Source organism: Gordonia aichiensis, from assembly GCF_039946255.1.
In the GTDB taxonomy this organism is placed as follows: Bacteria; Actinomycetota; Actinomycetes; order Mycobacteriales; family Mycobacteriaceae; genus Gordonia; species Gordonia aichiensis_A.
Window position 1 is genome coordinate 1 of sequence record NZ_JBCDWL010000006.1, and the last position, 228,888, is coordinate 228,888.

211 protein-coding genes, 2 tRNA genes and 1 pseudogene (1 of these 214 only partly in view) are annotated in these 228,888 nt (G+C 69.7%); 88 read left to right on the forward strand and 126 right to left on the reverse strand.

Features of this window, described 5'->3' with window-relative positions; genetic code table 11:
- A partial coding sequence (locus tag AAFO60_RS20985; protein WP_432211704.1) for an Eco57I restriction-modification methylase domain-containing protein occupies positions 1-121 on the reverse strand: 121 nt, incomplete at its 3' end.
- A gap of 144 nt (positions 122-265) precedes the next feature.
- Between AAFO60_RS20985 and AAFO60_RS08705 the strand changes: the two genes are divergently transcribed.
- The 5 genes from AAFO60_RS08705 (at position 266) to brxL (ending at position 8,326) form a co-directional block, all read left to right on the forward strand.
- Positions 266-1,483 carry a tyrosine-type recombinase/integrase gene (locus AAFO60_RS08705; protein WP_347955795.1) on the forward strand — a complete coding sequence of 406 codons (1,218 nt, stop codon included), beginning with the start codon at positions 266-268 and terminating at the stop codon, positions 1,481-1,483.
- Between the two features lie 123 nt (positions 1,484-1,606).
- On the forward strand, positions 1,607-2,584 hold the full coding sequence (locus AAFO60_RS08710; RefSeq protein ID WP_347955796.1) for a hypothetical protein: 978 nt from the start codon (positions 1,607-1,609) through the stop codon (positions 2,582-2,584).
- 92 nt (positions 2,585-2,676) lie between these two features.
- Positions 2,677-3,723, forward strand: coding sequence for a PDDEXK nuclease domain-containing protein (locus AAFO60_RS08715; RefSeq protein WP_347955797.1), 1,047 nt, complete (start codon positions 2,677-2,679; stop codon positions 3,721-3,723).
- Positions 3,720-6,224, forward strand: coding sequence for a BREX-1 system phosphatase PglZ type A (gene pglZ, locus AAFO60_RS08720; RefSeq protein ID WP_347955798.1), 2,505 nt, complete (start codon positions 3,720-3,722; stop codon positions 6,222-6,224). The genes AAFO60_RS08715 and pglZ overlap by 4 nt, the downstream gene beginning before the upstream one ends.
- Positions 6,224-8,326 carry a BREX system Lon protease-like protein BrxL gene (gene brxL, locus AAFO60_RS08725; RefSeq protein ID WP_347955799.1) on the forward strand — a complete coding sequence of 701 codons (2,103 nt, stop codon included), beginning with the start codon at positions 6,224-6,226 and terminating at the stop codon, positions 8,324-8,326. The genes pglZ and brxL overlap by 1 nt, the downstream gene beginning before the upstream one ends.
- 184 nt (positions 8,327-8,510) lie before the next feature.
- Here brxL and AAFO60_RS08730 read toward each other — a convergent pair whose 3' ends face one another.
- The 3 genes and pseudogenes from AAFO60_RS08730 to AAFO60_RS08740 form a co-directional block, all read right to left on the reverse strand.
- Positions 8,511-8,669, reverse strand: a complete 159-nt coding sequence (locus tag AAFO60_RS08730) for a hypothetical protein (protein WP_347955800.1) — start codon at positions 8,667-8,669, stop codon at positions 8,511-8,513.
- A 78-nt stretch (positions 8,670-8,747) separates the two neighbouring features.
- Positions 8,748-9,731 (reverse strand): annotated as a pseudogene (locus AAFO60_RS08735) (HNH endonuclease family protein); the annotation flags it as partial.
- A 15-nt stretch (positions 9,732-9,746) separates the two neighbouring features.
- Positions 9,747-11,156: a DUF262 domain-containing protein gene (locus tag AAFO60_RS08740; protein WP_347955801.1), complete on the reverse strand. Its 1,410-nt coding sequence runs from the start codon at positions 11,154-11,156 to the stop codon at positions 9,747-9,749.
- Positions 11,157-11,396: 240 nt separating this feature from the next.
- Here AAFO60_RS08740 and AAFO60_RS08745 point away from each other — a divergent pair, with 240 nt between their 5' ends.
- Positions 11,397-11,897, forward strand: coding sequence for a hypothetical protein (locus tag AAFO60_RS08745; protein WP_347955802.1), 501 nt, complete (start codon positions 11,397-11,399; stop codon positions 11,895-11,897).
- Here the strand turns inward: AAFO60_RS08745 and AAFO60_RS08750 are convergent, their stop codons facing one another.
- Together AAFO60_RS08750 and AAFO60_RS08755 are read right to left on the reverse strand one after the other, a co-directional pair.
- Positions 11,898-12,842 carry a macro domain-containing protein gene (locus tag AAFO60_RS08750; protein WP_347955803.1) on the reverse strand — a complete coding sequence of 315 codons (945 nt, stop codon included), beginning with the start codon at positions 12,840-12,842 and terminating at the stop codon, positions 11,898-11,900. It lies immediately after the preceding gene.
- A gap of 70 nt (positions 12,843-12,912) precedes the next feature.
- Positions 12,913-13,806, reverse strand: a complete 894-nt coding sequence (locus AAFO60_RS08755; RefSeq protein WP_347955804.1) for an AsnC family transcriptional regulator — start codon at positions 13,804-13,806, stop codon at positions 12,913-12,915.
- 160 nt (positions 13,807-13,966) lie between these two features.
- On the opposite strand from AAFO60_RS08755, the gene AAFO60_RS08760 reads away from it, so the two are divergent.
- From AAFO60_RS08760 to AAFO60_RS08770, 3 genes are all read left to right on the forward strand, one after another.
- The gene (locus AAFO60_RS08760) at positions 13,967-14,488 is read left to right on the forward strand and encodes an MFS transporter (RefSeq protein WP_347955805.1); all 522 of its coding nucleotides are present in this window, start codon (positions 13,967-13,969) and stop codon (positions 14,486-14,488) included.
- Complete coding sequence (locus tag AAFO60_RS08765; protein ID WP_347955806.1) at positions 14,485-15,411, forward strand: MFS transporter; 927 nt, start codon at positions 14,485-14,487, stop codon at positions 15,409-15,411. The genes AAFO60_RS08760 and AAFO60_RS08765 overlap by 4 nt, the downstream gene beginning before the upstream one ends.
- Positions 15,412-15,480: 69 nt before the next feature.
- Positions 15,481-16,431: an amidohydrolase family protein gene (locus AAFO60_RS08770; RefSeq protein ID WP_347955807.1), complete on the forward strand. Its 951-nt coding sequence runs from the start codon at positions 15,481-15,483 to the stop codon at positions 16,429-16,431.
- A gap of 20 nt (positions 16,432-16,451) precedes the next feature.
- Here the strand turns inward: AAFO60_RS08770 and AAFO60_RS08775 are convergent, their stop codons facing one another.
- Genes AAFO60_RS08775 through AAFO60_RS08785 form a run of 3 tightly spaced genes read right to left on the reverse strand, consistent with a single transcriptional unit; the run spans position 16,452 to position 20,940 of the window.
- Entirely contained in the window at positions 16,452-19,106 is a 2,655-nt protein-coding gene (locus AAFO60_RS08775) for a multicopper oxidase domain-containing protein (RefSeq protein ID WP_347955808.1), read from the reverse strand.
- A complete protein-coding gene (locus tag AAFO60_RS08780; RefSeq protein WP_347955809.1) occupies positions 19,103-20,278 on the reverse strand; it encodes a hypothetical protein in 1,176 nt (391 codons plus the stop codon). The genes AAFO60_RS08775 and AAFO60_RS08780 overlap by 4 nt, the downstream gene beginning before the upstream one ends.
- Positions 20,275-20,940 (reverse strand): helix-turn-helix transcriptional regulator, encoded by a 666-nt coding sequence (locus AAFO60_RS08785; RefSeq protein ID WP_347955810.1) that lies wholly within the window; start codon positions 20,938-20,940, stop codon positions 20,275-20,277. The genes AAFO60_RS08780 and AAFO60_RS08785 overlap by 4 nt, the downstream gene beginning before the upstream one ends.
- An 84-nt stretch (positions 20,941-21,024) precedes the next feature.
- Between AAFO60_RS08785 and AAFO60_RS08790 the strand changes: the two genes are divergently transcribed.
- Entirely contained in the window at positions 21,025-21,789 is a 765-nt protein-coding gene (locus tag AAFO60_RS08790; protein WP_347955811.1) for a DUF2249 domain-containing protein, read from the forward strand.
- Positions 21,790-21,914: 125 nt separating this feature from the next.
- Positions 21,915-23,744: a multicopper oxidase family protein gene (locus AAFO60_RS08795; RefSeq protein WP_347955812.1), complete on the forward strand. Its 1,830-nt coding sequence runs from the start codon at positions 21,915-21,917 to the stop codon at positions 23,742-23,744.
- A 95-nt stretch (positions 23,745-23,839) separates the two neighbouring features.
- Here AAFO60_RS08795 and AAFO60_RS08800 read toward each other — a convergent pair whose 3' ends face one another.
- The 4 genes from AAFO60_RS08800 to AAFO60_RS08815 all read right to left on the reverse strand — a co-directional run bounded on the left by AAFO60_RS08800 (position 23,840) and on the right by AAFO60_RS08815 (position 27,357).
- Positions 23,840-24,889: a lipoate--protein ligase family protein gene (locus tag AAFO60_RS08800; RefSeq protein WP_347955813.1), complete on the reverse strand. Its 1,050-nt coding sequence runs from the start codon at positions 24,887-24,889 to the stop codon at positions 23,840-23,842.
- Between the two features lie 88 nt (positions 24,890-24,977).
- On the reverse strand, positions 24,978-25,187 hold the full coding sequence (locus tag AAFO60_RS08805; protein WP_347955814.1) for a CsbD family protein: 210 nt from the start codon (positions 25,185-25,187) through the stop codon (positions 24,978-24,980).
- A 112-nt stretch (positions 25,188-25,299) separates the two neighbouring features.
- Complete coding sequence (locus tag AAFO60_RS08810) at positions 25,300-25,734, reverse strand: hypothetical protein (protein ID WP_347955815.1); 435 nt, start codon at positions 25,732-25,734, stop codon at positions 25,300-25,302.
- A gap of 84 nt (positions 25,735-25,818) precedes the next feature.
- Positions 25,819-27,357, reverse strand: coding sequence for an MFS transporter (locus AAFO60_RS08815; protein WP_347955816.1), 1,539 nt, complete (start codon positions 27,355-27,357; stop codon positions 25,819-25,821).
- A 72-nt stretch (positions 27,358-27,429) separates the two neighbouring features.
- On the opposite strand from AAFO60_RS08815, the gene AAFO60_RS08820 reads away from it, so the two are divergent.
- The 8 genes from AAFO60_RS08820 (at position 27,430) to AAFO60_RS08855 (ending at position 34,451) form a co-directional block, all read left to right on the forward strand.
- Positions 27,430-28,047 (forward strand): TetR/AcrR family transcriptional regulator, encoded by a 618-nt coding sequence (locus AAFO60_RS08820; protein ID WP_347956004.1) that lies wholly within the window; start codon positions 27,430-27,432, stop codon positions 28,045-28,047.
- Between the two features lie 117 nt (positions 28,048-28,164).
- Positions 28,165-28,857 (forward strand): DUF6319 family protein, encoded by a 693-nt coding sequence (locus tag AAFO60_RS08825; RefSeq protein WP_347955817.1) that lies wholly within the window; start codon positions 28,165-28,167, stop codon positions 28,855-28,857.
- Positions 28,858-28,934: 77 nt separating this feature from the next.
- Positions 28,935-29,567 (forward strand): DUF4203 domain-containing protein, encoded by a 633-nt coding sequence (locus tag AAFO60_RS08830; RefSeq protein WP_347955818.1) that lies wholly within the window; start codon positions 28,935-28,937, stop codon positions 29,565-29,567.
- A gap of 72 nt (positions 29,568-29,639) precedes the next feature.
- Positions 29,640-30,665 (forward strand): NYN domain-containing protein, encoded by a 1,026-nt coding sequence (locus AAFO60_RS08835; RefSeq protein WP_347955819.1) that lies wholly within the window; start codon positions 29,640-29,642, stop codon positions 30,663-30,665.
- 479 nt (positions 30,666-31,144) lie between these two features.
- Positions 31,145-32,074 (forward strand): ABC transporter substrate-binding protein, encoded by a 930-nt coding sequence (locus tag AAFO60_RS08840; protein ID WP_347955820.1) that lies wholly within the window; start codon positions 31,145-31,147, stop codon positions 32,072-32,074.
- Positions 32,071-33,111 (forward strand): FecCD family ABC transporter permease, encoded by a 1,041-nt coding sequence (locus AAFO60_RS08845; RefSeq protein ID WP_347955821.1) that lies wholly within the window; start codon positions 32,071-32,073, stop codon positions 33,109-33,111. The genes AAFO60_RS08840 and AAFO60_RS08845 overlap by 4 nt, the downstream gene beginning before the upstream one ends.
- A 3-nt stretch (positions 33,112-33,114) precedes the next feature.
- A complete protein-coding gene (locus tag AAFO60_RS08850) occupies positions 33,115-33,930 on the forward strand; it encodes an ABC transporter ATP-binding protein (protein WP_347955822.1) in 816 nt (271 codons plus the stop codon).
- A gap of 8 nt (positions 33,931-33,938) precedes the next feature.
- The gene (locus AAFO60_RS08855) at positions 33,939-34,451 is read left to right on the forward strand and encodes a pyridoxamine 5'-phosphate oxidase family protein (RefSeq protein WP_347955823.1); all 513 of its coding nucleotides are present in this window, start codon (positions 33,939-33,941) and stop codon (positions 34,449-34,451) included.
- Positions 34,452-34,504: 53 nt separating this feature from the next.
- Here the strand turns inward: AAFO60_RS08855 and AAFO60_RS08860 are convergent, their stop codons facing one another.
- Positions 34,505-36,106, reverse strand: a complete 1,602-nt coding sequence (locus AAFO60_RS08860; protein WP_347955824.1) for a class I adenylate-forming enzyme family protein — start codon at positions 36,104-36,106, stop codon at positions 34,505-34,507.
- 125 nt (positions 36,107-36,231) lie between these two features.
- Here AAFO60_RS08860 and AAFO60_RS08865 point away from each other — a divergent pair, with 125 nt between their 5' ends.
- Positions 36,232-39,585 (forward strand): DEAD/DEAH box helicase, encoded by a 3,354-nt coding sequence (locus tag AAFO60_RS08865; protein WP_347955825.1) that lies wholly within the window; start codon positions 36,232-36,234, stop codon positions 39,583-39,585.
- A gap of 490 nt (positions 39,586-40,075) precedes the next feature.
- Positions 40,076-41,239 (forward strand): MFS transporter, encoded by a 1,164-nt coding sequence (locus AAFO60_RS08870; RefSeq protein WP_347955826.1) that lies wholly within the window; start codon positions 40,076-40,078, stop codon positions 41,237-41,239.
- Between the two features lie 13 nt (positions 41,240-41,252).
- On the opposite strand, the gene kstD is transcribed toward AAFO60_RS08870, so the two are convergent.
- Positions 41,253-42,983: a 3-oxosteroid 1-dehydrogenase gene (gene kstD / locus AAFO60_RS08875; protein ID WP_347955827.1), complete on the reverse strand. Its 1,731-nt coding sequence runs from the start codon at positions 42,981-42,983 to the stop codon at positions 41,253-41,255.
- Between the two features lie 55 nt (positions 42,984-43,038).
- Here kstD and AAFO60_RS08880 point away from each other — a divergent pair, with 55 nt between their 5' ends.
- Positions 43,039-43,662, forward strand: a complete 624-nt coding sequence (locus AAFO60_RS08880; RefSeq protein WP_347955828.1) for a TetR/AcrR family transcriptional regulator — start codon at positions 43,039-43,041, stop codon at positions 43,660-43,662.
- Here AAFO60_RS08880 and nhaA read toward each other — a convergent pair.
- Positions 43,628-44,890 carry a Na+/H+ antiporter NhaA gene (nhaA, locus tag AAFO60_RS08885; protein ID WP_347955829.1) on the reverse strand — a complete coding sequence of 421 codons (1,263 nt, stop codon included), beginning with the start codon at positions 44,888-44,890 and terminating at the stop codon, positions 43,628-43,630. The genes AAFO60_RS08880 and nhaA overlap by 35 nt on opposite strands.
- 163 nt (positions 44,891-45,053) lie before the next feature.
- On the opposite strand from nhaA, the gene poxB reads away from it, so the two are divergent.
- Positions 45,054-46,787 (forward strand): ubiquinone-dependent pyruvate dehydrogenase, encoded by a 1,734-nt coding sequence (gene poxB, locus AAFO60_RS08890; RefSeq protein WP_347955830.1) that lies wholly within the window; start codon positions 45,054-45,056, stop codon positions 46,785-46,787.
- A gap of 6 nt (positions 46,788-46,793) precedes the next feature.
- On the opposite strand, the gene AAFO60_RS08895 is transcribed toward poxB, so the two are convergent.
- From AAFO60_RS08895 to AAFO60_RS08920, 6 genes are all read right to left on the reverse strand, one after another.
- Positions 46,794-48,101: a deoxyguanosinetriphosphate triphosphohydrolase gene (locus AAFO60_RS08895; RefSeq protein ID WP_347956005.1), complete on the reverse strand. Its 1,308-nt coding sequence runs from the start codon at positions 48,099-48,101 to the stop codon at positions 46,794-46,796.
- Complete coding sequence (locus AAFO60_RS08900; RefSeq protein WP_347955831.1) at positions 48,097-48,603, reverse strand: cold-shock protein; 507 nt, start codon at positions 48,601-48,603, stop codon at positions 48,097-48,099. The genes AAFO60_RS08895 and AAFO60_RS08900 overlap by 5 nt, the downstream gene beginning before the upstream one ends.
- Positions 48,604-48,760: 157 nt before the next feature.
- Positions 48,761-49,591: a mycofactocin-coupled SDR family oxidoreductase gene (locus AAFO60_RS08905; protein ID WP_347955832.1), complete on the reverse strand. Its 831-nt coding sequence runs from the start codon at positions 49,589-49,591 to the stop codon at positions 48,761-48,763.
- A gap of 105 nt (positions 49,592-49,696) precedes the next feature.
- Positions 49,697-49,987, reverse strand: a complete 291-nt coding sequence (locus AAFO60_RS08910) for a hypothetical protein (RefSeq protein WP_347955833.1) — start codon at positions 49,985-49,987, stop codon at positions 49,697-49,699.
- Positions 49,988-50,211: 224 nt separating this feature from the next.
- Positions 50,212-50,955, reverse strand: a complete 744-nt coding sequence (locus AAFO60_RS08915) for a hypothetical protein (protein WP_347955834.1) — start codon at positions 50,953-50,955, stop codon at positions 50,212-50,214.
- Positions 50,956-51,132: 177 nt separating this feature from the next.
- Positions 51,133-51,444, reverse strand: a complete 312-nt coding sequence (locus AAFO60_RS08920) for a GlsB/YeaQ/YmgE family stress response membrane protein (protein WP_347955835.1) — start codon at positions 51,442-51,444, stop codon at positions 51,133-51,135.
- Positions 51,445-51,683: 239 nt separating this feature from the next.
- Between AAFO60_RS08920 and AAFO60_RS08925 the strand changes: the two genes are divergently transcribed.
- Entirely contained in the window at positions 51,684-52,586 is a 903-nt protein-coding gene (locus AAFO60_RS08925; protein ID WP_347955836.1) for an alpha/beta fold hydrolase, read from the forward strand.
- Positions 52,587-52,704: 118 nt separating this feature from the next.
- Here AAFO60_RS08925 and AAFO60_RS08930 read toward each other — a convergent pair whose 3' ends face one another.
- On the reverse strand, positions 52,705-54,201 hold the full coding sequence (locus AAFO60_RS08930; RefSeq protein ID WP_347955837.1) for a WS/DGAT/MGAT family O-acyltransferase: 1,497 nt from the start codon (positions 54,199-54,201) through the stop codon (positions 52,705-52,707).
- Positions 54,202-54,369: 168 nt separating this feature from the next.
- On the opposite strand from AAFO60_RS08930, the gene AAFO60_RS08935 reads away from it, so the two are divergent.
- On the forward strand, positions 54,370-55,002 hold the full coding sequence (locus tag AAFO60_RS08935; protein WP_347955838.1) for a pyridoxamine 5'-phosphate oxidase family protein: 633 nt from the start codon (positions 54,370-54,372) through the stop codon (positions 55,000-55,002).
- A 65-nt stretch (positions 55,003-55,067) separates the two neighbouring features.
- Positions 55,068-55,610, forward strand: coding sequence for a CG0192-related protein (locus AAFO60_RS08940; protein WP_347955839.1), 543 nt, complete (start codon positions 55,068-55,070; stop codon positions 55,608-55,610).
- A 73-nt stretch (positions 55,611-55,683) separates the two neighbouring features.
- Here the strand turns inward: AAFO60_RS08940 and AAFO60_RS08945 are convergent, their stop codons facing one another.
- Both AAFO60_RS08945 and AAFO60_RS08950 read right to left on the reverse strand, forming a co-directional pair.
- Positions 55,684-57,075, reverse strand: coding sequence for a glycine--tRNA ligase (locus tag AAFO60_RS08945; RefSeq protein WP_347955840.1), 1,392 nt, complete (start codon positions 57,073-57,075; stop codon positions 55,684-55,686).
- 154 nt (positions 57,076-57,229) lie between these two features.
- Positions 57,230-57,736 carry a nitroreductase family deazaflavin-dependent oxidoreductase gene (locus AAFO60_RS08950; protein ID WP_347955841.1) on the reverse strand — a complete coding sequence of 169 codons (507 nt, stop codon included), beginning with the start codon at positions 57,734-57,736 and terminating at the stop codon, positions 57,230-57,232.
- A 42-nt stretch (positions 57,737-57,778) separates the two neighbouring features.
- On the opposite strand from AAFO60_RS08950, the gene AAFO60_RS08955 reads away from it, so the two are divergent.
- Both AAFO60_RS08955 and AAFO60_RS08960 read left to right on the forward strand, forming a co-directional pair.
- Entirely contained in the window at positions 57,779-58,171 is a 393-nt protein-coding gene (locus tag AAFO60_RS08955) for an ArsR/SmtB family transcription factor (RefSeq protein WP_347955842.1), read from the forward strand.
- Positions 58,168-58,596, forward strand: coding sequence for a Fur family transcriptional regulator (locus tag AAFO60_RS08960; RefSeq protein ID WP_347955843.1), 429 nt, complete (start codon positions 58,168-58,170; stop codon positions 58,594-58,596). The genes AAFO60_RS08955 and AAFO60_RS08960 overlap by 4 nt, the downstream gene beginning before the upstream one ends.
- A gap of 48 nt (positions 58,597-58,644) precedes the next feature.
- On the opposite strand, the gene AAFO60_RS08965 is transcribed toward AAFO60_RS08960, so the two are convergent.
- Positions 58,645-59,499: a type IV toxin-antitoxin system AbiEi family antitoxin domain-containing protein gene (locus tag AAFO60_RS08965; protein WP_347955844.1), complete on the reverse strand. Its 855-nt coding sequence runs from the start codon at positions 59,497-59,499 to the stop codon at positions 58,645-58,647.
- A 101-nt stretch (positions 59,500-59,600) separates the two neighbouring features.
- Here AAFO60_RS08965 and AAFO60_RS08970 point away from each other — a divergent pair, with 101 nt between their 5' ends.
- Complete coding sequence (locus AAFO60_RS08970; RefSeq protein ID WP_347955845.1) at positions 59,601-60,329, forward strand: Clp protease N-terminal domain-containing protein; 729 nt, start codon at positions 59,601-59,603, stop codon at positions 60,327-60,329.
- A 1-nt stretch (position 60,330) separates the two neighbouring features.
- Here the strand turns inward: AAFO60_RS08970 and AAFO60_RS08975 are convergent, their stop codons facing one another.
- Entirely contained in the window at positions 60,331-61,131 is an 801-nt protein-coding gene (locus AAFO60_RS08975) for an isoprenyl transferase (RefSeq protein WP_347955846.1), read from the reverse strand.
- 13 nt (positions 61,132-61,144) lie between these two features.
- Positions 61,145-61,972, reverse strand: coding sequence for a DNA repair protein RecO (recO, locus tag AAFO60_RS08980; protein ID WP_347955847.1), 828 nt, complete (start codon positions 61,970-61,972; stop codon positions 61,145-61,147).
- A 101-nt stretch (positions 61,973-62,073) separates the two neighbouring features.
- On the opposite strand from recO, the gene AAFO60_RS08985 reads away from it, so the two are divergent.
- Positions 62,074-62,958, forward strand: a complete 885-nt coding sequence (locus AAFO60_RS08985) for a hypothetical protein (protein ID WP_347955848.1) — start codon at positions 62,074-62,076, stop codon at positions 62,956-62,958.
- A gap of 273 nt (positions 62,959-63,231) precedes the next feature.
- Here AAFO60_RS08985 and era read toward each other — a convergent pair whose 3' ends face one another.
- From era to hrcA, 8 genes are all read right to left on the reverse strand, one after another.
- Entirely contained in the window at positions 63,232-64,128 is an 897-nt protein-coding gene (gene era, locus AAFO60_RS08990) for a GTPase Era (protein ID WP_347955849.1), read from the reverse strand.
- 88 nt (positions 64,129-64,216) lie between these two features.
- Entirely contained in the window at positions 64,217-65,542 is a 1,326-nt protein-coding gene (locus AAFO60_RS08995) for a hemolysin family protein (protein ID WP_347955850.1), read from the reverse strand.
- Between the two features lie 4 nt (positions 65,543-65,546).
- Positions 65,547-66,089 (reverse strand): rRNA maturation RNase YbeY, encoded by a 543-nt coding sequence (ybeY, locus tag AAFO60_RS09000; RefSeq protein WP_347955851.1) that lies wholly within the window; start codon positions 66,087-66,089, stop codon positions 65,547-65,549.
- Complete coding sequence (locus AAFO60_RS09005) at positions 66,086-67,171, reverse strand: PhoH family protein (RefSeq protein WP_347955852.1); 1,086 nt, start codon at positions 67,169-67,171, stop codon at positions 66,086-66,088. The genes ybeY and AAFO60_RS09005 overlap by 4 nt, the downstream gene beginning before the upstream one ends.
- A gap of 98 nt (positions 67,172-67,269) precedes the next feature.
- Complete coding sequence (locus tag AAFO60_RS09010) at positions 67,270-68,028, reverse strand: alpha/beta hydrolase family protein (RefSeq protein ID WP_347955853.1); 759 nt, start codon at positions 68,026-68,028, stop codon at positions 67,270-67,272.
- Between the two features lie 8 nt (positions 68,029-68,036).
- Positions 68,037-68,789 carry a 16S rRNA (uracil(1498)-N(3))-methyltransferase gene (locus tag AAFO60_RS09015; RefSeq protein WP_347955854.1) on the reverse strand — a complete coding sequence of 251 codons (753 nt, stop codon included), beginning with the start codon at positions 68,787-68,789 and terminating at the stop codon, positions 68,037-68,039.
- Entirely contained in the window at positions 68,786-69,937 is a 1,152-nt protein-coding gene (dnaJ, locus tag AAFO60_RS09020; protein WP_347955855.1) for a molecular chaperone DnaJ, read from the reverse strand. Before dnaJ ends, AAFO60_RS09015 begins: the two co-directional genes overlap by 4 nt.
- 33 nt (positions 69,938-69,970) lie before the next feature.
- Positions 69,971-71,029, reverse strand: a complete 1,059-nt coding sequence (hrcA, locus tag AAFO60_RS09025; RefSeq protein WP_347955856.1) for a heat-inducible transcriptional repressor HrcA — start codon at positions 71,027-71,029, stop codon at positions 69,971-69,973.
- 60 nt (positions 71,030-71,089) lie between these two features.
- Between hrcA and AAFO60_RS09030 the strand changes: the two genes are divergently transcribed.
- Positions 71,090-71,509, forward strand: a complete 420-nt coding sequence (locus tag AAFO60_RS09030) for a type II toxin-antitoxin system VapB family antitoxin (protein WP_347955857.1) — start codon at positions 71,090-71,092, stop codon at positions 71,507-71,509.
- A 214-nt stretch (positions 71,510-71,723) separates the two neighbouring features.
- On the opposite strand, the gene hemW is transcribed toward AAFO60_RS09030, so the two are convergent.
- On the reverse strand, positions 71,724-72,911 hold the full coding sequence (gene hemW / locus AAFO60_RS09035; RefSeq protein ID WP_347956006.1) for a radical SAM family heme chaperone HemW: 1,188 nt from the start codon (positions 72,909-72,911) through the stop codon (positions 71,724-71,726).
- A 368-nt stretch (positions 72,912-73,279) separates the two neighbouring features.
- Between hemW and AAFO60_RS09040 the strand changes: the two genes are divergently transcribed.
- The 6 genes from AAFO60_RS09040 to AAFO60_RS09065 all read left to right on the forward strand — a co-directional run bounded on the left by AAFO60_RS09040 (position 73,280) and on the right by AAFO60_RS09065 (position 79,594).
- The gene (locus tag AAFO60_RS09040) at positions 73,280-75,004 is read left to right on the forward strand and encodes a nitrite/sulfite reductase (protein ID WP_347955858.1); all 1,725 of its coding nucleotides are present in this window, start codon (positions 73,280-73,282) and stop codon (positions 75,002-75,004) included.
- Positions 75,005-75,038: 34 nt separating this feature from the next.
- Positions 75,039-75,770, forward strand: a complete 732-nt coding sequence (locus tag AAFO60_RS09045) for a phosphoadenylyl-sulfate reductase (RefSeq protein WP_347955859.1) — start codon at positions 75,039-75,041, stop codon at positions 75,768-75,770.
- The gene (gene cysD / locus AAFO60_RS09050; protein WP_347955860.1) at positions 75,767-76,708 is read left to right on the forward strand and encodes a sulfate adenylyltransferase subunit CysD; all 942 of its coding nucleotides are present in this window, start codon (positions 75,767-75,769) and stop codon (positions 76,706-76,708) included. The genes AAFO60_RS09045 and cysD overlap by 4 nt, the downstream gene beginning before the upstream one ends.
- Positions 76,708-78,051 carry a sulfate adenylyltransferase subunit 1 gene (locus AAFO60_RS09055; RefSeq protein ID WP_347955861.1) on the forward strand — a complete coding sequence of 448 codons (1,344 nt, stop codon included), beginning with the start codon at positions 76,708-76,710 and terminating at the stop codon, positions 78,049-78,051. The genes cysD and AAFO60_RS09055 overlap by 1 nt, the downstream gene beginning before the upstream one ends.
- Positions 78,052-78,295: 244 nt before the next feature.
- Positions 78,296-79,048, forward strand: a complete 753-nt coding sequence (locus AAFO60_RS09060) for a sirohydrochlorin chelatase (protein WP_347955862.1) — start codon at positions 78,296-78,298, stop codon at positions 79,046-79,048.
- 66 nt (positions 79,049-79,114) lie between these two features.
- The gene (locus AAFO60_RS09065) at positions 79,115-79,594 is read left to right on the forward strand and encodes a hypothetical protein (protein ID WP_347955863.1); all 480 of its coding nucleotides are present in this window, start codon (positions 79,115-79,117) and stop codon (positions 79,592-79,594) included.
- Positions 79,595-79,706: 112 nt separating this feature from the next.
- On the opposite strand, the gene AAFO60_RS09070 is transcribed toward AAFO60_RS09065, so the two are convergent.
- The 8 genes from AAFO60_RS09070 to lepA all read right to left on the reverse strand — a co-directional run bounded on the left by AAFO60_RS09070 (position 79,707) and on the right by lepA (position 90,345).
- Positions 79,707-81,335, reverse strand: coding sequence for an AMP-binding protein (locus tag AAFO60_RS09070; RefSeq protein ID WP_347955864.1), 1,629 nt, complete (start codon positions 81,333-81,335; stop codon positions 79,707-79,709).
- Between the two features lie 507 nt (positions 81,336-81,842).
- Positions 81,843-82,838: a sulfate/molybdate ABC transporter ATP-binding protein gene (locus tag AAFO60_RS09075; protein WP_347955865.1), complete on the reverse strand. Its 996-nt coding sequence runs from the start codon at positions 82,836-82,838 to the stop codon at positions 81,843-81,845.
- Positions 82,839-82,843: 5 nt separating this feature from the next.
- Positions 82,844-83,722 carry a sulfate ABC transporter permease subunit CysW gene (cysW, locus tag AAFO60_RS09080; protein ID WP_347955866.1) on the reverse strand — a complete coding sequence of 293 codons (879 nt, stop codon included), beginning with the start codon at positions 83,720-83,722 and terminating at the stop codon, positions 82,844-82,846.
- A gap of 4 nt (positions 83,723-83,726) precedes the next feature.
- The gene (cysT, locus tag AAFO60_RS09085; RefSeq protein ID WP_347955867.1) at positions 83,727-84,575 is read right to left on the reverse strand and encodes a sulfate ABC transporter permease subunit CysT; all 849 of its coding nucleotides are present in this window, start codon (positions 84,573-84,575) and stop codon (positions 83,727-83,729) included.
- Positions 84,572-85,636 (reverse strand): sulfate ABC transporter substrate-binding protein, encoded by a 1,065-nt coding sequence (locus AAFO60_RS09090; RefSeq protein WP_347955868.1) that lies wholly within the window; start codon positions 85,634-85,636, stop codon positions 84,572-84,574. The genes cysT and AAFO60_RS09090 overlap by 4 nt, the downstream gene beginning before the upstream one ends.
- A 167-nt stretch (positions 85,637-85,803) precedes the next feature.
- Positions 85,804-86,004 (reverse strand): hypothetical protein, encoded by a 201-nt coding sequence (locus AAFO60_RS09095; protein ID WP_347955869.1) that lies wholly within the window; start codon positions 86,002-86,004, stop codon positions 85,804-85,806.
- A 454-nt stretch (positions 86,005-86,458) separates the two neighbouring features.
- Positions 86,459-88,489 (reverse strand): M3 family metallopeptidase, encoded by a 2,031-nt coding sequence (locus AAFO60_RS09100; protein WP_347955870.1) that lies wholly within the window; start codon positions 88,487-88,489, stop codon positions 86,459-86,461.
- Between the two features lie 2 nt (positions 88,490-88,491).
- Positions 88,492-90,345, reverse strand: coding sequence for a translation elongation factor 4 (lepA, locus tag AAFO60_RS09105; RefSeq protein ID WP_347955871.1), 1,854 nt, complete (start codon positions 90,343-90,345; stop codon positions 88,492-88,494).
- A gap of 110 nt (positions 90,346-90,455) precedes the next feature.
- Between lepA and AAFO60_RS09110 the strand changes: the two genes are divergently transcribed.
- Positions 90,456-91,124, forward strand: a complete 669-nt coding sequence (locus AAFO60_RS09110; RefSeq protein WP_347955872.1) for an alpha/beta hydrolase family protein — start codon at positions 90,456-90,458, stop codon at positions 91,122-91,124.
- Positions 91,125-91,169: 45 nt separating this feature from the next.
- On the opposite strand, the gene AAFO60_RS09115 is transcribed toward AAFO60_RS09110, so the two are convergent.
- Complete coding sequence (locus AAFO60_RS09115; RefSeq protein ID WP_347955873.1) at positions 91,170-92,270, reverse strand: sulfotransferase family protein; 1,101 nt, start codon at positions 92,268-92,270, stop codon at positions 91,170-91,172.
- 216 nt (positions 92,271-92,486) lie between these two features.
- On the opposite strand from AAFO60_RS09115, the gene rpsT reads away from it, so the two are divergent.
- On the forward strand, positions 92,487-92,747 hold the full coding sequence (gene rpsT, locus AAFO60_RS09120; protein ID WP_347955874.1) for a 30S ribosomal protein S20: 261 nt from the start codon (positions 92,487-92,489) through the stop codon (positions 92,745-92,747).
- A 152-nt stretch (positions 92,748-92,899) separates the two neighbouring features.
- On the opposite strand, the gene holA is transcribed toward rpsT, so the two are convergent.
- From holA to AAFO60_RS09155, 7 genes are all read right to left on the reverse strand, one after another.
- Positions 92,900-93,847: a DNA polymerase III subunit delta gene (gene holA, locus AAFO60_RS09125; RefSeq protein WP_347956007.1), complete on the reverse strand. Its 948-nt coding sequence runs from the start codon at positions 93,845-93,847 to the stop codon at positions 92,900-92,902.
- Entirely contained in the window at positions 93,729-95,366 is a 1,638-nt protein-coding gene (locus AAFO60_RS09130; RefSeq protein WP_347955875.1) for a ComEC/Rec2 family competence protein, read from the reverse strand. Before AAFO60_RS09130 ends, holA begins: the two co-directional genes overlap by 119 nt.
- Positions 95,363-96,337, reverse strand: coding sequence for a ComEA family DNA-binding protein (locus tag AAFO60_RS09135; RefSeq protein ID WP_347955876.1), 975 nt, complete (start codon positions 96,335-96,337; stop codon positions 95,363-95,365). The genes AAFO60_RS09130 and AAFO60_RS09135 overlap by 4 nt, the downstream gene beginning before the upstream one ends.
- 120 nt (positions 96,338-96,457) lie before the next feature.
- The gene (locus AAFO60_RS09140) at positions 96,458-97,066 is read right to left on the reverse strand and encodes a TetR/AcrR family transcriptional regulator (protein WP_347955877.1); all 609 of its coding nucleotides are present in this window, start codon (positions 97,064-97,066) and stop codon (positions 96,458-96,460) included.
- Positions 97,067-97,077: 11 nt separating this feature from the next.
- Positions 97,078-98,775: an AMP-binding protein gene (locus AAFO60_RS09145; RefSeq protein ID WP_347955878.1), complete on the reverse strand. Its 1,698-nt coding sequence runs from the start codon at positions 98,773-98,775 to the stop codon at positions 97,078-97,080.
- Positions 98,776-98,812: 37 nt separating this feature from the next.
- Entirely contained in the window at positions 98,813-102,058 is a 3,246-nt protein-coding gene (locus tag AAFO60_RS09150) for an acetyl-CoA carboxylase family protein (protein WP_347955879.1), read from the reverse strand.
- A 113-nt stretch (positions 102,059-102,171) separates the two neighbouring features.
- Positions 102,172-103,053: a TetR/AcrR family transcriptional regulator C-terminal domain-containing protein gene (locus AAFO60_RS09155; RefSeq protein WP_347955880.1), complete on the reverse strand. Its 882-nt coding sequence runs from the start codon at positions 103,051-103,053 to the stop codon at positions 102,172-102,174.
- 89 nt (positions 103,054-103,142) lie between these two features.
- Here AAFO60_RS09155 and AAFO60_RS09160 point away from each other — a divergent pair, with 89 nt between their 5' ends.
- Positions 103,143-104,375 (forward strand): FAD-dependent monooxygenase, encoded by a 1,233-nt coding sequence (locus AAFO60_RS09160; protein ID WP_347955881.1) that lies wholly within the window; start codon positions 103,143-103,145, stop codon positions 104,373-104,375.
- Here AAFO60_RS09160 and AAFO60_RS09165 read toward each other — a convergent pair.
- From AAFO60_RS09165 to AAFO60_RS09210, 10 genes are all read right to left on the reverse strand, one after another.
- A complete protein-coding gene (locus AAFO60_RS09165; protein WP_347955882.1) occupies positions 104,341-105,189 on the reverse strand; it encodes a DegV family protein in 849 nt (282 codons plus the stop codon). The two genes, AAFO60_RS09160 and AAFO60_RS09165, sit on opposite strands and share 35 nt — an antisense overlap.
- A 45-nt stretch (positions 105,190-105,234) precedes the next feature.
- A complete protein-coding gene (octT, locus tag AAFO60_RS09170) occupies positions 105,235-105,945 on the reverse strand; it encodes a diglucosylglycerate octanoyltransferase (RefSeq protein ID WP_347955883.1) in 711 nt (236 codons plus the stop codon).
- Between the two features lie 5 nt (positions 105,946-105,950).
- Complete coding sequence (locus AAFO60_RS09175; RefSeq protein WP_347955884.1) at positions 105,951-106,664, reverse strand: histidine phosphatase family protein; 714 nt, start codon at positions 106,662-106,664, stop codon at positions 105,951-105,953.
- Between the two features lie 28 nt (positions 106,665-106,692).
- On the reverse strand, positions 106,693-107,088 hold the full coding sequence (rsfS, locus tag AAFO60_RS09180) for a ribosome silencing factor (RefSeq protein WP_347955885.1): 396 nt from the start codon (positions 107,086-107,088) through the stop codon (positions 106,693-106,695).
- Complete coding sequence (nadD, locus tag AAFO60_RS09185) at positions 107,085-107,738, reverse strand: nicotinate-nucleotide adenylyltransferase (RefSeq protein ID WP_347955886.1); 654 nt, start codon at positions 107,736-107,738, stop codon at positions 107,085-107,087. Before nadD ends, rsfS begins: the two co-directional genes overlap by 4 nt.
- Before the next feature lie 35 nt (positions 107,739-107,773).
- Positions 107,774-109,195 carry a vWA domain-containing protein gene (locus AAFO60_RS09190; RefSeq protein ID WP_347955887.1) on the reverse strand — a complete coding sequence of 474 codons (1,422 nt, stop codon included), beginning with the start codon at positions 109,193-109,195 and terminating at the stop codon, positions 107,774-107,776.
- Positions 109,196-109,200: 5 nt separating this feature from the next.
- Positions 109,201-110,124, reverse strand: coding sequence for an AAA family ATPase (locus AAFO60_RS09195; protein ID WP_347955888.1), 924 nt, complete (start codon positions 110,122-110,124; stop codon positions 109,201-109,203).
- Positions 110,121-111,401 carry a glutamate-5-semialdehyde dehydrogenase gene (locus AAFO60_RS09200; RefSeq protein ID WP_347955889.1) on the reverse strand — a complete coding sequence of 427 codons (1,281 nt, stop codon included), beginning with the start codon at positions 111,399-111,401 and terminating at the stop codon, positions 110,121-110,123. Before AAFO60_RS09200 ends, AAFO60_RS09195 begins: the two co-directional genes overlap by 4 nt.
- Before the next feature lie 65 nt (positions 111,402-111,466).
- On the reverse strand, positions 111,467-112,585 hold the full coding sequence (locus AAFO60_RS09205) for a sensor histidine kinase (protein WP_424308496.1): 1,119 nt from the start codon (positions 112,583-112,585) through the stop codon (positions 111,467-111,469).
- A complete protein-coding gene (locus tag AAFO60_RS09210; RefSeq protein ID WP_347955890.1) occupies positions 112,582-113,292 on the reverse strand; it encodes a response regulator transcription factor in 711 nt (236 codons plus the stop codon). Before AAFO60_RS09210 ends, AAFO60_RS09205 begins: the two co-directional genes overlap by 4 nt.
- 127 nt (positions 113,293-113,419) lie before the next feature.
- Between AAFO60_RS09210 and AAFO60_RS09215 the strand changes: the two genes are divergently transcribed.
- Positions 113,420-114,043 (forward strand): DUF305 domain-containing protein, encoded by a 624-nt coding sequence (locus AAFO60_RS09215; protein ID WP_347955891.1) that lies wholly within the window; start codon positions 113,420-113,422, stop codon positions 114,041-114,043.
- 21 nt (positions 114,044-114,064) lie between these two features.
- Here AAFO60_RS09215 and AAFO60_RS09220 read toward each other — a convergent pair whose 3' ends face one another.
- The 4 genes from AAFO60_RS09220 to AAFO60_RS09235 are packed head-to-tail and all read right to left on the reverse strand — an operon-like array spanning position 114,065 to position 119,371.
- Positions 114,065-114,496: an NUDIX hydrolase gene (locus AAFO60_RS09220; RefSeq protein WP_347955892.1), complete on the reverse strand. Its 432-nt coding sequence runs from the start codon at positions 114,494-114,496 to the stop codon at positions 114,065-114,067.
- 53 nt (positions 114,497-114,549) lie between these two features.
- Complete coding sequence (locus AAFO60_RS09225) at positions 114,550-115,317, reverse strand: HNH endonuclease family protein (RefSeq protein ID WP_347955893.1); 768 nt, start codon at positions 115,315-115,317, stop codon at positions 114,550-114,552.
- Between the two features lie 53 nt (positions 115,318-115,370).
- Entirely contained in the window at positions 115,371-117,725 is a 2,355-nt protein-coding gene (locus AAFO60_RS09230; protein ID WP_347956009.1) for an ATP-dependent DNA helicase RecG, read from the reverse strand.
- Positions 117,725-119,371: a DAK2 domain-containing protein gene (locus tag AAFO60_RS09235; protein WP_347955894.1), complete on the reverse strand. Its 1,647-nt coding sequence runs from the start codon at positions 119,369-119,371 to the stop codon at positions 117,725-117,727. Before AAFO60_RS09235 ends, AAFO60_RS09230 begins: the two co-directional genes overlap by 1 nt.
- A gap of 282 nt (positions 119,372-119,653) precedes the next feature.
- Between AAFO60_RS09235 and rpmB the strand changes: the two genes are divergently transcribed.
- Positions 119,654-119,845 (forward strand): 50S ribosomal protein L28, encoded by a 192-nt coding sequence (rpmB, locus tag AAFO60_RS09240; protein WP_009677560.1) that lies wholly within the window; start codon positions 119,654-119,656, stop codon positions 119,843-119,845.
- 148 nt (positions 119,846-119,993) lie between these two features.
- Entirely contained in the window at positions 119,994-120,782 is a 789-nt protein-coding gene (locus AAFO60_RS09245) for an enoyl-CoA hydratase/isomerase family protein (protein WP_347955895.1), read from the forward strand.
- 82 nt (positions 120,783-120,864) lie between these two features.
- On the opposite strand, the gene AAFO60_RS09250 is transcribed toward AAFO60_RS09245, so the two are convergent.
- Genes AAFO60_RS09250 through thiL form a run of 3 tightly spaced genes read right to left on the reverse strand, consistent with a single transcriptional unit; the run spans position 120,865 to position 123,058 of the window.
- On the reverse strand, positions 120,865-121,542 hold the full coding sequence (locus AAFO60_RS09250; RefSeq protein WP_347955896.1) for a uracil-DNA glycosylase: 678 nt from the start codon (positions 121,540-121,542) through the stop codon (positions 120,865-120,867).
- Positions 121,539-122,063 carry a gamma carbonic anhydrase family protein gene (locus AAFO60_RS09255; RefSeq protein ID WP_347955897.1) on the reverse strand — a complete coding sequence of 175 codons (525 nt, stop codon included), beginning with the start codon at positions 122,061-122,063 and terminating at the stop codon, positions 121,539-121,541. The genes AAFO60_RS09250 and AAFO60_RS09255 overlap by 4 nt, the downstream gene beginning before the upstream one ends.
- A gap of 17 nt (positions 122,064-122,080) precedes the next feature.
- On the reverse strand, positions 122,081-123,058 hold the full coding sequence (thiL, locus tag AAFO60_RS09260; protein WP_347955898.1) for a thiamine-phosphate kinase: 978 nt from the start codon (positions 123,056-123,058) through the stop codon (positions 122,081-122,083).
- 80 nt (positions 123,059-123,138) lie between these two features.
- On the opposite strand from thiL, the gene AAFO60_RS09265 reads away from it, so the two are divergent.
- Positions 123,139-123,705, forward strand: a complete 567-nt coding sequence (locus AAFO60_RS09265) for a DUF3515 domain-containing protein (RefSeq protein ID WP_347955899.1) — start codon at positions 123,139-123,141, stop codon at positions 123,703-123,705.
- Positions 123,706-124,472: 767 nt separating this feature from the next.
- Here AAFO60_RS09265 and AAFO60_RS09270 read toward each other — a convergent pair.
- Positions 124,473-125,483 carry an NAD(P)H-dependent glycerol-3-phosphate dehydrogenase gene (locus AAFO60_RS09270; protein WP_347955900.1) on the reverse strand — a complete coding sequence of 337 codons (1,011 nt, stop codon included), beginning with the start codon at positions 125,481-125,483 and terminating at the stop codon, positions 124,473-124,475.
- A 119-nt stretch (positions 125,484-125,602) separates the two neighbouring features.
- Here AAFO60_RS09270 and cofC point away from each other — a divergent pair, with 119 nt between their 5' ends.
- From cofC to AAFO60_RS09285, 3 genes are read left to right on the forward strand one after another with little or no spacing between them, the layout of a single operon-like run.
- A complete protein-coding gene (cofC, locus tag AAFO60_RS09275; protein WP_347955901.1) occupies positions 125,603-126,328 on the forward strand; it encodes a 2-phospho-L-lactate guanylyltransferase in 726 nt (241 codons plus the stop codon).
- A 3-nt stretch (positions 126,329-126,331) separates the two neighbouring features.
- A complete protein-coding gene (locus AAFO60_RS09280; RefSeq protein ID WP_347955902.1) occupies positions 126,332-128,548 on the forward strand; it encodes an RNA degradosome polyphosphate kinase in 2,217 nt (738 codons plus the stop codon).
- Positions 128,548-129,453 (forward strand): NUDIX hydrolase, encoded by a 906-nt coding sequence (locus AAFO60_RS09285; protein ID WP_347955903.1) that lies wholly within the window; start codon positions 128,548-128,550, stop codon positions 129,451-129,453. Before AAFO60_RS09280 ends, AAFO60_RS09285 begins: the two co-directional genes overlap by 1 nt.
- A 105-nt stretch (positions 129,454-129,558) precedes the next feature.
- Here AAFO60_RS09285 and AAFO60_RS09290 read toward each other — a convergent pair whose 3' ends face one another.
- From AAFO60_RS09290 to leuC, 3 genes are all read right to left on the reverse strand, one after another.
- A complete protein-coding gene (locus AAFO60_RS09290) occupies positions 129,559-130,266 on the reverse strand; it encodes an HU family DNA-binding protein (RefSeq protein ID WP_347955904.1) in 708 nt (235 codons plus the stop codon).
- Between the two features lie 185 nt (positions 130,267-130,451).
- Complete coding sequence (gene leuD / locus AAFO60_RS09295) at positions 130,452-131,042, reverse strand: 3-isopropylmalate dehydratase small subunit (RefSeq protein ID WP_347955905.1); 591 nt, start codon at positions 131,040-131,042, stop codon at positions 130,452-130,454.
- 36 nt (positions 131,043-131,078) lie between these two features.
- A complete protein-coding gene (leuC, locus tag AAFO60_RS09300; protein WP_347955906.1) occupies positions 131,079-132,515 on the reverse strand; it encodes a 3-isopropylmalate dehydratase large subunit in 1,437 nt (478 codons plus the stop codon).
- A gap of 141 nt (positions 132,516-132,656) precedes the next feature.
- Here leuC and AAFO60_RS09305 point away from each other — a divergent pair, with 141 nt between their 5' ends.
- Both AAFO60_RS09305 and AAFO60_RS09310 read left to right on the forward strand, forming a co-directional pair.
- Positions 132,657-133,382 carry an IclR family transcriptional regulator gene (locus tag AAFO60_RS09305; protein ID WP_347955907.1) on the forward strand — a complete coding sequence of 242 codons (726 nt, stop codon included), beginning with the start codon at positions 132,657-132,659 and terminating at the stop codon, positions 133,380-133,382.
- Between the two features lie 43 nt (positions 133,383-133,425).
- Positions 133,426-133,926 carry a PPOX class F420-dependent oxidoreductase gene (locus tag AAFO60_RS09310; protein WP_347955908.1) on the forward strand — a complete coding sequence of 167 codons (501 nt, stop codon included), beginning with the start codon at positions 133,426-133,428 and terminating at the stop codon, positions 133,924-133,926.
- A gap of 587 nt (positions 133,927-134,513) precedes the next feature.
- Here AAFO60_RS09310 and AAFO60_RS09315 read toward each other — a convergent pair.
- The 6 genes from AAFO60_RS09315 to AAFO60_RS09340 form a co-directional block, all read right to left on the reverse strand.
- Positions 134,514-134,586: transfer RNA gene (locus AAFO60_RS09315), tRNA-Glu, on the reverse strand.
- A gap of 52 nt (positions 134,587-134,638) precedes the next feature.
- Positions 134,639-134,710: transfer RNA gene (locus tag AAFO60_RS09320), tRNA-Gln, on the reverse strand.
- Positions 134,711-134,928: 218 nt separating this feature from the next.
- Entirely contained in the window at positions 134,929-136,410 is a 1,482-nt protein-coding gene (gltX, locus tag AAFO60_RS09325; RefSeq protein ID WP_347955909.1) for a glutamate--tRNA ligase, read from the reverse strand.
- A 14-nt stretch (positions 136,411-136,424) separates the two neighbouring features.
- Entirely contained in the window at positions 136,425-138,257 is a 1,833-nt protein-coding gene (locus AAFO60_RS09330) for a glycosyltransferase (RefSeq protein WP_347955910.1), read from the reverse strand.
- A gap of 31 nt (positions 138,258-138,288) precedes the next feature.
- On the reverse strand, positions 138,289-139,122 hold the full coding sequence (locus AAFO60_RS09335; RefSeq protein WP_347955911.1) for an alpha/beta fold hydrolase: 834 nt from the start codon (positions 139,120-139,122) through the stop codon (positions 138,289-138,291).
- Entirely contained in the window at positions 139,119-139,889 is a 771-nt protein-coding gene (locus tag AAFO60_RS09340) for a fumarylacetoacetate hydrolase family protein (protein ID WP_347955912.1), read from the reverse strand. Before AAFO60_RS09340 ends, AAFO60_RS09335 begins: the two co-directional genes overlap by 4 nt.
- Before the next feature lie 101 nt (positions 139,890-139,990).
- Here AAFO60_RS09340 and AAFO60_RS09345 point away from each other — a divergent pair, with 101 nt between their 5' ends.
- On the forward strand, positions 139,991-141,208 hold the full coding sequence (locus AAFO60_RS09345; RefSeq protein WP_347955913.1) for an MFS transporter: 1,218 nt from the start codon (positions 139,991-139,993) through the stop codon (positions 141,206-141,208).
- On the opposite strand, the gene AAFO60_RS09350 is transcribed toward AAFO60_RS09345, so the two are convergent.
- The 3 genes from AAFO60_RS09350 to serA all read right to left on the reverse strand — a co-directional run bounded on the left by AAFO60_RS09350 (position 141,186) and on the right by serA (position 144,865).
- The gene (locus AAFO60_RS09350) at positions 141,186-142,136 is read right to left on the reverse strand and encodes a DUF1648 domain-containing protein (RefSeq protein ID WP_347955914.1); all 951 of its coding nucleotides are present in this window, start codon (positions 142,134-142,136) and stop codon (positions 141,186-141,188) included. The genes AAFO60_RS09345 and AAFO60_RS09350 overlap by 23 nt on opposite strands.
- 102 nt (positions 142,137-142,238) lie before the next feature.
- Positions 142,239-143,249, reverse strand: a complete 1,011-nt coding sequence (locus tag AAFO60_RS09355) for a 3-isopropylmalate dehydrogenase (protein WP_347955915.1) — start codon at positions 143,247-143,249, stop codon at positions 142,239-142,241.
- A gap of 20 nt (positions 143,250-143,269) precedes the next feature.
- Positions 143,270-144,865, reverse strand: a complete 1,596-nt coding sequence (serA, locus tag AAFO60_RS09360) for a phosphoglycerate dehydrogenase (protein WP_347955916.1) — start codon at positions 144,863-144,865, stop codon at positions 143,270-143,272.
- Positions 144,866-145,142: 277 nt separating this feature from the next.
- On the opposite strand from serA, the gene AAFO60_RS09365 reads away from it, so the two are divergent.
- Entirely contained in the window at positions 145,143-145,808 is a 666-nt protein-coding gene (locus AAFO60_RS09365; protein WP_432211701.1) for a serine protease, read from the forward strand.
- A gap of 106 nt (positions 145,809-145,914) precedes the next feature.
- Here the strand turns inward: AAFO60_RS09365 and AAFO60_RS09370 are convergent, their stop codons facing one another.
- From AAFO60_RS09370 to AAFO60_RS09390, 5 genes are all read right to left on the reverse strand, one after another.
- Complete coding sequence (locus tag AAFO60_RS09370; RefSeq protein ID WP_347955918.1) at positions 145,915-146,352, reverse strand: SRPBCC family protein; 438 nt, start codon at positions 146,350-146,352, stop codon at positions 145,915-145,917.
- Positions 146,353-146,476: 124 nt separating this feature from the next.
- A complete protein-coding gene (locus AAFO60_RS09375; RefSeq protein WP_347955919.1) occupies positions 146,477-146,920 on the reverse strand; it encodes an SRPBCC family protein in 444 nt (147 codons plus the stop codon).
- 165 nt (positions 146,921-147,085) lie between these two features.
- Positions 147,086-148,087, reverse strand: a complete 1,002-nt coding sequence (ilvC, locus tag AAFO60_RS09380) for a ketol-acid reductoisomerase (protein ID WP_347956010.1) — start codon at positions 148,085-148,087, stop codon at positions 147,086-147,088.
- A gap of 101 nt (positions 148,088-148,188) precedes the next feature.
- A complete protein-coding gene (gene ilvN / locus AAFO60_RS09385) occupies positions 148,189-148,689 on the reverse strand; it encodes an acetolactate synthase small subunit (protein ID WP_347955920.1) in 501 nt (166 codons plus the stop codon).
- Positions 148,686-150,584, reverse strand: coding sequence for an acetolactate synthase large subunit (locus tag AAFO60_RS09390; protein ID WP_347955921.1), 1,899 nt, complete (start codon positions 150,582-150,584; stop codon positions 148,686-148,688). The genes ilvN and AAFO60_RS09390 overlap by 4 nt, the downstream gene beginning before the upstream one ends.
- 162 nt (positions 150,585-150,746) lie before the next feature.
- On the opposite strand from AAFO60_RS09390, the gene AAFO60_RS09395 reads away from it, so the two are divergent.
- From AAFO60_RS09395 to ilvD, 4 genes are all read left to right on the forward strand, one after another.
- Positions 150,747-150,893, forward strand: coding sequence for a hypothetical protein (locus AAFO60_RS09395; protein WP_347955922.1), 147 nt, complete (start codon positions 150,747-150,749; stop codon positions 150,891-150,893).
- Positions 150,890-151,297, forward strand: coding sequence for a PH domain-containing protein (locus AAFO60_RS09400; protein ID WP_347955923.1), 408 nt, complete (start codon positions 150,890-150,892; stop codon positions 151,295-151,297). Before AAFO60_RS09395 ends, AAFO60_RS09400 begins: the two co-directional genes overlap by 4 nt.
- A 79-nt stretch (positions 151,298-151,376) precedes the next feature.
- On the forward strand, positions 151,377-152,714 hold the full coding sequence (mgtE, locus tag AAFO60_RS09405) for a magnesium transporter (RefSeq protein ID WP_347955924.1): 1,338 nt from the start codon (positions 151,377-151,379) through the stop codon (positions 152,712-152,714).
- Between the two features lie 133 nt (positions 152,715-152,847).
- Complete coding sequence (ilvD, locus tag AAFO60_RS09410) at positions 152,848-154,692, forward strand: dihydroxy-acid dehydratase (protein ID WP_347955925.1); 1,845 nt, start codon at positions 152,848-152,850, stop codon at positions 154,690-154,692.
- Between the two features lie 88 nt (positions 154,693-154,780).
- Here ilvD and AAFO60_RS09415 read toward each other — a convergent pair whose 3' ends face one another.
- Positions 154,781-155,644 (reverse strand): DoxX family protein, encoded by an 864-nt coding sequence (locus AAFO60_RS09415; RefSeq protein ID WP_347955926.1) that lies wholly within the window; start codon positions 155,642-155,644, stop codon positions 154,781-154,783.
- 440 nt (positions 155,645-156,084) lie between these two features.
- Here AAFO60_RS09415 and AAFO60_RS09420 point away from each other — a divergent pair, with 440 nt between their 5' ends.
- On the forward strand, positions 156,085-157,227 hold the full coding sequence (locus tag AAFO60_RS09420; protein WP_347955927.1) for a PQQ-dependent sugar dehydrogenase: 1,143 nt from the start codon (positions 156,085-156,087) through the stop codon (positions 157,225-157,227).
- A 37-nt stretch (positions 157,228-157,264) separates the two neighbouring features.
- On the opposite strand, the gene AAFO60_RS09425 is transcribed toward AAFO60_RS09420, so the two are convergent.
- Complete coding sequence (locus AAFO60_RS09425; RefSeq protein WP_347955928.1) at positions 157,265-157,561, reverse strand: hypothetical protein; 297 nt, start codon at positions 157,559-157,561, stop codon at positions 157,265-157,267.
- A gap of 3 nt (positions 157,562-157,564) precedes the next feature.
- The gene (gatB, locus tag AAFO60_RS09430) at positions 157,565-159,070 is read right to left on the reverse strand and encodes an Asp-tRNA(Asn)/Glu-tRNA(Gln) amidotransferase subunit GatB (RefSeq protein WP_347955929.1); all 1,506 of its coding nucleotides are present in this window, start codon (positions 159,068-159,070) and stop codon (positions 157,565-157,567) included.
- 147 nt (positions 159,071-159,217) lie between these two features.
- Here gatB and AAFO60_RS09435 point away from each other — a divergent pair, with 147 nt between their 5' ends.
- The gene (locus AAFO60_RS09435) at positions 159,218-159,463 is read left to right on the forward strand and encodes a PspC domain-containing protein (protein WP_347955930.1); all 246 of its coding nucleotides are present in this window, start codon (positions 159,218-159,220) and stop codon (positions 159,461-159,463) included.
- A 76-nt stretch (positions 159,464-159,539) separates the two neighbouring features.
- On the opposite strand, the gene AAFO60_RS09440 is transcribed toward AAFO60_RS09435, so the two are convergent.
- The 3 genes from AAFO60_RS09440 to AAFO60_RS09450 all read right to left on the reverse strand — a co-directional run bounded on the left by AAFO60_RS09440 (position 159,540) and on the right by AAFO60_RS09450 (position 162,692).
- Positions 159,540-160,571 (reverse strand): ATP-dependent 6-phosphofructokinase, encoded by a 1,032-nt coding sequence (locus AAFO60_RS09440; RefSeq protein WP_347955931.1) that lies wholly within the window; start codon positions 160,569-160,571, stop codon positions 159,540-159,542.
- Positions 160,572-160,639: 68 nt separating this feature from the next.
- Complete coding sequence (locus AAFO60_RS09445) at positions 160,640-161,281, reverse strand: response regulator transcription factor (RefSeq protein WP_347955932.1); 642 nt, start codon at positions 161,279-161,281, stop codon at positions 160,640-160,642.
- Between the two features lie 121 nt (positions 161,282-161,402).
- A complete protein-coding gene (locus AAFO60_RS09450; protein ID WP_347955933.1) occupies positions 161,403-162,692 on the reverse strand; it encodes a sensor histidine kinase in 1,290 nt (429 codons plus the stop codon).
- 168 nt (positions 162,693-162,860) lie between these two features.
- On the opposite strand from AAFO60_RS09450, the gene AAFO60_RS09455 reads away from it, so the two are divergent.
- Both AAFO60_RS09455 and AAFO60_RS09460 read left to right on the forward strand, forming a co-directional pair.
- Positions 162,861-163,496, forward strand: a complete 636-nt coding sequence (locus tag AAFO60_RS09455) for a hypothetical protein (RefSeq protein ID WP_347955934.1) — start codon at positions 162,861-162,863, stop codon at positions 163,494-163,496.
- A complete protein-coding gene (locus tag AAFO60_RS09460) occupies positions 163,493-164,743 on the forward strand; it encodes an alpha/beta-hydrolase family protein (RefSeq protein ID WP_347955935.1) in 1,251 nt (416 codons plus the stop codon). The genes AAFO60_RS09455 and AAFO60_RS09460 overlap by 4 nt, the downstream gene beginning before the upstream one ends.
- On the opposite strand, the gene gatA is transcribed toward AAFO60_RS09460, so the two are convergent.
- Complete coding sequence (gatA, locus tag AAFO60_RS09465) at positions 164,713-166,200, reverse strand: Asp-tRNA(Asn)/Glu-tRNA(Gln) amidotransferase subunit GatA (protein ID WP_347955936.1); 1,488 nt, start codon at positions 166,198-166,200, stop codon at positions 164,713-164,715. The two genes, AAFO60_RS09460 and gatA, sit on opposite strands and share 31 nt — an antisense overlap.
- A gap of 2 nt (positions 166,201-166,202) precedes the next feature.
- Complete coding sequence (gene gatC / locus AAFO60_RS09470; RefSeq protein ID WP_347955937.1) at positions 166,203-166,514, reverse strand: Asp-tRNA(Asn)/Glu-tRNA(Gln) amidotransferase subunit GatC; 312 nt, start codon at positions 166,512-166,514, stop codon at positions 166,203-166,205.
- 248 nt (positions 166,515-166,762) lie between these two features.
- Between gatC and AAFO60_RS09475 the strand changes: the two genes are divergently transcribed.
- On the forward strand, positions 166,763-167,497 hold the full coding sequence (locus AAFO60_RS09475) for an amino acid-binding protein (protein WP_347956011.1): 735 nt from the start codon (positions 166,763-166,765) through the stop codon (positions 167,495-167,497).
- Between the two features lie 4 nt (positions 167,498-167,501).
- Here AAFO60_RS09475 and ligA read toward each other — a convergent pair whose 3' ends face one another.
- Both ligA and AAFO60_RS09485 read right to left on the reverse strand, forming a co-directional pair.
- The gene (gene ligA, locus AAFO60_RS09480) at positions 167,502-169,580 is read right to left on the reverse strand and encodes an NAD-dependent DNA ligase LigA (RefSeq protein ID WP_347955938.1); all 2,079 of its coding nucleotides are present in this window, start codon (positions 169,578-169,580) and stop codon (positions 167,502-167,504) included.
- Between the two features lie 55 nt (positions 169,581-169,635).
- Positions 169,636-170,172, reverse strand: a complete 537-nt coding sequence (locus AAFO60_RS09485; protein ID WP_347955939.1) for a hypothetical protein — start codon at positions 170,170-170,172, stop codon at positions 169,636-169,638.
- A gap of 245 nt (positions 170,173-170,417) precedes the next feature.
- Between AAFO60_RS09485 and AAFO60_RS09490 the strand changes: the two genes are divergently transcribed.
- The 3 genes from AAFO60_RS09490 (at position 170,418) to AAFO60_RS09500 (ending at position 171,509) form a co-directional block, all read left to right on the forward strand.
- The gene (locus AAFO60_RS09490; RefSeq protein ID WP_347955940.1) at positions 170,418-170,801 is read left to right on the forward strand and encodes an MmcQ/YjbR family DNA-binding protein; all 384 of its coding nucleotides are present in this window, start codon (positions 170,418-170,420) and stop codon (positions 170,799-170,801) included.
- Positions 170,802-170,862: 61 nt separating this feature from the next.
- Positions 170,863-171,216 carry a type II toxin-antitoxin system RelE/ParE family toxin gene (locus AAFO60_RS09495; RefSeq protein WP_347955941.1) on the forward strand — a complete coding sequence of 118 codons (354 nt, stop codon included), beginning with the start codon at positions 170,863-170,865 and terminating at the stop codon, positions 171,214-171,216.
- The gene (locus AAFO60_RS09500) at positions 171,213-171,509 is read left to right on the forward strand and encodes a helix-turn-helix domain-containing protein (RefSeq protein WP_347955942.1); all 297 of its coding nucleotides are present in this window, start codon (positions 171,213-171,215) and stop codon (positions 171,507-171,509) included. The genes AAFO60_RS09495 and AAFO60_RS09500 overlap by 4 nt, the downstream gene beginning before the upstream one ends.
- Before the next feature lie 100 nt (positions 171,510-171,609).
- Here the strand turns inward: AAFO60_RS09500 and AAFO60_RS09505 are convergent, their stop codons facing one another.
- From AAFO60_RS09505 to AAFO60_RS09535, 7 genes are all read right to left on the reverse strand, one after another.
- Positions 171,610-172,635, reverse strand: coding sequence for a vitamin-B12 independent methionine synthase (locus tag AAFO60_RS09505; RefSeq protein WP_347955943.1), 1,026 nt, complete (start codon positions 172,633-172,635; stop codon positions 171,610-171,612).
- Positions 172,632-173,726, reverse strand: a complete 1,095-nt coding sequence (mnmA, locus tag AAFO60_RS09510; RefSeq protein WP_347955944.1) for a tRNA 2-thiouridine(34) synthase MnmA — start codon at positions 173,724-173,726, stop codon at positions 172,632-172,634. The genes AAFO60_RS09505 and mnmA overlap by 4 nt, the downstream gene beginning before the upstream one ends.
- Positions 173,726-174,949 carry a cysteine desulfurase family protein gene (locus tag AAFO60_RS09515; protein ID WP_347955945.1) on the reverse strand — a complete coding sequence of 408 codons (1,224 nt, stop codon included), beginning with the start codon at positions 174,947-174,949 and terminating at the stop codon, positions 173,726-173,728. The genes mnmA and AAFO60_RS09515 overlap by 1 nt, the downstream gene beginning before the upstream one ends.
- A gap of 68 nt (positions 174,950-175,017) precedes the next feature.
- Complete coding sequence (locus tag AAFO60_RS09520; protein ID WP_347955946.1) at positions 175,018-175,914, reverse strand: lysophospholipid acyltransferase family protein; 897 nt, start codon at positions 175,912-175,914, stop codon at positions 175,018-175,020.
- Between the two features lie 11 nt (positions 175,915-175,925).
- Positions 175,926-176,750: a GNAT family N-acetyltransferase gene (locus tag AAFO60_RS09525; RefSeq protein ID WP_347955947.1), complete on the reverse strand. Its 825-nt coding sequence runs from the start codon at positions 176,748-176,750 to the stop codon at positions 175,926-175,928.
- A gap of 160 nt (positions 176,751-176,910) precedes the next feature.
- The gene (locus AAFO60_RS09530) at positions 176,911-177,864 is read right to left on the reverse strand and encodes an electron transfer flavoprotein subunit alpha/FixB family protein (protein ID WP_347955948.1); all 954 of its coding nucleotides are present in this window, start codon (positions 177,862-177,864) and stop codon (positions 176,911-176,913) included.
- 54 nt (positions 177,865-177,918) lie between these two features.
- Complete coding sequence (locus AAFO60_RS09535; protein ID WP_347955949.1) at positions 177,919-178,704, reverse strand: electron transfer flavoprotein subunit beta/FixA family protein; 786 nt, start codon at positions 178,702-178,704, stop codon at positions 177,919-177,921.
- 158 nt (positions 178,705-178,862) lie between these two features.
- Between AAFO60_RS09535 and AAFO60_RS09540 the strand changes: the two genes are divergently transcribed.
- From AAFO60_RS09540 to AAFO60_RS09575, 8 genes are all read left to right on the forward strand, one after another.
- A complete protein-coding gene (locus tag AAFO60_RS09540; protein ID WP_347955950.1) occupies positions 178,863-179,699 on the forward strand; it encodes a class I SAM-dependent methyltransferase in 837 nt (278 codons plus the stop codon).
- A 97-nt stretch (positions 179,700-179,796) separates the two neighbouring features.
- Entirely contained in the window at positions 179,797-181,347 is a 1,551-nt protein-coding gene (locus AAFO60_RS09545; RefSeq protein WP_347955951.1) for a glycoside hydrolase family 57 protein, read from the forward strand.
- Positions 181,347-182,591, forward strand: a complete 1,245-nt coding sequence (locus AAFO60_RS09550) for a glycosyltransferase family 4 protein (protein ID WP_347955952.1) — start codon at positions 181,347-181,349, stop codon at positions 182,589-182,591. The genes AAFO60_RS09545 and AAFO60_RS09550 overlap by 1 nt, the downstream gene beginning before the upstream one ends.
- 207 nt (positions 182,592-182,798) lie before the next feature.
- On the forward strand, positions 182,799-183,353 hold the full coding sequence (locus AAFO60_RS09555; RefSeq protein WP_347955953.1) for an alternate-type signal peptide domain-containing protein: 555 nt from the start codon (positions 182,799-182,801) through the stop codon (positions 183,351-183,353).
- Positions 183,354-183,376: 23 nt separating this feature from the next.
- On the forward strand, positions 183,377-183,946 hold the full coding sequence (locus AAFO60_RS09560) for a hypothetical protein (protein ID WP_347955954.1): 570 nt from the start codon (positions 183,377-183,379) through the stop codon (positions 183,944-183,946).
- Entirely contained in the window at positions 183,943-184,665 is a 723-nt protein-coding gene (locus AAFO60_RS09565; protein ID WP_347955955.1) for a signal peptidase I, read from the forward strand. Before AAFO60_RS09560 ends, AAFO60_RS09565 begins: the two co-directional genes overlap by 4 nt.
- The gene (locus tag AAFO60_RS09570) at positions 184,662-185,291 is read left to right on the forward strand and encodes a hypothetical protein (RefSeq protein WP_347955956.1); all 630 of its coding nucleotides are present in this window, start codon (positions 184,662-184,664) and stop codon (positions 185,289-185,291) included. The genes AAFO60_RS09565 and AAFO60_RS09570 overlap by 4 nt, the downstream gene beginning before the upstream one ends.
- Positions 185,291-186,871 (forward strand): signal peptidase I, encoded by a 1,581-nt coding sequence (locus AAFO60_RS09575; protein WP_347955957.1) that lies wholly within the window; start codon positions 185,291-185,293, stop codon positions 186,869-186,871. Before AAFO60_RS09570 ends, AAFO60_RS09575 begins: the two co-directional genes overlap by 1 nt.
- A gap of 13 nt (positions 186,872-186,884) precedes the next feature.
- Here the strand turns inward: AAFO60_RS09575 and AAFO60_RS09580 are convergent, their stop codons facing one another.
- Positions 186,885-187,643: an acyltransferase gene (locus tag AAFO60_RS09580; RefSeq protein WP_347955958.1), complete on the reverse strand. Its 759-nt coding sequence runs from the start codon at positions 187,641-187,643 to the stop codon at positions 186,885-186,887.
- A 139-nt stretch (positions 187,644-187,782) separates the two neighbouring features.
- Between AAFO60_RS09580 and AAFO60_RS09585 the strand changes: the two genes are divergently transcribed.
- Entirely contained in the window at positions 187,783-189,093 is a 1,311-nt protein-coding gene (locus AAFO60_RS09585; protein ID WP_347955959.1) for a PQQ-binding-like beta-propeller repeat protein, read from the forward strand.
- A gap of 55 nt (positions 189,094-189,148) precedes the next feature.
- Here AAFO60_RS09585 and AAFO60_RS09590 read toward each other — a convergent pair whose 3' ends face one another.
- From AAFO60_RS09590 to AAFO60_RS09600, 3 genes are all read right to left on the reverse strand, one after another.
- Positions 189,149-190,366: a THUMP-like domain-containing protein gene (locus AAFO60_RS09590; protein ID WP_347955960.1), complete on the reverse strand. Its 1,218-nt coding sequence runs from the start codon at positions 190,364-190,366 to the stop codon at positions 189,149-189,151.
- Positions 190,367-190,530: 164 nt separating this feature from the next.
- Positions 190,531-191,565, reverse strand: coding sequence for a class I SAM-dependent methyltransferase (locus AAFO60_RS09595; RefSeq protein WP_347955961.1), 1,035 nt, complete (start codon positions 191,563-191,565; stop codon positions 190,531-190,533).
- Positions 191,566-191,580: 15 nt separating this feature from the next.
- Positions 191,581-192,369, reverse strand: coding sequence for an enoyl-CoA hydratase/isomerase family protein (locus AAFO60_RS09600; protein WP_347955962.1), 789 nt, complete (start codon positions 192,367-192,369; stop codon positions 191,581-191,583).
- Between the two features lie 92 nt (positions 192,370-192,461).
- Here AAFO60_RS09600 and ligD point away from each other — a divergent pair, with 92 nt between their 5' ends.
- Complete coding sequence (gene ligD, locus AAFO60_RS09605; RefSeq protein ID WP_347955963.1) at positions 192,462-193,445, forward strand: non-homologous end-joining DNA ligase; 984 nt, start codon at positions 192,462-192,464, stop codon at positions 193,443-193,445.
- Positions 193,446-193,491: 46 nt separating this feature from the next.
- On the opposite strand, the gene AAFO60_RS09610 is transcribed toward ligD, so the two are convergent.
- Positions 193,492-194,313, reverse strand: coding sequence for an NUDIX hydrolase (locus tag AAFO60_RS09610; protein WP_347955964.1), 822 nt, complete (start codon positions 194,311-194,313; stop codon positions 193,492-193,494).
- Positions 194,314-194,405: 92 nt separating this feature from the next.
- A complete protein-coding gene (locus AAFO60_RS09615; RefSeq protein WP_347955965.1) occupies positions 194,406-195,242 on the reverse strand; it encodes an ABC transporter ATP-binding protein in 837 nt (278 codons plus the stop codon).
- Positions 195,243-195,343: 101 nt separating this feature from the next.
- Between AAFO60_RS09615 and AAFO60_RS09620 the strand changes: the two genes are divergently transcribed.
- Positions 195,344-196,378: an LLM class flavin-dependent oxidoreductase gene (locus tag AAFO60_RS09620; protein ID WP_347955966.1), complete on the forward strand. Its 1,035-nt coding sequence runs from the start codon at positions 195,344-195,346 to the stop codon at positions 196,376-196,378.
- Positions 196,379-196,381: 3 nt separating this feature from the next.
- Here AAFO60_RS09620 and AAFO60_RS09625 read toward each other — a convergent pair whose 3' ends face one another.
- On the reverse strand, positions 196,382-197,083 hold the full coding sequence (locus AAFO60_RS09625; RefSeq protein WP_432211702.1) for a peptidyl-tRNA hydrolase: 702 nt from the start codon (positions 197,081-197,083) through the stop codon (positions 196,382-196,384).
- A gap of 164 nt (positions 197,084-197,247) precedes the next feature.
- On the opposite strand from AAFO60_RS09625, the gene AAFO60_RS09630 reads away from it, so the two are divergent.
- Positions 197,248-198,447 carry a polysaccharide deacetylase gene (locus tag AAFO60_RS09630; protein ID WP_347955967.1) on the forward strand — a complete coding sequence of 400 codons (1,200 nt, stop codon included), beginning with the start codon at positions 197,248-197,250 and terminating at the stop codon, positions 198,445-198,447.
- Between the two features lie 7 nt (positions 198,448-198,454).
- Here the strand turns inward: AAFO60_RS09630 and serB are convergent, their stop codons facing one another.
- Both serB and ctaD read right to left on the reverse strand, forming a co-directional pair.
- Positions 198,455-199,678, reverse strand: a complete 1,224-nt coding sequence (gene serB, locus AAFO60_RS09635; protein ID WP_347955968.1) for a phosphoserine phosphatase SerB — start codon at positions 199,676-199,678, stop codon at positions 198,455-198,457.
- A gap of 134 nt (positions 199,679-199,812) precedes the next feature.
- Complete coding sequence (ctaD, locus tag AAFO60_RS09640) at positions 199,813-201,531, reverse strand: aa3-type cytochrome oxidase subunit I (protein WP_347955969.1); 1,719 nt, start codon at positions 201,529-201,531, stop codon at positions 199,813-199,815.
- 220 nt (positions 201,532-201,751) lie between these two features.
- On the opposite strand from ctaD, the gene AAFO60_RS09645 reads away from it, so the two are divergent.
- From AAFO60_RS09645 to AAFO60_RS09675, 7 genes are all read left to right on the forward strand, one after another.
- A complete protein-coding gene (locus tag AAFO60_RS09645; RefSeq protein WP_432211703.1) occupies positions 201,752-202,774 on the forward strand; it encodes an ABC transporter substrate-binding protein in 1,023 nt (340 codons plus the stop codon).
- Between the two features lie 110 nt (positions 202,775-202,884).
- Positions 202,885-205,776, forward strand: coding sequence for a DEAD/DEAH box helicase (locus AAFO60_RS09650; RefSeq protein WP_347955970.1), 2,892 nt, complete (start codon positions 202,885-202,887; stop codon positions 205,774-205,776).
- Complete coding sequence (locus AAFO60_RS09655) at positions 205,773-206,522, forward strand: hypothetical protein (protein WP_347955971.1); 750 nt, start codon at positions 205,773-205,775, stop codon at positions 206,520-206,522. Before AAFO60_RS09650 ends, AAFO60_RS09655 begins: the two co-directional genes overlap by 4 nt.
- Before the next feature lie 564 nt (positions 206,523-207,086).
- Positions 207,087-208,133 (forward strand): hypothetical protein, encoded by a 1,047-nt coding sequence (locus AAFO60_RS09660; protein WP_347955972.1) that lies wholly within the window; start codon positions 207,087-207,089, stop codon positions 208,131-208,133.
- Positions 208,134-208,316: 183 nt separating this feature from the next.
- Positions 208,317-209,258: an AurF N-oxygenase family protein gene (locus AAFO60_RS09665; RefSeq protein ID WP_347955973.1), complete on the forward strand. Its 942-nt coding sequence runs from the start codon at positions 208,317-208,319 to the stop codon at positions 209,256-209,258.
- Entirely contained in the window at positions 209,255-209,932 is a 678-nt protein-coding gene (locus tag AAFO60_RS09670) for a DUF4873 domain-containing protein (RefSeq protein ID WP_347955974.1), read from the forward strand. Before AAFO60_RS09665 ends, AAFO60_RS09670 begins: the two co-directional genes overlap by 4 nt.
- Before the next feature lie 66 nt (positions 209,933-209,998).
- Complete coding sequence (locus AAFO60_RS09675; RefSeq protein WP_347955975.1) at positions 209,999-211,357, forward strand: plasmid pRiA4b ORF-3 family protein; 1,359 nt, start codon at positions 209,999-210,001, stop codon at positions 211,355-211,357.
- Positions 211,358-211,397: 40 nt separating this feature from the next.
- Here the strand turns inward: AAFO60_RS09675 and nrdF are convergent, their stop codons facing one another.
- The 5 genes from nrdF to AAFO60_RS09700 all read right to left on the reverse strand — a co-directional run bounded on the left by nrdF (position 211,398) and on the right by AAFO60_RS09700 (position 216,513).
- A complete protein-coding gene (gene nrdF, locus AAFO60_RS09680) occupies positions 211,398-212,393 on the reverse strand; it encodes a class 1b ribonucleoside-diphosphate reductase subunit beta (protein ID WP_347955976.1) in 996 nt (331 codons plus the stop codon).
- Positions 212,394-212,448: 55 nt separating this feature from the next.
- Positions 212,449-214,683: a class 1b ribonucleoside-diphosphate reductase subunit alpha gene (nrdE, locus tag AAFO60_RS09685; RefSeq protein ID WP_347955977.1), complete on the reverse strand. Its 2,235-nt coding sequence runs from the start codon at positions 214,681-214,683 to the stop codon at positions 212,449-212,451.
- A 102-nt stretch (positions 214,684-214,785) separates the two neighbouring features.
- Entirely contained in the window at positions 214,786-215,268 is a 483-nt protein-coding gene (gene nrdI / locus AAFO60_RS09690; protein WP_347955978.1) for a class Ib ribonucleoside-diphosphate reductase assembly flavoprotein NrdI, read from the reverse strand.
- A gap of 13 nt (positions 215,269-215,281) precedes the next feature.
- Positions 215,282-215,515, reverse strand: coding sequence for a glutaredoxin-like protein NrdH (gene nrdH, locus AAFO60_RS09695; protein ID WP_347955979.1), 234 nt, complete (start codon positions 215,513-215,515; stop codon positions 215,282-215,284).
- A 440-nt stretch (positions 215,516-215,955) separates the two neighbouring features.
- Positions 215,956-216,513 carry an NAD(P)H-dependent oxidoreductase gene (locus tag AAFO60_RS09700; protein ID WP_347955980.1) on the reverse strand — a complete coding sequence of 186 codons (558 nt, stop codon included), beginning with the start codon at positions 216,511-216,513 and terminating at the stop codon, positions 215,956-215,958.
- Positions 216,514-216,676: 163 nt separating this feature from the next.
- Between AAFO60_RS09700 and AAFO60_RS09705 the strand changes: the two genes are divergently transcribed.
- Positions 216,677-217,300, forward strand: coding sequence for a TetR/AcrR family transcriptional regulator (locus tag AAFO60_RS09705; protein WP_347955981.1), 624 nt, complete (start codon positions 216,677-216,679; stop codon positions 217,298-217,300).
- A gap of 25 nt (positions 217,301-217,325) precedes the next feature.
- On the opposite strand, the gene eccB is transcribed toward AAFO60_RS09705, so the two are convergent.
- Entirely contained in the window at positions 217,326-218,750 is a 1,425-nt protein-coding gene (eccB, locus tag AAFO60_RS09710; RefSeq protein ID WP_347955982.1) for a type VII secretion protein EccB, read from the reverse strand.
- Between the two features lie 109 nt (positions 218,751-218,859).
- On the opposite strand from eccB, the gene AAFO60_RS09715 reads away from it, so the two are divergent.
- Complete coding sequence (locus AAFO60_RS09715; protein WP_347955983.1) at positions 218,860-220,275, forward strand: type VII secretion protein EccE; 1,416 nt, start codon at positions 218,860-218,862, stop codon at positions 220,273-220,275.
- 35 nt (positions 220,276-220,310) lie between these two features.
- Here AAFO60_RS09715 and manA read toward each other — a convergent pair whose 3' ends face one another.
- From manA to AAFO60_RS09730, 3 genes are all read right to left on the reverse strand, one after another.
- Positions 220,311-221,576 (reverse strand): mannose-6-phosphate isomerase, class I, encoded by a 1,266-nt coding sequence (gene manA / locus AAFO60_RS09720; protein ID WP_347955984.1) that lies wholly within the window; start codon positions 221,574-221,576, stop codon positions 220,311-220,313.
- The gene (locus AAFO60_RS09725) at positions 221,576-222,703 is read right to left on the reverse strand and encodes a hypothetical protein (protein WP_347955985.1); all 1,128 of its coding nucleotides are present in this window, start codon (positions 222,701-222,703) and stop codon (positions 221,576-221,578) included. Before AAFO60_RS09725 ends, manA begins: the two co-directional genes overlap by 1 nt.
- A gap of 63 nt (positions 222,704-222,766) precedes the next feature.
- The gene (locus AAFO60_RS09730; protein WP_347955986.1) at positions 222,767-223,195 is read right to left on the reverse strand and encodes a DUF3499 domain-containing protein; all 429 of its coding nucleotides are present in this window, start codon (positions 223,193-223,195) and stop codon (positions 222,767-222,769) included.
- A 103-nt stretch (positions 223,196-223,298) separates the two neighbouring features.
- On the opposite strand from AAFO60_RS09730, the gene AAFO60_RS09735 reads away from it, so the two are divergent.
- Positions 223,299-223,808, forward strand: coding sequence for a metallopeptidase family protein (locus AAFO60_RS09735; protein ID WP_347955987.1), 510 nt, complete (start codon positions 223,299-223,301; stop codon positions 223,806-223,808).
- Positions 223,809-224,001: 193 nt separating this feature from the next.
- Here the strand turns inward: AAFO60_RS09735 and AAFO60_RS09740 are convergent, their stop codons facing one another.
- On the reverse strand, positions 224,002-224,328 hold the full coding sequence (locus AAFO60_RS09740; RefSeq protein WP_347955988.1) for a WhiB family transcriptional regulator: 327 nt from the start codon (positions 224,326-224,328) through the stop codon (positions 224,002-224,004).
- Between the two features lie 302 nt (positions 224,329-224,630).
- Here AAFO60_RS09740 and cofD point away from each other — a divergent pair, with 302 nt between their 5' ends.
- Genes cofD through AAFO60_RS09755 form a run of 3 tightly spaced genes read left to right on the forward strand, consistent with a single transcriptional unit; the run spans position 224,631 to position 227,565 of the window.
- The gene (gene cofD / locus AAFO60_RS09745; protein ID WP_347955989.1) at positions 224,631-225,635 is read left to right on the forward strand and encodes a 2-phospho-L-lactate transferase; all 1,005 of its coding nucleotides are present in this window, start codon (positions 224,631-224,633) and stop codon (positions 225,633-225,635) included.
- The gene (locus AAFO60_RS09750) at positions 225,632-227,005 is read left to right on the forward strand and encodes a coenzyme F420-0:L-glutamate ligase (RefSeq protein ID WP_347955990.1); all 1,374 of its coding nucleotides are present in this window, start codon (positions 225,632-225,634) and stop codon (positions 227,003-227,005) included. The genes cofD and AAFO60_RS09750 overlap by 4 nt, the downstream gene beginning before the upstream one ends.
- A complete protein-coding gene (locus AAFO60_RS09755; RefSeq protein WP_347955991.1) occupies positions 227,002-227,565 on the forward strand; it encodes an NUDIX hydrolase in 564 nt (187 codons plus the stop codon). The genes AAFO60_RS09750 and AAFO60_RS09755 overlap by 4 nt, the downstream gene beginning before the upstream one ends.
- Before the next feature lie 13 nt (positions 227,566-227,578).
- On the opposite strand, the gene glgC is transcribed toward AAFO60_RS09755, so the two are convergent.
- Both glgC and AAFO60_RS09765 read right to left on the reverse strand, forming a co-directional pair.
- On the reverse strand, positions 227,579-228,796 hold the full coding sequence (gene glgC, locus AAFO60_RS09760; protein ID WP_347955992.1) for a glucose-1-phosphate adenylyltransferase: 1,218 nt from the start codon (positions 228,794-228,796) through the stop codon (positions 227,579-227,581).
- Between the two features lie 75 nt (positions 228,797-228,871).
- A protein-coding gene (locus AAFO60_RS09765) for a methyltransferase domain-containing protein (protein ID WP_347955993.1) crosses the window boundary here: on the reverse strand, positions 228,872-228,888 show its final stretch. It continues 781 nt past the right edge of the window; 17 of the gene's 798 nt are visible here — the last part of the coding sequence; its start codon lies beyond the right edge, outside the window; its stop codon occupies positions 228,872-228,874.

Here is a 228,888-nt window from a genome sequence, read left to right on the forward strand (position 1 = left end):
GGAACATCCATGACTGCATGGTGATCATTGCTGCCGCTCCGTGCGGCCGCGCGAGGCTGGTGCAGCGTTCGATGAAAGCGGCGAAGAGGTCTGACTTGCTGTTTGGGTACTCGTCCTTCATGAACTGACCCAACCTGACCCTGCCAACGCATCTACGCAGGTGGTCAGAGGCTCAACAGCATGTCGCCATCCTTCAGTTTCCGTCCTCGATGGCTACCCGGATGGCTACCCCGAATCCGCATGATCCACGTCATATCTTGGTTTCATGTCGAGGCTCAAGCAGCGCAGCAAGGGAACCGGTTCGATATATCGAAACTCGCGGGGCCAGTGGGTAGCCTCGATCGAGGCTGGGTGGACCGAGCGCGGCCAGCGGCGCCGCATCACCCTGAAAGCCGGTACCAAGGCCGCGGCGCGGAGGCGGCTCGCGGAGGCACAGCAGCGGATTGCTGCCGAGGGCTGTGTCACCCAGAATTTCGGCAGCATCACGGTCAAGCGGTGGGCCGATCGGTGGCTCGAACAACGACAGCGCATAGTGCGCCCTGGCACCTACGTCTCCGACCGCTCGAGCATCCATCGGTGGATTGTGCCGACCATCGGACACCTGCGTCTTGACGCCCTCGTGCCCGCAGACATCCGGAAGGTCACCAAAGCCCAGGAAGACGCCGGTCTTGCACTCGCCACCATGCAGCGCACGCACGCCGTGCTCACCAAAATCCTCTCGGACGCAGTCGCCGAGGGCTACCGGGTTCCACAACACGCCCGAGAGACGGGTAGCCCGGGTGCCGGACACTCCTCGCGGCAGTCGCTGAGTGCAGAGGCCGCGGCGAGAATCCTCGCCGTCGCCGTCACCCGCCCCGATGCCTCGCGATGGGTCGCAGCACTCGTTGAAGGCCTACGCCCCGCCGAAGCACTGGGCCTGACCTGGGACATGGTGGACCTCGAGACCGAGACGATGACCCTCGCCTGGCAGCTCAAGGCACTGCCGTACGTTGAGTTCAGACAACCCGAGAGCGGATTCCGAGTCCCGCGCGGGTTCGAGTCCCGACAAGTGCACGGCGCTTATCATCTCGTCCGACCGAAGACGCGCGCCGGGAGTCGCGTCATTCCGCTTGTGCCGTGGCTCGTCACAGCACTGTCGTCCTGGGCGGAGTGCGCGCCATCGTCGCCGTCAGGGCTCGTCTGGCCCCGAGACGACGGCACACCCCGATCCGCGGAGCTGGACCGCCGACAGTGGTACGACCTCGTAGAGGAAGCAAAAGTCACGGTCACGCTGCCGGACGGCAGCACTCGACGACCACTGCTGTACGAGGCACGACACACCGCCGCCACACTGCTGCTATCCAGCGGGGTCGACGAGACGACGATCAAAGCAGTGCTCGGACATTCGTCCGTGCTGAGTACGCAGTCCTATCTGCATACAGACAGCTCGCGGACTCGTGCGGCGCTCACGGTGTCCGCCGAGATGGTCGGCCTGTGCCGGTAGCCTTTGGGGCAAACGTAGTCTTGAGAGCAAACGCATCTCGGCTACCCCGATGGCTACCCTCCGGGACCCGCCAGCGGGCGGCAGCCTGATCCGATGCCCCGGTCAACCCCGTAAGGAATCCAGTTGAAGACGCTTGAACAGGTTGTTGCGCAGCATCGAGACGAATGGGCGGCACGCTCGCGGGCGCAGCAGCAGTTGGAGATCGAGAACAACGAGGCCGTCGCCAAGCTCTACGGGCTCGAAGACGAGGTGAGCTCGGATGTCCCCCTCGAACGCGTCTCCCTCACCAACAACTCCGCGTTCCGGTGGCCGAACAAGACTCCCGAAGAGCGCGACGCACTGTTCATCGAGTCTTCGATCGTGGACCTCGTCTCGTATGCCGCCGGCTGCATGTTCGGCCGCTACAGCCTCGACAAGCCGGGACTGATCCTCGCCGACCAGGGCTCGACGCTGCAAGACTACCTTGCGAAGGTGTCGGCGAGCTCAGCCGACGACGTCACCTTCATGCCCGACGCCGACAATGTGATCCCCTTCGTCGACGACGGCTGGTTCGAGGACGACGTCGTCGAACAGTTCCGGATGTTCCTGAAGGTCACCTTCGGCACCGAGCACTTCGAGGAGAACCTGCGGTTCGTGGAGGAGTCGCTGGGTGTGAAGACGCTGCGCGACTACTTCATCACCAAAACCGGCAAGTCGAAGTTCTACGATGATCACGTCAAACGCTACAAGAAGCGCCCGATCTACTGGATGTTCTCCAGCCCCAAGGGGTCGTTCAACGCGCTGATCTATCTGCACCGGTACACGCCGTCCACGGTGTCGACGGTGCTCAACGAGTATCTGCGCGAATACGAGAACAAACTGCAGAAGGCCTTCGAACGCTCCGAGCAAGCTGCTGCAGGCGGCGGGGCGGCGAAGGAGCAGAAGGAGGCCGATCGGCTCCGCAAGGTGCTCGCCGAACTCCGCGACTACGAGCACGACGTGCTCTACCCTCTCGCGACGCAGCAGATCGAGATCGACCTCGACGACGGCGTCAGGGTGAACTACCCGAAGTTCTACCCGGCGGTGAAGAAAGTAGCAGGACTGGAAGCTTCCGATGGATGATGGCGTCACCCCAGCATCAACCGACTCTGGGCTGATCGTTCCCACTGATGACGACCGCCGGGAACTCGAGGCGAAGACTGGAGGGACTCGTCATGAGTGAACTGGCACGATCGGATGCGTCCGACGCCCTGTTAGATCAGATCTCGACGCTGATCGAACAGACCCGCAGCGCCGTCGCCACACAGGCGAATGCGGCCCTGACCCTGATGAACTGGCAGATCGGGCACCTCATCGACGTTGAGGTGCTCGAGCAGCAGCGCGCGGAATACGCCGAGGAGATTGTCGCTACGCTGTCGCAACAATTGACCGATCGGTACGGACGCGGCTTCGACAAGTCGAATCTCTACCGAATGGTGCGCTTCTCCCAGACCTTCCCCGACCGGGAGATTGTGGCCACGCTGGGGCAACAATTGAGCTGGAGCCACTTCAAGGTGCTCTTCCCCGTGCACTCGGAGGAGGCACGTGCCTTCTACATCCAGCAGACCCTCAACGCCCGGCTCAGCGTCCGTGCCCTGCGCGAGCTGATCGGCCGCCAAGGGTTCGAGCGACGCGAGATCGCCAACGCACAGACCCCCGGCGGCTCCGCGGTCCCTCTCGACACCTTCAGCGATCCCTACTTCCTCGACTTCCTCGGACTCAAAGACAGCTACGCCGAACGCGATCTTGAGGACGCACTCATCCGCGACATGGAAGCCTTCCTCCTCGAGGTCGGCAACGGCTGGACCTTCGTAGCCCGGCAGAAGCGGATGACGGTCGGCGACGACGACTTCTGGCTCGATCTGCTGTTCTACTCACGGCCGCTGCACCGGCTGATCGCTGTGGAGCTCAAGATCGGAAGGTTCAAGCCTGCCCACGAAGGGCAGATGAAGCCGTACCTCAAATGGCTCGACCGCTACGAGCGCCGCTACGACGAAGAGCCGCCGCTGGGCCTGATCCTGTGCACCGAGACTTCCCGCGAGCAGATCGAGCTGCTCGAGATGCACAAGGACGGCATCGTCGTCGCCGAATACTGGACGGCACTCCCGCCGCGCGACGAACTTCAACAGCGGATCACGCAGATCTACCGCGCCGCACAGGAACGAATCGCGCGCCGCGCACTCGGCACGGCCCGGGACGACGAGGACAAGGACGAGGAATGACCACGACACCCACCATCGCCGATCACCTCGCCGACCGTTTCGAATCGCAGCGGATCGTCGTCTGGCACGACCCCGACGGCGGATATGCGACCGAACTCGAGGCGCTCGCACCCGACGAGGTGACGGTGCTCTCCGTCGCCGACGACGAGTTCGCCGTCAAGCACCGGGTACTGCGCGACGAGCCGACCTCGAAGTTCCTCATCTACCGGTCCGGCGTCATCCCCGAGGGTGTCGGAAACTGGTTACTGGACATCGAACTGGGCTACGCCCCGGTGTTCACCGCTGACCGCGGCGCACTGATGCGCGCCGACCTCGGACTCACCGCACCCGGCGCCGACGAGCTGATCGCCGCACACCCGTCGTTCTTCGACGACCCGACGTTGGTGGCGCGACTCAAAGCCCTCCCCCTCGTCGGCGACGACCTCACCGTCGCACAAGCCCAGCTGTGCGCGGTAATGCTGGGGCAGACCGAGCACAGTTTCTCCGAGCTGACCCGCACCCTGCTGATGCAGCACGCCGACGCCGACACCATCGGATTCGACGCCCTCACTGCTCACGGCCTGACCGACTTCTACTGGTCGGGAGCCGCCAGCATCTACGGGTTCGCCTCCCCGACCCCGACGGTGGCCGGGCTGGTGTTGTGGATGTTTCAGCGGGCCGCCGACGGCTTCAACGCGACCGCGTCGCGTAAAGAGCGCAACCTGGCGCTCGACTTCCGTGGCTTCCGCGACTCCAAACGCAGCAGCCGCGCGATGAAGAAGCTGGCGCGCACTGCCGAGAGCAACCTCGACTACGCCGAGCACGTCGGTGAGATCACGTGGGACACACTGACCGTCGGCGACGTCTTCGACGCCGGTGAACGCGAAGTGATCCGCCGTCTGGTGGACGGTATCAGCACCCAGACCATGCCCTACCGCGACATCACCGACACCATCAGCGCCCGACGCCGCGACAGCTTCTGGTTCGATGACTACGCCATCCTCTACGAGGCGCTGAGCGCCGCCGCCGACCTACTTCCCGCGATCCGGAACACCACCTTCCACCTCACCGGCTTCGACGACGGGCTGACGCAGTACCGCAGCGAGTGGTATCGCATCGACCAGCTCTACCGTCAGTTCACGCAGGCCTACCTGACGGCCGAGTTCAAACAGCCGATCGAGGTGCTGGCCACTCTGGTGGAGAACGCCTACATCACCGACTTCCTGTCCCCGCTCGGCGTCGCCTGGCAGCAGCAGGTGGACGCCGTCACCGACTGGCGCAGCCTCGGAATCACCTCACAGACCTCGTTCTACGACGAGTACGTCGTCCCTGCGCTCACGGGACGCAAGAAGGTCGTCGTGGTCATCTCCGATGCCCTGCGTTACGAGGTCGCCGAAGAATTGAGCACCAGAATCCGCGGGGAGAACAAGTTCTCCGCAAGGCTCGACGCCATGCTCGGGGTACTCCCGTCGTACACACAACTCGGGATGGCGGCACTGCTCCCCCACAACAGCCTGGCACACTCACCCGACGGCGACCCGGTCCTCGTCGACGGACAACGCTCCGACGGCACCGCCAACCGTGCCAAGATCCTCGGCGGCGTCGGCGGCACCGCCATCCGGGCCACAGACTTCCTGGAGACGAAACCGGCCGAACGACGCGACCTGTACTCGTCGAACCAGGTGCTCTACGTCTACCACGACACGATCGACGCGACCGGCGACAAAGCTGCCTCTGAGCATCGGACGTTCACCGCGACCGCCGACGCCATCCGCGAATTGATCGACATCGTCAAGAAACTCGCCAACGCGAACGCGACCAACATCCTCATCACCGCCGACCACGGATTCCTCTACCAGCGATCCAAGCTGACCGACCAGTTCAACCTCACCGCGAAACCGCAGGGTGAGCAGATCGTCGCCTCCACCCGCCGCTACGTGCTCGGGCGAGGGCTGAAGGACGACCCGGCATTCACCACCTTCCGCCCCGAGCAGATCGGCCTGGACGGTGATCTGGAGGTGCAGATCCCGAACTCGATTCAGCGAATCGTGCAGCCCGGGGCGGGCTATCAGTTCGTGCACGGCGGTGCCTCGCTGCAGGAGGTCGTGGTGCCGGTGATCCAGGTCAACAAGAGTCGCAGTGACACGGTCGAGCCGGTGAACGTCGACATCCACCCCGAATCGGATCGGATCACCACCGGGCAGATCGTCGTCAAGCTGTACCAGTCGGCGAAGGTGGAGCCGCATCGACCCGCGCGGATCCTGCGCGCCGGCCTCTACTTCGGTGACACGCTCATCTCCAACGAGAAGGAGATGACGTTCGACTCGGCCAGCGACGCCGGGCGCGACCGCTTCCAGAATGTGACACTTTTGCTCAGCAAAGACGCCGACGCGGCCAATGATCACAGCGTCGAATTCCGGTTGTCGGAGCCGATCGAGGGCACCGATCAGTGGAAGAAGTACAAGAGCGCGCCGTACACGATCAAACGCGCCTTCGCCGGCGACGACGGATGGGATTTCTGATGAGCGAAGACACCGACCTGGACAGCACCGCCGTCGTCGAACCGACGGCACTCGATCGCAAGATCAACGCCCACTTCCCGGGAGCGGTGGTGCGCAAGGATCTGGTGAAGGCCGTCAAAGGCAATGCGATCGTCCCGTCGTACGTGCTGGAGTACCTGCTGGGGCAGTTCGCCGCTACCGACGACGAGGCGACCATCCAAGAGGGCATCGAGAAGGTACGCCGGATCCTCGCCGAACACTATGTGCACCGCAACGAGTCGGAACTGGTGAAATCGAAGATCCGCGAGAAGGGTCGGTTCCGGATCATCGACCGTGTCACCGTCACCCTCAACGAGAAGGACGACGTCTACCAGGCGTCGTTCGCCAACCTCGGAATCAGCGGGGTGTTGGTGGAGCCGAACACCGTCAACGCCCACCAGAAACTCCTGGTGGGTGGAGTGTGGTGCCTGTGCGACATCGAATACTTCCACACCGACGACGCCCGCGCGGTGCCGTGGATTCTAGGGCGCTTGCAGCCGATCCAGATGTCGCATTTCGACTATGATGGCTACCTCGCAGCCCGCGCCGAGTTCACCACCGACGAGTGGATCAATCTGTTGATTCAGTCCATCGGATTCGATCCAGAGATGTTCGGGCGGCGGGCCAAGCTGCTGCAGCTGACCCGGCTCATCCCGTTCGTCGAACGCAACTACAACCTCGTGGAGTTGGGCCCGAAGGGTACCGGTAAGTCGCACATCTACTCGGAGTTCTCGCCGCACGGCATGCTGGTCTCCGGCGGTGAGATCACCGTGCCGAAGCTGTTCGTCAACAATGCCAATGGCAAGATCGGTCTCGTCGGCTACTGGGACGTGGTCGCGTTCGACGAGTTCGCAGGCAAGAAGAAGCGCACTGACAAAGCGCTGGTCGACATCATGAAGAACTACATGGCGAACAAGTCGTTCTCCCGTGGCATCGAAACCCTCGGTGCGGAGGCGTCGATGGTGTTCGTCGGCAACACCTCGAACACTGTGCCGTACATGCTCAAGCACTCCGACCTGTTCGACGAGTTGCCCGAAAGTTACCACGACTCGGCGTACCTCGATCGCCTGCACTTCTACATCCCCGGCTGGGAGATCGACACGATCCGCGGCGAGATGTTCTCGGCCGGTTACGGTTTCGTCGTCGACTACATCGCAGAAGTCCTCAAGTTCATGCGCAACCTCGACTACTCGGATCGATATCAGGACCGGTTCGCCCTCGGCGCCGACATCTCCACCCGCGACCGCGACGCCATCCACAAGACCTTTTCCGGCCTGATGAAGCTGCTCTACCCGCACGAGCAGGCGACCGCCGAGGAGACCGAGGAGATCCTCCGCTTCGCCATAGAGGGCCGCAAACGCGTCAAAGATCAGATCCTCCGTATCGACGACACCATGGCCGCGGTCAAGTTCGGATTCCAGCCTGTCGGGGGTGACTGGCAGGTGGTCACCACGCTGGAGGAGGAAGAGTATCCGGAGCACTATCACCGGAACGCGAGTCGCGACAGCGGCCAGACTGTCGAGGCGGATGCTGCGGTGGGGACTACGCAGGCCGCGATTCCATCGCCCCTGCCCGAAGCACCCGAGCCCGAGCCGTTGTTCGAAGGGCATCGCGACTACGCCGAGAACCAGCGCGGTGTCTCCTTCGAGACCATGCTGATGCCGTATCTCCGCGACGCCACCGAGATCGAACTCCACGACCCCTACATCCGGATGAATCACCAGGGACGCAACCTGGTCGAACTGCTTGCACTGATCGCTGCGGCCAAGGATCCAGCCGACGTGGTGAAGTTCCGCCTCTACACGGTTCTGGAATCCGATCCTGTCTACCAGCAACGGCAGGTGGAGATGCTGCAACAGATCATCAACGCCGCCCTTCAGCAGGGCGTCGCCGTGAAGGTGCACAAAGATCCGGGCGGTCACGACCGGTGGATCCGCACCGACACCGGCTGGCGCATCAATCTCGGCCGCGGTCTCGACATCTTCCAGAAGTCCGACGGCGGTTGGTTCGACTTCGGCACGTCACGGCAGGAGTTCCGGCAGGTTCGCGGATTCGGGGTGACGTACATCCGGGAGATGCAGTAGCGACGTATTCGTTCGGTCAAGGCTGTCGTCTGGTGTCATCCGCTGACACCAGACGACAGCGTTGAGAGGTGCTCTGCGAGCCCTGCTCACCCTCACGTCCCCGACACCGGCGGCAGCATCAGCCGCACATTGACGCCGTTGCAAAAGTCGATCAGCACACTGTCATATCAGTGCAGCAGTCCCTTCACATCCCGTGGACGAACAACCACTGACCAGTCGGTCCTAACGACACCTGCTCGGTCACCACCAGCTCACCGGCCTCGTCGACCGCGAGCTGCCCATCGTCGTTGGCCTCCGCGAGCGCCTGCGGCGCCGAGGGCGTCGACGACGAGGACGCGGTCACCGTTCTGGATCTTGGCCGCCATCGACGTGTGCGTCACCAGCCGCCGGCGGAGCGATGGTTCCGTTGATCCGGCCCCTCCTACAACAACCGATCGAGTAACCGGTTGACCGTCCCACCGATGATGTTCGTGTGGATCTGTCCCGGAGCGATCTTCTCGAACTGCACCAGCAGCGACAGCACGGCAAGCACCTCGGGCGCCGAACACCTGTCGATCAACGCTGCCTCCACCACCTCGGGCAGGCCACGACCACCCAACGTCCCGAGCGGGTCCGGGTCATGGAATCCTTCAAGCGCGCTATGGAACTCGCCGCGGATCTCGGCGGTGTCTTCGGCATCGATATGTGAGCCGACGAACTCCTGCAACGGTTCGGCGAACTTCGTCAACGCCACATACGGTCCGGCAGGTTCCTCGACGGCCGTCGAGACTGACGACGTAGCGCGAGACGACAGCACGAACACCAACTCGTCAGGATCGATGCCGAGGACCTCGAATAGTCGGCGAAGCACCTGGATGCGCGCATTCGTCGAATTCTGCGTGTTGGCATGAAGCCCCGGCATCACCTCGGTGTAATACTTCGGCGATGTGTCCCCGGCCGAGAGTCCCTGCACTGCGCCGGACGATGCCACCGCGAACACCCGCTCGCGCTGGTCGCTCGCGAGGAGCCTGATGACGTCGGTCATCATGTCAGACCAGCTCGTCACGGTCCGGTGCACTCCGGCGAACTCGAAGGCAGAGATCGTCCGGTTCCGGAACGATCCCTCGTCGCCCATCGGCTCGACAGGCATCGGCTCCACCGTCGGCTCGAACGATGTCGGAGTCACCGACCAGTAGTCGACTGCGATGTCGGCGAGACGTTCATTGCGTCGATGCATGTCAGCAACCGTCCAGGCATCAACCTCGCGCATCTCTGCGTTCAGGCGGTACGGCGTGGCGTCGAACCCCTCTTCACTGCGTTTCTTCACAAGGAACGAGCTGTTCGAGTACGCCGAGTTGTATCCGGTGACGGTGAGGTTCCCGATGCGGTTGAGCCACGTCGCGTGGATCTCCTCAGCATCGCTGCCGAGATCGGACCGCCACTACTGAGTCAACGTCTGCGGCATGACATGCTCCACCGAGAGTTCCTGATTGACCAGGCGCGTCGCGATATCGCGGCTGTCGTTCGATCCGGCGTTCTCAAGGCATTCGAACGTGTATGTGCGCGTCGCCGACGGGATCTTGTAGAAGTTGCGGGTCACGAATGCTTCACGGAACACGCTGTCGGTGGGGAATCGACTTGATCCCGAATCGCGGCTCGTGATCAAGTAGGTCAACGCGTCGACGAAGTCGTCGCTACCGCGCATCAGTCGTCGTACGTCCCCGTAGAGGGTCGAGAAGATCTTGTTGAGACCGTTGGTCGGCACCTCGCACACGAATCGCCGGTAGATGAACACGTCCACCAGGCCGACGACGCGACACAGTTCGTCGGCTGTCAGGACGCCGTTCTCGACGTCGATGGTCACGGGCATCAGGAACGGCATCGCGACGTCGCGTTTCATCAGGTTGAATCGTCCGAGTCTTCGGTCCACGACAGGGTGGCCGGTCGTCGCCGTCCTGAGCTGTTTGGCGGCGCGCGCATAGCTCCGCATGTCACCCAGGATGTCTTCGACAGACGAGTCCGTCGCTGCCATGTAGTCGCGGAAAGTGTCGTACAGTCGATCCTTGCGCGGCGTCTTGCGGGTGCGCGAAATGAGGTACTCGCGGATGAATGCCGTCGTCAGGTAGTCGGCGTCCTCTTCGATTCTGTTCCAGAAGTCCTCGTAGAGCCGCTCCTGGTCTTTCGCAGGCAACCCCATCAACACGATGTTGCGGATCTTGTCGGCCTCGCTGAGTTCCAGACCCGTCGAGTTCAGGCTTTCGAAGATCCGCTGCGGATCGTCGTCGCGTTCCAGATCCAGCACCATCACCTCAAGGCTCTGGATCGCCTTCCACAGTTCATCGCCGCTCAACTCACCCATCGCGATCCGGTTCATGAAATACCGGTAGTTCGCAGTGACGCTGGAATCTTCAAGCAGTTGTTCGTCACCGCCTACGACCCGCCTATAGGCGTCGTTGTCATTCTTGACCGGCTTGAGTTTGAACTTGACCTCATCGCCCTGGTCGGCGAGCACAAGGTAGTTGGCGCGGATCTTGCGTGCCAGGTCACGGTCCCTATCGACTTTCAAGACGCCGGCGTCGATCGAGTCGACGAGAGCGAGCATCAGCAGGCTCGTCGTGGTGAGACGCTGCTGGCCGTCGATGATCACGTAGGTGAACGAGTCCTCGGCGTTGCCGACGACGGCGCCGAAGAAGTGTGTGTCGCGTCCATGCCGGATCACATCGACAAGGTCATCGAAGAGCCGCCGGCACTGCGACTCACCCCAGTCGTAGTTTCGCTGGTAGACGGGGATGATCAGCTGTTTGCTGTTGCCGTCGAAGACCGAATAGATCCGGCGGATGTTGCCCTTCACCTACTACCTCGATTCATCGTACGAGCCGCTAATGCGAGCGTAGTGTTCGTCACCACCCCACCGACGCTTCGACCAAACAGACGACAGGGTGTTCGAACTCTCGGCCGAATGAATCATCGACGCCACCAGCTCTTCTCCTAGCCCCACTGTTAAACACGGATATATCCATATTTAATGGATGGTGGTCGGCTTCGCTATCCAGTCCCCCGCCGACCTTCACCCACGGAAGGACACTTCACGATGACGAACACCGTGGTCACAGCTTCCAGCGAAGCCGATGCCGACACCGTCAGCGAACACAGCCAGGAGCTCGCCGCACTGATGAGTCGGGTGCGGGCCCTGGAGACCGCAGTCGTCGACGCCGCCCGCGGCGATGGCGGACTCGACGACGCGACGGCCGCACTCGCCGATCTCGCCGCCAACGATCTGCGTCCCCGACTCAAAGTCGCCGAGACCGTCCTGTTCCCCGCAGCCGCGAAGGTCGAGCGCGCTCGGCTCCTCGTCGACGGACTCCTCGACGAGGTCCACGTCATCGGGCAGATCCTCGACGACGTCACCGACCCCGGCTCAGACCCGGTGCAGGCCGCCGCCGACGCCCACGCCCTGAGCACGCTGCTCGGCGTCTTCTTCACCAAGGTCACCGACCTGCTCCTGCCAGCGCTCGCCGAGGACAGCACGACATCGTTGGCCGACATCGTCCCCGACAATCCGCTGCTGCCGCAGACCGCCGAAGAGCCCTGATCACTCCGGCGGCGGCAGCACCGACCCGCCGTCGCTGAGCTTCCATCTACCCTCCGGGACGCCGCCGTAGTCGTCGAATGCGATGGGCACAGCCCGCCTATCAAGACAGATGGTCGCCAACTCGTCGAGCCATTGCGCATAGCGAGCCGAGCCGCCGCGACGCGTAGCCTGCGGCAGCTGCGCCAGGATGAGGTCGGCGACCTCGCGGACGGGGGTCGCGCCGGTCACCACGCCGCCGGCGAACTCGCCGCCCGCGGCACTGGAGTATCGGATCGTCGCAGCGTCGCCGCCGACGCGCGGGTGCGGGTCGGTCTCGCGGACGTTGTCGGCGGTCGAGATCTCGATCCGCCACGTCCCCAGCGCATACAGGTAGGGCACGAACCGCACCTCGCCGTAGCCGAGGCGGTGCACTTCCCGGAGTCCCTGGATGATCCGCAGCGGGGTCGCGATCTGCCGGTAGGCGCGCATCTTCTCGGCCAACTGCCCAGTGAAGGCCACCAGCGAGACCTCCTCGACGACGGTGGGCGTCGCGGTGACCGTGTCGACGGCGGCGGCGACCGCGTTGTCGATCGGCCACCGATACACCCCCGCGCTGATCAGCGGGAATGCGACGCTCCGCGCCGCCAACTCGTCGGCCACCTGCAGGCTCCGCCGGTAACAGGATTCCAGCAGGCTCCGATCTCGTTGCCCGGCACCGTAGTTCGGCCCCACCGTGTGGATCACGTGCCGGGCGGGCAGATCGCCGGCCGTCGTCCATCCGGCGTCCCCGACGGCCAGCCCGTGCGGGAACCGGGCGATGCAGTCGTCGAGGATCGCCCGACCGCCGGCCCGATGAATGGCGCCGTCGACGCCGCCACCGCCGCGCATCCGGGTGTTGGCGGCGTTCACGATCGCGTCCGCCTCGACGCGGGTGATGTCGCCGGTGATGATCGTCAGGGTCGGCATGGATTCATTGTGGCCCCCATCGGGGTGAACGGTGCCGGAAGCCCGAGTGCCGTGCACTCGTGCCGAACACTCACACCGCGTTCCGCTTGAGCACTCGCCCCATCGGAACGACGTCGGTCGCACTGACCTGCAGCTCGGCGAGCGTCTCGTCGACGAAACCCAGGATCGCCTGGTGGTCGAGGACGTGCACGTGGGCCACCAGGTCGTAGGCACCGCTGGTCGCTGCGGCGAACCGGACGCGCACATCTGAACGCAATGCCGCGCCGGCGGCGCGGATCGCCCCGGGCGGCACCCGCATCCACAGCATCGCGTCGCCGGTGCCGCCGAGCGCCTGAGGGTCGACGTCGGCCTCGAAGTAGAGCACCCCGGCGTCCACCAGCCGCTGCCGCCGCCGGGAGACGGTGCTGGCGTTGACGCCCAGATGCTCGGCCAGCGCGCGCAACTGGGCCCGACCGTCGACGGCGAGCAACGCGAGCAGGGCCTCGTCGAACCGGTCGAGGGTGATCGGGGCGATCGTGGTGAGATCGCCGTGCCCGCCCCAGACGTGCAGCAGCTCGTGCACGGCGAACATCCGCAGTGCCGGCTCCACCGGGAGCCGAGTCAGGACCGGATCGATGCTCGGGGCATCGGTGACGAGCCCGCACATTAGCTCGGAGCCGTCGGTGGAGATCCGCACCCAGCGGCTGTGATCGAACTCGGCGACCGTGGCCGCGAGCCGCGCGATGCGATCGGGTGCCGCCGCCGCCCGCACCAGGTAGGCGTGGCGGCCGCCGAACCCCGGCAGGGTGCGCCCACAGACCCGCACCAGTCCGTGGCGTTGCAGGCGACGAAAGCGCGACGCCGCCGTCGCCGTGCTGACGCCGAGGTGTTCGCCGATCCGCGCGAACGGCGCGAGCGGGTCGGCGAGCAGGTGGAGCAGCAACCGACGATCCACGTCGTCGACCACCCTCGGCAGTGACACCATTCACCCTCCTCGTTGCATGAGAATCCCAGTTCAACCATCGAATGATCGATCTGAGCTCACTGATTCAAAAATACGTGCACGGTCCTGACATTCGCACCCTTCCGACTGCTGTCATCGACGCGACATCCCACAGACATTGCATCACGCAGAGGAGTGAGCCGTGAGCACCCTGTCCACCCCGCCCGTCAACACGGGCCCCGATACAAGCACAGACACAGACGCCAGAGGAGTGAACGGCACCGCGCTCATCGCGGTCGCCGGATTCTCCTGCCTGGTGGTGGCCCTGCAGCAGACCCTCGTGGTGCCCGCGGTCCCGGTCCTGCCCGACATCCTGAACACCTCCGCGGTGGCCGTGGCCTGGCTGGTGACCGCCACCCTGCTCACCGGGGCGGTCGCCACCCCGATCATCGCTCGGCTCTCGGACATGTTCGGCCGCAAGCGGATGCTCATCGCCTCGATGGTCTTCGTGCTGATCGGTTCGCTGCTGGCCCCGCTGGGCGGCATCACCACCCTGATCATCGGCCGCGCCTTCCAAGGACTGGGCACCGCCCTCGTCCCGGTCGCCATGGCCCAGATGCGCGACAGCCTCCCGGCCCACAAGGTCTCCTCCTCCCTCGCGATCCTGTCGGCCACCCTGGGAGTGGGCGGGGCGGCGGCATCGGCATCCCGCTGGGCGGTGTGATCCTGGAGAGCCTGGACTGGCAGTGGCTGTTCTGGCTCTCCGCGCTGCTGTCGATCGCGTCCATCGTGCTCATCGCCCTGGTGGTGCCGCGTCACTCCCCCGCCCAGTCGGGGCGCTTCGACCTGACCGGCGCCGTCCTGCTCGCGATCGGACTGTCCGCCGTGCTGGTGGCCCTCTCGCAGGGCAACCTGTGGGGCTGGGCCAGTCCGGCGACGCTGATCGCCGCCGCAGTCGGCATCGTGGTGCTCCTGGCGTGGGGACGTCAACAGCTGTCGACCACCGATCCGATCGTCGACCTGCGCGCCACCGCCTCGGCTCCGCTGCTGTTCACCAACCTGGCGTCCCTGGTGCTGGGCGTGCTGATGTTCGCCAACCTGCTGCTGACCACCCAGGTGCTGCAGGGCGCGACCTCCGAGGGCGGCTTCGGATGGTCGTCGTCGGCGGCCGGTCTGGCCATGTTGCCCAACGCGGGCGTGATGCTCGCCGTCGCACCGCTGACCGCCTGGCTGGCCACGCGGTGGGGACCGCGCACCGTGCTGGCCGTCGGCGGCGTCGTCATCGCCGACGGCTACTTCCTGCGGATCGTCGCCTCCACCAGCGGGACGATGGTGATCGTGTGGGCGACGATCGTCGGCGTCGGTGTGGGCATCGGCTATGCCGCCCTGCCGATGCTGATCGTCCGCTACGCGCCGGGCCCGCAGATCGGTGAGGCCAACGGCGTCAACGCACTGGTCCGCGCCATCGGCACCGCGATCGCCAGCGCCGGCGTCGCCGCGATCGGCTCCATCCTGGCGGTCACCGTCGGCGGAGTCCCGATGTACTCGGCCGCCGCCTTCACCACCATCAGCGTCATCGCCGGCATCGGCGGACTGGCGACCGTGGTCTGCGCGGCACTCGCCCGCGGCCAAGTGCACCTACAGTGACACCACCACCTCCGATCGACCACCGCGTCCCTTCGACCCTTGCATCCCTTCGACGGAGAGGAACCCGCCATGCCCCGCATCATCGACACGCACGCTCACGTCTATCCGAGCCGTCACCTCGACGCGATCGAACGGCTCGGCGTCGACCCCGACAGCACGCGCATCGCGCGCGGCTTGGCCGCCGACTCCAGCCCCGACGACATGGCCCTGCGGCTGGAGTGGATGGACCGCGCCGGCGTCGATGCCCAGGTATTGTCGGTGATGCCCCAGGGGGCCTTCGGCTCCGACGCCGACGCCGTCGCCGAGACCGCGCGATTGGTCAACGACGAGTACGCCGAGCTCCTGGCGAAGTATCCGGACCGCTTCTACGCGTACGCGAATCTGCCGTTGCCGCATGTGGACGCCTCGATCGCCGAGCTCCGCCGGACCCTGGCGCTGCCCGGATTCCTCGGCGTCTCGGTGCCGACGGTGTTCCCGGACGGCTCCGGGCTGGGCGCTGCGGCGCTGGATCCGATCTGGGCCGAGCTCGATCGGCATCACGCCGTGGTGAACGTTCATCCGACCGGGCAGGGCGCCTGTTCCCCGCTCATCGCCGACAGTGGACTCGCCTGGGTCAACGGCGCCCCGGTCGAGGACGCCACGGCGGTCCTGCACCTGCTCAAAGCCGATGTGCCCGGCCGCTTTCCGCACATCCGTTTCCACATCGCCCATCTGGGCGGCGACCTGGCCTTCTTGTCGCAGCGGATCGAGGACAACTACGCCGACTGGGATGCCTTCCCGTCCTCGCCCAATGCGGCGCTGCGCCGGATGTGGTTCGACGCGGCCAACTTTCACGAGCCGTCGCTACGACTGGCTGCCGAGACCTACGGCATCGAGCGCATCGTCGCCGGCTCGGACCATCCATACTTTCAGCACGACAAGTACGTCCGTGCCTTCGACTACATCCGTCAGGCGCAACTGCCGGCCGACCAGGTCGAGGCGATTCTGTCCGGGAACGTGGGCGCCCTGTACCGCTGGTGAGTTGTCGCCTGAAATCTGCCCTACCGCGTCACCGCCACGATCCCGTGCGCGCCCTTCTCCGCATCGGACATCACATGCGTGACGAACGGATAGTGCCCGGCCTCGGGGAAGGTCAGCTCGACGAAGCCGCCCTGGGCGGGCAGCAGGTCGAGGACCTGGCTGCCACCGGATTCGGGGTTCCCGGGCCGCAGCAGGTAGGCGCCCTCTTTGAAGACGGTGTCGAACTGGCCGCCCACCACGTGGAAGGCGCTGAGCTGGTTGGGCCCGGCGTCGACGACCCAGATGCGGACGCGTTCACCGGCTTTCGCGGTCAGCGGTCGGTGGTCGTACTGGTTGGCGTAGCCGTTGAAGACCACCAGATCGCGGCGGTCGTCGGCCACCTTGGCCGGGTCGGCGCCGTCGGCCCCGCCCAAATACATCTCCGACTGCACGAGCAGGTACTCGTGGGCGACGGGCGGCAGGTCGGGCGGGTCGATGACGACGGCGCCGAACATGCCGTTGGCGATGTGCAACGACATCGGCATCGTGGAGCAGTGATACAGCCAGGCGCCGCTGCGGGTGGCGGTGAACCGGTACACCAGCGACTGCCCGGGCTCGATGGTGCGCATCGGTCCATCGGGCGCGAGCGCTCCGGCATGGAAGTCGATGGAATGCCCCATGCTCGCGTTGTTGACCAGCGTGATCTCGAAGACGTCGCCGACCTTGCCGCGCAACGTCGGTCCGGGTGCCCCGCCGTCGTACGAGCCGTCGGCGGCGACGATCCCGTACGGCCACTGCGTCTGTGTGACGCCGGGCGCCACCTGTCGCTGCACGTCGCGGACCTCGAACCGATAGCGCTGCGTCCGCTCGGGCGGCGCGGGCGGCAGGTTCGGATCGCGGGCGACGAACCCCGGCCCGGGGTCGGCGGCGAGATCGATCGGCCCCGACGGCATCTGATGCCCGGGCGTCGTGCTGCTGGGTGTGGGCGTCGACGGCGCGGTGGCCGGACCGCCGGTGGCGACGATGTCGAGGACCATGCCCATCTGCCGGTGCCCGGGCAGCGAGCACCAGCCCTGCTCGCCGGCACCGATCACGCCCGCGTCGAGGGCGGCCCGCTCCCCCGGCGCCAGCCGCGGGGTGCCGCGGCCGTCGGGCAACACCAGGTCGTGCGTCTGGGTGCCGGTGTTGGTCAACTCGATGATCAGGCGGTCACCGCGCGGCACCTCGATGCGGCCGGGGGTGAACCGCATGCCGGTGATGCCCAGTGCCACGGTGGTCGTCTTGCCGGTGGCGCTCACCCTGCCGGCACCATCGCGGCCGGGCAGTCCGACGGCGGCGGGATCGACCGCGACCCCGACCGCCGCGGCGACGACCACCGCGGCCAGTCCGGCCGCCATCGACCCCAGCACCACGCCGCCCGGCCGGGCGGTCGGTCGTGGACGGGGCGCGGCGTCGTCGGGCAGTCGGGTGGCCTTAACCGCCGACCACACCGCCAGCGGGATGAACGAGCCGAGCGCGACGACGGCGACGGCCGCCGACAGCGTGTGCGGCCACCCCGATCCGGGCAGCGCCCACACCAGCAGGCCGGCGTTGGCGGCGCCCACGCGGGCCGGGCCGGCGAGGTCGAGCACCCGCATCGACGCCTGCGTGGCCGACGGCTTCTTGCCGAGCACCACCGGGATCAAGTAGCTGAGCGCACCGAGCAGCACCTGCGCCAGGAAGCCGCCGAGCAGCGCGGTGGTCAGCACGTTGAGACGGTCGTAGACGGCCGTCCAGTCGAGTGCGGTCAGATACGCGACGGCCCCGACGAACAATGCGACGAACAGCCAGGTGACGCCGGCGAGCACCGACAGTCCGGCGAAGCTGGTGGGCGGTTTGCGGCGCACCTCGTCGGCGTGCGACCACGCCACATACGCCAGCACCGCCGCATATCCGGCCATCCCGACCGCCGCCACCGCCGCCAGCCCGATCAGCGCGCCGACCACGATCACGGCGACCGCGGCGCACAGCAGTGGCAGTCCACGCTTGGCGGCCTGCTCGACGCCGTCGGCCATCCGGGTGCGCAGGATGGTGGGCCACAGCGTGACCAGGGTGCCGATGACCGTCAGACCGATCCAGCCGAACACGTTGAGGGTGGCGTGGGCGACGGCGAGACGGTCGGGCCAGTCGCCGGGCAGGCGGCCGCCGGCGATGGTGGCGCCGAAGCCGATGCCGATCAGCAGCGCGACGCCGGAGGCGACATAGAAGTGGACCATCGGACCGAACCGCGACGGCAGCGCGGTCCGCACCCGTTGCGCCAGCGCCGCGCTGTGCCAGGCGATGGCGCCGAATGCGACTGTCGCGCCGGCGATGACCGCGGCCCACAGGCCGGCCGAGACCGCCCCGGCGTGCGCGCCGATGAACCCGTAGGCGACGACGACGGTGAGCGCCCCGGCGTTGAACAAGATCAACCGCGCGGCGTGCCGGACGCGCTGCTCGGTGTGCGAGTGCCGCAGGACGGCCTCGGTGAAGTACCAGCTCCAGATGAGGATGGCGTTGCTGGCGGCGCCGAGACCGAGCAGGTGGATCATCAACCAGTGCGCACCGGCCGGCGCGGTGCCGCCGGTGACGCCGCCGGAGACGGTGACGCCGAGCAGCGCCACCAGCCAGGCCAGCACGACGAGGCCGACCCGCAGGTTCCAGGTGCGCAGGCTCATGCGGTCGCCTCTCGTTCCGGCCGGCTCGGCTGTGCGGATGCTGTTGCGGGGCGGGCAGATCGCACGCTCCGGTGCGGTGCCCACAGCACCGACCCGATCGCGATGACGACGAACGCCAGTACCGCGATCACGTTGCCGACGCCGCCCGCCTGCACCGCCCACAGCGCATCGGCGCCGTCGCCGACGACGATCCGCAATGCGAGCGTCAGGTGCAGCAGTGCGGCGGGGACCCACATGATCGGGTGATACGGCAGCGGGCGGCGCAGTACGGCGGGCAGGATGATCGGCGCGTGCGCCAGGATCATCGACATCACGAAGCCGAGGAACACCGCGTGCGCGGCGGCGTCGTACCCCGGTCCCTCCCGGACCGGGCCGGCCAGCAGCCAGACGCCGCCGGCCACCAGCAGCCACCCGTAGCCGGCGAGCAGACAGAAGGCGCTGAAGCGGGTCAGGCCGGTGGTGTGGATGGTGCGGCGGGCGATGTCGTAGACCAGCAGCCACCCGGTGAACACCAGCACCGCGGCGCCGAAGACCCGGTATCCGGCCTGCGGCCACAGCAGGGTGGCGGGCACCGCCAGGAACACGGCGACGCACGCCAGCAGCGCGCCGGTCTCGGCGTTGCCGACCGCGAACGCCACCCGCGCCAGCTCCAGACGTTCGCCGCCGATGGTCAGGACCAGATAGCCGGCGAGCCACGGGATCAGCCAGGGCATCGGGATTCCGGCGGCGAAGAGCAGGGCGCCGCCCACCGCCAGGACCGCGCCTGCTGCCTGCACCAGCACAGCGGTGGCCGTATTGCGTTGCCACAGTGGCACATACACCGCGACGAGGGCCGCGGAACCGAACGTCAGGAGGCCGCCGCCGATCGCGGACGGCTCGACGGCGATCAATGCCAGACCACCGAGGCCGAGACCGGCCGGGGCCAGAAAGCCCCACGCCTTGCCGAGGGCGACGGCGCGCTCGAGGGCCACCAGGGTGCCGACGAAGCCATAGACCATGAGCGGCCCGTGGACCTCGGCGAGGCGGCCGACGGTGACGGGGGCGCCGACGCCGAGCAGCAGCAGGGCGGCGTCGAGGCCGACGAGCAGGGCCACGCCGCCGGGGATCAGCAGCACCAGCCGCAGGACGGTGGGGCTGGGTTCGGGTTTGGGGTGGGCCGGCCGGGCCGTCATTGGTCCGGCCGATCGGAGTCGCCGGTGGGCTCGAGCTTCAGCGTGCACACGCCCGGCGCGGCGAACGGGATCAGGACCGGCCGGGTGTCGGTGTCGCCGAGTGCGTCGAGAGCACCCTGGATGAGGCCGACGTGCAGTTGGCAGGTGATGTCCGGGTAGCGGCGGGCGGCGTCGAGCAGCGGGCAGCGGGTCAGCGCGATGCCGCTCTCGTCGGAGACGGGTGCGAAGCCGAACTCCCGCAGATGCGTCAGGACGTCGGCCGGATGGTCGGTCAGATCGTGGGCCCAGGCGCGGCCGAGCTCGCGGGCCTGGGCGCGCGGGTCGTCGGCGGTGCGGCGCAGGTGTCCGGCCAGCGCGATGGCCATGCCGGCGTAGGCGCGCATGGTGGCGTCCTCGGCCGGCGCGGCCCGGTACAGCCAGGCGGGGCGGCCGCGGCCCGACGACGCGGCTCGGGTGCGGGTCGCCAGTCCGGCGTCGACGAGGGCGTCGAGGTGCTCGCGGACGGTGTTGGCGTGCAGGCCGAGGCCGTCGGCGACCTCGCCGACGCGGACGGGACCGTCGGCGGTGCGCAGTTGTTCCAGCGTCGCGCGCTGCGCGGCGGTCAGCTCCGGCGCGGCGACGGGCGTGGGCGCCGGCCCCAACGACCGGGGACTATTATTCACGACTACTACCGTATTAAATTGGGTAGCGATCGGCCACCACCGACCCGGAGACGGCCGACACAGCAACCGGAAGGACACCTCGCGATGACAACCAACGACGTGGTCATGGCCTCAAGCGCCGCCGACGCCGACACCCTGGAGCAGCAACGGCAGGCGATCGCCGAGATCACCGGCCGCGCCTCCGCGCTGGAGTCCGCGCTGCTGCGCGCCGGCAGCGCGGGCGCCGGGGTCGACGAGGCGCGCGGCGCGGTCGCCGCATTCTCCTCCGCAACCCTGAACCCCTGGCTGGAAGCCGCTCAGCGCCGCCTGCTGCCCGAGGCCGCCGGCGTCGATCGCGTCCGTCTGCTGGTGGAGGGACTCCTCGGTGAGGCCCGCATGATCGGCCAACTCGGTCAGCGGATCGCAACGGCCGGCACCGACACGGTCAATCTCGTCGCCGACGTCAGCGCTCTGCGCGCCCTGGTGGAGGTGTTCTACGGCAAGCTCGCCGACATCCTGCTCCCGGCGCTCGCCGAGGACGGCTCGGTCTCCCTCGCCGCGTTGGTGGCCGAATTGCCCACCGCGGCACCGGCACCGGCGGCAGCCGCCGGGCACGGCGGCTGCGCGTGCGGCGAGCACGATCACGACGAGCCCGAGCTCGACGTCCGACAGATCCCCCACGCTATCCGGCACGCCACCGTCTTCGGTGCCTTCGACGCCGTCCCGGACGGCGGATCGATGATCCTGGTGGCCCACCACGATCCGATCCCACTGCTGCACCAGCTGGCCGATCGCAACGGCGGCCGCATCCAGGTGGAGTACACCGAGCGCGGCCCGGAGGCCTGGCGGCTGCGGCTCACGCGCGTCTGACTCTCGGGGCGTACCCCGAACGACCGATGCGACAGGTCGACCGTCGACGCTGGGTACAGTGTGCGAATCCGACATCGGGAACATCTCCGTTCCGGATGGTATGACCGGGTGAGGAGCCGATCAACGTGTCGCACAGTCCCGCCGTCTCCCGGCGACAGTTCTTCGCCGTCGCCGCCAGTCTGGGCGCCGCCGCACTCGGGGCCGCCGAGTCCGGGTCGGCGGCGGCCGGCCCGGGCATCCCGGTGCCGCCCGCCCCGGTCCCGCTCCCCGATGTGCCGCCGGTGCTGGATGCGAGCCCGGCCAACTTCGCCTCGCCGCCGCTGCGCCGGTTCGTCACCGATCTGCCGCGCATCCCGATGCGGGAGGCCGGCGGCACGCTGACCGCGCAGACCAGCATCCACCGCTATCACCCGGATCTGCCCGAGACGCCGGTGCTGGGCTATCACGACGGCATTCTGGGCCCGACGCTGCAGGCCCGGCAGGGACGGCCGTCGACGGTGGTGTTCGGCAACGAGATCGGCGAGCATCCGCTCTCCGGCGCCGTCGACCTGACGATGCACGGCGCCACCGACCGCGACCGCCGCGATCCGCGGACCACGGTGCACCTGCACGGTGCGCCCACCCATCCGGCCTCGGACGGGCATCCGATGATCTCGTGGCGGCGCGGCGGGCGGCAGATCAACCGGTACGCCAACACCCAGGAGGCGGCGACCCTCTGGTATCACGACCATGCGATGGCACTGACCCGGCTGAACGTGCAGGCCGGGCTGGCCGGGTTCTATCTGCTCCGCGACCGCTTCGACACCGGCCGCGACGACAATCCCCTCGGGCTGCCGGCCGGCGAGTTCGAGGTCCCGATCGTGGTGCAGGACCGCACCTTCAACACCGACGGCACCCTGCAGCCGCGGCTGGCGCGCTATCAGCCGGCCGGCTACAACCAGCTCGGCCAGTTCGGCGACGTGGCCGTGGTGAACGGCGTCGCCTGGCCGCGGATGCGGGTGCGGCGACGGCTGTACCGGATCCGGCTGCTGCAGGGCTCCAACTCGCGCACCTACCGGTTCGCGTTCTCCAACCGGATGCGGTTCCGGGTGATCGGCGGCGATCAGGGGCTGCTCGACGCCCCCGTGTGGACCGACGCGGTGACGATGACCTCCGGCGAACGCGTCGACCTGCTCGTCGACTTCTCCGCACTGCGGCCCGGCGAGACGGTGCGGCTGCTCAACACCGCCCTGAACAGTGTCGGCAACACGGCGTTCATGATTCCGACGCTGCGCGAGATCCTCCGGTTCGACGCGGACACCGCTGCGCCGCAGACGATTCCGGCGCCGACGCGGCTGCGCGGCGGCCCCGGGCTCCCGGCACCGCTGCCTGCGGTCAGCACCCGCGACGTGGCCCGGACCCGCACGATGACCTTCCTCGGCCGCGTCGACCTGGATCGGACCGGTGCGATCCTGCCGCTGATGATGTCGATGAACAATCTGCCGTTCATGACCGACGACGTCGACGTCGCCCGCGCGGGCACCACCGAGATCTGGCGGGTGGCCAATGTGCTGCCGATGGAGCATCCGGTGCATCTGCATCTGGCGACCTTCCGCATCCTGGGCAGACAGAAACTCGCCTCGGCCGCCTACCTGGCGGCCCATCCGCCGCCGGTGCACAACGGGATCCGGTGGACACCGGATCCGTCGCCGTTCGTCGTCGGTCCGCGGCGCGGCCCGGCCGCCTGGGAGGCCGGCTGGAAGGACACGACACTGGTGGAGGCCGATTCGGTCCTGACCCTGCTGGTGCGGTGGCCGTCGGTCGCCGAACTCGGCTTCGACCCCGACCAGCCGGTGCCGGTCCCCCACGACGCCGAACACGCCGGTCACCACACCGTCCGCGGCTACGTGTGGCACTGCCACAACCTCGACCACGAGGATCACGACATGATGCAGCAGATCCGGGTGCGCGCCTGAAGCCGCATTACCAACGCGTATGTGGCGGTGACTGCGACGAGCGGAGAAGGCCGATTTCGGGCTTCTACGTGTTGGTAATGCGGCCGACCGCGCGGTCAGGGCACCCGATAGGTCCACTCGTCGGTGGTGAACTTGGCGTCCACCAGCTCGCGGGCCGCGGCCAGTTCGGCGTCGGTGTAGCCGGCGGTGCGGGTGTCGTAGCGGGCGCGGAAGTGCGCGAGGAAGGCGGCGATGATGTCCGCCCGCGCCATGCCGGTCTGCGAGCGCATCGGATCGACGCGCTTGCCGGAGCTGGTGATGCCCTTGTCGGAGATCTTCTCGCGCCCGATCCGCAGCACCTGCGTCATCTTGTCGGCATCGATGTCGTAGGCCATCGTCACGTGATGCAGAACCGCGCCGGCGACGATCCGCTTCTGCGCGGCGCCGGCGATCTTGCCCTGATCGGAGACGATGTCGTTGATCGGCACGTACCGGGCGGTGATGCCGACGTCGGCCAGCGCGCCCATCACCCACTGATCGAGGAATTGGTACGACTGCTCGAAGCTGAGCCCGTCGACGAGCGAGGTCGGGACGGCCAGCGAGTAGGTGATGCAGTTGCCGGGCTCCATGAACATGGCACCGCCGCCGGAGATGCGGCGGACGATCCCGATGCCGTGGCGGGCGGCGGCCTCCTCGTCGACCTCGTTGCGCACCGACTGGAAGGAGCCGAGCACCACCAACGGCGAGTCCCAGTCCCAGAAGCGCAGCGTGGGCGGACGCGTCCCGGCGGCCACCTCGCGGGTGATGACCTCGTCGAGGGCGACGTGCATGGCCGGCGCCAGCACCACCGGTTCGATGACGTCGAAGGTGTGATCGTGCCAGCTGGTCGCGTGACCGAGCGCCCGGCGGATGGCGATGCCGACCGACTCCGGGGTGAAGCCGACCATCGACACGTCGGCGGGCAGTGCCGCGGCGATCTTCTCGCCCAGCGCAACGGCGCCGGCGGCGATCGGTGCACGGATCAGCGCGCCGGTGATCTGGTCCAGCGCCTCGTCCGGCTCGAGGAAGAAATCGCCCGACAGCGCCACCTGCGACAGTTCGCCATCCTCGACCTCGACATCGACGGCGACGAGCTTGCCGCCGGGAACCTTGTACTCACCATGCATGACCCCAGCGTATCGGCGCGACATCGACGCCCGACGCGCGCGGACCCGCTGCCGCACCTGACGGCGGCAGCGGGTCCGCGCGGAGATGTCAGTGCCCGGTCAGTTTGTCCTTCACGGCGTCGACACCGTGCTTGACCTTGTCGGCAGCCTCAGTCAGCTTCGCCTTGACATCGGCCTTGCCCTGATCGACCTGCCCCTCGGCCTTGAGTTCGTCGTCGCCGGTCGCTGCGCCCGCCGCCTCCTTGGCGCGGCCCTTCAGCTCCTCGGCCTTGTTCTTCGCGTCGTCGGAAAAGCCCATCGGTCCTCCTGGTGGAATACAGATGTGTCTGGTCTTCAATCGCTCGGCCGTCACCTGTTCAGACGGTCGATTCGACCGTACCGCGCCCGCGCCGACCGCGCACGGCACCGACTCAGCCGGCTGCGCGGCGCACCAGCTCGCGGAACTGCTTCTCGGCCTGCGGCGTCATCTCGCGGACGGCGAAGACCGTCGGCCACACCTCGCCGTCGTCGAGTGCGGCGCCGTCGTTGAAGCCGATGGTCCCGTAGCGGGTGTCGAACTTGGCGGCGGGCTGGTAGAAGACGATCACGGCGTCGTCCTTGGCGTACGACGGGAAGCCGTACCACGTCTTGGCGGCCAGTTCCGGGGCCTCCTCGGAAACGATGACGTGCAGTCGTTCGGCGATCGCGCGGTCGGTGCCGGTCAGGTCGGCGATCGCGGCCAGGCAGGCCTCATACTCCCGGGCGCGCTTGGCGGCCCCCTTCACGCCCTTGGCCGCCTTCAGTTCCGCGGCGCGCTGGGCCATCGCCGCTCGCTCCTGCTCCGAGAATCCCACTCCGTTGCTCATCGCCTTCTCCTCACTGTGCTGTGCGTGGGCGAGTCGTTCACCCCTTGTCGAAAACCCTACGAGCGCAGCCGGTGCGGTGCTTCTTCATTTCTGATCGAGTTCGGCGCCGCGTTTTCGGCCGAGCAGCACCGCGACGGCGACGGCCGCGACCAGCGCCACCCCGGAGGCGCCGAGCAGGGCGGCGTGCAAGCCGTCGGTGAAGGCGACGCGCGCCGGTTCGACCACCGGCTCGCCGATCCTCGCCGCTGCCGTGAACGACGACCGCGCGGCGTCGGCGACCGCCTCGGGCACCGCGGGCAGATGCAACTGCGCACGGTAGACGCCGTTGAGGACGCTGGCGAGGACGGCGATGCCGAGGGCGCCGCCGAGTTCGCGTGCGAGGTCGTTGACCGCCGAGGCGACGTTCTGCAGGCGCGGTGGGACCGCGTCGGTGATCGCGGTGGTGGCGGGCGGCATCGCCAGCCCGAGGCCGGCGCCGAGCGGGATCAGGCCGGCGGCGATCGCCGGGTACGAACTGGCGGCGTCCAACTGCGCCAGGACCGCGAGTCCGACCGCGAGCATCAGCAGCCCGAGCGTCCACGGCCCGCGAACCCCGAACCGCTCCGACAGCCAGGGGCTCAGCCGCGAAGCGGGCACCATGCCGAAAGGCATCACCAGCAGGCTCACCGCCGCCTGCAGCGCCGAGTCGCCGCGCACCAGCTGCAGGTACTGCATCAGCACGAACAGGAAGCCGAACAGCGCGAAGAACTGCATGGTCAACGACAGGGCGCCGGCCGCGAAGTGGCGGTTGCCGAACAACCGCGGGTCGAGCAGCGGATGCTCCCGCGTGAACTCCCACGCCACGAATCCCGCGATCAGGGCCACGCCCGCGCCGAGGCCGACGAGGGTGACGACGCCGGTCCAGCCGTTGACCGGCGCCTCGATGACCGCGTACACCAGTGCGGCGACGCCGGCGGCGGCCAGCACGGCGCCGACCACGTCGATGCGCGGGGCGCCCGGCTCGGCGGATTCGGGCACCAGCGCGAGGGCGCCGACGAGCGCAACGGCGACCACGGCGGCGTTGAACCAGAACACCGACGGCCACGACCACCGTTCCAGGAGCAGCCCCGAGGCCAGCATGCCGACGACCCCGCTGGCCCCGGCGACCGCCGCCCAGATGCTCACCGCCCGCGACCGTCGGTCCGGCGAGAAGGTGCTGGTGATGGTCGACAGCGTCGCAGGCATCACCAGCGCCGCACCGAGCCCCATCACCGCGCGCAGTGCGATCAGCAGGTCGGGGCCGGTCGCGAGGGCGGCGCCGGCGGCGGCCACCCCGTACACCGCCAGGCCCACGATGAGGGCGCGACGACGTCCGAACCGGTCGCCGAGGGCGCCGGCCGGCAGCAGCAGGGCGGCGAACACCAGACTGTAGGCGTCGATGATCCACGACTGCTGGGTCTGGTCGGCGCCGGTGGCGATCGCGATGTCGGGCAGGGCGACGTTGAGCGAGGCCATCGCCGAGACCACCACGCCGAGCGCGAGGCAGGTGACGGCCAGGATCGGGCCGGGACGCGCCGGTCGGACGTCGGACCGAGGCGTGGAGGCGGCGGCAGTCTCGGTGGGCGGCGGCGGGGAGTGCGTCATGGTGTGGGGCCTTCCGGTCGGATCGTCGGACCCGTTCACGCTCGCTCGCGGCGGACTATCGTTTCAACCGTGATGAATTCCGGAAGCGGTCGTGGACGACGCCCCGGCGGCCCGGACACCCGCGGCCAGATCCTCGACAGCGCCCGTCGACGCTTCCTCGCCGACGGCTACGGCGGCGTGACGATGCGGCAGATCGCGGCCGACGCCGACGTCGATCTGGCGCTGCTGTCGTACTACTTCGGGTCCAAGCGCGGCCTGTTCAGCGCGGCGGTCAGCGCCTCGGCCAATCCCGCGGAGGTGATCGCCCGCGCGCTGGACGGCGACCCCGCCGAACTCCCCCAGCGCGTCCTGCGTGACCTGCTGGTTCTGTGGGACGACCCGGTCACCGGGGCACCCCTGAAGACCATGCTGGCCAATCTCTCCCAGGATGCGGCGTTCGCGGACCTGATCCGCGAGATGCTCGAGCGCGAGTTGATCGGCCGCCTGACCGACCGGCTGTCCGGCGCCGACGCCCGACGACGGGCCGCCGCGTTCTGCACGCAGATCGCGGGGATCGTCGTCACCCGCTACCTGCTGCGACTGGAGCCGGTGGCGTCGATGACCGCTGATGAATTAGTCTCACTGTTCGCCCCGGCCCTGCGGGACAGCCTTCAGCCGCCCCGCCGACGCCCGCCGCCGCGCGGCCGGTGAGACGCCGCCGAATCCGTTGCTCGCACACCTGTGCGAGGAAATGTCGGCAGCGTGTGGGACAGTAGTCCTTGACCGCCCCCGCCCACCTCTTATCCGCCTTCGAGAAGAAAGCCCGCCATGCCTCCCCGCCGACGTCCGGTTACCGAGTCCCTGACCCCCGACGATCTGACCGCCCTGGCCGCCGCGGTCGCCGAGGGGCGGCGCGCGACGGTGTACCTGCGCGAGGGCACGCCGAGCCTGAACCTGACGCCCGGCAGTTCTGCGCGGGTGATATCGGTGTCGGGCAGCACCGTGGTGATCCGGCCGCGCGGCGTCGACGACGAACTGCCTTACGAGGCAGACGAATTGCGCATGACCAAGAACCCGCCCCCGCCGCCGGAGCCGAAAGTCACGGCCGCGCCGAAAGCCAAGGCTCCGGCTCCGGCCCCGGCACGCAAGGTGGCGGCTCCGGCTCCCACGCCCGCGACGACGCCTCCGGCAACGAAACCCCCTGCGACCCAGCCCCCGGTGAAGAAGGCTGCACGCGCGAAGGCGACCGGTACCAAGGCGGCTTCGGTGACGGTGACGCTGTACGGCTCGGCCGACAACGAGTGGGCCGTCGCCGTCACGCGCGGCGCACGCAAGCCGAACCGGTCGCGTCCGGTGCCGGTCGAGTCGGTGGAGTCCGCCGTCCGCGAACTCGGCGACGAGGCGACCGTCGACGCCGTCACGACGCTGATGCACGCGGCGCGCGAGGCGGCGCAGCGGCGAGTTGACGAGCTCAGCGCTCAACTGGCGCAGGCGCGAGAGGCGCTGGCCGCGCTGGAGTGAGCCACGCGGCGGCGCATCCGTGCGGCGCCCGCGTCGATTGCCGGACGCCGTACTGTCGGCGCGAATATTCTCAGGGTGTGACCAACATTGTGATCGGCATCCTCGCCATCGTGATCGGCGCCGCCTTCTGCTTCTGGGGCGTGGTGGCGATGCGTCTCGTCATCGCCGCCTGGGGCGCCCTCGTCGGATTGAACCTGGGCGGCTGGCTCATCGCCGCCACCACCGGCGAGCAGTACCTGTCGACCACGCTGGGCTGGATCGTCGGCATCGCAGTGGCGATTCTGGTCGCCCTGGTGGCCTACTTCTTCTACGCCGCGGCGATCGTCATCGCGATGGCCTCGGTGGGTTTCGCCGTCGGCTCCACCGTGGCAGCCGCCGCCGGCGTCACGTGGAACTGGGTCATCGTCCTGATCGGCGCCGTGCTCGGCGTCCTGCTCGCCTTCGCCGCACTGGCCGTCGACCTGCCCGCCATTCTGTTGGTGGTGGTCAGCGCCCTCGGCGGAGCGACGGCGATCGTCGGCGGCATCATGTTGGCGACCTCGACCCTACACACCGGCGACTTCGACAACGGCACCGTTCGCTTCACGATCGACACCGACTGGTGGTGGTACGCGCTGTATCTGGTGCTGGTGATCGCCGGCATCGTCGCGCAGTCGCGGCTGCTGACCTCCGATCCGCGCCTGCAGGAGCAGTGGAGCTCCCGGAATTGACATGCCGCCGGGCCGAACGGCCTCGCGGTTTACCTCCCACACTCGGCAAAACTCGCATGTCATAGTTGATCCATGCGCTCAACTTGCTGCCTGTACGTCGATACCGGCTATCTGCTCGCATCGGCAGCGACGCGCGTCACGGGCACCTCGTTGCGGAGCGGCATCAACGTCGATTACGCCAAGCTGATCAACACCCTCGTCGACACCGCGCAGACGCAGTCCGGCCTGCCGGTGCTGCGCGTCTACTGGTACGACTCGGCGCGTAACGGCGTCCCCGACTATCAGCAGGAACGCATCGGCGAGCTGGCGAAGGTGAAGCTGCGGCTGGGTCGCTTCGGCGTCAACGGCGAGCAGAAGGGCGTCGATCTGCGGATCGGCCTCGACCTCGTCGCGCACGCCCGCAACAACGCCTCCGACGTCTTCTTCCTCGTCTCCGGCGACGACGATCTGACCGAGGCCGTCGAAGAAGCGCAGGTCCACGGCGTGCAAGTGGTGGTCCTGGCGGTCCCGACCGTCGACGGCAAGTCGCACGGGGTCAACCGTCACCTGATCCGCGCCTCCGACGACCTGATGCACATCGATGGTTCGGCGATCGACGGTTCGGTGGTCAAGGTCGAACGCGGCGCGATCCCGGCTCTCCAGGAGCCTGCGCCGACACCGGTCCCCAAACCGTCGGCGCTCACCCAGGCGGCTCAGCGTCCGCCGGTGCCGTCGCCGCCGAAGCCGGCCGCTCGTACGCCCCTCGACCTCGCCACGGGCACCCGCACCGGCCCGCCGCCTCGCCCGACCGGCACGCTGGCCTACACGTCGTCCACCGGCTCCACGTCGCACGTGATGCCCGGCTACGACACCTCCGCCGACCAAGACACCATCGACTCGGTGGTCGATCAGGTGCTCGCCTCGTTCCGCGTCAGCGCCGACACCTCACTGACCCAGCAATTGGAGAGGGCGCGTCCGAGCATCCCGCGCGACATCGACCGCGCCCTGCTGCTGGACGCGTCGGAGGCGCTCGACCGCGACGACCTCGACGAAGCGATCCGCTTCCGACTGCGCTCCCGCTTCTGGGAGAAGTATGACGAGCCGCAGCCGACGGCGTAGTCGGTCGATCAGCCTAGAAGCGGCCCGGAACACAGAGACCCCCAGGCTTGTCGAGTAGCCACCGAGCGCAGCGAGGCGGCGTATCGAGACGACCGCACCCCGATCTCGATACCCTCGCTCACTCCGTTCGCGGGCTACTCGATCAGCCTAGAAGCAGCCGGCACACACAGACTCAGCCAGCCTGAGAAACGGCCCGGCACGCACAGGCTCGATCAGCCTAAAAAGCGCCCCACCCAGGGCTGTCGAGTAGCCACCGAGCGCAGCGAGGCGGCGTATCGAGACACGGACCGCACGACGCGAGACGCGACAAAGCTCCTATCGCACCCCATCTTCGTGACCTGGGCAACTTGGCACGAATACCCATACTTCTTCATCATTAGTCCAGGCTTCCCTCGGGATGGGTAGTCTCCCCTAATGTTCCTGAGGAGTGCATCGCTGCGCGTATCCGATCTCTGGCCGCCGCGGTAGCGGTCGGCACCGTGCTGGTGGGCGGACTGACCGCGTGCGGCGACTCCGACACCGCCGCGTCGGCGGGATCGTCGGCCTCCAAGGCCGCCGACGTCGCCGGAACCCCCGAGTACCAGGCCGCACGCGCCACCGCGCTCGCCCAGTTCCCGACGCCGCCGGCCACCAAGGTGGTCGCCGCGTCGGTCCCGATCGCCGAGGTCCTGGACTTGCTGGCGGTGCCGGTGGCCGGCGTCCCGTCGACCACCACCCAGCAGCTGCCCGCTTCGCTCGACGGCGCGCAGCGGATCGGCACCGTCAAGTCGCTGGACGTGGAGAAGATCGTGAGTCTCTCGCCCGACCTGGTGATCGCCTCGGAGGGCGCCCGCAGTTCAGTGGCGGCGGCCCTCGCGTCGACCAAGACGCCGACCGCATTCCTGAAGACCGAGAACGTCGACGACCTGCGCTTCGCCGTCGACGTCCTGTCCACCGCCTTCGACCGCGAGGACCGCGGCCGCGAGATCCTCGCGACGATGGACGGTCACCTCGACACCCTGACCTCCGCAGGCGACGGCAAGGACACGCCGAAGGTCCTGGCGCTCATCGGTGCGGCCGACTCGTTCATGGTGATGAACGGCAACTCGTTCCTCGGCAGCCTGTTGAACAAGGCCGGCGCCGACAACATCGCCGAGCCGTCACTGCACGCCAAAGAGACCTTCAGCGCGGTGAACCTGGAGAACATCATCGCCGCCGCCCCCGACGTGGTGCTGGTCCTGCAGTCCGGCGACCAGGCGGCCGGACAGGCCGCCTTCGACGCCGAGGTCGCGCAGAACCCGGCGTGGAAGTCGTTGCCCGCCTATCAGAATCAGCGGATCCACGTGGTGGACTACAACACCTTCGGTTATACGTCGGTGACCGGCCTGGACACCGCTGTCCCCGAGCTGACGGGTCTGCTGCACCCGTGAGCGCGCCCGCCGTCCCGGCCCCGCCGCGATCCGAACCGGAGCCTGCCGCCCCGGCCCGCCGGCGCGCCACCTGGGCGCTGCCGACGGCGTGGGTCCTGGTCGTCGTGGCCGCGGTGGTCAGCCTCGGCCTGGGCAGCGTGCACATCTCGGTGCCGCAGATCTTCTCGCTGCTGACCTCCGACGCCGGCGACGACCCGCTCGGCGTCATCCTGTGGGACGTCCGACTGCCCCGGGTGCTGCTGGCGCTGCTGGTGGGGTCGGCGATCGCCGTCTCCGGCGCACTGCTGCAGACGGTGATGGGCAATCCGCTCGCCGACCCCGGCCTGACCGGCGTCACCAGCGGCGCCGCGTCGCTGGTGCTGGTGATCCTGCTGGCGGCGCCGTCGTATCACTCGATGATCCCAATCGCCGCGTTCGGCGGCGGCATCATCGCCGCCGCGGTCGTCTACACGCTGGCGTGGCGGCGCGACGGTATCAAGCCGCTCAGCATCATCCTGGCCGGCGTCGCCGTCAACGCGCTGGCCGGTGCGTTCATCGCCTTCCTGTCGCTGCGCTACAGCGACCGGCTGCCCGCCGCGATCCAGTGGATGAACGGCAGCCTGGCCGCCAAGGGCATGGATGCGGTGTGGATGGTGTTGCCGTACACGGTGATCGGACTGATCGCGGCGCTGCTGTGCGTGCGGTCGGCCAACGTGATGCGCCTCGGCGACGACGTGGCCCGCAACCTCGGCGAGGGCGTGAACACCACCCGCATCATCTTGTCGGTGGTCGCGGTGTTCCTGGCCGCCATCGCCGTCGCCGCGGTCGGGATCATCGGCTTCGTCGGCCTGGTGGTCCCGCACATCGCCCGGATGATCGTCGGCTCCAACCACGCGGTGCTGATCCCGATGAGCATCGCCGTCGGCGCGCTGCTGGTCCTGGTGTCGGACACGGTGGGCCGCACCGCGTTCAGCCCCACCGAGATCCCGGCCGGAATCATCATGGCCGCGATCGGCGCCCCGTACTTCCTGTTCCTGATGCGCAGGCAGGGGGTCTGACCGGTGCTTCTGAAAGCCGAATCGCTATCGGTCTGGTACGGCGACAAGCAGGTGGTCGACACGGTCGACATCGGCGTGGCCGACGGCGAGGTCCTCACCCTGATCGGCCCCAACGGGTCGGGCAAGTCGACGATCCTGCGCGCCCTGTCCGGCCGGCTCAAACCGCGGTCGGGCCGAGTCCTGATCGACGGCACCGACGCCGCCGCCTGCTCGGCGCGCCGCCGCGCCCAGACCATCGGCATGCTCAACCAGATCAACACGGCCCCGCCCGACATGACGGTGCGCGAACTGGTCGGGTACGGCAGGCATCCGCATCGCCGCTGGTACCAGCGCTCCGGCAGGGACGACGCCGACGCCGTCGACTGGGCCATCGCCCACACCCGGCTACGACCCCTGGCGCATCGGCTGGTCAGCGAACTGTCGGGCGGTGAGGCGCAGCGCGCCTGGCTGGCGATGGTCCTGGCCCAGCGACCGCGGGTACTGCTGCTCGACGAGCCGACCACCTATCTCGACATCGCCCACCAGCACGAGGTGCTGGAGGTGGTGACCTCGCTGAACCGGTCGCTGGGGATCGCGGTGCTGATGGTGCTGCACGACCTCAATCAGGCGGCGACCTTCAGCGACCGCGTGGTCACTCTCTCGGGCGGACGAACCGTGTCCGACGGTACGCCGTCGGAGGTGCTGACGCCCGAGATGATCCGCGACGTGTACGGCATGGACGCCGACGTCTCGCCCGACCCGGACACCGACCGTCCCCGAATCCACCTGCTGCGCAGGCAGTACGGCGACCTCACAGCCCCCACCGTCCCGACACCATAGGAGATGCCATGATCACCGACACCGAACTCGCCAAGTCGCTCGACGGCTACCGCGACTTCCTCGCCGACCGCAGGACGGTCGTGATCGCCACCAAGGACGCCGCGGGCGAGCCCTTCCAGTCGATCGCGCCGTTCGTCGCGCACGACGGCGCCCTGTACGTGTACGTCAGCGAGGTCGCCGAGCACTACGTGCACCTGAGCCGGTCGGAGACCGCGCGGGTGATGATGCACGGCGACGAGTCGTCGGCCAAGAACATCTTCGGCGTCGAGCGCGCGAGCTTCGTCTGCGATGTGCAGCAGGTCCCCGAAGAAGGGCACGACGCCGTCTTCGACGCCTTCGCGGCCCTCACCAACGCCAAGATGGTGGAACTGCTGCGCGGCTTGGACTTTCACCTGTTCCGCCTGACTCCGCGCGACGGTCGCTACGTGGTGGGCTTCGGGAAGGCCTTCGAGGTCAGCTTCGACGGCAGCCGCTTCGAGCACGTCGTCATCGACAAGAAGCCCGCCGAAGCCGGCGTCTGAGCAGCCAGAGAAGTCGAAACGCCCGCGGCACCGATGCCGCGGGCGTTCGCGTCTCAGCCCTGGCGCATGCGGTGCTTCTGGATCTTGCCGGTGGCCGTCTTGGGCAGTGCGTCGACGACGATCACCTTCTTCGGCGCCTTGAACCCGGCCAGGCGTTCGCGCGCCCAGTCGCGGATCGCCTCGGCGTCGGCACCGGATTCGGCGGCCACCACGTAGGCGGTCACGGCCTCGCCCCAGTGCTCGTCGGGCGTCCCGACCACCGCGACCTCGGCGACGGCCTCGTGCCCGAGCAACGTCCGCTCGACCTCCACCGACGAGACGTTCTCGCCGCCGGTCTTGATGATGTCCTTGGCGCGGTCGGTGAACCAGACGACGGCGTCGGAGTCGAGGTAGCCGATGTCGCCGCCGTGGAACCAGCCGTGCGCGAAGGCCTCGGTATTGGCGTCGCGGTTGTTCCAGTACCCCTCCATCAACTGCGGTGTGCGGTAGACGATCTCGCCTTCGGAGCCGGCAGGCAGCAGGGTGCCGTCACCGCCCATGATCGCCACGTCGGTGCTGACGGTGGCCGGCCCCCACGAGTCGTCCTTGCGTCCCTGATCACCGATCCACTGCACCTGCGAGGCCGGCGTGGTCTCGGTCTGACCGGACCCGAGGACGATGGCCGCGTTCGGGAAGCGGGCGCGCAGCGTCCCGACCAGCTCGGACGGCATGGGCGCCATCGCGTACAGGCCCACCTGGAGGCTGTCGGTGTCGGCGTCGGCCAGCGCGGGCTGAGCGATCAGCGCCGCCCACATCATCGGCAGCATGGTCAGGTGGGTGACGGAGCGTTCGAGGAACACCCGGGTCACCGCGGCCGGATCGAAGCCGCGCAGCAGCACCACCGTGGCGCCGGTCGCCAGCGACGGCAGCAGCAGCGTGTCGAGGGCGGTCACGTGAAACAGCGGCAGCATGATCGGATGCACCGGCGGCGTCACGTCGGGGCGCAGACCCAGTCCGAGCGCCGAGCTCAGCAGCGCGATCTGCACCGCGAGGTGCGAGGTCAGCACACCCTTGGGTCGCGAGGTGGTGCCCGAGGTGTACAGGCAGTGCAGGATGTCGCGATCGTCGACGATCACCTCGACCGCGGTGCGGTCGGCGTCGAACAGGTCGTCGTAGGCGACCGCGGCGATCCCGGCGACGTCGGCCGGGGCGGTGCCGGCGACGATCACCTCGGTGACCGCTCCCCCGTCGGCCTGCGCCTCGGTGAGCGCAGGCCCCAGCACGCCGAGGAAGACGTCTTCGGTGATCACGGCGCGGACGCCGCTGTCGGCGAGCTGGTAGGCGATGTCGGACGGCGAGAGCAGCAGGTTCAGCGGCATCGCGACGATGCCGATCTTGGCCATCGCGAAGAACGAGGTGACGAACCGCCAGCCGTTCTGCATCTGGAGCGCCACGGCGTCGCCCCGGCCGTAACCGCGGGCCAGCAGTCCGCGGGCCAGCGCATTGGCCCGCGCCTCCAGTTCGGCGTAGGACAGCTCGGTGTCGCCGTCGACCACGGCGATTCGGTCGCCGTAGTGCGCGGCGCTGCGGGTGAGGACGTCACCGACGCAGACGCGGTGGGTGAGGTTGACGGTCAGCGGGTCGACGCCGGACAGGTCGGGACGCATGCGGGTCATCGGGGTCTCCTGGGTGCGCGCTCGAGGGTTGACAGAGGGAGTGAAGCGAACCTAACCCAAAAACAATCTTGTGTGACTGTTTTGCCGAATGTCGGCGCCTCCCCGGCGCGACTACGCTGGACCCGATGATCGCTCCCGACTGGACAGACGCGCAGACCGAAGCGGTCCTGCGCGTCTTCGACGCCCGCACGCTCGCGCGTGCGCGGGAGGACGCCGCCGCCGGAATGATCCTCGAGTACGACTGGTCCGACGGCGTGCTCACCGGCGTCGCGCGCGGTCCCGGCGCCGAGCGGTACCGCTGCCGCGTCAAGCCCACGATGGAGGGTGCGAGCGTCGCACACGTGTCCGCCGGCTGCAGCTGCCCGGTCGCGATCCGGTGCAAGCACTGCGCCGCGACCGTCCTGGTGGCCACCAGCGAGGGCGAGGTCACCGACGTCAAAGCGAGCACGGCGCCGCAGAGCCTGTCGCGGTGGCGCACCCTCGTCGAGGAGGTGGCCCACGACCTCGAACCCGCCGCCGACGGCCCCGAACTGCCGGTGGCCCTGCGGTTCTCGATCCATCGCGGACACCGCGACGCCGACACGGTCTTCGTCGCACCGCTGGTGGCCGACGAATCCGGACGCTGGGTCGGCCACCGACTCACCTGGAAGACGCTGCTGTCCGGGCGACCGGCCGATCGGCACTCCCCCAAGGCCCTCGACGCGCTGAGGCGGCTGGCGTCGTCGTTGACCGCCGCGGGATCGGTCCCCGAAGAGCTGTCGTTGATGCTGGCCCCGCCCGACCTGTGGCCGCTGCTCGACGCGGCACGCGAGGCCGGCGTGGAGTTCGTCGGCGATCCGTCGACAGACACCGCGGTGGTCTTCGGCGGCGAGCATCTGAGCACCCGCCTGCACGTGCGAGCGCAGTCCGCCGGCGTGCACGTGTGGTTGGACGTCTTGGTCGACGGCGCACCGGTCCCGGCGACCGGCCGGGACGCGTTCCGGCTGGCGATCGGGCGGCCGCGGGTGCACGGCCTGGTCCAGGTGCACGAGGGCTGCCTGTACCTGGGCCCCATCGCGCACCTGACGAGCATCGAGTCGATGCTGCTGGTCAGCGGGGTGCCGCTGGAGGTGGGCGACGACGAGCTCGGCGACTTCCGCGACGCGCTGCCGACCCTGCAGGCGGGGCGGACCGTCGTCGTCGAACCCGACGCCTTCCCGTCGGCCACCCGGTCGGGACCGTTCCCGCTCCTGCGGATCCGGACGGCCGATCCCGCGACGGCGACCTGGTCGGTCGGCTACGAGAGCGACGGCGAACTGCAGGAGTTCTCGGCGCAGGGGCCGGTGGAGGGCCGGTTCCGCAATGCGGGCGCCGAACGCGCGATGTGGGCGAGCGTGCGGCCGGAACTGGAGATGGTCGCGCGCGCCGATCCCCGCTGGGTGCGCGCGGCCGCCGATCGGCTGGAGAAGCAGCTGCCGACCTTCCGTGCCGACTTCCGGCGGTTCAACCGGATGTACGCGGTCCTGCGGCAGCTGCGCGGCGGATGCACGGTGGCCGCGGCGTTCGAATCGATCCCCGACTATCGGACCATGCCCGTCTTCCTGGGGCCGCTCGACGTCGCGATCCTGTGTGCCGAGACCGTCCCCGCGATCACCGAACTCGGCCGGGTGCGGGTGTCGGTGGAGGGAACACCGCCCGACTACCGGCCCGCCGAGACTCCCCCGGTGCTCAGCTTCTCCGGCGACGCCGCCCGCGACTGGTTCGACCTCGAGGTCGCCCTCGACGTCGACGGCCACAGGATCCCGATCACCACCGTGATCTCGGCGTTGGCCGCGGGCGAGAGCCACATGCTGCTCGACGACGGCACCTACTTCTCGCTCGATCTCCCGCAGCTGCAGGCGCTGCGCGACCGCCTCGCCGAGGCCCGCGAGATGGGTGAGCTCGACGACGGCCGCGTCAACGCGCACACGCTCAACGCATCCCTGTGGGACGAGCTGCTGGAGCTGGGCGTGGTCGATGAGCAGCTCGCCCAGTGGCGCGAACGGACCGCGCGGCTGGCTGCCGCCACCCCGCCCCATCCCGTCGAACCCCCGGCCGGGCTGCACGCGCAGTTGCGCCCCTACCAGCGGGAGGGGCTGTCGTGGCTGACCTTCCTGTGGGACAACCGCCTCGGCGGGGTGCTGGCCGACGACATGGGCCTGGGCAAGACGGTGCAGACGCTGGCGCTGATGCAGCGGATCGTCGATGAGCGGCCCGACGCACGCTTTCTGGTGGTCGCACCGACGAGCGTCATCGCGAACTGGGCCGCCGAGTGCGCGCGCTTCGTCCCCGGTCTGGAGGCGCTCACGGTCACCGCGACCCAGCGGCGGGTCGGGTCGCCGCTGTCGGCGCGGGCGGCCGGGGCGCGGATCGTCATCACCTCGTATGCGCTGTTGCGGATCGACTTCGACGCCTTCGCCGCCCTCGAGTGGACCGGCGCGGTGTTCGACGAGGCGCAGTTCCTCAAGAACCACCACTCCAAGACCTACCAGGCGGCGCGCCGGCTCGACGCGACCGTGAAGCTGGCGATCACCGGCACCCCGATGGAGAACCGGGTGATGGAGATGTGGTCGCTGGTGTCGGTGGTCGCACCCGGCCTGTACAGCTCGCCGAAACTGTTCAAGGAGCATTTCGCCGAGCCCATCGAGAGCGGGCAGGCGCCCGAGCGACTCGCCGTCCTGCGCCGCCGGCTGCGCCCGATCATGTTGCGGCGTACCAAGGACCAGGTGTTGACCGATCTGCCCGAGAAGCAGGAGCAGTTGCTGCCGATCGAGTTGGAGCCTGCGCACCGCAAGGTCTACGACACCTATCTGGCCCGCGATCGTCAGCAACTGCTCGGTCTGCTGGACGATTTCGGCGGCAACCGGATCCAGGTGCTGGCGGCACTGACGCGGTTGCGGCAGCTCAGTCTTCATCCGGCACTGGTCGACAGCACGCACGCCGGGGTCCGGTCGGCCAAGATCGAGTACCTGTCCGAGCAGTTGCCGGTCCTGATCGACGAGGGCCACAGTGCGCTGGTGTTCAGCAGCTTCACCGGTTTCCTGAAGCTGGTGGCCGCCCGACTCGACGCGCAGGACATCCCGTACAGCTACCTGGACGGGTCCACCGCGGCCGCCAAGCGCGGCGAGCAGATCGAACAGTTCGCGGCCGGTCGGACCAGGGTGTTCCTGATCAGTCTGAAGGCCGGCGGTTTCGGGTTGAACCTGACCGCCGCCGACTACTGCTTCATGACCGATCCGTGGTGGAATCCGGCCGCCGAGAACCAGGCCGTCGACCGCGCGCACCGCATCGGCCAGCACCGCGCCGTCACCGTGTACCGCATGGTGTCGACCGGGACCGTTGAAGAGAAGGTCATCGACCTGCAGGAACGCAAACGCGCCCTGTTCGACGCCCTCCTCGACGACGGCGACGCCTTCGCCGGCGCGCTCACCGCCGACGACGTCCGCGGCCTGCTGTCGTAGTGCGGTCTCGATACGCCGCCTCGCTCCGCTCGGTGGCTACTCGACAACCCTCAGGCTGGTCGAGTAGGCCGAGGCGCTAGCCGAGGACGTATCGAGACCCCCGTCTCGATACACCGCCTCGCTCCGCTCAGTGGCAACTCGACAACCCTCAGGCTGGTCGAGTAGGCCGAGGCGCTAGCCGAGGACGTATCGAGACCCTCGCCTCGATACACCGCCTCGCTCCGCTCAGTGGCAACTCGACAACCCTGGAAAGGCAATCACCCGCGGCCTTTCAGGCTGGTCGAGTAGACCGAGGCGCTAGCCGAGGACGTATCGAGACCCCTCGCCTCGATACGCCGCCTCGCTGCGCTCAGTGGCTACTCGACAACCCTGGAAAGGCAATCACCCGCGGCCGTTCAGGCCAGTCGAGGACGTGTCGAGACCCCGACACCGCCGATGACACAATGGTGAGCAAGCGCTCAGACACCGACGGAGAAGGACTGCACCACCGATGACGACGACCAGCACCGACCGCCGTCTCTGGACCGTCCTCGCGCTGCTGTTCACCACCGGTTGGGCGACGAACCACTTCGTGGCGATGATGCCGGTGCTGCACGAGCGCAACGGGATCGGCGACGCCGCGCTCGAGGTCGCGTTCGGCATCTACGCGATCGGTCTGCTGCCCGGCCTGCTCACCGGCGGCGGCATCTCCGACCGGATCGGCCGCAAGCCGGTGGTCCTCACCGGCGCGACCGGCGCGGCGCTGGGCAACCTGCTGATGCTGCTGTGGCACACCGAACCCGGCGTGATCGTCGGACGGTTCGTCGTGGGTCTGGGCGTCGGGCTCGCGGTCAGCGCCGGCACCGCGTGGACCGCGGACCTCGCGGGCAAGAAGGGCACGGTGTTCGCCGGTGCGACCCTGACCGCGGGCTTCGCCGTCGGACCGTTGGTCTCGGGCCTGATCGCCCAGTTCACCGCGGGCGCGGCGCTCGTCGCACCGTTCGTGCTGACCGTCGCCGGTTCGCTGGCCGCCGTCGCAGCCGGCTTCGCCGTCCCCAACTCGCGGCGCGAGCCGAGCGCCGTCGCCCACGCCGACCCCGCCCGAGCGACGTCGCGCACCCTGCGTCGGGCGCTCGCCACCAGCCTGCCGATGTCGCTGTGGGTCTTCTCCGCGGTGACCCTCTCGGTGGTCACGATGGCCGCCCGCGTCTCGAGTTTCGAAGGTCCGTGGGTGCCCGGTGTCGCCGCGGTCCTGGCGCTCGGCTCGGGTGTGATCAGCCAGGATCTGGCCCGACGTGGAGTGTGGGGACCGCGCGCAGGCGTCCTCGGCGCCCTGCTCGTGACAGCCGGTCTCACCGTGGTCGCCGTCGGCGGTTCGGGCCCCAGCCCGGCTGAGTTCATCGTGGCGTCGATCCTGCTCGGTTCGGGTTACGGCCTGTGCCTGCGCGAAGGCTTGCTCGACGTCGAGACGTACGCCCCCGCCGAACGACTGGGGTTGGCGACCGGCATCTTCTACGTCGGCACCTACCTCGGTTTCGGCCTGCCGGTGCTGCTGCGGGCACTGGCACCGTCGTTCGGCATCACCGCGCCGATCGTCGTGCTCGCCGTGATGGCCGCCGGTTCGGCGGCGGTCCGCGCCGCACAGATCCGAGGCGGAATGCTGGCCGGCCGGTAGCCGACCGAGACCGTCAGCCGATCGTCCCGCGCCGTGACTGGGCGGCATCGCGCGCCGCCAGATACCCGAAGACCATCGCCGGTCCGATCGTGGCGCCGGGACCGGCATACGTGTGTCCCATGACGGGAGCCGAGACGTTGCCCGCCGCATACAAGCCGGCGATCACTGTGCCGTCGGCGCGACAGACGCGGGCGCGATCGTCGATGCGGACGCCGCCCTTGGTTCCGAGGTCGGCGGGCACCATGCGTGCGGCGTAGAACGGGCCGGTCGAGAGTTCGCCCAGGCTCGGATTCGGTTTGTTGGTGATGTCGCCGTAGTAGTGGTCGTACGCCGATTCACCTCGCCCGAAGTCGGCGTCGCGACCGTCGCGAGCGAAGCCGTTGAACCGTTCGACGGTGGCCGCCAACGCCTGCGTCGGCACGCCGATGCAATCCGCGAGTTCGACGAGCGTGTCCGCCTTGACCAGGGCGCCCGAATCGAACCAGCGCTGCGGCAGGGGCGACCGCGCGGGCCTGCCTGCGAACAGGTACCGATTGCGGTATCGCTGGTCGAAGATCAGCCAGGCGGGCAGGTTCGCGGCCGGACCGTCGCCGGTCCCGTACGGTCCGCCGAACATCGCATGGGTGGCCTCCACATAGGGCAGCGACTCGTTCATGAAGCGTCGGCCACGATCGTTGACGATGATGCCGCCCGGCAGCGACCGCTCGGCGAGCGCGAACCACGGTCCGCGCGGCAGCGGAATCGACGGCGCCCACCACGCATCGTCGAGCATGTCGGCATCGGCGCCGAGCGCGGTCGCCGCGCGCAGCCCGTCGCCGGTGTTGGTGGGCACACCGAGCGACAGATCGGGTCCGGCGGGGCGACGATGGTGCGCGGCCCGCAGATCGGCATCGTGGTCGAATCCGCCCGATCCCAGGATCACCGCGCAGCGGGCGTGGATCTGCCGATCGCTTCCGGCGTCGTCACGCACGCGGATCCCGCACACGCCGCCTGCGCCGTCGTCGATCAGTCCGGTCATCGCCGTCCCGACGTGCACCGGGACGCCCCGCCCTTGCAGGCCGACCATCAGCGAGCCGACGAGCGCATTGCCCAAACCCACCAGCCGACGACCGCGAGCCTTCGCAACGACGGTGCGTGCCGCGACCCGCGCCGCCCGCACCGGACCGCGCCAGTGCCGCAGCCCGGTGCTGAGCCATCGGTAGTCGGACTGCTTCACCACGACGTTGAGCGGGGTGGCCGTGTAGAAGGGCTCCATGGACGCGAAATCGGCGCCGAGAGCGCGAACATCGAAGGGGCGGGGTTCGCACGACCGGCCGGTGGCCCGGCCGCCGGGTGACTCCGGGAAGTAGTCGCAGTAGCCGCGCACCCATTCCAGGTCGAGACCGCTGTGTCGGGTGAGGAACGCCAACGCCTCGGGCCCGCGATCGAGGTAAGCGTCGATCACCGGGTTCGGCACCTGCGCACCGACGAGGGCCCGCAGGTATCGTCCGGCCTCTTCCCTCGTGTCGGTCGGCGCCTGGGCCGCCAGCACGTGGTTGCCGGGAATCCACACGCCGCCGCCGGACCGCGCGGTGGTACCTCCCCAGCGATGGGCCTTCTCGACGACGATGACGCGCAATCCGACCGCGGCTGCGGTGATTGCCGCCGACAATCCGGCCGCTCCCGACCCGACCACGACGACGTCGACCGCGTCGGGCAGCCCGTCGAGTCCAACCCTCACCACTGGTTTGACAGTTTCTCTCATATTGACAGTTTCTATCACTTTGCGGGTTTTTCCACAACAGGGCACCGTGGATCCCATGCCCTCGACAGCACCTCCCGACCCCACCCGCCCAGATCCTGTGCCCTCGCGTCCCCTGCGATCCCGGCAGCGTTCGCGGGTACGCCGCGAGATCCAGGTCGCCGCGTGGCGCTTGTTCGTCGACTCGGGATTCGCCGTCGTCACCACCAAGCAGATCGCGGCTGCGGCCGGCGTCTCGGAGAGCACCTACTTCCGGCACGTGAGCAGCAAAGACGACCTGCTGCTGAGGCCGCTGGAAGCGAGCAGTGCCGCGATCGTGGCCCGATTCGCCGCCCGACCCGCCGACGCCGATGTGACGGCCGCACTCACTGACGCCATCGTCGAACAGACCGACGGTGCGGCGAGCGGAGAACTCGGATTGTGGCGCGCGGCGCTGGCCAGCGCACCCGAACTGCACGGCCGAATCGTGTTGATCCCCGACGACGACGTCGGCGAGCTGATCCGACTCGCCCGCGAACGGATGGGCGTCGACCCCGAATCATTGGCCCCCGGCGTCGCCGTACACGCGGTCCTGGGCGCCGTAGCGTACGCCTACCGACTCTGGATCGACGGCACCGATCGCGAGCTGAGCGAACTGATCCGCACCGCTACGGAATGTCTGCAGGCCGCGCCGAACCGCTGACCGCGTACTGCCGGTTCTGCCGCGCCAGGAACGCGCCCGCGCCGACCGCCGCGACCGTGGAGGCCAGCAGGATCGCCGCCTTGGCGTGCATCAACGACGCGGCGTCGGCGAAGCTGAGCTCGGCCACCAGGAGGGACACGGTGAAGCCGATGCCGGCGAGCAGTGCGACGCCGGCGAGGTCGGACCAGCGCACGCTCGGGTCGAGGCTCGAGCGGGTCAGTCGGACGGTGAGCCAGGTGGCGCCGAGGATGCCGATCGGTTTGCCCAACAGCAGTCCGGCGATCACGCCCAAGGCGATGGGGTCGGTGAAGGTCGCGGCGATCTCGGCGGCGCCGCCCAGGGTGACGCCCGCGGCGAAGAAGGCGAAGACCGGGACCGCGAAGCCCGCCGACAGCGGCCGGAAGCGATGCTCGAAGCGGTGGGCGAGGTCGCCGCGATGGACCGGAACGGCGAAGCCGAGCACGACACCGGCGATGGTCGCGTGGATGCCCGAGGCGTGCACCAGCGCCCAGCACGCGATGCCCAGCGGCAGCAGCACCGCCCAAGCGGTCCAGCCCTGGCCGGCCAGCCAGTCCGAGTACCGGTGGGCGACGAACGCGAACACCGCCAGCGGGATCGCCGCCAGCCCGAGCGGCACCCACTGCACCTGCTCGGTGTAGACCGCGGCGATGATGACGATCGCGATGAGGTCGTCGACCACCGCCAGGGTCAGCAGGAACAGGCGCAGAGCCGCGGGCAGCCGGGAGCCGACGACCGCGAGCACCGCGACCGCGAAGGCGATGTCGGTGGCGGTCGGGGTGGCCCAGCCGCCGGCACCCGGCCCGCCCCGATTGACGGCGAGATAGATCAGCGCGGGCACCACCACGCCGCCGACGGCGGCGAGCACCGGGACCAGCGCGGTGCGCGGCGAGCGCAGCTGCCCGGCCACGATCTCACGCTTCAGCTCCAGGCCGACGAGGAAGAAGAAGACCGCGAGCAGACCGTCGGCCGCCCACTGCCCGAGCGTCAGGTTCAGATGCCACGGCGCGTAGCCGACGGCGGTGTCGCGCAGCGTCTCGTAGCCCTCGCGCAGCGGACTGTTGGCGACGATCACCGCGACGACGGCGGCCGCCACCAGCAGGAAACCGCCGACGGTCTCGGTGCGCAAGATCTCCACGATCCGGCGGGTCTCCGCGACGGGTGCGCGACCCAAGACGCGAAAAGCATTGGGCGGCGGGCGTTTCGGCACAGTGGTTCCTTACGTCGGCAGAACTGTCAGAGCAATTTCGCCGACCAGACTTCCCGGCACACCGTCGCCGAGTTTACCGGTTGGCCCGACCTCTCTCGCAAGTTCGCCGCACCGCCCTAGGCTGGGAACCGTCCGACATCTGACAGTCACAGGAGCGCCTCTCATGAGCTACACCGTCGCAGATCTGATCGTCGACACCATCGCCGCCGCGGGCGTCGAACGGATCTACGGGATCCCCGGCGACTCGCTGAACGGCTTCACCGACGCGCTCCGGACCGCGCCGTCGCTGCGGTGGACGCACGTGCGCCACGAGGAGGGCGCGGCGTTCGCGGCATCGGGCGAGGCGGCGATCACCGGGCACCTCGCGGTATGCGCGGGCAGCTGCGGACCGGGCAACCTGCACTTGATCAACGGCCTGTACGACGCGCACCGGTCCCGGGTCCCGGTGCTGGCGATCGCCGCCCAGATCCCCGCCTCCGAGGTCGGCACCACGTACTTCCAGGAGACCCGTCCCGAACAGATCTTCGCCGAGTGCAGCAGTTTCTGCGAGACCGTCACGACCGTCGCCCAGTTGCCGCGGCTGCTCAACATCGCGATCCGCACCGCCGTCGAAGACAGCGGGGTGTCGGTGCTGGTGATCCCGGGCGAGTTGTTTCTGACCAAGATCGACAAGCCCGATCGCGTGGCGCGGATCCGCCCGGCCGCACCGGTCATCCGGCCGTCGGACGAGGGACTGCACCTGGCCGCGCTGCGACTCAACGAATCGAACAGGGTCACCATCCTGGCCGGCGCCGGAGTCGCCGGTGCGCACACAGAGCTCCTCGCGCTCGCCGAGGCCCTGCAGGCGCCGATCGTGCATGCGCTGCGCGGCAAGGAGTTCGTCGAGTACGACAATCCCTACGACGTCGGCATGACCGGGCTGCTCGGCTTCTCATCGGGATACATGGCGATCGAACGCTGCGACACGCTGCTGCTGCTCGGCACCGACTTCCCGTACCCGCAGTTCTATCCGTCGAAGGCGTACACCATCCAGCTCGACGTCCGCGGCAGGCAGATCGGGCGGCGCGGTCGGGTCGACCTCCCGCTGGTGGGGCGGGTGTCGGACACCCTGCCCCTGCTGACCGCGATGATCGACAAGAACCGTGACGGCGAGCATCTGCGGACCTCGCGCGCCCACTATGCGCGTACTCGCGCGGGCCTCGACGAGCTGGCGGGACCGTCGGCCGACGGCGACCCCATCCACCCGCAGTACCTGACCCGGCTGCTCTCCGAGGGCGCCGACGACGACGCCGTCTTCGTGCCCGACGTGGGTTCGCCGGTGGTGTGGGCCGCGCGCTATCTCGAGATGAACGGTCGGCGCCGACTGATCGGCTCGTTCAACCACGGGTCGATGGCCAACGCGCTCTCGCAGAGCGTGGGCGTGTCGGCGACCGCCCCGCACCGACAGGTGATCGCGCTCGCGGGCGACGGCGGCCTGGCGATGCTGCTCGGCGAGCTGCTGACGCTGGTGCAGAACCGACTGCCGGTGAAAGTCGTCGTGTACAACAACTCCTCGCTCAACTTCGTCGAGTTGGAGATGAAGGCGGCCGGCTTCGTCACCTTCGGAACAGACCTGGACAATCCCGATTTCGCCGCGCTCGCGCAGTCGGTGGGGATCTGGGGACGGCGCGTCACCGAGTCGTCCGCGCTGCCCGCCGCGGTCGCCGACTTCCTGGCCCACGACGGTCCGGCACTGCTGGACGTGACGACGGCGCGGCAGGAACTGTCCATCCCGCCGACCATCTCCGCGGCGCAGGCCAAGGGCTTCGCCCTCTACGCCCTGCGGACGGTCATGTCGGGCCGCGGCGACGAGCTCGTCGATCTCGCGGAGACGAACCTGCTCAAGCGGCTGTTCTGACGGTCGCTAGCCGAGCGTCGCCTGCACCGCCGCACCCGACTTGTCGAGGCGTTCCAGACGCCCCTCGGTCATGGACGCGATCTGGTCGATCACCACGCGCATCCGCTGATCGTCGTCGGCGGCGGCGGCCCAGCGCGCCGCGAACAGCGGGTCGAGACCGCCGGGCGCGGTGACCAGCAGCATCTCGGCGACGCGGTGGATGCGCTCACGCTGCCGGTCCTGCTTGGCGCGGTGGCTGGGGTCGGAGAAGATGAAACGCAGGGCGACGGTCTTGAGCACGGCGACTTCGGCGGCGACGTCGGCGGGCACCGACAGGTCGGCGTCGTAGCGGCGCAGAGGCCGCGTGCCCTGCACCTCGCGCGTGCGGGTGATCGCCGCCGAGGCGAACCGCCCGATCAATTCGCTAGTCAGCCGCTTGAGTCGGACGAAGGAGTCCAGCGAGCCGTCGAACTCCCCGAGGGTGGCGAAGATGTCCATCTCCGACAGCCGCTGCGCCGCGTCGACCAGCGGCTCCTGGGTCAGTCCATCGAAGTATTGGATGCCGAGTTCGGCCAGCGTCTGCTGATCGGTCCGGGAACTGAGCTGGCGCAGGTCGATCCGGCCGCCGATCACTCCGTCTTCGAGATCGTGGACGGAGTAGGCGACGTCGTCGGACCAGTCCATCACCTGCGCTTCCAGGCATCGCCGGCCCGCGGGCGCGCCGTCGCGGATCCAGGTCAGGGCGGGTTCGTCTTCGACGTAGGCGCCGTACTTGGATCCGGGCGCCGCCCGCGACCACGGGTACTTGAGGGTGGCGTCGAGCGCCGCGCGCGTCAGGTTGAGGCCGGCGCTGACCCCGTCGGGTCCGACGATCTTGGGTTCCAGCGAGGTCAGGATGCGCAGGTTCTGCGCGTTGCCCTCGAACCCGCCGCGGTCGGCGGCGACTTCCTCGAGGGCGCGTTCGCCGTTGTGGCCGTAGGGCGGATGCCCGATGTCGTGGGCCAGGCCGGCGAGTTCGACGAGGTCGGGGTCGCATCCCAAGCCGACGGCGATCCCGCGGCCGATCTGCCCGACCTCGAGCGAGTGCGTCAGCCGGGTTCGCGGGTTGTCGCCGTCGCGAGGGCCGACTACCTGCGTCTTGTCGGCCAGACGGCGCAACGCCGCACTGTGCAGGACCCGCGCGCGGTCGCGCGCGAAGTCGCTGCGATGATCGGTCGCGGGCGAGGCCCCGGCGGCGGTCTTCGGCGCTTCGACGACCATGCGCTGCAGGTCGTGCGCGTCGTAGGCCGCGACCGGCGGACCGCCCGCGGACCGATCGGCGTCAGCGGAATTAATCGTTCGACCAGCCGCGCTGCGAGGCGAGGTCGAGCACTCCCGAGCGGATCGCGACGATCTGACGGGCGGTCAGGTCGGGCGAGGCGTCGAGCAGCAGTTCGGTGATCTCGTTGAACAGTCGGCCGCCGCCGCGGTTGCCGAAGCGACGCGGGCCGCGATCGTCGCGACGGTCGTCGCGTCCGCCCCGGCGGTCGTCGCGGCGGTCGCCGCGGTCGTGGCGGTCACCGAAGCGGCCGCCGCGATTGTCGTCGCGTCGCTGCGCGCGCTCGTGCGCAGGCGACTCGCCCTCGGGCGCCTCCTTGGTGACCTTGACGTTCAGAGCCTTGGCACCGCGGTCGGTGCTCTCCACGTCGAACTCGACCTCGGCGCCCGGGCGCAGCAGGTTCTCATCGATGCCCACATCGTTGATGTGCAGGAAGACGTCGTCGCCACCCTCCGCGGGTGCGAGGAATCCGAAACCACGGTTGGTATCGAAATGCACAACCTTGCCATTGACAGCCACCACAAACTCACTCTCTTGAAAGAACGTCCACGTCGCGGACCCCTTGCCCGCGCGACGTACTCCCCCACAACTATGCCCTATCGAACCCGCCGAACAGGGCGGAAATGCCCTGGTAGTGATCGAGATTTCACTCGACGGCGCGCACCAGCCGCGGCGACTACGCGCGCCCGGCGGTGGTACCGAGGTTCACCTCGACGACGGTGCCGGTCGTGACCCCGCGATCGGCCGCCAGGTACAGCACCGCGCGGGTGACGTCCTCGGCGTCGAGCCACGGGACGCCGAGCGGGCTCCAGCCGGCGAAGACCGCCGCGAGATCGTCGGCCGTCGGATGCTCGACGGTCGGACAGTACCTCTTCATCGTCACCTGGTTGAGGATCATCGGCGTGCCGACCGACGCCGGACACACCGCGTTGGCGGTGATCCCGTACGCACCGACCTCCAGCGCGACCGACTTGATGAAGCCGATGACGCCCCACTTGGCGGCCGCGTAATGGCTCAGGTTCATCATGCCGCCGCGCCCCGCGCCCGACGAGATGGCGACGATGCGTCCGTACCGCCGCTCCTTCATAGATGTCAGGACCGCCTGCACGCAGTTGAACGTGCCGGTGAGGTTGACGTCGATCATGTCGGACCACTGCTGGTGGGTCATCGATTCGACGGATTCGAAGGCGCAGACGCCCGCATTGGTGACCAGCACGTCGATGCCGCCTCGCTCGGCACCCACGCGCGACACCAGCGCGGTGACCGCGGTGCGGTCGCGGACGTCGACGTGGGCGGTGGTCACCGAACCGCCGTTCGCCTTGATCTCGCGAGCCGTCTCCGCCAACTCGTCGGCGCTGCCCAGCGGATACGGGATCGAGTCGATCCGGTCGGCGATGTCGGTGGCGACGACGTGGGCACCGGCCTCGGCGAAGGCCAGCGCATGCGCTCGTCCCTGTCCCCGCGCCGCGCCGGTCACCCAGACGACCTTCCCGGTGAATTCAGTCATGGCCTTCCTCCTCGATCGACTGACCTCTCCATCGTCCCGCGCGCCGATGGCGAACGCAGCCGAACGGAGGACCTGTCGGAATCGGTCGGAGGCTAGTGTCCTGCACTAGCGGTCGGTCGAGGTGTCGGTGCGACGATTCAGCACGGCGATCACGGCGCGCCCGAGCAGGCAGCCGAGGGCCGCCGACGCGGCGGTCGCGAGCAGGCCCGCGACGACGGCGACGAAGGTCAACGCGACACCGCCTGCGGGCGAACCCGCGTCGGCGAAGACCAGATGGCGTCCGTCACCGCCGAAAGCCAGATAGAGGAAGCCTGCCAAGCAGGCCGACCCCAGTGCCATCGCGCCGAGGCGTTCGGCGCGGCCTCGGCACTCCGACGGCGTTCTCGCCCGGTTCATGTTCTCCCCCGTGATATCCACGATCACCCCGCTCCGCTCCGAGGTGCGACGTACTCGGCGACCGAGGCGTCAGCCACCGCGGCCGCTGTCAGGTACCGGCATCGGCCCCCGCCCGGATCACGGGCGAGGGCCGAACGCACATGAGAGGGTTTGCCCCGAGCGTCACTGTACTCGCGAGTAGCGGCAATCGCGCAAATGCGGCGGCTCGGGCGCGGGCGGATCCGCTACTTCGCGGTGGCGATCCCGAGCGACGGGAAGAAGTAGCAGGTGGCGTCACCCTTCTTGATGGTGCCGTAGATGGCCGACAGGACGGTGCCGGAGCCGGTCTCGACGATGCCGCCGCGGGCACCGTTGGTGGGCAGCGCGGCGAGCGACTTCTTCAGCGGGGCCACCGCCGCCCCGGCGACGATGCTGGGCACCCCCGACGCCGTCAGACGCTTGGCGACCGCGTCCAGGATGATGTCGGTGATTCCGCCCATCGGTTCGCCGAAGCCGCCGTCGAAGGTGTTGACGTTGAACCACGCCACGCGCATCCCCGACTTGTCCTTGGTGCCGGCGTCGTCGAAGGTCCCCACCGGGACGAAGCCGTACAGGACCTCGCCCTTGCGGACCGCGTTCAGATCGTAGGCCTTACCGAACGCCTTGAACGTCAGGTCGCCGACGCCCGGAGTCATCGGCCCCGGAATGGCTCCACCCAGCGCCGACGGGAAGGTGAAGTCGGTGCAGGCGCCCAGGGTCGGCGTGAACGGGGTGATCCCGAGCTTCTTCATGAGCGCATTCGCCGATTCGATGCCGTCGATCACCGACGCCGCCTGGGTCGGCTGCGGGGCGAGACCGTCGAGCGCCTGCTTGGCGGCGAGCGCTTCGGTGGTGGGCGCGGCGTGTGCGACCGGCGCCGTCGCCGCCCCGCCGAGGAGTGCCGCCGACGCGACGACGGCGGCGAGAGTCAGACGAAGTTTGCTGGTCATGTGTGACCTCCGGGACTGAAGTGACGGATGTGTTCGGTCCGAGTATCGGCCACCCCATCACCGGAAGCGAATGCTGAGACCTTCCTGAGGCCTAGTTGAGACCGACAAGGGAAGAGCGGCGGATTCCGGACCGATGTCCGGAATCCGCCGCTCTGGTACGCCGCCCGATTCGGGCTGTCAGGCGCCCGCCGAGCCGCCTTGCACCTTTCCGAGGATCCACAGGAGGATCACCGACCCGAGCACTGCGGTCAGCAGGGTGAACCACCAGCCGCCGGAGGCGGTGTCGAGGAAGAAGCTGAGGAGAAAACCGCCGATCAGCGCGCCGACGACGCCGACGACGATGTTCATCAGCAGCCCCGAGCCGCCGCCCTTGACGATCTTTCCGGCGATCCAACCCGCGATCGCCCCGATGACCAGATAACCGATCCAGCCGACGTTCGTCGTGGTCGTCGAACGGGCCAGGACTTCGCTTGCAACAACCAGATCCATTGACTCAACTCCCCTTCTCGTGTGCTGGTGATTTTCAGACTACGAGCCGACCGGAATCGACTGAACAGCCGACGTGAACCGTTATCGAGTCGTCACCGAACATCCCTCCGCGGCGATCGGACAATTCCACATGTCGCAAAATGTCGACTTACGCTCGGCTCCGCACGGCCGACGTGGCATAGTGACCGGTGAATGAAACATGTTCTAGTTCCCGCCCGGCGGGAGCGAAGGGATCACCGATGAATGCTGTCCAACGCGGACTCGGCACCCGGCTGCCGTCACGCGTCCGCCTTCCCGAGGTCGAGGTCCCCGAAGGTCGCCTCGTCACGCTCCCCGGCCGCGGCACCACCTATGTCACCGACACCCCGGGCCCGACCGACGACGCGCCCGCGATCATCCTGCTGCACGCACTCACGACCACCGGACTGCTCACCTGGTTCCCGAGCATTCCGGCGCTGTCGAAGAAGTACCGGGTCATCACCCTGGACCAGCGGTGGCACGGGCAGGGCATCCGCTCCGAGGAGTTCAGCCTCCGCGACTGCGCCGACGACGCCGTGGCCCTGCTCGACGTCCTGAACATCGACAAGGCCATGTTCGCCGGCTTCTCGATGGGTTCGCTGGTGGCCCAGCGGGTGTGGCGCCAGCACGCCGACCGGACCGGCGGCCTCCTGCTGTGCGCGACCACCGACCGATTCCAGATGACGCCGACCGAGCGCGTCTTCCACAACAGCATGGACACGATGATGTCGCGTCTGCCCGGACAGGGCTCGGCCCAGCGCGCCGGGAGGCTCCACGCCCGCGTCGATCCCGCCGTCGACATCAACCGCTGGGCGATCAACGAGTTCCGGTCCACTTCCCCGCTCGCCGTCAGCAAGGTGATCGGCGAGATCGGAAAGCATCACAGCAGGCCGTGGATCCGCGAGATCGACGTCCCTACGGCCGTCGTCGTCCCGCTCAAGGACAAGGCGATCCCGCCGGCCCGTCAGATCGCGATGGCCCGCCGCATCCCCGGCGCCACCCTGCACGAGGTCAACGCCGGCCACTCGTGCTGCGTGATGGACGCCGACAAGTTCGTCCCGGTCCTCATGCAGGCGAGCAACGTCGTCCTGGCGCGGTGGAAGGAACGCACGGTCACCGAGTAGGACGCGACTGCCGAACTCAACAGACTGCCGCGCTCAACAGACTGCCGAACTCAACAGCCAGACGAGGGCCGACCGCTGCTCCGCGGTCGGCCCTCGTCTTGTCGTACTCACCCGGGCATTACGGCACCTCTGAGGACGAGTCCTCGGTCCTGGCATCGTCGGCCGCAGATTCGTCGGCCGCAGATTCGTCGGCCGCGGACGCCTCCGCGTTCAACACCTCGACCTCGGCCTTGAGCCTGGCGAGCTCGGCCGGGAAGTGCCCGACCATCGTCTCGGGGTTCCGCACGCTGGCCTCGCTGGCGATGATGCCCACGTGCACGACGCCGTTGTTCGACAGCACCGTGATGTTGACGCCGGCGCCGTGGAAGACCGGCCCCAGCGGGTACATGCCGTCGATGCGGGCACCCATGAAGTACAGCGGGATGGGCGGGCCGGGAACGTTCGAGATCACCAGGTTGTGAACCACCGGATGCTTCTCGGCCAGCCGCAGGTCGGCGTAGGCGCGCACCGCCAGCCCGAAGGTCCGCGGTGCGGCGAATTCGGCCCAGTCCTGCAACGTGTCGGCCGGGATCGCCTTGTGATGCTCCTTGGCCTTCGCGTTGGCCTCGGTGATCTGCCGCAGGCGTTCGAGCGGATCCTCGACGTCGGTGCCCAGGTAGGCGAACAGCGCCGAGACCTTGTTGGCCCCGCCGTCGCGCTTCGACTCGCCGCGCACCGAGACCGGCACGCTCGCGAGCAGAGAGCCCTCGGGCAGCTCGTCGCGGTCGATGAGGTAGTCGCGCAGCGCGCCGCCCGCGATGCTCAGGACGATGTCGTTGACGGTCGCGCCGGTCGCTCGACGCACCGCCTTGATGTCCTCCAGATCCATGTCGGCCACCGCGATCGTGCGATCGCCGGTGATGGTGCCGTTGAACGACGTGCGCGGCGCGGTCAGCGGCGGCGCCATCGCGATGCCCTTGCGTGCGCGGCTGATCGTCTCGGTGATGAGTCCGACCGACGGACCGAGCATGCGCGGGATCGACAACGGGCGGGTCAGCGTGCTGAACACCCCGCGCCCGAACAGCTCGAGCGAACTCGGCGAGCTGCCGTCCATCGGGATCTCGTCGGTCGCCAGCGGCGGCGCATCCGGCTCCAGACTGCACAGGTAGGAGATGAGGTTGGCGCCCGACGCGCCGTCGACGGTGGCGTGGTGCATCTTGGTGAACACGACGAGCTTCTCGACGCCGGCCGCATCCTTGTATCCCTCGATGACGTACATCTCCCACAGCGGCCGCGCGCGGTTCATCGGCTGACCGGCGAGATGCCCGCAGATCTCCATCAGCTCCGCGTAGCCCGCCGGCTGCGGAAGCGCCATCCGGTGGAGGTGGTGATCGACTGCGAAGTGGTCGTCGGAGACCCACACCGGGTGTCCGAGATCGAGCGGAACCCGCCGGATCTTACGCGTGAACTGCGGCACCTTCCGCACCCGCGCGTCGAGCGTGGCACGAAACTCCGCAAACGAGTATCCCCCCGGCATCGTCGACTGATCGAGGACCATCACCGAACACACGTGCATCAGCTGCGCGGGTGTCTCCAAATACAGAAAGCTGGCATCCAGGCCGCTCAATCGCTCCATGAGCACCAAGGATAGCGGAGGAATTAGAACTTGTTCTACTTTTGCGAAGCGACGTGAATCACGCTGTGGCGGCCGTTGTCGACCGTCCATGAAAGCCTCGATACGGCATGGGATTTCGCGCAATTCGAGACGTTCGAGACAGGGTCGTCTCATCGTTACCCTGGATCTGTGGGACATCGCTATCAGCACATCGCATTCGGAGAGGCCGCCCTGGCACGGCAGCGGACCGCGGGCAGCATCGTCGCCTACGGCGCCGGACTCGAGACCCCGGACGAGGGACCCCAGGAGATCACCTCGCGCGAGCGGCGGATGCTCACCGACGCCTTCGCCTTCCATCTGGCGACCGTCACCCCGAGCGGCTGGCCGTACGTGCAGTACCGCAGCGGTCCCCGCGGATTCGTGCACCACCTCGGCGGCAGCCGGTTCGGGTTCGCCGACTTCCGGGGCAACCAGCAGTTCGTCTCGGTCGGCAATCTCGAGGCCGACGACCGCGTCGCGCTGTTCGTCGCCGACTATCCGCGCAAGCTCCGGCTCAAGGTGTTCGGCCGCGCGACCGTCGTCGACGCCGACGACGACCCCGCTCTGCTGGCGCAGTTGACGACGGTGGACACGGGCAGGATCGCGGCTCGTTGCGAGCGCAGCATCGTCATCGACGTCGAGGCCTTCGACTGGAACTGCTCCCGCAGCATCGTCCCCCAGTACACCGAGGATCAGGTGCGCGAGCGCGTCGCGCCGTACGTGGAACAGATCCACCGCCTGCAGGACGAGGTCGCCGCACTGAAACGAGAGCTGAACCGGTAGCGGCCGCGCCTCCGGGCCGCCGCAACCGCGAGCGAGTCCGCGGTGCGGGACACTATGGTCATCGCATGGCACTTCTGCATCAGGCGACGCTGTCGCCGACCAAACTCGAACTCGTGACCGCCTACCTCGACGGGCAGCCGTGGGGCGGGACCGGCGACGTGGAGATGATCGGCGGCTACCGCTTCGACGACCCCGCGGGCGAGGTCGGCGTCGAATCGCTGCTGGTCTCCCGCGACGACCGCGTCCTGCAGGTCCCGGTCACCTACCGCGGCGCACCGCTGCCCGGCGCCGACGAATACCTGATCACCACGATGTCTCATTCGGCGCTCGGCGACCGCTGGGTGTACGAGGCAGCCGCCGACCCGGTCGCCGTCGACTGCTTCGTCCGCGCCCTGCGCGGGCAGGTCGCCCAGGCCGCGCTCGAGGTGCGCAACGCCGACGGCACCGTGGCGCCGGTCGACTCGCCCGTGCGCCTGCAGTTGGAGGGCGAAGCCGGTGACGCGAGCGCGCTGACCTTCAGCGACGACCTCGCCGCGCCGGCCTCCGGCAACGCACGCTTGATCGCGGTGTGGGAGGGCGGAAGCGGCGTCGTCGCCGCACTCCGGTAGCGCAGACAGAGATCTCGGTGCCTTCGCGGTTCGCAATGAACCGTGAAGGCACCGAGATCTCTACGCAGTCGGGTCAGACGCCGATCAGCTTGCCGCCGAGGTACTCGACGACCTTGTCCAGCGCCACTCGCTCCTGGCTCATCGTGTCGCGCTCGCGAATGGTGACCGCCTGGTCATCGAGGGTGTCGAAGTCGACGGTCACGCAGAACGGGGTGCCGATCTCGTCCTGACGGCGGTAGCGCTTGCCGATGCCCTGCGCGTCGTCGAACTCGACGTTCCAGTGCTTGCGGAGCTCGTCCGCGAGATCCTTGGCCTTGGGCGAGAGCTTCTCGTTGCGTGAGAGCGGCAGCACGGCGGCCTTGACCGGCGCGAGGCGGCGATCGAGCTTGAGCATGGTGCGGGTGTCGGTGCCGCCCTTGGCGTTCGGCACCTCCTCCTCGGTGTATGCGTCGCACAGGAAGGCCATCATCGAGCGGCCCAGACCGGCGGCCGGCTCGATCACGTACGGCGTGTAACGCTCACCGGAGGCCTGATCGAAGTACGACAGGTCCTCGCCGGAGGCCTTGCTGTGGGTCGACAGGTCGTAGTCGGTGCGGTTGGCGACACCCTCCAGCTCACCCCACGGGCTGCCGCTGAAGCCGAACTTGTACTCCACGTCGACGGTGCTCTTCGAGTAGTGCGAGAGCTTCTCCTGCGGGTGCTCGTACAGGCGCAGGTTCTCCGGGTCGATGCCGAGGTCGACGTACCAGTTGAACCGGGCGTCCAACCAGTACTTGTGCCATTCCTCGTCCTCACCGGGCTTGACGAAGAACTCCATCTCCATCTGCTCGAACTCGCGGGTGCGGAAGATGAAGTTGCCCGGCGTGATCTCGTTGCGGAAGCTCTTGCCGATCTGCGCGATGCCGAAGGGCGGCTTGCGCCGCGCGGTGGTCATCACGTTCTTGAAGTTGATGAAGATGCCCTGCGCGGTCTCCGGACGGAGGTAGTGCAGGCCCTCCTGGTCGTCGACCGGGCCGAGGAAGGTCTTGAGCAGCCCGGAGAAGGCCTTGGGCTCGGTCCACTGGCCCTTGACGCCGCACTCGGGGCAGGCGATCTCCGACATCGGCACCGAGTCCGGGTCGTCGATCCCCTTCTTCAGCGCGTACGCCTCCTGCAGGTGATCCTGCCGCTGACGCTTGTGGCAGTTGGTGCACTCGATCAGCGGGTCGGTGAAGACGTCGACGTGACCGGACGCCTCCCACACGCGGCGGGGCAGGATCACCGACGAGTCGAGGCCGACGACGTCGTCGCGCGAGGTCACCATGGTGCGCCACCACTGACGCTTGATGTTGTCCTTCAGCTCGACGCCGAGCGGTCCGTAGTCCCATGCGGAACGCGTTCCGCCGTAGATCTCACCGCAGGGATAAACCAGACCTCGCCGCTTGGCGAGGTTGACGACGGCATCGACTTTGGACTGCACAGCCACGGTGTTCTGATCTCCACGACGTAGGGGGTTCGGGCGTAGGTGGGTCAAGCGTGTCGAGGTGCGCCACGGTCGTCGCACACCTCTTGGTACAGGGTAGTCGGTGCGCGCCGGGGCGCGCCTGCCGCCCGCGGATCAGCAGCGACGCGGACCTCGCTCACGCGAGCTGCACCTCCAGATACGGGATGTCCTGGATCGAGCGGCCGGTGGCCTCCTCGATCACCTGCGCGAGACTCGCGTACGCCTTCGCATGCTCACGCCGGTAGCGTTCCAGGACCTCGGAGGCCTCCGCGGCGTCGAGAACCCGGGCGACGGCCGGCCGGTTCCGGATCCGGCCGATCCACACTCGGCAGTGCGGCTCGGCCAGCAGATTCCGGTACCACTGCGCCTTCTCGCCGAATCCCGACGCGATGACGACCCGGTCGGCGGTCGGGCGCTCGACGGTCTCGAGTGCGACGAAGCGCGGGCGCCCCGACTTACGTCCGGTGTGCTGCAGCAGCATCAATCGGCCGCCGAACAGGGGCCCCAGCCCGGCACGCATCATCGGAATCGGAAGTCGCACCAACCAGCGCGTCCGCAGAATCCGGGCGCCGACACCGCTCATGCCTTCGACGGTACGCGCAGTAGCGCCGCCGACGACCGGCCCGAGATAAATGAAAATCACTTCCCATAGGATGGGTGTCGCAGTCGAGCAGAAGGAGCCGTGATGACCCAGTCGGTGACCCCGTCGTCGTTGATCGCCGATCGACCGTCACACGAGGCGGCCAGCGAACTGCTGCGGGCACTCGCCTCCCCCGCGCGGGTGTCGATCGTGATGGCGCTGCGCGATCGTCCCATGTGCGTCCACGAGCTGGTCGACGCGCTCGACCTGCATCAACCGCAGGTGAGCCAGCACCTGCGCGTGCTGAAGCGATCGGGAGTGGTGATCGGCAGCAGGCGGGGCCGCGAAGTGGAGTACTCGCTGGCCGACGATCACGTGGCGCACATCGTCGTGGACGCGGTCATCCACGCGACCGAGCATCGGCCGGACGCTGCTCCCCCGGCCTCACCGTCCGGCGCCCGGCACGCCCCCGACCGTCACGGAGGAGATCACCGATGACCGGACCGCTGAAGAAGCCGGTCACCGGCCAGCGCGCGACGAAGCAGCGCGCCGCGATCGCCGACCTGCTCGCCGACACCGACGACTTCCTGTCGGCGCAGCAGTTGCACGACCGGCTGCGCGAACGCGGCGAGTCGATCGGTCTGACCACCGTCTACCGGAATCTGCAGGCCCTGACCGAGGCCGACCAGATCGACGCCATCTGGGACGGGTCCGGCGAGACCCGCTATCGGCACTGTTCCACCGGACACCACCATCACCTGGTCTGCCGCGAATGCGGCACCACCGTCGAGATCACCGCCGACAAGGTGGAGCGCTGGGCGAGCAGCGTCGCGTCTGAGAACGGCTTCTCCGACATCTCCCACACGGTGGAGATCTTCGGTTTGTGCGCGGACTGCGCCGTGCGAACTGAAACGTCCCCGTGACGGCGACTGCCGGACTATTTGTCCGACAGTCGGCTTGAGGGGGACGTTTCAGTCACCAGTCTCGCGGCCGACCGCTGCTCGGGCCCGGCGGCTGCGGATCCGGTGCCTGCCTTCGCCGGTGAAAGCTCGCACGTCTTGGACCACCTCGTCCCATTCGGGCCCGATCACGTGGCGGTATGCCAACCGCATGGACTCCCAGCCACCGATCAGCGACTTCCGGTCACGGACATAGTCGTTGCTGCGGTCCTTCTCGCCGGAATGAAAGCGCGCGCCGTCGCACTCGATCAGTAGCTTGCCGATACGGAGGTCGGCGTGCCCGCGGTAGATCCGATAATCGACCGCGGGTTGGACCACGACGTGGAAGCCGAGCGCGCGCAGCCGGACCCGGACGATGCTCTCGGTTCCCGACTGCGCGCGGCCGTCGGTCTTGTCGAGCAGCGCGTCGACCGTCACGCCGCCGTACGGCGCGATCAGAGCGCGCAACTCCTCGCGGTCCACCCCGCTCAGATTCAAGTACGAATCAGCGGCGGCGACCCAGTCCTCGGCCGACATGCACCGGGCGGCGCACGCCAGGGCGAAGACGACCGGGTCGACCGCGCTGGAGGTCGGTCCGGGGCGCCCTCGGACCGGAGTGCAGCCGGCGAGCCGACCCGGTCCCCGCATCGTCTTGCTGCGCCTGATGTGCAGATCGGGATATCCGGGCGGAATCCACAGCCCGTGCAGCCGGAGCGCCGACACGCATCCCAGGACCCCGCCGCTGCGCACCGCGGCCGCGACGTCGGGATCGTGCATGCGAAGGGCATACCACCCCCGACGCAGCAGGACCAGGTCGCCGGCGGCGACGGCCCGGCGCAGGGACGCGTCGTCGTAGCCGAGCGCCATCAGTTCCCGTCGCGTGAGCACCCCGTGTTCCCCCATACCCGTTTAGACGCGCACCGACGATTATCGGTTCCATCGTCAACCAAGGGTTGACGATCAGCCATGCGTCAACCTATCGTTGACGCATGGCTGATCACACCCCCTCCATCCGGCTCGACGACCTCATCGACGCGATCAAGAAGGTGCACGACGATCCGCTCGAACAACTCTCCGACGCGGTGCTCGCCGCCGACCACCTCGGCGACGTCGCCGATCATCTGATCGGGCACTTCGTCGACCAAGCCCGCCGCACCGGTGCGTCATGGACGCAGATCGGCACCAGCATGGGCGTCAGCAAACAGGCCGTACAGAAGCGCTTCACGCCGAAGGACCCCGGAACGGCCGACAGCCTGGACCCGAGCCAGGGCTTCAACCAGTTCACTCCGCGGGCCCGGAAGGTCGCGGCTGCGGCGCACACGATCGCTCGCGAACACGGCGCCGCCGAAGTGACTCCGGCCCACCTCATCCTCGGCATGCTGGAGGACCGCTCGTCCCTGGCGATCACCCTGCTGGCACAGTTGGGGACCGACCTCGACGCGCTGACCCGAGACGTCACCGCGTCCCTGCCCGCGCCGTCGGCCCAGGCTCCCGACCTCGTCCCCTACGACGCCGCCGCACGAAAGGTCCTCGAGTTGACCTTCCGACAGGCGCTGCGCCTCGGCCACAGTTACATCGGCACCGAACACGTCCTGCTCGCCCTCCTCGAGGACGAGGGCGGCACCGGCCCGCTCGCCGACGCGCACGTCGAGAGCGACGCCTTCGAGTCCGCACTGGCCGCGACGCTCGCGCAGTTCTCGACGGTGTCGGGCGACTGAGTCAGGCGCTGCCGAACCGGCGGTCGCGCTTGGCGTACTCGAGGCAGGCTGCCCAGAGGTCGCGGCGGTCGAAGTCGGGGAACAGCTTCTCCTGGTACACCATCTCGGCGTAGGCGCTCTGCCAGAGCAGGAAGTTCGACAACCGCTGTTCGCCCGACGGCCGCAGGAACAGGTCGACGTCGGGCATGTCGGGTTCGTCGAGGTACTTGGCGAAGCTCGCCTCGGTGATGCGCTCGGGGTCGATCTCACCGCGCGCGGCGCGCCGGGCGATCTCCCGTGCGGCGTCGGCGATCTCTGCGCGACCGCCGTAGTTGACGCACATGGTCAGCGTCATCACCGTGTTGTTCTTGGTGAGTTCCTCGGCCGTCTCGAGTTCAGTGATGACGCTGCGCCACAGCTTCGGTCGGCGCCCGGCCCAGCGGACCCGGACCCCCATCTCGTTCATCTCATCGCGACGACGGCGGATCACGTCGCGGTTGAAGCCCATGAGGAACTTGACCTCCTCGGGGCTGCGCGACCAGTTCTCGGTGGAGAAGGCATACGCGGACAGGTGCGTCACGCCCATCTCGATGCAGCCGCAGACACTGTCCATCAGGACGGCCTCGCCGCGCTTGTGCCCCTCGGTGCGGGGCAGTCCGCGCTCCTGCGCCCACCGGCCGTTGCCGTCCATCACCAGGGCGATGTGCTTGGGCACCAGTTCAGCGGGGATCTCCGGCGGGGTGGCGCCGGAGGGATGGGGATCCGGCGGTCGTACCGTCGTCGGTGCGGGTGCCGGCTTCGCGCGGCGGGTGAGACGAGCCATCAGCTCCGGCCTTTCATGCGGTTTCAGCGACCTTCTGGTGCGGTCCGTCGGCAGGTCCGCGCGGGTCGGCGACGATGTCGTCAGCAGGTTGCTCGACCAGCCTATGCGGCGTCTGTCGTTCGATCAGCGGCAAGGTCCGCAGCTGTCGTTCCAGATGCCATTGCAGGTGGGCGGCGGTGAGGCCGGTGGCCTGTCGTCGTTGCGAGTCGGAGGCCCGGGCCACGTGCTCCCATTCCCCGCGCGCGAGCGCGTCCATCAGGTCGAGGACCCCGACCGACGGCGTCGCCGCGCCCGCGGGACGACAGTAGACGCACACCGCGCCGCCGGCCGCCACGTGGAAGGCCCGATGCGGCCCCGGCCGCGCGCACCGCGCGCACACCGACAACGCGGGCATCCAGCCGGCCGACGACATCGCTCGCAGGAGGAAGGCGTCGAGGATCAGCTGTCGTTCCCGACCGTCGTCGGCCAGGGCCTGCAGCGCGCCGACGGTGAGGCGGTGCAGGTGCGGCGCCGGGGCGCGCTCCTCGCCGGCCAGGCGTTCGGCGGTCTCGAGAACCGCGCACGCGGTGGTGTACCGACCGTAGTCTGCGACGATGGCGTCGCTGAAGGCGTGCAGGCTGTCGACCTGCGTGATGACGTCGAGGTTGCGCCCCGGATAGAAGTGCACGTCGACGTGGGCGAAGGGCTCCAGACGAGCGCCGAACTTCGACCTGGTGCGCCGCACGCCCTTGGCCACCGCGCGCACGAGCCCGTGCTCTGCGGTCAGGAAGGTGATGATGCGGTCGGCCTCGCCCAGCTTGTGCTGGCGCAGCACCACTGCCTCATCCCGGTAGAACCTCACCGACCCATTGTCGCACCCGCCTCCGACACACCCCAGCCGATAGGCGCGGACGCCGTGATCGCGCCTACGCTCGATGTCACCGGCGGTGAAGGAGGAAGTCGATGACCGAACTGCTCGCTCTCGGGCTCGCGACGCGCACGATCTTTCGGGTCGACGTCGCCCGCGGCCACGCCAAGGTGCTCGTCAAAGACACCGCGTACTCCCCCGACGGCGTGGTCCTGATCGACGGCACCGTCTACTGGACGACGATGGGTCGGCCCGAACGCCTCGCCGGAGTCGACGGCGAAGCGGCCTTCGACTATTCGGCGCCCACCGGCGGGCTGCACGCGATCGGCATCGACGGCACCGGCCGACGCGATCTGCTGCCCGCGGGCACCATCACCAGTGGCAAACAGCTCGCCACCGACCATCGCGGCCGTCTGTTCTGGGGCGACCGCGAGGGCCGACGGGTCTCGTCGTGCCGGCTCGACGGTTCCGGCTACGCCGACATCGTGGTCAATCCGCCGGCCGCCGACGGCACAGCCGAATGCGTGGGCGTCGCCGTCGACGCCGAGCACGTGTACTGGACGCAGAAGGGGCCGCCGAAAGGCGGGCTGGGCCGGATCTTCCGCGCGCGGCGCACGATGCCGGCCGGGCAGACGCCCGACGCGCGTACCGATGTCGAAGAGCTGTGGAGCGGTCTGCCCGAGCCGATCGACCTGGAGGTGGTCGACGGGATGCTGTACTGGACCGACCGCGGTGCCGAACCGGACGGCAACACGCTCAACCGGGCACCGATCCCCGCCCGCGGCGAACGCGGGAGTCCGCCGGAGATCCTGGCCCGCGGACTGCGGGAGGCCATCGGGCTGGCCGTCGACCGGTCCACCGGGCTGACCTACGTGTCCGACCTGGGCGGGACGATCGTCGCCGTGGCCCTGGACGGCACCGGTGACCGGGTCGTCGCCGATCTCGGACAGATGGTGACGGGGATCGCGCTGGTGCGGTGAGCGGAGGTCTCGCCATCGTCTCGATGCGCTCCTCCGCTTCGCTCCCCCGCTTACTCGACAACCCCGGGAACCGGCACCTCCTCAGGCTGGTCGAGTAGCCACCGAGCGCAGCGAGGCGGCGTATCGAGACCCCCGCACCATCGTCTCGATGCGCTCCTCCGCTCCGCTCCCCCGCTTACTCGACAACCCTGGGAACCGGCACCCTCCCCAGGCTGGTCGAGTAGCCACCGAGCGCAGCGAGGCGGCGTATCGAGACCCCCGGACCCGGTGAACTCAGAAGCCCAGGCGGCCGAGCTGCTTCGGGTCGCGCTGCCAGTCCTTGGCGACCTTCACGTGCAGGTCGAGGTAGATCTTGGTTCCGAGGAGGCGCTCGATCTGGGCGCGGGCGACGGTGCCGACGTGCTTGAGGCGCGAGCCCTTGTGCCCGATGATGATGCCCTTCTGCGAGTCACGCTCCACGTAGAGGATGGCGTGGACGTCGACGATCTCGGAGTCCTCGCGCGGGATCACCTCTTCGATGACGACGGCCAGCGAGTGCGGGAGTTCGTCGCGGATGCCTTCGAGGGCGGCCTCCCGGATGAACTCGGCCATGAGCACCTGCTCGGGCTCGTCGGTCAGTTCACCGTCCGGATAGAACGCCGGACCCTCCTCGCACAGCGAGACCAGGACGTCGCCGAGCACGTCGAGCTGCTTGCCCGACTTCGCCGAGCAGGGCACCACTTCGGCGTCGGGCCCCATCAACTTCGACAACGCCAGCAGCTGGGTCGCGACCTTCTCCGGACCGACGCGGTCGATCTTGGTGACGATGCCGACCTTGCGGGTCCGCGGGGTGGTCGCGTTGATCTCCTCGATGATGCGGCGGTCGCCGGGGCCGATGGCCTCGTCGGCGGGGATGCAGACGCAGATGACGTCGACGTCGGCGTACGTCTCCCGGACCAGGTCGTTGAGCCGCTGCCCCAGCAGCGTCCGCGGGCGGTGCAGACCGGGGGTGTCGACGAGGATCAGCTGGGCGTCGGGTCGATTGACGATTCCGCGGATGGTGTGACGCGTGGTCTGCGGTCGGTTGGAGGTGATGGCGACCTTGTCGCCGACGAGCGCGTTGGTGAGCGTCGACTTGCCGGTGTTGGGTCGGCCGACGAAACACACGAAACCGGAACGGAACTCGGACACTGATCAATTCTCCTTCAGAGGGCCGGCGAGATCGGTGACGAACACCGCGGCAGCCGGGGAAACTTCATGGTGCGGGGCGCGTCGCCCGTCACCGTTCATCGGCGGACTCCTCGGCGGCACCCGCGGCGGCCGCGGCCTTCTTCGACCGGCGCACCACGACGGAGGTGATGCGCTGGCGGCCGAGCCGGTTCGGCCCGCCCTCGGCCGTCATCCGCAGCCCGTCGACCTTCACCTTGGCGCCAGGCAGCGGCACTCGGCCCAGCCGCAGGGCCAACAGTCCGCCGACGGTGTCGACGTCGTCGAGATCCAGGTCGATCTCGACGTCGAACAGCTCCGCCAGATCCTCCACCGGCAGCCGCGACGAGACCCGGTACACGTCGTCGCCCAATTGCTCGATGGGCGCCACCTCGTCGACGTCGTACTCGTCGGAGATCTCGCCGACGATCTCCTCCAGCACGTCCTCGATGGTGACCAGTCCGGCGATGCCGCCGTACTCGTCTACCAGCAGTGCCATGTGATTGCGGTTGGCCTGCATGTCCGAGAGCACGTCGTCGAGCGGTTTGGAGTCGGGCACGAACTCGGGCGCCCGCATCACCTCGTCGACGCCGACCCCGCGCGCGGCTCCCGACAACTGCGGCAGCAGACGTTCGACGACGTCTTTGAGATAGACGACGCCGAGCACGTCGTCGGGGTTCTCGCCGATCACCGGGATCCGCGAATGGCCCGACCGGACGGCCAGACTCATCGCCTGCGCCGCCGACTTGTCGTGCTCGATCCACACCATCTCCGGGCGCGGGACCATCACCGCGCGGGCGTCGGTGTCGCCGAATTCGAAGACCGACTGGATCATTCGGCGCTCGTCGTCATCGACGACCCCGCGCTCCTGCGCCATGTCGACCACCTCGCGCACCTCGACCTCGGTGGCGAAGGGCCCGTTGCGGTAGCCCTTGCCGGGAGTCAACGCGTTACCGGTGAGGATCAGCAGACGGGTCACCGGCCGCAGCAGGACGCCGACGGCCGACAGCAGCGGCCCGGCCACGAGCGAGATCGAGTACGCGTTCTGCCTGCCGAGGGTGCGGGGGCCGACGCCGACCGCGACGTACGACACAACGGTCATCGCGACGATCGCGACCGCGAGTCCCCAACCGGAGCCGAGAGCGTCGACCGCTACCACCGACACCAGCGCGGTCGCCGCGATCTCGCACAGCACGCGCAGCAGCACGGCCAGCCCGACGTAGGTGGCCCGGTGCTCCAGCACGGCCAGCAGGCGTCGAGCCCCGACGCGCCCCTCCTTGCGGAGGTCTTCCACGCGGGCCACCGACACGGTCGCCAATGCGGTGTCGGTGGCGGCGAAGGCACCGGCGAGGGCGGTCAGCAGCACCGCGACGGCGAGCAGGACGATGTCGCTGCTCACCTGGTCAGTGTCCTTCGCGGCCGGAGAAGCCGATGTCGTTCAGCAGGCGGGTGTCGCGCTGAGCCTGCGCAAGCAGACGCGTCCGGTCGTCGCGCGCGGAGTACCAGTCGGTGATGATCTGGCCCTGCAGCCCGAACATCTCACGCTCCTCCTCGGGTTCGGCGTGATCGAAACCGAGCAGGTGCAGCACGCCATGCACGGTCAGGACCGCCAGCTCGTGCTCGAAGCTGTGCCGCTGCGAGCGGGCCTGCTCGGCGGCGAACTCGGGGCACAGCACGATGTCGCCGAGCATCGCCGGACCCGGATCGTCGGCATCGGGCCGACCGCCGGGGGTCAGCTCGTCCATGGGGAAGCTCATCACGTCGGTCGGGCCTGGCAGATCCATCCACTGCATGTGCAGTTCGGCCATCGACTCCGAGTCGATCAGCTGGATCGACAGTTCGGCGCCGGGATGGACCTCCATGCGCCGCATCGCGAACCGGGCGGCCTCGATGATCAGTTGCTCGGGCACGTCGACGCCCGACTCGTTGAACAGTTCGATGCTCATCGTCCCCGACCTCCGCCCGAGGTGCGCATGCCTTCGCGGCGCTGCGCGCGGTTGCCGCCGTAATCGTCGCTGCGCCCGTGGTCGCTGCGCCGCACCCGCTGCTCCTCGGCCTTGCCGTACGCGTCGACGATGTCGGCGACCAGCCGGTGTCGGACGACGTCGGTGCTGGTCAGGTGCGCGAAGTGGATGTCGTCGATGCCGTCGAGGATGCGGGCCGCCGCCCGCAGTCCCGACTGCGCGCCCCCGGGCAGGTCGACCTGCGTGGTGTCGCCGGTGACGACGATCTTGGCGCCGAAGCCCAACCGGGTCAGGAACATCTTCATCTGCTCGCCGGTGGTGTTCTGCGCCTCGTCGAGGATGATGAACGCGTCGTTCAGCGTGCGGCCGCGCATGTAGGCCAGCGGAGCCACCTCGATCACCCCGGCCTCCATCAGCTTCGGGATCGCCTCCGGGTCCATCATGTCGTGCAGGGCGTCGTACAGCGGCCGCAGGTACGGGTCGATCTTCTGGTGCAGCGTGCCGGGCAGGAAGCCGAGCCGTTCGCCCGCTTCGACCGCCGGGCGGGTCAGAATGATGCGGCTGACCTCCTTGGCCTGCAGCGCCTGCACGGCCTTGGCCATCGCCAGATAGGTCTTTCCGGTGCCGGCGGGACCGAGGCCGAAGACGATGGTGTTGGCGTCGATCGCGTCGACGTAGCGCTTCTGGTTGAGTGTCTTGGGCCGGATCACCTTCCCGCGGCGGGACAGGATGTCGAGGCTGAGCACGTCGGCGGGCGTCTCGGACTTGTCCGAGGCCAGGATCGACAGGCTCTGCCGCACCAGATCGGGCGTCAGGGCGGTGCCGCCGCGGACCACGCGGACCAGTTCGACGATCACCCGCTCGGAGGCCGCCACATCGGGCGACGAACCGCGCAGGGTGATCCGGTTTCCGCGCACATGGATGTCGGCCGGGAGCTGGGTTTCGAGGGTGCGGAGATTGACGTCGGCCGCACCCAGCAGACCCACCGCCAGATCTTGCGGCACCTCGATGGTCGAACTCGTCACCGCGGCGGCTGTAGTCGCGTCGCGGTCGTCGTCAGTCACTTAAGCAGTTCTCCCGGGGTCGGTGGTCGTTTGCGGAGTTCTCTCGAGTCTATAGCCGGGCGCGACGGGGTGCGACCGGGTAATCCCGCGTGAGCGGCTCAGATCCCGAGGACACGAAGGGTCTGTCGGTGTGCGGCGCTGCGCGGGTCGACGAAGGCGTCGTGCCCGCCGGTCGGCACCTCGTAGAGGGCCACGCGCTGGCCGCGGGCGCCGGCGACCTCGACGTAGTGGCGGCTCATCTCGATCGGCACCGACTGGTCGTCGACGGTGTGAACGGCCGCGACCAGTGCGTCGAAGGGCTCCTGGCAGGCCGGCGACGCCGCGGCGTACCGGTCGGGCGCCTCGTCGTAGGCGGCGCCCATGAGTGCCCGGACCGACGGGCGGTCGGCGGCGCCGACGGTGAAGTCGAGGACGGCGGACTGCGCGACGACGGTCGCGATGGTGAAACCGCCTGCCGCGGCGCCGAGGCGGGCGGTCGCCCAGACGGCGAGTTGGCCGCCCGCCGAATGTCCGACCACGGCCGTATGGTGACGGTCGACCTCGATTCCGGCGATCGCGAGTTGCTCGGCGACGGGACCGTCGAGCGCGCCGATCGCGGCGACCACGTCGCGGCCGGTCCCCGGCCAGCCGCCGCCGTCCTCTTCGACGCGGCGGTACTCGATGTTCCAGACGGCCACGCCGCGCCGCGCGAGGTCGAGAGCGACGGAGGTGTAGACGACGAGGGTGTACTCGGTGGACCAGTACCCGCCGTGCACCAGCACGACGAGCGGGACGCAGTCGGTCGGCGCCACGTCGGGCAGGTACAGGTGGCCGTAGTTGCTGGGGTGATCGCCGTATTGGATCTTCTTGCGCCGCAACGATCTTCCTATCGCGACCAGCGGTCGGTGACGGCGCCGAGCGCGCCGAGCGCCACCGCACCGGCGGCGACGGTGCGCAGGACCTCGGGCCCCAGGACCACCGGCCGGCCGCCGAGGGCGGTCAGGTCGGCGATCTCGGCCGGGTCGAGGCCGCCTTCGGGTCCGATCACGAAGACCACCTCGGGGGCGTCGGAGAAGTCGAGCGAGCGGAAGGGCACCGCGCCGTCCTCGTGCAGCAGTGCGACGATGCCGCCGTCTGCGCGCACGCGAGCGACGAGGTCGCGCACCCCCGTCGTGCCGGTCAGGTCGGCGACCTCGGGGATCCACGCTCGCCGAGCCTGCTTGGCGGCGGTCGCCGCGGCGGTGCGCCACTTGTCGACGCCCTTGGCGGCCTTGGCTCCGCTCCAGCGGGCGATGCTGCGGGCCGACTGCCACGGCACGATCACGTCGACCCCGGCCTCGGTCATCAGGTCGACGGCGAGTTCGGCGCGCTCGGTTTTCGGCAGCGCCTGCACGATCGTCACGACCGGCCGCCGGCGCGCGGCGAACTCGACGCGCCCGGCCCGGACGGTGAGTCGGTCCTTGCCCGCGACGTCGGTCACCTCGCACGCGGCGGTGGTGCCGCGCCCGTCGCCGAGCAAGACGGTCTCGCCGACGCCGATCCGGGTGACGGTGACCGCATGCCTGCCCTCGGGTCCGGAGACGACCGCGTGCTCACCGGCTCGCGGCACCTCGTCGACCCAGAACAGCGGCGGCGTCATCGACCGGCGAAGGCGTTGCGCAGCTTGGAGAACAGTCCGCCGGCACCGGCAGCCTTGGAGGCCGCGGTCACCAGCTCCACCTGATCGCCGGAGACCTCGCGCAGGTCGCGGAGCAGATCGGCCTGGCGACCGTCGATCTTGCGCGGCACCACCACTTCCAGGTGGGCGTGCAGGTCGCCGCGCACCCCGGAGTTCAGGTGCGGCAGCCCCTGCCCGCGGACGCGGACGACGGTGCCGGGCTGCGTGCCCGGCTCGACGGTGACGGTGGCGCTGCCGCCGAGCACGGTGTCGACGGTGATCTCGGTTCCGAGCGCGGCGTCGATCATCGGGACCCGGACCGTGCAGTGCAGGTCGTCGCCGTCGCGGACGAAGACGTCGTCGGCGGCTTCGGAGATCTCGACGTAGAGGTCGCCGGCCGGGCCGCCGCCGGGGCCGACCTCGCCCTGACCGGCCAGCCGCACCCGCATGCCGTTCTGGACGCCCGCGGGGATCTTGACGGTCATGGTGCGGCGCGAGCGGACACGGCCGTCGCCGCCGCACTTGAGGCACGGATCGGGGATGGTCTCGCCGACGCCGCGGCACTCCGGGCATTCGCGGACGGTCATCACCTGGCCGAGGAAGGAGCGCTGCACGGCCTGGATCTCGCCCGCACCCTTACAGGTGCCGCAGGTGACCGGCTTGGAGTTGTCGCGCGTGCCACCGCCCTTGCAGGTGTCGCACAGGACCGCGGTGTCGACGGTGATCTCCTTGCGCGCCCCGGCCGCGATCTCCTCGAGGGTCAGCCGGACGCCGACCAGCGCGGGTTCGCCCGGTCGCACGCGCCCCCGGGGGCCGCGCCCGCCGCCGAAGCCGCCGCCCGCGCCGCCGAAGAAGGTCTGGAAGATGTCGCCGAGACCGCCGTTTCCGAACGGGTCGCCGCCGAAGCCGCCGCCCGGGCCGGCCAGCGGGTCGCCGCCAGCGTCGACGATGCGACGCTTCTCCGGATCGGACAGCACCTCGTAAGCGGTCGTGACCTCTTTGAACTGCTCCTCGGCGTCCGGGTTGACGTCGGGATGCAGTTCGCGCGCCAACTTGCGGTACGCGCGCTTGATCTCCTGGTCCGACGCACCCGCGGCCACGCCGAGAATGCCGTAATAATCACGAGCCACAGTGAAAACGATCCTTCACGATTAAGACATCAACTAACGGTCGGCGAGCACTTCGCCGACGTACTTCGCAACAGCCGCCACCGAGGCGATTGTTCCCGGGTAGTCCATCCTGGTGGGACCGACCACGCCGACACTGCCGAAAACGGTGCCCGATGCACCGTACCCGGTCGAGACCACGGAGGTGCTCCGCAGGTTCTCGGTGTTGGTCTCCTCACCGATCTGCACCGTGACCGTCCCGGTGCGCTGGGTGTGTGCCAGCAGCTTGAGGACGACGACCTGCTCCTCGAGCGCGTCCAGGACGATGTCCATGCCACCGAGGTTGGGCGAGAAGTCGGCGGCCGACCGCGCCAAGTTGCTGGTCCCGCCCAGTACGAGTCGGTCGTCGCCGCGTTCGACGAGGGTCTCGACCAGCACCGTGGCGATGGTGACGACCGTGTCGCGCAGGTCGGCCGGGGCCTCGGTCGCCAACTCCGCGACCGCCGCCGACGCCTCCTCGAGCCGCTGCCCGTCGAGCGCGATCGAGAACATGTCGCGCACCGCCGCCAGGTCCTGCTCGCCGATCTCCTGGGAGAGTGCGACCATCCGCTGCTCCACCCGCCCGGTGTCGGTGATGACCACCAGCAGCAGTCGGCTGGGGGTCAGCGCGACGACTTCCAGGTGCCGCACGCGGGCCGTCGACAGGACCGGGTACTGGATGACGGCGACCTGCCGGGTGAGTTGAGCGAGGAGCTTGACCGACCGCCGCAGCACGTCGTCGAGGTCGACGCCGTTGTCGAGGACCGACAGGATGGCACGACGTTCGGCGGCCGAGAGCGGCTTGATCTCGCTGATCCGGTCGACGAACAGGCGGTAGCCCTTGTCGGTCGGGATTCGGCCGGAACTGGTGTGCGGCTGCGCGATGTACCCTTCGGCTTCCAGGACGGCCATGTCGTTGCGGACCGTCGCACTGGAAACGCCCAGCTGGTGGCGTTCGACGAGTGCCTTCGAGCCGATGGGCTCCTGCGTGTCGACGTAGTCGGTGACGATGGCCCGGAGGATCTCGAAACGCCTGTCATCTGTCGACGACGACAACTCGACACCTCCTGATCCCATGATTCTGCCTAGAGTGGATAGCACCATTCTACGAAATCGAGGCAGAGGTATGGGACGGCGATGATCTTCAAGGGCGTGCGGGAGGGTCGGCCCTATGCCGATCACGGTCTCACACCCCGCGAATGGGCCCGGATTCCGCCGCGTCAGTTCCGCCTCGACCAGCTCACGACCGTCACCACGGTGCTCGCCCTCGACAAGCTCCTGTCGGAGGACTCGACCTTCTACGGCGATCTGTTCGCGCACGTCGTGAAGTTCGAGGGCAGCCTGTACCTGGAGGACGGCCTGCACCGCGCCGTCCGCTCGGCGCTGCGGAATCGGATCATCATCCACGCCCGCCTGCTCGACCTCGACGAACGGCCGGTTCCCGAGGCGGCCGGGCCCGCACCGCGCGCCGAGTCGGCGGTCGAGACGACCCTGCCGATCGCCCGCCCCGTGCATCCGAGCCGGCGACGCGGCGGCGCGCACCGGCTGCCGGAGTAGGTTCGGCGGAGCCCTGCGTCAGGCCGCGACGCGACGCAGCGGGTTGAGCAGCATCGGCAGACGCGGCCAGGATCGTCGCCGAGGAGCCCGTGGATCATCGCGCGGGTCGGCGCGAGGTCGGCCGTCACAGGTATCGCACCCCTTTCGTTCTGCGCACCTGGTCGCGACCGGGTGCGCAGAACGAAAGGGGTGCGATCGCAACAGAAGTGGTGCGTCAGTCGACGAGGAGATCGCGGGTGATGCCGTCGGCGAGGAGACGACCCGCGTCGGTCAGGACGTAGGCCGGGCCCGACTCGGTGTCGGCGACGACGCGCAGCAGGCCCCGCTCCACCACCGCGTCGGCGCGCCGACGTTCGGTCCCGGTCAGCTCCGCGGCGGGCAGACCGTCGCGCAGGCGCAGGCGCAGCATCACCGTCTCGGTGTGCCGATCCTGCGCGGTCAGCAGCTCCTGCCCGCCGATCGGCAGCGATCCGCCGCCGAGCGACGCCGAGTAGGTGGCCGGATGCTTCTGGTTCCACCAGCGGACGCCGCCCACGTGCGAGTGCGCGCCGGGGCCGATCCCCCACCAGTCGTCACTGCGCCAGTAGGCCTCGTTGTGCCGACACACCGACTCCGACGCGGGCAGTCCGGCAGCGTCCGCGCGCGCCCAGTTCGACACCTCATACCAGGTCATCCCTGCGCCGGTCAGGCGGGTGTCGATCATCTCGTAGCGGGCGGCGAGGACGTCGTCGTCGGGCATCGGCACCTCGCCCCGACGAACCTTGCGGGCGAAGGCGGTGCCGTCCTCGACGATGAGCGCGTACGCGGAGACATGGTCGACCGGCACCGACAACACGGCGTCGAGCGAGGCGTGCAGATCCTCGTCCCGCTCCCCCGGCGTCCCATAGATCAGATCCAGGTTCAGATGCTCGAAGCCGGCGGCGGCCGCCTCACGGGCGGCCTCGAGCGCCCGACCCGGCGTATGCGTGCGCTCCAGGACCGCCAGGACGTGCCGGGCCGCCGACTGCATGCCGAGAGAGATCCGAGTGAAGCCGGCCTCGCGCAGCGCGGCGAAGAACTCCGGCGAGGTGGACTCGGGGTTCGACTCGGTGGTCACCTCCGCGCCCGGCGCGAGGGTGAACGAGTTGCGGACGGCGCCGAGCACGTCGGACAGCCCGTCGCCGCCCAGCAACGACGGGGTGCCGCCGCCGACGAAGATCGTCGAGACCGGACGCCGCCCGGGCAGCATGGCGGCCGCCAGATCGAGTTCGGCGCGGACCCCCTCCAGCCAGCTCTGCGGCGACGACGAGCTGCCCAGCTCGCCCGCGGTGTAGGTGTTGAAATCGCAGTACCCGCAGCGTGTCGCACAGAACGGGACATGGATGTACAGGCTCAGCGGCCGCGCCTGATCGGCGGTCGCCAGAGCCGCGACGGCGTCGTCGGAGAAGGGTTCGGGCGAGCGTCGATCTATCACACATCCATGATGACTCACGAACTGTCAAGGGTATTAATCTCACGGTGAGGAAAAATAAGCGCAAGTAGACGGCCCGCACCGTTCCATGGCACGATGAGCCTCGTGACTTCCTCCGGAGTGTGGCTCGCGCAGCGGCGACACATTGACCTCAAGCGCATCTGCAGCGCTTCCTGTCGGCGTCTGCCGACGACCCGGCCGTAACGGCCGCGGGCCCGCCTTCCTCAGGCGGGTGCTCCCCGGACGGGAGATCTCGTCACACCTGATTTCAGCCCAAATCATCGTGCTGTGACGTGTGCGCAGCATGCTCAGGAGTATTGATGACGCTCACCCCGCCCCAGTCCAGCGACGCGCCCGTCGAGGCTGCTCCGGCACCGCGCAAGCGGGCCCGCCCGGCCAAGCGCAAGACCGAAGCCCAGTGGGCGCTCGGCTACCGCGAACCACAGAATCCGGTGGAACAATTCAAGAAGGACGACCACCCGCTCAACGTGCGCCAGCGGATCATCGACCTGTACTCCGAGCTCGGCCACGACTCGATCGAGGCCAACGACCTGCGCGGCCGGTTCCGGTGGATGGGTCTGTACACGCAGCGCAGCGAGGGGTACGACGGCACGTTCACCGGCGACGAGAACGCCGACCTGCTGGAATCGCCGTACTTCATGATGCGGGTGCGCGCCGACGGCCAGATCCTCGATCTGGATCGGCTGCGGACCATCGCGGGCATCTCCAAGGACTTCGCTCGCGACACCCTTGACATCACCAACCGCCAGAACTTCCAGTACCACTGGATCGAGATCGAGAACGTCCCCGAGATCTGGCGGCGCCTCGAGCAGGTCGGCATGCAGACCACCTCGGCCTGCGGCGACTGCCCGCGCGGCATGCTCGGCTCCCCGCTGGCCGGCCTGGCCGTCGACGAGGTCCTCGACGCCAGCCCCGCGCTCGACGAGATCGTCCGCCGTTACATCGGCGACCCCGAGTACGCGAATCTGCCGCGCAAGTACAAGACGTCGGTGTCGGGTCTGCAGGATCTGCCGCACGAGATCAACGACATCGCCTTCGTCGGCGTCAACCATCCCGAGCACGGTCCGGGCCTGGACCTGTGGGTCGGCGGCGGACTGTCGACGGTGCCGCACTTCTCGCAGCGCCTGGGCGCCTGGGTCCCGCTCGACGAGGTCCCCGACGTGTGGGAGGCCGTCACCAAGCTCTTCCGCGACTACGGCTACCGCCGTCTGCGCAGCAAGAACCGCTTCAAGTTCCTGGTCAAGGACCTGGGTCCGGAGAAGATCCGCGAGATCCTCGAGACCGAGTACCTGGGTCGCGAGCTGATCGACGGTCCCGCGCCCGAGCCGGTCACCAAGGTCCGCGACCACGTCGGCGTCCAGAAGCTCAAAAACGGCCTGTACGCCGTCGGCGCCGCACCGGTCTCGGGCCGCGTGTCGGGCACCCTGCTCGAGCGCTTCGCCGATGCCGTCGAACGGGCCGGTGCCACCGAAGTCCGCACCACGCCGTACCAGAAGCTGATCGTGCTCAACGTCGCCGAGGACAAGGTGGACCAGCTGGTCGCCGAGCTCGACGAGATGGGCCTGCCGACCAACCCGACTCCGTGGCGTCGCGGCATCATGACCTGCACCGGCCTGGAGTACTGCAAGCTCGCCTTCGTCGAGACCCGACGCCGCGCCATCGCGCTGCTGCCGGAGCTCGAGGAGCGCCTGGCCGACCTGAACTCGCAGCTCGACGTGCCGGTGACCGTGCACCTGAACGGCTGCCCCAACTCGTGCGCCCGCATCCAGACCGCCGACATCGGCTTCAAGGGGCAGCTCATCGAGCAGCCCGACGGCAGCAAGGCCGAGGGTTTCCAGGTCCACCTGGGCGGCAGCCTCGGCGCCGACCTCGGGTTGGGCCGCAAGGTCCGCCAGCACAAGGTGCTCTCCTCCGAGCTCGGCGACTACATCGAACGCGTGGTGCGCAACTACATCGCGCAGCGCAGCGAGAACGAACGTTTCGCCCAGTGGGTGGCCCGCGCCGACGATGCGGACCTGCAGTGAGAGGGCGGGCCTGCAGTGAGAGGGAGGAAGTGAGATGACCGTCACCGACACCGACACCGACGCGCTGCGCGCGATCGCCGAGGCCGGCGCCGCCGAACTCGGTCCCGACGCCTCGGCCACCGATCTGATCGCCTGGACGGCGCAGACCTTCGGCCCGGACTTCGTGATCGCCGCCAACATGCAGGACGCGGTGCTCATCGACGTCGCCGACAAGGCGATCGCCGACAAGGACGCCATCGGCGGCAAGCTCAAAGCCCTGTTCCTGGACACCGGCTACCACTTCGCCGAGACCATCGGCACCCGCGACGCGGTGGCTCAGGTGTACGACCTGGACCTGATCAACGTGACCCCCGAGCACGGCGTCGACGCGCAGGACCGGCTGCTCGGCAAGGATCTGTTCGCCCGCGACCCCGGCGAATGCTGCCGCCTGCGCAAGGTCGTGCCGCTGACCGGCGCCCTCGCACCGTTCCGCGCATGGATCACCGGCATCCGCCGCGTCGAGGCGCCCACGCGCGCCAACGCGCCGCTGATCTCGTTCGACGAGGCCTTCGGTCTGGTCAAGATCAACCCGCTCGCCGCGTGGAGCGACGAGCAGTTCCAGGAGTACATCGACACTCACGGCGTCCTGGTGAATCCGCTGGTCGACGAGGGATATCCCTCGATCGGGTGTGCGCCGTGCACCGTCAAACCAGCCGCCGGAGCCGATCCGCGCAGCGGCCGTTGGGCCGGGCGCGCCAAGACAGAATGCGGGTTGCACGCCTCATGAGCATCATCGAATCCACCGACGTCGCCGCTGCCGCCGTCGACCGGGACTCCTTCACCACCCTCGACGCCCTCGAGTCGGAGGCCATCCACATCTTCCGCGAGGTCGCGGGCGAGTTCGAGCGGCCGGTGATCCTGTTCTCCGGCGGCAAGGACTCGACCCTGCTGCTGCACCTGGCGCTCAAGGCCTTCTGGCCGGCGCCGCTGCCCTTCTCGCTGCTGCACGTGGACACCGGGCACAACCTGCCGGAGATCATCGCTTTCCGCGACGAGATCGTCGAGCGGCACGGGCTGCGCCTGCACGTGGCGAGCGTCGAGGAGTACCTCGCCGACGGTCGTCTGACCGAACGCCCCGACGGCATCCGGAACCCGCTGCAGACCATCCCCCTGCTCGACGGCATCAGCGAGAACCGGTTCGACGCCGTCTTCGGCGGCGCCCGCCGCGACGAGGAGCGTGCCCGCGCCAAGGAGCGGATCTTCTCGCTGCGCAACGCCTTCGGGCAGTGGGATCCGAAGCGGCAGCGCCCCGAACTGTGGAACCTGTACAACGGCAGGCACGCGCCCGGCGAGCACGTGCGCGTGTTCCCGCTGAGCAACTGGACCGAGCTGGACGTGTGGCGCTACATCGCCCGCGAGCAGGTGCTGCTGGCGCCGCTGTACTACGCGCACGAGCGGGAGGTCTACAACCGTGACGGCATGTGGATGACCGCCGGACCGTGGGGCGGTCCGCGCGAGGACGAGACCGTGCAGACCCGGATGGTCCGCTATCGGACCGTCGGCGACGGCTCGACCACCGGTGCCGTCCTGTCCGAGGCCACCGACAACGAGGCCGTGCTGGCCGAGGTCGCGGCCTCGCGCCTCACCGAGCGCGGCGCCACCCGCGGCGACGACCGCGTCTCCGAGGCCGCCATGGAAGACCGCAAGCGCGAAGGATATTTCTGATGAGCACCCCCACCCAGGATTCGTCCACCTCTGTGCAAGCCGGCGCCGACCTGCTGCGCATCGCCACCGCGGGCTCGGTGGACGACGGCAAGTCGACCCTCGTCGGCCGACTGCTGTTCGACACCAAGTCGGTTCTGGCCGACCAGATCGACGCCGTCACCAAGGCGTCGGTGGATCGCGGCATGGACACCCCGGACCTGTCGTTGCTGGTGGACGGCCTGCGCGCCGAGCGCGAACAGGGCATCACCATCGACGTCGCCTATCGCTACTTCGCCACGCCGAAGCGGTCGTTCGTGCTCGCCGACACTCCCGGCCACGTGCAGTACACCCGCAACACCGTCTCGGGCGCGTCCACCGCGCAGCTGGTGATCCTGCTCGTCGACGCGCGCAACGGCGTCGTCGCGCAGACCCGCAGGCACGCCGCGGTAATGGCGCTGCTGGGCGTGCCGCGGCTGGTGCTCGCGGTCAACAAGATCGACCTGGTGGACGATCCGGCCGCCGTGTTCGCGCAGATCTCGGCGGAGTTCCGCGAGATCACCTCGTCGCTCGGCTACGCGGCCGACCAGGTGCAGGAGATCCCGGTGTCGGCGCTGCACGGCGACAATGTGGCGGTGCGGTCGGAGAACACGCCGTACTACGACGGCCCCACCCTGATCGAGCACCTGGAGACGGTGCCCAATGTGGCTGCCCAGAGCGCCCGGGACCGCGTCGGCCTGCGCTTCCCGGTCCAGTACGTGATCCGTCCCCGCACGCCCGAGTACCCCGACTATCGCGGGTACGCCGGGCTGGTCGCCGCGGGCACCGTGTCGGTGGGCGATGAGATCGTCGTGCAGCCGTCGGGTCAGCGGTCGAGCGTCGCGAAGATCGACACCGCCGACGGCGAGTTGGCGACCGCGCACGCCGGACGCAGCGTCACCCTGCTGCTGACCGACGACATCGACGTCTCACGCGGGGACCTGATCGCCGCGGCGGCCGACGCCCCCGAACCCGCGCAGCAGTTCACCACCACGGTGTGCTGGTTGTCGGAGAAGGCGCTGCGCGCCGGTGCGCGGCTGCTGCTCAAGCACGGCACCAAGACCACCCAGGTCATCGTCGGCGCGCTCGAGGTGCTCTTCGACGAGCAGAACCTGGCGCTGATCGACGCGCCGGAGACGTTGGCGCTCAACCAGATCGGCCGAGTGTCGTTGATGACCGCCGAGCCGATCGCCGCCGACGACTACGCGCTCAACCGCGAGTCGGGCAGCTTCCTGCTGATCGACCCGCAGGGCGGGAACACCCTCGGCGCCGGCCTCATCGGCGACGCGCTGTCGGCGCTCCGACTGCCCGACCCCGTGCCGGCCTGATGAGCGATCGGGCCCGCGGTGGTGGTCGGGTACGCAGCGTCGTGCCCCAAGCTGGTCGAGCAGCCGCCATACGCAACGCCGCACCTCAGGCTGGTCGAGTAGCCCCGGCGCGCAGCGCCGCGGCGTATCGAGACCCCCGCCACGAGATCTCGATACGCTCGCTCACTACGTTCGCGGGCTACTCGATCAGCCTGGCCACGCGCAGCGCCGCGGCGTATCGAGAACCCCGCATCGGGACGCCCCGATGAGCACGCTCGTCCTCGCCGCCCACGGGAGCCGGGACCCGCGGTTCGACGTGACCGCCCGCCGCGTGGCCGACGCCGTCCGCGTCGCGCTGCCTGGCGTGCGGGTCGAACTCGCCTACCTCGACCTCACCGCTCCCCTGCTCACCGATGTCCTCGGCACGCTGTCGGGCGAGGTCGTGGTGGTCCCACTGTTGTTCGGCGACGGCTTCCACAGCAAGGTGGATCTGCCTGCGCTGATCGACGGCGCCGTCGCCGCGAATCCGCGTCTGCGAGTCCGGCAGACACCGGTGGTCGGACGGTACTCGCCGGTCCCGGCGCTCGTCGAGCGGTTGTCGGAGGTGGGACTGGCGGCAGACGACGGCGTGCTGATGCCCGCCGTGGGATCATCGGACGCCGGCAGCGACGCGTCGATCATCGAACGCGGCCACGAGTTGTCCGGGGTGCTGGACCGACCGGTCCGCACGTTGTTCGCGACCCGACTGGGGCGCGACGGCGCCGCCGTGCGGGAGGCCGTCGACGAACTGCTCGCCGCAGGCGCCCGACGCATCGCCGTCAGCCCGCTGTTCCTGTCCGCGGGACTGCTGACCGACCGGGTGGAACGGCATCTGGACGCACTCGACGTGCCGATCGTCGTCGCCGGTCCGGTGGCGGAGCATCCGTCACTGGTCGGCGCCGTCACGCGCCTGTACGCCCACAGTAAGACTGCAGTTCGGTGCCACCTGGTGACACCGAACGACAGTCTTGTGGGCTGAAGTCATCCACAGGCACGCGCGTGCGGGTGCTCCCCCGCCGACATCAGGCGTCGGCGCGAGTGGGCGGTGATCTTTCCCGGGATCTACGTCGATCACACCGGCCCGCTGACCTGGGAACAGCGCGCGTGGGACATCCACATCGCGGTGGCCTCCGACCGTCGGGTCACCGCTCGCCCCGGCGTCCACGTTCATCGGCGGCCCCGGCTCGACGACGAGGTGGCCTGGCATCTGCAGCCGCCCCGGGTCCGAGTGCATGAGGCAGTGCCCGACATCGCCGACGACGCCCGAACCGAGACCGACGCCGTCGCTGCGCTGACCGACGCGATGAGTTCCCGAACCACCGCCGCATCGCACCTGCTGGACGCCATGGACCGCCGACCGCGAATGCGTCGGCGCACTTTCCTGCGCGGCGTTCTCGTCGACATCTCGAACGGCACCTGTTCGGTCCTGGAACAGGAGTACCTGACCGACGTCGAACGACCGCACGGCCTGCCCGACACCCGTCCGGCGGGCGCCGACGCGTGTCGGGCGTGCGGGCTATCGTGACCTCGACTACCCGGAGTACGGCGTCGTCCGACACTGCCCGACCTGCGCGCCGAAACCATAAGACTGGCAGTTCGGTGTCACTGTGTGGCACCGAACTGCAGTCTCAGACATCTCAGCCCTGGATGCGGATCTTCGCGTCGCCCCAGGCCTCGTCGCGCAGCTCGTTCTTGCGGATCTTGCCGGTGGAGGTCTTGGGCAGATCGGCGATGAACTCGACCTCGCGCGGCGCCTTGTACGACGCGATCCGGCTCTTGACGTGCGCGATCACGTCGGCCTCGGTGGTCTCCTGGCCCGGACGCAGGACCGCGTAGGCCTTGGGCCGCTCGCCCCACTTGTCATCGGGCACGCCGATGACGGCGACGTCGAGGATCGCCGGGTGGCTCAGAACGGCCTGCTCGACCTCGATGGTCGAGATGTTCTCACCGCCGGAGATGACGACGTCCTTGGCGCGGTCGAGCAGCTGGACGTAGCCGTCCGGGTGCATGACGCCCAGGTCGCCGGAGTGGAACCAGCCGCCGGCGAAGGCCTCGGCGGTCCGCTCGGGATCCTCGAAGTACCCCTTCATGACGACGTTGCCGCGCATCACGATCTCGCCCATCTGGACGCCGTCGGCGGCGACGTCGACCAGCGTCCCGTCGTCGGCGAGCTCCGGAAGCACGACGCGCAGGCGGTCGGCGGTGAGCATGCCGACGCCCTGGCGCGCCATGAGGACGGCGCGGTCGTCCGGGGAGAGCTCCAGCCATCCCGGCTTGGGCTCGCAGACCGAGTACGGACCATAGGTCTCGGTGAGTCCGTAGACGTGGATGATCTCGATTCCGAGGTTGCCGATCGCGCGGATGATGGTCGGGCTGGGCGGTGCGCCGGCCGTCGCGATGGCGAGCCGGCGGTCCATCTTGTGGGCCTCGCCTGCGGTCGCGAGGGTGGTCAGGACGGTCGGTGCACCGCTCATCTGGTTGACCTTCTCGGTGTCGATCAGGCGCCACATGTCGTCGCCGCGCACCGCACGCAGGCAGACGTGCGTGGCCGCGAGCGCGGTGAGCGACCACGGACCGCACCAGCCGTTGCAGTGGAACATCGGCAGCGTCCACAGATAGCGCGTGTCGGTCGTGAAGCCCTGTGTGACGGCGTTGCCGAGCGAGGCGAGGTAGGCGCCGCGATGGGTGTACATGACACCCTTCGGCTTTCCCGTGGTGCCCGAGGTGTAGTTGATGGTGATGACGGTGTTCTCGTCGGCCACCTCCCACCGCAGGGGTTCGTCGTTGCCGCGCGCGACCAGTTCGCTGTAGCGCAGCTGTACGACGCCGGTGTACTCGCCGTCCTGACTCGGCGTCTCGACGATCTCGGTCACCGTCTCGAACGGCACGTCGGTCAGCGGTTCCAGCAGGGCCGCGTCCCCGACCAGCAGCTTGGCCCCGGAGTGGTCGCAGATGTACTGGATCTCGGCGGGCGCGAGACGCGTGTTGATCGCGACGAGCACGCCGCCGGCCAGCGGCGTCGCGAAGTGCGCGATGAGCATCTCGAGCGAGTTGGCCGCCAGGTACGCCACCCGGTCGCCTTCCTCGATACCGGAGGCGCGCAGGGCGTGGGCCAACCGAGTCGCGGCCGCGGCCAGCTCCCGGTAGGTCACCCGGCGGTCGCCGTCGACGGCGGCCTCCTTATCCGGATCGACCTCAGCGGCGCGTTCGAGGAAGCGCAACGGTGTCAACGGGGTGTCGAGTCCGGAGCGTGCGGGCAGAGTCATGGCTGTGACCCCTTCGGGTGCGATGGTGCAGTGTGACCAGTCCAGCTTACCGTGGTGGCACTGAGTGCCACATACTTTCTGTGGACGCTGCGATGAACGGTCGGCGGTCTGCGTTGTGCGGCTGCTCGACGCGCGGGTGGTCGAGCCGATCCGTCGCCGCTCGCCGGTCTCGATACGTCCTCGGCTAGCGCCTCGGCCTACTCGACAACCCTGGAAATCGCCCGACCACCACCCAGGCTGGTCGAGTAGCCCGCGAACGAAGAGAGCGAGCGTATCGAGACCCGGTCTCGATACGTCCTCGGCCAGCGCCTCGGCCTACTCGACAACCCTGAAAAATAGCGCCGCCCCATCGCAATCCAGGCTGGTCGAGTAGCCCGCGAACGAAGAGAGCGAGCGTATCGAGACCCCGTCTCGATACGCCCTCGGCCTACTCGACAACCCTGAAAGCATGCTCCTCGACCCTACCCGACAACCCTGCAAAAGAGCGCCATCCCAGCACCACCGGAGCTAGTCGGCGGTCAGCTCCGGCACGGCGGTGGCGCGTGCGAAGACGGTCTCCCCCGCGGCCAGGCCGAGGGCGTTCTGGTCGCCGCGGGTGATCTGCGCGATGAACTCCTCACCGGTCGTCGCCGCGACGAGTTCGACTCGGGTCTCGAAGCCCAGATTGACCACCCGCTTGACGTCCGCCTTGATGACGCCCGTGTCGAGCGCCGCGTCGACCGGCGGGTACACCATCTCCGGAGACCGGGCCAGGCGGATGTCGTGCGGCCTCACGAACTCGCCGTTGAGGCGCGAGATGGAGCCGAGGAACGACGCGACGAAGACGTTGTCGGGCCGGTCGTACAAGTCGTCGGGTGCGCCGACCTGCTCGATCCGCCCCTTGTTGAGCACGGCGATCCGGTCGGAGACGTCGAGCGCCTCCTGCTGATCGTGGGTCACCAAGACGGTGGTGACGTGGACCTCGTCGTGCAACTGCCGCAGCCATTTGCGCAGGTCCTCGCGAACCTTGGCGTCGAGGGCGCCGAACGGTTCGTCGAGCAGGAGCACCTTGGGGTCGACGGCCAGGGCGCGCGCCAGCGCCATCCGCTGCCGCTGCCCGCCCGACAACTGCGCCGGGTAGCGCTTCTGAAACACCTCGAGCCCGACGATCTCCAGCAGCTCGTCGACCTTGGCCTTAATCTCCGACTTCGGCCGCTTGCGGATCTTGAGTCCGAAGGCGATGTTGTCGCGGACGGTCAGGTGTTTGAACGCCGCGTAGTGCTGGAACACGAAACCGATGTCGCGCTGTTGCGGCGAGGCGCCGGAGACGTCGGTGCCGTTGATTCGGACGGTGCCCGAATCCAGCGTGTCGAGGCCGGCGATGGCGCGCAGCAGCGTCGACTTCCCCGACCCGGACGGACCGAGCAGCGAGGTCAGTGAACCCTGCGGAATCTCGATGGAGACGTCGTCGAGGGCGGCGAAATCGCCGTAGCGCTTGTTGGCGCCGTGGACAGAGATGGACATCGTCGTCAGTTCCGTTCGTTGTCGGCGGCGGCTCGTTGCGCCGAGACGGCCTTCATGGTCTCCTCGCTCGCCTCGGTCAGCCGGTTCTTGGCCCGACGCTCGATGAGCGTCATCACCACCAGCACGGCGATCGCGACGATCATCAGCAGCGTCGCGGCGGCGTAGGCGCCGTACTCGTTGTAGTCGTCGGTGTAGCGGGAGTTGACCAGCAGCGTCAGCGTCTGCGAGACGCCGGGAAAGTTCGACGACACCATGGTGACGGCGCCGAACTCGCCGAGCGCGCGGGCGATGGTCAAGATGATGCCGTAGGTCAGGCCCCACCGGATCGCAGGCAGCGTGACCCGGGTGAACGTCTGCCAGCCGGTGGCGCCGAGCGTGGCCGCCGCCTCTTCCTGCTCGGTCCCGATCTCCCGCAGGACCGGTTCCACTTCGCGCACCACGAAGGGCAACGTGACGAAGATGGTCGCCAGGACCATGCCGGGGAGGCCGAAGATGATGCGGAAGCCGAGCGACTCGATGCCGCCGAACCACCCATTGACTCCCCACAGCGCGATGAGCGCGACGCCGACGACCACCGGGGACACCGCGAACGGCAGGTCGACGACGGCCTGCAGCGCGGCCTTTCCGCGGAAACGTCCGCGCGCCAGAGCCAGCGCCGTGATGATCCCGAAGATCACGTTCAGCGGCAGGACGATCACCACGATCAGCAGGGTGAGCTGCAGCGCCGAGATCGCGGCCGGCGTCGTGATCGACTCCCAGAACTGGGTCAGCCCGTGCTCGAAGGAACGCCAGAAGATCAACGCCACCGGAACCACCAGCAGGACCGCGAGGTAGATCAAGGCGATGCTGCGCAGCGTCAACCGGGTCCATCGTGAGACGATCATGCGCTCAGCCCTCCCGTCGGCTCTGAATCTTGGCGATCACGCGCAGCACGATCAACACGACGAACGCGATGACCAGGAGCGCCACCGACACCGCGGCCGCATTGACCGGCTCGTCGACCTCGATCTGCTGCTGGATGTACTGCGAGGCGACCTGCGTCTTGCCCGGGATGTTGCCGCCGACCAGGACCACCGCACCGAACTCACCGATCGCCCGCGTGAACGCCAGACCCCCACCGCTCAGAATCGCCGGCAGCAGCGCCGGCAGCACGATCTTGGACCAGATGACGCGGTTCCCCGCGCCCAGGACCGCGGCCGCCTCCTCCACCGAGTGGTCCAATTCCATCAGCACCGGCTGCACCTGCCGGACGACGAAGGGCAGCGTGACGAAGGTCAGCGCCAGCACGACGCCCGGCTGGGTGGCGGCGAGGTGGATGTCGAACGGGCTGTTGGGTCCGTACAGCGACAGCAGCACCAGGCTGGCGACGATCGTCGGCAGCGCGAAGGGCAGGTCGATGATGGCGTTCACGACGCCCTTGCCCGGGAACTCGTCGCGGACCAGCACCCAGGCGATCACCGTCCCGAACAGGACGTTGATCGCTGCGACGAGCAGCGACATCAATACTGTGAGACCGAGGGTCTGCAACGCCGCCGGCGCGGTGACGCCCGCCCAGAAGCCGCCCGGTCCGTCGTCGAACGACTGCGCGACGATCGCGGCCAGCGGCAGCAGCACGATGATGCTCAACCACAGTCCGGCCACGCCGAGCGACAGCGGCCCGTCGGGGCGCCAGCCGCGTCGCGGAGCGAACGTCGCCTTCCCGGCGTCGTGCTCGGGCGCCTGCGCTGCGCGGGTCATCGCCCGGCCTCCTTTGCGTAGATCTTGCTGACCGAGCCGTCGGCGCCGAAGAGTTCGGCGTCGACCTTCTTCCATCCGCCAAGGTCCGCGATCGTCCAGAGCTTGTCGATGCGGCCGGGGAACAGGTCGGCGGTCCGGGCCCTGACGGCCGGGTCGACGGGGCGGAAGCCGGCACGGGCCCACAGCTCCTGGCCGGCCGGGGAGAACAGATAGTTCACGAACGTGCGGGCCGCCGCCTGATCGGCGCTCGTGTTCACGACGGCGACCGGATTCTCGATCTGGAACGTCGTCGCAGGCAGGAGGTAGTCGACTCGATCGGCCGGCGGCGCCTCGGCGTTCTTCCGCGCGAGCATGATCGCCTCGTTCTCGTAGCTGATCAGGACATCGCCCTGCCCCTGCTGGAACGCCGACGTCGCCTCGCGCCCGGACTTGGGCAGCACCTTGACGTGGTCGCGGACCAGGGCGCTGAGATAGTCGAGACCGGCCTGCGGGTCTCGACCGCCGTCGCTCTCGGCCGCATAGGGCGCCAGCAGATTCCACTTGGCCGACCCGGAACTGCCCGGGTTGGGGGTGATCACCTCGATTCCCGGGCGCAGCAGATCGGCCCAGGTGTGGATGTTCTTCGGGTTGCCCTGTCGCACCACGAATGCGACCACCGAACCGAAGGGCACCGAATGATTCGGCGCCTGACTGCGCCAATCGGCGTCGACGACGCCGGCCTTGACCAGCCTCGTCACATCCGGTTCCACCGACAGGTTGACGACGTCGGCGGGCAGTCCGCGCGCCACCTTGCGTGACTGGTCGCCGGAGGCGCCGTACGACTGTGAGAAGCCGATGTCGGCGCCGTCGGCCGTGTTCCGGAAGGCCGGGATGACGGCGTCGAAACCGATCTTCGGCGTCGCATAGGCGACGAGGTTGAGGTGGCGGCTGCCCGAGGAGATGTCGATACCGCCGGGGGTGTCGGTGGAGCCGCCGCCGCAGCCGGTCAGCGCCGTGACGAGCGCGACGATCGTCACGAGGATCGCCGCCGCGGTTGCGCGCTGAGGGGTTCGGGTGCTCACCCGAAGAACCTAACCGGCGCGGACCGGCCGGTTCAACGGCTCTCGCGGGGTCGGCCGATCGGGCTCGGTGACACCCGTGAACTGTGCTAGCGCAGGATCAGCCAGGCGATGAGAACCAGGACCAGCAGGGCGACCAGAGCGAGCGTGACTTTGGACCGAAACATGTGTCAGATTCCCCATCCGTGATCGTCGTCGGCCTCTGCGCGACCGAGCTTCGAGAACAACCGTCCGACCAGGTAGTTCACCCCGGATGCGGCGACCGTCGCCAGCGGAACCAGGACGATCGCGGTGACGATCAGTTGGGGGACGAAGGGCAGGCCGGTGAGCCACTCCTCCACACCGTCCCACCAGGAGAGAATCCCGTTCACTTTCCGATCACCTCTTCTACCGCGGACGTGCGCGGTTTCGCCCACGCTGATTTGAAACCCTACTCGTCGGGGCGCTGCGACCGGGGTCACGGGGGGCGGGCCGATCTCGATGTGGTCGTCACGCGCACAACAGGGTTGTCGAGTAGCCACCGAGCGCAGCGAGGCGGCGTATCGAGACGACGCGGCGCGAAACAGGGTTGTCGAGACGCGCGCGCACAACAGGGTTGTCGAGTAGCCACCGAGCGCAGCGAGGCGGCGTATCGAGACGACGGGGCGATATCTCGATACGCTCGCTCACTTCGTTCGCGGGCTACTCGATAAGCCTGTGCCTGGGGCCGCTCGGTGCCCCTGGGCCTGGGCCTGGGCCGATCGGTGCCCCTGGGCCTGGGCCTGGGGCCGCTCGATAAGCCTGGGGCCGCTCGATGAGCCTGGAGCCTGGGCCCGGGGCCCAGACCTACTGCAGGCCGCGGCGGGTCAGGAGGGGGCCGATCCGGGCGGGATGACCGAGCAGGGCGGCGTGGGCGGCGACCGGGTCGACGCTGTCGCCGCGCAAGAGGACCGCGTCGGCGAAGGCCGCTCCCGACTCCGCACTCAGTCCACCGTGCGACAGGAACCACTGCTCGGTCTCGGCGTCGAGGATCTCCGACCAGATGTACGAGTAGTAGGCCGACGAGTAGCCGCCGCCGAAGACGTGGTTGAAGTAGGTCGACCGGTAGCGCGGCGGGATCAGCGCCGAACCCAGACCCGCCTCGGCGAGGGCCGCGGCCTCGAACTCCTGCACGTCGGACGGGATCTGCGCCTCGGTGAGGCGGTGCCAGGCCAGGTCCAGCGCCGCCGCGGCGAGATACTCGACGGTGGCGTGCGCGGGCTCGGTGCCGCCGGCGGCGCGCACCGCGTCGAGCAAGGCCTGCGGCGCCGCTTCACCGGTGCGGTGATTGCGCGCGTAGCCGCCGACCACGTCCGGGTGCAGCGCCCACATCTCGTTGACCTGCGACGGGAACTCGACGAAGTCGCGCGGCACCGACGTCCCCGACTGCGACACGTAGTCGACGTCGGACAGCAGCCCGTGGATCGCGTGCCCGAACTCGTGAAACAGCGTGGTGAGCTGGTCGAGCGACAGCAGGCACGGCTGCCCCGGCTCGGGTTCGGTGAGGTTGAGGACGTTGACGATGATCGGCGCCGTCCCCAGCTGGCGGGACTGGTCGACGATGTTGTTCATCCACGCCCCGCCCCGCTTGGACGGCCGCGCGTAGAAGTCGCCGAGGAACAGTCCGATGCCCTGCCCGCCGCGGCTGACCTCCCAGACGCGGACGTCGGGGTGGTAGCCGGCCAGGTCGTTGCGTTCGACGAAGGTCAGTCCGTACAGCCGACCCGCGGCCGCGAAGACGCCGTCGACCAGTACGGTGTTCAACTCGCAGTAGTCGGCGAAGTCGTCGATGTCGACGCCGGTCGTGGCCGAGTCGGCCGCGCGGGCGCGCTGGTCGGCGGCCAGATAGAAGGTGACGTCGGCGGCGGTGAGCGGATGTCCGGCGCGCTCGATGAGACGGGCCAGCTCGGCCTCCCCCGCCGTCGTCGCCGCGGCGCCGAGTTCGGCGAGCAGATCGGCGACGGCCTGCGGGTTCGGTGCGGTCTCCTCGGCGATGACGTAATCGGCGTGCGTCGGGTAGCCGAGCAGTGCGGCGCGGCGGGCACGGAGGGTGACGATCTCGGTGATGAGGGCGCGGGTGTCGTGCTCGTTGCCGCGGGCGCACCGGCTCATCGAGGCGTCGAAGACCCGCTGCCGGGCCGCCGGATCGGTCAACTTCGCGACCGTCGCCTGGCTGGTGGGCAGCTCGAGCGCGACCAGGTAGCCGTCGCGACCGGCATCGGCCGCGGTGCGCGCGGCCGCCGCGATCTCCGCGGCAGACAGTCCGTCGAGGTCGGCGGCATCGGTGAAGTGCACCGCCGAGGCGTTGGTGTCGTCGAGCAGATGCTGCCCGAAATCGGTGGTCAGCGTCGCCAGCCGCGCCGAGATCTCCCGCATCTGCGCCTGACCGGCGTCGTCGAGGGCGGCGCCGGCGCGGACGGCGTCGCGGTAACGCTGCTCCAGCAGCCGCGTCTGCGCCTGGTTCAGGCCCAGCTCGGCGCGGCGCCGGTACAGCTCGTCGACGCGCGCGAACAGCGCCGGGTGCATCGCGATCGCATTGGCGTGCTCGGTGAGCCGCACCGCCAGCACCTGCGCGATCTTCGCCCGCTGCGGATTGCTGTCGGGCCCTTCGATGTTGAAGAAGATGCCGTTGGCACGGGCGAGCGGGCGGCCCGCGGCCTCCAGCGCACCGATCGTGTTGTCGAAGGTCGGCGCCTCGGCGGACGAGGCGATCGACTCGACCTCGTCGAGGTGCGCGGCCAACGCGACGTCGTAGGCGGGCAGGAAGTCGTCGTCGCTGATCGCGGCGAAGTCGGGCAGACCGTAGGGCAGCTCGGACGCGGCGAGCACCGGGTTCATGCTCACTTCCCCTTCGGCTTGTCGCCCAGCTCGTCGGTCGAGAGCGCGGCGACGAAGGCCTCCTGGGGCACCTCCACGCGACCGATGGTCTTCATGCGCTTCTTGCCCTCCTTCTGCTTCTCGATCAGCTTGCGCTTACGGCTGATGTCACCGCCGTAGCACTTGGCGAGCACGTCCTTGCGGATGGCGCGGATGTTCTCGCGGGCGATGATCCGGGACCCGATCGCCGCCTGGATCGGCACCTCGAACTGCTGCCGCGGGATCAGCTCGCGCAGCTTGAGCGCCATCCGGTTGCCGTAGGCGTAGGCGGCGTCCTTGTGGACGATCGCGCTGAACGCGTCGACGGCCTCGCCCTGCAGCAGGATGTCGACCTTGACCAGCTCGGCCTGCGCCTCGCCCGCCTCCTCGTAGTCCAGGCTCGCGTAGCCGCGGGTACGCGACTTCAGGGAGTCGAAGAAGTCGAAGATGATCTCGGCCATCGGCATCGTGTAGCGCAGCTCGACGCGCGTCTCCGACAGGTAGTCCATGCCGCCGAGTTCGCCGCGCCGGGTCTGGCACAGTTCCATGATGGCGCCGATGAACTCGCTGGGCGCGATGATGGTGGTCTTGACCATCGGCTCGTAGATGGCGCTGGTCTTGCCGGTCGGCCAGTCCGACGGGTTGGTGACGATGTGCTCGCTGCCGTCGTCCATGACGACCCGGTAGACGACGTTGGGCGCGGTGGAGATCAGGTTGAGGTCGAACTCGCGCTCGAGCCGTTCGCGGGTGATCTCCATGTGCAGCAGCCCCAGGAAGCCGCAGCGGAAACCGAAGCCGAGCGCCACCGACGTCTCCGGCTCGTAGGTCAGCGCGGCGTCGTTGAGCTGCAGCTTCTCCAGCGCCTCGCGCAGCACCGGATAGTCCGATCCGTCGACCGGGTACAGGCCCGAGTAGACCATCGGCCGCGGCTCGCGGTAACCGGTGAGCGGCTCGGAGGCACCGTTGCGGGCGGTGGTGACGGTGTCGCCGACCTTCGACAGACGCACGTCCTTGACGCCGGTGATCAGGTAGCCGACCTCACCGACGCCGAGCCCCTCGGAGGCCTTCGGCTCCGGCGAGACGATGCCGACCTCGAGCAGTTCGTGGGTGGTGCCGGTCGACATCATGGTGATCTTCTCGCGCGGGACGATCTTCCCGTCGACCACGCGCACGTAGGTGACGACGCCGCGATAGGTGTCGTAGACCGAGTCGAAGATCATCGCCCGCGCGGGCGCGTCGGGGTCGCCGACCGGTGCCGGGATCTGACGGACGGCCTCGTTGATCAGTTCGGGGACGCCGACGCCGGTCTTGCCCGACACCCGCAGCACGTCGCCGGGTTCGCAACCGACGATGTGCGCGATCTCGGCGGCGTACCGGTCGGGATCGGCGGCCGGCAGGTCGATCTTGTTCAGAACCGGGATGATGGTGAGGTCGTTCTCCATCGCCAGGTACAGGTTGGCCAGGGTCTGCGCCTCGATGCCCTGCGCGGCGTCGACCAGCAGGATCGCCCCCTCGCAGGCCTCCAGTGCGCGGGAGACCTCGTAGGTGAAGTCGACGTGGCCGGGCGTGTCGATCAGGTGCAGGACGTAGTCCTGCCCGTCCATCGTCCACGGCAGCCGCACGTTCTGCGCCTTGATGGTGATGCCGCGCTCGCGCTCGATGTCCATCCGGTCCAGGTACTGGGCGCGCATCTGCCGCTCTTCGACGACGCCGGTCAACTGCAGCATGCGGTCGGCCAGCGTCGATTTGCCGTGGTCGATGTGCGCGATGATGCAGAAGTTGCGGATCCGAGAGGGATCGGTGAACGTCTTGTCGGCGAAGCTGGGAATCTCACTCACTCCTTGCGCGGCGGGGCCCGGGTCGGGTCCCGGTACAGATCACCCACCAGTTTCGCACGAGGGCGGGCCTACGTTCACCTCGCCGGTCGGGCGCTACCCTCGAGGCCATCATGACGGTGGACGAGTACACGGTGGAGACCGAGGCGCTGGCGGCCGACGTGGCGTGCCCGCCGCACCCGCGGGCCCTGGTGGTCTTGACGCACGGGGCGGGCAGCGATCGGCAGTCGGCCGTCCTGCGAGCCCTGGCCGAATCGCTGGTGGCGCGCGGTCTCGCCGTCGCCCGCATCGACCTGCCCTACCGCCGCGACCGCCCGAAGGGACCGCCGTCGCCGTCGAAGGCGGCCCGCGACCGCGACGGACTCGTCGCGGCGGTCACGGCGCTGCGGTCGGTGGCCGACGGCCCGCTGATCGTCGGCGGGCACTCCTACGGCGGGCGGCAGGCCTCGATGGTCGCCGCCGAGCAGCCGGACCTGTTCGATGCACTGCTCCTGACCTCCTATCCCCTGCATCCGCCCGGCAAGCCGGAGCGTTCGCGGACCGAGCACCTGCCGGACATCACCGCACCGACGCTGATCGTGCACGGCCGCAGCGACGCCTTCGGCACCTCGGCGGAGTTCGCCGAGGTCCTGACGCGCTGGCGCGGACCGGTCCGGCTGCTGGAGGTCGCGAAGGCCGATCACAGTCTGCGGCCCGACCGCAGCGGCGTCGGCGAACTGACCGCGGACGCCGTCGTCGAATGGCTGCTCCCGGCCGCGCAGGCGCGGGCGGACGCGCGATGAGCGGGTTCGGCTGGTCGTAGCGCGACCGACGCCTCGCGACCGGGGTCAGCGCATCAGCCTGCGGCGGGCCCGCCGCACCACGCCCGCGGCGCGGGTCTTGAGCGCAGGCCGACGATCCGGGACGGGCGCGGTCTTGACCCACTCGGCCATCGCGTCGAGCGCCGCCTCCAGCGCGTCCTCACCGGACGCGTCCGGCTCCGGCTCGGCGGCCGTCGCCGTCACCCGCAGGTCGTCGAGGGTTCCCGACACCGGGTGACCGCCGTCGACCACCGCTCCCACCATCTGTTCGGACATGTCGGCCGCCCACTCGAGTTGCGGGCCCGTCAGCGCCGCGGGTCGCCCCTCCCGGGTCTCGAACAGGTACTCCCCGATCAGCACCCCCTTGACGAGGCCCTCGTAACGGTGCCATTCGACGTCCGCCGGCTGCAGTCTGTGGTTCAGTCGCCGCAGCAGCTCGGTCTGCGCCGCCGAGAGCGAGCTGTTGCTACTGGGGACACGCTCGGGAAGGTCGGCGGGGTCGACGCCGAGGGTCCGGACGAACCGCTCCCACAGGCCGTCGCCCGGCCCGGCCGTCCCAGGCGCCGGGACCGTGACGAGGTGGACGCGGTCGGCCCCGACCACCGACGACCAGTCGGCGACGATCCGCCGGTAGTCCTGGAACTCCCAGAAGGGTTCTGTCTCGCCGGCCCCCTCCGACTCGGCGGCGATCGCCTCGACGAACTCCGCCAGCGTCGCCCGTCGTTGATTCTTGACGTTCTCCTGCCACACCGAGGGGATCTGCCGCGCCAGATCGCGAACGGTGAGCACCGCGTGCACCTGGTCGGCGAAGGCGAGGTCGTCGACGAGTCGGCGGATGTGCCGGGGACCGGCGTTCGCGAACAACTCGTGCGAGACCAGCGAGGTCTGCGGCCATTCCCGCATCTGCGCCACCATCGCCGGCCAGACGTCGGCGTGCGCGGGATCGGCCCAGTCCAGATACCGTTCCGGCTGCAGATGCGCGGCCGCATGGAAGTGGTCGTCGATGCGGTTGCCGGGATACAGCAGTCCGGCCCGGGTGAGCGCGTGATCGCGGTTGCGCCACAGGCGGTCTTGCAGATGGGTGGTTCCGGTTTTCGGCAGGCCGACATGCACGTAGACGACAGACATAGTGTGAACCACTGTAAACAGACCTATCGCCGAGATCTCTCGCTCGACCTCCGGCGCCGGAGGTGCTGACACGTGATTTTGGGTGCATCCGGCCGCGCTGGTATCGTTGAACGCTGTTGCGATGGACGCTGGCCGATGACCCGACCGCTTCGTCGCCGTAAGGTACACAGAACATTCGGCCTCCCGGCCGCACCGGACGTCAGAAGAGGACATCGCGTGGCTAACATCAAGTCTCAGATCAAGCGGAACAAGACCAACGAGAAGGCTCGTCTGCGCAACCAGTCGATCAAGTCGGCACTGCGCACCGCCATCCGTCAGTTCCGTGAGACGGTCGCCGCAGGCGACAAGGAGAAGGCCACCGAGCTCCTCGCCGTCACCAGCCGTCACCTCGACAAGGCTGCGTCGAAGGGCGTCATCCACAAGAACCAGGCCGCCAACAAGAAGTCGGCGATGGCTCTCGCGGTCAACAAGCTCTGACTCACCACGGTCTTCGGACCGCACTCCGCGCGCCCTGCGCTGCGCGACAATCGCATAGTTTTTCACCGAACACCTCGATGGCGGGCCACGCAGCCATCGAGGTGTTCGCTGTGTCCTGCCTGTCCTGTGTCCTGCCCTGTCTCGTACCCGGCTCAGCGACGCCGCGGGCGCAACTGCGCCACCCGTGACACGGCGTGCTCGAGCGCGTAGTCCGGATCGGCCGCCTGACCCTTGACGTCGCCGTTGAGCTGCGCGACCACCAGGAGCGCTTCGCCGATCGACGGCCCGTCCCAGGCCCGAGCCTGCGTCTGCACCTTGCCGACGCGACCCGGCGACATGCCGAGCTCGGACGCCAGGGAGTACTTGTCACCGCCGCCCATCGACCGCACCCGGGCGATGGCGTGGACGGCCTCGGCCAGGGCGTCGGCGAGCAGCACTCGCGCCGTACCGTGATGCTGCGCCCATGCGAGGGATTCGAGCGCGCCGGCGAGGTCGCCGGTCACCGCTTTGTCGGCCACCTCGAATCCGGTGACCTCGGCGCGGCCCGTGTAGTAGGTGCGGACCGCATCCGCGGTCACCTTGTTGCCGGTGTCGGCGACGAGCTGATGGCACGCCGCCGACAGTTCGCGCAGATCCGAGCCGACCATCTCGCTGACCGCTTCGACGACCTCCGCGTTCACTCGGGCACCGAGCGTCCGGAACTCGGCGCGCACGAAGTCCATCCGGTCCGACGGCCATTTCGGGGCCGCACACGCGAACTCCTGCGCGCCCGCCTTCTTGAGCTCGCCGACCATCGCCTTCTGCCTGCCGCCGCCGGTGTGGATCACCATCAGGGTGATGCCCTCGGGCAGCGACTTGGCGGCGGCCGTCACCAACGCGGCGGGTTCTTTCCCGGCCTCGGCGGCCGCCTGCACGACGACGATCCGCTCCTCGGCGAACAGCGACGGGCTGAGCAGTTCGATCAGTTCGGGGCCGGTGACCTCACCGGCGCGGATCCGGGTGACCGGTACGTCGGTCCCGGCGTCTGCGCTGCGTTCGGCCGCGACCCGGGAGATGACGCGTCCGGTCAGAAAGTCGTCGTCTCCGAGGAGTAGATACAGCCGATCGTTCACATCGAACATGGTGCCAGATCCCCCCGACATCGCTTCCCCGACGGTCTCGCCGTCGGTGCCACGCGAACAGCGCGGCGCCGGCCGCGACGGTCACGACCGGGCCCGTCCATCCCGGGACCGCGGGGGTCACCCACCCGGCCCCGCCCAGTCGGTCCGCGACGGCGATGAGCCACCGCGTGGGAGGACTGCAGGCGCGCACCAGGAACTCCGCGGCCACCCCACCCGGTCCGTGGCGGGGCCCGGCGGCACCGATGATCGCCGCCGCCGTACCGAGGAGCCCGACCATCCCGACGACGGGCACCGCCAGGAGGTTCGCGGGCACCGACGTCACGTTGACGACGTCGGTGATCAGGATCAGCAGCGGGGTGGTGAGGATCTGCGCGGCCAGGGTCATCGACAGCAGGATCGCCAGCGGTTCGGGTACCCGCCGGCGGATCAGGGCCCGGCGGATGGGGACCGACCACAGAACCAGCCCGAGCGTCGCGGCCACCGACAGCGCGAAGCCGGGGGCGAGCGCCATCTGCGGCCACAGCAGGACCACGACGATCACCGCGGTCCCCAGGGCCGGCAGCGCCTGGGCCCGCCGCGAGCCGAGTCCCGCGGCCAGTCCGACCGAACCCATCACCGCCGCCCGCAGCACGCTGTCGGTGGGTCGGACGAGAATGACGAAGCCGACGATCGCGAGGGCCCCGCCCACGGCGATGGTCCGCGGTGATGCGCCGGTCATCCGGATGCCGAGCACGACCGTCCCGCAGATCAACGAGAAGTTGCTGCCGGAGACGGCGACTAGATGCGTGAGTCCGGCCGCCCGGAAGGTGTCGGAGGTGCGTTGATCGAGTCCGCTCACGTCTCCGAGGATCAGGCCGGGCAACAGGCCCGCCGGGCGCTCGGGCAGCGCTTTCATCGCGATCTCCCGCAGCCGCTCGCGCACGAGTCCGGCGGCGCGCTGCCACCAGGGCGCGCCGCGAGTCCGGATCGGGTCGCCGACCGCGGTCAGCTGCGCGGCCTGCAGTCGCCCGTCGGCCCCGGCGCGCGGCGGCCGCACCCGCGCCCGCACCCGATAGCGTTCCCCCGGCAGCGGATCGACGGGGCCGGCCGTCGCGGCCAGTGTGGCGGCCACCGGACGCTGACGGTGACCGTTGACGGCCAGGGCGGTGACCGGCAGCCGCATCCGCCCGTGCGGGAGGAACGTCGGATCGCCGGCGACCTCGACGTCGACGACGGGTTTGCCGTCGACCGCGGCGATCGGCGCCTGCTCCACCGCGATGATCCGAAGGACGACCGAGAGCGCTGCGGCAGCGGTGATCGCGCACGCCGCGGCCGCGCTGATGAGCCTGAGGCGCGACGGGCCGCCGCTTCGCCGTCCGATCCCGCCCAGGACGAGCGCCGCGGCGCCGAAGCCGCCCGCTGCGGACCACCCGAGGGACGTCGGCGCGACCAGCGCGAGTGCCGCGGCGGCCCAGCATCCGGCGGCCGACGGCGCCAGCCGCAGATCGACGGTCCTCACCCCACGGTGACCAGTCCCTTGAGCCGGGCCAGTCGGGCCGGGCCGATCCCGTCGACTTCGGCGAGTTGATCGACCGACGAGAACCGGCCGTGACTGCTGCGCCAGGCGAGGATCGCCGCCGCGGTCACCGGTCCCACCCCGGGCAGGGTGTCGAGTTGTTCGGCGGTCGCGGAGTTGAGATCGATCAGCCCGGCGCCGGGCACGCGGCCGGGAGCGGCCGGGGGCGTGCCGCCGCCGGAGCCGGGTCCGCCGCCGGCCGGGACGACGGCGCTCTTGACCGTGCCCGCGGCGCCGTCCTTACCGACCAGGATCTGGTCGCCGTCGCGCAGGAGCTGCGCCAGGTTCAGGCTCAGCACATCGGCGCCGGGCCGGGCGCCGCCGGCGCGTTCGAGCGCATCGGCGACGCGTGCGGTGTCGGGCAGCTTCACCAGCCCCGGCCGGTGAACCATGCCGACGACGCTCACCACGACCTGCCCGGCGGTGTGCGGAGCCGCCGAGGCGGTGGAGCTCAGTACGGCCGACGGCCGCGGACCCGCCGTCGATTCGAAGGCGACCAGCGGCGCGACGGGTTCGTTCTGCCGCAGCAGCGAGTAGCCTGCGACACCGCAGGCCACCAACCCGACCACGATCAGTCCGATCGCCGCGGGCGGGAGCATCGTCAGGCGCCGCCGCGGCGGTTCCCAGTCGTCCTCCCACTCGTCGTCCGAGTCGTCGCCGAGCGACGCCGACCCCGGCCGGCCGGGGTCGGCGGCGAGATCGGGGTCGAGGTCGTGGTCTGTATCGGGGTCGAGGCAGTCGAACTCCCGCTGCTCCCACGCCCGCCGGCCCGGCGGGGTGTCGAGCCAGCTCGGCATGCCGGTGACTCCCCACCCCGCGCCGGACGGCTCGTCGTCGTTCACCGGCCGGTCGAGTCTGGCCAGTGGATCGGACCCGGTTTCGCGGTCGTGGCCCACCCGCTTGTTCCTCCCCATGACCCGCAGCGTAGGAGGCCGCCGGGCCGCAGACCACCGCTGGCGAGGCCGAACGCCGATTCTGTGGATCGATCCGGCGAATTGCACAGAATCCGTCGGGGATGGGCCGGCGGGTCCTCGTCAGTCGAGCCCGAGCAGCCGCATGTGCATCGCGGTGAGCTGGTCGACGCGTTCGGCGACGTCCTCATCGGGCCCGAGCAGGGTGGCGAAATGCGCCAGCATCCCGATCACCGCGTCGCCGAGCACCTCCGCCGGGACCGCCGGGCGCGCGGTGCCCGCGTCGCTGAGTGCGACCACGAACTTCACCATTCGCCGCTTCGGCCGATCCTGGATCTCGGTCCACAGTCGCCGTATCCGCTCGTCCACCAGCGCCTGATGCTCGATCACCGTCAGCAGGGCGCCGTTCTCGCGGTAGGCCTCCAGGAAGGCCGCGGTAGACGCCCGCCACAGCTCCCGCGGATCGGCGCCCGGCACTTCGACCTCGTGTGCGCGCAGGAACTGGTCGCGCACCCGCTCGGCGACCGCACCGAAGATGTCCGCCTTGTCGGCGAAGTACAGGTACACGGTGGGCCGTGCGACGGCGGCCGCCTCGGCGATCGCCCCCATGGAGGCCTTCGCATAACCCGATTCGGCGAAGACGACGGCGGCGGCGTCGATCACCGCGGTCCGGGTCTCGTGCTCGCGACGCTCACGCGAGTGGCGCGCCCGGGCCCACGTCCCCTCCGCCATCGGCTCTCCTGTCAGCTCGCTGCGATCTCGGCCGTGACCTGGCGCCGCAGTTTGTACTTCTCGACCTTATTGGTCGGGGTGCGAGGCAGGTCATCGAGGATGCGGACATGGCGGGGCCGCATGTACTTCGGCATGGTCTCAGCGGCGAAGGCGTGAACCTGCTCCTCGGTCAGCGTCGCTCCCTCGGTGGCGACCACGCAGGCCACGACGTCGTCCTCGTCGCCCTCGGTGCTGCGGACCGCGAACGCCGCGCACAGCGCGATGTCCGGATGCTGGGTGAGCATGTCCTCGACCTGGAACGACGACAGGTTCTCCCCGCGCACCCGGATCCGATCACCGAGCCGGTCCACGAAGTAGTAGACGCCGTCGGCACCGCGGACGACCGAGTCGCCGGTGTGCATCCACAGGTTGCGCCACGCCTCGACCGTCTTCTCGGGCTTGCCCAGGTATTCGCTCATGATCAGGCTCGGCAGCCGCGGTCGCAGCGCCAACTGTCCCGGCTCCTCGTCTGCGCACGGGCGGTCGTGTTCGTCGAGAACCGCGACGGTCAGGAACGGGGTCGGGGCGCCCATCGCGCCCTTCCGCGTCACCTCGTCGCCGGCCAGGACCGTCATCGCGTGGTCGGCGGCCACGGCGAGCATCTCCTCGCGACCCAGACCGCGACGCAGCTGCGGCGGCGTGGTCGCGCCGGCCGTCGTCTCGTCGAGCAGGAGTGCGAGCGGCGCACCGGATTCGGTCTGCCCGAATCCCGCGTTGACGAACTCGAATCCGAACCGGCGGGCGACTGCGGCGTGATGGATCGGGAGCGGCTGCATGTACACCTTGTTGAGCGTGTGGTGCGCGTCCCGGTCGGTCTCGTCGGCGTTCATCAGCCACGGGATCATCACGTCGAGGAGGATCGCCGCACTCACCCCGCGCCGGTCGACCCGCGACCAGAACTCGGTGGGACTGAACCGGTCCCACAGCGCCACCTCGCAGCCTCGCCACACCGCACGGACGACGTTCGCGATGGCCCCGCCGACGTGGTACATCGGCAGGTCGTTGTACACCACGTCGTCGGTGGTCAGGGTGCACCGCAGGCCGAAGGTGTACTGGGCCATCCACCGGACCGGTTGGACGACGCCCTTGGCCGGTCCGGTGGTGCCGGAGGTGTAGACGAGGTTCGCCGGGTCGTCGAAGTCGACGTCGACCCGCGGGGCCGGCGCCGGGGCGGTCAGCTCCGTCCACGAGCCGGTTCGCACCCGCGACTCGGGGGCCGGGCCGCGCACGAGGACCGGCGGCACCTCGGTGAGGTCTGCGGCGATCTCGTCGATCCGCGACACCAGCGGATCGTCGGTGATGATCAGGCTCGGACCGGTGTCGGCGAGCTGATAGGCGAGCAGCCGGCCGGTGAAGCTGAAGTTGATCGGACTGTAGACGCCGCCGACCTTCCAGATGCCGAACATCGCCAGCGTGGCCAGAAGCGAGTCGGTGGTCAGAACGCTGACGCGGTCGCCCTTCGCGACGCCGCGCGCCGCCAGGTTGCCGGCGATCGAGTCGGTGAGCTCGGCGAGCTGGGCGAACGTGAGCTCGGTGTCGTCCTCGCCGTAGTAGACGGCGACGCGGTCGGGCGTCTGCTCGGCCCAGTGCCCGAGCCGCTCCAGCGGCGACTGCCCGTCCCTGGTCAGCAGGTTCTCCAGGTCGTCGGGTGTCGTGTCGGTGAAGTTCATCGGTTGTCTCCTCAGACGGATCGGTGGCGAGGCGGGGTCAGGGTCGGGTGCCGAAGGACGGTCGGCCGAGGTACTCGGGCAGCAGGCGGTACGCGTCGTGCACCCAGTCGCAGAGCAGGGCGCGGCTGGTCCGCGGGTCGATGATGTCTTGGACGCCGAACCGTTCGGCGGTTCGGAAAGGCGAGCCGAGCGATTCGATCTCCCGGCGCAGCGCCTCGGCCTCGGCGGCCGGATCCGCGGCGGCGGCGATCCGGGCGCCGAAGGCCGCCTCCACCCCGCCCTGGACGGGCAGCGATCCCCAGTCGCCGGACGGCCAGGCCCAGCTGCGTCCGGGCCGGTGCCGGTTGACGATTCCGGCGCCGCCGACGCCGTACACGCGGCGCAGGATCAGCTCGGCCTGCGGGACGCGCGCCTGGTAGATCGCGCTCAACGCACGCACCCCGTGCCGGATCGTCCCCTGCCGTTCGGCGGCCGATCCGATCGACATCCCGGCCTGGTCGGTGAGACTGATGATCGGCAGATGGAAGGTCTCGCACAGATCGACCAGCCGGGTGACCGCCAGCGCGCCCGCCACCGTCATGGTGGCGCCCTGGAACGGGTCGGCGGCGATGACCCCGACGGGATGGCCGTCGAGCCGGGCGAGCGCGGTGACCGTGCCCGCCCCGTACTCGGCGTACCGGAAGACCGAGTCGGCGTCGAAGACCGCGTCCAAGATCGGTTCGACGGCGTAGGGCCGACGCTTGTTGCGCGGGATCGCCGACAGCAGCGACGGCTCCGCTCGCGCCGGATCGTCGGTGGTCGGCACGACCGGCGGCAGTTCGTACACGCTGGTCGGCAGGTACGAGAGGAACCGGCGGATCACCGCCGTCGCCTCCGCCTCGCTGGCGACGATCCGTTCGACGGTGCCGTTTCCGGCGTGGACGCGGGCCCCGCCGAGCTCCTCCTTGGACAGCTTCTCGCCGGTGGCGCTGCCGACCAGCGGCGGTCCGGCGGTGAACAGCTGCCCGACGCCGTCGACCAGGACCGACAGATGCGACATCACCAGGCGGGCGGCCCCCAGTCCGACGGTGGGACCGAGGGCGGCGGCCACCACGGGTATCACCGACAGACTGTCGACGACCGCGTCCCAACCCGGATTGATCGGCACGTAGGTGTAGCCGGCGTCGACGGCCATTTTCACGCTGCCGCCGCCGCTCTGCCCGTCGAGGAGCCGGATCATCGGCAGTCGCATCTCGTTCGCGTACCGCTCCAGCCAGATCTGCTTCTCGTGGATCGCCGCATCGCCCGCACCGCCGCGCACGGTGAAGTCGTCGGCGCCGACCACGGCGCGTCGACCGTCGAGGCGAAGGGTTCCGCCGATGAAGTTGGTGGGCATCACCTCGACGGTGTTCAGGTCGGCGTCCCGTCGGGCGAATCCGGCCAGGGCGCCGATCTCGGCGAACGTTCCCGGATCGGCGAGCAGGTCCAGACGCTCACGCACCGTCGACCGACCGGTGTCGTGCTGCCGGGCGATCTTCGCGGGGCCGCCCATCGCCTCCGCGAACCGGCGGCGGCGCTCGATCTCGGCCACTTCCGGCGACCAGTCGTCCTGCGCCTGCGAGGCCGCGTCGGCGTCGGTCGACGCGGTGGGCGCGGCGGCCCCGGTCAGCGGTTCGACGATCGCGAGGACGGCCCCCTGCTCGACCAGGTCGCCGACGGCGACGGTCACCGCCGACACGGTGCCCGCGGTGTCGGCGAGGACCGCGTGCTCCATCTTCATCGCGTCCAGGACCAGCAGCGGGGCGCGGACGGCGATCGTGTCGCCGACCTCGACGGCGATCTCGGCGACGACGCCGGCCATCGCCGCGCGCACCGCCGATGCGCCGTCGGGAACCGTGACGACGGCGGCCTGCGGTGCCTCCGGCTCGCCCGACCGGGGTGCCCGCTGCGGCAGGCGGTGCGCGGTCAGCCGGCCGAGGCGGGCGCCGATGAAGTCCGTGTCCCAGCGGCCGGTGAGGAAGTCCGGGTCGGTGACGACGGCGTGACCGAGCGCCCGATTGGTGTCGACGCCGGCGACTCCGAGCTCGGCCAGCGCGGTCGCCGAGCGGCGGGCGGCGGCTGGGAAGTCGGCGCCGCGGGTGATGATCTTGGCCAGCAGCGAGTCGTATCGGGGACTCACCGTGAGGCCGGCGTAGGCGCCGGTGTCGACCCGGACGCCGGGGCCGGAGGGGGTGGTGAACGCGGTGAGGGTGCCCGCGGCGGGGATCGGCCGCCCCTGCGCGTCGAGGGTCTCCGCGTTGATGCGGACCTGAATCGCCGAGCCGCGGACCGCGGGCGGCTGCTCGAGTCCGAGGTCGGCCAGGCGTGCGCCGGCGGCGATCTCCAGTTGCGTGCGGACCAGGTCGACGCCGGTGATCTCCTCGGTGATCGTGTGTTCCACCTGCAGCCGCGGATTGGCCTCCATGAAGAAGGCGGCCGAGCCTGCGACGAGGAACTCGAAGGTGCCGACGCCGCGGTAGCGCAGCCGAGCGGCCAGGGTGAGCGCCGCCTCGAGGATCCGGGTCCGTACCGCGGCATCCAGTTGCGGGCTGGGCGCCACCTCGACGACCTTCTGGTGGCGGCGCTGAACGCTGCAGTCGCGTTCCCACAGGTGGGTCACCGCGCCGGTGCCGTCGCCGACGATCTGCACCTCGATGTGCCGTGCCGGGTGCACCAGCTTCTCGACGTAGAGGTCGCCGTTTCCGAACGAGGCGAGCGCCTCGCGGGCGCACGACTGGTATGCGCGGTCGAGTTCGTCCTCGGTGCGGCAGGCGGCCATGCCGCGGCCGCCGCCGCCGGCCAGGGCCTTGAGCATGGTCGGACCGTGCTCGCGCAGGAACGCTCGAGCCTGCGCGAGCGTCGTCGGCCGGTCGATTCCCGGGGTCACCGGCACGCCGCACGAGGCGGCGAACTCACGCGCCCGCGCCTTGTCGCCCAGCAGGCTCAGCGCGTCGGCGCCGGGGCCGACCAGGGTCAGTCCCGCGTCCTCGCAGGCGACGGCGAGTGCGGGGACCTCGCTGAGGAAGCCGTAGCCGGGGTGGACGTACGACGCTCCCTCCGCGACCGCCGCGTCGACGATCGCGGCGGCGTCGAGGTACGCGGACGGCCCGACCCCGGGCAGCAGCACCGCGGCGTCCGCGGTCCGCGCGTGGAGTCCGGCGTCGTCGGCGGGGTGCACCGCGACCGACAACCACCCGAGTTCGCGTGCGGCGTGGGCGATGCGAACGGCGATCTCCCCGCGGTTGGCGATCAGCACTCGGTTCATCTAGGCACCTTCCGACTCCGATGACACTGACGTCAGTGTCATCACTGTGAAAGTGATAGTACACACACCCGGGTGGAAGGTGAACGGCGAATGCGGACCGCGGATCGGCCCGGTCAGCCCCGCGAGCGCTGCGAGGCGCCGTCGATCCCGACCAGGAAGCGCTCCAGTCCCGAGTCGAACAGGGCCTGCGGATCGTAGGGATAACCGACGTCCATGATGCGGTTGAGGTGCGGGAACTGCTCGGTCGGCGCCAACCTGCGCACAGCCCCGATCTGGGTGTCCATCCACTGGTCGTTGGTCAGTCCGGTGTCGGCGCGGTCGCGGAGCTCCGGCTCGATCGTGGAGCCGAGCCCCCGGATCAGATTCAGCAGGCACAGGTAGTCGGTGAACGCCTGCACCGGATCCAGTCCGGCCGCGTGCAGGCAGGCGAGCATCCGCTCGGTCAACGGCATGGCGTTCGGGATCGCCGCCGGCCGGGTCAGCGAGAGGGCGCCGGCGAACCAGGGATGCGCCGTCATCGCCTGCCACAGGGCGCGCGCCGCCCCCTCGAGGTCGGTGCGCCAGTCGCCGGTCGGGGCGGGCACCGCCAGCTCCCCCAGGACCCGGTCGAGCATCGCGAACTCGAGCCGGTCCCGGCTCGGCACGTAGCGATAGACCGCCATGGTCGGAATGTCCAGGGCCGCCGCGAGACGACGCATGGAGACCGCCGAGAGCGACTCGGCGTCGGCGATCCCGATCGCCACGCCCACCACCCCCTCGGTGGTGAGCACGGCCGGATTGTCGCCGTCCGGCGCGAGGACCACACTGCCGCGGCCGGGCACCGACTCGATCAGTCCCTCGGCCTGCAGCAGCGACAACACCCGGCTCGCCGTCGCCATCGCGACATTGTGATCGCGCATGATGGCGCGGGTCGACGGCACCGGGTCGCCCGGTCGGAGCCGTCCGGTGATGATGCGCATCCGGATCTCGTCGGCGAGTTGTTCCGCTCTGGACATCCGAACCTCCCGGTGCACTAGTGCACTTTCCCCGAATACACGTGTGAACACCGTATCGCGATGCACCCCGTACGGCGTACTTTCGCCCTATGAAACCACTCGACATCCTCATCAGCGGCGCATCGATCGCCGGACCGGCCGCCGCGCTGCTCCTGGCCCGGCAGGGCCATCGGGTCACCGTCGTCGAACGGGCGTCCGCCCTGCGCGACGGCGGTCAGACCGTCGACCTGCGCGGCGCCGGCCGCACCGTCATGACGCGCCTGGGCCTCGCCGACGCCGCGGGCGCCCGACTGCTGCAGCAGCGGGGCATCGCCACCGTCGACGCCGACGGCAGGAGGCGCAGCGCGCTCCCCGTCGAGGCGTTCGGAGGCAACGGCATCGTCTCCACGCACGAGATCCTGCGCGGCGACCTCGCGGCGGTTCTCGTCGAGCCGCTCCCCACCACGGTGGAGTTCCTCTGGATCGACACCGTCGTCTCCCTCGACGAGCACCGCGACCGCGTCGACGTGACCTTCGAGAACGCGCCCCCGCGCAGCTTCGACCTGGTGATCGGCGCCGACGGCCTCGGTTCCGCCGTGCGCCGCGCGGCCTTCGGCGACGACGCGGCGCACCTGCGGCCGATCGGACTGCGATACGCCTGGTTCACCGCGCAGATCGACGCCGAGCTCGACGGCTGGTACCTGCTGCACGCCGCGCGCGGCGGTCGGGTCGTGTCTGCGCGACCGTCGCGGACCGGCACCGAGGTGAAGGCCTCCCTGGCCGTCCGCGGCGTCGACCCGGTCCCCCTCGTCGACCGGGAGAGTCAGTGGCGGATGCTCGAGCGGGAGTTCGCCGACGTCGGGTGGGTCGCCCCGCAGCTGCTCGACCGGATGCGGACCGCGCCCGACTGGGCGTACGCCGACCTCGCGCAGGTGCGGATGGAGCGGTTCGTCACCGGCCGGATCGCCCTGGTCGGCGACGCCGGCTACTGCCCCACCCCGCTCACCGGACTCGGGACCACGCTCGCCCTGGTCGGCGCCTACGTGCTCGCAGGCGAGCTCGGCCGATCAGACGGGAACGTCGCGGGCGCGCTGGCCGGCTACCAGGAGGTGATGCGGCCCTTCGTCGCGAAGGCCGGGCAGCTGCCGCCGGGCGGCGTGGCCGGTTACGCGCCCCGGAGTCGGGCGGCGGTCGCGTTGAGCCGGTTCTCGTACTGGTCGATGAACCGGTGGCCGATGCGGCCGCTGCTAACCGCGCAGTTCGCGAAGGCCGACGGCATCGACCTGCCCGCCTACCCGGCGGGCCCGGTCAGCGCAGCGGCGCCAGGCCGTGTCCGAGAGTGATGCCGACCGCGCCCGGCCCGACATGCGTGCCCAGCACCGCACCCAGATCGACCATGATCGTGGAGGTGACCTGCTCGAGCCGTTCGCTGACCCGGGTCAGCACATCGGTGCCCAGCTCCGGGTTCTGACAGTGCTGGACGGCCACCGTGACCGGCTCGTCGCCCGCGAGCTCGACTGCGGCGTCGATCATCTTGGCGATCGCCTTGGTGGAGGTCCGGTGCCGCTCGCGCAGGGCGAGGATGCCGTCGGCGACGTGCAGGATCGGCTTGATCGCCAGCGCCGAACCGAGCATGTGCCCGGCGGCGCTGATCCGACCGCTGGCCCGCAGATTCTCCAGCGTCTGCACGCACAGCATCGACTCCGCGGTCGCCGCGGCGCGGACGGCGGCCTCGTAGGCGCCGTCGCGGTCGGCACCGGATTCGGCAGCCTGGACGGCGGCCATGGCGGTGAGGCCGACGGAGATGCCGACCGACCGCGAGTCGACGACGCGGACCCTGCCGTCCATCTCGTCGGCGGCCAGGCGCGCGGCGCTCCACGTCCCGGACAGTCGCCGGGACATGTGCACGGCGACGACGCCGGCGCCGTCACTGGCCTCCCATGCCCGCGCGTAGGCCGCCTTGAGGTCGCCCAGGTTGGCGCCCGAGGTGGTGACCTTGGCCGAACGCACGATCTCGGCCGGGATCTCGTCGACGCCCTCGGCGTACTCGGTGCCGTCCTCGGCCGTCAGATGCAACGGGACCTGAACGATCCCGTGCGCGTCGAGCAGTGACGCGGGAAGCCGCGAAGAGGAGTCGGTGACGATGACGACAGGCACCCCTACAAGGTAGCGGGTGGGGTCGAAAGTCCCAGCGTCCGGCCGCTACCCCAGCGCCTCCTTGACCACCGGGGCCACCGCTTCGGCGATCCGCCGATGCGTGTCCAGACCCCAGTGGATGCCGTCCGGGTTCATCTCGACGGCCTCGTCGGCGAAGTCGGCGGCGGTGATCGGATAGAAGTCGACGGTCGGCAGGTCGTGTGCGCGCGCCCATTCGCTGATCGCGACGGTGGTCGGGATGCGGCCGGGGTGCACGTTTCCGTAGTACGGGCTGTCGTGGGTCGGCGGCAGGCACACGACGATCGGCAGGTCCGGGCGCAGGTGCGCCAACGCGCCGCGCACCTTCTCGAAGTAGCGGGCGGTCTCGGCGGGCGGAATCGCCATCGGCCACCCGACCGGCGACAGGCGCGGCTGCAGCCAACCGTAGACTCCGCGGACCGCCTGACGCAGACGCGCGGGCCGCACATACCGGATCTGTTCGCGCAGCGCGGTCGGCAGCGGGGAGGGCAGCGAGTCCATCCCGCCGAAGGCGAGCACCAGCACGTCCGCGTGCGGGACCGCCGCCCAGACGCGCGGATCCTGTGTGATGGCCCACCAGATGTCGCGGCTCGTCCAGCCGATCCGGGCGAACAGCTCCACCTCGCGGCCGGCTTCGGCTCCGACCAGATTGGGCCAGATCCGCCCGTCGTCGGCGGGCAGGCCGCCGGTGGCCCCGTAGAAGGACAGCGAGTCCCCCAGCACCAAGATCGATCCCATGGCGGCTACTGCACCGTGCTCTCTGCCGACTCCGCGGCGGCGTTCCAGACGTCCAGGCGCCACACGGGCTCCTCGCCGGGCAGACCGTGCCCGGACAACTGCACCCAGCTCGTGTTGGCCAGGCCGCCGAAGATCGGCCAGTTCGCGACCGGCAGGCCGAGCAGTCCGGCGGTCAGGGCCGCGATGACGCCGCCGTGAGCGACCAGCACCACCGGCGCCTCGGCGTCGGCGCCCTGTCCCCAGTCGTCGAGGCGGTCGACGAGCTCGGTCACGACGGGCACCGCTCGCGCGGCGACCTCGACGCGCGACTCGCCGCCGGGCGGGGCCCAGTGCGCGTCGTCGCGCCACTGCCTGCGCGCACCGGGCGCCAGTTCGTCGACTTCGGTGTGCGTCTTGCCCTGCCACTGGCCCAGGTGCGTCTCCCGGAGCCGGACGTCGGTCTCGACGTGGTGCCCGGTGATCTCGGCGAGCGCCAGCGCGGTGCGGTGGGCGCGGCGCAGATCCGACGACCGCACGAGCAGCGGTCCGCGGGTGGCCAGGGCGCGGCCCGCGACCGCGGCCTGCTCCTCGCCGACCGCGGACAGGTCGGTGTCGAGCTGCCCCTGCATCCGCCGGCCGGCGTTGTACTCGGTCTCACCGTGCCGCAGCAGGATCAGTCGTCGGACCACGGGCGTCAGCCGTTCGACGCTGGTGTCGCCGGCATCGGGTTCGGTGTTCATCGGGTGCGGCGTCCGTCGCGGTCGGCGCTCATTCGGCGGCGGCCGCGTCGTCGCGCACCGGCGGATCGATGCCGTCGATCTCGATGACGGGGCAGTCCTTCCACAGGCGTTCCAGGCCGTAGAAGTCCCGCTCGTCGTCGTGCTGGACGTGGACGACGAGGTCGCCGTAGTCGAGCAGCGCCCAGCGGCCCTCGCGGGTCCCCTCGCGGCGCAGCGCCTTGTGTCCCGCATCGCGGAGCCGGTCCTCGATCTCCTCGACGATCGAGTTGACCTGCCGCTCGTTGTCGGCGGAGGCGATGAAGAAGGCGTCGGTGATGACGAGGGTGTCGGAGACGTCGAGGGCGACGATGTCGGTGGCGACCTTGTCGGCCGCCGCTCGGGCAGCGATGGTCACCATCTGGCGGGCTTCGTCAGAAGCGGTCACGCGGGGTCCTTTCGGTACAGACCGTGCTTGGCGATGTATTGCACCACCCCGTCCGGCACCAGGTACCAGACCGGGCGGCCGGCTGCGGCGCGCGCACGGCAGTCGGTGGAGGAGATCGCCAAGGCGGGGATCTCCAGCATCTGCAGCGCGTCGGCGGGTTTGGTCGCCAGGTGCTCGAGCAGATGGGTGGCATTCAGTTCGTATCCGGGCCGCGAGACTCCGATGAAGTTCGCGAGCTCGAAGAGGTCCTTCCAATCATGCCAGGACAGGATCGATTCGAGCGCGTCCGCACCGGTGATGAAGTACAGCAGATCGTCGGGGTACTCGCGGCGCAGATCGCGGAGGGTGTCGACGGCGTAGGTGACGCCCGCCCGGTCCACGTCCACCCGGCTGACGGTGAACTGCGGGTTCGACGCGGTCGCGATCACGGTCATCAGGTAGCGGTGCTCGGCGGGGCTGACCGCCCGCAGCGGGTCGTGCGCGTGCTCGCCCTCCTTCTGCCAGGGGCGTCCGGTGGGCACGAAGACCACCTCGTCGAGACCGAAGCGGTCGGCGACCTCGCTGGCGGCGACCAGGTGCCCGTTGTGGATCGGGTCGAACGTTCCGCCCATGACGCCGATGCGGCGGGGTGTGCGTGCGGCCGGTGACATGCCGACTGAGTCTACGCGGGCGCGCCGACCCGCCCTCACACCGGCAGCAGGTCGGCGATCACCTTGGCGAGCTGGTCGGCGTTGCGACATTCGAACATCTCGATCACCGCACCGTACTCGCTCGCATCCGAGTCACCGGAGTCCCACGACGAGCGCCGTTCCGGGTTGAGCCAGTAGGCGTTGCGGACGCGGTCGCGCATCTGTGCGAGCGCGTCGGCGTGGGTGGGTCGGAAGTTGTTGCGGGCGTCGCCCAGGATCAGCAGCGCACTGCGGTGGGTGAGGGTGTCGCCGTACCGTTCGTCGAACCCCTTGAGCATGTGCCCGTAGTCGGAGTGCCCGTCGCGCGTGCTGATCGAGGCCTCGGAGAGCATCCGGTGCATGCGCTCGCCGAACTGTTCGTCGCTGTTGCCGCGGTCGAAGAAGTCGGTCACCTCATCGACGGTGTCGACGAAGGCGAAGACCCGCACGTGCGAGAACTGCTGGCGCAGCGCGTACACCAGCTGCAGGGTGAACTGACTGAACCCGGACACCGAGCCGGACACGTCGCAGATCACGACCAGCTCGGGTTTGCCGGGCCGCGGCTTGCGCCGACGCAGGTCGACGGGCACGCCGCCGGTCGACATCGACGCCCGCAGGGTGGCGCGCACGTCGACGGCTCCGCGGGAGCTGCGGCGCCGGCGGAACTCGAGCTTGGCGGCGAGCAGTCGCGCGATCGGGTCGATGGTGCGGCGCATCTTGGCCATGTCCTGGGGATTGGCGGAGAAGAAGTCGATCATCTCCGGCAGCTTCGGGACCGCGTACTGCCCCACCGCCTCGCGCCCGCGGACCTCGGCCATCCGCCGCTGCGTCTCGACGGTGACCGCCTCGCGCAACTGCTCGGTGGCGCGGCGGGCGGCCCGCCTGCTCATCGGGTCGGTGCCCGGCCGCTCCCCCGACTCGGTGTCCTGACCGCCGGCCATCGCCGCCGCGATCCGTGCGATCAGCGTCTCCGGCGAGACCGCACTCATCGCCTGATACGTGGAGTACGACTCGCCGCGCGCCGACTCGTACCGGCCCACCTCGCCGACGATCATCGCCACCAGCTGGTCGAAGCGCCCGTCGTCCATCGCCTCCGGGTCGGCCAGGATGTCGACGGTCAGCTCGCGCAGTGCGGCGACGTCGACGGCGCCGTCCTCGTCGCGCGGCACCTCGACGGCCCCGCGGCGGGCCGCCGATCCCAGCGGAAACCACAGTTCGAAGCACAGGTCGAAGGTGTCGCGGTGGGTGTGGTCCTGCAGCAGGGTCGCCGCCAGCCCCTCCCGCAGGGACCGGCGGTCGAGCAGGTCGAGCACGCTCATCGCCTGACCGGCGTCGATCAGACTCGACGGTCCGACGGTGATGCCGCGACTGCGCAGATCGTCGACGAACCCGGTGAGCGTGTCGACCAGCGGCCCCGCGGCGACGGGCGCGCCGGCCATCTCGGTCAGCCCTCCAGCTTCAGTTCGCGCAACGCCGTCTTCACGTCGGGACGGTGCTTGAGGACCACGCCCAGGGTGCGCGCCACCAGGGAGTCGGCGATCCTCCCGTCGGCCGCCTCGCTCGCGGCCGCGGCGTCGCCCGCCGTCATCGCCAGCAGCGTGTTGCCCCAGTCGATGGTCTCGGCCACCGACGGCTTCTTGCGGATGTCGAGGGTCCGGAGCACGCCGACGATCCGAACGATCTCCTGGGCCAGCCGCTCGGGCAGATCGGGGACGCGGGAGGCGAGGATCTCGCGTTCCAACTTGGCGTCCGGGAAATCGATGTAGAGGTACAGGCAGCGCCGTTTGAGCGCCTCCGACAGCTCCCGGTTGGCGTTCGAGGTCAGCAGCACGATGGGCCGCCGGGCCGCGGTGACGGTGCCCATCTCCGGGATGGTGATGGCGAAATCGCTGAGCACCTCCAGCAGCAGCCCCTCGATGTCGACGTCGGCCTTGTCGATCTCGTCGATCAGCAGCACGGTCGGCTCGGTGCGCGAGATCGCCGTCAGCAGCGGCCGGGCCAGCAGGAACTCCTCGGAGAAGATGTCGCCCTTGGTCGAGGCCCAGTCGCGGGTGCCTGCGGCCTGGATCGCCAGGATCTGCTTGGCGTGATTCCACTCGTAGAGCGCGCGCGCCTCATCGATGCCCTCGTAGCACTGCAGTCGGACCAGCTCGGAGCCGGTGGCCTGCGCCAGGGCGCGCGCCAGCTCGGTCTTGCCGACACCGGCGGGCCCCTCCACCAGCAGCGGCTTGCCGAGACGATCGGCGAGGAACGCGGTGGTCGCGGTCGCGTCGTCGGCCAGGTACCCGGTCTGCTTCAGCCGCGCCCGCACATCGTCGACGTCGGCGAAGGCCGGGACGATCTGTTGCGCGACATCGGTGATGCTCATGCGGTGCGGATCTGTCCGTCGCCCCACACCAGCCATTTGGTGGAGGTCAGCTCCGGCAGTCCCATCGGCCCGCGGGCGTGCAGCTTCTGCGTCGAGATGCCGATCTCGGCGCCGAAGCCGAACTGCTCGCCGTCGGTGAACGCGGTGGAGGCGTTGACCATCACCGCGGCGGCGTCGACCCGACCGGTGAACGCATTGGCGGCCGCCAGGTCGGTGGTGACGATCGCCTCGGTGTGACCGGTACCGTAGGCGGCGATGTGGTCGATCGCGGCGTCGATGTCGTCGACCACCTTCAGCGCGATGTCCAGCGAGAGGTACTCGCGGTGCCAGTCGTCCTCGGTGGCCGGTTCCATGCCCGGCTCCTCGCCGTGGACGACGACGCCCTGCGCCTGCAGCGCCGAGACGATCGGCGCGAGCGCGCGGTCGGCGATCCCCGCGTCGATCAACACCGTCTCGACGGTGTTGCAGACGCTGGGCCTGCGGGTCTTCGCGTTGAGGATGATGCGGGTGGCGACGTCGACGTCGGCGGCGCGGTCGACGAAGATGTGGCAGTTGCCGGTGCCGGTCTCGATGGTCGGCACCTTGGCGTTCTCGACGACGGTGGCGATCAGCCCGGCGCCGCCGCGCGGGATCACCACGTCGACCAGCCCCCGCGCCTGGATCAGCGCGGTGACGCTCTCGCGGGTGTCGCTGGGCAGCAGGGAGACGGCGTTCGGGTCGACGTGATGCTCGGCGAGGACCTCGCGCAGCAACGTCACCAGGGCCGCGTTGGAGCTCGCGGCCGACGAGGAACCGCGCAGCAGGACGGCGTTGCCGGACTTGAAGGAGATGCCGAAACCGTCGACGGTCACGTTCGGTCGCGCCTCGTAGACGAAGCCGACCACACCCAGCGGCACCCGCACCTGCCGCAGGCCCAGCCCGTTGGGCAGGGTCTTGCCGGCCAGCACCTCGCCGACGGGATCGGGCAGCCCGGCGACCTGCCGCAGTCCGTCGGTGATCCCGGCGATGCGCTCAGCGGTCAGCCGCAGCCGGTCGATCAGCGCGGCCTCGGTGCCCGCCGTCTCGGCGCGCGCGACGTCCTCGGCGTTGGCGGTCAGGATCGTCTCGGCGGCGGCGTCGATCGCGTCGGCGGCCGCCAGCAGGACCGCGTTCTTCTGCGCGGTGGTCAGCTGCCCGAGCGTGCGGGACGCCGCCTTGGCTGCGGTCGCCAGTTCGGTGACCGCGGCCGTGACATCGGGCGCGGTCGTCTCGACCGGGTCTGCGGTGGGTGCACTCATGGCTCCAGCGTAGCCGTGCGGCCGGTGACCGGGATCGCGGCCCGAACCGGCTCACGAGGCGTCGATCAGGCCGACGGCAGGCGGACGGTGAAGACCGCTCCCCGACCGGGGCCCGCACTGGCGGCCGAGAGCCGGCCGTCGTGCGCTTCGACGAGCGCCCGCGCGATGGTCAGGCCGATGCCGCTGCCGCCGTGGTCGCGGTCGCGGGCGGTGTCGGCGCGGTAGAAGCGGTCGAAGACGTGCGCGAGGTGTGCGGTCTCGATGCCCTCCCCCGTGTCGGACACGGTGATCAGGACGTCGCGGCCCTCGCGCGCGGCGGCGACGGTCACCGTCCCGCCGGTCGGCGTGTGGCGCAGCGCATTGGTGAGCAGGTTGCCGAGCACCTGGCCGATCCGCGCCGGATCGACGATCAGCGCGATCGCCGGTCCGGGCCGCACACGCAGCGCCACCTGTTTGGCGGCGTACGATTCGGCGGCCGCGCCGACCGCGGCGTCGATCAGCTCCCGGTCGGTCGTCGGCACCGGCATCACCGACATCGCGCGCTCCTGCGCCTGCGACACGGCGCTGACGTCCTCGGCCATCCGCCGCAGCCGGTCGGTGGCACCGCGCAGGATCACCATCGTCGACTCGTCGAGCGAGCGGACCCCGTCGTCGACGGCTTCGAGATAGGAGTCGATGGTCGCCAGCGGCGTGCGCATCTCGTGCGCCAGGTCCGACAGCATGCGGCGCCGGGTGGCCTCGGTGGCGGCGAGCTGCCGGGCGAGCCGGTTCACGGCGTCGGCCAGGTCGTCGAACTCGCGGCCCATCGCGCCGCCGTGCACGCGGGCGTCGTAATGACCGTCGGCGATCTGGGTGGTGGAGGCGACCACCTCGCTGACCGTCTGCTGCACGCGCCGCGCCAGGTACCAGCTGACGCCGAGGGCCAGCACCGCCGAGACGGCGGCGGCCAGCCCCCACGACAGTCCGACGGCATCGGCGAAGGCCCGTTCGACGTGCATGGCCTCGCTGGAGTCCTGGTCGATGCCCGCCTGGTGGAGGTGGTCGTGGAAGATGCCCGGCGCCGTCACCCAGGCGATCAGCAGGGCGCTGGCCGCAGCACCGATGACGACCAACGACATCGCCAGCATCAGGCCGGCGCCGACGGTCAACCGCCGCCCGCCCGCCCCGACCGGCCGGGCGGTCACCGGCCCGTCCCCATGCGGTAGCCGACGCCGCGCACGGTCCGGACGTACCTGCCGTGCGCGGCGTCGTCGCCGAGCTTGCGGCGCACATGCGCGATATGGACGTCGACCAGGTGGTCGTCGCCGATCCACTCCGGCCCCCAGACGGTGTCGATGAGGCGAGCCCGCGTGAAGACCGTGCCCGGCGCCGACGACAGCGCGGCGAGCACGTCGAACTCGGTGCGGGTCAGCTGCACCGGTCGGCCGGCGACGGTGACCTCGCGACCGGGCAGGTCGATCGCGAGATCGCCGAAGACGCGCGCGGGCTCACCGACCGGATGATCGCCGGTGAAGCCGGTGCGCGGGCGCCGCATCCGCGCCTGGATCCGCGCCGACAGCTCACGCGGGCTGAACGGTTTGGTGATGTAGTCGTCGGCGCCGACCGACAGGCCGACCAGGGTGTCGACCTCGTCCGCGCGGGCGGTGAGCATGACGATGTAGGCGTCGGAGAAGGTGCGCAGTCGGCGACACACCTCCACCCCGTCGAGCCCGGGCAGCCCGAGGTCGAGCACCACCACATCGGGGTCGACGCTGCGGGCCAGGCCGACCGCGTCGGCACCGTCCCCGGTCACGGTGACCTCGAAGCCGTCCCGTTCCAGATACGACGCCACGAGGTCGGCCAGCGCCGCCTCGTCCTCCACCACCATCGCGCGAGCAGACATGGCATCCATCTTGGCCGTCGGCCGGCGCGCGGGGCGTCGCGCCGCCCTTCTTGAGCAAACCTTCATGAAACGATGAGCCGACCCGGCGGGCGCGTCGGGCAGACTGGCCCGGAACCGTCCACGGAAGGAATCCATCGTGAAAACCCGTCTCGTCGCCTCCGCGATCGCCGCCGCAGCCGTCGTCGTCGGCGTCGCCGCCTGCAGCCCGAACGAGCAGGCGTCCAACGCGAGTACCGGCAGCTCCACCGCACACGACATGTCCGCGATGGCGAGCGCCGGCCCGTCGTCGACGGTCGTCGGCACCGCCGCGCACAACGGGGCCGACGTGATGTTCGCGCAGATGATGCTGCCGCACCACGAGCAGGCGCTGGTGATGAGCGACATCGTCCTCGGCAAGAGCGACATCCCCGCACAGGTGAGGGATCTGGCCGAGCAGATCAAGAAGGCGCAGGGGCCGGAGATCGCCCAGCTGCAGGCGTGGCTCAAGCAGTGGAACGCCCCGACCTCGGCACACATGGACCACGAGATGGACGGCATGCTGTCCGAGACCGAGCTCGACGAGCTGCGCGCCGCGTCGGGAACCGACGCCGCCAAGCTGTTCCTGAAGCAGATGATCGAGCACCACGAGGGTGCCGTCGACATGGCCGAAGAGGAGATCGCCGACGGCAAGAACGCCGACGCGATCGAGATGGCGCGCAGCATCGTCGACTCGCAGCGCAAGGAGATCGACCAGATGAAGCAGATGCTGACCGGTCTCTGACCGGGTGCCTGGTCCGGGCGCCTAGTCGGTGTGTCGAGCCGTCCCGGCGAGGACCGGGAAGACCGCGTCGCGCAGCAGCGGGGCGAGGTCGGCGTGAGCCTCGGACCTCGGATGCACCCACGCCAGCTCGGCGATCTCGGCGCACGCGATCGGGTCGCCGACCGGCGGGTGGGTGAAGACCTCGGCGACCACCGTGTACCCCGCCTCGTTGGCGGCGGGGGCCGCGAAGGTGCCCAGGGTTCGAAGGGAACGCGAATCGAGGTCCACACCGAGCTCCTCGCGCGCCTCCCGGACGGCGGCCTCGGCGAAGGTCTCGCCGGGGTCGAGTTTGCCGCCGGGAAACATGAACAGGTGCGAACCGGTCTTGCGGACCGTCAGCACGCGGCCGGCGTCGTCCCGCATCACCACCGCGCTCACCACGATGCGCCGCTCGTCGGCGGGTCCGCGTCCCATCGGTGTCTCCCTTCGCCGTTCAACGTGATCGCTTGTTCAGCATGATCGCTTGTTCAGCATGATCCCAGGGCCTTGTCGAGGGTGGTGCGCGAGGGCGCGTCGACGGGCAGGCCGTACGCGTGCAGGACGGTGACGAACTGGATCGCGTACTGGCAGTGGAAGGCGCGCAGCGGCGGCATCCACCGCGCCGGCTCGGCATCGGACTTGGCCTGGTTGCTCGCCGCGTCGGAGGCGACGAGGTTCGCCGGATCGTTGGCGAAGGCCCACCGCGTCGATGCGGGCCACGCAGCGGCTCCCATGTCCCACGCGTACGAGAGTGGCACCACGTGGTCGATCTGGACCGCGGCCGAGCCGCGGCCGCGGCGAAAGCCGACGGTCCGCCCGGTGTACGGGCTGGTGAAGGTGCCCGCCGCGACCGCCTCCGGGCAACCGGCCGTCGACGCCCGCGCGGTGACCGTCAGATCGCGATCGAGGATGTCGTTGCGTGTGTCGCAGCCGTTGCCGGCACCCGCCACACCGGCCGCGTCCGTCCACGCCGGACCGAATGCCTCGCGCCGGTAGGCGGCGTCGTGCGGCGGCCTGTCGGACAGAACCGGCAGGCCGGACAGCGCCGCGCGGGCCGCGCTCACCAGCGCGCCCGGCACCGGCGACGGCGGTTCCGGCAGTCCCGCCCCGAAGGCCACGACGGTCGCGGTCGTCGCGAAGACGCCGAGGATGAGCCACTGCCTGCCGGTGAGGCGGATCTGCCCCGGCCTGCGATGACCGGCGGCCCAGCGCGTCGGCCACCGCAGACCGAACCCCCGGATGCCACCGCGCCCCATGCTCCTTTAGACGCACCGCGCGCCCGCCCGGTTCCGCGACACGCCGGAGCGAGTCAGGACTTGTCGAGATAGTCGACGCGCGACGGGAGCAGGATCGCGCGCACCAGATCGGCCAGCGGCTGGTGCGCGGTCAGGTCGGGATCGGCGGACACGATCGTCTCGGCCAGGTCGCGGGCATCGGCGATGACGTCGGCGTCGTCGAGGAGCGACAGGAAGCTGAGCGAGCTCTTGCCGCCCGACTGCAGGGAGCCGAGGATGTCGCCTTCCCGCCGCTGGGCGAGGTCGACGCGAGCCAGTTCGAAGCCGTCGGTGCTGGCCTCCACCGCCCGGAGCCGCTGCATGGACTGCCCCAGGTCGCTCGCGGTGGTCATCAGCAGGCACAGTCCGGCGTGCTGTCCACGGCCGACACGACCGCGCAGCTGATGCAGCTGACTGACGCCGAACCGCTCGGCGTTGACGATCACCATGACCGTCGCGTTCGGCACGTCGACGCCGACCTCGATCACCGTCGTCGCGACGAGCACGTCGATCTCGCCGCGCGTGAAGGCGTCCATCACGTCGTTCTTCTCGTCGGCGGGCAGGCGCCCGTGCAGGATGGCGATGCGCCGCTGCGCCAGCGGCCCCGACTGCAGTCGCTCGGCGAGGTCGAGGACCGACGCGGTGTCGTCCTCGGTCCCGTCGCCGTCCTGCGGTGCCCCGCGCGCCGGCTTCTTCTGCGCCGGCTTCTTCTTGGGGGTCTGCTCGTCGCCGATCCGGGTGCACACCACGTACACCTGGCGGCCGGCGGCGATCTCCTCGTCGGCGCGCGCCCAGACGCGATCGACCCACTTCGGCTTGTTCATCGGCACCACGCTCGTGGTGATGGGCCGGCGGCCGCGCGGCAGTTCGGTCAGTACCGACGTCTCCAGGTCGCCGAAGGTGATCATCGCGACCGTGCGCGGGATCGGCGTCGCCGTCATCACCAGGAAGTGCGGCCGGGTGTCGTCGCGCCCCTTCGACCGCAGCACGTCGCGCTGTTCGACCCCGAAACGGTGCTGCTCGTCGACGACGACCATCCCCAGATCGAAGAACTCGACGTGCTCCTCCAGCAGGGCGTGGGTGCCGATGACGATGCCGGCCTCCCCGGTCACCGCGTCGAGCAGGGTCTGCCGTTTCGCCGCGGTGCCCAGCGAGCCGGTCAGCAGCCCCACGCGGGTGGCGCCGTCGGCGGCACCGAGCTCACCGGCCCGCGCCAAGTCGCCGAGCATCGTCATCACCGTCCGGTGATGCTGGGCGGCGAGGACCTCGGTGGGCGCCAGAATCGCGCACTGGTGCCCGTTGTCGACCACGCGGAGCATCGCCAGCAAGGACACCAGCGTCTTGCCCGAGCCCACCTCACCCTGCAGGAGTCGGTTCATCGGGTGCTCGCCGGCGAGGTCGTCGCCGATCTCGCCGAGCACGTCGCGCTGGCCGGAGGTGAGCTCGAAGGGCAGTCGTGCCAGCAGCCGATCCTCCAGACCGCCGGGCACGTGCGGGCACGGCCGGGCGCTCTCGACGACGACGCTGAGCCTGCGGCGTGCCAGTTCGGTCTGCACCGCGAGTGCCTCGTCGAACTTGAGCCGGGCCCGCGCCGCCTCGATGTCGTCGAGCGTCTCGGGCAGGTGGATCCGCCGGACGGCCTCGTCGGCGGTGATCAGGTCTCGCTCGGCCCGCTGCGCCTCCGACAGCGGGTCGGCGGCGGGGACGGTGTCGGCGAGCACCGCGCGCACGGCCCGCTGCGCCTCCGACAGCGGGTCGGCGGCGGGGACGGTGTCGGCGAGCACCGCGCGCACGGCCCGCCAGATCTCCCAGGTCTGCACGTCTTTGGTCGCCGGATACATCGGAATGAGATCGCGGTTGAAGCTGGCGACGTCATCGGCCGACGCGGTGGACCCGTGCCTGCCGTCGTCCTCCCCGGACTCGTCGGCGGGGTGCGGCTCCCCCATCAACGCCGCGCTGCCGACGACGTCGATGCCGTCGTCCTCCGGCATCACCATCCAGTCCGGATGCGAGAGCTGGACCTTGTTCTGGAACAGCTTCACGGTCCCGGCCATCGCGACACGCGTGCCCGGCGTGAGGACCCGCTTGATCCACTTCGCGTTGAAGAAGCTGACCTCGTAGTCGGCGCGGCCGTCGTTGACGACCACCTTCAGGAACTGCCCGTAGCGGCGCTTCATCGCGATCATCTGGGCCGACCGGATCCGGCCGACGACGGTGATCCACTCGCCGGGCTCCGGGCGCTCGGACTCCGACAGGTGCCCGCGGCGCAGATAGCGGCGCGGCACGTATCGCAGCAGTTCACCGACGGTGGTCAACTCCAGACTCTCGAGCTTGCGCAGCAGCGCCGGATCGATCGACGCGTCCGACAGCGGCGACGCCGTCGTCAGCATCACTCGACTCCCACCTGCAGCAGATGGCTCGACTGTCCCGTCTCGTACAGGGCGAGTTCGATGCCCGGATAGTTGACGTGCACGTGGTCGGCGATCGTTTCGCGTGCTCGATCGTCGAGGTCACGACCGGCCAACACGGTGACCATCTCGCCTCCGGTGGCGAGCATCAGGTCGAGCAGCGCGGTGGCCGCCTGTCGTTGCTCGGGCGCGATCACCAGGACATCGGAGCCGATCAGCCCGAGCGTGTCGCCGATGTCGCACGTGCCCGCCAGCGTCATCATCTTGCCGTTGGAGCGCATCAGCGAGCCCCAGCGCGTGCCGGCCGCCGCCTCGGCCATCGCGAAGGCGTCCACGTCCGGCTCCTCGTCGGGATCGTGCACGGCCAGCGCCGACAGGCACTGGACCATCGACAGGGTGGGCAGGAAGACCACCGACCGCTGCGTCGATCGAGCCTGCGCGCCGACCTGCACCAGGTCCTGCGACGACATCATCCCGTTGCCCATCACGATGACGTGCGCGCTGTCGGTGGCCCGGATCGCCTCCGTGAGGGTCGCCGGGTGCACGCCGTGATCGGCGCGGACCACCGAGGCGCCGGCCTCGGCGAACAGGGTCTCGGCGCCGTCGCCGGTCACCAGTGCGACGACCGCGCGTTTGAACCGCGGCGCGGGTTCGGTCGCCCCCGGCGCCGCACGCATCGCGTCGAGCGCGAAGCAGCTGATCCGGATGTCGCTCAGCGAGCCGACGTCGAGCCCGGCCTGCACGGCGGCACCCGGCTCGTCGGTGTGCACGTGGACCGAGAAGCGTTCGGAGCCGGTGGAACTGTCGCCGACGATCACGATCGAGTCGCCGAGCCCGCCCAGCCGGTCGCGCAACCCGCTGATCTGTGTGCCGTCGGCGCCGTCGAGCAGATACATCACCTCGAAGTCGGTGTCGCCGGCCCCGTGGCACTGCTCGTCGTGATGACCGCCGCCGGCGGTGAGGATCCCGCGGTAGGCCCGCCGCTTGTTCGCCACTCCCGTGACCACCAGCACCAGGGCGTCGGCCATCACGAGAAAGCCGCGCCCGCCGGCGTCGACGACGCCCGCGCTCGCGAGTTCGGGCATCTGCTCGGGGGTCAGTTCCAAGGCCTCGGCGCAGTCGTCGGCGACAGCCCGCACCAGATCGGCGGGCGAGCCCGTGACATTGGCCGACGCGCTCTCGGCCGCCACGCGAAGCACCGTCAGGACCGTGCCCTCGCGCGGCTCGCTGACCGCCCGGCGCGCGGCCAGCGCAGCCAGTCGCAGCCCGTTCTTGCAGAGACGGTTGAAGCTGAGGTCGTTCTCGGCGACGGCGAGGTCGGCGGCGTCGGCGAGCCCGACCAGGACCTGCGACATGATGATGCCGGAGTTGCCGCGCGCGTTGGCGACCGCGGCGTCGGCGAGAGCGCGCATCACAGTCGGCAGGTCCTCGTCGGCGGCGGGCTCACCGAGCTCGGCGACGGCACCCGCCATGGTGAACGCCATGTTGCTTCCGGTGTCGGAATCCGGGATCGGGAAGACGTTGAGGTCGTTGATCTCGGACCGCAGCGTCGCCAGGCCGGCGGCGCACGCCTGCGCCCAGTCCCGGATGAGCTGCGGATTGATCGCGGTGCTGCTGTCACCGGTCATCAGCGGCACCATCACCCCACCTTCCTGCTCCCCTGTCGGCCCTGCTCCCGGTCGGTGCGCCGACCGGGTCCGTCGAATGCGTCCGAGATTACCGTCTCCCTCCGACATCGACCGATCCACTCGACGCGAACGACCCCGTCCGGCCCCGTCCGCCACGGTCCGATTTGGTCTCAGAGCGCCACCGCGGTTACTCTTGTCGGGTTGCCGATCGTTGCGGCGCACAGTGCTGCGCTCGAGTTCGGCTGACCAATGACCATAGATTTACTACCAAGGGAGTTCGACATGGCTGCCGTTTGTGACGTTTGCGGCAAGGGTCCCGGCTTCGGCAAGTCGGTCTCGCACTCGCATCGGCGAACCAACCGTCGCTGGAACCCGAACATTCAGTCGGTTCGCGTCGAGGTCGCCCCGGGCAACAAGAAGCGCCAGAACGTGTGCACCTCGTGCCTGAAGGCGGGCAAGACCGTCAAGGCCTGATCGCCACACGCTCTATCCACGAGATCGCCGCTCGGCTCACGCCGAGCGGCGATCTCGTCGTCTCTCCGAACAGATGCCCTGCGGGCACAGACCAGCAGATCCGGATGCAACTCCCGTCGGCGACCGAACGTTCAGTAAAGTACCCGGCATGGCTTCCGATCTCATCAGCGTCGACGACACCGGCGTCCTGACCCTCACCGTGTCCACGAGTGCCGCAGGCACCGCCCTCGATCACGAGCTGGTCCTCGAATCCCGCGAGGCCCTGCGCGCGGTGGTCCGCGGCAGCCTCGCCGCCGACGCGGTGGTCCTGCGCGGCGCCGGAAAGAACTTCTGCGCGGGCGGCAACGTCGCCGCGTTCGCCGCCGCCGACGACCGCAACGACTACCTGCGCGGTCTGGCAGACGACCTGCACTCCATGCTGGGCTTCCTCTGGGAGTCCGAGCTGCCCGTCGTCGCGGCCGTCAAGGGATGGGCCGCCGGCGCCGGCATGAGCCTGGTGCTGCACGCCGACATCGCGATCGGCGGACCGTCGACCAAGATGCGCCCCGCCTACCCGGGCATCGGCCTGTCGCCGGACGGCGGCATGTCGTGGCTGCTGCCCCGCGTGGTCGGCGCCGCCCGCGCCCGCCACCTGATCATGACCGACCAGATCCTGGGCGCCGACCGCGCCCTGGACCTCGGAATCCTCTCCGACCTGGTCGACGACGACGCCGTCGAATCGACCGCCTACGAGATCGCCGCCAAGCTGGCCGCGGGCCCGCGCGGCTCGTACCGTGCGATCCGCCGTCTGCTGCACGCCGGGACGACCGCCACGCTGACCGATCAGCTCGCCGCCGAATCCGCGTCGATCGCCGCCCTCAGCATCACCCCCGAGGGCCGCGAGGGGGTCGATGCCTTCCTCGCCAAGCGCGCGCCCGACTACCGCGGCGTGCGCTGAGCGTTCCCGCTGCGACGCACGCGGCGGTTCCCGCGGGCCCGGTCGGCTGGTGCTGAGAGCACTGGATATCCGGGAAGTACACCTAGGACAGACGCCAGTCGACCGGATCGGCGCCCAGTTCTTCAAGCTCCCGGTTCGCGCGTGAGAACGGGCGCGAACCGAAGAAGCCGCGGGAGGCCGACAGCGGCGACGGGTGCGCCGACTCGATGACCGGCACACCGGGCAGCCACGACGCCAACTGGCGGGCGTCGTTGCCCCACAGGATCGCCACCAGCGGCTCGTCGCGGGCCACGAGCGCACGGATGGCGCGTTCGGTGACCGCCTCCCAGCCCTTGCGTCGGTGGGAGGCGGGTTGGCCCGGCGCCACCGTGAGGACGCGGTTCAGCAACAGCACGCCCTGCTCGGCCCACGGCGTCAGGTCGCCGTTGGTCGGCATCGGATACCCGAGGTCGTCGCAGTACTCACGGTAGATGTTCTGCAACGACCGCGGCACCGGGCGCACGTCGGGGGCCACCGAGAAGCTCAAGCCGACGGCATGCCCCGGGGTGGGATACGGGTCCTGTCCGACGATGAGCACGCGCACCCGGTCGAAGGGCTGGGTGAACGCCCGCAGCACGTGCTGCCCGGCGGGCAGGTAGTGCCGACCGGCGGCGTTCTCCGCGCGGAGGAACTCACCCATCTGCGTGACCTGCGCCTGCACCGGGGCCAGGGCGTCGGCCCAGCCGGGATCGACGAGGTCGGTGAGCGGCTTTCCGCTCACGCGTCGAGCCTGCGCAACTGCTGCCGGTAGTGCAGCCCGTTCTGGTAGTACAGCTCGGTGTTCTGCACCAGATGGCCCTCCGGCACCTGATAGCCCTCCCGCACCTTGGCGGGCACGCCGAGCGCCATCGACCGCTCGGGCACCTGGAATCCGTAGGGCACCACCGCGCCGGCCCCGATCACCGAGCCCGCGCCGATCACCGACTTGTTCAGCACGATCGAGCCGGAGGCGATCAGGCAGTCGTCGCCGATCGTCGCGCCCTCGATGTGCGCATTGTGGCCCACCACGCAGCCCGCGCCGATGACGGTCGGTTCGGTGAAGGTGCAGTGGATGACGGTGCCGTCCTGGATGTTGGAGCGGGCGCCGACGGTAATGGTGCCGTAGTCGCCGCGCAGGACGGCGCCGGGCCAGATCGACACGCCGTCGCCGAGGGTGACCGAACCGATCACCGTCGCATCCGGGTGGATGAACACGTCCTCGCCGAGAGTCGGCTCACGATCGCCGAGTGCATAGACAGCCATGCGTCGATTCAATCAGGTCAGGTCGCGGTGAACGACTGCCACCCGCGGATGTCGCCGACCGGCTCCCCGTCGAGGAAGGCGTCGACGGGCCCGTCGACGACCCCGCCGACGACGGTCCACCCGGCGGGCACCGCCCCGGGCGCGAACGCGGCCAGCAGTTCGTGCTCCTCTCCGCCGGCGACCGCCCACCGCACCGAGTCGACGCCGAGCGCGGCGCCCAGCTCCGCCAGGCCCGGCGCCTGCGGGACGGCCGCGGCCGCCACCTCGATCCGGACCTCGGAGGCCGCCGCCAAGGTGATCATCTCCTCGACCAGACCGTCGGAGACGTCGGTCATCGCGTGCGCGCCGGCCACCGCCGCCACGCGTCCCTGCCCGATGTCGGGCTGCGGCAGCCGGTACGCCTCGACCAGGGAGGCGTGCCGGGTCAGCAGTGCGGGGTCCGCGCCGTGTTCGACGGCGGCCAGCGCCGCCAGCCCGCCCGCGGGTCCGCCGAGCGGCCCGCTGACCGCCAGCACGTCGCCCGGCCGCGCGCCCGACAGGGCGATCGCCTCGGTGTCGGCGAGCACGCCCAGCGAGGTGACGGTGAGAACGACGTCGCTCGACGACACCAGGTCGCCGCCGAAGACCCGGGCCCCGAACCGGTGCGTCTGCGCGACGATTCCGGCGTTGATCTCCAGCACGCGGTCGACCGGGGTGCTGGGCGGGCAGCCGATCGACACCACCACACCGGTCAGCTGCCCGCCCATGGCGCCGATGTCGGCGGCGCTCTGCACGACCGCGCGCGCCCCGATCTGTCGCGGGCTGGACCAGTCGAACCGGAAGTGCCTGCCCGACACCGCGGTGTCGGTGCTGACCACGACGGGTCCGGCCGGCACGAACACTGCGGCATCGTCGCCCGAGCCGATCACCACGTCGGTCGCGCCGCCGCCCGCACCGGCCGCCTGTGTGAACAGCGCGATCAATGCGCGCTCGCCGACCTCACCCACCGTCTTCACGGCGACGATGCTACCGCTGTCGCGCACGGGCCCCGCGGGCGATTTCTCGACGGGGCCGCTCATCGACCACACTGGGCAGCATGAGCGACCCCGCCGAGCAGACTCCCGCCGACGACAGCACCGACACCGTGACCGACCGGTCGCGTCGGCTCAGTCCCGCTCTCATCGCCACGTTGATCGCGATCCCGGTCATGGTGATCGCCGGTTTCGTGACCTACGCGGCGATGAACTACTCGGCGAGCGACCGGGCGCGGGTGCCGGTCGACTCGTACGCCGTCGCCGCCGACACCTCCGCGTGCAAGCCCTTCCTCGACGCGCTGCCCGACACCCTGGGCGATTTCGGCGACAGGTCCGTCGACGGCACCACGGTCCGGTGGACGCGTCCCGATTCTGATCCGGTGGTCCTGCGCTGCGGCGTCGAGCGGCCCGCCGAACTGGCTCCGACGAGCGCACTGCAGGTGATCAACCCGGTGCAGTGGTTCATGACCGACACCATCGAGGGCAGCGGCCAGGCGTACATCAGCGTCGACCATCGCCCCTACGTGGCCGTCTGGGTGCCCGCCGGTGCGGGCAACGCCCCGATCACCGACATCTCCGCGCTCATCGAGCAGCACTTGGAGCGCGCCCCCCTCGATTTCGGAAAGTGATCTGCGGGCTGCCCCAGCGACCGCTCTCCGGGTCTCGATACGCGTCCTGCGCTGCGCTCCGGTCGCTACTCGACCACCCTGAAACGCACCTCACCCCCAGGCTCGTCGAGTAGCCCGCGAACGAAGAGAGCGAGCGTATCGAGACCCCAACAGGCCTCGATACGCGTCCTCCGCTACGCTCCGGCCGCTACTCGACCACCCTGAAAACGCACCCCACGCCACCCGACCCCCCGAAACGCACCTCACCCCAGGCTCGTCGAGTAGCCCGCGAACGAAGAGAGCGAGCGTATCGAAACCCCAACAGGCCTCGATACGCGTCCTCCGCTACGCTCCGGCCGCTACTCGACCACCCTGAAACGCACCCCACGCCACCCGACCACCCCGAAACGCACCTCACCCCAGGCTCGTCGAGTAGCCCGCGAACGAAGAGAGCGAGCGTATCGAGACCCCGAAGGCCTCGATACGCGTCCTCCGCTGCGCTCCGGTCGCTACTCGACCACCCTGAAACGCACCCCACGCCACCCGACCACCCCGAAACGCGCCCCGCCCCAGGCTCGTCGAGTAGCCCGCGAACGAAGAGAGCGAGCGTATCGAGACCCCGAAGGCCTCGATACGCGTCCTCCGCTGCGCTCCTGTCGCTACTCGACCACCCTGAAAGCGCACCCCGCGCCACCCGGCCCCCGAAACGCACCCCACGCCCCAGGCTGGTCGAGTAGCCCGCGAACAAAGTGAGCGAGCGTATCGAGACCCCGCTACAGCAAGCAGAGTCAGGCCGGGCCGTACACCTCGGGCTTGGTGCTGCGGCCCAGCAGAGCGCTGACCATGTCGGGGACCGACATGCCCTCGTGGCACACCTGGTTGACGGCTTCGGTCAGCGGCATGTCGACACCGTGTTCGCGGGCGAGCGCGAGCACCGACGAGCACGATTTGACGCCCTCGGCGACCTGCCCGTTGGTGGCCGCCTGCGCCTCCTCCAGGCTGGCGCCCTCACCCATCCGCGCACCGAAGGTGCGGTTGCGCGACAGCGGCGACGAGCAGGTCGCGACCAGGTCGCCGATACCGGCCAGGCCGGCCAGGGTGGTGATGTCCGCGCCCAGCGCGATCCCGAGTCGGATCGTCTCGGCCAAGCCCCGGGTGATGATCGTGGCGAGAGTGTTCTCGCCGAACCCCATGCCCGAGGCCATCCCGCAGGCCAGGGCGATGACGTTCTTGGCGGCGCCGCCGATCTCGCAGCCGACCACGTCGGTGTTGGTGTACGGGCGGAAGTAGCCGGTGGCGAAGGCTGCCTGGACGCGTTTGGCCTGCTCTTCGTCGACGCATGCGACGACGGTCGCCGCCGGCTGCCCCTGCGCGACCTCCTTGGCGAGGTTCGGGCCGGTCAGGACCGTGATCTGTCGGGCCGGGAAGCCGGTGACCTCGGCGATCACCTCGCTCATCCGCTTGCCCGAGCTGATCTCGACGCCCTTGGCCAACGACAGCAGGATGGCGTCGGCGGGCAGATGGTCGCGCCACTGCTCCAGGTTGGCCCGCAGCGACTGCGAGGGCACCGCGCACACCACGAGGTCGGCGTCGGCGAGGGCGTCCGGCACCGACGTCACCGCGCGGATTCCGGCGGGCAGTTCGATGCCGGGCAGATAGTCGCCGTTCTCGTGGCGGGTGTTGATCTGATCGACCAGTTCGGCGCGCCGCGCCCAGATCACAACGTCGTTGCCCGCATCCGCGAGGACCTTCGCGACCGCCGTCCCCCACGACCCCGCACCCATCACTACTGCACGCAATTGCACTCCTCCGCCGGTGAACGAGACTGCCGCCCAGCCTATCGAACCGACCCTCCGGTTCGGGCCGGGTACCGGCGGTCCGCTGCGGGCCCGGATCGCCGGTGCTGCACCATGGACACATGCCCGTCGCAGCCCCGGTCGCCGTCGTCCTCGCCGTCAAACGCCTGGACGCCGCCAAGTCGCGGCTGACCCCGGTCGTCGGCACCGGCCCGCATCGGCGGGCCACAGTGGCCGCGATGCTCGCCGACACCCTCGCCGCGATCGCGGACGCCGGTTCCATGCACGTCACCGTCGTCAGTCCCGACCCGTACGTCCAGCGGGTGGCGGGCGAGGCGGGGGCCGCGGTGCTCGACGAGCCGACGCCGAGCGCCGAGCTCACCCCGCTGAACGCGGCCCTGGCCCACGGCATCGCCGACGGCGCGGCGCGGGCGCGCATCGTCGTCGCCGTTCAGGCCGATCTGGCGGCCCTCGACGCTGCGACCGTGCGCGAGGCCGTCGACGCCGCGGTCGAGGTGATCGAGGCGGGCGCGCGGGCCGCCTTCGTCGCCGACCGCACCGGCACCGGCACCGCTCTGCTGGCGGTCGTCGGACCGGACCCGATGACGCCGCGGTTCGGTCCCGCCTCGGCGGCCGCCCATCGCGCGGCGGGTGCGGTGGAACTCGACCCGGAGCACCGCCGATGGCCGCGGCTGCGCACCGATGTCGACACCCCGGACGATCTGGCGGCGGCGCTGGCCCTCGGCGTCGGGCCGCGCACCCGTGCCGCCCTGGCCGGCGCGCGCGACACGGGTGCCGCCGAAGGTGGCCGCCGGCAGGACAGTCCGGCCCCGATAGTTCACAATTGACCCGTGAGCGCCACGGACGAAATCGACAACGACTCCCTCACGGCCCTGCCTGCAGCGCTGCCGGCCGAGACGGTGGATCCAGACGAGGCCGCGGACCTGCCCGCCGACCGCTACTTCAATCGCGAGTTGAGTTGGCTCGACTTCAACTCCCGCGTGCTGGCGTTGGCGGAGGACGCCTCGCTGCCACTGCTCGAACGAGCGAAGTTCCTGGCGATCTTCGCCTCGAACCTGGACGAGTTCTTCATGGTCCGGGTCGCGGGCCTCAAACGTCGTGACGAGACCGGACTGTCGGTCCGGTCGGCCGACGGCCGCTCCCCCCGCGAGCAGTTGCAGATGATCGCGCTGCGCACCCAGAAGATCGCCGACCGACAGTCGCGCGTCTTCCGCGATGCGGTGGCCCCGGCCCTGGCCGAGGAGAACATCAAGATCATCGGCTGGGACGAGCTGACGCCCGTTCAGCGGGTCCGGATGCAGGATCACTTCCACAACGAGCTGTTCCCGATCCTGACCCCGCTCGCCGTCGATCCGGCCCACCCGTTCCCGTACATCTCCGGGCTGAGCCTGAACCTGGCCGTCACCGTCCGCGACCGTGCCGACGCCCCCGACGGCGCCGGGCAGTACGGCGGCGAGCACTTCGCGCGCGTCAAGGTGCCCGACAACGTGAGCCGCTTCGTCCGCGTCGACCAGCTGGTGCCGACCCCCGTCGACGACGCCGACGACGACGCCCCGCGGCCGGCCCTCTTCCTGCCGGTGGAGAACCTGATCGCGGCCAACCTGTCCGAACTGTTCCCGGGCATGGAGATCGTCGAGCACCACGTCTTCCGGGTGACCCGCAACGCCGACTTCGAGGTCGACGAGGACCGCGACGAGGATCTGCTGCAGGCGCTCGAACGCGAACTCGCCCGCCGCCGCTTCGGTTCCCCGGTGCGGCTGGAGGTCGGCGACGACATGACCGAGCACATGCTCGAACTGCTGCTGCGCGAACTCGACGTCGACCCGGCCGATGTGATCACGATCCCGGGCCTGCTCGATCTGACCTGCCTGTGGCAGATCTACGGCATCGACCGACCGCAGTTGAAGGAACGGCCCTTCGTCCCCGCCACGCACCCGGCGTTCGGTGAGCGCGAGACGCCCAAGAGCGTCTTCTCCACGCTCCGCGAGGGCGACGTGCTGGTCCAGCACCCGTACGATTCGTTCTCGACCAGCGTGCAGCGGTTCATCGAACAGGCCGCCGCCGACCCGCACGTGCTGGCCATCAAGCAGACCCTGTACCGCACCTCCGGCGACTCGCCGATCGTCGACGCGCTGATCGACGCCGCGGCCGCGGGCAAGCAGGTCGTCGCGCTGGTCGAGTTGAAGGCCCGCTTCGACGAGCAGGCCAACATCAAGTGGGCGCGCGCCCTCGAGCAGGCCGGCGTGCACGTGGTGTACGGACTGGTCGGACTCAAGACGCACTGCAAGACGTGCCTGGTGATCCGGCGCGAGGGGTCGACCCTGCGCCGCTACTGCCACATCGGCACCGGGAACTACAACCCGAAGACCGCGCGCCTGTACGAGGACGTGGGCCTGTTCACCGCCGCGCCGGAGATCGGCGCCGACCTGACCGACCTGTTCAACACGCTCACCGGCTATTCGCGGAAGCGGGAGTACCGCAACCTCCTGGTGGCCCCGCACGGCATCCGGACCGGCATCATCGACCGCATCGACGCCGAGATCGCGGCGCACCGGGCGGGCGACGGCCGGGCCCGCGTCCGGCTCAAGGCCAACGCCCTGGTCGACGAGCAGGTCATCGACGCGCTCTACCGGGCGTCCCAGGCCGGGGTCCCGGTCGAGGTCGTCGTGCGCGGGATCTGCGCGCTGCGGCCGGGGGTGCCCGGGCTCAGCGAGAACATCGTGGTGCGCTCGATCCTCGGGCAGTTCCTCGAGCATTCGCGGATCCTGCAGTTCGGGTCGCAGAACGAGTACTGGATCGGCAGCGCCGACATGATGCACCGCAACCTGGACCGACGCGTGGAGGTGATGGTCCAGGTGCGCGACCGCCGCTTGTCGGCCGACCTGGAGGACATCTTCGACTCGGCGCTGGATCCGCGCACCCGCTGCTGGGAGCTGCAGTCCGACGGCTCGTGGCTGGCCCGCCCGGCCGCGGGCGAGCAGGTCCGCGATCACCAGCGTCAGATGATGGTCCGGCACCGTCATCACGCCGAACCGGCCAAGCCCTGATGCCCGACCCGGTGCGGACGGTGTGGGCCGGCGGCGGCGTGCTGTGGAAGCCGAGCCGGTCGGCCGGCGTCAAGGTGGCCCTGGTGCACCGCCGCCGCTACGACGACTGGTCGCTGCCGAAGGGCAAGGCCGAACCCGGGGAGATCCTGCCGGTCACCGCAGCCCGCGAACTCGTCGAGGAGACCGGGTACAAGGTGCGGCTGGGCCATCACCTGCAGACGGTCGGTTATCGTCTCGGCTCGGGTGTTCCCAAGCGCGTGAGCTACTGGGCGGTGGAGGCCGTCGGCGGCGGTTTCCGGGCGAGCCACGAGTGCGACGATCTGACCTGGCTGTCGGTCGGCGACGCCATCGACAAGGTCAGCTACGACGCCGACCGGCAGGTGCTGCACACCTTCGCCGCACGCCCGATCCGGTTGCTGCACACGCTGATCGTGGTCCGGCACGCCTGGGCGGGCACCCCGGAGGGGTTCGCCGGCGACGACCGACTGCGCCCGCTGGACGACTGCGGACGCCGACAGGCCCGCGCCTTGGACGCCCTGCTGCCGCTGTACGGCGCACATCGGTTGCACGCCGCGGACCGCACCCGGTGCGTGCAGACGCTGGCGCCGCTGGCGCAGTCGTTGCGGACCGACATCAAACCCGAGCCCACGCTGTCCGAGGAGGCCTTCGCCGCCGATCCGGACGCGGCCTACGAGCGACTGCGCAAGATCGGCCGCAAGACCGGCGCCATCCACGTCGTCTGCAGCCAGGGCGGGGTGATCCCGCCGCTGCTTCGCCGCTGGGCGGCCGTCGATGGCGCCGGCCTCCCGCACTCGGAGAACCTCAAGGGCAGCGTGTGGATCCTGACGCTGCGCGACGGCGATCTGGTGGCCGCCGACCACATTCCGAGCCCGCTGGCGGTCTGAACCGCCGACCGCGGCACGTGAGGGTATTGACGCGAATCGGCCCCCGCTCGGCTGGTGAGCGGGGGCCGATTCGCGTCAATACCCCTCGGCGGCAGGAACGTTCGGTCAGTCGGTTGCCTCACTCCCCGACTCGGTCTTCGGGGCCGCCTTCTTCGCTGCGGTGGTCTTTGCTGGGGTCTTCTTCGCGGCGGTGGTCTTCTTCGCTGCGGGCGCCTCCTTGGCCGGGCTCTTCTTCGCCGCAGTCTTCTTCGCGGCGGTCGTCTTGGCCGGCGTCTTCTTCGCCGCGGTCTTCTTGGCCGGGGTCGGCTTGGCCGGGGTCTGCTTGGCCGGGGTCTGCTTGGCCGGGGTCTGGGCCGCGGGCGCCTTCTGCGCGGGTGCGGCCGTCTTCTTGGCCGCCGTCTTCTTCGCAGCCGTCTTCGCGGCCGTCTTCTTGGCGGCAGTCGACTTCGTCGCGGCCTTCTTGGTCGCGGTCCCGGTACCGGTCGTGGGGTCGGCCGACGCGCGCTTCACCGCGGGCTGACCGGCCTTGAGCTTCTGCTTGCCCGAGACGATCGCTTTGAACTGAGCCCCCGGACGGAAGGCCGGGATCGAGGTCGCCTTGACCTTCACCGTCTCTCCGGTCCGCGGATTGCGGGCGACGCGCGCGGCCCGACGACGCTTCTCGAAGACACCGAAGCCGGTGATCGTGACGCTCTCGCCCTTGTTGACGGCGCGCACGATGGTGTCGATGACCTGTTCGACGAAGTTGGTTGCTGTCTTCCGGTCCGAATCGAGTCTCTTGGTGAGTTCCTCGATGAGATCTGCCTTGTTCATCCGTACCTCCGCGGGACTTCCACTGGCCGGGCGTGCCAGCTTATCCACACGGTAAACGGGTTGCCGCTCGATTGAGGCCAACCAGCGCAAATTCCCTCGAGAAGTTCGGTCGCAGAACGGAACACTCACGGCGACGGGCGAAATCGCCTGTCGCCGTGAGTGTACGGAATGTCCGATCGATTAAGTCACGGCAGCGTGGTCGGTTTGAACGAGGGCCGACGCGACTCGAACTCGGTGATCGCCTCGGTCTGGCGCAGGGTGAGGCCGATGTCGTCGAGCCCCTCCATCAGCCGCCAGCGCGTGTAGTCGTCCAACTGCAGCGGGACCACCAGGTCGCCGGCGGTGACGGTCATGTCCTCCAGACTGACGGTCAGCTCGAGGCCGGGCTCGGCTTCCAGCCGCTTCCACAGGAGTTCGACGTCGGGCTGATCCACTTGCGCCGCAACGAGACCCGCCTTGCCGGAGTTGCCGCGGAAGATGTCGGCGAAGCGCGAGGAGATGACCACGCGGAAGCCGAAGTCCATGAGCGCCCAGACGGCGTGCTCGCGCGAGGAGCCGGTGCCGAAGTCGGGGCCGGCCACCAAGACCGAGCCGCGGCTCCACGGCTCGTTGTTGAGGATGAAGTCGGGGTCGTTGCGCCAGCCGGCGAACAGCCCGTCTTCGAAGCCGGTGCGGGTCACGCGCTTGAGGTAGACGGCCGGGATGATCTGGTCGGTGTCGACGTTGCTGCGCTGCAACGGAACTCCGACACCGGTGTGGGTGATGAACGGTTCCATGTCAGGTCCTTCGGGTCAGAGGAGTTCGCGAGTCGGCTAGTCGAGGTCCGCGGGGGCCGACAGGGTGCCGCGGACCGCGGTGGCCGCGGCGACCGCCGGCGAGACCAGGTGGGTGCGCCCGCCCTTGCCCTGGCGTCCCTCGAAGTTGCGGTTCGAGGTCGAGGCACAACGCTCGCCCGGCGCCAACTGGTCGGGGTTCATGCCCAGGCACATCGAGCAGCCGGCCATCCGCCACTCCGCGCCCGCCGCGGTGAAGATCTCGCCGAGGCCCTCCTCGTCGGCCTGTGCGCGAACCTTCATCGAGCCGGGCACCACGAGCATGCGCATGCCCTCGGCGACCTTGCGGCCCTTGAGGATCGCCGCCACGGCGCGCAGGTCCTCGATGCGGCCGTTGGTGCACGAGCCGACGAAGACGGTGTCGACCTTGACCTCGCGCAGCGGCGTGCCCGGCGTGAGGTCCATGTACTCCAGGGCGCGGGCGGCCGCCAACGACTCGGTCTCGTCGGCGATGTCGGCGGGATCGGGCACGTCGGCGCCCAGCGGAAGTCCCTGCCCGGGGTTGGTGCCCCAGGTGACGAACGGGGTCAGCGCGGAGGCGTCGATGTGCACCTCGCGGTCAAAGACGGCGTCGTCGTCGGTCCGCAGCGAATCCCAGTACGCGACGGCGGCGTCCCAGTCGGCGCCCTGCGGGGCGTGCGGGCGCCCCTTGAGGTATTCGTAGGTGACGGCGTCGGGGGCGATCATGCCCGCGCGCGCGCCCGCCTCGATCGACATGTTGCAGATCGTCATGCGGGCCTCCATCGACAGCTTCTCGATGGCCGGTCCGCGGTACTCCAGGACGTGTCCCTGGCCGCCGCCGGTGCCGATCTCGGCGATGACGGCGAGGATCAGATCCTTGCTCGTGACGCCCTCGGGCAGCTCGCCGTCGACGGTGATCGCCATCGTCTTGAAGGGCCGCAACGACAACGTCTGGGTGGCCATCACGTGCTCCACCTCGGAGGTGCCGATGCCCATCGCCAGCGCCCCGAAGGCGCCGTGGGTCGAGGTGTGGCTGTCGCCGCACACCACGGTCATGCCGGGCTGCGTCAGGCCCAGCTGAGGGCCGACCACGTGCACGATGCCCTGCTCGGTGTCGCCCATCGGGTAGAGCCGGACCCCGAACTCCTCGCAGTTGCGGCGCAGGGTCTCCACCTGCAGCGCGGACACCTGGTCGGCGATCGGGCTGAAGATGTCGACGGTCGGGACGTTGTGGTCCTCGGTCGCGATCGTGAGGTCGGGGCGGCGCAGCTTCCGTCCGGCCATACGGAGGCCGTCGAAGGCCTGCGGGCTGGTGACCTCGTGCACCAGGTGCAGGTCGATGTAGATCAGGTCGGGGTTGGTGTTGCCGCTCGCATCGGCCTCGCCCGGAACGACGACGTGGTCGTCCCAGACCTTCTCGGCCAGCGTGCGCGGACTTCCGGCGCTCTGCGTCATGAGCTCACTCGCATCTTCTAGTAGTTTCCGCTTGTGTCGGGCGAGGAGGCGCCGTCGACGCGGTCCGGGCTGGGGCCGACGTCGGCGGGGTCTGCGACCCTCGACTTTCAATCTCAGTATTTGGACGGCTAATATCGTCCTATGGGAAAGGATAGCGGAATCGGCGTCTTGGACAAATCTGTGATGATTCTCCACGTCGTCGCCGAAGCCCCGCGCAATCTCGGCGAGCTGTGCGACGCCACCGGACTGCCGCGCGCCACGGCGCATCGCCTGGCGGTCGGACTCGAGGTCCATCAGCTCGTCGCGCGCGACGAAGGCGGCCGCTGGATCCCCGGCCCCACGCTCGGCCGACTCGCCGCCACCGCGCGCGACGCCGTCCGCGACGCCGGCCTCATGGTGCTCCCCCGACTCCAGGAGATCACCGGCGAGTCCGTCCAGCTGTACCGCCGCGAAGGCGCCGAACGCGTCTGCATCGCCGCGGCCGAGCCGCCCACCGGTCTGCGCGACACCGTCCCGGAAGGCACCCGCCTGCCGATGTCGGCCGGTTCGGCCGCGAAGGTGCTCGCCGCCTGGGCCGACCCCGACACCCTGCGCACCATCCTGGCCGACGCCGCCTACACCGATCGGAGCCTCGCGGAGATCCGCCGCCGCGGCTGGGCCCAGAGCGTCGCCGAACGCGCCGCGGGCGTCGCCAGCGTCTCCGCGCCGGTCCGCGACGCGACCGGCGCCGTCGTCGCCGCGGTCTCCATCTCGGGCCCCGTCGACCGCATGGGCCGACGCCCCGGCGACCGCTGGGCGCCGGACCTCGTCGCCGCCGCGGACGACATCAGCGCACGGCTGGGACACGCCGCACCGGCACAGATGTGACCTCCGTCGCCGCCTCGTCCGCCGCGGCGGTTACGGTCGGCTCATGGGAATCAATCAGCGCGCCTCCATCGTGATGACCGACGACGAGATCGAGACGTTCATCGCGCGTCGCCGCATCGCCAACCTCGCCACCCAGGGCAAGACCGCATCCCACCTGACCGCCATGTGGTACGCGGTGATCGACGGTGAGATCTGGTTCGAGACCAAGGCCAAGTCGCAGAAGGTCGTGAACCTGCGCCGCGACCCCCGCGCCACCGTCCTCATCGAAGCCGGCGACACGTACGACACCCTCCGCGGCGTCAGCATCGAGGGCACCGTCGAGATCCACGACGACCCCGACGCCTGCTTCGCCGTCGGACGCAGCGTCTGGGAGCGCTACAACGGCCCGTACACCGACGACCTGCGGCCCGCCGTCGAAGCGATGATGAACAAGCGCGTCGCCGCGCGACTGGTGCCGACCCGTACCCGATCGTGGGACCACCGCAAGCTCGGCCTGCCCGCCATGCCCGTCGCCGGCTCGACCGCCCAGTGGCTCGACGACTGAGCGGTCCGGGCCGTCGTCTCGATACGCGTCCTCCGCTGCGCTCCGGTCGCTACTCGACAACCCTGGGAGGGGCCGCCCGCGCAGGCAGTTGAGAAGCCCCCTCGGGCCGTTGAGAAGCCACCCCCACCCCCAGGCTCGTCGAGTAGCCCGGCCCCCAGGCTGGTCGAGTAGCCCGCGAACGAAGAGAGCGAGCGTATCGAGACCCACAAACGATCCACGCCGTCGTCTCGATACGCGTCCTCCGCTGCGCTCCGGTCGCTACTCGACAACCCTGGGAGGGGCCGCCCGCGCAGGCAGTTGAGAAGCCCCCTCGGGCCGTTGAGAAGCCACCCCCACCCCCAGGCTGGTCGAGTAGCCCGCGAACGAAGAGAGCGAGCGTATCGAGACCCACAAACGATCCACGCCGTCGTCTCGATACGCGTCCTCCGCTGCGCTCCGGTCGCTACTCGACAACCCTGGGAGGCCGATCGCCCCGCCCCAGGCCCGCGAACGAAGTGAGCGAGCGTATCGAGACCCGGGAACCCACTGCATGGCGAAGGACCCCGGCTCCACACTTTCGGCGTGGAGCCGGGGTCTTTCACTTTCTGTAGCCCCGACGGGATTCGAACCCGCGCTACCGCCTTGAGAGGGCGGCGTCCTAGGCCGCTAGACGACGGGGCCCTAGAACAACTGTTCAGTTATGAGGCACAAAGATTAGCATCTCTGTACATCGCTGGGGTACCAGGACTCGAACCTAGAATGGCTGAACCAGAATCAGCTGTGTTGCCAATTACACCATACCCCAAGGGTTTGATCCGAAATTAACCAGGTTCGTGTTTCCAGCTTCGCGCTGGTTTCCCCTGCTGCTTTCCGGGCCGGGAAGAACAATACCAACAACACCCACCCGGAACGCAAATCGGCTGGTCAAACGCCATCCCGAGGCCCAGAACGACGCAAGGCCGTCGTTCGGTGCCACCAGGTGACACCAAACGACGGCCTTGTCGACATGTCGATCCGGGCCGGCTACCGCGCCGCGGACAGCTCCCGCGCCCGACGCAGCCGCGCCAACGACGACTCGCGTCCGAGCAGCTCCATCGACTCGTACAGCGGCGGGCTCACCGCGGCACCGGTGACACCGACGCGCACCGGACCGAACGCCTTACGCGGCTTCAGCTCCAGACCGTCCACCAGAGCGCTCTTGAGCGCCTCCTCCAGGGTCGGGGTGTCCCACGATCCGACCGCCTCGCATGCGGCGATCGCGGCGTCCAGAACGGCCGTCGCGTCCCCGCCCAGGTTCTTGTTCACCGACTTCTCGTCGTAGACCAGCTCCTCGTCGGAGACGAACAGGAACTTGATCAGATCCCAGGCGTCGCCGAGCACCTGGATGCGCGTCTGCACCAGGTCCGCGATGACGGCCCAACGCACCGCGTCGACCGGCTCGGACAGCTGGCCGCCGCGGAGGAGGAAGGCCTGCAGACGGGCCGCGAAATCGGCGGGCTCCAGCCGACGGATGTGCTCGGCGTTGATCGAGTCGGCCTTGCGCTGATCGAACCGCGCGGGATTCGAGTTGACGTTGCGGACGTCGAACGCCTCGATCATCTCCTCCAGCGTGAAGATGTCGTGGTCGGCCGAGATGCCCCACCCCAGCAGCGCCAGGTAGTTGAGCAGCCCCTCCGGGATGAAGCCGCGGTCGCGGTGATGGAACAGGCTCGACTCCGGATCGCGCTTGGAGAGCTTCTTGTTGCCGTCTCCCATCACGAACGGCAGATGCCCGAACTCCGGGACCGCGTCGGCCACACCGATGCGCATCAACGCCTGATAGAGCGCGATCTGACGCGGCGTCGAGGGCAGCAGGTCCTCACCGCGCAGCACGTGCGTGATCTTCATCATCGCGTCGTCCACCGGGTTGACCAGCGTGTACAGCGGGTCGCCGTTACCGCGCGTCAGCGCGAAGTCGGGCACCGTGCCGGCCTTGATGGTGGTGGTCCCACGCACCAGGTCGTCCCACACCAGATCCTCGGCGGGCATCCGCAGCCGGACCACCGGGGCCCGCCCCTGCGCGCGGTACTCGGCACGCTGCTCGTCGGTGAGGTCGCGATCGAAGTTGTCGTAGCCGAGCTTCGGATCGCGCCCCGCCGCCTTGTGCCGGGCCTCCACCTCCTCGTTGGTGGAGTACGCCTCATAGGCCTCCCCCGCCGCCACGAGCTTCGCGACGACATCCAGGTGGATCTGCTTGCGCTCGGACTGCCGGTACGGGCCGTACGGGCCGCCGACCTCCGGCCCCTCGTCCCATTCCAGGCCCAGCCAGCGCAGGGCGTCGAGGATCGCCTCGTACGATTCCTGACTGTCGCGCGCGGCATCGGTGTCCTCGATGCGGAAGACGAAGGTGCCGCCGACATGGCGGGCCTGGGCGAAGTTGAACAACGCGGTGCGGGCGAGGCCGACGTGCGGAGTTCCGGTGGGTGACGGGCAGAAGCGGACGCGAACGTTCTCGGCACTGGTCATGGCCACGATGTTAGTCAGTCTGAGGTGAAGAGCCGTTCCCAGTTCTCCCGACTCGTGAGCTGCGGCACTGCCTCGCGCCACGCGCGCTGCGCCTGCGGCCCGTGCCGACGCAGTTCCCAGCACAGGCGCGCCAGCTCCCGACCCAGCTTCAGGGCGAGCGCGCGATCGAAGGTCCGCACCCGCACCCCGGTCTGCGAGGCGTCGGTGACCACCGCCGAGGCGAACCGCCCGACGTGCCACCAGTGCGCGTCACGCGCGCCGATCGCGACCTGCCCGGGCAGCGACCGTCCCAGTGTCTGCTGCAAGCCGCGTTTGACGAGCACCGCACGCGAGAACCGCGGGTCCGGCTCGGGCGGGGCCTTCGCGATCGGCGGGTCGGCGATGTCGGCAGCCGGCCGCAAGCCGGTGTCCGGGTAGCCGGCGCGGGCGGCATTCACCTCGGCGAGCTTGCGCCGACCGCCGTCGACCAGCACCAGCGGGCCGTCGAGGAAGTCGCGGGTGGCTTGCAGTTCGGTCGCCGCCTGCCCGTACTTGAGGCCGACGATCAGCTCACCGATGCGCTCGGCCACCGCCGCGGCGATGCGCGACGGCTCGAACGCCGAATGCAGGGCCGCCGTGACCAGCGCATTGCGGTGACCGAAGTACGACGACCAGTCGTCGATGTCCTTGAGGTGGAAGTCCGCGTGCCAGACGCCCGCGTTCGGCAGCGTCACCGTCGGGAATCCCGCCGCACCGCACCGCACGCCGTACTCGATGTCGTCCCACTTGATGAAGTACGGCATCGGCAGGCCCACGGCGTCGATCGCCTCACGCGGGATCAGGCACGACCACCACGCGTTGTACCCGGCCACCACCCGCTGCTCCTGGTGGACCTTGAGTGCGTTGATGCCGCGTCGCGCGTGCGCGGGCGGCACGGTGCAGTCCAGATTCGCCAGGTCGACGGTCTCGGCCGTCATGTGGACGCGGGTGGTCTCCGACAGCAGCAGCATCTGGGCGCCCACCAGCACCGGTTTGCGGGCCAGTCCGGCGAAGGCCGTCATCCGCAGGATCGACTCCGGCTCGCACAGGATGTCGTCGTCCATGACCAGGATGTCGGAGACCGGCCGGCCGGCCGCCGTCGCCTCGAAGATGCCGCGGGAGAAGCCGCCGCTGCCACCGAGATTGGGCTGTCGCAGATACTGCAGCCGATCGCCGAGCGAGGCCTGCAGGGCGTCGAAGCCCGGCGCCCGGCAGACCAGCTCGGTGCCTTGATCGACCAGGTACACCGCGCCGATCCGCTCGGCCAGGTCGGGGTCGGCGGCCACGGCCCCGACGGTCGTCACCGCGTCGAGCGGCCGATTGAAGGTGCACACCACCACCGACACCGGCCGATCGCGGACCCGGCGCCCCTCGGCGTACCAGCGCGCCGCCTCGACGCTCGCTTCGCCGCCGACCGCCGCGAGATCGAACCACACCGCGCCGCCGTCGAGGAATCGGTCGATCGGCACCGGCAGGCAGGCGCGGCCGGCGCCGGTGAACCGGTGCACGGTCAGCGGACGCTCCCGCCCGCTGATGTCCGAGGCCCGCAGCTGCACGTGCAAGGTCGCCCCGTCGGCGCACCGGTAGTCGAATTCGACGGCGACCGCGCCCAGGTCGCTGTATCGCTGCCAGTAGCTGGCGGCCAGTCGCCCGAAGTAGGTGTTGGTGCTCAGCTCGGCGCCGTCGGACAGAACCGCCCGATCCCGCTCGACGCGGACCGTCGAATCCGCACGGTCGACGTACAGACCGCGGTCCACGCGCGGGGCGACACTCGCGAAGAAGGTGCGCTGCAGGAGCGTCCCGGTCCGATTCGAAGGATTGTCGGACATGGGCCACTCCCTGGTCGTAGCGCCGTCCCCCTCAGCGGTGGCGGCTCAGGAAATCGAGGATAAGGGAATTCACCTCGTCCGGCCGCTCGATATAACCGTAATGGCCGGCTCGTTCGACTACTCGGTATTCGGCGGCCGGAATCGCCTGGGAGACCTCCTCCGCGAGGTAGGACGGCAATGTCCGGTCGTCGGCGAAGCCGACCACCAGGCACGGGGCGGTGATGTTCCGGTAGGCCGCCAGCCGGTTCTGCTCGCGATCGTGCAGCCCCAACTGCGCCCGCACGCCCGCGGACTTCGTCTGCCCGCTGAACCCGATGATGTCGAGCCAGTCCCGCGCATCGCGGTCGTCGGCGAGCGTGTGGGGCGAGAGGTTCAGGTGTGCGGTGACCGCGGCGTGGTAGGAGTCGGGCAGGGTGATGTCGTTGTCGATGAGTTCGCGTTCGCCGGCCGACACCGCCTCCAGCATCGGCGTCGGACGGCCGTAGGTCGCGAGCATCACGGCCGCCTTCACCAGATCGGGGCGGGCCAGGGCCAGCTCCTGGGTGATCCGCGCGCCCAGCGACGTGCCGATCACCAGGGCCGGACCACCGAGGTGCTCGATGAGCGCGGCGGTGTCGGCGACCATGTCGGCCAGGGTGAAGCCCTCGGCGCACTCGCTCGACGGCGCGATCCCGCGATTGTCGAAGGTCGCCACCCGGTAGCCCGCCTTGATCAGGGCGGGCTGCTGGTGCGCGTGCCACACCCGGCCCGGGCTGCCGGTGCCCATCACCATCACCACCAGCGGACCGGTGCCCGCGACGGTGTACGACAGGGTGATGCCGTTGAGCCGGACGGTCTGCGGCCGTGCGACCGCCGGGCGGGTCACTTGTCGACCACCGGGTTGCTCAGGGTGCCGATGCCGTCGACGGTCACCGAGACACGCTGACCGGCGACCATCGGTCCGATGCCCTCGGGGGTTCCGGTCAGGATGACGTCGCCCGGCAGCAGGGTCATGACGCTCGAGACCCATTCGATGATCTCGCCGATGTCGTGGAGCATCAGCGAGGTGCGGCTCGACTGCTTGACCTGCCCGTCGAGTTCGGTCTTGATCGCGACGTCGGACGGATCGAGGTCGGTGACGATCCACGGCCCCAGCGGGCAGAAGGTGTCGTAGCCCTTGCCGCGCGTCCACTGCCCGTCGTACTTCTGCTGGTCTCGCTCGGTGACGTCGTTTGCGACGGTGTAGCCCAGGATCACGTCCTTGGCCTTGGCCGCGGGCACGTCCTTGCACGGGCGGCCGATGACGACGGCCAGCTCGCCTTCGAAGTCGACGCGGGTGGCCGACGCGGGACGCACGATCGGCGCCTCGGGACCGACGATCGAGGTGTTGGGCTTGAGGAAGATCACCGGGTCGGCGGGCGCCTCGCCCCCCATCTCGGCGGCGTGTGCCGCGTAGTTCTTGCCGATGGCGATGATCTTGGTCGCCAGGATCGGCGCCAACAGGCGCGTCTGCGACAGCGGCCACGTGCGCCCGGTGAACTTCGGATCTCCGAAGGGGTGCTCGGCGATCTCACGGGCGGTCTCGTTGCCCGGATCGCCCTCGATGGCCACGAAAGCGACCCCGTCCGGACTGGCTATACGACCCAATTTCATGCCCTCCAGGCTAACGCACCAAAAGCACAGTTTTATACTGTGAAACGCAAATATCAATATGTGAGACGCGACTGCCGTCGTCGCAGCAACAGGAGGCCGACATGCCCGACCGGACCGGGGACATCTCGAACGGACGCGCCTGGACCATGCTCGCCTGCTCGCTCCTGGCCGCGATGACCACCACCTGCGCGACCGCGGGCGTGGCGTACGTGATCCCCGAACTGCACCGCGCACAAGGGATGTCGCTGACGGCGGCGGCCGCGCTGGCCGCCATTCCGACCATCGGGCTGACGCTGACGATCATCGCCTGGGGTGTGGCCCTCGATCGGTTCGGCGAACGCCGGGTGCTGATCGTCTCGCTGCTGGTGACCCTGGCGGGCACCGTCGTCACCCTGGTCGCCGCGGCCGCCGGAGCGGGTTTCGGACCGTTGGCCGCCGGACTGCTGCTCGGCGGTCTGGGCGCGGGGGCCGCCAACGGCGCCAGCGGCCGGATCGTCGTCGGCTGGTTCCCCGCACGGCAGCGGGGTACCGCGATGGGCATCCGGCAAATGGCTCAACCGCTCGGCATCGCCGTGTGCGCGCTGACGATGCCCGTGCTGGCGGCCGGCCCCGGACTGGTCGCCGCGTTCGCCGTCCCCGTCACGGTCACCGCGCTGGGACTGGCGGCCGTCGTCTTCGGAGTCATCGATCCGCCGCTGACGCGGGCCGAGAGCGGCGCGCCCGCACCGAACCCCTACCGGGGCGCCACGTTCCTCCAGCGCGTCCACGCGGTGAGCGTGCTGCTGGTGATCCCGCAGTCGATGCTGTGGACCTTCGTGCCGGCGTGGCTGATCGTCGGGCACGGGTGGACCCCGCTGAGCACCGGGATCCTGGTCACCGCCACCCAGGTGCTGGGCGCCGCCGGCCGCATCGTCGCCGGCCGCGTCTCGGATCTGTGGGGGTCACGGATGCGGCCGATCCGCGTGATCGCGGTGGCGGCGGCCGCGGGAACGGCGGCACTCGCCCTCGCCGACTGGCTCGACTCGCCGGTCGCCGCCGCCGTGATGGTGTTCGCGACCGTCAGTTCGGTGGCCGACAACGGGTTGGCGTTCACGGCCATCGCCGAGTTCGCCGGGCCGTCATGGAGCGGACGCGCACTCGGCGTGCAGAACACCGCTCAGTATGTGACGACGGCGGCGGGCACCCCGGTGCTCGGCGGCCTGATCCAGGCCGCCGGCTATCCGGCGGCGTTCGCCGCGGCCGCGCTGGCGCCGCTGGTCGCGATCTGCCTGGTCCCGCACGACGCGGGCCCGGAACTCACCGAGACACGAGTGCGTTGAGGATCGCGGCGGCGTCCTCGGCGCCGTCGACGACCACGACCTCGCGTCGGTCGGCGGCGACCACCAGCAGCGCCGGGCCGGACCGCAGGACGAATCCCTTCGCGCCGCGCAGGTTCCGGCGACCCGACACTCGATAGCCCCAGCCGCCGAAGTCGCGCAGCGCGTGGACGTCGACCACTTCGGCGCGGCGGATCTCGGCGAGCGGCACCTCGATCTTGGGCCAGCCCAGCCGGCTGCCCGCACGGAAGCCCTGCTCCGAGACGCTCACCTGCACCGAGCCGGTCAGTCCCACGCCGACCAGCGCGACCACCACCGCGACCCCGATCATGACCCAGTTCGACATCACCACGCCGAGTCCGACCAGGACCGCCACCGAGGCCCCGACCGTCAGCAGGCCGCCGACGCCCATCGACGCACGACCGTGCCACTCGCGGCGACCGGCCGCGTCGACCGGTGTGCGGCCAGCGCGGGGCAGATCGGCGTAGTCGACGGCCCGGACCGGGGTCAGCAGACCCACCCCGCCGCCGATGATCACCGCGAGCACCCCGGCCCCGACGATGATCCACACGGGCGCGGTCGCGGCCGCGGCGTCGGACAGGCCGCGCTGACGGGAGGTGATCGCGACCTCCACGGCGATCACGAACACCGCGGTGCCCGCACCCAGCCCGGTGACGATCCGCGCGGTGGTCGGATCCGACACCCGGAAGGCGCCGATCCCGGCGATCACCGCGCCGATCACGGCGGTGACCGCGGTCATCACCAGCAGGCTGGTCACCGAGGAGAAGCCGTCGGCGGTGCCGTCTGCGCGGAAGTGCGAGGCCACCGGATCGGGGAGATCGCCCGACCACAGAGCGAGCAGCACTCCCCCGACGACCCCGGCCAGCAACGCCACAAGCGGGCCCGACACCCGCCGCACAGTCTCACCCATGCCGTCCACCGTAGTCGGCGACGGTCGGGGCGCAGACGCCGGAGCCGCCGAGACCAATCGGTCTCGGCGGCTCCGGAACTCGTGCTCTCGCGGGTCTGCGACTCAGACTGCGGCGAGGATGCGGTCGCCGACCTCGGTGGTCGAACCGCGGGACTCGCCGCGGGCGGCGACGTCGGCCGCGACGGCCTTCTCGACGCGCGCGGCGCCCTCGTCGTCGCCGAGGTGACGCAGCAGCAGCGCCACCGACAGGATGGCTGCCGTCGGATCGGCCAGGTTCTGGCCGGCGATGTCAGGCGCGCTGCCGTGGACCGGCTCGAACATCGACGGGTTGGCGCGGGTGGCGTCGATGTTGCCCGACGCCGCCAGCCCGATGCCGCCGGAGACGGCCGCGGCCAGGTCGGTGATGATGTCGCCGAACAGGTTGTCGGTGACGATGACGTCGAACCGGCCCGGATCGGTCACCAGGTAGATGGTGGCCGCATCGATGTGGCAGTAGTCGGTGACGACCTCGGGGAACTCCTTGCCGACCTCGTCGACGGTGCGGGCCCACATGCTGCCCGCGAAGGTCAGCACGTTCGTCTTGTGCACCAGGGTCAGCTTCTTGCCGCGCGCCTGGGCGCGGGCGAAGGCGTCGCGCACCACGCGTTCGATGCCGAAACGGGTGTTGACGCTGACCTCGGTGGCCACCTCGTTCGGGGTGCCGACGCGGATGGCGCCGCCGTTGCCGGTGTAGGGGCCCTCGGTGCCTTCGCGGACGACGACGAAGTCGATCTTCGGGTCGCCGGCCAGCGGGGAGGCCACGCCGTCGAACAGGATCGACGGACGGAGGTTGACGTGGTGGTCCATCAGGAAGCGCAGCTTCAGCAGGAAGCCGCGCTCCAGGACGCCGGACGGGACCGACGGGTCGCCGATCGCGCCGAGCAGAATCGCGTCGTGCTCGCGCAGCGACGCCATGTCCTCGTCGGTGAGCAGCTCACCGGTCGCGTGGTAGCGGCGGGCGCCGAAGTCGAACTCGGTCGTCGACAGGTCGGGGTGCAGCTTGCGCAGCACCCGAAGCGCCTGGTCGACGACCTCGGGGCCGATGCCGTCGCCGGGAATGACAGCGAGCTTCATGGGAGATCCGTTCGCCGTGCTCATCCCAGATCCACCTGCTTGATGAGGGTGGCCGAGACCGCGTCGCCGACCGCCGCCAGCAGCGCATCGTCGAGTTCGCGATCCAGGCGCAGGATCATCGTCGCGCCACCGCCGTCGACGTCCTGGGCCAGCGCCGCGGCGATGATGTCGACGCCGGCGTTGCCGAGCACGGTGCCGATCTTGCCGAGCGAGCCCGGCTGGTCGACGTAGCTGACCAGCAGGTTCCGGCCCTGCGCACGCAGGTCGAAGTTGCGGCCGTTGATGTTGACGATCTTCTGAACCTGCTGCGGCTCGGTGAGGGTGCCCGCGACGTTGACGATGCTGCCATCGGCGAAGACCGCGCGCACGTCGACCTGGCTGCGGTGGTTGGGGCTCTCGGTCTCGGTGACGACCTCGTGGGTCACCCCGCGCTCGCCGGCGACGGCCGGGGCGTTGACGAAGGTGACCGGCTCGTCGACGACGGCGGAGAACAGGCCGCGCAGCGCCGACAGGCCGAGGACGTCGACCGGGTTGGCCGACAGTTCGCCGCGCACCTCGACGGTGAGGTGGGTGGGCATGGCTCCGGCGACGACGCCGGCCAGCACGCCCAGCTTGCGCGAGAGCTCGAGCCAGGGCGAGACCTCGTCGTCGACGGGGCCGCCGGTGATGTTGACGGCGTCGGGCACGAAGTGTCCGGCCAGGGCCAGCTTGACGCTGGCGGCGACGTCGGTGCCGGCCCGATCCTGTGCTTCAGCGGTCGAGGCGCCCAGGTGCGGGGTGACGACGACCTGGTCGAGCTCGAACAGCGGCGAATCGGTGCAGGGCTCGGTGTCGAAGACGTCCAGACCCGCGCCGCGGACCTTGCCCGCCTTGATCGCGTCGGCCAGCGCCTGCTCGTCGATCAGACCGCCGCGCGCGGCGTTGACGATGATGACGCCGTCCTTGACCTTGGCGAGCTGCTCGGCGCCGATCAGGCCCGCGGTCTCCTTGGTCTTGGGCAGGTGCACGGTGATGAAGTCGGCGCGCTCGAGGAGCTCGTCCAGACCCACCAGCTCGATGCCCAGCTGCGCGGCGCGAGCCGCCGAGGCGTAGGGATCGTAGGCGATGATCTTGGCCTCGAAGGCGGCCAGTCGCTGCGCGACCAGCTGACCGATGCGGCCCAGGCCGACGACGCCGACCGTCTTGTCGAACAGCTCCACACCGGAGAAGGAGGAGCGCTTCCAGGTGTGCTCCTTGAGCGTGGCATCGGCGGCGGGCACCTGGCGGGCGGTCGACATCAGCAGCGCGATCGCGTGCTCGGCGGCCGAGTGGATGTTGGAGGTGGGCGCATTGACGACCATGACGCCGCGCTCGGTGGCAGCGGGCACGTCGACGTTGTCGAGGCCGACGCCGGCGCGCGCGATGATCTTCAGATTCTTGCCCGCGTCGAGGACGTCGGCGTCGACCGTCGTCGCCGAACGCACCAGGAGCGCGTCCGCGCCCACGACGGCTTCGAGAAGCTTCGGACGATCGGGGCCGTCGACCCAGCGCACCTCGACATCCGAGCCGAGGGCTTCGACGGTCGAGGGGGCGAGCTTGTCAGCGATGAGGACGACTGGACGGCCGGTTTCGGTCACTACTTTCTCCAGGTTTCTTCCGGTGAAGAGTGCCAGGTCCGGCACCCGAGACTTGCACAGTCATGGTAATTCGCCACCGCGTGCCGAGCACACCCGGCCTGCGTTGAATGTGGTAGCCGACACGCCGAGCCGGTAGATTGCACAGGGTCGTCTCGATTCCGTTACAACTGGCCCGCTTGCGAGCCAGAACGTCGGGGATCGGCCGAGAAGGCAATTATGGTTGGCACGTCCTCGCACGGCGGGGCCGACCTGGAGAAGGTACTGAGCGGAGATGCGAATGAAGAAGTTGACGGTACTGCTCGCGGTGATCGCGGCCGGCCTGTTGTCGCTGGTCGGCATCGGCACCGCGGACGCGGCACCGAAGGTTCCGCTGGGCGGCGGATCCGGAATCCTGGTGCTCAACGGCGGCAACACGGCGGCGGCCTGCACCATCACCACCGTCGGACGACCGACCTCCGGCCCGAACAAGGGCAAGCTGATCGCAGTCACCGCAGGCCACTGCGGGAAGAAGGGTCAGCGGGTGATCTCCGAGCGGTACCAGAACCGCGGCGACATCGGGCGCATCGTGTACAGCGCTTCGGACATCGATCTGGCCGTGATCCAGCTGAACGGCAACGTCGCACCCACTCGCACCGTGAACGGCGTGACGATCCGCAAGATCAACACCGCCCCGGTCCAGTTCCCGACCATCCTGTGCAAGGAGGGACGCACCACCGGCAACACCTGCGGCATCGCCTGGTTCTCCGACGGGTACTCGCACTTCAGCCAGATGTGCGTCGTCGAGGGCGACTCGGGCAGCCCGGTCGTGGTCGGCGACCAGCTCGTCGGCATGGTCAACGCCTACTACTTCGTCTCCTGCCTGGGCCCGGAGACCGGAACCAACGCCAAGACCATTCTCAGCCGCCTCGATTCGATCGGCCTGAACGGCTTCAAGCCGGTGTAAGACACCACACGTCACAGCCGACGAGAGCGGGCGACCTCCACGAGGTCGCCCGCTCTCTTCATGCTTGCTTCGGTTCTTGGGTGCTTCCGGCTCCTGAACGGCCCGCTCAGCGCTCCACGGCCGCCCGGAGCGCACTCTCGGTCTGCCGCACCGCCTGCCCGACGACGGGCTCGATGATCGCCCCCAGCGCCCGGCCGGCGAGTCCGCCCGGCAGTCGGTAGTCGAAGTTCACGTCGACGACGGTCGCGCCGTCGGGGCCGTCGGCGAACCGCCATCCGGTCTCGACGTCGAAGCCGGCGATCGAACTGAGGACGACGACCTCGTTCTCGACCCATTCGGTCACCTGCAGGGTCGACTTGAGCGCCTTCGGCCCGATCTTCATGCAGGCGGCGTACGTGGCGCCCAGCCCGGACGTCTGCTCGGTGGTCGGCATGAACTCGGTGACGCCGAACATCCAGCCCGGCACATTCCGATAGTCGTCGACATAGGCGAAGACACGCTCGCGCGATGTCACCGTCGACACCGTCTGGCGCACTCCCGGCATGGTCACTCCTGGACTCTCGTGGGGATCGGACACGCCCTCGCGTCCGATGTTGTCCAGACCACATTGCCATGCGCCGATGGCAAGGTCGTCGACGACCCCCGGTCGACGTCGCCCCGACGACCGATCAGCGGTGTTCGACGGCCTCCCGGACCCGACTCTCGGTGTGCCGGACCGCCTGCTCGGCGAACGGCCCGATCAGACCGCCCAGCACCTTGCCGGCGAGTCCACCCGGCAGCGTGTAGCCGAATCGCACGGTCAGGACCGTGGTGCCCGCCTGCTCGCCGTCGGCGAAGTTCCAGGTACTGTCGGCGCCGAAACCGGAGATCGATTCGAGCTGGATCAGCTCGTTCTCGACCCAGCCGGTGCACTCGACCGTGGACTTGAGCTCCTTCGGCCCCACCTTGAGCGCGGTCTCGAAGACGGCGCCCAGTCCCTCGGTCCGATCGGTGGTCGGCGTGAATCGACTGACCCCGAAGAAGTACTCGGGGACGTTCGCATAGTCGTTGACGTACGCGAAGACCTGGTCGCGAGGTCCGTTGACGACCGCCTCGTGTGTGACTTCACCCATGCGGGCTCTCCTGTTCTCCCCCGGTGCGGGCACCGTGTCGTTGCGGACCGACCTGCGGTCGACCCAAGTACGGCGATGCTATCGGCCCGCGCGGCGCAGACGAGGAGGGACCCGCACCGGGTCGGTGCGGGTCCCTCCTACGTGCTGGAGACGCGAGCGCGTGTCTCAGGCGGTCTCGGTGATCGGACGATCGACCCAGCTCATCAGGTCGCGCAGCTTCTGGCCGGTGACCTCGATCGGGTGCTCGGCGTTCTGCTTGCGCAGGCCCTCGAGCTCGGTGTTGCCGTTCTCGACGTTGGCGACCAGGCGGCGGGTGAACTCGCCGGACTGGATGTCGGCCAGGATCGCCTTCATGCGCTCCTTGGTGTCGGCGTCGATGACGCGCGGGCCCGACAGGTAGCCGCCGAACTCAGCGGTGTCGGACACCGAGTAGTTCATGCGCGCGATGCCGCCCTCGTACATGAGGTCGACGATCAGCTTCAGCTCGTGCAGTACCTCGAAGTAGGCCATCTCCGGCGCGTAGCCGGCCTCGACCATGACCTCGAAACCGGTCTTGACCAGTTCCTCGGTGCCGCCGCACAGCACGGCCTGCTCGCCGAAGAGGTCGGTCTCGGTCTCTTCCTTGAAGGTCGTCTTGATGACGCCGGCGCGGGTGCCGCCGATGGCCTTGGCGTAGGACAGCGCCAGCGCCTGACCCTCGCCCTTGGGGTCCTGGTCGACGGCGATGAGCGCCGGGACGCCCTTGCCGTCGACGAACTGACGACGGACCAGGTGGCCCGGGCCCTTCGGCGCGACCATCGCGACGGTGATGTTCTCCGCCGGCTTGATCAGGTCGAAGTGGATGTTGAGGCCGTGTCCGAAGAACAGCGCGTCGCCGTCCTTGAGGTTCGGCTCGATGTCGTTGGTGAAGATGGAGGCCTGGCTGGTGTCGGGAGCCAGCAGCATGATGACGTCGGCCCAGGCCGCCGCCTCGGCTGCGGTCATGACCTTCAGGCCCTGCTCCTGCGCCTTCTCACGCGACTTGGAGCCCTCGCGCAGACCGATGACCACATCGACGCCCGAGTCGCGGAGCGACAGCGAGTGTGCATGGCCCTGGCTGCCGTAGCCGATCACTGCGACCTTGCGGCCCTGGATGATCGACAGGTCGGCATCGTCGTCGTAGAACATCTCGACTGCCACAGTTAAATCCCTTCAAGTATTGCGTGTGTTGTGTCTATTGAACCGTGCCGGTGTGACACGAGTCCCGGCCGGGTGGTGGTCGCGTTCGGTCAGCGGTTGGCCGACATGCTCTTGGGTCCGCGGCCGAGGGTGACGCCGCCGGACTGCGCGATCTCACGGATACCGTACGGGTCGAGCATCCGCAGGAGTGCTTCCAGCTTGTCCGAGGTACCGGTCGCCTCGACCGTCACCGATTCGGGCGAGACGTCGACGACCTTGGCGCGGAACAGGTTCACCACATCGATGACCTCGCTGCGGTTGGTCGAATCCGTACGGATCTTCACCAGCATCAGTTCGCGGGAGACCGAGTTCGTCGGCTCCTGCTCCACGATCTTGATGACGTTGATGAGCTTGTTGAGCTGCTTGGTGACCTGTTCGAGCGGGAAGTCCTCGACCGAGACCATGATGGTCATCCGCGAGATCCCCTTGAGTTCGGTCGGACCCACCGCGAGCGACTCGATGTTGAAGCCGCGGCGCGAGAACAGTCCCGAGACGCGGGCCAGGACGCCGGGGCGGTCCTCGACCAGAACGCTGAGAGTATGCGTGCTCACTGCTGGTTCCCTTCGCTTGCAGCCTGCTCGGCGGAGTGGATCTCGGCGGGGTCGGCGGCCGACTCGTCGTCGTCGAACAGCGGCCGGATGTCGCGGGCGGCCATGATCTGGTCGTTGCCGGTGCCCGCGGCGACCATCGGCCACACCTGGGCGTCCTTGCCGACGATGAAGTCGATGACGACCGGGCGGTCATTGATCTCGCGGGCCTTCGCGATGGTCGGCGCGACGTCCTCTTCGCGCTCGACCCGGAAGGCGACGCAGCCCAGGGCCTCGCCGAGCTTGACGAAGTCCGGGATCATCCGCGAGTGGGTGGCCAGATCGGTGTTGGAGTAGCGCTGGTCGTAGAACAGCGTCTGCCACTGGCGGACCATGCCCAGGTTGCCGTTGTTGATCAGGGCGACCTTGATCGGCAGTCCTTCGATGGCGCAGGTGGCCAGCTCCTGGTTGGTCATCTGGAAGCAGCCGTCGCCGTCGATGGCCCAGACCTCCTTCTCCGGCGCGGCGGCCTTGGCGCCCATCGCCGCGGGCACCGAGTAGCCCATGGTGCCCAGGCCGCCCGAGTTCAGCCAGGTGCGCGGCTTCTCGTACTTGACGAACTGCGCGGCCCACATCTGGTGCTGGCCGACGCCTGCGACGTACACGGCGTCGGGGCCGGCGGCCTTGCCGAGCTGCTCGATGACGAACTCCGGCGACAGCGAGCCGTCGGACTGCTGGTCGTAGCTGAGCGGGTAGGTGTCGCGGATCCCGGACAGGTACTCCCACCACTGCGTCATCTCCGGCTTGGAGCCGCCCGCGGCGAGGTCGGTGCGGATGGCTTCGAGCAGGTCGATCAGCACGGCCTTGGCGTCACCGACGATCGGCACGTCGACGTCGCGGTTCTTGCCGATCTCGGCCGGGTCGATGTCGGCGTGGATCACCTTCGCCTCGGGAGCGAACGAATCGAGCTGACCGGTGACGCGGTCGTCGAACCGGGCGCCGAGGGTGATCAGCAGGTCGCTGCGCTGCAGGGCCGCGACGGCGCCGACGGTGCCGTGCATGCCGGGCATACCCATGTGCAGCTCGTGGCTGTCGGGGAAGGCGCCGCGGGCCATCAGCGTGGTGACGACCGGGATGCCCGTGAGCTCGGCCAGCTCCAGCAGTTCCGGCGAGGCCTCGGCCTTGATGATGCCGCCGCCGACGTACAGGACCGGACGCTCGGCCTGCGCGATCATCCGCGCGGCCTCCCGGATCTGCTTGCCGTGCGGCTTGGTGACCGGACGGTAGCCCGGCAGCTCGAACTGCGGCGGCCACGAGAAGGTGGTCTGGGCCTGCAGGATGTCCTTCGGGATGTCGACGAGGACGGCGCCGGGGCGACCGGACTCGGCGATGTAGAAGGCCTCGGCGATGATGCGGGGGATGTCCGCCGCGCTGCCGACGAGGAAGTTGTGCTTGGTGATCGGCATCGTGATGCCGGAGATGTCGGCTTCCTGGAAGCCGTCGGTGCCGATCAGGGCGCGACCGACCTGCCCGGTGATGGCGACGACCGGCACCGAGTCCATCTGCGCGTCCGCGAGCGGGGTGACCAGGTTGGTCGCACCCGGACCCGAGGTCGCCATCATGACGCCCGCACGGCCGGCGACCTGCGCGTAGCCGGTGGCGGCGTGACCTGCGCCCTGCTCGTGGCGGACCAGCACGTGGCGGACCTTCTGCGAGTCGAGAAGCGGATCGTAGACCGGAAGCACCGCGCCGCCCGGAATGCCGAACACGACCTCGACGCCGAGCTCTTCGAGCGACCGGACTACCGACTGGGCACCGGTGACGCGCTCGGGTGCCACCACGGCACTCGGGGAGCGCATGCCCTCGGTCGACGGCGACTGCGGTCGGGTCGATGACCCGCGTGCTGTTGGAGTACTCACTGCACGATCCTCATCCTCTTGTGATCTGCTCTTCACGCGCTCCCCGCCCCGGCCCCGCCGGGATCCCTCCCCGGTCCTGGCAAGAAAAAACCCTCGCCAGCGAGGCTGTGCGAGGGGCGCGTCGTAAATGGTTCTGAAGGTCTACGAAGTGACCGATCAGGCGTGGACGCGCCGACCGATTACTACGAGAAGCTTCTGATTCATCACGTGGACAAAGTAAGACAGACCGGCACCCCGCGTCAAATCGACGATGCCGGGATCGAGCGCGACGGCAACCACCGCGAATGCGTGAGACAATCAGCAATATGACTGAATCGGCACAGGTCTTCAGCGTCTCGCGGCTCGCGTACTTCTCGATCCCGGTCGCGCTCCTTCTCGTGGTGATGCTCATGGGCATCTCGGTTCCGGGCTTCGCCTGGACCCTGGTGGTGCCGCTGGCACTCGCCTGGTGGATCCGCCGCCTCAAGACCATCGTCGACGGACAGGGGATCACCGCGGTCGGCACCTTCGCGACCACACGGATCCCGTGGCACGACGTCGACGGGCTCCAGTTCCCAAAGTGGAGCGCCGTGCGCGTGGTGCTGACCGACGGCTCGTCGGTGCGCCTGCCGGCCGTCGGTTTCGCCGACCTGCCCGCCATCTCGAAGGCGAGCGGAGGGCGCGTGCCCGACCCTTTCGCCGCTGAGCGGGACGCGCGCCTGGCGGTGCGCTGACCCCCCGTCGAACCCGACCCCCGACCCGCCAGACACTGAGGATCGACCCGCCGACCCCCCGACATCACGCCAGGGAGCCATGCAGACACTCACCGCCAAGGACCTGCAGAACGCCATCGACGACGGCCGACTCGCCCATGCCGGGCACGAGCTGTCGCAACTGGCCCCGCAGGATGCGGCCGCCCTGCTGGACTCGATGGACTCCGACGATCGGACCATCGCGTTCCGGCTGCTCGCCAAGGACGACGCGGTCCAGGTCTTCGACGATCTCAGTCCGGGTGCGCAGGCCGCGCTCATCAGGTCCCTGGGCACCGCGCAGGTCGCCGACGCCTTCGACCACCTCGATCCGGACGACCGCGCCGAACTGCTCGACGAACTCCCCGCCAACGTCGCCAAGGCGCTGATCCGGAGCCTGTCGCCCGCCGAGCGCGAGACCACCGCGGTGGTGCTCGGCTTCGCCCGCGGCTCGGTCGGCCGCCGGATGAGCCCGGAGTACGTGCACGTCTTCCCCGACGACACCTGTGCGGCGGCGATCGAACGGATCAAGGCGGGCGGGCGCGACTCCGAGACCATCTACACCATTCCGGTCGTCGACCACGAGCGTCGTCTCGTCGGCGTCGTCAGCCTGCGCGATCTGCTCCTGTCCGACGACGACGTCCTCGTCGAGACCTACACCCGCTCCCCGATCTTCGCCTATGCCGACGAGCAGGCGGAGTCGGCTGCGCAGCGATGCATCGACCGCTCGATCATGGCGATGCCGGTGGTCGACACCGAGGACCGCCTGCTCGGCGTGCTCACCCTCGACGACGCCGCCGAGGTCGTCGAAGCCGCTCGCGACGAGGACGAGGCGCGCGCCGGCGCCCGCGAGGTCCTCAAGACGCCGTATCTGCAGGCGTCGATCTTCGCGATCACCCGGGCCCGCATCGTGTGGCTGTTCGTGCTGGCTATCTCGGCGATCCTGACGGTCAACGTGCTGGAGATCTTCGAGGGCACCCTGGAGCAGCGGGTGGCGCTGGCCCTGTTCATTCCACTGCTCACCGGCATCGGCGGCAACACCGGCTCGCAGGCCGCGACCACCGTCACCCGCGCGCTGGCGACCGAGGAGGTCTCCACGGCCGACGTCGCCCGCGTGGCGGGCAAGGAGATCCGGGTCGGACTGACCATGGGTGCGGCGCTGGGCCTGGTCGGCTTCGGGGTCGCCTCCGCGGTGTACGGCATGGACATCGGCACCGTCATCGGCCTGACGATCATCTCCATCTGCACCATGGCCGCCACCGTCGGCGGCCTCATGCCGCTGCTGGCCAAGACCGTCCGCGTCGACCCGGCGGTGTTCTCCACCCCGTTCATCTCCACGTTCTGCGACGCCACCGGGCTGATCATCTACTTCATGATCGCGAAGACGGTGCTGGGGATCTGAGCGGCCCGGCGGCGGGCCCCGGGACTCGCCGCAGCGCCCCGAGCGTCGTCGAACCCGGAGCGTAAAGTGGGTGGACAGCCCCGGTCATCAGCCCGACCGGGATCCATCCAGCGATTTTCCAGCGAGGAGCTCCATGCCTGTCCTGCGGTCTGCCACCACCACCGTCGGTCGAGAAGCATCCGGAGCACGCGCCCTGTGGCGTGCGACCGGTATGACAGATGACGACTTCGGCAAGCCGATCGTCGCCATCGCGAACTCGTACACCCAGTTCGTGCCCGGTCACGTGCACCTCAAGGACGTCGGCGAGATCGTCGCCGACGCCGTGCGCGCCGCAGGCGGTGTGGCCAAGGAGTTCAACACGATCGCCGTCGACGACGGCATCGCGATGGGACACGGCGGCATGCTGTACTCGCTGCCCAGCCGCGAGATCATCGCCGACTCCGTCGAGTACATGGTGAACGCGCACACCGCCGACGCGCTGGTGTGCATCTCGAACTGCGACAAGATCACCCCCGGCATGCTCAACGCCGCCATGCGGCTGAACATCCCGACCGTCTTCGTCTCCGGCGGCCCGATGGAAGCGGGCAAGGCCGTGGTCGTCGACGGGGTGGCGCAGGCGCCGACCGACCTCATCACCGCGATCTCGGCGTCGGCCAACGACGCCGTCGACGACGCCGGCCTGAACGAGGTGGAGCTGAGCGCCTGCCCGACCTGCGGTTCCTGCTCGGGCATGTTCACCGCGAACTCGATGAACTGCCTCACCGAGGCCCTGGGGCTGGCGCTGCCCGGCAACGGCTCCACCCTCGCCACGCACGAGGCGCGCCGCGCCCTGTTCACGAAGGCCGGCGCCACCGTCGTGGAGGCCGCGACCCGCTGGTACCGCGACGACGACGCCTCGGTCCTGCCCCGCAGCATCGCCACCGCCACCGCCTTCCGCAACGCGATGGCCCTCGACGTGGCGATGGGCGGCTCCACGAACACGGTGCTGCACATCCTGGCCGCCGCACAGGAGGGCGAGGTCGCCGACTTCGACCTCGCGGTGATCGACGAGATCAGCCGCAACGTCCCGTGCCTGTCGAAGGTCTCCCCCAACTCCGACTACCACATGGAGGACGTGCACCGCGCCGGCGGCATCCCCGCCATCCTCGGCGAACTGCGTCGCGCCGGACTGATCGACGACACCGCCGCCACCGTCCACTCCCCGACCCTCGCGGCCTTCCTGGACGAATGGGACATCCGGTCGGGCACCGCCTCCGACGAGGCCGTCGAACTGTTCCACGCCGCCCCCGGCGGCGTCCGGACCACCGAGCCCTTCTCGACGAGCAACCGGTGGAGCTCCCTCGACACCGACGCCGCGGGCGGCTGCATCCGCGACTTCGAGCACCGTTACACCGACGAGGGCGGCCTGTGCGTCCTCAAGGGCAACATCGCGCCCAACGGCTCGGTGCTCAAGACCGCGGGCATCGACGAAGAGCTGTGGCACTTCCAGGGTCCGGCCCGCGTGGTGGAGAGCCAGGAAGACGCCGTCCACGCGATCCTGTCCAAGGAACTGCAGGCAGGCGAGGTCCTCGTCGTGCGCTACGAGGGCCCCGCAGGCGGCCCGGGCATGCAGGAGATGCTGCATCCGACGGCGTTCATGAAGGGCACCGGGATGGGCAAGAAGTGCGCGCTCATCACCGACGGCCGGTTCTCCGGCGGCTCGTCCGGACTGTCGATCGGCCACATCGCGCCCGAGGCGGCCGCCGGCGGCGCCATCGGTCTGATCGAGAACGGCGACGAGATCTACATCGACGTCAAGGAGCGGGCGCTGAAGCTGCTGGTCGACGACGAGACGCTCGCCGAGCGCCGCGCCAAGATGGAGGCCTCCGAGCACCCGTGGGCGCCGCGCAACCGCGACCGCGTGGTGTCGAAGGCTCTGCGCGCCTACGCCAAGCTGGCCTCCTCGGCCGACCTGGGTGCGGTCCGCATCATCGACTGACGCCACGTGCCGCCGCACCGGCTGCGACATGCGACAGGCGCCGAGTCCCCCCGCGGGACTCGGCGCCTGTCGTATGTGTTCCAGCGACTCAGCCGGCCGGGTTCCCGGGCGAGGTGAGCGGATCGGTGCCGTTGAACAGGATCCAGATCGCGACGGCGGCACCGATCGCGACGACGACGCACGCGGCCGAACCCCACGCCGGTCGGCGCGACCATCCCCAACGACGGTCGACCGAATAGGTTCCGGGACCGGTCAGGATCAGGGCGGCGGCGGCCGCTGCGAGAAGCACCTCGAGCTCGATCCCGTTTCCGCCGCCGTCGGCGGCGAAGAACCACAGTCCCCCGGCCAGGGTGACCTTGTAGGTGGTGGCGATGGCGATGGTGCCGAGCACCGCGGCGCCGGCGATCGGCGTCAGCAGCCCCAGGATCAGCAGGATTCCGCCCGCGGTCTCACTCACCCCGGCGACCAGCGACAGGATCGTGGTGACGTCGCCGCGGAACCCGATGCTCGGGTTCGGATGATTGGCGAGGTAGTCGGCGAAACCGTCGGGGCCGGGACCGTTGAACCAGCCGGTCAGCTTCTGCAGACCGTGCACGGTGAAGGTCGCGCCGACCACCAGCCGCAGGATCAGCAGCCCGAGATCGAGGGTGCCGCGACGCACCTTCGGCGCCTGCGTGGCGACCGGCTCGTCGGCGGCGACCGGCTCGGGCAGCGGCTCGGCCTCGTACTCGTCGACGACCAGCGGCACGGTCGGCTGCGGCTCGATGTACGGCAGCGGCGGCTCGGTCAGCTGCTCGGCGTACCGCCTGCGTCCGTCGGCGTCGTCGTCGATCGGCGCTTCGTCGACGTCGGCGAAGGGTTCGGTGTGCACCGGCTCGTCCGACGAGCTCTTCCGGACCGGCCCCTGCTGGGCCGCGGGCGCCGGGGCGTCGGCGACGGAGTTGACGATCACCGCGGTGCGGGCGTCGGCAGCGGTGTCCTCGCCTCCGGGCTCCGCGACTGCGGGTTCCGGGGCTGGGGATTCCGAGGCTGCGGGCTCCGAGGCTGGGGATTCCGAGGCTGCGGGCTCCGAGACTGGGGGCTCCGAGACTGGGGGCTCCGAGGCTGCCGGTTCCGAGACCGCAGGCTCCGAGACCGCATCGGCCGCCGGGGCCGCACGTCTGCCGCGGGCATGCCTGTCGAAGAAGGCGTCGTTGTCGGGCTGGGGGCGTCGAACCCGGGGCCGGTCAATGGCCCGGGTCGGCTCGTCGTACGGGCTGGCGGCGGTCGACGTCTCGGCGTCGCCGGCAAACCTGTCATCGGCACTACTCACATCACCGACTCTAGGTCGGGTGTCCGCAGCGCAGGCTGAGCGGCACCCGACGATTTGATAACGATCGTTAGAGTGGAGGGATGCCGCCGCATCTCCGGGCCGCCCGACGCACCGTGGTCGCCGCGACCTCCGTGATCGCCGCCATGACGATGATCACCTCGTGCGCCGACTTCCACGAAGCCGATCAGGCCGCCGACCAGGGTTCGTTCACGCCCGCACCGACGATCCAGCGGGCCCCCGCGCTGCCGCCGCCCCCGACGGCCGACGACGGTGGCGGTCCGCCGCCCACGGGCCCGTGCGTGGATCCCGATCCGTCGGTGATCGCGACCTGCCTGGCATCGACCGGCGGGGTCCGGCCGGCGGACTCGCAGGGCCGCAGCACCTACGTCGCCGAACGCACCACCGGCAAGATCGTCCTGTCGAAGCGCTACGGTCCGCAGCGGACGGTCGCGACGGTCGACGTCGACGGTTCCGGCGACGGCGGACTGGTCGACTTCGAGATGTCGCCCAGCTACTCCGAGGATCAGATGATATTCGCGCTGATCACCACCGGCTCGGACAACCGCATCGTGCGGATCGCGCCGACCGGGTCGGTGAAGCCCATCCTGACCGGCATCCCGAAGGGCGCGACCGGCAACATGGGGTCGATCTCGTTCGTCTCGCCGACCGAACTGCTCGTCGCCACCGGCGACGCCGGGGATCCGGGCGCGGCGCAGAACCCGTCGTCGCTGGCGGGCAAGATCTTCTCGATCGACCCCAACCTGCCCGACCCGAAGCCCGACGTGCGCGCCTCGGGTCTGGGCTCCGACGTCGCCCTGTGCCCGTCGACCGACGCCGACGGGCAGCTGTACGTCGCCGACAGCGGCGGAGCCGGCGACCGACTGTCGCTGGTCGGTCCCAAGGGCTTGCAGACGATGTGGACGTGGGCCGACCGTCCCGGCGTCAGCGGCTGTGCGGTCGGCAAGGGCTGGATCGCCGTGTCGGTGGCCAAGGCTCGCCGCATCGACACGTTCATGCGGCCGGCGGCGGGCAGCCCGTCGATCGGGCAGCCGAGCCCGCAGGACACTTCGAAGACCTACGGCGCCGTGGGCCGGATGACCTCGCTGGCCGGTGCGGCGACACAGATCGCCACCGTCAACAAGGCCACCCCCGGCGCCTCGGTGAAGAGCTTCGACGACCGCGTCGCGATCTTCATGCCGAAGGCGGGCGAGGACCTGACCTAGGCGGGTCCCAGGGCGGCGGGTCCCAGGGCAGCGGGGTTCAGTCGGTGCGACGGCGGGCTCGACGAACCACGATGAACGCGATGCCGCCGCCGAGCGCGGCGACACCGCTCACCACCATCACCACGCGCGCGATCCGATCGGTCGACCGCTGTTCGTCGTAAGTGCGCGACTTCGGGCGTCCGGCGCGATTGAACTCGCACGGCTGGCCGGGGGCGAGGACCCGTCCACCGCAGGTGACCTCCGGTGAGCTGAGCCCCACCGCACCTCCGACGAGCAGACCGGCGCCGACCAGAATGACGAGCACCGCGGTCAGCGTGGCCAGGTGACGACGCACGCGCTACTCGCAGGCGGCGAGCACGAGTTCCTTGACTCGTGCCGGATCGGCCTGGCCGCGGGTCGCCTTCATCACGTCGCCGACGATCTTGCCCGCGGCGGCCACCTTGCCGCCGCGGATCTTCTCGGCGATGTCCGGGTTGGCGGCGAGCGCGTCGTCGACGGCCTTCTGCAGCGCGGAGTCGTCGCGCACCACTTCGAGGCCGCGGTCGGCGACCACCTGCGCCGGTTCGCCCTCCCCGTCGAGCACGGCGACGACCACCTGCTGAGCGAGCTTGTTGGTGAGCTTGCCCTCTTCGACCATGCCGATGACGTCGGCGACCTGCTTCGGGGAGATCGGCAGGTCCGCGAGTTCGGTCTCGCGGGTGTTGGCCTGCTGTGCCAGGAACGAGACCCACCAGCTGCGCGCGGCGTCGGCGGAGGCGCCGGCTTCGGCGGTGGCGATGATGAGGTCGACGGCGCCCACGTTCACCAGATCGCGCATCACCTCGTCGGACACGCCCCACTCCTCCTGGATGCGGGCCCGGCGGATCCACGGAAGTTCGGGCAGCGTGTCGCGCAGGCTCTCGACCCACGCGGGGTCGGCGATCACCGGCGGCAGATCGGGCTCGGGGAAGTAGCGGTAGTCCTCGGCGGTCTCCTTGCGGCGCCCGGCCGAGGTGGTGCCGTCCGCCTCATGGAAGTGCCGGGTCTCCTGGATCACCTCGCCGCCCGCGCTCAGCAAAGCGCCCTGCCGCTGCATCTCGAAGCGGACCGCGGCCTCCACCGACTTGAGGGAGTTGACGTTCTTGGTCTCCGTGCGGGTGCCGAACTCCGCGGCGCCCTTGGGCATCAGCGACAGGTTCACGTCGCAGCGCATCGACCCCTGGTCCATGCGGACGTCGGAGACGTCGAGGGACTTGAGCAGATCGCGCAGCGCGGTCACGTAGGCGCGGGCGACCTCGGGTGCGCGCTCGCCCGCCCCCTCGATCGGCCGGGTGACGATCTCCACCAGCGGTACGCCGGCGCGGTTGTAGTCGAGCAGCGAGTGGCTGGCACCGTGGATGCGGCCGGTGGCACCGCCGATGTGCAGCGACTTGCCGGTGTCCTCCTCCATGTGCGCGCGTTCGATCTCGATGCGCCACGGAGTGCCGTCGGCGAGGACCACGTCGAGGTAGCCGTCATAGGAGGTCGGCTCGTCGTACTGGCTGATCTGGTAGTTCTTCGGCTGATCCGGGTAGAAGTAGTTCTTCCGGGCGAAGACGCTCGACTCGCGGATCGAGCAGTTGAGGGCCAGCCCGATCCGCACGGCCGATTCGACGGCCTTAGCGTTCGCGACGGGAAGCGCGCCGGGCAGGCCCAGGCACGCCGGGCACACCTGGGTGTTCGGCTCGGCGCCGAACGTGGTGGGGCATCCGCAGAACATCTTGGTCGCGGTGCCGAGCTCGACGTGCACCTCCATCCCCATCACCGGGTCGTACGTCGCCAGGACGTCGTCGTATTCCATCAGGTCGTCGGTAGCCGCGCTCATGCGCTCCATCGTATCTGGGGGCATTCCTCAGGGTGCTTCCCGATACCCCGTGACGCCGTCGGCTCCTACGGTGGACTCAACGGGCGGAACTCGACGGACGGGCCGCCCGGGCGCACCCCCGCCGACCACGATCTGGAGGACGAGACGATGACCGATCCGAGCTTTCCCGGAGCAGCAGGCGACGACTTCGCCGCACCGGCCCCCGCCGCCGCGCCGAAGCGGCTGACCCGCTCGACCACCGACAAGATGATCGGCGGCGTCGCGGGCGGAATCGCCGAGTACTTCGGCGTCGACTCCACCTGGATCCGCGTGGCCTTCGTCGCGTCGATCGTCCTGCCCGGCCCGCAGGTGCTGCTGTACCTGCTGCTGTGGGCGATCATCCCGAAGGGCTGATCGACCCGGTCCGGACCGCCGCATCCGCGTGGGCACCCGCGGTTGTCGGGCGACCCCGCGGATGCCGTCGGCGCCGTCAGCCGAAGACCGCTCGCGCGCCGCGGTAGTAGTCGAGCGGAACGGTCTTCGTGTGGCCGACGGCCTGCTCGAACGGGACGCGCACGATGTCGGTGCCGCGCAGAGCCACCATCTGACCCCAGGCGCGGTCGGCGACGACGTCGCTGACCGCCTGCCCGAATCGCGTGCCGAGGACCCGGTCCCAGGCGCTGGGGACGCCGCCGCGCTGGATGTAGCCGAGCATCGTCGACCGGGTCTCGATGCCGGTGTGCTCCTCGATCAGCGGTGCCAGGATCTCGCCGATCCCGCCGAGCCGGGGTCTGTTGAAGCCGTCCATCCCCTTGTGCGAGTGGGCCTGCGCCATGTCCGGCAGGGTGAAGCCCTCGGCGACGACGACCATCGGTGCGCGACCGCGGTCGCGCACGCTCGTCACCCACTCGCAGATCTGATCGAGCGACTCGGTCTGCTCGGGAATCAGGATCGCGTGGGCGCCTGCGGCGACGCCGGCGTACATGGCGATCCAACCCGCGTGCCTGCCCATCACCTCCAGCACCATGCAGCGCTTGTGCGAGTTGCCGGTGGTGCGGAGCCGGTCGGCGGCCTCGGTCGCGATCTCGACCGCGGTGTTGAATCCGAACGTGTAGTCGGTGGCCTGCAGATCGTTGTCGATGGTCTTGGGCACCCCCACCACCGGGATCCCGTCGCCGTACAAGCGGTTCGCGGCCGCCATCGTGCCGTCGCCGCCGATCGCGATGACCGCCTCCACCTCGAGGCGCTCCAGCGACCTCGTGATGTTCTCCGGTCCACCGTCGGGCTCGGTGTACGGGCCGTACCGACTGGTGCCGAGGATGGTGCCGCCCTGCTGCGAGATGCCGCGCACCACCGACCGATCCAGTTCGATCGCGTCGGCGTGCACCAGTCCCCGGAAGCCGTCCTTGAAGCCGACGAAGTCCTGGCCGTGGACGGTCGTGCCCTGCAGCACCGCACCGCGGATCACCGCATTGAGTCCGGGGCAGTCGCCTCCGGACGTCAGAATCCCGAAGCGGGCCATCGGCGTCGATCCTCTCCTCTGCTCATCTCCCCTGTCTTCATGACAGCACGTCGGGGCCGGCCCGCGTTCTACTTCAGCCCGTTCTCATAGGCGAAGACGACGGCCTGCGCACGATCGCGCAGACCGAGTTTGGTGAGCATGTTGCTGACATGGGTCTTCACGGTCTGTTCGGAGACGAACAGCTCCTGGGCGATCTCGGCGTTCGACTTGCCGTCGGCGACGGTCAGGAGCACCTCCGTCTCGCGCGGGGTCAGCGTCGCCGCTGCGCCGGTGCTTCGGCGCACTGCGCGCGAGGTCACCTGCTCGATGAGTCGCTTGGTGACCGACGGCGCCAGGAGGGCGTCGCCGCCGGCGACGACGCGCACGGCCCGCACCAGTTCGTCGGCGGGCGCATCCTTGAGCAGGAATCCGGACGCGCCGAGTTGCAGCGCCGAGTAGACGTAGTCGTCGATGTCGAAGGTGGTCAGCATGAGGACCTTCGTCGGCAGTCCGCTCGCGATGATCTGCTGCGCCGCCCACAGTCCGTCGCGGCGCGGCATCCGGACGTCCATCAACACCACGTCGGGGCGCAGTCGCGTCGTCTGTTCGACGGCGGCGACGCCGTCGGCGGCGTCGCCGAGGACCGAGATCCCTTCGGCGGCACCGAGAAGCGCGGCGAAGCCTGCGCGGACCATCGCCTGATCGTCGGCGATCAGCACGGTAATGGGCACGGGTTCGAGACTAGCGTCGATCCGTCGTCGGGGTGGTGCCGCGGGAGACTTCGTCGACCCGCGCGGCGGCGCGGCGACCGGCGGCGCGGGCCTGCGACCCTCGCATCGATGCGACGATCGGTCACGCTTGACCGGCACTCAACGGCAACCGCGCCTGCACCGCGAAACCGCCCGCGGGAGTCGGTGCCGCGGTGAGTGATCCGCCGACCGCCAGGGCGCGCTCGGTCATCCCGAGGATGCCGTGGCCGCCGCTGCGCGAGGCCTCCGCGGCGCCCGTCGACGGCCCGTTGACGATCGTCACCCGCAGGCGTGGGGGTCGGCCGGCGGCAGCACCGCCGTCGGGGGCCGGACCGTCGGGATTCGGGCCGTCGGGATCGGCTTCGGGGGTCAGTCGCACGTCGACGGGGGCTCCGGGCGCGTGCCGGGTGGCGTTGGTGACCGACTCCTGAACGATCCGGTACACCGCAGCGCCCACGGTCGGGCCGATGCTCGCGTGGTCGGACTCGTCGTCGAAGTCGATGCTCACCCCGATCGCGCGGACCTCGTCGAGCAGGCCCGCGACCTCGCCGATTCCCGGAACCGGCGCCAGTTCCACCGCGTCGTCGCTGTGCGGGCGCAGGACGCCGAGCAGCGCGCGCACCTCGTCGAGCGATTCGCGCGCGGCGTCGGCGATGCCGGTCAGCTCGGCGGTCGCCCCCGGCCCCAGCGTCTCGGGCGGCTCCCCCGCGGCCAAGCGGTAGGGCGCCGTCTGCGCCATCACCACCACCATCGACATGCGGTGGGCGACGATGTCGTGCAGGTCGCGGGCGATCCGCGCGCGTTCGGCGAGCACCGCTTCGCGCGCCCGCAGCACCTCGGTCTCCTCGACCTGTTCGGCGATCTCGCGCTGCGAGCGGACCCGGTACCGGAAGAAGGCGATGCCCAGGGCCACGACGACGAGCGCGAAGGTCCAGCCGACGACCACCCCGGCGGGCATTCCCACCACGAAGGCACCGGCCGTCGCGACGGCGACGATCGGCAGTCGGTCGAGCGGCTGGGTCATCAGGGCGGCCACGGTCATCGCCAGCAGGGACAGGAACAGCGGGATCGGCATCGGCCACGGTCCCTCGTTCGGGACCAGGGAGGCGCCCGCCGCGACGATGACGGTGACCGCCCAACCCGCCCGGACCGCGTCGGGACCGGCGAAGATCAGCGCCAGTCCGCCGCAGCCGAGGATCGCCACCACCGGCAGGAGGAAGGCCGGCAGGCGCGAGGTGTCGCCGAGCACCGGCCAGCAGACGGCCACCATCGTGACGGCGATCAGGGCGGCCAGCCAGTTGCGCCGCAGCGACAGGTAGCGGTGCAGCGCGGGATCACTGACACCGTCGATCGACAGACGGTCGGTCAGACCGGATACGCGGGGCGACTTCACCCCTCGACGATAGGCCGCGGCCGCCGGCGCACGCCTCCCTCTCGCGGGTGAGATCCCGCCTCGCCCGCAGGGGTGGGACTGCGCCCGCGCATACCCACCGGGGGTCGGTGTCGAAACCGTCGCTGCGGGCGATCCGCCGCCGTGCCCGCGCTTCATAGCGTGACGAGCATGACCACCGCAGACCCCCGAACCGCCTCGAAAACCCACCGTCCCAAGCATTTCCAGCAGTGGATGGGTCGCATCCTGATCGGCGCGACGCTGTCCTTCGCCGTCCTGGCCCTCACGCCGATCGCCTCGGCGCTGGCGACGACCGACGCGGCCGCGGTACCCGACCGTCCCGCGACCGCCGCCGAGCAGACCATCGCCGCCCTCGCGGGCGATCCGCCCGCCGACGCACTCGCGTTCCTGCCCGCCGACTTCGCCCGGCGGCTCGGGTACACGCCGGTCGTCGTCGACGGCCGTCCGCTGAATCCGTCCGGCGACTGCTCCTCACCCGTCCCGATGCCCGAGGCGTTCACCGACCCCTGCCGCGCGCACGACCTGGGATACGACCTGCTGCGGTACGCCGAGGCGACGGGTCGGCCGGCGTCGGCGTGGGCGCGTGCCGCACTCGATCGCCGGCTCGTCGCCGATCTGCACGACCGGTGCACCGACCCGGCCTGCCACGCGCTGGCCGAGACCGCCCGCGCGGGACTGGCCCTGAACACCTGGCGCCAGCGCTCCGGCCCGCCGGTGCGCGAGTCGGGGGCTCAGATCGCGGTCAGCTACCTGACGCGCACGCTTGAGACGGCGGGCCTGCGATGACCCCGCTTCGGGTGCGGCCCGCGGTCGCGGTCGGCGCCGCGCTGGGCCGACTGCTCGTCGCGGCGCCGGGGATGTTGCCGCGGTCGGCGCTGCTCGCAACCGGCGCCGCCGTCGTCGCGACCCTGATCGGGATGGGTCTCGGCGCCGCGGTCGGAGCGGTCCACGACCGGTTCTCGGCGCCCGCTGGGCGACAGCCCGCGCCGGTCTCCGGCCTGCATGCGGGGGTGATCGCGGCGGTCGTCGCGGTCGCGGTCGGGTTCTCGATCCGGCACGAATCGGTGGTGCGGGCGGCAGTCGGCGCCGCGCCGATCGGGTGGTGGTGGGCCCTGGCAGTCACGATCGTTCCGGTCGCGGCCGCCGTCGCGGTCGTCGCCGTTCCGCCGCGCGTCTGGGCCGCTGCGACGCTGGCGGGCACCCTCGCGGCGGGCTCTCTCGTGTGGTCGGCGTCGGCGCGGGCCGACGGCCCCGATGTCCCCGCCCGGGCCGAGATGCTCTACAGCAGCCTCCGCGACGGCGGCGACTTCACCCGTCGGGCCGAACGACTCGTCGACCGCTGGGCCGACGACGGCGGCCTGTCGGCCAGGGCGGTGGTGGTGGCCGTCCCGACCGGCTCGGGCTGGGTCGACACGGCCACGGTCGACGGTTTCGTCCGACAGTTCGCGGGGTCGGTCCGGGTGCTGGCCCTGCAGTACGACGACGTGCCGTCGTGGCGGGCCCTCGTCTCGGCGCCCGACCGTGCCAGCGACAGTGCGATCGCGCTGCTGGCCGCCCTCGAGCGTCGCCTCGCGCCGCTCCCGAGCAGCCGGCGGCCCCGCGTCTACCTGGCCGGGCAGAGTCTCGGGGCGGTCGGCGCCGACGCGGCCCGCCGGTGGGCGCAGCGCACCGGTTCAGCGCAGACGGGAACGATACCGACGGGAACGATCCTGACGGGAACGATCCTGGCGGGAGTGCCCGCGGGCACGGTGCCCGAGGTGCGATCGTGCGAACGCCGGGTGGTGCTGGCGAACCACGACGACCCGGTGACCGTCTTCTCCCCCGCCCTGCTGTGGCGGCCGCCGGCCTCCGACGAGGCCGCCCGGTTTCACCCGTGGCTGCCCGTCGCCTCGATGGTCGCCACCGCACTCGACCTGATCGGCTCGCTGGCCGTACCGGTCGGACACGGCCACCGGTACGGCCTCGAGCAGGGGTCGGCGGCGGCCCGCCTGCCCGCCGGGTGTCAGCCGATCGGGCCGCGCGCGGCCTCGTAGGCCGCACCGATCCGGTACAGCCGGTCGTCGGCGAGGGCGGGAGCCATGATCTGCAGTCCCACCGGCAGACCGTCGTCGCCCGAGAGGCCCGACGGCACCGACATCGCCGCGGTGCCTGCGAGGTTCACCGGGAGCGTGCACAGGTCGAACAGGTACATCGACAACGGGTCGTCGACCTTCTCCCCCAGCTTGAACGGGGTGGTCGGGGTGGTCGGCGAGATCAGCACGTCCACGTTCCGGTAGGCCTCGGCGAAGTCGCGCGCGATCAGCGTGCGGACCTTCTGCGCCTGCCCGTAGAAGGCGTCGTAGGCGCCCGAGCTCAACGCGTAGGTGCCGATCATGATGCGGCGCTTGACCTCCGGGCCGAATCCGGCCTCGCGGGTCAGCGCCATGACCTCGTCGGCGCTGTGGGTGCCGTCGTCGCCGACGCGCAGCCCGTACCGCATGGCGTCGAAACGGGCCAGATTGCTCGACACCTCCGACGGCAGGATCAGGTAGTAGGCGCCCAGCGCGTACGAGAAGTGCGGGCAGTCCACTTCGACGATGGTCGCGCCGAGGTCGGTGAGCTGACGGCACGCCGCCTGGAAGGACTCGAGGACACCGGCCTGGTATCCCTCGCCCTGCAGCTGCTTGACGACGCCGATGCGCACCCCGGACAGGTCGCCGGTCGCTCCGGCGCGGGCGGCGCCGACCACGTCGGGCACAGCGACGTCGATGGAGGTGGAGTCGCGGGGGTCGTGTCCGGCGATCACCTCGTGCAGCAGCGCGGTGTCCAGGACCGTGCGACCGCAGGGACCGCCCTGGTCGAGCGAGGAAGCGCAGGCGACGAGGCCGTACCGGGAGACGGTGCCGTAGGTCGGCTTCACGCCGACGGTCGCGGTGACCGAGGCCGGCTGCCGGATGGAGCCGCCGGTGTCGGTGCCGATCGCCAGCGGCGCCTGGAAGGAGGCCAGCGCCGCGGCGCTGCCGCCGCCCGAGCCGCCCGGGATGCGCGTGGTGTCCCACGGGTTGCGGGTGACCTGGTAGGCGGAGTTCTCCGTCGACGAGCCCATCGCGAACTCGTCCATGTTGGTCTTGCCCAGGATCGGGATGCCCGCCGCGCGGAGCTTGGCGGTGACGGTCGCGTCGTACGGCGAGACCCAGCCTTCGAGCATCTTGGATCCGCAGGTGGTGGGGGCGTCGACGGTGGTGAAGACGTCCTTGAGCGCCAGCGGCACGCCGGCCAGCGCCGACGGGGCCTGCCCGGCGGCGATCGCCGCGTCGGCCGACTCGGCGGCCTGCAGGGCCTGCTCGGCGCCCACGTGCAGGAATGCGCCCAATTCACCGTCGATCTCCGCGATGCGGTCCAGGTGCGCGCGGGTGACCTCGACGGATGACAGCTCGCGGGCGGCGATCTTGCCGGCCAGGTCGGCGGCGGACAGTCCGGTGATCTCACCGGCGGTGCGGGTGTCGGTCATGCTCACTCCTCCCCCAGGATCTGCGGAACGGCGAACCGGTCCTGTTCGACGGCGGGTGCGCCCGACAGCGCCTGCTCGGCGCTCAGTCCGGGCACGACGACGTCGGCGCGCAGCACATCGCGCAGGTCGGCGGGGTGCGCGGTCGGCGGCACGTCGTCGGCGGCCACCTCGGAGATCTGCGCGACGTGGCTCAGGATCGAGTCGAGCTGGGCCGCATAGCGGTCGAGTTCGGCGTCGTCGAGCGCCAGTCGGGACAGGCGCGCCAAGTGCGCGACCTCGTCCCGGCTGATCGCCGGCTGGGAATCGGTGGACATCGTCGACCTCTCTGCACGCTCTCGTCGCGGTCTGCCGCGCGAGTTCAAAGGACTGTGGGACTCGGCTATCAGGATATGCGCCCGGCCCGGGTGCGGCCGAGGCAGGGAGGCGCGGGCCGCTCGCGGCGGGCCGAACGGTGGCCGGGCCGCCGTGCGGCACGTAACTTGGATCTCATGATCATCGTGACCACGAACGACCGGACGGGCGGCCGGAACGCAGGTGCCGTCGGCGCCGCGTCCGAGCCGCGCTGACTCCGGTGTCGTATCTGCTGCGCGTCCTGCTCAACGACCGCCCGGGCAGCCTCGGGATGCTCGCGGTCCAGCTCGGCGCGGTCGGCGCCGACATCCGTTCCCTCGAGGTGGTGGAACGCGGTGACGGCTATGTGGTCGACGATCTGGTCGTCGACCTGGCGAAGGGCTCCCTGCCCGACACCCTGATCACGGCCGCTGAGAAGGTGTCGGGGGTCCGCGTCGACTCGTTGCGGCCGCACGCGGGGGTGCTCGACACCCATCAGGAACTCGAGCTGATCGACATGGTGGCCACCGGCGGCAAGGACCGCCTGCAGATCCTCGCCGACTATGCGCCGCGGGTCCTGCGGGTGTCGTGGGCGACGATCATCTCCAAGCCCGGCACCGCCGAGGTGCTCCGCCTGTACGGGAGTTCGGGCGCGCCGGAGACCCCGCTGGAACGGGCCGACTGGCTGCCCCTCGAGGACGCCCGCACCTTCGACCCGGACTCGACGTGGATCCCGCAGTCGTGGCGCGACCTGGACACCCGACTGGCCGCCGCCCCCCTGGGTGAGGGCGGCAAGGTGCTGCTGCTCGGCCGGATCGGCGGCCCCGGATTCCGGCCCGCCGAGGTGGCGCGACTCGGGTACCTCGCCGGCATCATCGGCACCCTGCTCAAGCGCGACAAGAAGACCGGCGACAAGAAGTCCGGCGATCAGGGGTCGGGCGGGCGCGAGCAGCGGTCGCCGGTGTAGCGGTTCAGTCGTCGGCGTCGGCGGTCTGCTCGCCGCCCACCGAGCCGGTCGCCAACAGCTCCTTGAACCCGTCCTCGTCCAGGATCGGGATCCCGAGCTGCTCGGCCTTGTCGGCCTTGCTGCCCGGCGAATCCCCGACGACGACGTAGTCGGTCTTCTTCGACACCGAGCCGGAGGCCTTCCCGCCGCGGGCGATGATCGCCTCCTTGGCGCCGTCGCGGGAGAAGTCCACGAGCGAACCGGTGACGACGACGGTCCGACCTTCGAGCGTCCGCTCCACCGACTCGTCGCGCTCGTCGGCCATCGCGACCCCGGCGGCCCGCCATTTCGCGACGATCTCGCGGTGCCAGTCGACGGCGAACCAGTCGTGCACGCTCGCCGCCCGGGTGGGACCGAGCCCGTCGACCTGCGCCAGTTCGTCGACCGACGCGGCCTCGATCGCCTCCAGGCTGCCGAACGCGGTGGCCAGGGCCCGGGCGGGCGTCGGACCGACGTGACGGATCGACAGGGCGACGATGACCCGCCACAGCGGCACCTGCTTCGCCTTGTCGAGGTTCTCCAGGAACCGTCTGCCGTTGGCCGACAGCTGCCCGCTCTTGGTGGTGTACAGGTCGGTCTTGATCAAGTCGTCGGCGGTCAGCGAGAACAGGTCGCCCTCGTCGGTCAGCACGCCGCTGGACAGCAGCGCCTGTGCGCCCTCGTAGCCGAGCGCCTCGATGTCGAAGGCCCCGCGGCCGGCCAGATAGAACAGCCGCTCGCGCAGCTGCCCGGGGCAGCTCCGCTGGTTGGGGCAGCGGATGTCCTTGTCGCCCTCCTTCGCGGGCGCCAGTTCGGTGCCGCATTCGGGACAGTGGGTGGGCATCACGAATTCGCGCTCGGTGCCGTCGCGCAGTTCGACCACCGGCCCGAGGACCTCGGGGATCACGTCGCCCGCCTTGCGGATGGTGATCGTGTCGCCGATGAGCACGCCCTTGCGCTTCACCTCGTAGGCGTTGTGCAGGGTGGCGCGCGCCACCGTCGATCCCGCGACCAGGACCGGCTCCATCAGCGCCCAGGGCGTCACCCGGCCGGTCCGCCCGACGCCGACCATGATGTCGAGCAGCTTGGTGGTGACCTCCTCCGGCGGATACTTGTACGCGATCGCCCATCGCGGCGCCCGCGAAGTGGCGCCGAGTCGGCGCTGCAGCGTCACGTCGTCGACCTTGACGACCAGGCCGTCGATTTCGTGTTCCACCGAATGCCGGTTCTCACCCCAGTAGCCGACGGCGGCCAGGATGTCGTCGGCGCCGGTGGCCTTGCGGGTGTGCGAGGACACCGGCAGCCCCCAGTCGCCGAGGGCCAGGTAGGCCTCGTGCAGCGACTCGGGGCGCCATCCGTCGATCTCACCGATGCCGTGGCAGATCATCCGCAGATGCCGTTTGGCGGTGATCTGCGGGTTCTTCTGCCGCAGGGAGCCCGCGGCAGAGTTCCGCGGATTGGCGAACGGCGCCTTCCCCTCCTCGACCAGGGAGGCGTTGAGGGCTTCGAAGTCCTCGACGCGGAAGAAGACCTCGCCGCGGACCTCGAGGACGGCGGGCACCGGCCGCGTCGAATCATCGAGCACGTCGGGCACGTCGGTGATGGTGCGCGCGTTGAGCGTGACGTCTTCGCCGGTGCGGCCGTCGCCGCGGGTGACGCCGCGGACCAGCCGGCCGTTCTCGTACACCAACGCCAGTGCGACGCCGTCGATCTTGAGTTCGCACAGGAACTCGGTGCCCGCGCCGACCTCGGCTTCGGTCCGCGAGACCCAGGTCCGCATCTCCTCGTGGTCGAAGACGTTGTCCAGGGACATCATCCGTTCCAGATGGTCGACCGAACCGAAGTCGGTGGAGAACCCACCGCCCACGAGTTTGGTCGGCGAGTCGGGCACGGCGAGTTCGGGGTGCGCGTCCTCGAGCGCCTGCAGGCGCTGAAACAGCGCGTCGAACTCGCCGTCGCTGACGATCGGCGCGTCCTGCACGTAGTAGCGGAACTGGTGGCCGCGGACCTCGTCGGCGAGCTCTGCCCACTCGCGGGCCGGTTCGGTGCTCTTGTCCTCACTCACCGATACAGACTAGCGAAGGCCACTGACAGTCGCCGGTGCGCGAACGCGCCCGCAACTACTCGATCGTGAACGATTTCGTGGCGCTGGCTCCGGACACGCGATCCACCGTCCGGATCTGATACTTCCCGGCGGTCTTGTAGACACGGGAGTTCAGGCCCACGCTGCCCTGACAGTTCGCGTTCTTATATGTCGCGAATCCGGTGCCCGGGAACGAGATCTCGATCTGGCAGTTGGACCCTTTCACCTCTGCACCCGAGGCGTCGCGTGCCGACCATTTCACACTGGGAGCGAATCCGGTCGAATACAGGTCCGGGCCGTACTTCTTACCGGACCAGTTCGATACCGAAATCGCCATCGACCTGACGCCGTTGGGCGAATTGACGGCACCGCCGTTCCCATTGCCTCCGCCGTTTCCTCCCGGGCCCAGCAGACCGTCGAGGCTCCCGAAATCGATGTCCGGAACATTGATCGGCCCGATTCCTGGGACTGTGATCACCTGCGCTGCGGCTGGCGCCGACAAGACGCCTCCTGCCAATGAGACGACCGCTGCTGAACTCACCAAACCCACGGTCAGTTTACGATTCAATCGCATGGATCCCACCTCGCTCTTGTTCGAATGACAGTTTCCATCTGACGCGGCCGATCGATCACCTGAATTGAACGACGACCACGAATCACAGGTAACGCTTGAACAATCGGGCCTGCCTGCTGTTCAGGGGGAGGTTCCCCGTTTCGGTCGAATGCGAAGCGATACGGAAGTCATTCGAATGCTCTCGTCGACGGCGCCGGTGCGCGCGACCGCGAGCAGAACGCCCGACCGGACGCTAATCTGGCCGCATGCCGCATCCGATCATGTTCAGCGACGACGACCCGATCCTGCATCGGTTGCGCACGATCGCCCTGGCACTGCCGGAGAGCACCGAGAAGGTCGCGCACGGTCGTCCGACCTTCCGCTGCGGCAAGATGTTCGCGATGTACGGCGGCGGCGAGAAGGGAACGAAGGTGCGGCGCGACACGGCGCTGCTGTTCATTCCCGATCCGGCCGAACGAGAGGCCCTGCGGCAGGACGACCGGTTCTTCGTGCCCGCCTACGTGGGCGCCTACGGCTGGCTCGGCCTGGACCTCACCGGGGACTCCGATTGGGACGAGGTCGCCGAACTCCTCGACGCCAGCTTCCGTCAGATCGCGCCCAAGCGCGCGATCGCCGCGCTCGAGGACTGACTCGCTCGCCGCGCAGCATAATCTCGTTGACGCTATATCGCGTCTTCAATATACTAGGCGTGTGGGTAGCGAACGCGGATCGACGTGGCGGATCGAGCTGAGCGAAGAAGTGCGCAGCTGGCTCGACGGGCTCACAGTGAAGGGGCGAGCGCAGGCGTTCCGGGCGCTCGACCTCCTCGCTGCCGAAGGCGTCATGCTCCGAATGCCACACAGTCGCAAACTCGACGACAGGCTCTGGGAACTGCGATTTCGCTGCGACCAGGTCAACCAGCGAATCACTTACACCATCGAACTCGAGCGGCGCGTGATCACACTGACTACGTTCCGCAAGCAGCGCAACAACGAACGCAAAGAAGTCCAGCGAGCCCGCAACGTGCTGCGCCGCCACGGTCAGGAGAAGGAAGGGAAATCATGACCAGCTACACCGAGTACAAGAAGGCCACACTCGCCAACCTCACCGCCGACGAACGGGGGATCTACGACCAGGCATACGAAACCGCCGGAGTCGTGATGGAGCTGGCAGGAATCGCCTACCAAGCCCGCATCGACGCCGGACTCACCCAGACTCAGCTCGCCGAACGCATGGGTACCACGCAAAGCTCCGTCGCCGCCGTCGAGAACGGCGCCCGCACGCCCACCGTCGATTTCCTCGAACGCCTCGCCCGAGCCTGCGGTGCACGCCTGACCGTCAGCATCGACGCCGCCTGACCTCGGGCTTTCATCGCTGAACAGGCGAAGCCAACCGATGAGTTCGCGCCCGAGCGCGCGATCGCCGCGCTCGAGGACTGACTCGCTCGCCGACCGACGCTCACGAGAAGTCGGGGTCGGCGGACAGCCCGGCGGCCACCTGGGAGGCCAGCGCCAGAGCTCGAGTCGACCAGGAAGCGGAAGCGTCCGCCAGCCCACACGTCGGGGTGACCAGGACGTTGTCGCGGAGGACTCGACGCGGGAGCCCGATGCGATCGACGAGATCGGTGAGTGCACGCGCCGAGCTCTCGGCGGCGGCCGGCGCGGCGGGCTCGGTCGACGGGATCAGACCGGCGGCCAGGATCCCGCCGCCGTCGACGAAGGCGCCGAGCCGGTCGTAGTCGGCTGCGGGCCGCAGCCCGGTCACGTCCAACGACAAGGCGACTCCCGAGAGCTGATCGGTCAGATCCCACCGCGGCCGCCCGCACGAATGGAGCAGGACCGGGACGGCGAGCGCGTCGACCATCTCCTGCAGCAGCTGGGCGGCCTCCGCGGCCGGGATCGGCGCGATGGGGTCCAGCCGCGTCAGCGGAGTGACCGTGCCGTCGATGACGCGCCCGACATCCGGTTCGTCGAGTTGGACGACGACGCGGGCACCGAGTCTGCGGGTGAGTTCGGCGACGTGGTTGCGCAGGCCCTCGGTCAGCGAGCCGGCGATGTCGCGCACCGCGCCGCGATCCTTGACGATCTTGTGCCCGCCGCGCAGTTCCACATGTGCGCCGAAGGTGAAGGGCCCGCAGGCCTGCACCTTCAGCGGCGCACCGGTGCCGGTGAGACCGGCGCGCTCCCAGTGCTCCTCGATCGCATCCAGATCCCACCGCAACCAGTCGCGGGCGCGGCGGGTGGTGGTGTTGGGGTGCGAGGCCAGGCGGTAGGCCCGATGCACCATGTCGACCGGGAGTTCGACGAGCAGCGCGCCGGTGCGGCCGATCAGGTCGGCGCCGACACCGCGGGCCGGGAGTTCGGGCAGGAAGGGCAGATCGAGCTCGCCCGAGGCGATGCGGACCGCCTCGCGCGGGTCGGTGCCCGGCATGGAGCCGATTCCGGTGCCGACCCCGGTCGGCATCGCGGCGGCCGGATCGGTCATCCGTCGGTTCCGGTGATCCGTCCGCAGCCGATCACCTGATCGCCGTCGACCGCATCGGGCAGGTAGAGCACCGCGGCCTGGCCGCGGGCCACTCCCCGCAGGGGCTCGCGCAGCGCGATCTGCATGCCCGGTCCGTCGGGGCCGTCGACCGGCGTGACCACCGCGGATGCCAACCCGCCGTGTGCGCGAACCTGAACTGTGCACTCGACCGGGCCGGTCGGCGTGCGGCCCGAGGTCCACACCGCCTTGTGCGTGGTGATCGAGTGCACTTCGAGGTCGGCGGCCGTCCCGACCGTCACCGTGCCGGTGTCGGGGTCGATCCCGGTCACGTACCGCGGGTGCCCGTCGGCGGCGGGCGCCTCGATCCCCAGGCCCTTGCGCTGCCCGATGGTGAAGCCGTGGACGCCGTCGTGCTCGGCGAGGGTGTCGCCGGAGGAGGCGTCGACGACGGCGCCGGGGCGGACGCCGATCCGCGCGCCGAGGAAGGCGCGGGTGTCGCCGGACGGGATGAAGCAGATGTCGTGCGAGTCAGGCTTGTTCGCCACGGCCAGGCCGCGCCGCTGCGCCTCCTGCCGGATCTGCGGTTTCGGCGTGTCGCCGATTGGGAACATCGCGCGCGAGAGCTGCTCGTGGTCGAGGACGGCCAGGACGTAGGACTGGTCCTTGTCGATGTCGACGGCGCGGCGCAGTTCGCCGTCGGCCAGTCGCGCGTAGTGACCGGTCGCCAGAGCGTCGAAGCCGAGGGCGAGCGCACGTTCGGCGAGCGCGGAGAACTTGATCTTCTCGTTGCACGACAGACACGGATTGGGGGTCTCGCCCGCGGCGTAGGCGGCGACGAACTCGTCGATCACGTCTTCTTTGAAGCGGTCGGCGAAGTCCCAGACGTAGAACGGGATGCCGAGCAGGTCGGCCGCCCGCCGGGCGTCGTCGGCGTCTTCGCGCGAGCAGCATCCGCGCGACCCGGTCCGCAACGCGCCGGGGGCGGTCGACAACGCCAGGTGCACGCCGACGACCTCGTGACCGGCCTCGACCGCTCGGGCCGCCGCGACCGCCGAATCGACGCCGCCGCTCATCGCCGCCAACACTCGCATCAGGAAATCCCTCCGGTCCGCCCGCCGGCCGCAGAGAGCAGTCCTGCGGCCCGGGCTCGTGCGACGACCTCGCCGATCACGTCGGCGACGACGTCCACATCGTCGTCTGTATTGTCCGCTCCCAGCGAGAACCGGAGCGAGCCGCGCGCCGTCGCGGTGTCCAGGCCCATCGCGAGCAGGACGTGGCTGGCGGCCGCGACCCCCGCGGTGCACGCCGAGCCGGTCGAGCATTCGACCCCCTTCGCGTCGAGCAGCATGAGCAGCGAATCGCCTTCGCATCCGGCGATCGACACGTGCAGGACCCCGGGCAGCGCGAGCGCGCGATCCCGGCCGAGGGCACCGTTGATCCGCACGCCGTCGATGCCCGACAGCAGTGCCGCGAGCCGGTCGCGCAGTGCGCCGACGCGGGCGGCTTCGCTGTCGCGGCGATCGACCGCCACGCGCAACGCCGCCGCCATGCCCGCGGCCGCGGCGACGTCCTGGGTGCCCGACCGCAGGTCGCGTTCGTGGCCGCCGCCGTGCAGCAGCGGGATGCACGAGACGTCGCGGCGCAGCAGCAGGGCGCCGGTCCCCTGCGGTCCGCCGAACTTGTGGGCGGCGACGCTCATCGACGACAGTCCGCTGTCGGCGAAGTCGATCGGCAGGTGGCCCGCGGCGGCGACGGCGTCGGAGTGCACCGGCACCCCGGCCTCGGCGCCCAGCCGCGCGATCTCGGCGATCGGCTGCACGGTCCCGACCTCGTTGTTGGCCCACATCACCGAGATGAGCGCCACCTCGTCGCCGTGCTCGTCGAGCGCCGCGCGCACCGTGTCGGGGTGGACCCGGCCCGCGGCGTCGACACCCAGCACCACCAGCTCCGCGCCTGCCTCGTCGGCGAGCCACTGCGCGGGATCGAGGACCGCGTGATGTTCGACGGCGGAGATCAGCACCTTGCGGCGCCGCTCGTCGTCGCGGCGCCGGGCGCCGTAGACGCCTTTGAGCGCGAGATTGTCGGATTCGGTTCCGCCCGAGGTCAAGATCACCTCCGACGGCCGTGCCCCCAGGTCGCGGGCGAGGGACTCGCGCGCCTCCTCCAGGGTCCGGCGCGCCACCCGGCCCGAGCCGTGCAGCGACGAGGCGTTTCCGGGGCGAGCCCACACGGCGGCCATCGCCGCGGCGGCTTCGGGGACCAGCGCGGTGGACGCGGCATTGTCGAGGTAGACGGGAGAGCGCAGAGAAGACATGACTCAACCAGGATAGACACCGCAGCGGACATCGCCCACCCGAGTGCGCTGAGCACGGCTTTCGATGCTCAGGCGACCGCCTGCGCAGCCACCTCGCGGCGAGCCGGTGCCGTCACGTCGACGGCGACCTCGCGGCCGGTGCCGACCGCGTCGGCGGGAGCGATCAGCGCCCGCGCCTGCGCGGCGAGCCTGCGCCGATCGCCCGCAGGCATCTGCAGTTCGAACACGGTGACGGTGATCTGCAGGTCGCGCGAGCGCACGATCCGCATCAGCGTGCTGCCGATCGTGTCCTGTCCCAGGAACCCCGGCATGGTGGTGTCGTGCCCGCGGTCGGTGTACGACAGGCGCACCGGCAGGACGGGGACGCCCGCGTCGATCGCGGCCTGGAAGAAGGCGGGATGGAACCGGCCCGAGGCGGTTCCGCACCAGGTGGTGCCCTCCGGGAACACGGCGACGGCCCGTCCCCGATCGAGGATCCCGGCGACCCGGTCGACCATCGGTCGCAGCCGGCGCAGGTCTCCGCGCACATGCGGCAGGACGCCGAAGAGCCGCGCCACCGGACCGAAGCCGCCCATTTGCAGGACCTCGCGTTTGGCGACGAACCGGGCCGGACTCACTCCCGCGAGGGCCACGATGTCGAGGAACGAGATGTGGTTTGCCACCATGAGCGCGCCGCGGAGCCGGCGGCCGTCGGCCGGTCGACGGTCGTCGACGGTGAGGCTCACCCCCATCGTCCGCAGTGCGATGCGGGCGCTGCCGCGCCAGTACCCGTGCCGGACCGGTCGCGGCAGGACGATCGTCGCGGCACCGACCGTGACCACCGTCAGCCCGACCGCCCCGAGCGCGGTCAGCCGCGCGGCCGCACGCCACCCGGGGGCCGGCGGCACACTGGTGTGGACGCAGTGCGCGCCGCACGGGCTGACCGGCATCCAGGCGCTGTCACCGCTCGCTATCGGTTCGCTCATCCGGGACCGCCCTACTGCTCGCGGTGGCCGAGCCGGTTCATGGCGCCGCGCAGCCGCTCGGTGTAGCGCTGATCGCCGCGATGCCGGTCGAGGACGGTCAGGAAGTCGCCGACGTCGAAGACCTCGTCGAAGGCGGGTTCGCCGCACACGCGGGCGCCCAGCCGGACGTAGCCGCGCAGGAGGGCGGGCAGCCGATTCGTCTCGGGCGGCTCGAGATCGTCGAGCGGGCGGCCGTCGACGAGCACCTGCCGGTACGGGAAGACCTGCCACTGCGCGCGGTGCTTGTCGCGCGCCAGATCGCGAATGCCGCGCAGTTCCCGGCCCCGACCGATCGACGATTCGAGGGGCACCGACACGCAGCCCATCAGATACCGGTAGCCGCCCTCCTCCAGGTAGCCGAGCAACGCCGCCCACAGCATCGCGGTCACCGAGCCGCTGCGGTGGCCGGGGTCGACCACCGCGCGCCCCATCTCGACGGTCTCGCCGCGGATCTCGGTCAGCTCGTCGAGATCGAACTCCCCGGCCGAGTACCACCCGCCGGCGGCGATGGCGCGCGGCGGCGGCAGGACGCGGGCGCAGCCCACCAGCGCTCCCGTCGGCAGGTGATGGACGAGCAGATGCTCGCAGTAGGCGTCGAACTCGTCGGCGTCCCGGCCCGAGGCGGCGTCGCCGATCGAGTCCGAGTAGCCCGGCTCGTTGTTGAAGACCTCGTAGCGCAATCGTTGGGCGGCGTCGACCTGGCCGCCGTCCTCGGTGATCGACACCGCGTAGTCGCCCCCGGACAGAAGTACCCGGCGCGCTGCGGTCACGGAGTTGCCGAAATCCATAACTGTCATGCCTGAGAGTCAAGGCGGTTCGTCCGACAGCGCCGACAATGCGACGTGGCGCCCCCGGACACGGCAGGTGAACTTCTCGCGCACCCACCGACGGCGGCGGCCCCGCCGCAGGAGATCCTGCGGCGGGGCCGGCCTGGTGCCTACGCGGGCGATCAGCGCATCACTTGCGCTTGTTGATCTCCTCGGTGAGCTGCGGTGCGACGTTGAACAGGTCGCCGACGACGCCGTAGTCGCTGATCTCGAAGATCGGGGCCTCTTCGTCCTTGTTGACGGCCACGATGGTCTTCGAGGTCTGCATGCCCGCGCGGTGCTGGATCGCACCGGAGATGCCGAGCGCGATGTACAGCTGCGGCGAGACGGTCTTGCCCGTCTGACCGACCTGGAACTGACCCGGGTAGTAACCGGAGTCGACGGCCGCGCGCGAAGCGCCGACCGCGCCGCCCAGGGCGTCGGCGAGGGCCTCGACGACCGAGAAGCTCTCGGCCGAGCCGACACCGCGGCCACCGGAGACGACGACCGAGGCCTCGGTCAGCTCCGGACGGTCGCCACCGACGTTGGGTGCGAAACCGGTGATCTTGACCCCGCCCTCCTGGGCCGGGACCTCGACGTTGACGACCTCGCCGGCCGCAGCGGCCGGAGCGGCCTCGACGCCGCCGGGGCGGACCGAGATGACCGGGGTGTCGCCGCCGGCCTGGGCGTCGACGGTGAACGCGCCACCGAAGATCGAGTGGACGCCTGCGCCGCCCTCCTTGACCTCGATGACGTCGGTCAGCAGGCCCGAGCCCAGACGCACGGCCAGCCGGCCGGCGATCTCCTTGCCGTCGGCGGTCGCCGCGACGAGGACGCCCGCGGCGCCGTTGGCCTCGGCGAGCTGCGAGAGCACGTCGACGGCCGGGGTGATCAGGTAGTTCGCGACGTCGTCGGACTCGGCGACGTAGATCTTCTCGGCGCCGGCCTCGGCGAGGGCGCCGGTGACGCCGGCGGCCGAGCCCGGCTTGCCGACGACGACGGCGGACGGGGTGCCCAGGGCGCGAGCGGCGGTGATGAGCTCGCTGGTGACCTTCTTCAGCCCACCTTCGGCATCCTGCTCAACGAGCACGAGTACTTCAGCCATGTTTGTTCTCCTGAATGTCTTTGGGTTCGCCAGTGGAAGTGGTGGTCGCGGTGATCAGATGATCTTCGACGCGACCAGGTACTCGGCGACCTTGATGCCGCCGTCGCCCTCGTCGGTGACGCGCTCGCCGGCGGACTTCTCCGCCTTGGGGGTCACCCCGGTGACGGTGCTGCCGGCGTTCGCCAGACCGACGGTGTCGGCCTCGACGCCGATCTCCGCCAGCGTCAGCACGGCGACTTCCTTCTTCTTGGCGGCCATGATGCCCTTGAAGGACGGGAAGCGCGGCTCGTTGATCTTCTCGTTGACCGAGACGATGGCCGGCAGCGAGGCCTCGACGTTGAAGATGCCCTCGTCGGTCTCGCGCTCGCCGCGCAGGGTCTCGCCGTCGACCTCCAGCTTGCGCAGGTGGGTCAGGTGCGGGAGCTCCAGGTACTCGGCGACCATGGCCGGCACCGCGCCGCTGCGGCCGTCGGTGGCCTCATTGCCTGCGATGACCATCTCGACGCCCTCGACGGTGCCCAGCGCCGAAGCGATCACGTAGGCGGTCTGGACCGCGTCGCTGCCGTGCATCAGGTCGTCCTTGATGTGGATCGCCTTGTCGGCGCCCATCGACAGCGCCTTGCGGATCGCATCGGTGGCGCGCTCGGGACCCACGCAGAGGAGAGTCACCTCACCGCCATTGGCTTCCTTGATCTGCAGTGCCTCTTCGACGGCGCGCTCGTTGATCTCATCGAGCACCGCGTCGGCGGCTTCCCGGTCGAGCGTGTAGTCGCCATCGGCGAGCTTGCGCTCGGACCACGTGTCGGGAACCTGCTTGATCAGAACGACAATATTCGTCATGGGTCTTCGTCGACCTCCTGCTTCGGGTTCGGCAACTTACCGGCCGGTAAGGCCATGGGTCTCTCCTCACTTTAGCGGCTGGCCACGGAGGGGAGAACATGGCACCGATCACTTCCCGACTACCGGGCGCCGCCGAGCCGGGTACTAAGGTCGAGGCGATGACCGAGATTTCACCGACTGCGCCGCTCACCGGATCGTCCCCCGCCGGGGCCGCCGATCCGGCGGCTCCGCAGTCCGACCAGCTGGCGCTCACCGGTGAGCGCACCGTGCCCGGGATCGCCGCGGAGAACTACTGGTTCCGCCGACACGAGGTGGCCTACGAGTTCGTTCTCGATCGGTGCGCCGACCTCGACGTCCTCGAAGCCGGGTCCGGCGAGGGCTACGGCGCGTCCATGCTCGCCACTCGCGCCCGGTCGGTGACCTGCGTCGACTACGACGAGCAGGCCGTCGAGCACACCCGTCGCCGCTACCCCGAGCTCATCGTGCATCGCGGCAACCTCATCGACCTGCCGCTGGCCGACGCGTCGGTCGACGTGGTGGTCAACTTCCAGGTCATCGAGCACCTGTGGGATCAGAGCGCCTTCGTCGCCGAATGCCACCGCGTCCTGCGCCCCGGCGGCGTCCTGCTGATGAGCACGCCGAACCGGATCACCTTCTCCCCCGGGCGCGACACCCCGCTGAACCCGTTCCACACCCGTGAACTCCACGCCGCCGAGCTGACCGAGCTGCTCGAGCAGGTCCCCGGGTCGGCCGGGTTCACCGTGGAACAGATGCTCGGGGTCTACCACGGCGCGGCGCTGCAGGCCCTCGACGACAAGTGGGGCGGTTCGATCATCGACGCGCAGATCGAGCGCGCCCTGGCCGGCGACGACTGGCCCGCCGAGCTGACCGCCGACGTCGCCGCCGTGGCGACCGCCGACTTCGACATCCGATCGGCCGCCGCGGCCGACATCGATGCCAGCCTCGATCTGCTGGCCGTGGCCGTACGCCGCTGACCGCGGCCGACGACGTCATGGCGGCCGCCCGACTCGTCCGGCCGCCGGGCGTTCCCGCCGCAAGGCGGTCTGACACCGTGAGGGATCTGAAACTGTCATGAGCACGACCCCCGCCGCAGCGAGCACCGCCGCGGTTCCCGGCCAGTTCACGCTGGTGCTCCACTCCCATCTGCCCTGGCTGGCCAATCACGGCCGCTGGCCGGTCGGCGAGGAGTGGCTGTATCAATCGTGGGCCCACTGCTACCAGCCGGTGTTCGCCGCCCTGCGGCGCCTGGCCGACGACGGCTTCACCGATGTGCTCTCCCTCGGCATCACCCCGGTGCTCGCCGCCCAGCTCGACGATCCGCACTGCGGCACCTCCATGTACGAGTGGCTCGCCGACTGGCAGTTGCGCGCGATGGAGGCGGCGACCTCCGCCGATCCGCTGCACCGAGCCATGGGCCACCGCGAGTTCCGTTCCGCCGCAGCCGCATTGACCGACTTCGAGACCCAGTGGCGGCACGGCGGCAGCCCGCAGATCCGGCCGCTGGTGGCCGACGGGGTCATCGAACTCCTCGGCGGCCCCCTCGCGCACCCCTTCCAACCGCTGCTGGACGACCGCCTGCGCACCCTCTCGCTGGCCGAGGGCCTGGCCGATGCGGAACTGCGCTGGGGCACCCGACCGACCGGGATCTGGGCACCGGAGTGCGCCTACACGCCCGGGATGGAGGACGGCTATCGCGCCGCCGGCGTGAGCCACTTCATGGTCGACGGCCCCACCCTCCACGGCGACACCGCCCTCGGGCGCCCCGTCGGCGACTCCGGCGTCGTCGCCTTCGGCCGCGATCTGACCGTCAGCTACCGCGTCTGGTCCCCCAAGTCCGGGTATCCCGGCCACGCCGACTACCGCGACTTCCACACCTACGATCACCTGACGGGGTTCAAACCCGTGCGCGTGACCGGCAAGAATGTGCCGAGTGAGGCGAAGAAGCCGTACGACCCGGAGCTGGTGAGCCCGGTCGTCGACCGGCACGTCGACGACTTCATCGACTGCGTGCGTCGGCGGCTCATCACCGAATCCGAACGCATCGGGCGGCCGGCGCACGTGGTGGCGGCCTTCGACACCGAGTTGTACGGACACTGGTGGCACGAGGGTCCGGTGTGGCTCGAGCGTCTGATGCGTCGACTGCCCGAGGCGGGCGTCACCGTCGGCTCGCTGGCCACCGCGCGACGCGAGGGCTTCGTCGGCGAGCCGGTGGCGCTCGGCGACTCGTCGTGGGGTTCGGGCAAGGACTGGCGCGTCTGGGAGGGACCGCAGGTGCAGCACCTGGTCCAGCTCAACAGCGAGGTCACCGCGACCGCCCTCGACTCGCTCGACAAGCGCCGCGACGGTCGTACCGGTCGCGATCCGGTCGCCGACCAGATCCTGCGCGAGACGCTGATGACCGTGCAGTCCGACTGGCCGTTCATGGTCTCCAAGGACACCGCGGCGGGCTATGCGCAGGACCGCGCCTACAAGCACGCGCACGCCACCCGCGAGATCTGCGCGGCCTCCGACGCCGGCCGCGACCAGCGCGCCGCGCAGTTGGCGGCCGGTTGGCGTCGGCCCGACAACCTGTTCGGGGCGCTCGACGCCCGCCGTCTGCCGAACCGGGAAGGCGGTCTGTGATGCGAGTGCTGGTGATCTCCTGGGAGTACCCGCCGGTCGTCGTCGGCGGCCTGGGCCGACACGTGCACCACCTGGCCGAGGCCGTCGCCGATCTGGGCCACGAGGTGATCGTGCTGACCCGGCAGCCGTCGGGCACCGACGCCACCACCCACCCCACCACCGACACCGTGGTCAACGGCGTCCGGGTGATCGCGGTCGCCGAGGACCCGCCGGTCTTCGACTTCGGCGCCGACATGATGGCGTGGACCCTGGCCATGGGACACGGCTTCGTCCGTGCCGGGCTGCGGATTCTGCGCGACGAGCCCGCCCCCGACGTCATCCACGCCCACGACTGGCTCGTCGCTCACCCGGCGATCGCCCTCGCCGAGTACTTCGACGCCCCGCTCGTCGCGACGCTGCACGCCACCGAGGCCGGACGGCACAGCGGCTGGGTGGCCGGGCACATCAACCGGCAGGTCCATTCGGTGGAGTGGTGGCTGGCGGGCGCCGCCGACTCGCTCATCACCTGCTCGGCGTCCATGCGCGACGAGGTCGGCGCACTGTTCGGCCCCGACCTCCCGCCGATCACCGTGATCCACAACGGCATCGACGTCGGCACCTGGTGCTTCATCGAGCGCACGCCGCGGACCGGGGCGCCCGAGCTCCTGTTCGCCGGTCGCCTGGAGTACGAGAAGGGCGTCCAGGATCTGCTGGAGGCGCTGCCCGCGATCCGCCGCGCGCATCCGGGCACCCGGCTCACCGTCGCCGGCGACGGAACGCAGTCGGACTGGCTGCACGAACGGGCCCGCGAGCATCGAGTGGCCGACGCCGTCGACTTCGTGGGGAAGAAGGACCGCGACGGTCTGATGGAGCTGATGCACCGCTGCGACGCGATCGTCCTGCCCAGTCGCTACGAGCCCTTCGGGATCGTCGCCCTGGAGGCGGCCGCCACCGGCATCCCGCTGGTCACCTCCACCGCGGGTGGCCTCGGCGAGGCGGTCGCGGACGGCGAGACCGGATGGACCTTCGAGCCCTTCGATCCGGCCGGGCTCGCCGCCGCGGTCTGCGCCGCCCTCGACGACCCGGACGCGGCGCAGCGACGCGCCCGCCGCGGCCGCGCCCGACTCAACGAGGAGTTCACCTGGCACGCGATCGCCGACCGCACCGCGCAGGTGTATCGCAGCGCCCGGCGCCGACCCGACCGACCGCTGGGCCGCCCGACGATCCCCTTGCGCCCCATGCCGGAACGGGACCCGAACGTCTGACCGCTGCGGCGCCGTCGCTCGCCGGCGGCGGCGGCGACACGCACCCTGGCACAGATCCAAACTGAATTCATCTGAACGACCGACCCTCGATTCCGCCGAACCGAGTAATGAAATGTCGGAGATCACCGAATATCTGATCAGTGGCATTCGCCACGTGATCGCAGCACGGCGGTGACCGCAGGCCCGCCGCGACTCGGAGGTAGACAGATGAACCGGAAGACCAAGGGCGCACTGGCCGTCGGCGCAGGCGCGATCCTGCTGCTCGGCGGAGCGGGATCGTACGCACTGTGGAGTGACGAGTCCCCGGTGGGCGGCGACGCGATCACCACCGGCGACCTCCAGCTGACCTGCGGCACCGGCGGCACCTGGACCGACGTCTCCCCCGACGGAGTCGTCGGCGGATCCGCGGTCGACCCGGCGACCGACCTGATGGTCCCCGGCGACTGGTGGAAGTACGCGAACACCTGCACGGTGGTCGCGACCGGCAAGAACATGCACGCCCAGATCAGTGTCGACACCGCGTCCGTCCCCGGATCGACCATCACCGACCCCGCCTGCGGCGGCGACTGCGTCACGTTCGACAACACCGCCGCCATCGGCGCCGGAACGCCCGTCAGCACCCCGGTCACGGTCAACGACGGCGACTCGGTCGCCGTCGGCGTCGTGGTGAAGTTCAACCGCGACACCCCCAACCGCGTCGGTGTCAACACCACGCTCAACGTCGACGGCATGAAAGTCGTGCTGAACCAGGTTCGGCCGTAACGGTCCGACCGACTCCGAACCGCGTGGTCACCCGACGCAACATCCTCTTCGCGGCCCTGGGCGTCCTGGTGGTGTCGCTGATCTTCGGATCGGTGTACACCACCGGGGCCCTGTGGGCCGACCAGCAGACCGAGAACGGCGGCGACGTCGAGACCGGGTCGATCCTGCTGGCCCCCGGGGCAGGCACTGCCGACACGTTCACGTTCGACGCGCTCGCCGCCGCGAACATGCTCCCCGGCTCGTCGACGTCGGCCGCCCTGACGATCACCAACGGCGGCAGCACCCCGCTGCGATTCCGCCTGGCCACCGCCGGACCGGGCCAGCTCGCGCCGGCCGGCACCGCGGTGACGATGAACCTCGCGGGCACGCAGGGACCGGGATGCCCCGGCACCGGCGCCGCGTTCGACGCGAAGGACACCTCGTCGCCGACCACGGCGTTCACCACCTCGTCCGCGCCGACCGGCTGGTGGCCGCTGGCCAAGGGCGCGAGCACCACGTGGTGCATCACCGCCAAGCTCGTGTCGGTGTCCCCGCAGACCGCGCCCGCGACCTTCCGGATGATCTTCGGCTTCGCCGCGGAGCAGACCCGATGACCGCGCCCGCGACCCCGGACTCCGTCGCCGAAGCCGACCCGCCCGTCCCCCGGACGCCGCGGCAACGCGCACTCCACCTCCTGTGGCAGGGCGCCAGCTGGCTCCTGCTGGCCGCGGCGTTCGCGGTCCTGGTCGGCACGATCGTCGTCCCCAAAGTCGCCGGCGCCCGACCGTACACGGTGCTGACCCCGTCGATGAAGCCCGACTATCCGCCGGGGACGCTCATCGTCGTCAAACCGCGCCCGATCGACTCGATCGCGGTCGGCGACGTCATCACCTACCAGATCGCCTCCGGTCGGCCGGACGTGATCACCCACCGCGTGACCGAGATCCAGCGCGCCGCGGACGGCGCCCCGCGGTTCGTGACCAGGGGCGACAACAACGGCATGGCCGACCCGGTGCCGGTCCGCCCGGTCCAGGTGCGCGGGGTCCTGTGGTACTCGGTCCCGTACCTCGGCTTTGTGAACACGTGGTTCACCGGCGCCAAGCGCACCGTCACCGTCTTCGTCCTGGCCGGCCTGCTGTTCGCATACGGCGCCTGGCAGTTCTATGCGGACTGGCGAGCCGAACGACGCCGTCGCCGCGCCGAGGAGGCCGCGGCCGGACCGGCCGACGACACCCCGACGACGCCGCTCACCGAGATCCCGGTGGACACCGCGCCCATACCCCGAGCGAGCATCGGCCACCGTCGACCCGCACCGCAGGAGGATCCGCAGTGAGACGCACCCGCTCCCGCCCGACCGACCGCGCGCCCGTGATCGACTCGCGCCGCGTGCGGGCCCTGCTCGCGAGCGGAATCCTGCTGGGCACCGGAGCGATCGGCACCACCGCGCTGTGGTCGACGTCGCCGCAGACCACTTCGGGACAGTTCAGCACCGGATTCATCGACATCCGGATGAGCCAGTCGTCGAACAACACCGACCCGAACGCCACGAAGAACCTCGCGGTCGCCTTCCCCGGCAGCCTGCTGCCGGGGAACAAGTCGGCGGTGATGGTGTCGATCAACAACCGGGGCACGGTCCCGTTCACGGTGACGATGTCGGCGAAGGTCGACGCGGTGTTCGCCGGCGCCTTCGACCTCGCTGCGTTCTCGCCGAACGGCACCGGCGGCCTGCAGATCACGAACGGCTCCTGCACGGCGGTGACCGGCTCACCGACCGCCTGGCCCGTCAAGCAGCTCAACACCAACGACCAGCAGGTGGTGTCGGGCACCACCGCCGTCCCCGTCGGCGCCGGCGGCTGGCAGCCGATGTGTCTGGAGATGCGGCTGCGGACCGACGCACCGGACACCGCCGCGGGGAAGACCGCGACCGCCACCCTCACCTACACCGCGACGAGCACGTGATGATCGACGACGACGCCCCCACCGTGGCCTTCCCCGTGCTGCCTCTCCCCGGCCCCGCCGTCTCCGGCGCCCGGCCGCGGCGCCGCGTGGCCGATCGGCTGCTGACCGTCGCTGCGATCGTCGGCGCCCTCTGCCTGATCCTCACCGTCGCCGCGCTCGCCTTCGGGATCCGGCCGGTGATCTTCGAGACCGGCTCCATGTCGCCGGCGATCCCGGCGGGCTCCCTCGGTGTCTCGCGCACCGTGGCCGCCGCCGACGTGCACCCGGGCGACGTCGTCGGCGTCACTCGCGACGACGGCGTCCGCGTGACGCACCGCGTGGTGTCGGTGACCGGTCTCGACGACGGCGGCAGGCGGCTGGTCCTGCAGGGCGATGCGAACCCGGTCGCCGATGCGCAGCCGTACACCGTGGACCGGGTGACCCGGGTCTATGTCACGGCGCCGTGGCTCGGATACGCGGCCGTCTGGCTGAAGAACCCGTACACGCTCGCCATGCAGGTCGTGGCCCTGCTCGCGCTGTTCGCGATCGCCTTCGCACCCCGGCGCGGCTGGCGGAACACTCCGCTCGCGGGCCGCCTGCTCGCCGGGACCGCCGCGGCGACCGTCGCGGTGGTCGCCGCGTCCGGCGCCCACGGCACCGGTCCCGCCCAGGCGGCACTGGGCGATGCGGCGACGGTCACCGGAACAGTGACCACCGCGCGGCCGAATCGAGCGCCCAGCGTGCAATGCGTCGACTACCCGGGGGTGCTCAACCTCTTGGCGGGCGCCGCCGATCTGAAGATCGCGAATCCGGCACCCGCGAACGGCGTCTACAGCTACGAGCTGCGGATCGCCGGTCGGTCGGGCGTCTTGACGACGGTCGGTCCGACGACCGCGAATCCGGTGACCGTTCGGATCGCCAACGGCCTGCTCGCCGCTCTGGTCGGCACCTTGACCGGCAACAGCGGACCGTGGACCGTGGAGGTCTACAGCAAGGTCGGCAACTTCTATTCGGCGACCGCGGTCCTGGTACCGATCAAGGTGGCGCTTCTTCCCCTGCTGAGCGTCCAATGCAATCCGGAGGGGACCTACCCGGGTTCGGCTCCCCTCGCCCGCCGTCTCACCGGCCCCGAGTCGACGTCCGAGTCGGCGTCGGCGCCCTCGTCGTCCACACCGGCCACCGCCTCGGCGCCTCCGATCGATTCTTCGTCCACGTCGTCGCCTGCACCGTCTGTGAGCGGTTCCCCGTCGGCAACCGCCTCTACGACGGCGCCGTCAACCACGACCTCCGCAGCGACGACCGCGTCCTCGACCCCGCCCGCCCCGACGCTGCCGCCGGGCGGCACCGCTACCGCCTCCGGTGCCTTCGCCTTCTATCGAGACGGCGACTCCCTCACCGTCCGGGACGCGACGTCGGCCGAAGTGGTCTACCGCGGGAGCTTCCCGTCGTCGAGCACGGTGCGGTGGCTCCCCGGGACCGAGGAGTTGGAGATCACCGAACCCGACGGCACGGTCGTCGTCGTGAGCCGGACCGGCACCGAATGGGTCGAGCACCGCACACCGCCGCCGGCCACCGCGTCCGAGGTCCCGGTCGCGAAGTAGGCGAGCGGCTCGATCAGTCGCCCGCGCCGTCTCGCTGGGCCGCCGCCTTCTTGCGTTCGATGTCGGCCAGGGCGCGTTCGAGTTCGGCACGCTGCTCGGCCCCGGCCTCCCACGCCTCCTTGCGGTTCTTGACCATCCGGGCGGGCGCGCCGACGGCGATCGCGTAGTCGTCGATCACGCCCTTGACCACCGCGTGCGCCCCCAGGACGCAGCCGCGGCCGACGACGGTGTTGCGCAGCACGGTCACCTTGGTGGCGATCCAGGTGTCGGGCCCGATCCGAACCGGTCCCTTGACGATGCCCTGATCCTTGATCGGCATCTCCAGGTTGTCGGTGACGTGGTCGAAGTCGCAGATGTAGCACCAGTCGGCGATCAGCGTCGAACCGCCGATCTCCATGTCCAGGTAGGAGTTGACGACGTTGTTGCAGCCGAAGACCGTCTTGTCGCCGATCCGCATGCTGCCCTCGTGGCAGCGGATCGAGTTGCCGTCGCCGATGTGCACCCAGCGGCCGATCTCCATGCGCGCCAATTCCGGGGTCGCGTGGATCTCGACGTCCTTCCCCAGGAACACCATGCCGCGCAGCACGATGTGCGGATTCGCCATCCGGAAGCGGGCCAGCCGGTAGTAACGCACCAGGTACCAGGGCGTCCAGGCGCGGTTGCGTTTGATCCAGCGCAGCGAGTCGAGGGTCAGAAAGCGCACCTGCTGCGGGTCGCGGCGGCGTCCGGCGCGCCACCGCGAGCGGTACGACGCGTTCCACATCGTGGTCATGCAGACAAACATAATCCACCGCCGCCGATGCACGTCCGCCGCATCGTCGGGCCGCGGCGGGCGACGGACCCGACGAACAGACGCGATAGAGTCGTGCGCGGACGCGGCGGCAGCCGCACCTTCACCAGATCGGAGCACGATGACCCAGGCCGCACGCCGACGCATGCGCGCGATCGTCCGCGCAGCAGTACTCGGAACGCTGACCGCACTGGTCCTCACCTCCTGCTCCGACGGTCACCTCGACGTCCGATCGGTTCCGGCCGCGGGCTGGTCGTCGTACGGCGGCAACAGCGCCAACAGCAACTTCAGCTACGCCCGGCCGCCGAGCGATCTGGCGCTGTCGTGGACGCGCCCGACCGGCGGACCGGTCACGAGCCCGGTGACGATGAACGGCGGCGGCGACGTCGTCGTCGGCGCCAACACGCCGACCGGCTGCAACCTGCTGGTGCTGGACAACCGGAACGGCCGCAAGAACTTCTGCAAACGCATGGCCAACGGCTTCTGGGGCAACGCGGCCCTCGTCGACCAGTTCGCCCAGCCCTATCTCGGTGAACCCGGCCGATTCCTCGCCCTGACCGGTGGCGGCGCCATCCGCTGGCGCAAGGACGTGATCGGCGTGCCGACGTCGGCCAAGTTCGTCGGGCCCGGTCACGTTCTGATCACCACCTCCCTCGGCCGGCTGATGATCGTCAACGCGCAGACCGGCGACCCGGTGGGCCCGGAGAAGGCGCTGTGGACGCGGCCCGCCACCGACCCGCTGACCGGGTTCGGCGACTGCGTGACCGGCGGTCCCGAATGCGCGGTGTCGGCACCGCCCGCCGTCGACTGGGGCCACGAACGGGTCTTCCTCAACTTCTTCCCGGAGGGCGCACGCACCTCCCAGGTCAAGGCCCTCGGCTATGCGCGCGAGGACCACGAGCGCACGCTCACCGACCTGTGGTCCGCGGACCTGCCCGGCGGCGTGGTCGGCGCGCCGACGGTGTCGGCCGACGGCAAGACCGTCTACGCCTTCGGCCGCGACGGGCGCCTCTACGCCCTCGACGCCGCCGACGGCGCCGTCCGCTGGAGCCACGACAACAGCGGCTACGGCTTCGGAACCATGAGCGTCTCCCCCGACGGCACCATTGTGCCCGCGGGCACGATCGGCGCACCGCTGGTGATCCTGCACGACGACGGCGACAAGGCCGTCGAGGTGGCCCGGCGCGACGACGTGCAGACCGCGGGCCTGTCGGCGCAAACCGCGGCGGGCACCGTCTGGACGGTGGTGCGCAGCGGTCCCGAACTGCAGTTGGAGCTGATGGAGGTCGACGCGAAGACCGGCGCGACCAAGCGGACCCTGCCGATGCCCGAGGCGAAGGGATTCGCCACCGGTGTGGCCGTCTCCGCCGCGGGACAGATCGCCGTCGCCACCAACATCGGCGCGGTGTACTACTTCAGCCCCGAGTCCTGACCCGACGCCGACGCTGACCCGACGCAGGCGCTGACCCGCCGGCGCCGACCCACGGTCAGGGCGCTCGCACGCCCGATTCGCACAGGAATGCCGTCCCCGCGCGTCCGATCCTGGTCATGATCAGGGTCAGGGGTCGAGATCCCTTGAGCTTCAACCGCTTCCGCAGCCGATCGGGATCGATGTCGAGGCCGCGGACCAGGATCTCCAAGCTCCCGCAGTCGTGGGCGGCGAGCGCACCGCGCAGCACCTTCTCCGTGACGCCGAGCCGATCGAGGACGCGGAAGCCGCGCTCACCCGCCGGAACCGAGTCTCCGGTCAGGTAGGCGATCTGCGGGTCGAGCTGACGCAGCCCGTGCCTGCGGGCGTAGTGCCTGACCAGCCCGGCCCGCACCACGGCCCCGTCCGGATCGACGATCCACTCCCCCACGCCGGGCTCGTCGAGCTCGTCGTCCTCGTCGCTGGTGACCTCGTAGTCGGCGCCCCCGGTGCGCAGCACGGTCGCCCGCCGCGCCGGTCGGTCGACTTCGGCCCACAGGCAGGCCTCCCGGACACCGCCGTCGAGGGAGACCAGTTGCACCTGCCCCTCGAACCCGAAGCGGTCGCGCAGCAGCCGGTAGTCCAGGCCCGGCGCGCACTTGACCACCAACTGGCGGCCCGCGTACACCGACAGCAGTTCCAGCAGCGGCGGATCGAGTTCGTCGAGTTTGAACGTGCGGCCCCGCGCATTGCGGCGGGCGGGGTCGGCGATCACCACGTCGGCCGTCGACACGGGCGCCAGCGCGTCGGCGCGCGCGAGCAGCCACGGTGCCCGCCTCGCGCCGGGTTCCGGCGCGGTCGTCAGGTTGTGGTCGGCCATCGCCAGGCGCACCGGATCGAGGTCGCTGCCGATCGTCCCGGCGATCCCCTCGGTCTCGGTCAGCGCCATCAGCTCGGAGCCGATCGAGCAGGTGACATCGTGGACCACGGCGCCGGGGGTCCGGGCCGCGATGTCGGCGGCCCGGTGTCGGGCGACGGCCGATGCCGTCGCCTGCTGCAGCGCCACGTCGCTCGCGAGCAGCGTCGCGGCGGCGTCGAGCTTCCCGACTGCCTTGCGGCGCACGCGGACCGCCTCGATCACTGCGGCCGTGCGGTCGCCGTAACGCGCTCGCAGTTCGGGCATCTCCCGCAGCAGCGTCTCGGGACTCAGCGTGAACTCGGCGGCCACCTGCAGCGCCTTCTCGCCGTATCGGGAACGAAGGAACGCGACGTCGTCGATGCTGAACTCGTACCCCACAGCGTCACTGTAGTCGTCGCGCGTGGCCGCGCCCGCACCAGACCGCCTCGGCGCCGGTGCGGCTGTCTTCGGCTGACGCCGAACAGAATTCCCCGCTCAGCGCCGACGACGACCGGGAGGCCAGTGTCGGTGCTGAGCGGGGAATCTGATCCGGATCGGTGTGCCTACTTCTCCGGCTTCACGCCGGTGATGAGGACGTTGTAGAAGAACTTCGGCGGGACCACCTTGCGCAGGATGTTCTCATCGAGCCAGGTCATCTTCTTCCAGCCGCCGAAGGCGAAACCGGCCCAACCCCAGCCCAGCTTCTCCGGCGGCACCGCCGCCTCGAAGGTGCGGACCGGCCAGCCGAGCATCGCCGCCGCCAGCTCCTCGGCGGTCGTCTCGACCTGGACGGCACCGGCGGCGGTCGCGAGGCGCTCCAGATCCTCCGGGGAGAAGGTGTGGATGTCGACGACCGCCTCGAGCGCCGCGGCCCGCGAGCTCTCGTCGAGCTCGGCCTGCGGACGACGCCAGCCCTGCAGCGGACCCAGCTTGGTGATGGTGGTGGTGGCCCACCAGGTGGCGCGGCTCATCCACCGCGCGTAGAAGTCGCCGTACGTCGACGGCTCGCCCGCGAAAACGAAGCGACCGCCCGGCTTCAGCACGCGCAGCACCTCGCGCAGCGACTTCTCCACGTCCGGAATGTGGTGCAGCACCGCGTGTCCGACGACGAGATCGAAGGTGTCGTCCTCGTACGGGATGGACTCGGCGTCGGCGACCCGGCCGTCGACGTCCAATCCGAGGTTCTCGGCGTTGCGCAGGGCGACCTTCACCATGCCCGGCGAGAGATCGGTGACCGATCCCTTCTCGGCCACGCCGGACTGCATGAGGTTCAGCAGGAAGAATCCGGTGCCGCAGCCCAGCTCCATCGCCCGCTCGTAGGGCACCGGCGCATCCGGCACGATCTTGTCGAAGCGTCCGCGTGCGAAGTCGATCAGACGCTGGTCGAACGAGATCGACCACTTCTCGTCGTAGGTCTCGGCCTCCCAGTCGTGGTACAGCACCTGGGCCAGCTTGGTGTCGGTCATCGCGGCCGCGACCTGCTCGGCGGTCGCATGCGGGTTCGGCGCCGGGTCCACCCGGTCGGCCGCTACCGCGTCGTCTGCGGCGTCGCTCTGCGCCGCGGGCACGTTCTCGTTCTTGTCTTCGACCGCAGTCATGCGGGGATCCCCTCGTTACTTTCCGGTGAATTCGGCTTTGCCGGGGCCGTTCGCCACGAACGACTCCATGCCGATCGTGCGATCGTCGGTGCCGAACAGGGCCGCGAAGACCTGTTCCTCGATCTTGAGGCCGGTCGCCAGATCGACCTCGAGACCCGAATCGATCGCGGTCTTGGCGGCGGCGAGCGCCACCGATGCGGCACCGGCGAACTGCCCCGCCCACTTGAGCGCCTCGTTGTACACCTCGTCCGGCGCGACGACCTGGTCGACCAGACCGATGCGCAGCGCCTCCTCGGCGCCGACGAAGCGGCCGGTGAAGACCATGTCCTTGGCGCGCGACGGGCCGATCAGGCGCGCCAGCCGCTGCGTGCCGCCGCCACCGGGGATCACCCCGAGCAGGACCTCGGGCACGCCGAGCTTGGCGTTGTCGCCGGCGATGCGACGGTCGGCGCCGAGCGCCACCTCCAGGCCACCGCCGAGTGCGTAGCCGGTGATGGCCGCGACGGTCGGCTTCGGAATCTCCGAGATCGCGCCCAGCGCCCGCTGCAGGCGGCCGGCGACCTTCGCCATGTCCGCACGCGACATGTCGAGCATCTCCTTGATGTCGGCGCCCGCCGCCAGCACCTTGGGTCCGCCGTAGAGGACGACGGCCTTGATGTCGTCGCGCATGCTCGCCTCTTCGGCCGCCGCGGCGAGCTCGGTCTGGACCTGACGGTTCAACGCGTTCATCGGCGGGCGGTTCAACAAGATGGTGCCGACGCCCGGATGTTCCTCCGAGGTCTCCAGGGTTACAAACTCAGCCATGAGGGCAGGCTACCGGTAGGTCAGGTCCAGTTCCCAACCGGACCACAACCGTGAGACAGTGACGACCGTCACCGGCAGGCTACCGTAGACGCATGGGTGGCGAGCCAGTGGTCCTGCAGGTCCCGGTTCCGGACGGGTCCGCCGCGGACGCCGCCGTGCGCGAGGTCCGGCTCAGCAGCCCCGATCGCCTCTACTTCCCCGACCTCGGGCTCACCAAACTCGACATCGCGCGGTACTACCTGGCCGTCGCCGACGGAATCACGCGCGCCCTCCATCACCGTCCGTGCATGTTGCACCGTTTTCCGCGCGGCACGACCGAGAAGAAGGTCCACCAGAAGAAGCTGCCTGCCGGTGCACCCGACTGGGTGCAGACGGTCGACATCTTCTTCCCCCGCTACTCGCGCACGGTGGCCGAACTGTGCGTCACCGAACCGGCCGCCGTCGTGTGGGCGGTCCAGATGTCGACCGTCGAGTTCCATCCGTGGAACTCCCGGCGCGAGCAGGTGGAGCGACCCGACGAATGGCGCATCGACCTGGACCCGATGCCGGGCGCCGATCTGGCGCGCGTGCGCCGCGTGGCACACGTGGCGCACGAAGTCCTCGACGAACTGGGCATCGTCGGCTACCCGAAGACCTCCGGCGGACGCGGCCTGCACATCTACGTCCGCATCGCGCCGGACTGGGATTTCCACGACGTGCGCCGCGCCGCGCTCGCCTTCGGGACCGAGGTGGCGCGTCGCCTGCCCGGCGACGCGACCGTCACCTGGTGGCGCAAGGACCGCGATCCGAACGCGGTCTTCATCGACTTCAACCAGAACGCGCGCGACCACACGATGGCCGCCGCCTACTCGATCCGCGCCAATGCGCGCGCCACGGTGTCGGCGCCGCTGTCGTGGTCGGAGATCGACGACGCCGAACCGGACGACTTCACGGTCACCACGATGCCCGGCAGGTACGACGCGCTGGGCGACCTCCACGCCGGCCTCGATGACCGCGCACATCGCCTCGACACCCTGCTCGAATGGGCCGACCGCGACGGTCTGGCCGCACCCGATTCCCAGGCGCACGAACCCTAGGCTCCGAACGGCGGCCGCCGCCCGCCCGGCACCGGCGCCGCGACGGTCAGGAGTTCGCGTCCTTCAACCGGTCCAACCGTCCGTCGCCGAGGGAGGCGAGGTACGAGGACGAGTCGGCGAAGCGCAGACCGGACAGCCCCGACGGGTCGGCGATCGACGGTTCGATCGGTTCGATGACGTGGTCGGTCGCCATCAGGTCGGCGACCGTCGCGTATCCGGCGATCGTCCGCAGCTGCGACCACGTCGGCGGCAGCAGGAAATGGTTGCCCGCATCCCAGTCCGTCAGCGCCTCCTCGGCGGTCTGCCACATGGTCGCGGCCGCCTCGGAGGTCTCGCCGTCGGCGATCTGCCCGGCCGGCAGTTCGGCCAGGAAGAACCGGGTGTCGTAGCGTCGGACCTCGTTCTTCGGGGTGATCCAGTGCGACAGCGGCGCCAGCAGATCGGTGCGCAGCACCAGCTCGTGGTCGGCGAGGAACTGCGCGAACGACAACTCCTTGTCGACCAGGCGGGCACGCTCGCCGGTGAGGGCCGCAGGATCGGGGTGCACCGCGGTGGCCGAGCCGGCGAGCAGCACGCCGCATTCCTCGAAGGTCTCCCGGACCGCCGCGCACACCAGGGCGCGGGCGCTCTCGACGTCGGTCGCGAACTGCTCGGCCCACCATTCGACGTCGGGGCCGGCCCAGTTGATCTCCGCGTCCCGGTCGCGGTCGTCGACCCCGCCGCCGGGGAAGACGGTCATGCCGCCGGCGAAGGCCATCTGCTTGACCCGGCGCTGCAGGAAGATCTCGATCCCGTCTGCGGAATCCCGGACCAGCACCACCGTGGAGGCGTCACGCAGCGGCACCGCCGCCGCACCTTCTACGAACATCTTCAGAACTCCTTCGTCACCGCCCCCGAACCGAGCGAACGTTCGGGCCCTCTTCGACTGTAGCCGGGGAGCCTGGCGCGGTGTCGGCCCGGTCACATCTCGGACCGGCGATGCCCTCCCGCGCGCCGCGCACGCCGCGCGAAGTACCGGTCGTCGTCGACGCTGACGGTGATGTTCTGCCGGAAGGTCGCCGACAGGTTCTCCGCCGTCAGGGTCTCCTCGAGCGAACCCTGCGCGGTGACCGCGCCTTCGGAGAGCATCATGACGTTCGTGAAGCCCGGCGGGATCTCCTCCACGTGGTGGGTGATCAGGACCAGCGCGGGAGCATCGGGATCGGCGGCCAGGGTGCTCAGCCGATCGACCAGCTCTTCGCGCCCGCCCAGATCCAATCCGGCGGCGGGCTCGTCGAGCAGCAGCAGTTCCGGATCGGTCATCAGCCCGCGCGCGATCAGCACCCGCTTGCGCTCCCCCTCCGACAGGGTGCCGAATCGACGGTCGGCCAGATGCTCTGCACCCATCGACTCGAGGATGTTCGCCGCCTGGGTCCGATCCATCTCGTCGTACTCCTCGCGCCAGCGTCCCAGCACCGAGTAGCCCGCCGAGATCACCAGGTCCGAGACCAGTTCGTCGCCCGGCACGCGGGCCGCCATCGCCGAGCTGACGAGACCGATCCGCGTCGACAGCTCCCGCACGTCGACCCTGCCCAGCTGCTCACCGACGACGAAGGCGTCGCCCCGGGTCGGGAAGTCCATCGCGGCCGCCATCCGCAGCAGCGAGGTCTTGCCCGCCCCGTTGGGTCCGATGATCACCCAGCGCTCGTCCAGCTCTACCTGCCAGTTCACCGGCCCCACAAGGGTTTTCCCGTCACGGATGAGCGAGACGTCGCGGAAGTCGATGAGCAGGTCAAGGTCAGCAATCAGTTCGGTCACCCCTCTATGGTGCCGGATGGCCCACCCGTTCGGGCCGAGTGGAAGGGCGTGGAGAACACCGGCGGCGGAATACCTGAGCTCCGCGAACCGCTGAACCTGTGGTGACCGACTCTCCTTCCTCCCCGGACCCGCTCGTCCGCGACCGCCGCGTCCCGTTCTCACTCCTCGATCTGGCCCAGGTGGGCGGCGGCGAGAGCGTGGGCGAATCCCTCGCACACTCGCGGCGGCTGGCCGAATTCGCCGACAGCGTCGGCTACCGCAGACTCTGGTACGCCGAGCACCACAACATGCCCACGATCGCCTCGGCCGCGCCCGCCGTCCTCATCTCGCACATGGCCGCGCACACCTCGCGGATCCGTCTCGGCGCGGGCGGGGTGATGCTGCCCAATCATTCGCCGCTGGCGATCGCCGAGCAGTTCGGCACCCTCGCCGAGCTGTACCCGGGCCGAATCGATCTGGGTCTGGGCCGCGCCCCCGGCGGCGACGCCGCGACCTTCACCGCGCTGCGTCGCACCCCGGCGGCCGCCGAGAACTTCCCCGGCGACGTCGTCGAGCTGCAGCGGTACTTCGCCGGGACGTCGGTCCACGGGGTGCGGGCCACGCCCGGCGCGGGGACCGGCGTGCCCCTCTACATCCTGGGTTCCTCGCTGTTCGGGGCGCAGCTGGCCGCCGCCCTCGGGCTGCCGTACGCGTTCGCCTCGCATTTCGCTCCCCAGGCCCTGGAGCAGGCGCTGTCGCTGTACCGCCGCGACTTCCGTCCCGCCGAGCTGCCCGACGGGACGCTCAGCCGACCGTCGGTGATGGTCGCCGCGACCGTCATCGCCGACGACGACGCCGACCGCGCCGCAGAACAGCTGCGCCAAGCCAAGATCGCGCGCATCAAGTTCCTGTTCAACCGGGGCCGCAATCTGACCTCCGCCGAGGCCGAGAGCCTTCTGGACGGACCGCAGGGTGCGCAGGTCGACGAGATGCTGCGCTACGCCGCCGTCGGCACCACGGCCGACGTCCTGGCGCAGCTGGACGCCTTCGCCGCCCGCACCGGTGCCGACGAGTTGATCCTCGCGCCCCTGGCCGGTGACCGCGAGGTCTGGTTCGGCACCGTCGAGAAGCTCGCGCCGCCGGCCGTCGGTCGCTGACGGTCAGCGCCGTTCGGCGACGACCGTCAGCGAGCCGGGTTCGATCTCGGTGAAGCCGGCGTCCTGGACCCCCACGACGCGCCCGGCGGCGACCGCCGCCGTCAACTGCGCCCAGTGGCCGGGTCCGGGCCGCCGCACGTCCAGCGGACAGCCCGCGGCGTACCAGTCGGCGGCCTCCGCCTCGGTCATCAGGCGCACCCCCAGCATGGCCGCGTGCCCCACCTGCGCGGCGGTCTTGCCGACGGTCATCGCCAGGTCCGGATTCACCCAGAGCGTCAATCCACCGGGCGCGGTCGGCGCAGGCTCGTCGCCCGGCAGGTCGCCGTCGACGTCGGTGCCGCCGATCTGCAGCTTGGCGATCCGCTTGTCGACCTCGCCGACGCGGCCGGGCACGTAGGCGCGTGCCATCGCGCCGTCGACCTCGGCGGTGACCCCGGCGACGTCCTGCGCGGCCAGCCACTGAGCACCGCGCGCTCGTCGCGCGATCTTGCGGATCCGGGCATCACACCAGGCGTCCATCGGCGCCGCCCACTCGCCGTCATCGGCCACCCGGGGATCGAGGCAGAGCAGGGCGACGGACCTCGCCGCAGCCACCAGGAGACGGTGGCGGCCGGGCGGATCGTTCTTCTCGATGCGCAGAACCATCTGCATGGCCTGCACGTTCGCCGGGTCCTCGGGGTCGTCGTACCTGCCGAGATACGACACGAGACGACGATATTGATCGATCACCTGCACGAAGATCGAGCGTAGCAACCCGTCGTCCGGCCGCCGGCTGCGCACGAGTGGCAGGCTCGTCCGAACGGACCATTTCCGCGGACTCGCTCCGGCGCAGGTCGGCTTCGAATCGCCCGAACCGTAGTATTCACGCGATGTCGACGACGTTCTCCCCGCGGACGGCATCCGGGCGCCCGCGCCGATCGATCGCGACGCGCATCGTCGCCGCCGTCACCGCCGTCCTGTCGGCCACCGCGTGCTCGGTGTCCGCAGCCGATCCGATCCTCGGCGCCTCCGCGTCTCCGACGCCGACGACCGTCGTCGCACCGCGGCAGCCCGAGCCCCTCGCCTCGAACGTGCCGATGGTCGCGTTGCGGCCCGGGGAGCGGCCACCCCAGTTCATCCTGTTCTCCTTCGACGGCGTCGGCGTGAGCCCCAACTGGGATCTGTTCCTCGACACCGCGGCGGCGAGCAACGCCCGCTTCACCGCCCTGATGACGGGACTGTACTTCCTCACCGACGCCGCCCGAGCCCGCTACCGGGCACCCGGTCATCGCCCGGGCGAGGCCGCCATCGGTTTCGGCGGCGACCGCGCCGAGGTCCGCGAGCAGATCGCCCATCTCAACCGGACCTGGCGTGCGGGCCACGAGATGGGCACGCATTACGTCGGTCACTTCTGCCAGGGAACCCGTTATCCCGGGGCGGTATGGACCGCCGCGGACTGGAAGCACGAACTGAACCAGTTCTTCTCGCTGATGACGAACTGGCGGGCCAACACGGGCATCACCGAAGGGCCCGATCTGGCCTTCGGAACCGACGTCGTCACCGGCGGTCGGACCCAGTGTCTGGAGGGGCGGCCCGCCACCGTCTTCCCGGCGCTCCGCGCCCACGGCATGACGTGGGACTCGTCGATGCCGGCGACGCAACCCGGGATCGTCTGGCCGCGACGGGTGCGCGGGATCTGGGAGTTCGCCATCCCGTACGTGTACTCGCCGGCGCTGAAGACTCGACAGACCGCACTGGACTACAACTTCTGGGTGACCTTGAACGGTGCCGCCGACGATCCGAAGGCGGCACGGCGCATGGGCCGCGCGGTGGAGCAGACCTACGAGTACATGTACCGGCGGGCGTTCAACGGCAACCGGGCGCCGCTGGTGATCGCGAACCATTTCAACAGTTGGAGTGGAAACGCCTTCAATCCCGCGACCGCCCGGTTCATGCGCAAGGCGTGCGTCCGGCCCGACACCGTCTGCGCGACCCACCGGGACGTCGTCGCGTGGATGGAGCTGCAGAGTCCGGACGTGCTGGCCGGACTGCAGCGGCTGCCCGCCGTCGCCGTCGACGCCCGCCGTTGAGCCCGGGTCAGTCGATCGGGACGCGGCGGACCATGCCGTCGACCCGGTCGGCCGCCTCCACCTCGTCGCGGGTGACGCCGAGCATGAACAGGACCGCATCCAGGTACGGGTAGTCCAGGGTGGTGTCCGCCACCTCGCGCAGGGCGGGTTTGGCGTTGAACGCGATACCGAGGCCGGCCGCGCTGAGCATGTCGATGTCGTTGGCTCCGTCGCCCACCGCCACGGTCTGTTCCATCGGCACGCCGACCTCCTCGGCGAACGCGGCCAGCGCACGGGCCTTGCCCGCCCGGTCGACGACCTCTCCGACCACCCGGCCGGTCAGCTTCCCGTCGACGATCTCGAGGGTGTTGGCGCGGACGAAGTCCAGCTCCAGCTCCCCCGCCAGCGGTTCGATCACCTGGCGGAACCCGCCGGAGACGACTCCGCAGTGGTATCCGAGCCGGTTCAGGGTGCGGATCGTCGTGCGCGCGCCGGGCGTCAGCTCCAGCGACGCGGCGACACTGTCGATCACCTCGGCGTCCAGTCCGGCCAGGGCCTTGACGCGTTCGTGGAGGGAGTCGGCGAAGTCCAGTTCGCCGCGCATCGCGGCCTCGGTCACCGCGGCGACCTCGGCTTCGCGGCCGGCCTTCGCGGCCAACATCTCGATCACCTCGCCCTGGATGAGGGTCGAGTCCACGTCGAAGACGATGACCCGCTTCGCGCGGCGCGCGAGGCCGCTGCGCTCGACGGCGATGTCGACCGGGTACTTGGCCGAGACGCGGCCGAGCCCCTCGCGGATGTCGGTGTCGGCGTCGTCTCCGCCGACGGCCGAGATCAACAGCTCGAGGCCGGTGAGGGGATAGTCGGCGACCCCGCGGATCGAGTCGATGTTGGCGCCCTGCCGGTGCAGTTCGGCCGAGACGGCCTTGAACGCCTCCGCGGAGATGGGCCGGCCGAGCACGACGACGGCGTGGCTCGACTCGGGCTGCTCGGTGCCGTCGGGGTCGAGGCTGATCTCGACCTGCATGCCGCGCTCATCCATCTGGATGGACACCGCCTCCTGCAGGTCCTCGAGGTCGCCCGCGGTCGCGACCAGCACGCCGAGCGTCAGATGGTTGTGGATCACCACCTGCTCCACGTCGAGGAGGTCGACGCCGACCGCCGACAGCGCCCCCATCAGGGACGAGGTGACACCGGGCTTGTCGGGACCGCTCACCGTGATGAGCACCGTGCGCTTAACGATCGATTCCACACGGTAATTATGGCCGGTGCCGGTTCGGACGGCTCAGGGAGGTCCCCGCCCGGTGAAGCGGGCGGGACGGCCGCGGAGACGACGAACCCCGCGCCCTGTCGACACAGGTACGCGGGGTTCGTCGGAGGTGAGAACTACACGTCGGCAGTCTCGTGCTTGGCGCTGCCCCAACCCACATGGGCTTCCGAGCGCATGCGCTCGACCATGTGCGGGTAGTGCAACTCGAATGCCGGGCGCTCCGAACGGATGCGGGGCAGTTCGGTGAAGTTGTGACGCGGCGGCGGGCAGCTGGTGGCCCACTCGAGTGCGTTGCCGAAGCCCCACGGGTCGTCGACCGTGACGACCTCGCCGTAGCGGTAGCTCTTGAAGACGTTCCAGACGAAGGGCAGCGTCGACAGACCCAGGATGAAGGCACCGACCGTGGATACCACGTTGAGTTCGGTGAACCCGTCCGACGGGAGGTAGTCGGCGTAACGACGCGGCATGCCCTCGTTGCCCAGCCAGTGCTGCACCAGGAAGGTGACGTGGAAGCCGATGAAGGTCAGCCAGAAGTGCCACTTGCCGAGGGTCTCGTCGAGCATGCGGCCGGTCATCTTCGGGAACCAGAAGTAGATGCCCGAGAAGGTGGCGAACACGATGGTGCCGAAGAGCACGTAGTGGAAGTGCGCGACCACGAAGTAGGTGTCCGAGACGTGGAAGTCCAGCGGCGGGCTGGCCAGCAGAACGCCGGTGAGACCACCGAAGAGGAAGGTCACGATGAAGCCGATGGCGAACAGCATCGGGGTCTCGAACGTGATTCGGCCCTTCCACATCGTGCCGATCCAGTTGAAGAACTTCACGCCGGTCGGCACCGCGATCAGGAACGTCATGAACGAGAAGAACGGCAGCAGGACCGAACCGGTGACGTACATGTGGTGCGCCCAGACGGCCACCGACAGTGCGGCGATCGCCAGGGTGGCGTAGACCAGACCCGAGTAGCCGAATGTGGGCTTACGGGAGAAGACCGGGAAGACCTCCGAGACGATGCCGAAGAACGGAATCGCGATGACGTAGACCTCGGGGTGACCGAAGAACCAGAACAGGTGCTGCCACAGGATGACGCCGCCGTTGGCCGGGTCGTAGAGGTGTGCACCGAACTGACGGTCGACTTCCAGACCCATCAGGGCAGCGGTGAGCAGCGGGAAGATCAGCAGGATCAGCACGCTGGTGACCAGGATGTTCCAGGTGAAGATCGGCATGCGGAACATGGTCATGCCGGGGGCGCGCAGGCACACCACGGTGGTGATCATGTTGACCGCGCCCAGGATGGTGCCCAGGCCGGCGACGCCCAGACCCATGATCCACAGGTCGGCGCCCAGACCCGGCGCGTGAACGGCGTCCGTCAGCGGGGTGTAGGCGGTCCAGCCGAAGTCGGCGGCACCGGTCGGGGTGAGGAAGCCACCGAGCGCGACGAGGTTGCCGAACAGGAACAGCCAGTAGCCCATGGCGTTGAGCCGCGGGAAGGCGACGTCCGGCGCACCGATCTGCAGGGGCAGGACGAAGTTGGCGAAACCGATCACGATCGGCGTCGCATACATCAGCAGCATCACCGTGCCGTGCATGGTGAACAGCTGGTTGAACTGCTCATTCGAGAAGAACTGCAGTCCCGGATGCGCCAGCTCGACGCGCATCAGCAAGGCCATCAGACCGCCGACCAGGAAGAAGGCGATACAGGTGGTGATGTACATCATGCCGATCATCTTGTGATCGGTCGTCGTGATGAGCTTGTAGAAGAACGAGCCCTTGGGCTTGACGCGGGCCGGATATGGCCGCTCCGCTTCTACCCGGGTCGTCGGTTGGTCTACCGCGGTCACTGATTCCTCCTCCTCGGCGCCGCTGGCGGGCACCAGGCCTCTCGGCCCGAACTCTTGCTGCCTAGCCAACTGAAGGCGCTAGCGCTACGTACTGATCGTAAACCAGAGCGGTGCACTGTTCCGAGCGGGTCCTACGATCTGTCGTAATACCAAGATAGCCCCGGTTGATCGCCGCAGGTAGCCCCAGTTCGCGGCGCGCCGCCGATGCTAGCGTAGGCGGGTGTTCTCCAAGCCTCCGCGCCCGTTGATGCGCACCGTGGCCGCCGCGGCCGCCGCCGTCGCCCTGACCGTCGGACTCAGCGCCTGTGCCAGTGACGATGGACTCCTCCGCACTCCCGACGGATCGGTCATCTCGACCACCGTGACGCGGATCGCCGAGGTCAACATCGTCAATCCGGGGCGGGACTACGCGAAGACCTGCCTGGCGCCGACGGCGCCGGATCGCGGCAAGGCCGATGTCGCGCGCGTCGTCGTCACCGACCCCGCGCTGCTCGACGCCCTGTGTGCGCTCGGCATGGGAGCCCAGGTCACCGGAGTGACCGCCGCGCCGGGTTCGGTGCCCGCCTACCTCGGACCGCAGTTCGCGGCGATCCCGGCCCTGGGCGACGCCCCGGACGCCGCCGCGGTCCGTCGAGCCGCACCGCAGGTGGTCCTGTCCTCCCCCGCGACCGAACTGCGTCTGGCGGCGCTCCGGGCGACCGACGCCCTCGGTTCGGCGCGCACCGTGACCGTCGACCCCGCCGACTGGCAGCGGTCGTTCCGAGACGTCGCCGCCGCGGTCAACCGGACGGCGGCCGCCGACACCCGGTTGGCCGAGTTCACCGACGAGGCGCACCGCGTGGGCCGAGTGATGGACGCCGCGCACAGCGAGGTGTCGCTGGTCCGCTTCACCCCGACGGCGGAGCTGATCGAGGGCACCGGCTCGTTCGGTGCGCAGATCATGTCGATCATCGGTGTGGCCCGCCCGGCCGCCCAGCGGACCCCCGAGGCCGTGCCCGCCACGTCTGCCGACTTCGCCGACGCCGACGCCGACCTCATCTACGTGAGCTATCAGGGAGAGAAGGGACTGGCGCGCGGCAAGGAGGTCCTGATGAGCGACAAGTGGCTCGATCTGGGCGCCCCGACGTGGAAGCGGGTGCTGTCCGTCGACGACACCGTTTGGTACGAGTCGTCCGGGCTGGCCGCCGCGTGGCTGGTGCTCAACGACGTGAAGGTGTCGTTGAACAGCAGTTCGGCGGGCTGAGTCCGGTGCCTGCCTCCCCTCCCCTTTCTCTCATCTCTTTCTCCCTCCCGGCCGTCCTCGCGCGGATCGGTCGCCCGTCGGTGTCGTAGGTCCGCGCTAGAACTGTGGGCGTGACCGTCACCGAATCGACCGGACCGAGCCGGCAGATCCCGCTGCGGATCCGCTGGGTGCCGGGACTCGGTCTGGCGGTCTGGCCCGAGGCGGGTGGTGATGCGGGCGCTGTCGTCGCCGACTGCGCCGACGTGCCCGAGGCACTCGCCGACCTGCTCGCGCACCGCAGGTTGCGGCACACCGTCGAACTCCCCGCACCGGACGGGTCGCGCCGGTACCTTCCGGCCGCCGGACTGGGCGTGCGGACCGCCGTCGAGCTCCTCGATCGCTGCGCACATCTGCGCGTCGGCGGCGACGTGGGGCACTACCGCCATCTCCTGGCCGGCGTCCGGGCGTACATCGCCTCCGGTGCCGTCGCACCGAGCACGTGCCTGGTCGGCGGCGAGTACGAGATGCGGTGGGTACCCACCCCGTCGGATGCGTGGCACAGCTGGCTGACCATCGCTCAGGCCGCCGCCCCGCCGTCGCTGTCGACCTCTGGCGCGGTCACCGACTTCGTCGCCGAGACGCTCGACCACGAGTGTCGGCGAATACTGGGCGCCGCCGGCGTGTCGTCGCCGGTGCCCCTCGTCGCCGGGCTCGCCTCCGCATCGCCGACGCTGCTCGAGCCGACGACCGGCCCGCGCAGCCTGCAGGCATGGCAGGGCTGGGTGGGCACCGCGAGCCCGGGCCGGCCGGCGGTCGTGCTGCGACTGCACATGCCGCCCGACGATCCGGCGGCCGCCACCGTCCCGCCCGAACAGGTCCGCTGGCGATTGGAGGTGTGTCGGCGGACGCCGACCGGAGAGCTGTCCCCGGTGGTCCCGCATCGGCTCGATCCGCACGATCTGGACGCGGTGACCACCGAACTCGCGGCGGCGTCCACCGCGTTCGGCGAGCTGAGCCGTGCCGACACCGATCCGCACACCCTCGACTACCTTCTGAGCACGGCGGTGGTGAGCGAGTTGCTCGCGCAAGGCGCGGCCGATCTGCAGGCCGCCGGGATCAACGTCCTGCTGCCCTCGTCGATCGCGGCGGTAACCCCGACCCTGTCGATCCGTGCGCCGCAGACCCCCGCCGGCGGTTCCCGCCCGGGCTTCGTCGGCCTCGACGAGATCTCCGATTTCGAATGGCGCCTGGCCCTGGGCGACGGCGCCGACTCGCGGGAGCTGTCGCCGACCGACATCGACGAGTTGGCCCAGCAGAGCGGAGACCTGGTCCGCCTGCGTGGCCGCTGGCTGCGAGCCGAGGGGGCCGCGCTTCATCGGGCGGCCGCGTACATCGCCGCGCAGCGTGCCGTCGGGGCGAGCGACGACCCGCCCACGATGAGCAGGCTGTTGGCGCTGGTCACCACTACCGACGAATCGCTGCCGGTCCCGGTCGGTGCGGTGAGCGGCCTCGGTTGGCTCGACGACATCGCGGAGCACGGAACAATCTCACCGACACCGATCGCGGCGCCCGTCGCGCTGCGCGCCGAGCTGCGCCCGTATCAACAGCGGGGGCTGGAGTGGCTGGCGGCGCTCGGGCGGATCGGTGCAGGCGCGGTCTTGGCCGACGACATGGGACTGGGCAAGACCGTGCAGGTCATCGCCCTGTTGACCGCCAACCGCGACGAAGGGCGCACCGCACCTCCCGCGCTGGTCGTGTGCCCGATGTCGGTCATCGGCAACTGGCGCCGCGAGCTCGAGACATTCGCCCCGCATCTGACCGTGCTCGTCCATCACGGCTCCGGTCGCTCGGCCGAGGCGATCACCGCCGACCGCCCCGACGTGGTGCTGACCACCTTCGCCACGCTCGCCCGCGACCGTGCCGCGCTGACCGCGCTGTCGTGGGGCGAGCTCGTCGTCGACGAAGCCCAGCACGTCAAGAACGTGCACACCGCCGCCGCGCGAGCCCTGCGAGCAGTGCCCGCCCGCGCACGCATCGCCCTGACCGGCACCCCCGTGGAGAACCGATTGGAGGATCTGCGGGCCGTGATCGACTTGGTGAATCCCGGCATGCTGGGCAGCGCCTCCCAGTTCCGCGCACGCTTCGCCGAACCCATCGAGCGCGATCGCGACCAGCGCGCTCTCGCACGCCTGTCGGCGGCCACCAGGCCTTTCATCCTGCGGCGGGAGAAGACCGACCCGGCCATCGTTCCCGACCTTCCGGACAAGACCGAGCTGATCGTCCGCACCAACCTGTCGAGCGAGCAGGCCGGGCTGTACCAAGCGGTGCTCAACGAGCTGACCGAGGCGCTGGCCGACACCGGGCAGGGCGGTCCGCGCCGCCGAACCGTGCTGGCGGCGCTGACCCGCCTGAAGCAGATCTGCAATCACCCGGCGCACTACCTCGACGACGGCTCGGGGATGCTGCGTCGCGGCCGGCATCGCTCAGGCAAGGTCGAACTGCTCGTCGACATCCTGACCACGCTGATCGCCGAGGGCGACCGCGCGCTCGTCTTCACCCAGTTCGCGGCCTTCGCCGAACTGCTCGCCGACTGGCTCACGCCCGTACTCGGCGCGCCGGTGCCCGTGCTCCACGGCGGCAGCTCGCGCGATCGACGCGACGACCTGGTGGCCCGGTTCGCAGCGCCCGACGGTCCGCCTATCCTGCTCGCCACGCTGAAGGCGGGCGGCACGGGGCTCAACCTCGTCGCCGCCAATCACGTCATCCATGCTGACCGATGGTGGAATCCGGCGGTGGAGGATCAAGCGACCGACCGTGCCTACCGGATCGGCCAGCAGCGCAACGTTCAGGTGCGCAAGTTCGTGTGCGTCGGCACCCTGGAGGAACGCATCGACGAGATGGTGACCGCCAAACGTGAGCTGTCACGGCTGACCGTCAGCACCGGCGAGTCGTGGCTGGGCGACCTCGACGACGACACGCTGATGGATCTGCTCGCCCTCCGCGAGGAAGCGGTGTCGGAGTGAGTCCGGGACGCCGTCGCGGGAAGGCCGCCGTTCGCGGTTACGGGATCACCGGGTGGTCGCGCGCCTTCGTCGGCGTGGTGGAGGCAGAGGCCGACCACCGGCACATCACCGGCGCGCGGCGGTACTTCCGCGAGCGCCACGTGGACGGCCTGCAGATCGCGCACGGTGTCGTGACGGCGTCGGTGCGGGGAACACAGCTCGACCCGTTCGATGTGCGACTGTCGATGCGCACGGTGGACGCGGCGACGGTGATCGACCTGCTGCGCCGCACCGGTCGCGCCGCCGAACTCCTCGACCTCGCCCGCGGGGAGCAGCCGCCCGGGCTGGGAGAGCTCATCGCGCCGACCGAGGCCGCCGACGTGGTCTCGGCCTGCACCTGCCCGGACGATGCGCCGCGCTGCACACATGTGCTCGCCGTCGCCTTCGAGGTGGCCGCCGAGATCGACCGCAGACCGACCACCCTGCTGACGGTGATGGGCACCGATCTTCCCGAGTTGCTGGCGGTGACCCGGGACGGCGAGGCGCCCGCCCCGGTCGAGTCCGCTCCCCCGATCCCCGACGACCCGTTCGGCGACCGCCGGTTGCCGCCGCCGGTCCCGACCTTCCGCGCGACGGAAGTGCTCTCTGAGCTCGACCCGACGATGCTCAGGCAGGCGCTGCGGGCCACGGGAGTGTCGATGACCGAGATCGGCGAGGCCCTCGACGACCTCACCACGTACTACGACGTGCTCAAGCGTCGTCGGTGACGCCCCGTCGTCTCGATACGCTCGCTCACTTCGTTCCCGGGCTACTCGACAACCCTGAAACGCCCCCTCAGGCCGCTCGACAACCCGCGACAGGACATCTTGTCAGGCTGGTCGAGTAGGCCGAGGCGCTAGCCGAGGACGTATCGAGACCCCCCGTCGTCTCGATACGCTCGCTCACTTCGTTCCCGGGCTACTCGACAACCCTGAAATGGCCCCTCAGGCCGCCCTGAAGCACCCATCCCTCACGCCGCTCGACACGCCTTCCAGGCTGGTCGAGTAGACCGAGGCGCTAGCCGAGGACATATCGAGACCCCTTTCGCTCACTCCGTTCCCGGGCTGCTCGACAACCCTGAGATGCTCACCCTCAGTGCGCTCGACAACCCGCGACAGGACACCTTTTCAGGCTGGTCGAGTAGGCCGAGGCGCTAGCCGAGGACGTATCGAGACCCGCTTTCGCTCACTCCGTTCCCGGGCTGCTCGACAACCCTGAAGCGCCCCTCCCAAGGCCGCCGAGGGCGTTCGCACGAACGGGTGACCGGCCCGGGCGCGTGACAGGATGTCGGGATGCCCGACGAGTCTGCATTGCACCGAGTACGCGAATTCCTCGACCGTGCGGACGATGCCTACGCCCACGCGTTGTGGGTGGGCGGCGCGCAGTCGCAGGCGTGGGCGACGGTCGTCGCGCAGGCCCGCGAGCGCGTTGTGGCCGGCCCGGAGACGGCCGAGGACGACCTCGCCGCGACGGCGTCGTCGGCTGAGCTCGCGGTCGCCGAGGCGATTCTGGCCCAGGCGCGATCACTGCCGCCCGAACCCGTCCGCGACAACGGCTCCGGCCACGGCGACGTGGTCGCGCTCATGCTCGCCGCCACCGGCTCGGCGGCACGTCTGCCACGTCTGGTGGCCGACGAGATCGCGCACATCTTCGACGATCGGCCGCGCTCGATCCTGGTGCGGCTCGCTCTCACCCTGGCGATCAGCGTGAGCCTCGTCCTGACATATCATCTGTTCGGCTGGGCCACCTACGACGCGAAGTCGCTGACGATCTACCTGTTCTCGGCGATCGCCGGAAGCGTGGTCTGCACCAATGCCCTGTGCTTCGACGCTCGCCGCGTGCGCGCGAAACTGGCTGCCCAGCAACCGTTGTGGCGCATCCTCATCGTGAAGAACATCGCCATGGCCGCACTCATCGCCGTCGCCGCCGTCCCCGTCGTCGCACTTCTCGCCGTCGGGACCGACCATCCGAACCCGCTCGTGATCGTCGACCAGCTGGTGGCGATGCTGTTCATCTGGCTCGGGGTCGCGAACGTGCTCTCGGTGCTCTCACCCCTGCGGCGAGAGTCCCTCGCGGCCCGCCTCACCGACGGGACGTGGCTGCCGTACCTGCTGTCGTTCGGCATCTCCTACGGGGTCGGCCTCACGGTCAACCTGATGATCTATTGGCGTCTGTGGGCGCGCCACGCCGCCGCCCACGAGGTCGTCGGCGGCGCCTGGGCCGCCTTCCTCCTGGTTCTGGTGAGCTCGATGATGTCGTGGGTGCTGCTGACGGTCTTCGCCGTCGCCGCGGCACATCATCCGGTGGTGCGCCGCGTCCTGGTCCGCGAGATGCGCTGAGACCGGCGCGCCCCGAGCGGGCGCCTGAGCCATCCGCCATCCTCGACTGTTACATTGTTCATTGGTATAGTGATGGGTGTCACTGGACATCGCCGACAGACCGTCGTCGCGCCCGGGTGCCCGTCACCGCGTCACCACGACCGAACCCGAGTGCCGGAGTCGGCATCGACCGGAGGAAATGCCATGACCACGACAGACGACACCCGCGTCGCGCGCGAACCCACCGTGCGGCCCGAGCCGGACGAGGCGCGCCGCAGGGTCGCGCGACGACTGCTCAAGAGCTCGACCAACCGCTCCTACGATCCCGTCATCGACATCGACTTCGAGGCTCCGCTGGTGGAGGGCAAGTACTTCCTGCCACCTCGCGTGGTCACCCTGTATGGAACGCCGGTGTGGGAATCGATGACCGAGGATCAGCGGATCGAGCTGTCCCGGCAGGAGATGGCCAACATCCTGTCGGTCGGCATCTGGTTCGAGAATCTCCTCAACCGGGCGCTGCTGAATCGGCTGATGCGGACCGACCCGGCCGCGGCGACGACCCACTATTCGCTCACCGAGATGGGCGACGAGTGTCGACACATGACCATGTTCGGCAAGACCATCGAACGGTCCGGCGCCCGCGCCTACACGATGCGACGCTGGCAGCGCGCCGTGATGCACATGTTGCCGCTGGTGATGCGCGGAACCTTGATGTGGGTGATCACCCTCGTCGGCGAGGAGCTGTTCGACGCCCTGCAGCGCGAGATCCGCAGCGACCCCGAGCTGCAGCCGATGGTCGCGCGGGTGATGCAGATCCACGTGACCGAGGAGGCGCGGCACATCGGCTTCGCCCGGGACGCGATCGTCCGTCGAGGACCGGTGCGGTCTCGGTTCGAGACGGTGGTCTCGGCGAACCTGCACGGGTTGGGCGCGCCGATCTTCCGCCGCCTGTTCACCACGCCCGAGATGTACCGGCGCGCAGGCTTCGATGATCCGGCGAAGACGGCGATGATCGCGCGGAGCAATCCGAACTTCCATGAGTCACAGGTGATGTCGTTCGAGCCGCTGGCGACCTTCTTGAAGAAGAACGGCCTGATGGGTCCGTTCGCCGCGTGGATGTGGCGTCGCTCGGGGTTCCTGCCGTGACAACCATCGCCCTGGTCGGGGCCTCGCCCACGATCGCCCGGATCCGACGTCTGATCGACGACTCGCCGCTGCCCTTCCATCTCGTCGACGACACGGCGTCGGCCGATCTGGTGGTGACCGATGAGCCCGCGCCCGTCCCGAACCATCTCGGTGTCGCCGCCGCACAGGTGCCGGACCGGTTCTTCTGCAGCGCTGACACCGTCGACTACGTGTTCGCCGCCTTGACCGAAGCGCACCTGGCGGGCGCTCATGGCGTGCGGGTCCGCCGGCCGGTGCAGGACCAGCCCGATCCACCGGTGCTCGGGCTGCACTCGCGATGGCACCGGGTGGCCGCTCGACTCGATCGCCGCACACGCCGGTTCGATCCCGTCGACTACGACTGGATCACCGACGAATCCATCGAATCCCAGATCTTCGACGACGACGTCGTCGTGACGGTGAGTGACGCCGAGTTCGCCGCCCGGCTGCGCGCCCGGGGAGCCGTCGACGGCAACGACGGACGCTTTCACTGGGCCGGGATGCTGTACAGCGAGCGCGCCGCCGAGCTGAAGGGCCACGGCACGTCGTCGGCGACCGTCCGCGTCGAGCAGGGCGATCCGGTGCCGGCCAAACTCGCCGAGGTCAACCAGTGGGGCACCGTCCGGATGACGGGAGTCGGCGCGGCGCCCTGGTGAGTGCCGCGACCCGCCTCAGGGCGCGACGGATCGGCATCGCCCCCTCCGACGTGATTAGGTAACCGCGTGACGAACTGGAGTTTCGACGACCCGAGCGAGATCGCCCCACCGGCGGTTCGGCCGATTCCGGAATCCACGCGCGGGTTCGTGCTCCGCGTGGAACTGGCGGACACCGACCCGTCGGTGTGGCGTCGGCTGGAGGTCCCCGGCAGCCTCACTCTCCCCGAACTGCATGACGCGATCCAGGCGTCGATGGGGTGGGAGCACAGCCACCTGCATCAGTTCCGCACCGGAAGCGACCGCCGGTCGCCGACGTTCCTCAACGACTTCGCTGTCGGTGAAGGCGAACCAGGGGTTCCCGAGGCCGGGGTCCGACTCGACCAGGTCATCCATGCCGAAGGCGAAACACTGTGGTATGAATACGACTTCGGTGACGGCTGGGATCACACCCTCACCATCGAAGCCGTCCTCGACGAAGCTCCCGCAACGGCCCGCTGCACTGCGGCCGAACGCGCCTGCCCCCCGGAGGACTGCGGCGGGATACCCGGCTACGCAGAGTTTGCCGCGTGGGCCCGCGCCGGATTCGCCGACGACGCCGCGCCGGCCTTCTTCTCGACCCCCGCCGAAGCCCGGGACTGGTTGCCGGACGGGTGGCACCCCGACGCCGTCGACCTCGATGCGATCAACCGCGACCTCACCCGGTGGACGGTCGAGCCGGCCGCCGTCACCGGCGAGTTCGCCGATCTCGCCGCCAGGCTCGGACGCCACCCGCTCAGCGAACTGGGACAGCTCCTGCGCGACCCGGCGTTCGGTGAACCGACGACCGTCAGCGAGGCGGAAGCCGCGCGTCTCACCGAGCAGCACCGGACCTTCCTGGACGTCATCGGCACCGGTGTGCCGCTGACCGCTGCGGGACGGCTCAAACCTGCGGTCGTACGCGAACTCGCCGAACGGCTCGGGATCACCGAATGGTGGATCGGGGCCGCCAATCGCGAAGATCAGACCTTCCCCGTCGCTCGGATGCGGGACACCGTCCGCAGACTCGGACTGGTGTCGGTCCGCAAGGGCGTGCTGGCGCCGACGGTGGCCGCCCGCAAAGCGGCGGACGATCCCGTCGCCCTGCTGCGCCACATCGCTTCGCGGCTACCGCTCGGGACCGACCGATTCGACCGCGAGTCGGGCTGGCTGTCGTTGGTCGTGGTCGGCGCGGGCCGCGAACCGAGTTCCTGGGACGGTACCGTCGTCGAGCTCCTCGCCGATGCTGGCTGGCGGTCCAGCGACCCTCGCCATCCCATGCCGCCGGCGGACAATCCGACTCTCGATGCGCTTCGAATCATGAATGCCGGTCGACAGCGGTGGCAAGAATCGACCACTCTCGCACCGGGGCTGTCGGCCTTCGCCCGCGGCATCGTGATCGACGACTGAGCCGGCCTTGAAATCCAGTCGGCTTAGAAGTCCAGTCGGCTTAGAAGTCCCAATCGTCGTCTTCGGTGTTGACGGCCTTGCCGATGACATACGAGCTGCCCGAACCGGAGAAGAAGTCGTGGTTCTCGTCCGCGTTGGGCGAGAGTGCCGACAGGATGGCCGGGTTCACGTCGGTCTCGTCCTTGGGGAACATCGCCTCGTAGCCCAGGTTCATCAGGGCCTTGTTGGCGTTGTAGCGCAGGAACTTCTTGACGTCCTCGGTGAGGCCGACCTCGTCGTACAGACCCTCGGTGTAGTCGGTCTCGTTGTCGTACAGCTCGAAGAGCAGCTCGAAGGTGTAGTCCTTGAGCTCCTGGCGGCGCTCCGGGGTCTGCACCTCCAGCCCGCGCTGGTACTTGTAGCCGATGTAGTAGCCGTGGACGGCCTCGTCGCGAATGATGAGGCGGATCATGTCTGCGGTGTTGGTCAGCTTGGCTCGCGAAGACCAGTACATCGGCAGGTAGAAGCCCGAGTAGAACAGGAACGACTCCAGCAGCGTCGAGGCCACCTTGCGCTTGAGCGGGTCGTCACCACGGTAGTAGTCCATGATGATCCGAGCCTTGCGCTGCAGGTACTCGTTCTCCTCCGACCAGCGGAAGGCCTCGTCGATCTCCTTGGTGGAGCAGAGCGTGGAGAAGATCTGGCTGTAGCTCTTGGCGTGCACCGACTCCATGAACGCGATGTTGGTCAGCACCGCCTCCTCGTGCGGGGTCAGCGCGTCGGGGATCAGCGAGATGGCGCCGACGGTGCCCTGGATGGTGTCGAGCAGCGTCAGCCCGGTGAAGACCCGCATGGTGAGGGTCTTCTCGTAGTCGGTCAGCGTCCCCCACGACGGGATGTCGTTGGACACCGGAACCTTCTCCGGCAGCCAGAAGTTGCCGGTGAGACGGTCCCAGACCTCGGCGTCCTTATCGTCCTGGACGCGGTTCCAGTTGATGGCCGAAACCCGATCGATCAGCTTGACCGGGGCGCCTTCGGCAGGACTGTTCGGAGTCATCGTCTTTCCTCATTCGATCTTGTTGAAAATGAATCAGGCTGTGCGAGAGGCGATCTCACAACATGCAGCTGACGCAGCCATCCACCTCGGTGCCCTCGAGGGCCATCTGGCGCAGTCGGATGTAGTAGAGCGTCTTGATGCCCTTGCGCCAGGCGTAGATCTGCGCCTTGTTGACGTCGCGGGTCGACGCGGTGTCCTTGAAGAACAGCGTCAGGCTCAGGCCCTGGTCGACGTGCTGGGTGGCCGCCGCGTAGGTGTCGATGATCTTCTCGTAGCCGATCTCGTACGCGTCCTGGTAGTACTCCAGGTTGTCGTTGGTGAGGTACGGCGCCGGGTAGTAGACGCGGCCGATCTTGCCTTCCTTGCGGATCTCGATCTTCGACGCGACCGGGTGGATCGAGCTCGTCGAGTGGTTGATGTAGCTGATCGAGCCGGTCGGCGGGACGGCCTGCAGATTCTGGTTGTAGATGCCGTACTGCTGCACCGAGGCCTTCAGCTCGCGCCAGTCGTCCTGGGTCGGGATGTGGATCCCGCCCTCGGTGAAAAGCTGGCCGTCGGTCTGCGCACCGGCCCGGGCGAAGATCTCGCGGACCTTGGCGGTCGCGGGCTCCCACACCTGGTCGGTGTACTTGTCGAAGAACTCGCCGCTGGCATACGTGCTCTTCTCGAAGCCGGCGAACGCGGCGCCGCGCTCCTTGGCGATCTTGTTCGACGCGCGGATCGCATGGAACAGGACCGTGTAGAAGTAGATGTTCGTGAAGTCGACGCCCTCTTCGCTGCCGTAGAAGATCCGCTCGCGGGCCAGGTAGCCGTGCAGATTCATCTGGCCGAGGCCGATGGCGTGACCTTCGTCGTTGGCGCGCTTGATCGACGGCACCGACTCGATCGACGTCTGGTCGGCGACCGCGGTGAGGCCGCGGATCGCGGTCTCGATGCTCTGCCCGAAGTCGGGCGAGTCCATCGTCTTGGCGATGTTCATCGACCCGAGGTTGCACGAGATGTCGCGACCGACGTGCGAATAGGTGAGATCCTCGTTGAACTCCGACGGCGTCGAGACCTGCAGGATCTCCGAGCACAGGTTGGAGTGGGTGATCTTGCCTTCGATCGGATTCGCCCGATTCACCGTGTCCTCGAACATGATGTACGGGTAGCCCGACTCGAACTGCAGCTCGGCGAGGGTCTGGAAGAACTCGCGCGCCTTGATCTTGGACTTGCGGATCCGCTTGTCCTCGACCATCTCGTGGTACTTCTCCGAGACGCTGACGTCGGCGAAAGGCTTGCCGTAGACGCGCTCCACGTCGTACGGGCTGAACAGGTACATGTCGTCGTTGTTCTTGGCGAGCTCGAAGGTGATGTCGGGGATCACCACGCCCAGCGAGAGGGTCTTGATGCGGATCTTCTCGTCCGCGTTCTCACGCTTGGTGTCCAGGAAGCGGTAGATGTCCGGGTGGTGGGCGTGCAGGTACACCGCGCCGGCACCCTGGCGGGCGCCGAGCTGGTTGGCGTAGCTGAACGAGTCCTCGAGGAGCTTCATGATCGGGATGACGCCCGAGCTCTGGTTCTCGATCTTCTTGATCGGCGCGCCGTGCTCGCGGACGTTGCTCAGCAGGAGCGCGACGCCGCCGCCGCGCTTGGACAGCTGCAGCGCCGAGTTGATCGAGCGACCGATCGACTCCATGTTGTCTTCGATGCGCAGCAGGAAGCAGGAGACGGGCTCGCCGCGCTGCTTCTTGCCCGAGTTCAGGAAGGTCGGGGTGGCCGGCTGGAAGCGGCCGTCCATGATCTCGTCGACCAGGTTCCGCGCCAACGCGGTGTCGCCGGCGGCCAGAGTGAGCGCGACCATGCAGACCCGGTCTTCGAAGCGCTCCAGGTAGCGCTTGCCGTCGAAGGTCTTGAGCGTGTAGCTGGTGTAGTACTTGAACGCGCCCAAAAAGGTCGGGAACCGGAACTTCTTGCTGTACGCGTGGCTGAACAGCAGCTTGACGAACTCGCGGTCGTACTGCTCCAGGACCTCGGGCTCGTAGTAGTTCTCCTTGATCAGGTAGTCGAGCTTCTCGTCCAGATCGTGGAAGAAGACGGTGTTCTGGTTGACGTGCTGCAGAAAGTACTGGCGTGCGGCCTGCCGATCCTTGTCGAACTGGATCTTGCCGTCGGCGTCGTACAGGTTCAGCATCGCGTTGAGCGCATGGAAGTCGAGGTCGCCAGGCTCATGCCCGGCCGGTCCGGCGTGCACCCCCGACTGGCTGGCGGAGACGTTCGATTGACTGACGGACACTGCGGTGGGCGACACTGCTTCTCCCTGGTGAAACGAGGTGATGATACGTACTACTGCTGCTACTGCGCTGCCGACTACTGCTGCGCTGCCGACTGTTGCGGCCACGGCGCGGGCGCCTCAGGCGGCCCGGCCGGTGAAGGCGGTGCTCTGCGCGAACTGCGCGAGCCCGGCTCGCACGCGTTCGACGTCGTCGGTGGTTCCCATCAGCTCGAAGCGATAGAGGAACGGCACCTGACACTTGTGCGAGACGATGTCACCGGCCATGGCGAACTCCGCACCGAAGTTGGTGTTGCCCGCGGCGATGACACCCCGGATCAACGACCGGTTGTGCTCGACATTGAGGAACTTGATCACTTGCTTGGGAACGTAGCCGCCGCCCGCGTGGGCGGTGGCGCTTCCGGCGTCGCTGATCTTGCCGCCGCCGTAGGTGGGGCTGATCAGTACATAGGGCTCATCGACCCGGAACGACGAGGTGCGATCGATGAGCGGGATGCGGACCGCGCGGAGACCGAGCTTCTCGACGAAGCGGTGCGTGTACTCCGACACCGACGAGAAGTAGACGATGAGCGGCGCTCCGCCGGACTCCGAGAGGGCGGCCATCGGGCGCGCCCGGTCAGGCTGCGTGCGCGACGAGCGCCTTGATGCGGTCGGGACGGAAGCCCGACCAGTGCTCGTCGCCGACCACGACGACCGGGGCCTGCAGGTAGCCCAGGGCCATCACGTAGTCACGTGCCTCATCGTCCTGGCTGATGTCGATGACGTCGTACTCCAGACCCATCTTGTCGAGGGCCTTGTAGGTCGCATTGCACTGGACGCAGGCGGGCTTGGTGTAAACGGTGATGGCCATCGATGAACTCCCTTGAGACAGGCGATCTGCGGCGGGTGAAAAAGGACGCTGCTATGACCGGAATTACTGTTTCGCACGGAGGGCGATCGCCTCGCTTTTCGCGTGGCTGCCGTCCGCCCCCCGGACATTCCAAACACTACACCTAGTGGTTGGCGATTTTCCAGACCACAAGAACTTGTGAATAACATTCATGAAACTCCCAGGTCGCGAGCGAGTTGTCCACAGGCCAACCGGCGTGTCCCCCACAGCCCTCGGCGTGTCGCGGAAGCGCCTGCCACCGCCGTCTGGGACCCACCGGAATCGACCCGGCGTCGAAGCCGCGGTGAGCCCCGACACTCACAGTGAACACCCGGGGTCTGACATCGTTCCGCGGACGCCGACGGGGTCGGCCGCGACGATGCGCGGCCGACCCCGTCGGTGCGGTCCGGAGGCCGTGTCGGTCAGACCGCGACGGCCACCTGGGCGGCGAGCACGCGCACGGCGTCGACCACCTGATCGACGACCTCCGGGGTGTTCACACCGGCGTCGCCGAGATCGGCGGTGCCGATCCCGATCTCCACGTCCTCGACCACCGTCGCACCGGCGATGCCGACCGACTTGCGAGTGTCCTCCCGCGACCACACTCCGACGTAGCGACCGAGTGCCGCGCCGATGACACCGGCAGGCTTGCCCGCCAGTGCGCCCGCACCGTACGGCCGCGACAGCCAGTCGACGGCGTTCTTGAGGACGCCCGGAATCGTCCCGTTGTACTCGGGCGTGACCACGAGCACCGCGTCGGCCGACGCGACCTGCGCGCGCACCTCGGCGACCCCCGCGGGGACCGACTCGGGGGTGTCGAGGTCCTCGTTGTAGAACGGGAGGTCGCCGAGACCGTCGACGATCCGGACCGACACGCCCGCGGGTGCGTTCGCGACGGCCAATTCGGCCAGGGCGCGGTTGTGGGATCCGGCGCGCAGGCTGCCGACCAGGACGGCGACGGTGACGGTGTTCTCAGTCATGACGATGCTCTCTGAAGTTCTCTTGCGGGTACCGAAGCACAAACGGACCAGGGTCCGAAACGATTCCCGCGGTCGCCGTGACGTCAGCCACGGTGCCGGGCCCGACCACCGGCACCGCCTTCACGCAGAACCGGGCATCACCGGCATGCTTTAGAGTCAGGACATGCCCACCGACGGTCCCGGCCCCCTCGAACTGCATGTCGCGAATGCGCCTGCGGCGACGCCGGAGCGCGCCGACGCCGCCCGCAATCGTCGCCTGCTGCTGGCGGCCGCGAAATCGCTCATCGACAGCCAAGGCGCGGCGGCGGTCACGATGGAAGCCGTCGCACGCGCCGCCGGTGTCGGAAAGGGCACCGTGTTCCGGCGCTTCGGCAACCGGACCGGCCTGATGCTCGCCCTGCTCGATCACTCGGAGTCCGATCTGCAGCAGGCCTTCCTGTCCGGCCCCGAACCGCTCGGCCCGGGCGCCCCGCCGCTCGATCGGCTCATCGCCTACGGGCGCGCGCGACTCAAGATGACCGTCGACCACCTCGACATCCTGCTCGAAGCCGCCGCCGACCAGCACGATCAACTGTCGCACCCGGTGTGGGCGATGTCGCTGATGCACGTGCGGATGCTGCTGGCCGAGATGGGCTACACCGGCCGCCTGGAGGTCGTCACGCACGCCATCCACGCCCCGCTGATGGCTCCGACGGTGCGGCACCTCCTCGACGTCGTCGGGCTGACGCCGGCACAGATCGCCGACGACTGGGAGTCCTTGATCCGCCGCGTGGCCGCGGGCGGCTGAGCCGGCGTCGGTGTCCCGGGCCCGGTCACCGATTCCCCGGTTCGGGTCCGGCGACGAGCGCATCGCGGGTCGACGCCGCGGCCTCTCGGCTGAGTTCGGTTCCGGCGGGCAGCAGCGCGATCATCGGCCAGGGTGCACGCACCGGCCGCCCCAGCCCGAGGACCGCGCCCGTGTCGGCGCCGGCCAGTTGGTAGCGCACCCCCGCGTCGCTGATGTAGAAGGCCGCACCCGCGCGGCTCGAATCCGGCTCGATCCCGGTGAGGACCACGTGCTCCCCGGTCCGCGGTCGCAGGTACACCTGATCGAGGCCGGGGCCCAGGCCGTCGGCCGACGCCAGGGTCACCGCCCGAGCCCCGTCGGGCAGCGGCAGTTGCGGCGCCGTCACCAGGGTCGAGGTCGCGGGCCGGCCCTCGGCCCGGTGCGACCAGCGATGGCAGACGACGGGCGCCGGCCGGTCCGACAGGCGAGGCACCGCCTGCGGGAAGTCGCCGAGGGGCACCTGCGTCCGCGCCGGGACGGCGGCCAGCGCGGCGGCAGAGACCCGGCGCACCCGGGGCGGCGCCGTCGAGTCCACCAGGTGCATCGTCTCCGCGGCCGGGCCCGACAGCGGCTGCACACCGTCGGCGAGCACCAGATGGAAACGGTCGACGCCGTCGACGCCCGCCGAGGCGATCACCGCGCCGATCGGGAGCCCGAGCGCCCCCGGCGCGCCTCGCCCGGCGACCTCGGGCACCCGGAGGTCCGGTCGTGCCGGGAGTGAGTTCAGCAACCCCGCCGACACCGACCGCGCGACGGCGTCGTCGATGGCCAGGGCCCGCAGGAGCTCGATCCGCGACCGGTCCACCCGCGCGCGGACCGGGGTGCCGCCACCCGGGCCGGGCGCCGGATAGATCAGCCACTGCACGCCCGAGTGCTCGACGAGCATGGTCGCCCGCTCCCCCGTCCCGTCGCCACCGGTCCCCAGGTCGCCGGCGACCACGGCGGTCCCGTCCGGGCCGTCGCACACCGACCACACCGACCGTCCCGGAGCGCCGGGTCCGGCGAGCGAGTCCGGCGCTCCCGGGATGCCGACCGCCGCACCCCGCGGGTAGGCGGCCAGCGACCGATCCGCCGCCCGCCGCACCGGGGCCGCCGTGCCCAGGATCAACCGCGCGGACGCCACATTCGGAACCGGATGCATCACCTCGTCGAGCAGCACGTACAGCCCGCCGTCGTCGGCCGCCACGATCTGCGCGTCGCGCACGCTCGGCTGCGGCCGGATGAACCCGTAGACGCCCGCGCCGGCGACTGCCAGCACCGCGACCACCACCCCGGCGATCAGCGATCGGAACTGCGTTCGCATCGGATCATGGACCATGCCGACATCGCGGCGAACGAGCGCGTGCTCGGCTCGCGCCACACCGAACCGGTAGCCGCTGACATGGGCGCGCGTAGTGAGATGGCGTGACATCAATCCCCCCGATCGATTCCCCGGTAGCAGATTAGCCGCGAACCGCCCCCGTTCCGGAGTCCTTTGCACAAGTATGTTTCTCGACGAGTTCGCATCCGGGGGGAGCACGATGAGGTCGAGCACGAGGTCACGGCGCGCGATCGCGCCGCCGTCGGCGCCCTTCGAGGTGCCGTGCGACGGCGGCCTCACCGGGCTCACCCGCGACGGCGAGGTCTTGATCGGGGTGCTCGCGGTCGCGGCGCCACCGGCCGCACCGGTGGTCGCAGGCGTCGCCGCGGTGCCCGACGCCGCGCTCCTGCCCGCGGTGTCGGCCGCGTTGTCGGCGCGCGATGCCGCCCCGCAGTCGATCGACGTGGTCAGCCACACGATGAGCCGCTGGCCCGACGGACCGGCCGGACACGCCTATCGGGGGCTGCTCGGCGGGCTGTCGATCGCCGCCCATCGCAGCGTGCACCTCGTCGTCCGGGTACGCCCGAGCGACTTCCCCGACGCGGTGCGTCTGCGCGGCGGCCCGGGCGCCGGCAGCGTCCGGACGACGCTGTGGTGTCTGCGCCGACTCCAAGCGCACCTCACCGAGGCGGGCGTGCGCAGCCGTCCCCTGGCGGCCGCCGAGATCATCGACCTGGCGGCCTCGCTCACCGAGGGCGTCCCCGTGAGCGCTGCCGACCTCGGGCCGACCGGGCTGCGGCACAACGGCTTTCCCCTCACCGTCTATCGGTGGACCGGCACGACTGCGCAGGCTCTGTCGGCGCTACTGGCGATGCCGACGGCCGTCGACTCGGTGTCGACGACGCTCACCGTCCGGCTGGCCGCCACCGCCGACGGCCCGCGGTTGTCGGTGACGGTCCGCGACAACGGCGGTCCGGTGCGCGACCGCGCCGCCGACCACGGAATCGCACTGATCACCGACCGTCCCCGGTCGGCGGCGGCGCTCGGTCTGCCCGTCCCGGCGCCGCCGGAGCCCGCCGGGCGCGGCGCGTCGATCACCGCGCCGCAGCGACTCACGCCGACGCAGACCGCCGCGATCGTCGCCGCGACGACCGTGCCCCTGGCGGGCGACGGCCAGTTGATCGGCGCCGCAGACTCCGGGGCGCCGGTGACCCTGCGGATGGCCGGTCCCGGCGTGACCCACAGCCATGTGGTGGGCGACGACCTGCTCGCGCGGCAGACCGTCGTCCGGTTGGCGGCGCTCGGTGTCACGGTCGCGGTGGCGTCGGACCGCCCGCGGTACTGGGAGCAGTTGGGTGCCACGATCGGCGGCGGTCTGATCCGGATCGCCGGAACCGACCCGACCGCGCGCGCCGTCTTCGATGAGACCCGCGGCGGCGTCCGCCAGGCACCGCCGGGATCGACGCTGATCCGCAGACACTCGACCGCCGACGCCGACCCCGACGACGGGGCACCGACGATCCGGGCCCAGCAGGTCCCCGGCCTGGTCGAGGCAGCCGGCGGTGGCATCCGGGTGCCGGTGCGGGTGGTGTCGACGGCCGCCGAACGCAGCCTCGTCGACGCCGTCGAGACGTAGTGTCCTGATGCCCGCCTCGCCAGACCCGTCGGCCGCTACGGTGCCTGCTGGATGCCCGGGACCAGGGCGCGGAAGAAGACCGCATTCGACGAGATCGCCCGCACCACCACGTCCGGGTCGGCGTCCGACAGCCAGACCGCATCGCCCGGCCCCGCCTTGAGCAGGTCGGCGGCGGCGCCGGCGGCCCCGGCCCGCTCGACGGCGATCCGCCCGGACATGACCGCGAGGACCTGGGGTCCGGGCATGTCGAAGCTGATCGACTGCGCCGCGTGCAACCCGGTGCCGTCGAGTTCGACGCGCGAGAGCCGGAACTCGGCGGCCGGGGTCACGTAGATGCGCTCGGCGCCGAGGCCGCGTACCTCGGGCATCAGCTGCGCCATGGAGACCGGCCGGAAGTCCAGGACCCGCAGCAGTTCCGGCACGTCGATGTGCTTGGGCGTCAGCCCGCCGCGAAGCACGTTGTCGGAGTTGGCCATCAGCTCCACCGCCATGCCGTGCAGATAGGCGTGCAGGTTGCCCGCCGACAGGTAGACGCCCTCTCCCGGCTGCAGTCGGATCCGGTTCAGCAGCAGCGACGCCAGCACCCCGGGATCGCCCGGGTAGGCCTCCCCCAGCTCGAGCAGCGACCGCAACTCGAGGGTGAACCGACTGTCGCCGCCGGCGAGCACCCGGACCGCGCCCTCGAGGACCTCGGGCACCAGCGTTCCGATCACCGACTCCGGCAGAGTCAGCCACGTGGTGAAGACGGCCCGCAACCCGGTCTCGTCGGGCTGCTCGATCAGCATTTCCAGGTAGGGGTCCAAGCTCGGGACCGCGAGCTGGTCGAGCAGTTCGACGGTCACGAGCGGATCGCGGAATCCGGTCAGGGCGTCGAACTCGGTCAGCGCCACCACCAGTTCGGGCTTGTGCGACGGGTCCCGATAGTTTCGATCGGCCGCGTCCCACGGCAGACCCGCGGCGTTCTCCCGCTCGAAACCGGCGATCGCCTGCTCCAGGCTCGGATGCGCCTGCAGCGACAGCGGTTCCTGCGCGGCGAGGATCTTCAGCAGGTACGGCAGCCGGGGACCGAACCGGTCGATGGTCGCCGCCCCCAACTCGCCGACGGGATCGCCCTCGATGGCTTCCAACAGGTCTGCGGGACCGTCGATCTCGCCGCAGATGCGGGCCGGGGACGCCGGATGGGCGCCGAACCACAGTTCCGCCTCGGGGTGGGCAGAGGGACTCGGTGTGCCGCGCAACTCGGCGAGTGCGGTACGCGACCCCCACGCGTACGGCCGCACCACTCCAGCCAGCAGCTTCATCAGTCCGCTTCTCCCATCAATCGAACAAACACCGCCGCCAGCTCCGCGCGGAGTGCCAGAACCAAGTACGCCGCGAGGTCCGCGGGCCCGTCCGAGTGTGCGTCACCGAGATCGACGACCGGCGCCCGCCCCCCGAGATCCGGGCCCGAATCACTTTCCGCGGGTTGTTCGGAGACGACGTCGATGTCGCCGAAAGCGCTCACGCGGCGCTCGACGTACCAGCGGCGCGCCGCCGTCGTGAGAACGATTCCGCGCACGCCCGCGCCCCGCGGACTGTCGAACTCGGGATCGTAGAAGAGGTCCTCGCCGGCCTGCCGCGACGCTCCGCTCTCGCTGAGCCGACGGACCAGCGTCGTCTCCGATCCCGCGTGCGAGACCGCACCGCCGACGCCGAACAGCGCCGCGCCGGCATGGGCGGCGACGACCGCCGCGCCGGGGGTGTCACCGGCCCAGGAGACCGACCGGTCGACCGCGCGCAAAGCCAACAGCTTGGCCTGGTTGTGAAAGCTCTCCTGCGCGGGATGATCGGCTGCGGCCTCCTCGTCGAGTAGGTCGGCCAGCCCGGCCAGGTCGGGCGGCGCCGGCGTCATCCGCACCGCGGTCAGACCGACGCACACCGCGATGAGCGCCGCGGTGAGACGACAGAACCCGAACCGGGCGTCCACCGACAGGCGCGGCGCCAGATCGATGATCGGCTGTTCGGCGATGGCCTCCCGCAGGGGACCTTCGATGGGGGCCGCGATCACCACCTCGGCGCGCCTGCGCAGCGACCGCATCGCGGCGTCGGCCAGCGCCGGGTCGCCCGCGTCGTCGCCGACGACCACGACCACGTCGAGGGGGCCGATCCAGCCGGGCAGCGCGGGCCCGGCCACCACGGGGACGTCGATGCGGGCGGCGACCGTCGCGATCACCAGATCGGCGGCGCGCCGGGCGACGGTCGAGGATCCGGTGACGATGACGAGCGCGCGCGGACGCAGATCGGCCAGTGCGTCGAGCACGCCCTCCGACTGCGCCTGCGAGACGGCGCGGACCCCGGCCCCGGCCATCGCGGCAGCACGCAGCAGGCCGTCGCGGTCGGCGTCGAGCAGACCTTCGACGTCGTCGAGGTCAGTAGTCATCGCGGACATGAACCACAGCCTAGTGGCCGAGCCGCACGAAAGGGCTCCGAGCGCAATTGCCGTCGCAGACCGTCAGTCGACCGGATCCGGCAGCACCCGCAGGTGGCCGCGACGGCCCGGGCGCGGCGTCACCGCAGGCGTCGCCGCGGTCCGCGGCGTGGCACGATGACGGCCGCGCGACCGATCGTCGAAGTCCGGCCGCGGCCGGAAGCCGACCCGGGGAGCCCCGCCGGCGCCGCCGGCCTCGCGGACCGCCTCGGCCAGCGCCGTCAGTTCCTGGTCCTCGGCCTGCTGTGCGAAACCTCGTTCGCTGCGCAGCATCTCCCATCCGACGGGGACGGTGATCCGGTCCGCATGTTGCGAACACAGATCCCACGAATGGGGTTCGTCTGCGGTCGACAGCGGACCGATCACGGCGGTCGACTCTGCGTAGACGAACGTCAGAGTCGCCACGGCGATGCGCGAACAACCGGGCCTGCAGCACTGACGAGGGACACTCACGCCGCTCAGCCTATCGCCTCCGCGCGCACACCGGACAATCGACACGCGCAGGTCGGCCGCACCCGCACTGCCGCATGTCAGCCCCCTGCCATAAAGTGGCGTCATGGCCTACCGACTGGCGCCCGTGCAGTCCGGGCATGAACTGCTCAAACCTCCGGTCCGTCGCCTGCGGGATCGACGCGGACGCGGTCTGCGCGGGCCGACGATCCCCGCGGCCCTGCCCGCGCATCGCACCCGCTCCGACCGCTTCGATGCGGCAGCCGTCGAGGCGTTCAGCGAGATCGACGCTCAGTGGCACGACCATCTGTCCGACCTCGACGTCGCCGTCGACGACATTCCGCGGATGCTGCCGCGCACCGACGAACCGATTCAGTGGCCCGAGGAGGTGACCGCCGACGGTCTGGTGCCGCTGGCGCGGCTCATCCCGGCGGGCGTCGACATCACGGGCCGGCCCACGCGGGCGCAGATCATCCTGTTCCGTCGTCCGCTGGAACTGCGCGCGCACGACGACGAAGAACTCCCCGAGATCCTCCGCGAGGTGCTGATCGAACAGGTGGCGACCTACCTCGGCGTCGACGAGAAGACGATCGAGGACGGGCCCGAGTCCGACTGAGGGATCGGTCCACCGCAGCGGGCGATCATCGGGCAGTCTCCGCAGCGGCCCCTGCCCCAAGACTTCTGCCCCCAAGTTCTTCGATCCCACGACTTCGCCCCCTCAACGGCCTCGACCCCTCAACACTGCCGGAGAGCACTCCGGATGCGTGAGGGGTCGAAATGAGGCGGTGAACGCGGTCAGCCGATCGAACTCAGACGATGCCGCGCTTCAGTCGACGACGTTCTCGCTCGGACAATCCTCCCCAGATCCCGAACCGCTCGTCGTTGTGGAGTGCGTACTCCAGGCATTCGGCCTTGACCTCGCAGCCCTGGCAGATGCGCTTGGCCTCGCGTGTGGAGCCACCCTTCTCCGGAAAGAATGCCTCCGGGTCGGTCTGAGCGCAGAGTGCACGATCCTGCCACTCTTCTTCCTCGACCGGGTCGAACAATCCCTCGAACTCATCGTGAACCACCGACAGATGGCGACCCCCGAAGGGTTGACCGTTCAGGTCAGCACCATCGCCCGCATCAAAAGTCATCCGGCACCTCCCAGCTCGCAGACTTCTCACTGATTCCCCCACAGCCAGAGTCATTTCCCCCTTGGCTGCGCGCGTCTGAACTGAATCGACGCGCCCGTACGGCCCGATCAGAATTCAAATGACACGCTTGTGATTAGACACGGCCCGCCCCGGTGCGGTCAAGCGGAAAGCGAAGATTCATTCCTACCATCGCCGGGAGCAGATTCGACGGCGACGCGCCGAAGAACGCCCATAATCGGCGTGTCGTCCCAACGTCCGACCGCCGCGTGAAGCCACCGAGCGAGATCACTACAGTGGGTCCCGTGAAGGTGACGGTACTCGTAGGCGGCGTCGGCGGCGCCCGTTTTCTACTCGGAGCACGTGAACTGTTCGGGCGCACGGCATTTCCGCAACTCGCCGAGGATCCCGAGACACCGCACGCGGTGACCGCCGTGGTCAACGTCGGCGATGACGCCTGGATGCACGGGGTTCGGATCTGCCCCGACCTGGACACCTGCATGTACACCCTCGGCGGCGGGATCGATCCCGAACGCGGCTGGGGCCACCGCAACGAGACGTGGAACGCCAAGGAGGAACTGGCCGCCTACGGGGCCGACCCGGACTGGTTCGGGCTCGGCGACCGCGATCTGGCCACCCACCTGATCCGCACCCAGATGTTGGAGGCCGGCTACCCGCTGTCGGATGTCACCGCCGCCCTGTGCCGCCGCTGGCAGCCCGGCGTCCGCCTGCTCCCGGCCAGCGATCAGCGCCACGAGACGCACGTGGTCATCGACAAGCCCGACGGGCAGGACGGTGAGCGCGTCGCCATCCACTTCCAGGAGTGGTGGGTGCGGTACCGGGCACACGTCCCCACGCACGGCTTCGCTCAGGTCGGCCTCGACGAGGTGAAGCCGGCACCGGGCGTGCTGGAGGCGATCGCGGACGCCGACGTCGTCCTGCTGGCGCCGAGCAATCCGGTGGTCAGCATCGGCGCCATCACCTCGGTGGCCGGCATTCGCGGAGCGCTGCGCACCACGTCGGCCCCGGTCGTCGGCATCAGCCCGGTGATCGCCGACAAGCCGCTGCGCGGAATGGCCGACGAATGCCTGTCGGTGATCGGCGTCGAGAGCTCCGCCCAGGGGATCGCCGCGCACTACGGCGCGCGCAGCGGCAACGGCATCCTCGACGGCTGGCTTATCGCCGAAGGCGACCGCGCCGAGGTCGACGGGATCGCGATCGGTACTGCTCCCCTGCTGATGACCGACCCCGCGGCGACCGCCGACATGATCCGCGCGGCCTGCGACCTGGTCCGGGTGAGCACACCGTGACCGGCCCCGGAGCAACCGAGTCGACACGACCGGCCGATCACCGCGCCCCGCGCGGCCTGGCGATCCTGCCGGTGACCGGGCTCGGCGAGTTCGGCCCCGACAGCGATCTGGCGGCCGAGATCGTGGCGGCCGCACCGTGGATCGTCGACGGTGACGTGCTGGTGGTCACCAGCAAGGTCTTCTCCAAGACCGAGGGCCGGATGGTCGCCGCACCCACCGATCCCGACCAGCGGGATGCCTTCCGCCGCAAGCTGATCGACGAGGAGACCGTCCGGATCGTCGCCAAGCGCAACCGGACGCTGATCACCGCCAACCGCAACGGGCTGGTGCAGGCGGCGGCCGGCGTCGACGGGTCGAACGTCCGTACCGACCAGATCGCGCTGCTGCCCCTCGACCCCGATGCGAGCGCCGCGGGCCTGCGCGCCCGGCTGGCCGCCGACTTCGACAGGCGGGTGGCGGTGATCGTCACCGACACGATGGGTCGGGCGTGGCGGACCGGTCAGACCGACGTCGCGATCGGCGCGTCGGGCATCGCCGTGAGCCACGGCTACGACGGCGTCGACGACGGCTACGGCAACACCCTGATGGTCACCGACATCGCGATCGCCGACGAACTCGCCGCCGCTGCCGATCTGGTGAAGGGCAAGCTCGACGGCGTCCCGGTGGCTGTGGTGCGCGGCATGGAACCGCGCGACGACGGCAGCACCGCCCGCGACCTGGTGCGCGACCTGGACGACGACATGTTCCGGCTGGGCGTCGAGGAGGCCCTGGACCTCGGCAGGCGGCAGGCCCTGCTCACTCGCCGGTCGGTGCGGCGGTTCGCACCCGGCGCGGTGCCCGGCGACGTGATGCACGCGGCGTTCGCCGAGGCGCTCACCGCCCCCGCGCCGCATCACACCCACCCCGTCCGCTTCCTGTGGCTGCGGGATCCGGCGCGACGACGACGGCTGCTCGAGGCGATGGGCCGTTCCTGGCACGACGACCTGGCCGCCGACGGCAAGACCCCCGAGTCGATCGCCAAGCGCATCGGACGCGGACAGATCCTGTACGACGCACCCGAGCTCGTCGTCCCGGTGATGACCGGGGAGGGCATGCACGAGTATCCCGACGCGCGTCGCAACACCTGCGAGAACACCATGTTCACGGTCGCGGGCGGAGCGGCCGTCGCCGGCCTGCTGGTGGCGCTGTCGGTCCGCGGCGTCGGCAGCTGCTGGGTCGGGTCGACGATCTTCGCCGCCGACACGGTGTGCCGGGAACTGGAGTTGCCCGCGCAGTGGCAGCCGCTGGGCGCCGTCGCCGTCGGCTATCCGGCCGAATCCGCGGGCTTGCGGGAGGCCGCCGACACCACCGGGCTGGTGATCGAGCTGTGAGCACCCTGCACGCCTCGGCGGTCGCCGCACTGACCGACTGGACCGCGCCCGACCCGCACCAGGACTCCCTGCGCCACGCCTACCTCGCGTTCCTGGCCGCCGCACCAGACGGATGCCGCCGCGAATCGGCCGCAGGCCATCTCACGGCCTCGGTCATCGTCTTCGACCCGACGCTGTCGCACGTGCTGCTGACGCTGCATCCGCGCGTGGGCAAGTGGGTGCAGTTGGGCGGTCACTGCGAACCGGCCGACCGGTCGCTGGCCGACGCGGCCCGCCGCGAGGGACTGGAGGAGTCGGGGCTGGCGTCGCTGCGCCTGTCGGCGGCGCCCGTGCAGCTGCACACGCATCCGATCACCTGCTCGCTGGGCGTGCCGACCCGTCACCTCGACGTGCGGTTCGCGGCCGTCGCCGACGCCACGGCCGACGGGTCGCTGCCCGCGATCGTGCGCAGCGACGAGTCGGTGGATCTGGCGTGGTGGCCGATCGACGACCTGCCTGCCGACGTGGACGCCGAGTCCATTCCCGAGCTCGTCGGGCTCGGAGCCGCCGCGCTGCGTTAGCCGAGGTCGGCGGCTACTCCACCACCACGTTCTTGCCGACGGTGACGACGCCGCCGGGCGAGACCACGTAGTGCGCGCGATCGTGTTCCAGGTCGACTCCGAGTTGCCCGTCGTCGCCGATGCGGACGTTCTTGTCGAGGATGGCGTTGCGCACGACGGCGCCGCGGCCCACGCGGACGCCCGGCATCAGGACGCTGCCCTGCACCACGGCGCCCTCGTCGACGAAGACGTTGTTCGACAGCACCGAGCCGTGGACGGTGGCGCCCGCGACGACGGTGCCCGCCCCGACCACCGAGTCGTTGGCGGTGCCGCCGCGGACGAACTTCGCCGGCGGCAGATGGCTGGTCTCACCGCGGATCGGCCAGCGCTTGTTGTACAGATTGAAGACCGGGTTCTCCGACACCAGATCCATGTGGGCGTCGTAGAAGGAGTCCACGGTGCCGACATCGCGCCAGTAGCCCTTGTCGCGCGGCGTCTCGCCGGGCACCACGTTGTGGTCGAAGTCGTACACGTACGCCTCGCCGCGTGCGACGAAGGCCGGAATGATGTCCCCACCCATGTCGTGGTCGGAGTCGCCGTCGGCGGCGTCGGCCTTGAGCATGTCGACCAGCGCATCGGCGGTGAAGACGTAGTTGCCCATCGAGGCGAAGGTGACGTCGGGGTCGTCGAGCGTGCCGGGCGGGTCTGCCGGCTTCTCGAGGAACTCGGTGATCTTGCCCTCGTCGTCGGCGTCGATGCAGCCGAACGCGAACGCCTCGCTGCGCGGCACCCGGATCCCGGCGACCGTCACCGCGGCACCGGAGGCGATGTGGGCGGCCACCATCTGCGACGGATCCATCCGATAGACGTGGTCGGCGCCGAAGACCACGATGTAGTCGGGCTCCTCGTCGTAGATGAGGTTCATCGACTGGTAGATGGCGTCGGCGCTGCCGGTGTACCAGCGCGGCCCCAACCGCTGCTGTGCGGGGACCGGCGTGATGAACTCACCGTGGAATCCCGACGACCACCAGGTCTGCGAGATGTGGCGGTCGAGCGAATGGGACTTGTACTGGGTCAGCACGCAGATCCGCTCGTAGCCGCCGTTCACCAGATTCGACAGCACGAAATCGATGAGCCGGTAGGAGCCGCCGAACGGGACCGCGGGCTTGGCGCGGTCCACGGTCAGCGGATAGAGCCGCTTGCCTTCACCGCCGGCGAGGACGATTCCGAGAACATGCGGTTGTGATCTCACGGTTCAAACATATCCGGCCGCTGCGACAGCGACCACCCGGCACCGAGAACTGCGCCAACGCGGCCCCCTTTCGTCTCAGCGGCGCCGCGCCG

Excerpts from the sequence above, each read along its gene's own strand:
- AAFO60_RS09190 (WP_347955887.1), bottom strand. The coding sequence starts at position 109,195 with ATGGCCGGCGCGCCCGTCGCCGCGGGGCCGCTGGTCGACACGCTCACC.
- AAFO60_RS08925 (WP_347955836.1), top strand. The coding sequence starts at position 51,684 with ATGAATGCTGTCCAACGCGGACTCGGCACCCGGCTGCCGTCACGCGTC.
- AAFO60_RS09725 (WP_347955985.1), bottom strand. The coding sequence starts at position 222,703 with ATGTCCGCGATGACTACTGACCTCGACGACGTCGAAGGTCTGCTCGAC.
- AAFO60_RS08910 (WP_347955833.1), bottom strand. The coding sequence starts at position 49,987 with ATGAACCGGGCGAGAACGCCGTCGGAGTGCCGAGGCCGCGCCGAACGC.
- AAFO60_RS09220 (WP_347955892.1), bottom strand. The coding sequence starts at position 114,496 with ATGGGACGCGGACCCGCCGACGAGCGGCGCATCGTGGTGAGCGCGGTG.
- AAFO60_RS08805 (WP_347955814.1), bottom strand. The coding sequence starts at position 25,187 with ATGGGCTTTTCCGACGACGCGAAGAACAAGGCCGAGGAGCTGAAGGGC.
- nrdF (WP_347955976.1), bottom strand. The coding sequence starts at position 212,393 with ATGACTCCGAACAGTCCTGCCGAAGGCGCCCCGGTCAAGCTGATCGAT.
- AAFO60_RS09420 (WP_347955927.1), top strand. The coding sequence starts at position 156,085 with ATGCCGCCGCATCTCCGGGCCGCCCGACGCACCGTGGTCGCCGCGACC.
- rpmB (WP_009677560.1), top strand. The coding sequence starts at position 119,654 with ATGGCTGCCGTTTGTGACGTTTGCGGCAAGGGTCCCGGCTTCGGCAAG.
- AAFO60_RS08705 (WP_347955795.1), top strand. The coding sequence starts at position 266 with ATGTCGAGGCTCAAGCAGCGCAGCAAGGGAACCGGTTCGATATATCGA.
- AAFO60_RS09030 (WP_347955857.1), top strand. The coding sequence starts at position 71,090 with ATGATCTTCAAGGGCGTGCGGGAGGGTCGGCCCTATGCCGATCACGGT.
- AAFO60_RS09715 (WP_347955983.1), top strand. The coding sequence starts at position 218,860 with ATGAGGTCGAGCACGAGGTCACGGCGCGCGATCGCGCCGCCGTCGGCG.
- AAFO60_RS09600 (WP_347955962.1), bottom strand. The coding sequence starts at position 192,369 with ATGGCTGAGTTTGTAACCCTGGAGACCTCGGAGGAACATCCGGGCGTC.
- AAFO60_RS09595 (WP_347955961.1), bottom strand. The coding sequence starts at position 191,565 with ATGACTGCGGTCGAAGACAAGAACGAGAACGTGCCCGCGGCGCAGAGC.
- AAFO60_RS09155 (WP_347955880.1), bottom strand. The coding sequence starts at position 103,053 with ATGTCCAGAGCGGAACAACTCGCCGACGAGATCCGGATGCGCATCATC.
- AAFO60_RS09370 (WP_347955918.1), bottom strand. The coding sequence starts at position 146,352 with ATGCCGGGAGTGCGCCAGACGGTGTCGACGGTGACATCGCGCGAGCGT.
- AAFO60_RS08855 (WP_347955823.1), top strand. The coding sequence starts at position 33,939 with ATGATCACCGACACCGAACTCGCCAAGTCGCTCGACGGCTACCGCGAC.
- AAFO60_RS08955 (WP_347955842.1), top strand. The coding sequence starts at position 57,779 with ATGACCCAGTCGGTGACCCCGTCGTCGTTGATCGCCGATCGACCGTCA.
- AAFO60_RS08930 (WP_347955837.1), bottom strand. The coding sequence starts at position 54,201 with ATGGAGCGATTGAGCGGCCTGGATGCCAGCTTTCTGTATTTGGAGACA.
- AAFO60_RS09290 (WP_347955904.1), bottom strand. The coding sequence starts at position 130,266 with ATGAACAAGGCAGATCTCATCGAGGAACTCACCAAGAGACTCGATTCG.
- AAFO60_RS09365 (WP_432211701.1), top strand. The coding sequence starts at position 145,143 with ATGAAGAAGTTGACGGTACTGCTCGCGGTGATCGCGGCCGGCCTGTTG.
- AAFO60_RS09255 (WP_347955897.1), bottom strand. The coding sequence starts at position 122,063 with ATGGCTGTCTATGCACTCGGCGATCGTGAGCCGACTCTCGGCGAGGAC.
- kstD (WP_347955827.1), bottom strand. The coding sequence starts at position 42,983 with ATGAGAGAAACTGTCAAACCAGTGGTGAGGGTTGGACTCGACGGGCTG.
- AAFO60_RS09550 (WP_347955952.1), top strand. The coding sequence starts at position 181,347 with ATGCGAGTGCTGGTGATCTCCTGGGAGTACCCGCCGGTCGTCGTCGGC.
- AAFO60_RS08865 (WP_347955825.1), top strand. The coding sequence starts at position 36,232 with ATGATCGCTCCCGACTGGACAGACGCGCAGACCGAAGCGGTCCTGCGC.
- AAFO60_RS09015 (WP_347955854.1), bottom strand. The coding sequence starts at position 68,789 with ATGACGCCGCCGCTGTTCTGGGTCGACGAGGTGCCGCGAGCCGGTGAG.
- AAFO60_RS09160 (WP_347955881.1), top strand. The coding sequence starts at position 103,143 with ATGAAACCACTCGACATCCTCATCAGCGGCGCATCGATCGCCGGACCG.
- AAFO60_RS09265 (WP_347955899.1), top strand. The coding sequence starts at position 123,139 with ATGAGCGACCCCGCCGAGCAGACTCCCGCCGACGACAGCACCGACACC.
- AAFO60_RS09345 (WP_347955913.1), top strand. The coding sequence starts at position 139,991 with ATGCCCGACCGGACCGGGGACATCTCGAACGGACGCGCCTGGACCATG.
- leuD (WP_347955905.1), bottom strand. The coding sequence starts at position 131,042 with ATGGAACCGTTCATCACCCACACCGGTGTCGGAGTTCCGTTGCAGCGC.
- AAFO60_RS09245 (WP_347955895.1), top strand. The coding sequence starts at position 119,994 with ATGGCTTCCGATCTCATCAGCGTCGACGACACCGGCGTCCTGACCCTC.
- brxL (WP_347955799.1), top strand. The coding sequence starts at position 6,224 with ATGAGCGAAGACACCGACCTGGACAGCACCGCCGTCGTCGAACCGACG.
- AAFO60_RS09575 (WP_347955957.1), top strand. The coding sequence starts at position 185,291 with ATGATCGACGACGACGCCCCCACCGTGGCCTTCCCCGTGCTGCCTCTC.
- AAFO60_RS08915 (WP_347955834.1), bottom strand. The coding sequence starts at position 50,955 with ATGACCAGCAAACTTCGTCTGACTCTCGCCGCCGTCGTCGCGTCGGCG.
- gatA (WP_347955936.1), bottom strand. The coding sequence starts at position 166,200 with ATGACCGACACCCGCACCGCCGGTGAGATCACCGGACTGTCCGCCGCC.
- AAFO60_RS09740 (WP_347955988.1), bottom strand. The coding sequence starts at position 224,328 with ATGACTTTTGATGCGGGCGATGGTGCTGACCTGAACGGTCAACCCTTC.
- AAFO60_RS08750 (WP_347955803.1), bottom strand. The coding sequence starts at position 12,842 with ATGCCGACCCTGACGATCATCACCGGCGACATCACCCGCGTCGAGGCG.
- AAFO60_RS09580 (WP_347955958.1), bottom strand. The coding sequence starts at position 187,643 with ATGACCACGATGTGGAACGCGTCGTACCGCTCGCGGTGGCGCGCCGGA.
- AAFO60_RS09525 (WP_347955947.1), bottom strand. The coding sequence starts at position 176,750 with ATGACAGTTATGGATTTCGGCAACTCCGTGACCGCAGCGCGCCGGGTA.
- AAFO60_RS09330 (WP_347955910.1), bottom strand. The coding sequence starts at position 138,257 with ATGTCCGACAATCCTTCGAATCGGACCGGGACGCTCCTGCAGCGCACC.
- AAFO60_RS09100 (WP_347955870.1), bottom strand. The coding sequence starts at position 88,489 with ATGAACCCGGTGCTCGCCGCGTCCGAGCTGCCCTACGGTCTGCCCGAC.
- AAFO60_RS09070 (WP_347955864.1), bottom strand. The coding sequence starts at position 81,335 with ATGACTCTGCCCGCACGCTCCGGACTCGACACCCCGTTGACACCGTTG.
- AAFO60_RS08775 (WP_347955808.1), bottom strand. The coding sequence starts at position 19,106 with ATGAGCCTGCGCACCTGGAACCTGCGGGTCGGCCTCGTCGTGCTGGCC.
- AAFO60_RS09210 (WP_347955890.1), bottom strand. The coding sequence starts at position 113,292 with ATGGATGCCATGTCTGCTCGCGCGATGGTGGTGGAGGACGAGGCGGCG.
- gatC (WP_347955937.1), bottom strand. The coding sequence starts at position 166,514 with ATGTCCACCGATTCCCAGCCGGCGATCAGCCGGGACGAGGTCGCGCAC.
- AAFO60_RS09705 (WP_347955981.1), top strand. The coding sequence starts at position 216,677 with ATGCCCACCGACGGTCCCGGCCCCCTCGAACTGCATGTCGCGAATGCG.
- AAFO60_RS08745 (WP_347955802.1), top strand. The coding sequence starts at position 11,397 with ATGACGAACACCGTGGTCACAGCTTCCAGCGAAGCCGATGCCGACACC.
- AAFO60_RS08940 (WP_347955839.1), top strand. The coding sequence starts at position 55,068 with ATGGCACTTCTGCATCAGGCGACGCTGTCGCCGACCAAACTCGAACTC.
- AAFO60_RS09350 (WP_347955914.1), bottom strand. The coding sequence starts at position 142,136 with ATGGGTGAGACTGTGCGGCGGGTGTCGGGCCCGCTTGTGGCGTTGCTG.
- AAFO60_RS08790 (WP_347955811.1), top strand. The coding sequence starts at position 21,025 with ATGACAACCAACGACGTGGTCATGGCCTCAAGCGCCGCCGACGCCGAC.
- AAFO60_RS09135 (WP_347955876.1), bottom strand. The coding sequence starts at position 96,337 with ATGGGGAGGAACAAGCGGGTGGGCCACGACCGCGAAACCGGGTCCGAT.
- AAFO60_RS08780 (WP_347955809.1), bottom strand. The coding sequence starts at position 20,278 with ATGACGGCCCGGCCGGCCCACCCCAAACCCGAACCCAGCCCCACCGTC.
- hrcA (WP_347955856.1), bottom strand. The coding sequence starts at position 71,029 with ATGGGATCAGGAGGTGTCGAGTTGTCGTCGTCGACAGATGACAGGCGT.
- manA (WP_347955984.1), bottom strand. The coding sequence starts at position 221,576 with ATGAAGCTGCTGGCTGGAGTGGTGCGGCCGTACGCGTGGGGGTCGCGT.
- AAFO60_RS09490 (WP_347955940.1), top strand. The coding sequence starts at position 170,418 with ATGCCGCATCCGATCATGTTCAGCGACGACGACCCGATCCTGCATCGG.
- cysD (WP_347955860.1), top strand. The coding sequence starts at position 75,767 with ATGAGCATCATCGAATCCACCGACGTCGCCGCTGCCGCCGTCGACCGG.
- mgtE (WP_347955924.1), top strand. The coding sequence starts at position 151,377 with ATGCAGACACTCACCGCCAAGGACCTGCAGAACGCCATCGACGACGGC.
- AAFO60_RS08715 (WP_347955797.1), top strand. The coding sequence starts at position 2,677 with ATGAGTGAACTGGCACGATCGGATGCGTCCGACGCCCTGTTAGATCAG.
- AAFO60_RS09355 (WP_347955915.1), bottom strand. The coding sequence starts at position 143,249 with ATGAAGCTCGCTGTCATTCCCGGCGACGGCATCGGCCCCGAGGTCGTC.
- AAFO60_RS09045 (WP_347955859.1), top strand. The coding sequence starts at position 75,039 with ATGACCGTCACCGACACCGACACCGACGCGCTGCGCGCGATCGCCGAG.
- AAFO60_RS09285 (WP_347955903.1), top strand. The coding sequence starts at position 128,548 with ATGCCCGACCCGGTGCGGACGGTGTGGGCCGGCGGCGGCGTGCTGTGG.
- cysW (WP_347955866.1), bottom strand. The coding sequence starts at position 83,722 with ATGATCGTCTCACGATGGACCCGGTTGACGCTGCGCAGCATCGCCTTG.
- AAFO60_RS09195 (WP_347955888.1), bottom strand. The coding sequence starts at position 110,124 with ATGAGCATCACCGATGTCGCGCAACAGATCGTCCCGGCCTTCGCCGAC.
- AAFO60_RS08905 (WP_347955832.1), bottom strand. The coding sequence starts at position 49,591 with ATGACTGAATTCACCGGGAAGGTCGTCTGGGTGACCGGCGCGGCGCGG.
- AAFO60_RS09175 (WP_347955884.1), bottom strand. The coding sequence starts at position 106,664 with ATGAACACCGAACCCGATGCCGGCGACACCAGCGTCGAACGGCTGACG.
- ybeY (WP_347955851.1), bottom strand. The coding sequence starts at position 66,089 with ATGAGCATCGAACTGTTCAACGAGTCGGGCGTCGACGTGCCCGAGCAA.
- AAFO60_RS09545 (WP_347955951.1), top strand. The coding sequence starts at position 179,797 with ATGAGCACGACCCCCGCCGCAGCGAGCACCGCCGCGGTTCCCGGCCAG.
- AAFO60_RS09060 (WP_347955862.1), top strand. The coding sequence starts at position 78,296 with ATGAGCACGCTCGTCCTCGCCGCCCACGGGAGCCGGGACCCGCGGTTC.
- poxB (WP_347955830.1), top strand. The coding sequence starts at position 45,054 with ATGAGCTACACCGTCGCAGATCTGATCGTCGACACCATCGCCGCCGCG.
- AAFO60_RS09485 (WP_347955939.1), bottom strand. The coding sequence starts at position 170,172 with ATGCGATTGAATCGTAAACTGACCGTGGGTTTGGTGAGTTCAGCAGCG.
- AAFO60_RS08815 (WP_347955816.1), bottom strand. The coding sequence starts at position 27,357 with ATGACGCACTCCCCGCCGCCGCCCACCGAGACTGCCGCCGCCTCCACG.
- AAFO60_RS09440 (WP_347955931.1), bottom strand. The coding sequence starts at position 160,571 with ATGGCCCGCTTCGGGATTCTGACGTCCGGAGGCGACTGCCCCGGACTC.
- AAFO60_RS08880 (WP_347955828.1), top strand. The coding sequence starts at position 43,039 with ATGCCCTCGACAGCACCTCCCGACCCCACCCGCCCAGATCCTGTGCCC.
- AAFO60_RS09540 (WP_347955950.1), top strand. The coding sequence starts at position 178,863 with ATGACCGAGATTTCACCGACTGCGCCGCTCACCGGATCGTCCCCCGCC.
- AAFO60_RS09585 (WP_347955959.1), top strand. The coding sequence starts at position 187,783 with ATGACCCAGGCCGCACGCCGACGCATGCGCGCGATCGTCCGCGCAGCA.
- AAFO60_RS08870 (WP_347955826.1), top strand. The coding sequence starts at position 40,076 with ATGACGACGACCAGCACCGACCGCCGTCTCTGGACCGTCCTCGCGCTG.
- AAFO60_RS09610 (WP_347955964.1), bottom strand. The coding sequence starts at position 194,313 with ATGTTCGTAGAAGGTGCGGCGGCGGTGCCGCTGCGTGACGCCTCCACG.
- AAFO60_RS09145 (WP_347955878.1), bottom strand. The coding sequence starts at position 98,775 with ATGAACTTCACCGACACGACACCCGACGACCTGGAGAACCTGCTGACC.
- AAFO60_RS09515 (WP_347955945.1), bottom strand. The coding sequence starts at position 174,949 with ATGTCTTCTCTGCGCTCTCCCGTCTACCTCGACAATGCCGCGTCCACC.
- AAFO60_RS08860 (WP_347955824.1), bottom strand. The coding sequence starts at position 36,106 with ATGACCCGCATGCGTCCCGACCTGTCCGGCGTCGACCCGCTGACCGTC.
- AAFO60_RS09055 (WP_347955861.1), top strand. The coding sequence starts at position 76,708 with ATGAGCACCCCCACCCAGGATTCGTCCACCTCTGTGCAAGCCGGCGCC.
- AAFO60_RS08770 (WP_347955807.1), top strand. The coding sequence starts at position 15,481 with ATGCCCCGCATCATCGACACGCACGCTCACGTCTATCCGAGCCGTCAC.
- gatB (WP_347955929.1), bottom strand. The coding sequence starts at position 159,070 with ATGAGCGCGGCTACCGACGACCTGATGGAATACGACGACGTCCTGGCG.
- AAFO60_RS08835 (WP_347955819.1), top strand. The coding sequence starts at position 29,640 with ATGCGCTCAACTTGCTGCCTGTACGTCGATACCGGCTATCTGCTCGCA.
- AAFO60_RS09305 (WP_347955907.1), top strand. The coding sequence starts at position 132,657 with ATGGGAAAGGATAGCGGAATCGGCGTCTTGGACAAATCTGTGATGATT.
- AAFO60_RS09700 (WP_347955980.1), bottom strand. The coding sequence starts at position 216,513 with ATGACTGAGAACACCGTCACCGTCGCCGTCCTGGTCGGCAGCCTGCGC.
- AAFO60_RS09460 (WP_347955935.1), top strand. The coding sequence starts at position 163,493 with ATGACCCCGCTTCGGGTGCGGCCCGCGGTCGCGGTCGGCGCCGCGCTG.
- AAFO60_RS09665 (WP_347955973.1), top strand. The coding sequence starts at position 208,317 with ATGACCACGACAGACGACACCCGCGTCGCGCGCGAACCCACCGTGCGG.
- AAFO60_RS09455 (WP_347955934.1), top strand. The coding sequence starts at position 162,861 with ATGACCACCGCAGACCCCCGAACCGCCTCGAAAACCCACCGTCCCAAG.
- AAFO60_RS09500 (WP_347955942.1), top strand. The coding sequence starts at position 171,213 with ATGACCAGCTACACCGAGTACAAGAAGGCCACACTCGCCAACCTCACC.
- AAFO60_RS09735 (WP_347955987.1), top strand. The coding sequence starts at position 223,299 with ATGGCCTACCGACTGGCGCCCGTGCAGTCCGGGCATGAACTGCTCAAA.
- AAFO60_RS08755 (WP_347955804.1), bottom strand. The coding sequence starts at position 13,806 with ATGGTGTCACTGCCGAGGGTGGTCGACGACGTGGATCGTCGGTTGCTG.
- cofC (WP_347955901.1), top strand. The coding sequence starts at position 125,603 with ATGCCCGTCGCAGCCCCGGTCGCCGTCGTCCTCGCCGTCAAACGCCTG.
- octT (WP_347955883.1), bottom strand. The coding sequence starts at position 105,945 with ATGGGATCGATCTTGGTGCTGGGGGACTCGCTGTCCTTCTACGGGGCC.
- AAFO60_RS08825 (WP_347955817.1), top strand. The coding sequence starts at position 28,165 with ATGCCTCCCCGCCGACGTCCGGTTACCGAGTCCCTGACCCCCGACGAT.
- pglZ (WP_347955798.1), top strand. The coding sequence starts at position 3,720 with ATGACCACGACACCCACCATCGCCGATCACCTCGCCGACCGTTTCGAA.
- mnmA (WP_347955944.1), bottom strand. The coding sequence starts at position 173,726 with ATGCGAGTGTTGGCGGCGATGAGCGGCGGCGTCGATTCGGCGGTCGCG.
- AAFO60_RS09660 (WP_347955972.1), top strand. The coding sequence starts at position 207,087 with ATGCCCGACGAGTCTGCATTGCACCGAGTACGCGAATTCCTCGACCGT.
- eccB (WP_347955982.1), bottom strand. The coding sequence starts at position 218,750 with ATGTCACGCCATCTCACTACGCGCGCCCATGTCAGCGGCTACCGGTTC.
- ligD (WP_347955963.1), top strand. The coding sequence starts at position 192,462 with ATGGGTGGCGAGCCAGTGGTCCTGCAGGTCCCGGTTCCGGACGGGTCC.
- AAFO60_RS08800 (WP_347955813.1), bottom strand. The coding sequence starts at position 24,889 with ATGCATGGTGAGTACAAGGTTCCCGGCGGCAAGCTCGTCGCCGTCGAT.
- AAFO60_RS09140 (WP_347955877.1), bottom strand. The coding sequence starts at position 97,066 with ATGGCGGAGGGGACGTGGGCCCGGGCGCGCCACTCGCGTGAGCGTCGC.
- AAFO60_RS09555 (WP_347955953.1), top strand. The coding sequence starts at position 182,799 with ATGAACCGGAAGACCAAGGGCGCACTGGCCGTCGGCGCAGGCGCGATC.
- ilvC (WP_347956010.1), bottom strand. The coding sequence starts at position 148,087 with ATGTTCTACGACGACGATGCCGACCTGTCGATCATCCAGGGCCGCAAG.
- AAFO60_RS09115 (WP_347955873.1), bottom strand. The coding sequence starts at position 92,270 with ATGTCTGTCGTCTACGTGCATGTCGGCCTGCCGAAAACCGGAACCACC.
- AAFO60_RS09200 (WP_347955889.1), bottom strand. The coding sequence starts at position 111,401 with ATGAGTGCACCCACCGCAGACCCGGTCGAGACGACCGCGCCCGATGTC.
- AAFO60_RS09400 (WP_347955923.1), top strand. The coding sequence starts at position 150,890 with ATGACTGAATCGGCACAGGTCTTCAGCGTCTCGCGGCTCGCGTACTTC.
- AAFO60_RS09375 (WP_347955919.1), bottom strand. The coding sequence starts at position 146,920 with ATGGGTGAAGTCACACACGAGGCGGTCGTCAACGGACCTCGCGACCAG.
- AAFO60_RS09310 (WP_347955908.1), top strand. The coding sequence starts at position 133,426 with ATGGGAATCAATCAGCGCGCCTCCATCGTGATGACCGACGACGAGATC.
- nrdI (WP_347955978.1), bottom strand. The coding sequence starts at position 215,268 with ATGGCCGCCCTCTCGGAGTCCGGCGGAGCGCCGCTCATCGTCTACTTC.
- nrdH (WP_347955979.1), bottom strand. The coding sequence starts at position 215,515 with ATGGCCATCACCGTTTACACCAAGCCCGCCTGCGTCCAGTGCAATGCG.
- AAFO60_RS08985 (WP_347955848.1), top strand. The coding sequence starts at position 62,074 with ATGACCGAACTGCTCGCTCTCGGGCTCGCGACGCGCACGATCTTTCGG.
- AAFO60_RS09230 (WP_347956009.1), bottom strand. The coding sequence starts at position 117,725 with ATGCTGACGACGGCGTCGCCGCTGTCGGACGCGTCGATCGATCCGGCG.
- AAFO60_RS09505 (WP_347955943.1), bottom strand. The coding sequence starts at position 172,635 with ATGACCGATCCGGCCGCCGCGATGCCGACCGGGGTCGGCACCGGAATC.
- leuC (WP_347955906.1), bottom strand. The coding sequence starts at position 132,515 with ATGACGCAGAGCGCCGGAAGTCCGCGCACGCTGGCCGAGAAGGTCTGG.
- AAFO60_RS09040 (WP_347955858.1), top strand. The coding sequence starts at position 73,280 with ATGACGCTCACCCCGCCCCAGTCCAGCGACGCGCCCGTCGAGGCTGCT.
- AAFO60_RS09340 (WP_347955912.1), bottom strand. The coding sequence starts at position 139,889 with ATGAAATTGGGTCGTATAGCCAGTCCGGACGGGGTCGCTTTCGTGGCC.
- AAFO60_RS08810 (WP_347955815.1), bottom strand. The coding sequence starts at position 25,734 with ATGAGCAACGGAGTGGGATTCTCGGAGCAGGAGCGAGCGGCGATGGCC.
- AAFO60_RS09535 (WP_347955949.1), bottom strand. The coding sequence starts at position 178,704 with ATGACGAATATTGTCGTTCTGATCAAGCAGGTTCCCGACACGTGGTCC.
- AAFO60_RS09565 (WP_347955955.1), top strand. The coding sequence starts at position 183,943 with ATGACCGCGCCCGCGACCCCGGACTCCGTCGCCGAAGCCGACCCGCCC.
- cysT (WP_347955867.1), bottom strand. The coding sequence starts at position 84,575 with ATGACCCGCGCAGCGCAGGCGCCCGAGCACGACGCCGGGAAGGCGACG.
- AAFO60_RS08820 (WP_347956004.1), top strand. The coding sequence starts at position 27,430 with ATGAATTCCGGAAGCGGTCGTGGACGACGCCCCGGCGGCCCGGACACC.
- AAFO60_RS08920 (WP_347955835.1), bottom strand. The coding sequence starts at position 51,444 with ATGGATCTGGTTGTTGCAAGCGAAGTCCTGGCCCGTTCGACGACCACG.
- AAFO60_RS09435 (WP_347955930.1), top strand. The coding sequence starts at position 159,218 with ATGACCGATCCGAGCTTTCCCGGAGCAGCAGGCGACGACTTCGCCGCA.
- AAFO60_RS09630 (WP_347955967.1), top strand. The coding sequence starts at position 197,248 with ATGTCGACGACGTTCTCCCCGCGGACGGCATCCGGGCGCCCGCGCCGA.
- AAFO60_RS09150 (WP_347955879.1), bottom strand. The coding sequence starts at position 102,058 with ATGAACCGAGTGCTGATCGCCAACCGCGGGGAGATCGCCGTTCGCATC.
- AAFO60_RS09235 (WP_347955894.1), bottom strand. The coding sequence starts at position 119,371 with ATGACCGGTGACAGCAGCACCGCGATCAATCCGCAGCTCATCCGGGAC.
- AAFO60_RS09530 (WP_347955948.1), bottom strand. The coding sequence starts at position 177,864 with ATGGCTGAAGTACTCGTGCTCGTTGAGCAGGATGCCGAAGGTGGGCTG.
- ilvD (WP_347955925.1), top strand. The coding sequence starts at position 152,848 with ATGCCTGTCCTGCGGTCTGCCACCACCACCGTCGGTCGAGAAGCATCC.
- AAFO60_RS09075 (WP_347955865.1), bottom strand. The coding sequence starts at position 82,838 with ATGTCCATCTCTGTCCACGGCGCCAACAAGCGCTACGGCGATTTCGCC.
- AAFO60_RS08960 (WP_347955843.1), top strand. The coding sequence starts at position 58,168 with ATGACCGGACCGCTGAAGAAGCCGGTCACCGGCCAGCGCGCGACGAAG.
- AAFO60_RS08975 (WP_347955846.1), bottom strand. The coding sequence starts at position 61,131 with ATGGCTCGTCTCACCCGCCGCGCGAAGCCGGCACCCGCACCGACGACG.
- gltX (WP_347955909.1), bottom strand. The coding sequence starts at position 136,410 with ATGACCAGTGCCGAGAACGTTCGCGTCCGCTTCTGCCCGTCACCCACC.
- AAFO60_RS09225 (WP_347955893.1), bottom strand. The coding sequence starts at position 115,317 with ATGGGGCGCGGTGGCATCCGGGGGTTCGGTCTGCGGTGGCCGACGCGC.
- AAFO60_RS08970 (WP_347955845.1), top strand. The coding sequence starts at position 59,601 with ATGGCTGATCACACCCCCTCCATCCGGCTCGACGACCTCATCGACGCG.
- nadD (WP_347955886.1), bottom strand. The coding sequence starts at position 107,738 with ATGTCACCGGCCGCACGCACACCCCGCCGCATCGGCGTCATGGGCGGA.
- AAFO60_RS09110 (WP_347955872.1), top strand. The coding sequence starts at position 90,456 with ATGACGGTGGACGAGTACACGGTGGAGACCGAGGCGCTGGCGGCCGAC.
- AAFO60_RS09520 (WP_347955946.1), bottom strand. The coding sequence starts at position 175,914 with ATGAGCGAACCGATAGCGAGCGGTGACAGCGCCTGGATGCCGGTCAGC.